This window comes from Gloeobacter violaceus PCC 7421 (assembly GCF_000011385.1).
In the GTDB taxonomy this organism is placed as follows: domain Bacteria; phylum Cyanobacteriota; class Cyanobacteriia; order Gloeobacterales; family Gloeobacteraceae; genus Gloeobacter; species Gloeobacter violaceus.
Genome location: NC_005125.1, coordinates 3284440 through 3506649, shown reverse-complemented (window position 1 = coordinate 3506649; position 222210 = coordinate 3284440). Strand labels below are relative to the sequence as shown.

Annotated in this window: 229 protein-coding genes, 4 tRNA genes, 1 other RNA gene and 4 pseudogenes (2 of these 238 cut by a window edge); 114 read left to right on the top strand and 124 right to left on the bottom strand. The window is 61.7% G+C overall.

Features of this window, described 5'->3' with window-relative positions; translation table 11 throughout:
• Nucleotides 1-680, top strand: the 3' portion of a protein-coding gene (locus GLL_RS17070; protein WP_011143297.1) for a Uma2 family endonuclease. It extends 175 nt beyond the left edge of the window; only the last 680 of its 855 coding nucleotides appear in the window; the start codon falls outside the window, past its left edge; its stop codon occupies nt 678-680.
• Here the strand turns inward: GLL_RS17070 and GLL_RS17065 are convergent.
• The 5 genes from GLL_RS17065 to GLL_RS17045 form a co-directional block, all read right to left on the bottom strand.
• Nucleotides 677-817 (bottom strand): hypothetical protein, encoded by a 141-nt coding sequence (locus tag GLL_RS17065; RefSeq protein ID WP_164929257.1) that lies wholly within the window; start codon nt 815-817, stop codon nt 677-679. The two genes, GLL_RS17070 and GLL_RS17065, sit on opposite strands and share 4 nt — an antisense overlap.
• A 212-nt stretch (nt 818-1029) precedes the next feature.
• Nucleotides 1030-1497 carry a cupin domain-containing protein gene (locus GLL_RS17060; RefSeq protein WP_011143296.1) on the bottom strand — a complete coding sequence of 156 codons (468 nt, stop codon included), beginning with the start codon at nt 1495-1497 and terminating at the stop codon, nt 1030-1032.
• Nucleotides 1498-1524: 27 nt separating this feature from the next.
• Nucleotides 1525-3231 carry a glycoside hydrolase family 3 protein gene (locus GLL_RS17055; RefSeq protein ID WP_011143295.1) on the bottom strand — a complete coding sequence of 569 codons (1707 nt, stop codon included), beginning with the start codon at nt 3229-3231 and terminating at the stop codon, nt 1525-1527.
• A gap of 25 nt (nt 3232-3256) precedes the next feature.
• Entirely contained in the window at nt 3257-3718 is a 462-nt protein-coding gene (locus GLL_RS17050) for a Fur family transcriptional regulator (RefSeq protein WP_011143294.1), read from the bottom strand.
• A 111-nt stretch (nt 3719-3829) separates the two neighbouring features.
• On the bottom strand, nt 3830-4306 hold the full coding sequence (locus tag GLL_RS17045) for a hypothetical protein (protein ID WP_164929256.1): 477 nt from the start codon (nt 4304-4306) through the stop codon (nt 3830-3832).
• Between the two features lie 158 nt (nt 4307-4464).
• Between GLL_RS17045 and GLL_RS17040 the strand changes: the two genes are divergently transcribed.
• A complete protein-coding gene (locus tag GLL_RS17040; RefSeq protein WP_011143292.1) occupies nt 4465-4650 on the top strand; it encodes a hypothetical protein in 186 nt (61 codons plus the stop codon).
• A gap of 21 nt (nt 4651-4671) precedes the next feature.
• Here GLL_RS17040 and GLL_RS17035 read toward each other — a convergent pair whose 3' ends face one another.
• On the bottom strand, nt 4672-5079 hold the full coding sequence (locus tag GLL_RS17035; protein ID WP_164929255.1) for a hypothetical protein: 408 nt from the start codon (nt 5077-5079) through the stop codon (nt 4672-4674).
• Nucleotides 5080-5201: 122 nt separating this feature from the next.
• Here GLL_RS17035 and ruvC point away from each other — a divergent pair, with 122 nt between their 5' ends.
• The gene (ruvC, locus tag GLL_RS17030; RefSeq protein WP_011143290.1) at nt 5202-5723 is read left to right on the top strand and encodes a crossover junction endodeoxyribonuclease RuvC; all 522 of its coding nucleotides are present in this window, start codon (nt 5202-5204) and stop codon (nt 5721-5723) included.
• A 10-nt stretch (nt 5724-5733) separates the two neighbouring features.
• Here ruvC and GLL_RS17025 read toward each other — a convergent pair whose 3' ends face one another.
• From GLL_RS17025 to GLL_RS17000, 6 genes are read right to left on the bottom strand one after another with little or no spacing between them, the layout of a single operon-like run.
• Nucleotides 5734-6987: a 4-hydroxy-3-methylbut-2-enyl diphosphate reductase gene (locus GLL_RS17025; protein WP_011143289.1), complete on the bottom strand. Its 1254-nt coding sequence runs from the start codon at nt 6985-6987 to the stop codon at nt 5734-5736.
• Nucleotides 6988-7015: 28 nt separating this feature from the next.
• Nucleotides 7016-8002 carry a thiamine-phosphate kinase gene (thiL, locus tag GLL_RS17020; protein ID WP_011143288.1) on the bottom strand — a complete coding sequence of 329 codons (987 nt, stop codon included), beginning with the start codon at nt 8000-8002 and terminating at the stop codon, nt 7016-7018.
• Entirely contained in the window at nt 8003-8482 is a 480-nt protein-coding gene (locus GLL_RS17015) for a Tic20 family protein (RefSeq protein WP_011143287.1), read from the bottom strand.
• Between the two features lie 26 nt (nt 8483-8508).
• Complete coding sequence (locus GLL_RS17010; RefSeq protein ID WP_011143286.1) at nt 8509-8712, bottom strand: hypothetical protein; 204 nt, start codon at nt 8710-8712, stop codon at nt 8509-8511.
• Between the two features lie 49 nt (nt 8713-8761).
• Entirely contained in the window at nt 8762-9481 is a 720-nt protein-coding gene (locus tag GLL_RS17005; protein WP_164929254.1) for a lipoate--protein ligase family protein, read from the bottom strand.
• Nucleotides 9478-9960, bottom strand: a complete 483-nt coding sequence (locus GLL_RS17000) for a YbjN domain-containing protein (RefSeq protein ID WP_164929252.1) — start codon at nt 9958-9960, stop codon at nt 9478-9480. The genes GLL_RS17005 and GLL_RS17000 overlap by 4 nt, the downstream gene beginning before the upstream one ends.
• Nucleotides 9961-10105: 145 nt before the next feature.
• Here GLL_RS17000 and GLL_RS16995 point away from each other — a divergent pair, with 145 nt between their 5' ends.
• The gene (locus GLL_RS16995) at nt 10106-10798 is read left to right on the top strand and encodes a Crp/Fnr family transcriptional regulator (RefSeq protein ID WP_011143283.1); all 693 of its coding nucleotides are present in this window, start codon (nt 10106-10108) and stop codon (nt 10796-10798) included.
• Nucleotides 10799-10854: 56 nt separating this feature from the next.
• Nucleotides 10855-11148 carry a hypothetical protein gene (locus tag GLL_RS16990; RefSeq protein WP_164929251.1) on the top strand — a complete coding sequence of 98 codons (294 nt, stop codon included), beginning with the start codon at nt 10855-10857 and terminating at the stop codon, nt 11146-11148.
• Here GLL_RS16990 and GLL_RS16985 read toward each other — a convergent pair.
• On the bottom strand, nt 11143-11778 hold the full coding sequence (locus GLL_RS16985) for a TetR/AcrR family transcriptional regulator (protein WP_164929250.1): 636 nt from the start codon (nt 11776-11778) through the stop codon (nt 11143-11145). The two genes, GLL_RS16990 and GLL_RS16985, sit on opposite strands and share 6 nt — an antisense overlap.
• Before the next feature lie 194 nt (nt 11779-11972).
• Between GLL_RS16985 and GLL_RS16980 the strand changes: the two genes are divergently transcribed.
• The 4 genes from GLL_RS16980 to psaC all read left to right on the top strand — a co-directional run bounded on the left by GLL_RS16980 (nt 11973) and on the right by psaC (nt 15372).
• Nucleotides 11973-12983, top strand: coding sequence for a multicopper oxidase domain-containing protein (locus GLL_RS16980; protein WP_011143280.1), 1011 nt, complete (start codon nt 11973-11975; stop codon nt 12981-12983).
• A 68-nt stretch (nt 12984-13051) separates the two neighbouring features.
• Nucleotides 13052-14044: a helix-hairpin-helix domain-containing protein gene (locus tag GLL_RS16975; protein ID WP_011143279.1), complete on the top strand. Its 993-nt coding sequence runs from the start codon at nt 13052-13054 to the stop codon at nt 14042-14044.
• A gap of 10 nt (nt 14045-14054) precedes the next feature.
• On the top strand, nt 14055-15014 hold the full coding sequence (locus GLL_RS16970; RefSeq protein WP_011143278.1) for an FTR1 family iron permease: 960 nt from the start codon (nt 14055-14057) through the stop codon (nt 15012-15014).
• A 112-nt stretch (nt 15015-15126) separates the two neighbouring features.
• On the top strand, nt 15127-15372 hold the full coding sequence (gene psaC, locus GLL_RS16965; RefSeq protein WP_011143277.1) for a photosystem I iron-sulfur center protein PsaC: 246 nt from the start codon (nt 15127-15129) through the stop codon (nt 15370-15372).
• A 55-nt stretch (nt 15373-15427) separates the two neighbouring features.
• Here the strand turns inward: psaC and GLL_RS16960 are convergent, their stop codons facing one another.
• On the bottom strand, nt 15428-15640 hold the full coding sequence (locus GLL_RS16960) for a hypothetical protein (protein WP_011143276.1): 213 nt from the start codon (nt 15638-15640) through the stop codon (nt 15428-15430).
• Between the two features lie 168 nt (nt 15641-15808).
• Here GLL_RS16960 and ntcA point away from each other — a divergent pair, with 168 nt between their 5' ends.
• The 4 genes from ntcA (at nt 15809) to gatC (ending at nt 18106) form a co-directional block, all read left to right on the top strand.
• Entirely contained in the window at nt 15809-16477 is a 669-nt protein-coding gene (gene ntcA, locus GLL_RS16955) for a global nitrogen regulator NtcA (protein WP_011143275.1), read from the top strand.
• An 84-nt stretch (nt 16478-16561) separates the two neighbouring features.
• The gene (locus tag GLL_RS16950; protein ID WP_011143274.1) at nt 16562-17002 is read left to right on the top strand and encodes a BON domain-containing protein; all 441 of its coding nucleotides are present in this window, start codon (nt 16562-16564) and stop codon (nt 17000-17002) included.
• A 71-nt stretch (nt 17003-17073) separates the two neighbouring features.
• Nucleotides 17074-17778: a hypothetical protein gene (locus GLL_RS16945; protein ID WP_011143273.1), complete on the top strand. Its 705-nt coding sequence runs from the start codon at nt 17074-17076 to the stop codon at nt 17776-17778.
• Between the two features lie 40 nt (nt 17779-17818).
• Nucleotides 17819-18106, top strand: coding sequence for an Asp-tRNA(Asn)/Glu-tRNA(Gln) amidotransferase subunit GatC (gatC, locus tag GLL_RS16940; RefSeq protein ID WP_011143272.1), 288 nt, complete (start codon nt 17819-17821; stop codon nt 18104-18106).
• On the opposite strand, the gene GLL_RS16935 is transcribed toward gatC, so the two are convergent.
• The 4 genes and pseudogenes from GLL_RS16935 to ilvB all read right to left on the bottom strand — a co-directional run.
• Nucleotides 18093-18965, bottom strand: coding sequence for an undecaprenyl-diphosphate phosphatase (locus GLL_RS16935; protein WP_011143271.1), 873 nt, complete (start codon nt 18963-18965; stop codon nt 18093-18095). The genes gatC and GLL_RS16935 overlap by 14 nt on opposite strands.
• 81 nt (nt 18966-19046) lie before the next feature.
• A complete protein-coding gene (locus GLL_RS16930) occupies nt 19047-20369 on the bottom strand; it encodes an adenylosuccinate synthase (RefSeq protein ID WP_011143270.1) in 1323 nt (440 codons plus the stop codon).
• Nucleotides 20370-20449: 80 nt separating this feature from the next.
• Nucleotides 20450-20547: signal recognition particle sRNA small type (gene ffs, locus GLL_RS16925), an RNA gene on the bottom strand.
• A gap of 440 nt (nt 20548-20987) precedes the next feature.
• Nucleotides 20988-22787, bottom strand: a pseudogene (gene ilvB, locus GLL_RS16920) (biosynthetic-type acetolactate synthase large subunit); the annotation flags it as partial.
• Between the two features lie 90 nt (nt 22788-22877).
• Here ilvB and GLL_RS16915 point away from each other — a divergent pair.
• Nucleotides 22878-23735: a shikimate dehydrogenase gene (locus GLL_RS16915; protein ID WP_011143268.1), complete on the top strand. Its 858-nt coding sequence runs from the start codon at nt 22878-22880 to the stop codon at nt 23733-23735.
• Here the strand turns inward: GLL_RS16915 and GLL_RS16910 are convergent.
• Together GLL_RS16910 and GLL_RS16905 are read right to left on the bottom strand one after the other, a co-directional pair.
• A complete protein-coding gene (locus GLL_RS16910; protein ID WP_164929249.1) occupies nt 23732-25687 on the bottom strand; it encodes a hypothetical protein in 1956 nt (651 codons plus the stop codon). The genes GLL_RS16915 and GLL_RS16910 overlap by 4 nt on opposite strands.
• A complete protein-coding gene (locus GLL_RS16905) occupies nt 25680-27668 on the bottom strand; it encodes a hypothetical protein (protein ID WP_011143266.1) in 1989 nt (662 codons plus the stop codon). Before GLL_RS16905 ends, GLL_RS16910 begins: the two co-directional genes overlap by 8 nt.
• Before the next feature lie 130 nt (nt 27669-27798).
• Here GLL_RS16905 and GLL_RS16900 point away from each other — a divergent pair, with 130 nt between their 5' ends.
• Complete coding sequence (locus tag GLL_RS16900; protein ID WP_230841206.1) at nt 27799-27999, top strand: hypothetical protein; 201 nt, start codon at nt 27799-27801, stop codon at nt 27997-27999.
• 47 nt (nt 28000-28046) lie between these two features.
• On the opposite strand, the gene GLL_RS16895 is transcribed toward GLL_RS16900, so the two are convergent.
• Nucleotides 28047-28610, bottom strand: a complete 564-nt coding sequence (locus GLL_RS16895; protein WP_164929248.1) for an L-threonylcarbamoyladenylate synthase — start codon at nt 28608-28610, stop codon at nt 28047-28049.
• A gap of 181 nt (nt 28611-28791) precedes the next feature.
• Between GLL_RS16895 and GLL_RS16890 the strand changes: the two genes are divergently transcribed.
• Both GLL_RS16890 and GLL_RS16885 read left to right on the top strand, forming a co-directional pair.
• On the top strand, nt 28792-30177 hold the full coding sequence (locus GLL_RS16890; RefSeq protein ID WP_164929247.1) for a phospholipase D-like domain-containing protein: 1386 nt from the start codon (nt 28792-28794) through the stop codon (nt 30175-30177).
• Between the two features lie 43 nt (nt 30178-30220).
• Nucleotides 30221-30517 (top strand): ribbon-helix-helix domain-containing protein, encoded by a 297-nt coding sequence (locus GLL_RS16885; RefSeq protein ID WP_164929246.1) that lies wholly within the window; start codon nt 30221-30223, stop codon nt 30515-30517.
• 19 nt (nt 30518-30536) lie between these two features.
• On the opposite strand, the gene GLL_RS16880 is transcribed toward GLL_RS16885, so the two are convergent.
• Nucleotides 30537-32648, bottom strand: a complete 2112-nt coding sequence (locus GLL_RS16880) for a prolyl oligopeptidase family serine peptidase (protein ID WP_011143261.1) — start codon at nt 32646-32648, stop codon at nt 30537-30539.
• 50 nt (nt 32649-32698) lie between these two features.
• The gene (locus GLL_RS16875; RefSeq protein WP_011143260.1) at nt 32699-33433 is read right to left on the bottom strand and encodes an SIMPL domain-containing protein; all 735 of its coding nucleotides are present in this window, start codon (nt 33431-33433) and stop codon (nt 32699-32701) included.
• Nucleotides 33434-33680: 247 nt separating this feature from the next.
• Between GLL_RS16875 and GLL_RS16870 the strand changes: the two genes are divergently transcribed.
• The gene (locus GLL_RS16870; RefSeq protein WP_011143259.1) at nt 33681-35636 is read left to right on the top strand and encodes a PQQ-dependent sugar dehydrogenase; all 1956 of its coding nucleotides are present in this window, start codon (nt 33681-33683) and stop codon (nt 35634-35636) included.
• 191 nt (nt 35637-35827) lie between these two features.
• Here the strand turns inward: GLL_RS16870 and GLL_RS16865 are convergent, their stop codons facing one another.
• The 4 genes from GLL_RS16865 to GLL_RS16850 form a co-directional block, all read right to left on the bottom strand.
• Complete coding sequence (locus GLL_RS16865) at nt 35828-36259, bottom strand: IS1634 family transposase (RefSeq protein WP_011143258.1); 432 nt, start codon at nt 36257-36259, stop codon at nt 35828-35830.
• A 295-nt stretch (nt 36260-36554) separates the two neighbouring features.
• A complete protein-coding gene (locus GLL_RS16860; RefSeq protein ID WP_011143257.1) occupies nt 36555-37091 on the bottom strand; it encodes a transposase in 537 nt (178 codons plus the stop codon).
• Between the two features lie 77 nt (nt 37092-37168).
• On the bottom strand, nt 37169-37603 hold the full coding sequence (locus tag GLL_RS16855; RefSeq protein WP_011143256.1) for a helix-turn-helix domain-containing protein: 435 nt from the start codon (nt 37601-37603) through the stop codon (nt 37169-37171).
• Nucleotides 37604-37628: 25 nt separating this feature from the next.
• Nucleotides 37629-37772 (bottom strand): hypothetical protein, encoded by a 144-nt coding sequence (locus tag GLL_RS16850; protein ID WP_164929244.1) that lies wholly within the window; start codon nt 37770-37772, stop codon nt 37629-37631.
• Nucleotides 37773-38030: 258 nt separating this feature from the next.
• On the opposite strand from GLL_RS16850, the gene GLL_RS16845 reads away from it, so the two are divergent.
• Nucleotides 38031-38228, top strand: a complete 198-nt coding sequence (locus GLL_RS16845) for a hypothetical protein (protein ID WP_164929243.1) — start codon at nt 38031-38033, stop codon at nt 38226-38228.
• 121 nt (nt 38229-38349) lie between these two features.
• On the top strand, nt 38350-38553 hold the full coding sequence (locus GLL_RS16840) for a hypothetical protein (RefSeq protein WP_164929242.1): 204 nt from the start codon (nt 38350-38352) through the stop codon (nt 38551-38553).
• 36 nt (nt 38554-38589) lie between these two features.
• Here GLL_RS16840 and lptB read toward each other — a convergent pair whose 3' ends face one another.
• Nucleotides 38590-39318: an LPS export ABC transporter ATP-binding protein gene (gene lptB, locus GLL_RS16835; RefSeq protein WP_011143254.1), complete on the bottom strand. Its 729-nt coding sequence runs from the start codon at nt 39316-39318 to the stop codon at nt 38590-38592.
• The gene (locus GLL_RS16830; RefSeq protein WP_164929241.1) at nt 39315-39860 is read right to left on the bottom strand and encodes an LptA/OstA family protein; all 546 of its coding nucleotides are present in this window, start codon (nt 39858-39860) and stop codon (nt 39315-39317) included. Before GLL_RS16830 ends, lptB begins: the two co-directional genes overlap by 4 nt.
• On the opposite strand from GLL_RS16830, the gene GLL_RS16825 reads away from it, so the two are divergent.
• The 5 genes from GLL_RS16825 to GLL_RS16810 all read left to right on the top strand — a co-directional run bounded on the left by GLL_RS16825 (nt 39859) and on the right by GLL_RS16810 (nt 44008).
• Entirely contained in the window at nt 39859-40401 is a 543-nt protein-coding gene (locus GLL_RS16825) for an NUDIX domain-containing protein (protein ID WP_164929240.1), read from the top strand. The genes GLL_RS16830 and GLL_RS16825 overlap by 2 nt on opposite strands.
• A gap of 121 nt (nt 40402-40522) precedes the next feature.
• Nucleotides 40523-40672, top strand: a complete 150-nt coding sequence (locus GLL_RS22865) for a hypothetical protein (protein WP_011143251.1) — start codon at nt 40523-40525, stop codon at nt 40670-40672.
• A gap of 300 nt (nt 40673-40972) precedes the next feature.
• Complete coding sequence (locus GLL_RS16820; protein ID WP_164929239.1) at nt 40973-41155, top strand: hypothetical protein; 183 nt, start codon at nt 40973-40975, stop codon at nt 41153-41155.
• 63 nt (nt 41156-41218) lie between these two features.
• Entirely contained in the window at nt 41219-42742 is a 1524-nt protein-coding gene (locus GLL_RS16815; RefSeq protein WP_011143249.1) for a stress-responsive protein Ycf46, read from the top strand.
• A 240-nt stretch (nt 42743-42982) separates the two neighbouring features.
• On the top strand, nt 42983-44008 hold the full coding sequence (locus GLL_RS16810) for a trypsin-like serine peptidase (RefSeq protein ID WP_164929238.1): 1026 nt from the start codon (nt 42983-42985) through the stop codon (nt 44006-44008).
• 268 nt (nt 44009-44276) lie between these two features.
• Here the strand turns inward: GLL_RS16810 and GLL_RS16805 are convergent, their stop codons facing one another.
• Together GLL_RS16805 and GLL_RS16800 are read right to left on the bottom strand one after the other, a co-directional pair.
• Nucleotides 44277-45245, bottom strand: coding sequence for an NAD(P)H-binding protein (locus GLL_RS16805; protein ID WP_011143247.1), 969 nt, complete (start codon nt 45243-45245; stop codon nt 44277-44279).
• A gap of 61 nt (nt 45246-45306) precedes the next feature.
• Entirely contained in the window at nt 45307-45888 is a 582-nt protein-coding gene (locus tag GLL_RS16800; RefSeq protein WP_164929237.1) for an HNH endonuclease, read from the bottom strand.
• Nucleotides 45889-46037: 149 nt separating this feature from the next.
• Between GLL_RS16800 and GLL_RS16795 the strand changes: the two genes are divergently transcribed.
• Nucleotides 46038-46742 (top strand): Uma2 family endonuclease, encoded by a 705-nt coding sequence (locus GLL_RS16795; protein ID WP_164929236.1) that lies wholly within the window; start codon nt 46038-46040, stop codon nt 46740-46742.
• 18 nt (nt 46743-46760) lie between these two features.
• Here the strand turns inward: GLL_RS16795 and GLL_RS16790 are convergent, their stop codons facing one another.
• The 4 genes and pseudogenes from GLL_RS16790 to GLL_RS16775 all read right to left on the bottom strand — a co-directional run bounded on the left by GLL_RS16790 (nt 46761) and on the right by GLL_RS16775 (nt 51193).
• Nucleotides 46761-47174: a thiol-disulfide oxidoreductase DCC family protein gene (locus GLL_RS16790; protein WP_011143244.1), complete on the bottom strand. Its 414-nt coding sequence runs from the start codon at nt 47172-47174 to the stop codon at nt 46761-46763.
• Nucleotides 47175-47227: 53 nt separating this feature from the next.
• Nucleotides 47228-47988 (bottom strand): annotated as a pseudogene (locus GLL_RS16785) (IS5 family transposase).
• A 92-nt stretch (nt 47989-48080) separates the two neighbouring features.
• Complete coding sequence (locus GLL_RS16780; protein WP_011143241.1) at nt 48081-50750, bottom strand: ParA family protein; 2670 nt, start codon at nt 50748-50750, stop codon at nt 48081-48083.
• Between the two features lie 2 nt (nt 50751-50752).
• Nucleotides 50753-51193, bottom strand: a complete 441-nt coding sequence (locus GLL_RS16775) for a hypothetical protein (RefSeq protein WP_164929235.1) — start codon at nt 51191-51193, stop codon at nt 50753-50755.
• A 358-nt stretch (nt 51194-51551) separates the two neighbouring features.
• Here GLL_RS16775 and GLL_RS16770 point away from each other — a divergent pair, with 358 nt between their 5' ends.
• The 4 genes from GLL_RS16770 (at nt 51552) to GLL_RS16755 (ending at nt 54629) form a co-directional block, all read left to right on the top strand.
• Nucleotides 51552-52292: a Uma2 family endonuclease gene (locus GLL_RS16770; RefSeq protein ID WP_164929728.1), complete on the top strand. Its 741-nt coding sequence runs from the start codon at nt 51552-51554 to the stop codon at nt 52290-52292.
• A 53-nt stretch (nt 52293-52345) separates the two neighbouring features.
• Nucleotides 52346-53032, top strand: coding sequence for a DUF1995 family protein (locus tag GLL_RS16765; RefSeq protein ID WP_011143239.1), 687 nt, complete (start codon nt 52346-52348; stop codon nt 53030-53032).
• Nucleotides 53029-53937 carry a tRNA (adenosine(37)-N6)-dimethylallyltransferase MiaA gene (gene miaA / locus GLL_RS16760; protein ID WP_011143238.1) on the top strand — a complete coding sequence of 303 codons (909 nt, stop codon included), beginning with the start codon at nt 53029-53031 and terminating at the stop codon, nt 53935-53937. The genes GLL_RS16765 and miaA overlap by 4 nt, the downstream gene beginning before the upstream one ends.
• A gap of 101 nt (nt 53938-54038) precedes the next feature.
• Nucleotides 54039-54629 carry a DUF4142 domain-containing protein gene (locus GLL_RS16755; RefSeq protein ID WP_011143237.1) on the top strand — a complete coding sequence of 197 codons (591 nt, stop codon included), beginning with the start codon at nt 54039-54041 and terminating at the stop codon, nt 54627-54629.
• A gap of 3 nt (nt 54630-54632) precedes the next feature.
• Here the strand turns inward: GLL_RS16755 and GLL_RS16750 are convergent, their stop codons facing one another.
• From GLL_RS16750 to rfbD, 13 genes are all read right to left on the bottom strand, one after another.
• Nucleotides 54633-54965 (bottom strand): DUF3140 domain-containing protein, encoded by a 333-nt coding sequence (locus GLL_RS16750; RefSeq protein ID WP_011143236.1) that lies wholly within the window; start codon nt 54963-54965, stop codon nt 54633-54635.
• Nucleotides 54962-55189, bottom strand: a complete 228-nt coding sequence (locus tag GLL_RS16745) for a DUF2945 domain-containing protein (RefSeq protein ID WP_011143235.1) — start codon at nt 55187-55189, stop codon at nt 54962-54964. The genes GLL_RS16750 and GLL_RS16745 overlap by 4 nt, the downstream gene beginning before the upstream one ends.
• Before the next feature lie 118 nt (nt 55190-55307).
• Nucleotides 55308-55754, bottom strand: a complete 447-nt coding sequence (locus GLL_RS16740) for a hypothetical protein (protein ID WP_164929234.1) — start codon at nt 55752-55754, stop codon at nt 55308-55310.
• Nucleotides 55755-56149: 395 nt separating this feature from the next.
• Complete coding sequence (locus GLL_RS16735; RefSeq protein ID WP_164929233.1) at nt 56150-57766, bottom strand: phosphodiester glycosidase family protein; 1617 nt, start codon at nt 57764-57766, stop codon at nt 56150-56152.
• Between the two features lie 18 nt (nt 57767-57784).
• On the bottom strand, nt 57785-58075 hold the full coding sequence (locus GLL_RS16730) for a DUF3007 family protein (RefSeq protein ID WP_011143232.1): 291 nt from the start codon (nt 58073-58075) through the stop codon (nt 57785-57787).
• A 6-nt stretch (nt 58076-58081) separates the two neighbouring features.
• A complete protein-coding gene (locus tag GLL_RS16725) occupies nt 58082-58882 on the bottom strand; it encodes a tyrosine-protein phosphatase (protein WP_164929232.1) in 801 nt (266 codons plus the stop codon).
• Nucleotides 58879-60108, bottom strand: a complete 1230-nt coding sequence (locus tag GLL_RS16720) for a tetratricopeptide repeat protein (RefSeq protein WP_164929231.1) — start codon at nt 60106-60108, stop codon at nt 58879-58881. Before GLL_RS16720 ends, GLL_RS16725 begins: the two co-directional genes overlap by 4 nt.
• Nucleotide 60109: 1 nt before the next feature.
• Entirely contained in the window at nt 60110-61165 is a 1056-nt protein-coding gene (locus GLL_RS16715) for a polysaccharide biosynthesis/export family protein (RefSeq protein WP_164929230.1), read from the bottom strand.
• 106 nt (nt 61166-61271) lie between these two features.
• Nucleotides 61272-61508, bottom strand: coding sequence for a hypothetical protein (locus tag GLL_RS16710; protein ID WP_011143228.1), 237 nt, complete (start codon nt 61506-61508; stop codon nt 61272-61274).
• Nucleotides 61509-61517: 9 nt separating this feature from the next.
• Entirely contained in the window at nt 61518-62585 is a 1068-nt protein-coding gene (locus GLL_RS16705) for a glucose-1-phosphate thymidylyltransferase (RefSeq protein WP_011143227.1), read from the bottom strand.
• A complete protein-coding gene (locus tag GLL_RS16700; RefSeq protein WP_164929229.1) occupies nt 62585-63241 on the bottom strand; it encodes a sugar transferase in 657 nt (218 codons plus the stop codon). The genes GLL_RS16705 and GLL_RS16700 overlap by 1 nt, the downstream gene beginning before the upstream one ends.
• 8 nt (nt 63242-63249) lie before the next feature.
• A complete protein-coding gene (gene rfbB, locus GLL_RS16695) occupies nt 63250-64290 on the bottom strand; it encodes a dTDP-glucose 4,6-dehydratase (protein WP_011143225.1) in 1041 nt (346 codons plus the stop codon).
• A 3-nt stretch (nt 64291-64293) separates the two neighbouring features.
• The gene (rfbD, locus tag GLL_RS16690) at nt 64294-65163 is read right to left on the bottom strand and encodes a dTDP-4-dehydrorhamnose reductase (RefSeq protein ID WP_164929228.1); all 870 of its coding nucleotides are present in this window, start codon (nt 65161-65163) and stop codon (nt 64294-64296) included.
• Nucleotides 65164-65353: 190 nt separating this feature from the next.
• Between rfbD and ychF the strand changes: the two genes are divergently transcribed.
• On the top strand, nt 65354-66448 hold the full coding sequence (gene ychF / locus GLL_RS16685) for a redox-regulated ATPase YchF (protein ID WP_011143223.1): 1095 nt from the start codon (nt 65354-65356) through the stop codon (nt 66446-66448).
• Between the two features lie 4 nt (nt 66449-66452).
• On the opposite strand, the gene dnaN is transcribed toward ychF, so the two are convergent.
• On the bottom strand, nt 66453-67583 hold the full coding sequence (gene dnaN, locus GLL_RS16680; RefSeq protein ID WP_011143222.1) for a DNA polymerase III subunit beta: 1131 nt from the start codon (nt 67581-67583) through the stop codon (nt 66453-66455).
• A 498-nt stretch (nt 67584-68081) separates the two neighbouring features.
• Here dnaN and GLL_RS16675 point away from each other — a divergent pair, with 498 nt between their 5' ends.
• A complete protein-coding gene (locus GLL_RS16675) occupies nt 68082-68972 on the top strand; it encodes a hypothetical protein (protein ID WP_164929227.1) in 891 nt (296 codons plus the stop codon).
• A 320-nt stretch (nt 68973-69292) separates the two neighbouring features.
• On the opposite strand, the gene GLL_RS16670 is transcribed toward GLL_RS16675, so the two are convergent.
• The 3 genes from GLL_RS16670 to GLL_RS16660 form a co-directional block, all read right to left on the bottom strand.
• A complete protein-coding gene (locus GLL_RS16670; RefSeq protein ID WP_011143220.1) occupies nt 69293-70837 on the bottom strand; it encodes a glycoside hydrolase family 1 protein in 1545 nt (514 codons plus the stop codon).
• Nucleotides 70838-70839: 2 nt separating this feature from the next.
• The gene (locus tag GLL_RS16665) at nt 70840-71970 is read right to left on the bottom strand and encodes an MGDG synthase family glycosyltransferase (protein ID WP_164929226.1); all 1131 of its coding nucleotides are present in this window, start codon (nt 71968-71970) and stop codon (nt 70840-70842) included.
• Between the two features lie 75 nt (nt 71971-72045).
• Complete coding sequence (locus tag GLL_RS16660) at nt 72046-72243, bottom strand: hypothetical protein (RefSeq protein WP_164929225.1); 198 nt, start codon at nt 72241-72243, stop codon at nt 72046-72048.
• Between the two features lie 340 nt (nt 72244-72583).
• On the opposite strand from GLL_RS16660, the gene GLL_RS16655 reads away from it, so the two are divergent.
• The gene (locus GLL_RS16655; RefSeq protein ID WP_011143217.1) at nt 72584-73471 is read left to right on the top strand and encodes a helix-turn-helix domain-containing protein; all 888 of its coding nucleotides are present in this window, start codon (nt 72584-72586) and stop codon (nt 73469-73471) included.
• Between the two features lie 103 nt (nt 73472-73574).
• Nucleotides 73575-74009, top strand: coding sequence for an ester cyclase (locus tag GLL_RS16650; RefSeq protein ID WP_164929224.1), 435 nt, complete (start codon nt 73575-73577; stop codon nt 74007-74009).
• Nucleotides 74010-74275: 266 nt separating this feature from the next.
• Here the strand turns inward: GLL_RS16650 and GLL_RS16645 are convergent, their stop codons facing one another.
• On the bottom strand, nt 74276-74653 hold the full coding sequence (locus GLL_RS16645) for a type II toxin-antitoxin system VapC family toxin (protein WP_011143215.1): 378 nt from the start codon (nt 74651-74653) through the stop codon (nt 74276-74278).
• The gene (locus tag GLL_RS16640; RefSeq protein ID WP_011143214.1) at nt 74650-74928 is read right to left on the bottom strand and encodes a type II toxin-antitoxin system VapB family antitoxin; all 279 of its coding nucleotides are present in this window, start codon (nt 74926-74928) and stop codon (nt 74650-74652) included. Before GLL_RS16640 ends, GLL_RS16645 begins: the two co-directional genes overlap by 4 nt.
• Before the next feature lie 631 nt (nt 74929-75559).
• Here GLL_RS16640 and GLL_RS16635 point away from each other — a divergent pair.
• Complete coding sequence (locus tag GLL_RS16635) at nt 75560-76189, top strand: hypothetical protein (RefSeq protein WP_164929223.1); 630 nt, start codon at nt 75560-75562, stop codon at nt 76187-76189.
• A gap of 279 nt (nt 76190-76468) precedes the next feature.
• Here the strand turns inward: GLL_RS16635 and GLL_RS16630 are convergent, their stop codons facing one another.
• Both GLL_RS16630 and GLL_RS16625 read right to left on the bottom strand, forming a co-directional pair.
• Complete coding sequence (locus tag GLL_RS16630; RefSeq protein WP_011143213.1) at nt 76469-76786, bottom strand: transposase; 318 nt, start codon at nt 76784-76786, stop codon at nt 76469-76471.
• Nucleotides 76787-77131: a helix-turn-helix domain-containing protein gene (locus tag GLL_RS16625; RefSeq protein WP_011143212.1), complete on the bottom strand. Its 345-nt coding sequence runs from the start codon at nt 77129-77131 to the stop codon at nt 76787-76789.
• Nucleotides 77132-78358: 1227 nt separating this feature from the next.
• Here GLL_RS16625 and GLL_RS16620 point away from each other — a divergent pair.
• Entirely contained in the window at nt 78359-78625 is a 267-nt protein-coding gene (locus tag GLL_RS16620; RefSeq protein ID WP_164929222.1) for a hypothetical protein, read from the top strand.
• On the opposite strand, the gene GLL_RS16615 is transcribed toward GLL_RS16620, so the two are convergent.
• Nucleotides 78619-79506 (bottom strand): GNAT family N-acetyltransferase, encoded by an 888-nt coding sequence (locus GLL_RS16615; protein WP_011143210.1) that lies wholly within the window; start codon nt 79504-79506, stop codon nt 78619-78621. The two genes, GLL_RS16620 and GLL_RS16615, sit on opposite strands and share 7 nt — an antisense overlap.
• Nucleotides 79507-79897: 391 nt before the next feature.
• Between GLL_RS16615 and GLL_RS16610 the strand changes: the two genes are divergently transcribed.
• A complete protein-coding gene (locus tag GLL_RS16610; RefSeq protein WP_231848246.1) occupies nt 79898-80722 on the top strand; it encodes a phycobilisome rod-core linker polypeptide in 825 nt (274 codons plus the stop codon).
• Nucleotides 80723-80849: 127 nt separating this feature from the next.
• On the opposite strand, the gene GLL_RS16605 is transcribed toward GLL_RS16610, so the two are convergent.
• Together GLL_RS16605 and GLL_RS16600 are read right to left on the bottom strand one after the other, a co-directional pair.
• Entirely contained in the window at nt 80850-81338 is a 489-nt protein-coding gene (locus GLL_RS16605; RefSeq protein ID WP_011141185.1) for a phycocyanin alpha chain, read from the bottom strand.
• A gap of 38 nt (nt 81339-81376) precedes the next feature.
• On the bottom strand, nt 81377-81895 hold the full coding sequence (locus GLL_RS16600) for a phycocyanin/phycoerythrocyanin subunit beta (RefSeq protein ID WP_011141184.1): 519 nt from the start codon (nt 81893-81895) through the stop codon (nt 81377-81379).
• Nucleotides 81896-82964: 1069 nt separating this feature from the next.
• Here GLL_RS16600 and GLL_RS16595 point away from each other — a divergent pair.
• A complete protein-coding gene (locus GLL_RS16595; RefSeq protein ID WP_164929221.1) occupies nt 82965-83198 on the top strand; it encodes a hypothetical protein in 234 nt (77 codons plus the stop codon).
• Here the strand turns inward: GLL_RS16595 and lepB are convergent.
• Together lepB and GLL_RS16585 are read right to left on the bottom strand one after the other, a co-directional pair.
• Nucleotides 83195-83683, bottom strand: a complete 489-nt coding sequence (gene lepB, locus GLL_RS16590; RefSeq protein ID WP_164929220.1) for a signal peptidase I — start codon at nt 83681-83683, stop codon at nt 83195-83197. The genes GLL_RS16595 and lepB overlap by 4 nt on opposite strands.
• Before the next feature lie 89 nt (nt 83684-83772).
• Nucleotides 83773-83845: transfer RNA gene (locus tag GLL_RS16585), tRNA-Phe, on the bottom strand.
• 144 nt (nt 83846-83989) lie between these two features.
• Between GLL_RS16585 and GLL_RS16580 the strand changes: the two genes are divergently transcribed.
• Complete coding sequence (locus GLL_RS16580; protein ID WP_011143205.1) at nt 83990-84544, top strand: hypothetical protein; 555 nt, start codon at nt 83990-83992, stop codon at nt 84542-84544.
• On the opposite strand, the gene hemC is transcribed toward GLL_RS16580, so the two are convergent.
• Nucleotides 84539-85525 (bottom strand): hydroxymethylbilane synthase, encoded by a 987-nt coding sequence (hemC, locus tag GLL_RS16575; RefSeq protein WP_011143204.1) that lies wholly within the window; start codon nt 85523-85525, stop codon nt 84539-84541. The genes GLL_RS16580 and hemC overlap by 6 nt on opposite strands.
• 84 nt (nt 85526-85609) lie before the next feature.
• On the opposite strand from hemC, the gene GLL_RS16570 reads away from it, so the two are divergent.
• From GLL_RS16570 to GLL_RS16545, 6 genes are all read left to right on the top strand, one after another.
• The gene (locus GLL_RS16570) at nt 85610-86380 is read left to right on the top strand and encodes an HAD family hydrolase (RefSeq protein WP_011143203.1); all 771 of its coding nucleotides are present in this window, start codon (nt 85610-85612) and stop codon (nt 86378-86380) included.
• A 40-nt stretch (nt 86381-86420) separates the two neighbouring features.
• Nucleotides 86421-87788, top strand: a complete 1368-nt coding sequence (gene der, locus GLL_RS16565; RefSeq protein ID WP_011143202.1) for a ribosome biogenesis GTPase Der — start codon at nt 86421-86423, stop codon at nt 87786-87788.
• Nucleotides 87788-88354 (top strand): DUF1802 family protein, encoded by a 567-nt coding sequence (locus tag GLL_RS16560; RefSeq protein WP_011143201.1) that lies wholly within the window; start codon nt 87788-87790, stop codon nt 88352-88354. The genes der and GLL_RS16560 overlap by 1 nt, the downstream gene beginning before the upstream one ends.
• A 37-nt stretch (nt 88355-88391) precedes the next feature.
• Nucleotides 88392-89225 carry an alpha/beta hydrolase gene (locus GLL_RS16555; RefSeq protein WP_164929219.1) on the top strand — a complete coding sequence of 278 codons (834 nt, stop codon included), beginning with the start codon at nt 88392-88394 and terminating at the stop codon, nt 89223-89225.
• Nucleotides 89226-89394: 169 nt separating this feature from the next.
• Entirely contained in the window at nt 89395-90963 is a 1569-nt protein-coding gene (locus GLL_RS16550) for a Kelch repeat-containing protein (RefSeq protein WP_231848245.1), read from the top strand.
• A gap of 172 nt (nt 90964-91135) precedes the next feature.
• Nucleotides 91136-92701: a Kelch repeat-containing protein gene (locus GLL_RS16545; RefSeq protein ID WP_231848244.1), complete on the top strand. Its 1566-nt coding sequence runs from the start codon at nt 91136-91138 to the stop codon at nt 92699-92701.
• A 13-nt stretch (nt 92702-92714) separates the two neighbouring features.
• Here the strand turns inward: GLL_RS16545 and GLL_RS16540 are convergent, their stop codons facing one another.
• Together GLL_RS16540 and GLL_RS16535 are read right to left on the bottom strand one after the other, a co-directional pair.
• Nucleotides 92715-93527 (bottom strand): ribosomal protein L7/L12, encoded by an 813-nt coding sequence (locus GLL_RS16540; protein ID WP_011143197.1) that lies wholly within the window; start codon nt 93525-93527, stop codon nt 92715-92717.
• Nucleotides 93528-93557: 30 nt separating this feature from the next.
• Nucleotides 93558-95177, bottom strand: coding sequence for an ABC transporter substrate-binding protein (locus GLL_RS16535; RefSeq protein WP_164929217.1), 1620 nt, complete (start codon nt 95175-95177; stop codon nt 93558-93560).
• Between the two features lie 111 nt (nt 95178-95288).
• Here GLL_RS16535 and GLL_RS16530 point away from each other — a divergent pair, with 111 nt between their 5' ends.
• The 3 genes from GLL_RS16530 to GLL_RS16520 all read left to right on the top strand — a co-directional run bounded on the left by GLL_RS16530 (nt 95289) and on the right by GLL_RS16520 (nt 96504).
• Nucleotides 95289-95714 carry a hypothetical protein gene (locus GLL_RS16530; protein ID WP_164929216.1) on the top strand — a complete coding sequence of 142 codons (426 nt, stop codon included), beginning with the start codon at nt 95289-95291 and terminating at the stop codon, nt 95712-95714.
• 24 nt (nt 95715-95738) lie between these two features.
• Nucleotides 95739-96020, top strand: coding sequence for a hypothetical protein (locus tag GLL_RS16525; RefSeq protein WP_011143195.1), 282 nt, complete (start codon nt 95739-95741; stop codon nt 96018-96020).
• Nucleotides 96021-96099: 79 nt separating this feature from the next.
• Nucleotides 96100-96504, top strand: coding sequence for a hypothetical protein (locus tag GLL_RS16520; RefSeq protein WP_011143194.1), 405 nt, complete (start codon nt 96100-96102; stop codon nt 96502-96504).
• A 61-nt stretch (nt 96505-96565) separates the two neighbouring features.
• Here GLL_RS16520 and GLL_RS16515 read toward each other — a convergent pair whose 3' ends face one another.
• From GLL_RS16515 to topA, 4 genes are all read right to left on the bottom strand, one after another.
• Nucleotides 96566-99535, bottom strand: coding sequence for a bifunctional YncE family protein/alkaline phosphatase family protein (locus GLL_RS16515; RefSeq protein WP_011143193.1), 2970 nt, complete (start codon nt 99533-99535; stop codon nt 96566-96568).
• Between the two features lie 257 nt (nt 99536-99792).
• Entirely contained in the window at nt 99793-100431 is a 639-nt protein-coding gene (locus GLL_RS16510; protein WP_011143192.1) for a Uma2 family endonuclease, read from the bottom strand.
• A 94-nt stretch (nt 100432-100525) separates the two neighbouring features.
• Entirely contained in the window at nt 100526-101839 is a 1314-nt protein-coding gene (locus tag GLL_RS16505; RefSeq protein ID WP_164929215.1) for an ABC transporter substrate-binding protein, read from the bottom strand.
• Nucleotides 101840-101847: 8 nt separating this feature from the next.
• Nucleotides 101848-104145, bottom strand: coding sequence for a type I DNA topoisomerase (topA, locus tag GLL_RS16500; protein WP_011143190.1), 2298 nt, complete (start codon nt 104143-104145; stop codon nt 101848-101850).
• Between the two features lie 508 nt (nt 104146-104653).
• Between topA and GLL_RS16495 the strand changes: the two genes are divergently transcribed.
• The 8 genes from GLL_RS16495 to GLL_RS16460 all read left to right on the top strand — a co-directional run bounded on the left by GLL_RS16495 (nt 104654) and on the right by GLL_RS16460 (nt 109524).
• Nucleotides 104654-104908 (top strand): hypothetical protein, encoded by a 255-nt coding sequence (locus GLL_RS16495; RefSeq protein ID WP_011143189.1) that lies wholly within the window; start codon nt 104654-104656, stop codon nt 104906-104908.
• Nucleotides 104909-104954: 46 nt separating this feature from the next.
• Nucleotides 104955-105173, top strand: coding sequence for a hypothetical protein (locus GLL_RS16490; RefSeq protein WP_164929214.1), 219 nt, complete (start codon nt 104955-104957; stop codon nt 105171-105173).
• Nucleotides 105174-105261: 88 nt separating this feature from the next.
• Nucleotides 105262-105879 (top strand): MarC family protein, encoded by a 618-nt coding sequence (locus GLL_RS16485; RefSeq protein ID WP_164929213.1) that lies wholly within the window; start codon nt 105262-105264, stop codon nt 105877-105879.
• A gap of 167 nt (nt 105880-106046) precedes the next feature.
• The gene (locus GLL_RS16480; protein ID WP_011143186.1) at nt 106047-106256 is read left to right on the top strand and encodes a hypothetical protein; all 210 of its coding nucleotides are present in this window, start codon (nt 106047-106049) and stop codon (nt 106254-106256) included.
• A 154-nt stretch (nt 106257-106410) separates the two neighbouring features.
• Entirely contained in the window at nt 106411-106812 is a 402-nt protein-coding gene (locus GLL_RS16475) for a VOC family protein (RefSeq protein ID WP_164929212.1), read from the top strand.
• A gap of 77 nt (nt 106813-106889) precedes the next feature.
• On the top strand, nt 106890-108254 hold the full coding sequence (locus GLL_RS16470; RefSeq protein ID WP_164929211.1) for a DICT sensory domain-containing protein: 1365 nt from the start codon (nt 106890-106892) through the stop codon (nt 108252-108254).
• An 18-nt stretch (nt 108255-108272) separates the two neighbouring features.
• Nucleotides 108273-108851, top strand: a complete 579-nt coding sequence (locus GLL_RS16465) for a pentapeptide repeat-containing protein (RefSeq protein WP_011143183.1) — start codon at nt 108273-108275, stop codon at nt 108849-108851.
• Between the two features lie 43 nt (nt 108852-108894).
• Entirely contained in the window at nt 108895-109524 is a 630-nt protein-coding gene (locus GLL_RS16460; protein WP_164929210.1) for a hypothetical protein, read from the top strand.
• A 52-nt stretch (nt 109525-109576) separates the two neighbouring features.
• Here the strand turns inward: GLL_RS16460 and GLL_RS16455 are convergent, their stop codons facing one another.
• Both GLL_RS16455 and GLL_RS16450 read right to left on the bottom strand, forming a co-directional pair.
• Nucleotides 109577-109810, bottom strand: coding sequence for an RES domain-containing protein (locus GLL_RS16455; protein ID WP_269446191.1), 234 nt, complete (start codon nt 109808-109810; stop codon nt 109577-109579).
• A 57-nt stretch (nt 109811-109867) separates the two neighbouring features.
• Nucleotides 109868-110566, bottom strand: a complete 699-nt coding sequence (locus GLL_RS16450; protein ID WP_011143180.1) for a hypothetical protein — start codon at nt 110564-110566, stop codon at nt 109868-109870.
• Nucleotides 110567-110674: 108 nt separating this feature from the next.
• On the opposite strand from GLL_RS16450, the pseudogene GLL_RS23560 reads away from it, so the two are divergent.
• From GLL_RS23560 to GLL_RS16435, 3 genes and pseudogenes are all read left to right on the top strand, one after another.
• A pseudogene (locus GLL_RS23560) lies at nt 110675-110797 on the top strand (pentapeptide repeat-containing protein); the annotation flags it as partial.
• Between the two features lie 59 nt (nt 110798-110856).
• Nucleotides 110857-111060, top strand: a complete 204-nt coding sequence (locus GLL_RS23315) for a DUF6888 family protein (RefSeq protein WP_011143179.1) — start codon at nt 110857-110859, stop codon at nt 111058-111060.
• Complete coding sequence (locus GLL_RS16435; protein ID WP_011143178.1) at nt 111057-111287, top strand: DUF6887 family protein; 231 nt, start codon at nt 111057-111059, stop codon at nt 111285-111287. The genes GLL_RS23315 and GLL_RS16435 overlap by 4 nt, the downstream gene beginning before the upstream one ends.
• Nucleotides 111288-111564: 277 nt before the next feature.
• Here GLL_RS16435 and GLL_RS16430 read toward each other — a convergent pair whose 3' ends face one another.
• Both GLL_RS16430 and GLL_RS23780 read right to left on the bottom strand, forming a co-directional pair.
• Nucleotides 111565-112785, bottom strand: coding sequence for a Fic family protein (locus tag GLL_RS16430; protein ID WP_011143177.1), 1221 nt, complete (start codon nt 112783-112785; stop codon nt 111565-111567).
• A gap of 161 nt (nt 112786-112946) precedes the next feature.
• Nucleotides 112947-113137: pseudogene (locus GLL_RS23780) on the bottom strand (hypothetical protein); the annotation flags it as partial.
• A 33-nt stretch (nt 113138-113170) separates the two neighbouring features.
• Here GLL_RS23780 and GLL_RS16425 point away from each other — a divergent pair.
• Nucleotides 113171-113833 carry a class I SAM-dependent methyltransferase gene (locus GLL_RS16425; protein WP_011143176.1) on the top strand — a complete coding sequence of 221 codons (663 nt, stop codon included), beginning with the start codon at nt 113171-113173 and terminating at the stop codon, nt 113831-113833.
• Nucleotides 113834-113839: 6 nt separating this feature from the next.
• Here GLL_RS16425 and GLL_RS16420 read toward each other — a convergent pair.
• Together GLL_RS16420 and ahcY are read right to left on the bottom strand one after the other, a co-directional pair.
• Nucleotides 113840-113912 (bottom strand) — tRNA-Arg (locus GLL_RS16420).
• Between the two features lie 37 nt (nt 113913-113949).
• Nucleotides 113950-115236 (bottom strand): adenosylhomocysteinase, encoded by a 1287-nt coding sequence (gene ahcY, locus GLL_RS16415; RefSeq protein ID WP_011143175.1) that lies wholly within the window; start codon nt 115234-115236, stop codon nt 113950-113952.
• Between the two features lie 133 nt (nt 115237-115369).
• Here ahcY and GLL_RS16410 point away from each other — a divergent pair, with 133 nt between their 5' ends.
• Together GLL_RS16410 and GLL_RS16405 are read left to right on the top strand one after the other, a co-directional pair.
• Nucleotides 115370-115738, top strand: a complete 369-nt coding sequence (locus GLL_RS16410; RefSeq protein WP_011143174.1) for a 2Fe-2S iron-sulfur cluster-binding protein — start codon at nt 115370-115372, stop codon at nt 115736-115738.
• A 3-nt stretch (nt 115739-115741) separates the two neighbouring features.
• Nucleotides 115742-116560, top strand: coding sequence for a TlyA family RNA methyltransferase (locus tag GLL_RS16405; RefSeq protein WP_011143173.1), 819 nt, complete (start codon nt 115742-115744; stop codon nt 116558-116560).
• On the opposite strand, the gene pgl is transcribed toward GLL_RS16405, so the two are convergent.
• The 5 genes from pgl to GLL_RS16380 form a co-directional block, all read right to left on the bottom strand.
• Entirely contained in the window at nt 116557-117285 is a 729-nt protein-coding gene (gene pgl, locus GLL_RS16400) for a 6-phosphogluconolactonase (protein ID WP_011143172.1), read from the bottom strand. The genes GLL_RS16405 and pgl overlap by 4 nt on opposite strands.
• A 2-nt stretch (nt 117286-117287) precedes the next feature.
• Nucleotides 117288-118415, bottom strand: a complete 1128-nt coding sequence (locus GLL_RS16395; protein ID WP_011143171.1) for a glucose-6-phosphate dehydrogenase assembly protein OpcA — start codon at nt 118413-118415, stop codon at nt 117288-117290.
• 32 nt (nt 118416-118447) lie between these two features.
• Nucleotides 118448-119986: a glucose-6-phosphate dehydrogenase gene (zwf, locus tag GLL_RS16390; RefSeq protein ID WP_011143170.1), complete on the bottom strand. Its 1539-nt coding sequence runs from the start codon at nt 119984-119986 to the stop codon at nt 118448-118450.
• A 162-nt stretch (nt 119987-120148) separates the two neighbouring features.
• Nucleotides 120149-120430 (bottom strand): hypothetical protein, encoded by a 282-nt coding sequence (locus GLL_RS16385; RefSeq protein ID WP_011143169.1) that lies wholly within the window; start codon nt 120428-120430, stop codon nt 120149-120151.
• A 27-nt stretch (nt 120431-120457) separates the two neighbouring features.
• Complete coding sequence (locus GLL_RS16380; protein WP_011143168.1) at nt 120458-121165, bottom strand: HAD family hydrolase; 708 nt, start codon at nt 121163-121165, stop codon at nt 120458-120460.
• Nucleotides 121166-121272: 107 nt separating this feature from the next.
• Here GLL_RS16380 and GLL_RS16375 point away from each other — a divergent pair, with 107 nt between their 5' ends.
• The 4 genes from GLL_RS16375 to GLL_RS16360 all read left to right on the top strand — a co-directional run bounded on the left by GLL_RS16375 (nt 121273) and on the right by GLL_RS16360 (nt 124111).
• Nucleotides 121273-122631, top strand: a complete 1359-nt coding sequence (locus tag GLL_RS16375; RefSeq protein ID WP_164929208.1) for a CPBP family intramembrane glutamic endopeptidase — start codon at nt 121273-121275, stop codon at nt 122629-122631.
• 37 nt (nt 122632-122668) lie between these two features.
• Nucleotides 122669-123157, top strand: a complete 489-nt coding sequence (locus GLL_RS16370) for a low molecular weight protein-tyrosine-phosphatase (RefSeq protein ID WP_011143166.1) — start codon at nt 122669-122671, stop codon at nt 123155-123157.
• A complete protein-coding gene (locus tag GLL_RS16365; RefSeq protein WP_011143165.1) occupies nt 123138-124004 on the top strand; it encodes a fructosamine kinase family protein in 867 nt (288 codons plus the stop codon). The genes GLL_RS16370 and GLL_RS16365 overlap by 20 nt, the downstream gene beginning before the upstream one ends.
• Before the next feature lie 35 nt (nt 124005-124039).
• A tRNA-Val gene (locus GLL_RS16360) sits at nt 124040-124111 on the top strand.
• Between the two features lie 48 nt (nt 124112-124159).
• Here the strand turns inward: GLL_RS16360 and GLL_RS16355 are convergent.
• Complete coding sequence (locus GLL_RS16355) at nt 124160-124795, bottom strand: hypothetical protein (protein ID WP_164929207.1); 636 nt, start codon at nt 124793-124795, stop codon at nt 124160-124162.
• A gap of 82 nt (nt 124796-124877) precedes the next feature.
• Nucleotides 124878-125720: a transglutaminase domain-containing protein gene (locus GLL_RS16350; protein WP_011143164.1), complete on the bottom strand. Its 843-nt coding sequence runs from the start codon at nt 125718-125720 to the stop codon at nt 124878-124880.
• A 123-nt stretch (nt 125721-125843) separates the two neighbouring features.
• Here GLL_RS16350 and GLL_RS16345 point away from each other — a divergent pair, with 123 nt between their 5' ends.
• A complete protein-coding gene (locus GLL_RS16345) occupies nt 125844-127181 on the top strand; it encodes an amidohydrolase family protein (protein WP_011143163.1) in 1338 nt (445 codons plus the stop codon).
• A 59-nt stretch (nt 127182-127240) separates the two neighbouring features.
• On the opposite strand, the gene GLL_RS16340 is transcribed toward GLL_RS16345, so the two are convergent.
• The gene (locus GLL_RS16340) at nt 127241-127831 is read right to left on the bottom strand and encodes a TetR/AcrR family transcriptional regulator (RefSeq protein ID WP_011143162.1); all 591 of its coding nucleotides are present in this window, start codon (nt 127829-127831) and stop codon (nt 127241-127243) included.
• Nucleotides 127832-128135: 304 nt separating this feature from the next.
• Between GLL_RS16340 and GLL_RS16335 the strand changes: the two genes are divergently transcribed.
• Together GLL_RS16335 and ilvD are read left to right on the top strand one after the other, a co-directional pair.
• Nucleotides 128136-129176 carry a Kelch repeat-containing protein gene (locus GLL_RS16335; RefSeq protein WP_011143161.1) on the top strand — a complete coding sequence of 347 codons (1041 nt, stop codon included), beginning with the start codon at nt 128136-128138 and terminating at the stop codon, nt 129174-129176.
• Between the two features lie 208 nt (nt 129177-129384).
• On the top strand, nt 129385-131067 hold the full coding sequence (ilvD, locus tag GLL_RS16330) for a dihydroxy-acid dehydratase (RefSeq protein WP_011143160.1): 1683 nt from the start codon (nt 129385-129387) through the stop codon (nt 131065-131067).
• Here ilvD and GLL_RS16325 read toward each other — a convergent pair.
• The 3 genes from GLL_RS16325 to GLL_RS16315 form a co-directional block, all read right to left on the bottom strand.
• Complete coding sequence (locus GLL_RS16325) at nt 131060-131983, bottom strand: tetratricopeptide repeat protein (protein WP_164929206.1); 924 nt, start codon at nt 131981-131983, stop codon at nt 131060-131062. The genes ilvD and GLL_RS16325 overlap by 8 nt on opposite strands.
• A gap of 145 nt (nt 131984-132128) precedes the next feature.
• Nucleotides 132129-134381, bottom strand: a complete 2253-nt coding sequence (locus GLL_RS16320) for an amylo-alpha-1,6-glucosidase (protein WP_011143158.1) — start codon at nt 134379-134381, stop codon at nt 132129-132131.
• A 48-nt stretch (nt 134382-134429) separates the two neighbouring features.
• The gene (locus GLL_RS16315) at nt 134430-135488 is read right to left on the bottom strand and encodes a glycosyltransferase family 4 protein (RefSeq protein WP_011143157.1); all 1059 of its coding nucleotides are present in this window, start codon (nt 135486-135488) and stop codon (nt 134430-134432) included.
• 918 nt (nt 135489-136406) lie between these two features.
• Between GLL_RS16315 and GLL_RS16310 the strand changes: the two genes are divergently transcribed.
• Nucleotides 136407-137330 carry an iron-containing redox enzyme family protein gene (locus GLL_RS16310; RefSeq protein ID WP_011143155.1) on the top strand — a complete coding sequence of 308 codons (924 nt, stop codon included), beginning with the start codon at nt 136407-136409 and terminating at the stop codon, nt 137328-137330.
• A gap of 7 nt (nt 137331-137337) precedes the next feature.
• Nucleotides 137338-138399: a phenylacetate--CoA ligase family protein gene (locus GLL_RS16305; RefSeq protein ID WP_011143154.1), complete on the top strand. Its 1062-nt coding sequence runs from the start codon at nt 137338-137340 to the stop codon at nt 138397-138399.
• A 57-nt stretch (nt 138400-138456) separates the two neighbouring features.
• Here GLL_RS16305 and GLL_RS16300 read toward each other — a convergent pair whose 3' ends face one another.
• The 3 genes from GLL_RS16300 to GLL_RS16290 all read right to left on the bottom strand — a co-directional run bounded on the left by GLL_RS16300 (nt 138457) and on the right by GLL_RS16290 (nt 145948).
• A complete protein-coding gene (locus tag GLL_RS16300) occupies nt 138457-141258 on the bottom strand; it encodes a pre-peptidase C-terminal domain-containing protein (RefSeq protein ID WP_164929204.1) in 2802 nt (933 codons plus the stop codon).
• A 176-nt stretch (nt 141259-141434) separates the two neighbouring features.
• Nucleotides 141435-144221, bottom strand: a complete 2787-nt coding sequence (locus tag GLL_RS16295) for a S8 family serine peptidase (protein WP_011143152.1) — start codon at nt 144219-144221, stop codon at nt 141435-141437.
• Between the two features lie 131 nt (nt 144222-144352).
• Nucleotides 144353-145948 carry a peptide chain release factor 3 gene (locus GLL_RS16290; protein ID WP_011143151.1) on the bottom strand — a complete coding sequence of 532 codons (1596 nt, stop codon included), beginning with the start codon at nt 145946-145948 and terminating at the stop codon, nt 144353-144355.
• Between the two features lie 141 nt (nt 145949-146089).
• Between GLL_RS16290 and GLL_RS16285 the strand changes: the two genes are divergently transcribed.
• Both GLL_RS16285 and GLL_RS16280 read left to right on the top strand, forming a co-directional pair.
• On the top strand, nt 146090-146644 hold the full coding sequence (locus GLL_RS16285) for a peroxiredoxin (RefSeq protein ID WP_011143150.1): 555 nt from the start codon (nt 146090-146092) through the stop codon (nt 146642-146644).
• A gap of 2 nt (nt 146645-146646) precedes the next feature.
• On the top strand, nt 146647-147102 hold the full coding sequence (locus GLL_RS16280; RefSeq protein WP_011143149.1) for a TlpA disulfide reductase family protein: 456 nt from the start codon (nt 146647-146649) through the stop codon (nt 147100-147102).
• Nucleotides 147103-147165: 63 nt separating this feature from the next.
• On the opposite strand, the gene GLL_RS16275 is transcribed toward GLL_RS16280, so the two are convergent.
• Nucleotides 147166-147762, bottom strand: coding sequence for a histidine phosphatase family protein (locus tag GLL_RS16275; protein WP_164929203.1), 597 nt, complete (start codon nt 147760-147762; stop codon nt 147166-147168).
• Nucleotides 147763-148003: 241 nt separating this feature from the next.
• On the opposite strand from GLL_RS16275, the gene GLL_RS16270 reads away from it, so the two are divergent.
• The gene (locus GLL_RS16270) at nt 148004-148456 is read left to right on the top strand and encodes an FHA domain-containing protein (protein WP_164929202.1); all 453 of its coding nucleotides are present in this window, start codon (nt 148004-148006) and stop codon (nt 148454-148456) included.
• A 159-nt stretch (nt 148457-148615) separates the two neighbouring features.
• On the opposite strand, the gene GLL_RS16265 is transcribed toward GLL_RS16270, so the two are convergent.
• Genes GLL_RS16265 through GLL_RS16245 form a run of 5 tightly spaced genes read right to left on the bottom strand, consistent with a single transcriptional unit; the run spans nt 148616 to nt 151687 of the window.
• Nucleotides 148616-149992, bottom strand: coding sequence for a TldD/PmbA family protein (locus GLL_RS16265; RefSeq protein WP_164929201.1), 1377 nt, complete (start codon nt 149990-149992; stop codon nt 148616-148618).
• A gap of 5 nt (nt 149993-149997) precedes the next feature.
• Nucleotides 149998-150222, bottom strand: coding sequence for a hypothetical protein (locus GLL_RS16260; protein ID WP_011143145.1), 225 nt, complete (start codon nt 150220-150222; stop codon nt 149998-150000).
• Nucleotides 150223-150227: 5 nt separating this feature from the next.
• Nucleotides 150228-150548, bottom strand: coding sequence for a hypothetical protein (locus GLL_RS16255; RefSeq protein WP_164929200.1), 321 nt, complete (start codon nt 150546-150548; stop codon nt 150228-150230).
• 48 nt (nt 150549-150596) lie between these two features.
• Nucleotides 150597-151322, bottom strand: a complete 726-nt coding sequence (locus tag GLL_RS16250) for a helix-hairpin-helix domain-containing protein (protein WP_011143143.1) — start codon at nt 151320-151322, stop codon at nt 150597-150599.
• Between the two features lie 17 nt (nt 151323-151339).
• Nucleotides 151340-151687 carry a TM2 domain-containing protein gene (locus GLL_RS16245; RefSeq protein ID WP_011143142.1) on the bottom strand — a complete coding sequence of 116 codons (348 nt, stop codon included), beginning with the start codon at nt 151685-151687 and terminating at the stop codon, nt 151340-151342.
• Nucleotides 151688-151832: 145 nt separating this feature from the next.
• On the opposite strand from GLL_RS16245, the gene pnp reads away from it, so the two are divergent.
• The gene (pnp, locus tag GLL_RS16240; RefSeq protein WP_011143141.1) at nt 151833-153974 is read left to right on the top strand and encodes a polyribonucleotide nucleotidyltransferase; all 2142 of its coding nucleotides are present in this window, start codon (nt 151833-151835) and stop codon (nt 153972-153974) included.
• Here the strand turns inward: pnp and GLL_RS16235 are convergent.
• A complete protein-coding gene (locus tag GLL_RS16235) occupies nt 153922-154479 on the bottom strand; it encodes a hypothetical protein (protein WP_011143140.1) in 558 nt (185 codons plus the stop codon). The genes pnp and GLL_RS16235 overlap by 53 nt on opposite strands.
• Nucleotides 154480-154533: 54 nt before the next feature.
• Between GLL_RS16235 and GLL_RS16230 the strand changes: the two genes are divergently transcribed.
• The 5 genes from GLL_RS16230 (at nt 154534) to GLL_RS16210 (ending at nt 160262) form a co-directional block, all read left to right on the top strand.
• Complete coding sequence (locus GLL_RS16230; RefSeq protein ID WP_011143139.1) at nt 154534-155217, top strand: diacylglycerol/polyprenol kinase family protein; 684 nt, start codon at nt 154534-154536, stop codon at nt 155215-155217.
• Nucleotides 155218-155309: 92 nt separating this feature from the next.
• Nucleotides 155310-156017 (top strand): aldehyde oxygenase (deformylating), encoded by a 708-nt coding sequence (locus GLL_RS16225; protein ID WP_011143138.1) that lies wholly within the window; start codon nt 155310-155312, stop codon nt 156015-156017.
• Between the two features lie 4 nt (nt 156018-156021).
• The gene (locus GLL_RS16220; protein ID WP_011143137.1) at nt 156022-157074 is read left to right on the top strand and encodes a long-chain acyl-[acyl-carrier-protein] reductase; all 1053 of its coding nucleotides are present in this window, start codon (nt 156022-156024) and stop codon (nt 157072-157074) included.
• A gap of 110 nt (nt 157075-157184) precedes the next feature.
• Complete coding sequence (gene psbA / locus GLL_RS16215) at nt 157185-158267, top strand: photosystem II q(b) protein (protein ID WP_011140781.1); 1083 nt, start codon at nt 157185-157187, stop codon at nt 158265-158267.
• Between the two features lie 99 nt (nt 158268-158366).
• Nucleotides 158367-160262, top strand: a complete 1896-nt coding sequence (locus GLL_RS16210; protein ID WP_011143136.1) for a M2 family metallopeptidase — start codon at nt 158367-158369, stop codon at nt 160260-160262.
• Here GLL_RS16210 and GLL_RS16205 read toward each other — a convergent pair.
• Nucleotides 160243-160728: a GNAT family N-acetyltransferase gene (locus GLL_RS16205; RefSeq protein ID WP_011143135.1), complete on the bottom strand. Its 486-nt coding sequence runs from the start codon at nt 160726-160728 to the stop codon at nt 160243-160245. The genes GLL_RS16210 and GLL_RS16205 overlap by 20 nt on opposite strands.
• A gap of 398 nt (nt 160729-161126) precedes the next feature.
• On the opposite strand from GLL_RS16205, the gene ftsH reads away from it, so the two are divergent.
• A complete protein-coding gene (gene ftsH / locus GLL_RS16200; protein WP_011143134.1) occupies nt 161127-163007 on the top strand; it encodes an ATP-dependent zinc metalloprotease FtsH in 1881 nt (626 codons plus the stop codon).
• A 7-nt stretch (nt 163008-163014) separates the two neighbouring features.
• Here the strand turns inward: ftsH and GLL_RS16195 are convergent, their stop codons facing one another.
• The 4 genes from GLL_RS16195 to GLL_RS16180 form a co-directional block, all read right to left on the bottom strand.
• Nucleotides 163015-163647, bottom strand: a complete 633-nt coding sequence (locus GLL_RS16195) for a hypothetical protein (RefSeq protein WP_164929199.1) — start codon at nt 163645-163647, stop codon at nt 163015-163017.
• Nucleotides 163648-163841: 194 nt separating this feature from the next.
• Nucleotides 163842-164084 (bottom strand): hypothetical protein, encoded by a 243-nt coding sequence (locus GLL_RS23490; protein ID WP_197530025.1) that lies wholly within the window; start codon nt 164082-164084, stop codon nt 163842-163844.
• Between the two features lie 84 nt (nt 164085-164168).
• Nucleotides 164169-164858: a response regulator transcription factor gene (locus GLL_RS16185; RefSeq protein ID WP_011143132.1), complete on the bottom strand. Its 690-nt coding sequence runs from the start codon at nt 164856-164858 to the stop codon at nt 164169-164171.
• Complete coding sequence (locus tag GLL_RS16180) at nt 164833-166581, bottom strand: sensor histidine kinase (protein WP_011143131.1); 1749 nt, start codon at nt 166579-166581, stop codon at nt 164833-164835. The genes GLL_RS16185 and GLL_RS16180 overlap by 26 nt, the downstream gene beginning before the upstream one ends.
• A gap of 184 nt (nt 166582-166765) precedes the next feature.
• Between GLL_RS16180 and GLL_RS16175 the strand changes: the two genes are divergently transcribed.
• Nucleotides 166766-166921, top strand: a complete 156-nt coding sequence (locus tag GLL_RS16175) for a hypothetical protein (RefSeq protein ID WP_164929198.1) — start codon at nt 166766-166768, stop codon at nt 166919-166921.
• 204 nt (nt 166922-167125) lie between these two features.
• On the opposite strand, the gene GLL_RS16170 is transcribed toward GLL_RS16175, so the two are convergent.
• Nucleotides 167126-167827, bottom strand: coding sequence for a Uma2 family endonuclease (locus GLL_RS16170; RefSeq protein WP_011143129.1), 702 nt, complete (start codon nt 167825-167827; stop codon nt 167126-167128).
• Between the two features lie 102 nt (nt 167828-167929).
• Here GLL_RS16170 and GLL_RS16165 point away from each other — a divergent pair, with 102 nt between their 5' ends.
• Together GLL_RS16165 and rlmD are read left to right on the top strand one after the other, a co-directional pair.
• Nucleotides 167930-168145: a DUF2839 domain-containing protein gene (locus tag GLL_RS16165; RefSeq protein ID WP_011143128.1), complete on the top strand. Its 216-nt coding sequence runs from the start codon at nt 167930-167932 to the stop codon at nt 168143-168145.
• Nucleotides 168127-169500 (top strand): 23S rRNA (uracil(1939)-C(5))-methyltransferase RlmD, encoded by a 1374-nt coding sequence (gene rlmD / locus GLL_RS16160; protein ID WP_011143127.1) that lies wholly within the window; start codon nt 168127-168129, stop codon nt 169498-169500. The genes GLL_RS16165 and rlmD overlap by 19 nt, the downstream gene beginning before the upstream one ends.
• 85 nt (nt 169501-169585) lie before the next feature.
• Here the strand turns inward: rlmD and GLL_RS16155 are convergent, their stop codons facing one another.
• From GLL_RS16155 to GLL_RS16145, 3 genes are all read right to left on the bottom strand, one after another.
• Complete coding sequence (locus tag GLL_RS16155; RefSeq protein ID WP_011143126.1) at nt 169586-171664, bottom strand: ATP-binding protein; 2079 nt, start codon at nt 171662-171664, stop codon at nt 169586-169588.
• Nucleotides 171665-171804: 140 nt separating this feature from the next.
• A complete protein-coding gene (locus GLL_RS16150; RefSeq protein WP_231848243.1) occupies nt 171805-172149 on the bottom strand; it encodes a Txe/YoeB family addiction module toxin in 345 nt (114 codons plus the stop codon).
• On the bottom strand, nt 172133-172420 hold the full coding sequence (locus GLL_RS16145) for a type II toxin-antitoxin system Phd/YefM family antitoxin (protein ID WP_164929718.1): 288 nt from the start codon (nt 172418-172420) through the stop codon (nt 172133-172135). Before GLL_RS16145 ends, GLL_RS16150 begins: the two co-directional genes overlap by 17 nt.
• A gap of 117 nt (nt 172421-172537) precedes the next feature.
• Here GLL_RS16145 and GLL_RS16140 point away from each other — a divergent pair, with 117 nt between their 5' ends.
• A complete protein-coding gene (locus GLL_RS16140) occupies nt 172538-173338 on the top strand; it encodes a Uma2 family endonuclease (RefSeq protein ID WP_011143123.1) in 801 nt (266 codons plus the stop codon).
• 25 nt (nt 173339-173363) lie between these two features.
• Here the strand turns inward: GLL_RS16140 and fbp are convergent, their stop codons facing one another.
• Together fbp and pheS are read right to left on the bottom strand one after the other, a co-directional pair.
• On the bottom strand, nt 173364-174410 hold the full coding sequence (gene fbp, locus GLL_RS16135) for a class 1 fructose-bisphosphatase (protein ID WP_011143122.1): 1047 nt from the start codon (nt 174408-174410) through the stop codon (nt 173364-173366).
• Nucleotides 174411-174413: 3 nt separating this feature from the next.
• Nucleotides 174414-175430 (bottom strand): phenylalanine--tRNA ligase subunit alpha, encoded by a 1017-nt coding sequence (gene pheS, locus GLL_RS16130; protein WP_011143121.1) that lies wholly within the window; start codon nt 175428-175430, stop codon nt 174414-174416.
• 170 nt (nt 175431-175600) lie between these two features.
• On the opposite strand from pheS, the gene GLL_RS22860 reads away from it, so the two are divergent.
• Together GLL_RS22860 and GLL_RS16125 are read left to right on the top strand one after the other, a co-directional pair.
• Nucleotides 175601-175756 carry a hypothetical protein gene (locus tag GLL_RS22860; RefSeq protein WP_011143120.1) on the top strand — a complete coding sequence of 52 codons (156 nt, stop codon included), beginning with the start codon at nt 175601-175603 and terminating at the stop codon, nt 175754-175756.
• Between the two features lie 38 nt (nt 175757-175794).
• The gene (locus GLL_RS16125; RefSeq protein WP_164929197.1) at nt 175795-177252 is read left to right on the top strand and encodes an IPT/TIG domain-containing protein; all 1458 of its coding nucleotides are present in this window, start codon (nt 175795-175797) and stop codon (nt 177250-177252) included.
• Nucleotides 177253-177329: 77 nt separating this feature from the next.
• Here GLL_RS16125 and murA read toward each other — a convergent pair whose 3' ends face one another.
• Together murA and GLL_RS16115 are read right to left on the bottom strand one after the other, a co-directional pair.
• Nucleotides 177330-178709, bottom strand: a complete 1380-nt coding sequence (murA, locus tag GLL_RS16120; RefSeq protein WP_011143118.1) for a UDP-N-acetylglucosamine 1-carboxyvinyltransferase — start codon at nt 178707-178709, stop codon at nt 177330-177332.
• A 99-nt stretch (nt 178710-178808) separates the two neighbouring features.
• Entirely contained in the window at nt 178809-180659 is a 1851-nt protein-coding gene (locus GLL_RS16115; protein WP_011143117.1) for an ABC1 kinase family protein, read from the bottom strand.
• A gap of 81 nt (nt 180660-180740) precedes the next feature.
• On the opposite strand from GLL_RS16115, the gene GLL_RS16110 reads away from it, so the two are divergent.
• Entirely contained in the window at nt 180741-181367 is a 627-nt protein-coding gene (locus GLL_RS16110; protein ID WP_011143116.1) for a ribonuclease D, read from the top strand.
• A 136-nt stretch (nt 181368-181503) separates the two neighbouring features.
• Nucleotides 181504-182580, top strand: coding sequence for an ATP-binding response regulator (locus tag GLL_RS16105; RefSeq protein ID WP_011143115.1), 1077 nt, complete (start codon nt 181504-181506; stop codon nt 182578-182580).
• Nucleotides 182581-182584: 4 nt separating this feature from the next.
• On the opposite strand, the gene GLL_RS16100 is transcribed toward GLL_RS16105, so the two are convergent.
• Together GLL_RS16100 and GLL_RS16095 are read right to left on the bottom strand one after the other, a co-directional pair.
• On the bottom strand, nt 182585-183472 hold the full coding sequence (locus GLL_RS16100) for a dTDP-4-dehydrorhamnose reductase family protein (protein WP_011143114.1): 888 nt from the start codon (nt 183470-183472) through the stop codon (nt 182585-182587).
• The gene (locus GLL_RS16095; RefSeq protein WP_011143113.1) at nt 183441-184982 is read right to left on the bottom strand and encodes an NAD(P)H-quinone oxidoreductase subunit N; all 1542 of its coding nucleotides are present in this window, start codon (nt 184980-184982) and stop codon (nt 183441-183443) included. Before GLL_RS16095 ends, GLL_RS16100 begins: the two co-directional genes overlap by 32 nt.
• Nucleotides 184983-185133: 151 nt before the next feature.
• Here GLL_RS16095 and ruvB point away from each other — a divergent pair, with 151 nt between their 5' ends.
• The 8 genes from ruvB to GLL_RS16055 all read left to right on the top strand — a co-directional run bounded on the left by ruvB (nt 185134) and on the right by GLL_RS16055 (nt 191425).
• Nucleotides 185134-186264: a Holliday junction branch migration DNA helicase RuvB gene (ruvB, locus tag GLL_RS16090; RefSeq protein WP_011143112.1), complete on the top strand. Its 1131-nt coding sequence runs from the start codon at nt 185134-185136 to the stop codon at nt 186262-186264.
• A gap of 224 nt (nt 186265-186488) precedes the next feature.
• Nucleotides 186489-187265: a Uma2 family endonuclease gene (locus GLL_RS16085; RefSeq protein ID WP_164929196.1), complete on the top strand. Its 777-nt coding sequence runs from the start codon at nt 186489-186491 to the stop codon at nt 187263-187265.
• 288 nt (nt 187266-187553) lie between these two features.
• Complete coding sequence (locus tag GLL_RS16080) at nt 187554-187775, top strand: DUF4327 family protein (protein WP_011143110.1); 222 nt, start codon at nt 187554-187556, stop codon at nt 187773-187775.
• A 30-nt stretch (nt 187776-187805) separates the two neighbouring features.
• Nucleotides 187806-188984, top strand: a complete 1179-nt coding sequence (locus GLL_RS16075) for a pyridoxal phosphate-dependent aminotransferase (protein ID WP_011143109.1) — start codon at nt 187806-187808, stop codon at nt 188982-188984.
• Nucleotides 188977-189132, top strand: coding sequence for a DUF2256 domain-containing protein (locus tag GLL_RS16070; protein ID WP_164929195.1), 156 nt, complete (start codon nt 188977-188979; stop codon nt 189130-189132). The genes GLL_RS16075 and GLL_RS16070 overlap by 8 nt, the downstream gene beginning before the upstream one ends.
• 69 nt (nt 189133-189201) lie before the next feature.
• Nucleotides 189202-190143, top strand: a complete 942-nt coding sequence (locus GLL_RS16065) for a DnaJ C-terminal domain-containing protein (RefSeq protein WP_011143107.1) — start codon at nt 189202-189204, stop codon at nt 190141-190143.
• 3 nt (nt 190144-190146) lie between these two features.
• Nucleotides 190147-190389, top strand: a complete 243-nt coding sequence (locus tag GLL_RS16060; protein ID WP_011143106.1) for a 2TM domain-containing protein — start codon at nt 190147-190149, stop codon at nt 190387-190389.
• Between the two features lie 49 nt (nt 190390-190438).
• Nucleotides 190439-191425: a glycosyltransferase family 9 protein gene (locus GLL_RS16055; protein WP_011143105.1), complete on the top strand. Its 987-nt coding sequence runs from the start codon at nt 190439-190441 to the stop codon at nt 191423-191425.
• 21 nt (nt 191426-191446) lie between these two features.
• On the opposite strand, the gene GLL_RS16050 is transcribed toward GLL_RS16055, so the two are convergent.
• Nucleotides 191447-191519: transfer RNA gene (locus tag GLL_RS16050), tRNA-Ala, on the bottom strand.
• Nucleotides 191520-191591: 72 nt separating this feature from the next.
• On the opposite strand from GLL_RS16050, the gene GLL_RS16045 reads away from it, so the two are divergent.
• A complete protein-coding gene (locus GLL_RS16045; protein WP_164929194.1) occupies nt 191592-192308 on the top strand; it encodes a ferredoxin--NADP reductase in 717 nt (238 codons plus the stop codon).
• Between the two features lie 86 nt (nt 192309-192394).
• On the opposite strand, the gene GLL_RS16040 is transcribed toward GLL_RS16045, so the two are convergent.
• Entirely contained in the window at nt 192395-192868 is a 474-nt protein-coding gene (locus tag GLL_RS16040) for a hypothetical protein (RefSeq protein WP_011143103.1), read from the bottom strand.
• Nucleotides 192869-193143: 275 nt separating this feature from the next.
• On the opposite strand from GLL_RS16040, the gene GLL_RS16035 reads away from it, so the two are divergent.
• Nucleotides 193144-193518 carry a rhodanese-like domain-containing protein gene (locus tag GLL_RS16035; protein ID WP_011143102.1) on the top strand — a complete coding sequence of 125 codons (375 nt, stop codon included), beginning with the start codon at nt 193144-193146 and terminating at the stop codon, nt 193516-193518.
• A 51-nt stretch (nt 193519-193569) separates the two neighbouring features.
• Here GLL_RS16035 and GLL_RS16030 read toward each other — a convergent pair whose 3' ends face one another.
• The gene (locus tag GLL_RS16030) at nt 193570-193884 is read right to left on the bottom strand and encodes a hypothetical protein (RefSeq protein ID WP_164929193.1); all 315 of its coding nucleotides are present in this window, start codon (nt 193882-193884) and stop codon (nt 193570-193572) included.
• Between the two features lie 73 nt (nt 193885-193957).
• On the opposite strand from GLL_RS16030, the gene GLL_RS16025 reads away from it, so the two are divergent.
• A complete protein-coding gene (locus GLL_RS16025) occupies nt 193958-194923 on the top strand; it encodes an ABC transporter substrate-binding protein (protein WP_011143100.1) in 966 nt (321 codons plus the stop codon).
• Nucleotides 194924-194988: 65 nt separating this feature from the next.
• Here the strand turns inward: GLL_RS16025 and GLL_RS16020 are convergent, their stop codons facing one another.
• From GLL_RS16020 to GLL_RS16010, 3 genes are read right to left on the bottom strand one after another with little or no spacing between them, the layout of a single operon-like run.
• Nucleotides 194989-196434, bottom strand: a complete 1446-nt coding sequence (locus GLL_RS16020; protein ID WP_011143099.1) for an ABC transporter permease — start codon at nt 196432-196434, stop codon at nt 194989-194991.
• Nucleotides 196434-197849, bottom strand: a complete 1416-nt coding sequence (locus GLL_RS16015; protein WP_011143098.1) for an ABC transporter permease — start codon at nt 197847-197849, stop codon at nt 196434-196436. Before GLL_RS16015 ends, GLL_RS16020 begins: the two co-directional genes overlap by 1 nt.
• The gene (locus tag GLL_RS16010; protein ID WP_011143097.1) at nt 197846-198589 is read right to left on the bottom strand and encodes an ABC transporter ATP-binding protein; all 744 of its coding nucleotides are present in this window, start codon (nt 198587-198589) and stop codon (nt 197846-197848) included. Before GLL_RS16010 ends, GLL_RS16015 begins: the two co-directional genes overlap by 4 nt.
• A gap of 250 nt (nt 198590-198839) precedes the next feature.
• Here GLL_RS16010 and GLL_RS16005 point away from each other — a divergent pair, with 250 nt between their 5' ends.
• The 9 genes from GLL_RS16005 to GLL_RS15965 all read left to right on the top strand — a co-directional run bounded on the left by GLL_RS16005 (nt 198840) and on the right by GLL_RS15965 (nt 207983).
• Entirely contained in the window at nt 198840-200909 is a 2070-nt protein-coding gene (locus tag GLL_RS16005; RefSeq protein ID WP_164929192.1) for a TonB-dependent receptor plug domain-containing protein, read from the top strand.
• Between the two features lie 160 nt (nt 200910-201069).
• Entirely contained in the window at nt 201070-201336 is a 267-nt protein-coding gene (locus tag GLL_RS16000) for a hypothetical protein (protein WP_164929191.1), read from the top strand.
• A 124-nt stretch (nt 201337-201460) separates the two neighbouring features.
• Nucleotides 201461-201820, top strand: a complete 360-nt coding sequence (locus GLL_RS15995; protein WP_164929190.1) for a hypothetical protein — start codon at nt 201461-201463, stop codon at nt 201818-201820.
• 197 nt (nt 201821-202017) lie between these two features.
• Nucleotides 202018-203355, top strand: coding sequence for a S41 family peptidase (locus tag GLL_RS15990; protein WP_011143095.1), 1338 nt, complete (start codon nt 202018-202020; stop codon nt 203353-203355).
• Entirely contained in the window at nt 203352-204293 is a 942-nt protein-coding gene (argF, locus tag GLL_RS15985; RefSeq protein WP_011143094.1) for an ornithine carbamoyltransferase, read from the top strand. The genes GLL_RS15990 and argF overlap by 4 nt, the downstream gene beginning before the upstream one ends.
• Nucleotides 204294-204307: 14 nt before the next feature.
• Complete coding sequence (locus tag GLL_RS15980) at nt 204308-205387, top strand: DUF1611 domain-containing protein (protein ID WP_011143093.1); 1080 nt, start codon at nt 204308-204310, stop codon at nt 205385-205387.
• Entirely contained in the window at nt 205384-206454 is a 1071-nt protein-coding gene (locus GLL_RS15975; RefSeq protein ID WP_011143092.1) for a dipeptide epimerase, read from the top strand. The genes GLL_RS15980 and GLL_RS15975 overlap by 4 nt, the downstream gene beginning before the upstream one ends.
• Nucleotides 206451-207545, top strand: coding sequence for a serine hydrolase domain-containing protein (locus GLL_RS15970; RefSeq protein ID WP_011143091.1), 1095 nt, complete (start codon nt 206451-206453; stop codon nt 207543-207545). Before GLL_RS15975 ends, GLL_RS15970 begins: the two co-directional genes overlap by 4 nt.
• 117 nt (nt 207546-207662) lie before the next feature.
• Nucleotides 207663-207983, top strand: coding sequence for a hypothetical protein (locus GLL_RS15965; RefSeq protein ID WP_197530024.1), 321 nt, complete (start codon nt 207663-207665; stop codon nt 207981-207983).
• 346 nt (nt 207984-208329) lie between these two features.
• Here the strand turns inward: GLL_RS15965 and GLL_RS15960 are convergent, their stop codons facing one another.
• The 6 genes from GLL_RS15960 to GLL_RS15935 form a co-directional block, all read right to left on the bottom strand.
• Complete coding sequence (locus tag GLL_RS15960) at nt 208330-208587, bottom strand: hypothetical protein (protein WP_011143088.1); 258 nt, start codon at nt 208585-208587, stop codon at nt 208330-208332.
• A gap of 331 nt (nt 208588-208918) precedes the next feature.
• Nucleotides 208919-209296 carry a DUF1257 domain-containing protein gene (locus GLL_RS15955; protein WP_011143086.1) on the bottom strand — a complete coding sequence of 126 codons (378 nt, stop codon included), beginning with the start codon at nt 209294-209296 and terminating at the stop codon, nt 208919-208921.
• 765 nt (nt 209297-210061) lie between these two features.
• Nucleotides 210062-210178 carry a plasmid stabilization protein gene (locus GLL_RS15950; RefSeq protein WP_193345472.1) on the bottom strand — a complete coding sequence of 39 codons (117 nt, stop codon included), beginning with the start codon at nt 210176-210178 and terminating at the stop codon, nt 210062-210064.
• Between the two features lie 65 nt (nt 210179-210243).
• Nucleotides 210244-211278 carry a VOC family protein gene (locus GLL_RS15945; RefSeq protein ID WP_011143084.1) on the bottom strand — a complete coding sequence of 345 codons (1035 nt, stop codon included), beginning with the start codon at nt 211276-211278 and terminating at the stop codon, nt 210244-210246.
• A complete protein-coding gene (locus tag GLL_RS15940) occupies nt 211278-212123 on the bottom strand; it encodes a methyltransferase domain-containing protein (RefSeq protein WP_011143083.1) in 846 nt (281 codons plus the stop codon). The genes GLL_RS15945 and GLL_RS15940 overlap by 1 nt, the downstream gene beginning before the upstream one ends.
• Before the next feature lie 11 nt (nt 212124-212134).
• The gene (locus tag GLL_RS15935; RefSeq protein ID WP_011143082.1) at nt 212135-213226 is read right to left on the bottom strand and encodes a tocopherol cyclase family protein; all 1092 of its coding nucleotides are present in this window, start codon (nt 213224-213226) and stop codon (nt 212135-212137) included.
• Nucleotides 213227-213397: 171 nt separating this feature from the next.
• Between GLL_RS15935 and GLL_RS15930 the strand changes: the two genes are divergently transcribed.
• Nucleotides 213398-214477 carry an isocitrate/isopropylmalate dehydrogenase family protein gene (locus GLL_RS15930; protein ID WP_011143081.1) on the top strand — a complete coding sequence of 360 codons (1080 nt, stop codon included), beginning with the start codon at nt 213398-213400 and terminating at the stop codon, nt 214475-214477.
• Nucleotides 214478-214483: 6 nt separating this feature from the next.
• Here the strand turns inward: GLL_RS15930 and GLL_RS15925 are convergent, their stop codons facing one another.
• Both GLL_RS15925 and GLL_RS15920 read right to left on the bottom strand, forming a co-directional pair.
• Nucleotides 214484-217648, bottom strand: coding sequence for a S8 family serine peptidase (locus GLL_RS15925; RefSeq protein ID WP_011143080.1), 3165 nt, complete (start codon nt 217646-217648; stop codon nt 214484-214486).
• A gap of 301 nt (nt 217649-217949) precedes the next feature.
• Entirely contained in the window at nt 217950-219032 is a 1083-nt protein-coding gene (locus GLL_RS15920; RefSeq protein ID WP_011143079.1) for a PIN/TRAM domain-containing protein, read from the bottom strand.
• A 21-nt stretch (nt 219033-219053) separates the two neighbouring features.
• On the opposite strand from GLL_RS15920, the gene hemW reads away from it, so the two are divergent.
• The 4 genes from hemW to gyrA all read left to right on the top strand — a co-directional run.
• A complete protein-coding gene (hemW, locus tag GLL_RS15915) occupies nt 219054-220280 on the top strand; it encodes a radical SAM family heme chaperone HemW (RefSeq protein WP_011143078.1) in 1227 nt (408 codons plus the stop codon).
• Between the two features lie 127 nt (nt 220281-220407).
• Nucleotides 220408-221391: a sugar phosphate nucleotidyltransferase gene (locus GLL_RS15910; protein WP_011143077.1), complete on the top strand. Its 984-nt coding sequence runs from the start codon at nt 220408-220410 to the stop codon at nt 221389-221391.
• A gap of 7 nt (nt 221392-221398) precedes the next feature.
• Entirely contained in the window at nt 221399-221683 is a 285-nt protein-coding gene (locus tag GLL_RS15905) for a helix-turn-helix domain-containing protein (protein WP_011143076.1), read from the top strand.
• 137 nt (nt 221684-221820) lie between these two features.
• Nucleotides 221821-222210: the 5' portion of a DNA gyrase subunit A gene (gene gyrA, locus GLL_RS15900; protein ID WP_011143075.1), read on the top strand. 2133 nt of this gene lie beyond the right edge of the window; 390 of the gene's 2523 nt are visible here — the first part of the coding sequence; its start codon is at nt 221821-221823; the stop codon falls past the right edge of the window.

Genomic DNA, 222210 nt, shown 5'->3' with positions numbered 1-222210 from the left:
TCAGCGCCTCCGATCTCAATCTCTACTACGACCCGCTCCATCCCCGATACCACAAACGCCCCGACTGGTTTGCGGTGGTGGGCGTGCCGCGCCTGGTGGACGAAGGCCGCCTGAGTTATGTGTTCTGGCAGGAAGGCCGCGCTCCGGTCGTGATTGTCGAATTGCTCTCGCCCAGCACCCAGGAAGAAGATCAAGGCGAAACTCTGCGGGGCCGTGAGCCGCCCAGCAAGTGGGAAGTCTACGAAAGCATCCTGCGCGTGCCCTACTATGTGCTGTTCGATCGCAACGGCGATGTGTTTCGAACGTTCCAGCTGCAGGGTACGGCCTACCGGGAATTATTCGAATCGAGGTTGTGGATAGAAGAACTGCAGATCGGTCTGGGACTCTGGCAGGGAGACTTTGCTGGTGTCAGGCGCACTTGGCTGCGCTGGTACGACGGCGATGGCGAATGGGTTGCCACCGAGGCCGAACGCGAACGGCAATTAGCCGAGCGGTTTGCCGCCCAGGAGCGGATGCGGGCCGAACAAGCCGAGCAGCAGGCCGCCCAGGAGCGAATGCGGGCCGAGCAAGCCGAACGCCTCGCAACTCAAGAACGCCAACGGGCTGAGCAAGCCGAGCAACGGGCTGCGGCCCTGGCGGAGCGACTGAAAGCTTTGGGAGTGGATCCCGATAATCTCTAGGCAGTCTCTGGATCTGCTGCGGGGGCATCGAAGACCGAAAGGGCCACCTTCGCAATATCGCGCACAGCATCCAGGTTGCCAGTCGCCCGATGCATCAGGGCGATCGCTCCCCGGGTCGCCAGAAAAAACCGGGCCATCGCGCGAATATCCCGGGAGCGCTCCAGCCGGCCCGCCGCTTGGGCGCGAACAGCACGCCGTAGATGGCCGACTCGCAAGCCGCGAGCGTAGGAAGCGTGAGGGTCGGGTGCAGCGCCTTGTTAGGCGTCGCCCAAGTTGCGCGCTGGTATATGGCTGCAAGGGCAGAAGCAACCGCCTTAGGTACTTGAGTGGACGTCAAGTCATCAGAGACCTACTTAGAGTACGGACTGCGCGCGGGTTCTCCCGCACGGTTTGTCCAGATGTCGTCTGGCAGTGACCGGTCGCGGTGGCAGACTCGATCATGGTCAGGATAGGTGATCTTGTCGATCGGAGCGCGGGTACCGACAACAAGGCATCGTGTGACCGACGCACTGCGATTTTCAAGAAAGTGACCGATCGGAACCCCGGCGCAGAATGTCGCGGCGTCGCCGGGCCGCAGCAGTTTCTCCTCGGTTCCTTCGATGACAGTGATCTCGCCTTCAAGGACAAAGACCATTTCATCCTCAGCGCTGTGCCAATGCTTGATCGACGAGCGGGAGCCAGGCTGCAGCTCCTCGATGAAACCACCAAATTGGGTGAGTCCACCGGCTTCACTAATCCAGAGCGCGCGGTCAAGTTCTGCGGACGCCTGGGCAGGATTCTCTTCGACTACAAATCGATCTGGGGTGATTACGGGCATGCTTTCTTCTCCAAAGCAACTCGGGGTTTAACGCTCGATACTGACAGGCAGTCTTCCGCTCCAGGGCCGATCTGACACCAGGGCGGCGGCGGCACTCACCTGACTCGCTTTGGAATCGTCGTAGGCGCAAATCAGCGTCGGCAACGGCCGGACGGCTGCAAGAGCGTAAGGACTTCCAAACGAGATGAATACGATGCGCGGATTGACAGCCCGCAGGTCCTCGAGCGCCTTCAGGTGCGCCGGGGCCAGATCCGCGCTGTTGTCGCCCACGAAGACTTTCAAGTAGGCGGCCACCACCAACACATCGCAGCCGCGCGCCAGGGTGCGGGCGGTCTCCAGTTCGGCGGGGGTGGGTACCAGTGATAGACGGACGTGCTCGAAGGGGCGCAACTGCCCGAGGGCAGGGACAAATTCGTCGCTGTCGCGGCCGAAGGCTCCCGCCCCTTCGAAGTTGGTGAGGCTCACCACCCCCAACCGGCGTTCGGGGGCAAGCGGCAACAGGGGAACCCGATCTTGCACCAGGGTGAGGGCGCGGCGGGCGATGCGCTCGGCCGCCTGCTGGTGGGCAGGATTGCCCAGAATGGCGAGACCAGCCAGATTGACTTGTGAGGAGCGATCCAGACCCGCCCAGGCTTTGGCTTCAAGAATGCGGCGCACCGAGCGGTCGAGCCGCGCTTCGCTCAGGCGCCCCGCGCGCAGCGCCGTCTTGATGGCTTTGGTACCAATCTCGACGCCCACCAGCGGCGAATGCTCACCTTTAGCATTCAGCCCGGTCGGAATGACCAGCACGTCGCAGCCCGCTTCGAGGGCGAGCAGTTGGGCGCGGGCATAATCGCCCTTCGCGTACTCGATGACCGCTCCCATCCCGAGCGAATCGGTGTAGACCAGGCCGCCAAAGCCCAACTGCCGCCGCAAAAACCCCTCGATCACTCGGGATGAGCAGGTGGCGGGCACCGGCTCGGGATCGATAGCCTGCACCCAGAGGTGGGCGGCCATGACCCCGTGGGGAGCGCGGCCGGCGAGCACGCTGCGAAAGGGCTTCAGTTCGACTTGTTCTAGAGCGACCAGGTTGCCTGGAAGGGCCGCCAGTTCGCGGTGGGTGTCGGCGCTGACGTTACCGTGGCCGGGGAAGTGCTTGGCGGTGGCCATCGCCCCCTGAGCCTCCAGCCCCGCGATGTAGGCCGCCCCCAGGCGGCTCACCAAATCGGGCGACTGGCCGAAGGAGCGCACGTTGATGATCGGGTTGCGCGGGTTGTTGTTGACATCGAGTACCGGCGCAAAGACGACGTGCACCCCCAGGGCGCGCGCCTCGCGGGCGGTAATCTCGCCCGCCGTGCGGGCCAGAGCCGCGTCTCCCGCCGCCCCCAGGGCCATGGCGATGGGCAGGTCCGTGGCCCCGTCGATGTAAGCGCCCACCCCGCGCTCAAAATCGGCGCTCACCAACAGCGGCACCGCACTCAGCGCCTGCAGGGCGTTGAGTTGCTCCGCCAGGGCGCGCGCCCCAGTGCGGTAAATGATCAATCCCCCCACCCCAAAGCGCTCGACCAGCACGCGCCCCTCCTCGGGCGATTCGAGCATCGGCATCATGACTTGGCCGATTTTCGCTTCGAGGCTCAGGCCCGCCAGGGTGCGCTCCACCCAGTTGTGGTGAACGCGGGCGAGGGCAAAAGCAGGCTGCAGCAGCGGCCACAGCCCACCCAGGGCGCACAAAGAAAACAACCGGCGGGAAATCATCGCCCCATTTTAAGGGCGGGGGCCGCTAGATCGGCACGATCGAGCGCTGGCACTCCGGGCAAACCGCGTGGATGGTCAGCTGGCAGTCGAGCAGCTTGAAACCGCGCTCGGTGGCCGCCTTCGAGCCGATGGTGAGAATCGGGTTGCTCTTAAATTCGATGGTGCGGTAGCACTTGACGCAGACCAGATGGTGGTGGTGGTGCGGATAGGGCTGGTTGATTTCGTAGTGCTTGTGGCCTTCGGCCAGTTCAAGCTCGCGCAGGATGCCCATGCGCGCCATCAGCTTCAACGTGCGGTAAACCGTCGAAAGGCTGATGCCGCTCGATGTCTCCAGCCGTGCGTGCAGCTCCTCGGCATTGAGGTGATTGCCCTCCGGCAACTCCTGGAACACCTTCAAAATCGTCTCGCGCTGGGGAGTCATCCGCCAGCCCTTCGAATTGAGTTCCGCTTTGAGGGCCGCCGATGTGTATTGGGTAGAGTTGACCATGGGCCGTTCTCAAAAAGCTTTGCTTATTGACAATATACACGAGCAGAACCGGGAATGGGCAACCCCGACCGGCAGAGATCTAAATAAATGTGATCCATTGTCTACAATTTGTTACAAAAAGGTAGCACCGCGCAGCGACTGGTTTTGTAGGCGCATCTGGCGCAAGCCCTCGGCCAGTTTCTCAAAAGCGCCGGCCTCCTCGCCGGTAGATTTTCCCGCTTCGATCCAGTCGCGCACATCAAGTTCGAAGCGCGCCAGGTCGTAGTGGCGGTCGAGCACGAGCAAAAAGCGACCCACCTCGACTTTGTGCAGGAAAACTCCCGGCCAGCTCAGCAGCGGGGCAATCTCCCCCACCCACACCAGCGCCGTCTCCGGAGCCAGCAGGTGCACCTCGACACCGTCGGGTACCGGGGTGAACTGGGTGCCCTCGACCAGCTTGACGATCGCCGTCGCCATGTCGGGGTCGATCTCGCGCAGGCGAGTGACCACATCCTCGGGTAAGACCAGATAATAAGATTTCGAGGGACGTCCAAACTTTTTTGGTCGCCCGGTCTTGCCCTTTTTCTTCTCCCCCGTGGCCTTCGGCATGATAGCTATGTAGGATTCCGCGATATTTTGACTTTTGCTATGTAAAATACACTCAAAACCGACTTTCACGGAATAAATTATAACAACCGGTCCGGGCACGGACCAGCGGGGCGCAATGTCAGTAGGTTACGGGGCACACGGTGGGAGCGAAGTAGGAGATGTTACAGGGACTCAGCTTTTTAGGCCGGCAGGTGATTGTCCTCTACGAGTGCTACTGGGGACAACTCGGCCGCATCCGCGCCCTCGATCGCTCCGGGCTGTGGATTATTGAACTGGACGAAGGGGACGAGTACGGCCCGGTGGTGCTCGCCCTTGAATCGCAGGCTTTTCGTCTGGCGACCTGAGGCCCCGGATTCTGCCGATGCTCAGCTGCCCCCGGCGTTCTGGCGCCGGTCGACCTGGTTGGGAAAACCCGCCGCTTTCATGTTTTCGAGCTTGAAGGGCGGCTTGGCCGTCTCGGGCAGGTAGACATCGAGTGCAAAAGGGCTGGTCCCCGCCGCGACCTCAGCCAGCGAACCCACCCGCCGCCGGGTGATGGCGAGGGTGCCGTTGGCGTCGGTGATCTTGCCGAAAACATCGACATTTTTGGCCGGTTTCTCGGCAGGATTGACCGCTGTTCCCCGAATGCGGTAGCAGCGCGTCGGCACGTTGACCGAGTCGTTGAGGCTGATGCTCGGCCCCCCTTTAGTACCGGGGGGGCAGTTGACGACGGCGAGATCTTTGAGGGCGATTTCGATTTTGCTCGCTTCGCCGCAGCCGGCCAGGAGCAACACGGTGCACAACAGTCCACATCTGGCCCAGCACATGGTATCTCCTGCAAATATCCATCCCCGACGATAGTAAACCCCTGGAGATTTAGTGTCCGAAGGTTGTAGTCTGGGCGGTATCTTGCAAAATGTGCGGCATGCGGATTCTCGGTCTCGATCCGGGCGTGGCGATCCTCGGTTACGGAGTGCTCGACTTTTTTGACAGCGCTCCGCCGGTAGTGTGCGACTACGGCATTGTGCAGACCTCGGCAAAAACCGCCTTCGAAGCAAGACTTGCGGCCATCTACGAGGACATTAATAGTTTATTTTCCGCCCACAAGCCCGACTTGGTTGCTATCGAAAAACTCTTCTTCTACAAGATGGGCAACACGATCTCGGTGGCCCAGGCGCGGGGAGTGGTGCTCCTGTGCGCTGCCCAGCACGGGGTGCCCTATGTCGAATTCAGTCCGCCCCAGGTCAAACTCGCCCTCACCGGCGACGGCCGCGCCGACAAGCGCGCCATCCAGGAGGCCGTGCAGCGCGAGTTGGGGTTGATTACCATGCCCAAACCCGACGACGCCGCCGATGCCCTGGCCATCGCCCTGACCGGCTGGTTCCACCACCTGCCCCCCGCCGCCCGCGAAGCCGTTCCCGCCTACAGCGTCGGTTGAGAGAGCCGCGCTACGAAAGCGAAGGGCCACCCTCGGCGCTTGAGAGCACCGGGGAGGATATTGCCCCGGTGGCGCCCGACTCGCCTACGCCCTTCAGTTCAAAAATCCGGGCGATCACCTCGGCTACCACCCGGTCGGGTGTGGAAGCCCCGGCGGTTACCCCGACGGTCACTTCTCCGGCCGGAAGCCAGTTTTTGGTGCGCACCAGCGATTTGCTGTGCAAGTCGCGGTGCTCGATAAATTGCGCCGAGACCAGACGGTCAGCCCCGTCGATGTGAAAAGATGGCAAACCCCGCTCGACGGCAATCTCCTGCAGGTGGGTGGTGTTGGAGGAGTTGTAGCCGCCGATGACGACCAGCAGATCGAGCGGCTCCTCGACGAGCTTGAACATGGCGTCCTGGCGCTCCTGGGTGGCGTCGCAGATCGTGTCGTGGCTCATGAAGTGGTCGGCCAGGTTTGCGGGGCCGTAGCGGCGCATCATCGTGCGCTCGAACAACTTGCCGATGCGCTCGGTCTCGCCCTTGAGCATCGTGGTCTGATTGGCGATGCCGACGCGCACCAGGTCGCGGTCGGGGTCGAAGCCCTCGCAAGCCGCCATGCCGAAGTGGGCCAAAAACGCCCGGCGATCGCCGCCATGGAGGATATAGTCGCACACCTGCTGGGCCTCCTCCAGGTTGAGCACCACCAGATAGCGGCGGGCCCGCGAAGCGGTCGCCACCGTCTCTTCGTGCTGGTACTTGCCGTGGATGATCGAGGTGAATTCGGCCCGATCGTACTTGCCCACCCGGTTCCAGACCGCCGAGACCCAGGGGCAGGTGGTATCGACGATGACGCAGTTTTTCTCGTCAAGGATCTGCATCTCCTGGGTAGAGGCGCCGAAGGCGGGCAAGATCACCACGTCCTTCTCGCTCACGCGCTCAAAATCCTTGGGCACGCGCCGGCCGCTTTCGTCTTCGTCGAGAAAGCGGATGCCCATCGCGCGCAGGTGCTGATTGACCAGCGGGTTGTGGATGATCTCGTTGGTGATCCACAGCTGGCGGCCAGCAAACATGCGGTGTGTCTCGTAGGCCATCGACACCGCCTTATCGACCCCCCAGCAAAAGCCGAACGCCTCCGCCAGGCGGACGGTCACCCCGCCGCGCCGCAGTGTGTAGCCGTTGGCGCGAATTTCGTGGATGAGCGAAGATTCGTACTCCGCCTTGAGATCGTCCTGTACCTCGGCTTTAAGACCGAAACCCTTGCGGAAGTAATTTTTGGACTGCATCGGCGACTCCAGGGCCTACACCGCCATTTTACGGTCGATTGAAGTGCTCGAAGCCGGGAGCGGCGAGCGGCCGGTCTTCGGTGTCCACAACCCGGTCTCCCGCCACCGCCCGCCCGACGATCGCCCCGCCGATACCGATCGCTGCAAGCCGTTCCACCAGTTGCACCGCGGCACCAGGCTCCAGCGCAATCAACAGCTCGTAATCCTCGCCGCCCCCGAGCGCCCAGGCGATGGCCTGCTTTCCCGCCACCTGGGCTGTCGCCGCGTCGATGGGCAGGACCGCCAGGTCCACCACCGCGCCGCAGCCGCTTTGGGCACACACCTGGGCAATCGCATCGGTGAGGCCGTCGCTGGTGTCCATGGCGGCGGCCCGCCCGCTCAGCGCAAAGACGAGCGGCGGTACCTCCAGGCGTGGCTTGGGTCGCCGGTGGGCGGCGACCACCGCTTCGCGCACCGGCGACCCAAGGTGGGCGTAGCGCTCCGCCTCGAGCAGCACCGCGAGGCCCGCCCGCGAAGCGCCCAGATGTCCTGTCACCACCAGCGCGTCCCCCGGCCGGGCGGCGTTGCGTCTGAGTATCCGGCGCGGATCGACCGTACCGAGGGCAGTGACCGCCACGGTGCGGCTTTTGGCCCGGCAGGTGTCTCCCCCCAGCAGCAAGGCTCCCACCGGCGCGCTGCAGGCGGTGAACCCTTCATAAAACGCTTCCACCCACTCGACGCTCGTACCGGGGCTCAGCCCCAACCCGACGAGCATGCCGAACGGAGCGGCACCCATGGCCGCCAGATCCGAGAGGTTGGCCGCAGCGGAGCGCCAGCCCACATCGAAGGGACCGGTGGTGCGGTCGCCAAAGTGCACATCTTCGAAGAGCAAATCGGTGGTGGCCACCAGTGCCCCCGAACCGGGCGCAACCACCGCCGCATCATCGCCCCCCGGCACCAGGATGTGCGGGGCCTGGCCAAAAAAGCGGCCGAGCCGGGCAATCAGCCCCCGCTCACCCAGTTCGGCAATATCCACCTAGCGCAGCTGGCTGTAGACCACCTCGGAGATGGTGGGCACTTCCGCATAGCGGCCCAACAGACTCTGGACGATGCCATAGATGCCGAAGGCGAAGACGCCCAAAAAGAGCGTGTTGCCGAGGGTCTGCTGGATGACGTCGATGCCGGGCAGAAATGCGAACATGTTGACCAACAGCGGCAGCACCAGCGAAAACAGCGACAGGATGATGCCCACCAGCAGCGCCTGGAAGACGTTGAAGCGGATGAAGTGGCTGATGCTGGTGTTGTTGACCACCAGGGCAAACAGGGCGATAAAGACCGCGAGGCCGATAAAGCCCGAGTTGAGAAAATTGATGGGCGCCAGAATCTGGATGACGGCGCCGAGGCCCAACTGGCTAAGCAACGTGACGCCGTAGGCCAGTGAGGCCGCCATGGGAAGCAAATACGGGAGGCTTGCGAAGATGCGATCACTTGGAGAAGTACTGCCGCGCCAGCTCATAACAAATCTCGTCTACTGAATTAGGACTATCGGATCTGGGCAAGGTGAAAACCCATACGGCAACGGTAGCGGCCGGCGTGGGGCGAGGAGATGTCCTCGCTTGCGCACAGCAGATGCTCGCCGCGGTGTCGGGGGCGCCCCTGCCGGTCGGCGTAGAAACACACAGTACAAACCGGCTCCGCCGATGTGACCGTGTCGCGCAACAGCAGTACCAGCCGGGTCTCCTCCACGGTTCGTCCCCTTGCTCCCCTACATTCTGCCCTACGTGTGTCCATCCGTCTAACCGCAGCGCCAGCGGCCCCGGCCCCGGGCCATCCACTGCCGCTCCCATTCGCTCCACTCTCCCGGCACGACAGCCGTTTGCCATTCGGCGGCCCAGGCCGCCGTCAGTGAGGCTATGACTTTGTCTACGATCAGATCCGGCTGAATTTCGGCAAGGCCCACCACCGCCTCGGCAGCCTGCTCGGGAAAAAGCCGCGCAAGCCGTTCCCGCTCGGGTGCCAGCAAAATCGCGCCGTGCTGCAGTACGGTGTCGCCCCGGCGCACCTGGGCGCTACCCACCAGCTTGCGCCCCCGCCAGAGCAGGTCCGCCGAGGTGGCACTGCTGAAGCAGCCGGGCCGGCGGACGTACTCGCGCCCTCCCCGGCCGAAACCGACCTCGATGCCCAGATCCGCCAATCCCTTCACCAAAAAGGCGCACAGCCGGGCATAGGTTTGGCCGGTCGAGCCGCTCAGGCCGCGCACGGCGACGGCGTAGGTGAGATCGCCCTCGTGCCAGACCGCCCGGCCGCCGGTCGGGCGGCGCACCTTCGGGAGCGCCCGCCAGTGTTCCGGAAAAACGCTCTGGTGAAATCCGAGGGACAGGGTGGGACGTGCCCAGGTATAAAACCGCAGGCTGGGCGGGCTCAGCTCCTGGCGCAGTGCTTCGAGCATCGCTTCGTCGGCGGCCATCAGGGCGTCGCCTTCGTCGCACTCAAAGGGCAGCAGGCGAAAGTTCAAGCCGGAAAAGGGGCGGTCCCGCCGAACTGTTCGATGAGCGGCTCGTCGTACTCGTCCGCCAGGGTGGCTACGATCGTGATCGCCCGTGAAATTTCGGCGGGGTCGAGGCTATCGAGGGTGCGCATCGTGTGCAAAGCCACCTCGTTTTCGCGTAGGCAAAAGCGCGCCTCCCAAGTCTCAAGCCAGTTGGAGCGCAAGAGGTGCGCGTAAAGCTCGCCGGTTTTGGCGGAATTCTCGGGCAATTTCATCACCGGCGCCCAGACCGTGAGCGTGTCATCGTTCGATTCACCGCTCATCACCACGAAGACGCGTACGGTGCCGTACTTGAAGATCCACATCAGCCCTTTGTCGCTTTCTTTGAGCTGGGCAAAGCGAACCGAGCCCTCCATAGCCAGACTGGCGATCACCGCTTCCACTTCCTCGCGGTGGGTGGCGAGGTGAAGCTCTGCGTTGCTGAGCGCTTCTTCGTGCGTGGTCATCCTGTGTGCCTCTCCTTGCCCTGTCGGGCAGGTATCATCTGCTGTTTTGGCCCATCCCGGGTACTCTACCAGGATTGAGGCACTGTCCGCATGTCGCCTGGGCGGCATCTCGTCGCTATCATAATAAAGACCTGCAAAGCGCTTTATGGTAACTGTCTCCGCCTTGGGTTCATCGCTTCTGGAAGTTCTCGCGGCCGAAGAACGCAAGCGCATCTTGAGTCTGTGCCAGAAGATCAGCCTGCGGCCCGGCGAAGCCGTGGCCACCGACACCGTCGGCCCGATCGTTTATCTGGTCGAGGCGGGGGCATTTATCGAGCGCATCTACTACGGAGCGCGCGCCGTGCCGATCGTGCACGTCACCGGCCCGGGGGATCTGCTGCAGGCCAACCGCCTGTTCGTCTCCTCCAGCCTCTACCGCACCGAACTGCGCGCCATCCACATCGAGAACAACAGCCTGCTGGCCTGGCCGGCGGCCGACTTTTTGGCGGCGCTGCGCACCACTCCCGAGGGACTTTTGTACCTGTGTTCCTGGAGCAACCAGCAAATTCAGACCAGCCGGGTGCAACTGTACGAGACGGTCGCCCACTCCGCCTACTACCGCCTGGTCAATCTGCTCGCCAGCCTCGCCAACCGCTACGGCTACCGCAACTCCAACGGCTCGACGGTGCTGTTGCCCCTCAAGCTCACCGTCAAGGACATCAGCGAGTGCATCAACGTCTCGCGCGAAACCGGCTCCAGTTTGTTCAACAAACTGCGGCGGCGCGGCGTGGTCGGGGCCGGTAAATTCATCAAAGTCGAACTGTCCAAACTCAGCGAGTATGCCGCCACGCTCGAATAAGCCCCCAGCCGGAACAGCCCGGTACAATGGGAGCCGGACGCATTGCACCGATCCCCATGAGCGCACCCACCCCCTCGCTTGTCTCGCAACTGGCCCAGAGCATTCTGCTGCGTGACTTTCGGGAACGGCAGTTCAAAAGCCGCTTCGCGGTGCGCCGCGTGGGGCAGCCCTCCTGGCGCGCAGCCCGCCTGTGCTTCTCGCCCAGTTTGGCCCCGGGCACCGAGGCAATCTGCCCCGGTTGCCGCAACTACGCCCAATCGCCGATGCTGGTGTGCGCCATCTATCCCCAGGGGCCAGGGGATGCTGTCTGCCGCGACTTCCAGCCGCATGATCCGCCCGAGGCGCTATGACTCCGGACGGGCGACCACACCGTGCAAAAAGATATCGCTGATGCCGCGCACCATCTCGTCCATCTCCAGGATCTGGCCGATCGAGCCACCGCCGCTCATCGTCTGGTCGCTGAAGCCCGCGATCGTGAACATCCCCAAAAACACCCGCGCCACCACCTTCGGATTCATCGGACGATAGGCGCCCCGGTCCATGGCCGTCTGGAAAAAATCTTCGGCGACATCAAGCATGCGGGCGATCACCTCGCTGTGCACCCGGTCGCGCAGATCCGGATGGAACTGTGCTTCGAAGAAGCACACTTTCATCAAATCCATATTCGAGTGCATGTCGCGCATGCGGTTGCGCATGACGTTCTCGACGTGGGTGTAGCTCGCCATCTGGCTCAGTTCGGTCAGCAAATCGGTGAGAATTGTCACCCAACCGCTGGTCACCAGTTCGATAAGGATGTCTTTTTTGGTCGGAAAGTACCGGAAGATCGTCCCCTCGGCGATCCCCGCCCGCTTGGCAATCTGACTGGTCGGCGTGTTACCAAAGCCTTGTTGCGCAAACAGATGCTGTGAAGCATCGAGAATCTTGCGGCGATTGTCTGTAGATGGGGCCTCTTCGCGGAGGGCCGGTCTGAAAAAGCGCATGGTCCAACGCCTCCAAGTGAGTCTCTGCGGGTATCCTAACCGCACGAAATGTTTATTCTCGAAAAAGGACCACATACTGACGCAAGAGTTTACGTTCCTTGACATAGGACACGCACCATCTTTACCAGTTGCACAGGGCACCGCAAAGAACGCGGCTGTTTGAGTTAGAACTGATTTGTAAATTTGCCGGACCAATGAAACTTCGAAGGCGGCAGTTGATCGGCTGGGGTGCGGCGGGGGCCGGGGCCGTAGCGGCGGCGGCGACACTGCCGGGGCTGTGGCGCCATTGGCAGAGTGCCCGGGTACCGCCTCTACCCGAGAGTGCCCCGCCGGTAAGCGGCATGCAGCCACTGGCGCTGTTGCGCGAATTTGATTACGGCACCCTCAAGCAAGAAAACGGCCGCACCGTGCGCGAATTTCGCATCGAAGCGCGCACCAATGCCATCCAGCTCAACCCGGCCGTTTCCTTCGTGAGCTGGAATTTCAACGGGCGCGTGCCGGGTCCGACTTTGCGGGTCAAAGCCGGCGAGCGGGTGCGGGTGCTGTTTGTCAACCGGGGCGGCCACGCCCACTCGATGCACTTTCACGGCATCCACGCGAGCGCCATGGACGGCGTGCGCCCGGTGCGCAACGGCGCTGCGACCATCTACGAGTTCGACGCCGAACCGTTCGGGGTGCACCTCTATCACTGTCATGTCTCGCCGGTGGCCCGCCACGTGAGCAAGGGGCTCTACGGTCTATTCATCGTCGATCCGCCCGGGGGAAGACCGCCCGCCGACGAGATCGCCCTGGTGATGGGCGGCTTTGACCTCAACGACGACGGCCGTAACGACATCTATGCCTTCAACGGCGTGCCCAACTACTACCTGCGCCACGCCATCCCCGTCTACCAGAATCAGCCCATCCGGCTCTATTTGCTCAACATGATCGAGTGGGACGCAGCCGTTACCTTTCACCTGCACGCCAATTTTTTCAAACTGCTGCGCAGCGGCCGCGCCCTCGCAGCCGACGAGGAGGCGGACGTGGTCACCATGGGCACCGCCGAGCGCCACATTCTCGAATTTGCCTACCGCGACCCTGGTACCTATATGTTCCACCCCCACCAGGACGCGATCGCCGAAAACGGATGCATGGGGCAGTTCCGGGTGCTGCCTATGGACGGCTCGGCCACCCCGGTTGAGCCTGGCCACGGCGGCCACGGCTGAGGCTTCGTGGTTACAAAATAGTTGCAAGTGATTACTATTAACAACGGGACCGATCTTGCCGGGAGACCATGCACCAGACCGTTGTGCGCCGTTTGTTACCACTCGTTGCCATCACAGCTTTGCTCATCGCCTGCGCCGCCGAGACCGAAGCGCCGAAGCCAACCGCCACCGCCTCCGCACCCGCCACCGAGTCGATGGCGATGGGCGGTGGCCGCAAAGTCAACATCAACACAGCGATTTTGTCGGAATTGGACAAATTCGAAGGGCTCCTGGCCATCCCGGCGCTGTCCAACCGCATCCAGGCGGCCCGGCCCTACGCTAGTCCCGAGGAATTGGTGAGCAAGAACGTGCTCACCCAGGAGCAGTTCGATCGCATCAAAGACCAGGTGACCGTCGAAGAAATTGTCCTCACCGGCCGCGAGCGCGATGTCGATTACCTCATCAAGCTCGGCCTGATGCGCGGCCACCTGATCGTTGCGCGCGAGCTCATCGAACGCCAACAGCCCGAGCACGCTCTACCCCACTTCGGCCACCCGGTCGAAGAAATTTACCTCGACATCGAGGAGCAACTGGCCGAGCGCCAGGTGCCGGAATTCAAATCCGACCTGCTTAAATTGCAGGATCTGGTCAAATTCAAGCCGGATAGCCCCGAAATTACTCCGGGGCTATCCGCCGCCTTCGCAGCCATCGACCAAGCCGAGCAAGCCATCCCGGCCGCTGAGCGTACCCAGCCTGCCATGGTACTGGGAGTCATCGATGGGCTGCTTGAAGCGGCCGCCGCCGAGTACTCCGCCGCGGTCAACAACGGCAAGATCGCCGCGCGCATCGAGTACGAAGATTCGCGCGGCTTCGTGCTCTACGCGGGTCAACTGTACGCCACCATCGGCCCCCAACTCGACAAAGCCGACCCCAAAACCGCCGAGGCGATCGCCGTGGGTCTGCGCAAACTGGCCGGCGCCTGGCCCACCATCGAGGCGCCCAATCCCCCGGCTTTGAGCGCCGAGGAAGTGGCCGCCTCGGTGAAGTCCGTCGAACAAGCCGCCCAGAAATTCGCCACCTAGGGGAGTCGCTATGGATTTTGCCGCCGCTTTGCCCACCTTTGCCATCACCCTGCGCGAGGGCGTCGAGGCCGCCCTGGTGGTCGGGATCGTGCTTGCCTGCCTCAAAAAAGCCGGGCATACCCACCTGAACCGCTGGGTGTGGGGCGGCGTGGCAGGCGGCCTTGCCGCAAGCACCGCGGTGGGGCTGCTGTTCGGTTGGCTGCTGGGCAATCTGAGTACCGCCAACCAGAAGTACGCCCCGGCCGTCGAGCCGCTGCTGGAGGGCATCTTCGGGGTGCTTGCCATCGGGATGCTCAGCTGGATGCTCATCTGGATGACCCGCCAGGCGCGTACCCTCAAAGGCCAGGTGGAAGCCTCGGTGGGCCAGGCACTGGGCCAGGAGCGCGCCGCCGGTTGGGCCATCGCCTGGCTGATTCTGTTTACGGTGCTGCGCGAAGGCTTCGAGACGGTGCTGTTTGTCACCTCGTATTTTCGCCAGGGGTTCGTACCGGCTTTTGGGGCGGTGGCGGGCATCCTGGTCGCCGTCGCCATCGCCGTATTGCTCTTTAGGTGGGGTGTGCGTATCGACTTGCGCCGCTTCTTTCAGACGATGGGACTGCTGCTGCTGCTGATTGTCTCGGGGCTGGTGGTCACTTCGCTCGGGCACTTCGACGCCGCCCTGCGCGCCCTTGCCCAGATCGACCGCGCCTCCGAGTCGCTGTGTTTTTTGAGCGAACGGTTTACCCGCAACGCCTCGTGTGTCCTGGGACCGCAGGTCTGGGACGGCACGCGCATCCTGCCTGAAAACCAGCCTCCGGGAATGCTCCTTGGTGCATTGTTTGGCTACGCCGAGCGGCTCTATCTGGTGCAGGCACTCTTTTACGCCCTGTTTCTGGTCGGGGTGGGCAGTGTCTACTGGCAGAGCGTCACCGGCAAACCGCTGCTTCCGCTCAAAAGTCGCGGTGGCGCTACGCGCACGCCCACGGCCTGATCCTACCCACCGTTAAGATCTTTTGCGGGTGGAGCAATAATCCGCCAACATTGGCGGCGAGGGGCTACACTGCCTCCTAAGTGTCTGCCGCAAGGCTGTTCTGGAGCGTCTTATGTCGCACTCGGTCAAAATCTACGACACTTGCATCGGCTGCACGCAGTGCGTCCGTGCTTGCCCCCTCGACGTCCTGGAGATGGTTCCCTGGGACGGCAACAAGGCGGGTACGATTGCTTCCTCGCCGCGGACAGAAGATTGCGTGGGGTGCAAGCGGTGCGAAACCGCCTGTCCCACCGACTTTCTGAGCATCCGCGTCTATCTGGGAGCGGAGACTACCCGCAGCATGGGTCTGGCCTACTAAATCGGCCATATATAGTGTCATCATCCCAAAGCCCTCGGGGAATTCCCCGGGGGCTTTACCCTTGAGCTTCTCCCTGACGGACAGGCGCTTCGGTCGCCGCCTGACTTTGCTGCTGCAGGGCAGTCAGGCCCGCCCGCTCCAGTGCGTCGAACACCGGCAACGGCTGGGTATCGCCAAGGGTCTGTAAATTGCGCACCGCTTCAAGCAAATTCGGGTCCGACCCGAAGCAGCAATCACGGCCGTTGGGCAGCAAACTCGGGTCGGACATGGGCAAATCTCGCGGGCTTCGCTCCTATCTTGAACGCAGTGAACAATTTCGGCAAAAAAAGAGTTCACAATCGATCAATCCAAAGTAGATTAGTAGTCCCTAATACAAAAAAATTGCAGGGCTCGGCTTAATTGTTAAGGAACTTTTGCTAGTGCTGGGGAGTCACCGGTGAGTTGGGACGATCCGTTCGCTTCATTGTTTCGTCAGGCGGAGAGCGGCAGCCAGTTTCCGCCGGTGGTCGAGCACTATGACCGGGGAAAGACGATCTTTTTTCCGGGTGACCCGGCGGTGCGCGTTTATTTTCTCAAGCGCGGCGCGGTCAAGCTCTCGCGAGTCTACGAGCACGGCGAAGAAATTACCGTGGCCCTGCTGCGCGAAAATAGCGTCTTCGGGGTGCTCTCGCTCATCACCGGCCATCGCTCCGACCGTTTTTACCATGCCGTCGCCTTTACGCCGGTGGATCTGATTGCGGTGGGCGTCGAGCAGATGGAGCGCATCATTCAAGAAGATCCGGACATTTCGCGGCTGTTGTTCCAGGGGCTCGCCTCGCGCATCCTGCAGACCGAGATGATGATCGAGACGCTCGCCCACCGCGACATGGGTTCGCGCCTGGAGAGCTTTTTGTTGATTCTCTGCCGCGATTTTGGCCTGCCCACCAAGGACGGGGTGACCATCGACCTCAGGCTCTCGCATCAGGCGATCGCCGAGGCGATCGGTTCTACGCGCGTGACGATCACCCGGCTTCTGGGGGACCTGCGCAAAAAGAAACTCATCTCGATCAGCAAAAAGCGGATCACCGTCCACGACCCGATCAAACTCGGCCAACGCTTCGCCTAGTACGGGCAAATACCTGGCTGTGGGCAGAGGCAGTACGGGTGCGGACTATCTAATCTGGATGAATCCGCCCCGATAGGTGATGCGATGAGAGCATTATCTGACGTTTCCCGCTTTGGCATTCTTGCTGTGGCTCTGATGTTGCTAATCAGTTGCGCCCCAGGCAGCGAGAGCCGCGAATCGGCAGAGCGTTCGCTCGAATATGCCGAGCGCTCGGTCGAGGCCGCCGGTCAGGCCATCCGCGAGCAGACCCGGGAAGCCACCGAGAGCGTCGATCGCAACATCGACCAGACCGGCCGCAACCTGCAGCGCACCGCCGGCGACACAGCCATCGTCACCAAAGTCAAAGGCATCCTGGCTGCCGACCCGCTGGTGCAGAGCTTTGCTATCGACGTGCAAAGCAGCGAAGGTGTCGTCACCCTGCGCGGCGAGGTCAAAAACGACGCCCAGCGGCGCCGGGCACTCGAAGACGCCCAATCCGTCAAGGGTGTGGTGCAAGTGGTCGACCAGTTGACACTCAAAAATTAGCCCTGGCTTGGGAGTGCAAATTGTCCGCACCGACCCATAGACTGTGGGTACTTTTTACCCGGAGTGCACCCGTGCGGAAAAAATCGCTTACCCTCCTTCCATGTTTATTGTTCTTCCTTGCTCTCCCGACATCTGCGCAGGAACAGCCCGACGATCCCACTAGGCGCACTTTTGGCAAAACAAAATCGCTGGACCAGCCTTCACAGCAAATCGTTTTCAGCATTCAAATTATCGAGTTGGATGGCACCGGGCTGCAGACGCTCAGCAAAGCCATTTACGGTACTCAACCGACCACCGGGACTCCGGCTTCTGCCGAAAATGCAAATCGTTTGCGGCGAGCGATTTTCGAGCAGGTGCGCGCCGGGCGCGGCCGTCTGGTGGTGGACACGGAACTGACGGTCGGCAGTGGAGAGAGAGCCGGATTCGACTCGCAACTGGATATGAATTTTACGCTTGCACCACAGGATCGCTCTAAACCACCGACCTTTTCGACCGTGCGCGCTGGCAACCGCCTGGAATTTGAACCTGCCGTACTGCCGGACGGCAATATTCTGACAAAAATCAGGGTTGATGCTTCGGTCGCCGCCGCCCGGGATCGTAATACAGGTAGGCCGATCGACATCACCAGAAGCTCTATTTACAGTACCCTGACCTTCCAGCCGAATCAGACCGTTGCCTTTGGCAATCTGACCAGCCTCGGCACCAGCGTGCCCATCCCCGCCAACCGCACCGAGCAGATCATCTTGATCACCCCAAGGCTAGTGAGCGCGACATGAGGCTATAATCCCGAAGGTGCGCTCGTCCGGGAACTGCAGCATGATCGACCGCGAACAGGTGAAAAAAGTCGCCTTTCTGGCCCGCCTGGAGATTTCCGAGCAGGAACAAGAAATGTTCACCCGGCAACTGGGAGCGATCCTCGACTACATCGCCGAGTTGCAGCAGGTGGATACTGAAGGCGTACCGCCCACGACCCGCGCCATCGAGGTCCATAACGTCGTGCGGCCGGACGCGCTGGTGGTGTTCGAGGACCGCGAAGGTATCCTCGAAAATGCGCCGGAGCGGGCCGAGGACTTTTTTAAGGTGCCCCGGATCATGGAAGATTGAGCGCCTGGCGCACCGGCTCGATGTCCGGCAGCAACCCGGCTGCGAGCAGCCCCAGCAGCAGGGCGCCAAAGAAAAACCGGTAAATCACAAAGACGAGCGTCGAGCGCGTCTGCAAAAACTTCAGCAGCCAGGCAATCGCCAGATAGCTGAAGACCGTCGAAGAGACAAAGCCCGCCACAATTGGACCGATACCGCCGCTGAAACCTTCATCGACCAGTACCTTCAGTTCGAGCAGGCCACTCAGAAAAATCGCCGGGATGGCGAGCAAAAACGAGAAGCGCGCTCCGTCCGCGCGCTGAAAGCCCAGAAACAATGCGGCCGTGAGTGTCGAACCGGAGCGGGAGACCCCCGGTACCAGGGCCAACGCCTGGGCACAGCCGATCAAGATGCCGTCGATCACCCGGATGCCCTTCATCGTGCGCGTCCGCTTGCCCAGACTCTCCGAGAGCCACAGCAAGGCCGCCATCACAATCGAGGCGACGGCGATCACACTGAGCGCTCTCAGCGGCGAGCCGGGGGCTTCGAGGGTGGATTTGAGGGCGAGTCCCGCGATCACAATCGGGATCGTGCCCAGAATAATTCCCCAGAAAAGGCGCACCTCGCGCGATTGGGTGTCCCCGGTGCGCAGAGCCCGTACCGTCCCGGAGAGGATCTCGACGAGATCTTTGTAGAAATACGTGAGCACCGCGAGCAGACTGCCCAGCTGAATCACCGCCGAATAGGCCGTGCCCGGATCGGCCCAGCCCAGCAGGGCCGGTACGACCCGCAGGTGGGCGGTGCTGCTGATGGGAAAGTACTCGGTGATCCCCTGCACAAACCCGAGCACAATTGCCTCGAAGATGCCTATCTGCTGCTGCATGCCTTTTCCGGCTTGAAACTGGACTCAGGTTAGCAGGGAAGTACAGCCCAGGTCACCGGTGGCCGCGGGGATCGCACGGGCCTAATCGCCGTTGTGCCCGAGCAGTCCGCGCTTGGGGCCGTGGATCGGATCTTCGACGATGATCGTCTGCTCGCGGTTGGCACCGACCGAGACCAGGGCGATGGGCGTCTTCATCTGGTGGGCGAGAAATTCGAGATAGTCGCGTGCCTTGGGCGGCAACTCCTCGAGGGTGCGGCAGTGGCCGGTCGGTTCTTTCCAGCCGGGCAGAGTCTCGTAGACCGGTTCGCAGCGACCGAACAGATTGGCGTCGCTCGGAAATTCTTCGACCGTCTTGCTCGGGCAGTGGTAAGCGACGCAGACTTTGATGCTCTCCAGTTCGTCGAGCACGTCGAGCTTGGTGATGGCCAGGCAGTCGAGGCCGTTGATGCGCACGGCGTAGCGGCCGATCACCGCGTCGAACCAGCCGCAGCGGCGCGGCCTACCGGTGGTGGTGCCGAATTCGGCGCCGCGCTCCCCGAGGTGGCGGCCGACCTCGTCGCGCAATTCGGTCGGAAACGGGCCTTCACCGACGCGGGTGGTGTAGGCCTTGGCCACCCCGATCACCCGGTCGATGATCGTGGGTCCAACCCCCGCCCCGACGCAGGCGCCGCCCGCCACCGGGTTGGAGGAAGTGACGTAGGGGTAGGTGCCGTGGTCGAGATCGAGCAGGGTGCCCTGGGCGCCCTCAAAGAGAATGTTCCGGTGGGTGCGAACCGCCTGATCAATCAGCAGCGAGGCGTCGATAACGTAGGGCCTCAGTTGCTCGGCGTAGGCCAGGTACTGCTCAGCCACTTGATCGACCGCGAGCGGCGGCAGGTTGTAGAGCCTCTCGAGCAAGACGTTCTTGAGGGGCACGATCCATTCGAGTTTTTCGCGAAAGCCCTCCGGCTGCATCAAATCGAGCACCCGAAAGCCCGTGCGGCCGGACTTGTCGGCGTAGGTCGGGCCGATGCCGCGGCCAGTGGTGCCGATGCGGTTTTTGCCCCGGCGCTCCTCCTCGGCGATGTCGATGAGCCGGTGGTAGGGCATCGTGACGTGGGCCGTTTCGGCGATGAACAAATTCTTTGTCGAGATTCCCAGCTCTTCTAAGTGCCGGATCTCTTCGAGTAGAACCTTGGGATCGACCACCGTGCCGGAGGCGATCACACAGCACGTCTCGGGGTAGAGGATGCCCGAGGGAATCAAATGCAACTTGAAGGTCTGCTCGCCGACACAAACGGTGTGCCCGGCATTGATGCCTCCCTGGTAGCGGACGACGACATCCGCCGAGACACTGAGCAGATCGGTGATCTTGCCCTTTCCTTCGTCGCCCCACTGGGCGCCGACCACGATTACGTTAGCCAAAAGCTCTCAAACCCTTACGCCACCAAACAATCAAGAGTAAATCCTGACGGCCGCACCTGTCAATGCACAAACGATCATGAAAAAACCCGGAACCACGCGCCTGCCCAGAGCATCCCTTAGTGCTGCTACCGTCAGGTCCTGACACGGTTCGGGCGTCCGAGCCGCACGGGCCCAGGCTTTTTTATACTAGCCCAGGTCCGCAAGGCGGTGCAACTTTGAAAATCTTCCCAAGCGAAAACCCCAGACCATCTACTGAAATTGTCCCGATTCTTATCTAGAACCTCGATGGAGTTTCCCGCTTTTGCAAGCTCACCGGAACTCCCATTCGCCACAGCTTGGGACGCTTCAGTATTCGGTTGGGGCAGTCGCGATGATCAGGGTAGGAACCTGGAGGTAGAGCGTTTTCAGCTTCAAGGTTTGAGTTTTCGAAAAGCGTTTGTCGCTTACTCGTCGCTCGCTCCAGGGCGGTAGGGAGAACTACTAACGACACCTTTAATATAGGGGCTTCCATCCGAGGGGGATCGCTCCGTCAACATTAATTCACAACCCGATGAGCTATCTGTTTGCCACAGCTTGGGACGTAGCCACAACCCTCCTGAGCAGGCAGAAAGTGCCCGGCTAAAGCTTGGTGCCGCACTCGGGGCAGAAGCGGTTGGCGGTGGTATTTTTGGTGCCGCAGTTGGGGCAGTAGATGAGTTCGAGCGGCTGCATCGGCAACGGCCTGGGCAGCCCGACCATCTGGTGGTTGGCCTTGCCCGGGGGCACCATCGGGTAGCAGTTGGCGTCGGGGACGACATGAAAGTCGCAAATCACCGGCCGGTCGCGCTCCATCAGCGCCTCGATGCCTTCTTTGAGCTGGTCGGGGTGATCGATGACCATGCCCTCCGCCCCGAACGCTTCAGCGAGTTTGACGAAGTCGGGCATCGAGGGCTTCATGTGGGAGTGGGAGAAGCGGCGGTCGTAGAAAAATTCTTGCCACTGGCGGACCATGCCCTGCCAGCCGTTGTTGACGATGGCGGCCTTGACCGGCAGGTCGTACTGCACCGCCGTGCCGATTTCTTGTAGGTTCATCTGAAAGCTGGCGTCGCCGGAGATGCACACGACGTCTTCGTCAGGCAGTGCCACCTGCACGCCGATGGCCGCCGGAAAGCCGTAGCCCATCGTGCCGAGGCCGCCTGAGGAAATCCAGCGCCGGGGGCCGTTTTTGAGAAACTGCGCCGCCCACATCTGGTGCTGGCCGACGTCGGTGGTGTAGTAGGCGTCGGTAGCCAGTTCGCGAAAGGCGACCATCACTTCCTGTGGGTACAGCCGGGTGCCATCGCTCGGCACCTCCAGCGGATACTCGGCTTTCCAGCGCTCGATGCGCTCCAGCCACGCCCGGGTGCGCGGCTGAAATTCGATGAGCTTTTTAATCAGATCCTGCAGCACCAGTTTGACGTCGCCCACGATGGGCACCTCCGGCCCCCGGTTCTTGCCCACCTCTGCCGGATCGATATCGATGTGGATGACGCGGGCGCGGGCGGCAAATTCATCCAGTTTGCCGGTCACCCGGTCGTCGAAGCGCGCCCCCACGGCGATGAGCAAATCGCACTCGGTGACGGCGAAATTGGCGTAGGCGGTGCCGTGCATGCCGAGCATGCCCACGGCCAGCGGATGATCTTCAGGGAAGGCCCCCTTGCCCATCAAGGTGGTGGTGGTCGGGATCAAACCCAGCTCCGCGAGGCGCATCAGTTCGGCGTGCGCCCCGGCGGAGATGGCGCCGCCACCCACATAAAGCAGAGGCCGGTCCGCTTCGAGGATGAGCTTCGCCGCCGCCGCCACCTGGCGGGGATTGCCCCGTGTGGTTGGGCGGTACCCGGGAATTTTGGGCGTCGTCTGGACCGGCGTGTACTCGAAGCTTTCTTGGCCCACGTCCTTGGGAACGTCGATGAGCACCGGGCCGGGCCGGCCGCTGCTTGCGATATGGAAGGCTTCGCTGAAGATGCGGCCGATGTCCCCAGTGTTGCGGATGACGTAGGAGTGCTTGACGATGGGCAGGGTGATGCCCAGAATATCGGCTTCTTGAAAGGCGTCGGAACCGATCGACCGGCGCGGCACCTGACCGGTAATCGCCACCATCGGCACCGAATCCATGTGGGCCGTGGCGATGCCCGTCACCAGATTCGTCGCCCCGGGACCGGAGGTGGCCACACAGACGCCCACCCGGCCGGTCGCCCGGGCGTAGCCGTCGGCGGCGTGGGCCGCCCCCTGCTCGTGGCGCACCAGAAAGTGCTGAAACCGCCCTTCGGCCTCGGCCTTGTAAATCTCGTCGTAGACCGGCAAAATGGCCCCACCGGGGTAACCGAAGATGTGCCGGACGCCCTGGCAGCACAGACTATCGACGACGGCGAAGGCTCCGGTGGCTTGCATAGACTTAACCTGTAGCGAATATAACGGTTCCCTGTAACCACTTACTCTACATCAGTCCCGTAGCGGCGGGAGCCCCGTTTTTCCCACAGGCGCGATACGATGTCCGACTCTCCAGCTATTCGCGGCACTACCCGGCTGTTGGGCCTGTTGGGGTATCCGGTCGGCCATTCGCTGTCCCCGGTGATGCACAACGCCGCCCTCGCCCGCCTCGGCCTTGATCTGGTCTACGTGCCCCTGCCGGTGGCCCCCGCCGATTTGCCCCAGGCGGTGGCGGGTTTGCGGCGCGCAGGCTTCGTGGGCTTCAACGTCACCATTCCCCACAAGCAGGCGATCGTACCTTTGCTCGACACACTCACCCCCGAGGCCAAGGGCGCCGGTGCGGTCAACACCGTGCGCGTCGAGACCGACGGAAGCCTCACCGGCACCAACACCGATATCGAAGGCTTCATGGGTCCGATCGAAACGGTGCCGTTTCAAGGAGCGGCCACTATCCTCGGCTGCGGCGGCTCCGCCCTCGCAGTCGCCCTAGGCTGTGCCCAACTGGGATTCACGCGCATCCACGTTGTCGGCCGCGACCCTGCCAAACTGGCTGCTTTCAAATCGCACCTGCACCCCGCCGCCACCGTCGAAATTGATCTTTGGGAGCAGCTGGAATCGCTGCTGCCTGGGACGGGGTTACTCATCAACACCACGCCCGTCGGCATGATCCCGGCCACAGAAGCGAGTCCGCTCGAAGATTTGGGGGCTCTGCCGCTAAAAGCCTGCGTCTATGACCTGATTTACCGGCCGCGCCCAACCCGGCTGTTGCAGCTGGCGGTGGCGCGTTCGCTCCAAACCTTCGACGGTCTGGGCATGCTCGTAGGGCAGGCTGAAGCGGCCTTCTATTTCTGGACAGGCTGTAAGCCACCCACGCAGTTGATGCTGCAGACCGCCTGCAAAGCGCTGGCGCACGATTAGATCGCCCTTTCTGCGGCGGACAGAATCAACCGATCGAGCTGGCCGCTGTTGGCTTCGCCACGGGCGCTGAGGGCCGAGCGCACCAGGTGGAGACCCCGGCTGGTGCGGCAGCACAGATTGAACAGGGTCCGGGCCAATCGTCGGGTGCGGCTATTTTGGTCGCGCTGGTAGTCGTAGCGGCAACCGTCCCATTCGGGGGTGAGCACCCGGTGGTTGTAGAGTCCCACCCAACTCGGGCGCGACCAGCGCTCGGAAGTGATGTCGAACCAGAACTGGTAGTCGGCCGCGAAGCCCTGGTTGATATAGCTCCAGGGGGTCGAGAACACCAACCGGTCGGAGGCCGGTGGACGGGTGGGCGGCGCGTGGGCAAAGCGCAGCACTGCACCCAGGCCCTGGGGCACGGCGGCAATGCCGCTCAGGCGCAGGCGGCGGGCGATTCCCATCAGTTCAAAGAGCAGTTGCTGATCGGCCGGCTCGCAGATCACTTCGGTCAGCAGATCGGTGTAGAGCCTGCCCAGGGTGCAATCGGGCGCGTCCTGCTGCGGGTTGTCCGCCAACCAATCGATCAGATCTTGATAGCGATCGAGCTTCTCGAAGCCGACGCGCTCGGGATAGCGCACCGCCTCGCGGCTTCTGAGGACCCGGCCTACCGGGTCGAATACGTCGGCCGCGAGCAACTCGGCGCGCACCGGGTCAAGATCCAGCAGCAGACCGAGCATCAGGCGCACCTCGCCAAAAGTTGGAAACCGTCCCCACTGCGGATAGGCCAGATCCAGGGCGCTGAGGAGGGTGCGCACCAGCGGCTGCTGAAGGAGGGAGGCGGGCGGGCGGGGCGTATGCAGCGGCAGGCCGAGGACACTCTCGATCACCGTGGCCACCGGGGCGTCGATGAGCGGAGCAACGACGGCAATCCGTCCCGGGAGGACACCGGTGGCCAACAGAGCGCGAATGGCGGCGGCGACGGCCTCGGCGGCGTCGATGACCGTCTGTCCCTCCAGCAGAACCGGCTGGGGAATCGGATCCGGCACCGCCACGGGCAGGGGATTTTTGAACTCCGGGTGGATCCGGCGGGCAATGCGGTCGGCGAGCCAGCGCAGAGCCTCCCCGGCCGGATCCGGCCGGTCCAGATACCGAAAGCGCGTGCGGCGGACCACGAACTCGGCGGCCAGTTGGGGCACCCCGGTGTACAAGCCGCCGCCGCCCACGGTATAGGCCAAAAAGAGCCCCTTCCCCCGCTCCTGGCAGCGACCAAACAAATCGAGTGCCACCGCGCAGCTGTCCTCGGCGCGATCGACCACCAGGTGATCGAAGCTGCCCCAGAAGGCATCCAGGCCCATCACCACGCGCCCGAACAGCTCCACCGCCCCGGCCGCGTCGATGGCGCCGCGCTCGCGGATGTAGTCGCGGGTGCGGCGAGCGCAGCAGCTCAAGGCTCCCAACAGCGCGAGGCGTTGAGTATCCTCGCCGTCGGGCCAGGCGGCTCTCAGCCGTTCACCCACCGCTTCGAGGGAAATCCCGGAGGTGCAGGCGATCCAGGCGGCACTGGCGATTTGATCCCAGACGCGCTCTTCTTTGAGACCGCAGTTTTCAAACCGCGCCTCGTGGTCGGGACACAGGGCACAGGCGCGCTCGACGCAGTGGCGCGTCAGGGCAAAATCGAGCACGACCGGCTCGAAGGTCGTACCCAGGGTCGGCTCACGGCCCAGCACCTCCCCCCAGAATTCTGCGAGCATGCGCACGGCAAAACTCATCCATGTCTCGACGCGCAAAGGCCCGGCAAAGCGCTCGAAGGCACCCTCCAGACGGGCACTCATCCGCTGGGCTTCCTCGCGGCCCGCCGCCAGCACCACGATGCGCTCGGGCGCCACCCCAGTGGCCATCAGTTCGCGGTAGCGCTCCAGGCACGCCCCGCTCAGACCGCCGCGCGGCCAGCCGACCACCGCCTCAGCCATCCTGAACCAGCCGGTTGCACAGCCGGGCAATTTCCGCCGCCGGGGCCGCATCCAGCCAGCGCTGGAAGGCACTGGCTTCGCGCAGTACGGCACAAGCCGCCCGGGCCACAGCACCGCCCGCTCGGCAGCGCGCCACAATGCGCACAACGACCGGCTCGGGCAATTCCGAATCGGCAAGCGCCTCCGGCAAGCGCTCCCCTTGCTCCCAGCGCTGGACCAGCACCGGCAGCCGCGCGTGCACCCGCGACCAATCGCGGCTCCGGCCGGCGAGCACCACCGTCGACCAGGGGCTTTGCCTGAGCAGCACCGAGAGTTCCTCGGCGCAGAGCGGCCACTCCCGCAAGATGAGCGCCGGGAGCGCATCGGGCAGTGTCGCGCCCATCCGCCGAAAATCTTCCACCTGGATCTGCCGCCCGGCTTCGGCGGGGAGCGCCGGGCGAGCCTCCGCGGGCTGCACCGCGTGCAGCCGTCCCCACCAGAGATTCGCCTCCCACGGCTCCATCTCGAAGATGAGTTCCATCAGACCCGCCTCCTGCCGGCGGGCGCGCTCCTCGGCCCCGTCGCGCAGCCGCAGCGTGCGCGGGCCAATTTTGCACTCCAGATGCCGCCCGTCGCGGGAGAGTGTCCATTGCGGCCGATAGTTGCGCACCGCCACCCGCGGGCGAGGCCGTCCGGGTCCAAAAGGAGCGAGCCGCTCCAGTTCATGAAAGGCCCGGTCGAGTTCGGCGGGCAAATCGAGAGTGGTCTCCGCGTCAATCGCGATGGCCACTGGAGGCTCCAGTCTCTCGCGGGCAACCCGCCGGGCGATCTCGCGGCCGAGTTCCCTTTGCAGCGCGGCGACCCACCGGCTTTCGCACACCAGGCGCACCGCCTCCGGCCGCCCGCCCGCCTCTACCCATAGCGGCCTGAGCGCCGCTAGAGCAGCGATCAAGTCGGTACCTTCCGGCGCGTAACCCGAGCCGTGGGCAAGCGCTTCTGCCTCCGGGCAAGCGATCAACACCACCGCCAGGCCGTAGCGCCCCGCGAGCCTGGCTGCCGCCAGGGACAGAGCCTGCCGGGGCCAGTGGACCCGGGCGAGCACCGCGACCCCCTGCGATTGCAGGCCCAGGCTCTCGATGGCAAGCGCCCCCTCCTGCACCACCCGGGCGATGCGGGCCTCGTGCTCTCGCCATAGCGGCTCCCAGCCCCCATCGGATTCGCCCGCAAGCCAGGCCGTCGCCCGGGCACCCAGGGCGTCGAGCGGTGCCGCCATCTTGAAGATCTGCCGGCGGTGGGAGCTTATCAGTGCCGCCAGCAACGGATGCGATCCGCCGCCGTCTTGGGCCAAACCCGCCAGCACCTGTGGCCGGCAATGGGCAAGGGAGACCAACCCCGCCACACACCCGGCCAGCAACAGATCCGCCCATCGATCGGGAGGCGGTTGTCTATTCAGTTGGCCAAGCAACGCCTCCACCAGCATCCAGGCTACCGCCGCCTCCGGCAGAAACCGCAGCGGGTGATCGAGCGCCAGTTGCAGCGCATTGAGGGCTACCAGACCCTCACCGGACGCCTCGCCCAAGCGCGCTTCGATGGCGATCGTCCGACAACCGGGCGGTGCGGCGGGCATCGAGCCCACGGCGATCAGCAAGCTCTGCGCCACAGGCTGCGCACCAGCAACTACCGTAAGTTCCGTCCCCGCCTCCCGCAGCGCCTCCTGCAGCAGGAGCGCCGCTACCGCACTCTCGAAGCGATCGGCAGTCTGGAGAGTGATCGATTTTCCTTCAGAAATTGTCTGTGCAATCCACTGCGCCGCCCTCTCAAGTTCCGGCCAGGTAGGACAATGCCCGAGCGGGGATCGCTCGGGCCACAGAAACGCCCTTGCCGACTGGGGATCGCCAATTCCCAGAGATCCCAGCGCCCTTGCGCCGTATTCACCGACCAGGGCGCGCACCTCCGGGTGGAGGTGGGACGGAGTGGGCTGCGGGTTCCAGCGGGAGGCCATACCGAACCAAAAGTATCCTGTTTCCTGGAGTGGTTGTCGGAGCGTTAAGGAGTGTTGCGCGGTCTTACCGGCGTTAATACTGCATGGTAACGTGGGCTCACGAGCAGTTGGCGAGAGTTAGGAGAGCCCCTTGAGTACACCGCTGCATCCGCACAACCCGATCGAAGCCGCCGGCGAAATCGGCGGTTACGTGGCCCATCTGCAGTTGCACATGGCGTTGCAGGCCCGCAAACTGTTGCCGAGCGCCCTCGATACCAGCAACCATTGCCACAATTTGCTCTACCAAAGCCAGGCCGAATACGAAAAATTCATTTCGCGCCATCGCCCCTGATCGCATGCGTTTACCGTCGCGGCAACGGGCACCTGCTTTGCAATTTTTCACAATTTGAAATCACCTTGACGTAGTACCTGCCAGCCGTCGTCCTCCCAGCGGACCACCGTCGAGGCGGTGCCGCTGCCGCGGTAGGTACCTGCGAGCAGCGCAACCCCGGCAAAGGTCCGTCGAATCGCTTGCGGCTCGATGAGCACCGGTTGGCCCGAGCGGTTGGCACTGGTGGAAGCGAGGGGACCGGTTTTTGCGAGCAGTGCGTGGGCGTCGGGATGGTTCGGGATGCGCACGCCGACAGTCCCGCCCCCCCGGTGGACAGCGGCAGGCACCCGGCCGCCCACGGGCAGCACCAGCGTCAATGCTCCAGGCCAACCCCGCTCGGCCAGCTCTGTCCACTCCGAGCGCCATTGTGCGGTGTAGAAAGCCAGATCCGCCGCCGCCGCCCCCAGCAAAATGAGCGGCTTATGCTCGTCGCGACCTTTGAGGGCGTAGATTTGCTCGGCGTACTCGGGCAGGCAGACCAGACCCGGCACTGTGTCGGTAGGCATTGCCCCCACACCGCCTGCGCGCAAGTAGGCGGCAAAATCCACCAGGTTCAGAAAATACTCGGCCATCGGTCGATCGCGCCAATCCTCCGCTTTCACTTTAGAACCGGATCTCAGGTAAGCCCGACCGCACGTCCGGCGCCGATGTCAGCCCAGTTTCCAGCATCCAAAGACGGCAGCTTCGCCGGTTGATTCAGACTGACGGGCGGTTGTGTTTGCAGGCTGTGGTGATCGGGTGAAAAATTTTCGAATGCTCCTCTGGTGTATCGCCGGGGGACTGCTCATCGTCTCGCTTTGGGTGCACTGGCAGCCCCAGCCGTCCCTTGGTCCGGCCGGTTCGACCGACTCCCCGGCATCGGCTTTGCCGCAGCACCCGCTGATCCGGGTCTACTTCAACCAGGCGCGCTCCGGGCGCTACGTCGATTATCGGGGTCTGGAGCGTCCCGGCGACGACCTGGAGCGGCGTATCGTCGAAGAACTCGGCCGCGCCCGCACCAGCGTCGATATCGCCATTCACGAGTTGAATCTACCGGGAATTGCCCTGGCGATCGGCGAATGCGATCGGCGCGGGGTGGCCGTGCGCGTCATCTTGGAGCACACCTACCACCGCGACTTTGCATCTGTGGCTTTTGCGAATCGCCTCAAAAGCGCCGATCGCGAAGCCTACGACCGGTGGCGGCAATTCGTAGATGCCAATGGTGACGGCCGGGTCGATTATGGCGAGTTGCAGAAGCGCGATGCCGTCGGGATCTTGAAGCGGGCCAAGATTCCGGTGATTGACGACACCGACGGCGGTACGCGCGGCAGCGGCATCATGCACCACAAGTTTTTGATCATCGACAACCGCCGCGTCGTCACCGGCTCAACCAATTTCACCACCAGCGACGTCCACGGCGACCCGGCCGACCCGCGCACCCTGGGCAATGTCAATCATTTGATTGTGATCGAAAGCGCTCAGGTGGCCGGGCTATTTGCCGCGGAGTTCACCTGGATGTGGGGCGACGGGCCGGGCGGCGCTCCCGACAGCCTCTTTGGGCGGCGCAAGCCTGTCCGTCCGTTGCAATCGGTGGAGGTGGGCGAGGCGCGCATCGGTGTGCAGTTCGGCCCCGGCGAGGGCGAGGCGGGCATCAATGCCCTGATTGCCCGCCGGGTGACCAAGGCGCGCCGGTCGCTCGATTTTGCCCTGTTCGTCTTCAGCGCCCCCGAAATTGCCAAAGCCATCCAGCGGGCCGCCGGGCAGGGAGTGCGGGTGCGCGGTGCCCTCGACAGCGGATTTGCCTACCGCGATTACTCGATGGGATTTGATCTATGGGGGATGCGCCCGTGTGCTTCGAAGCAATCCCCTCCCATCAAAACGGTCGGAGTGGCGCTCCTGCCGCGCGGCGACAAACTCCACCACAAATTTGCGCTTCTCGATAACGGCACGGTCCTTACCGGATCCCACAACTGGTCGGTCGCCGCCGATCGGCGCAACGACGAAAGCTTCTTGATAATCGAAAGCCCCATCGTTGCTGCCCACTTCCGGCGCGAATTCGAGCGTCTTTACAGCCGTGTGCTGCTCGGCCCACCCAAGCGCAAGCCAAAAACCTTTACTTGCACCAAGGAAAAAGCCAAACCAAATCACCACAACAGATAGCAGTGATAACATCATCACCAACGTTAAGATTCTGATGAATCCCATGCACCAGGGTTCTGGCAAAGTTGTTTGCACCACGTTGGCGCTACCGGCAGATCTGCTGGAGGCCATAGATCGCGAAGTGCAACGCGGTGCGTTCCGAAGCCGCAGCGAATTCGTGACCTTCGCCCTGCGTCGGGAGCTTGCGGCGCAGGAGCGCGCCCGAATCGATGCTGAATTTGCGGCTATGGCTGAAGATCCGCACTACCAGCAGGAGGCGAGCGCTGTAGCCGGGCAATTTGCCTTGGCCGACTGGGAGGCACTGCAACTGGATTTTCCAGCCGAACCCCGGCATCTTTGAACAGCCGTCTGAAGAAAGCTCACGGTAGCCCCAGTTCGCCCGCAAAGAAGATCAGCGCAGCGGCGCGGTCGCCGGTGCGCTGGCTAAATGACGCACCGACGCCATGGCCTGCGGCGCGGCGGGTAATCAGCGCCACCGGGTGGTCCGAGCGGGTGGCCGCCTGCAGCCGCGCGGCCATCTTGCGCGACTGGTAAGCGTCCACGCGCGGGTCGTTCTCGCCGGTCAGCAGCAGCACAGCCGGGTAGGCGGTGCCGTCTTTGACCCGGTGCAAAGGCGAGTAGGCGTACAGGGCGGCGAACTGGTCGGGATTTTCGACCGTCCCAAACTCGGTGACGTTGAAAGCGCCGTTCGGGTGCAACTCGACGCGCAGCATGTCGTAGATGCCCACCTGGCCGACCGCTGCTCGAAACAGTTCGGGCCGCTGGGTGAGGGCCGCTCCCACCAATAAGCCGCCGTTGCTGCCGCCCAGGATGCCCAATTTGTTGGGGGCAACCCAGCGCGTCTGCACCAGCGCCTCGGCCGCCGCGACAAAATCGTCGAAGACGTTTTGCTTGCGGGTGAGCCGGCCGTCCAGGTGCCACTGTTCGCCAAATTCGCCGCCGCCGCGCAGATTGGCCACCGCGTAGACGCCGCCCCGCTCGATCCAGGCCAGATTCGCCCCCGAAAATGTCGGCCGCACACTGATGCCGTAGCCGCCGTAGCCGTAAAGAATGGCCGGGGCGGTGCCGTCGGGGATCGTGCCGCGACGGGCCAACACTGTCACCGGCACGCGGGTGCCGTCTTTAGAAAGCGCTTCGATTTTGGTGGCCTCTACACCGGCGTAGTCCGCCGCCGCCTTGAGGGCAAAAATTTCGTTCGACTTGCCGGTGGCACCGTCGTAGCGCATCCAGCGGCCCGGCTCGCTCCAGCCCGAGTAGGCCACGATCGCCTCGGACGAGCGCTCGTCCGAGGCAACCGCATCGATGCCGATGCCGCTTGCCGGGAGCGGGAGCGCGCGCACGAACCGGCCGTCTTTGTCGAACTGGCGCACCCGCCAGTCGGCTCCCCAGACCTCAGTGACCAAAAAGCCCTCCCTGAGCGGGGCGATGTCGCGCATCGCCCAGTCGCCCTCGCGCACCAGCGTCCGGAAGGTGCCCCCTTCGACGACGACCACCCGGCCGCGCGGCGAGCCGCCGGTGGCAATCACCAGAATGCGTTCCCCCAGGAAAGTGCCGGCAATTACTCCTTCGCGCGGCTTGAGCAGCGGCAGCCACTCGCCCGCCTCGCGCACGTAGAGCGATTGGGGTTCGCCGTCGCCGGCCATCACCAGGGCCGCGACGTATTTGTGGTCTTTGGAGGCGATCAGTGCGTATTCGGCGTAGGGCGAAAGACCCGCGCCGAAGTGCAACTTGTCCTGGGAGGCGGGAGTGCCCAGGCGGTGGTGAAAGAGCGCCACGTTGAACGGAGCGACGCTGTCCACCGGGAAGCGCGTGTAGATAAAACCTTTTTCATCGGCGTCCCAGGCGAGGGCCGAGGGCGTGGTGCCCCCGCCCGCCCGCCGGAGCACCTCCGGCAGCGGGCGGCCCGTGCGCGCATCGACCACCCGGATCACCGTGTCTTCGGTGCCTTTGTCGGCGGTGCCGTAGGCCACGTAGCGACCGCTGGGCGACGGCCAAAATTCGGTGACGGCGGTAAGGCCGCCTGCACGGTTGGGATCGACCAGCACCCGCGCAGTACCGGTGGGCCAGGACTGGGAGATGAGAACCGGCTGCTCCTGGGGCGGGGTCAGACGCAAATAAAACAGCCGTCCGCCCGCGAGGTGCGGTTTGGAGCGTTGCTCGGAGGTGAGCGAAAGTTCGCGCACGCGCGCGGCCATTTTCTCCCGGCCTGGGTAGCGGCTGAGCACCTTTTCGGCGTAAGCGTTCTGGGCGTCGATCCAGCCCTGAACCTCGGGGGAAGCGGCTTTTTCCAACCACCGGTAAGGGTCTTCCACCTTGACCGCGCCGTAGGTGCCGGTCGCTGGTGCGGTGCGGGCGGCAGGCGGTGGCGTCACCGAGTCGGTGGCAAGCACCCCGCCGCCCGATAGGATCAGCACCAGCGCGAAAAGCGCTCCCGGCCATGCGCCCGTCCCCATCAGCCTGAAACTGCCCATATCTTCCTTGCAACACAACCGCTAGTTATTCTGGCAGCTTCCGAGCGTATTCAATAGCTAATTTGCAAAGTGACCGTCGCTTCGACCTCGGCGGCACCCCCCTCGATGGGCATGGAGTCTGCTTCGATGGGCCTGGAGGCTTTGATAAAGGGCATCGGCGGCTGGCGGGGAGGGCTCCCGACCTGGACGGTGCGCACCTGTTTGGCCGCCAGTCCCAAACTCTTGAGCACCACCTCCGCCTGGGCGCGGGCGTCGGCGACCGCCCGCGCGAGGGCGTCGGCGCGCGCCTCGGCGTACTGCGCGTCCGGGGCGGTGAAGCTCAGGTTCTGGACGACGTTGGCGCCGCTGCCTACGGCCGCATCGAGGACGGTGCCGGCCTGGGTAAGGGGCACCTGAAACTGGAGATTGCTGCTCGCCGTAAAACCCACGATCTGGCCGGGGCCACCTTTGGGGGAGGGGTCGCTGTAGCGGGGATACAGTTGCACGCTGGTGGTCGCAAGCTTTTGCACCTGCAATTGTTTGAGGCGGGTGACCAGCGGATTGATGCGCTCGCGCAACTGCGCCTGGGCATCGGCGGCGGTGCGGCCCTCGGCCTGCACCCCGAGGTTGAAGACGGCGTCGGTAAACGGCAACGACGCGACGCCGCGGCCACTGACCGTCAAAGTGCGCTCAGGCTGAACTTCCTGGGCGAGGGCGGGAAAAGCGAGGGCCAAAAGCAGCGCCAGACCCAACAAGCAGGAGGATAAATAGACCGGCATCGACAGTGTCTGAATCGGATCGTCCACGACCCTAGCATCGAAGGCAGCCTGGAGTTCAGGGGATCGAGCGCAGTGCGGTTGGACTTGGAATGCACAGTCTTTGATTGCGAAACAGGAATACCCTAAAGAAGCTTAAAAGTTTCAAAAAATATCAACTTTTCGATTTTCAGTTGGTACAGTGGCCAGTGCGCAAGCATGTGCAAGCAATTGAAGAAATAATCAGTCTCCCCAAAAAATCGGCGTAGATACGGTTACATACCAAAGGAGAGCGACGATGACAGACCGTTTGCGGGCTCTGATACCCGGTCGTGCTTCGGCTGTGGTCTTTGTGGGTCGGGCTGCGCTCGGTGCGGCGGCGGCCTGTTTGCTGGTGCAGGTCGGCTGTGCCGCCGTGCCGACCGTTCCGGGCGCGGTGGTCCGCGCGAAGGTGCAGGTGCCCACCGGTATGCGCACCGATAAATTTTCGGTCGATCGCTATTTGAACATTCCGCCGAATTTCGACATTTCGGTGTACGCCCGCCTCAGCAAGCCCCGTTTTCTAGCGATTGCCCCCAACGGCGACTTGTTGGTCTCTCAGCCGAGTACCGGCAAGGTGCTGCTGGTCAGGCCCAACGGCAGCGGCGATCCGGCGATTTACGACTTTGCGGTCGATCTGCGCAAACCCCACGACATTGTCTTTCACAAAATCGGTTCGACACAATACGTCTACATCGCCGAGACCCACCAGATCAATCGTTACATCTACACCAACGGCGACACGACCGCCCAGAGCCGCCAGGTGATCGTCACCAACCTGCCCGACAGCAGCCTGAGCGAACTCGAAGGCGCCTACGGCCACGAACTGAAAAATATTGCTCTTGACACAAACAACAAGCTTTACGTGTCGATCGCTTCGACCTGCAACGCCTGCTTCGAGGACACCGTAAGCGATCCTGTGCGGGCCGCCATCTACCGCTACAACTCCGACGGCACGGCCGGTCGCCTTTTTGCCGAGGGCTTGCGCAACGCTGAGGGCCTCGCCTTTTTGCCCGGCACCACCAGCCTTTGGGCGGTGGTCAACAACCGCGACAACATCGCCTACCCCTTCGACGATTCGACCGGCAACTACGGCAAAGTGGTCCCTGCCTACGTCGACAACCACCCGCCCGAAGAATTCACCCGCGTGCTGGACGGGGGCAACTACGGCTGGCCGTTTTGCAATCCCAACCCGGATACGACCAACGGCTATTTCAACATGCCCTTCGATCGCGACTATGAACTGAACGCCAGTGGCAGCGTCGATTGTGGCGGCATGAACCGCATCGACCGGGGCATCCAGGCCCACTCCGCCCCCCTTGGCCTGACGTTCTTGCAATCGACCAACTTCACATCCCTCTATCGCAGCGGTGCGGTCCTCGGGCTGCACGGCTCCTGGAACCGCACCCAGCGCACCGGCTACAAGATTGCCCACTTCGCCTGGGACAGCTCGACGCAGAGGCCCGGTGCCCAGGTGGACCTGGTTACCGGCTGGGTGGACAGCGCCACGCAGGAGTATTGGGGGCGGCCGGTGGATACCGCCGTCGACGCGCAGGGCAATTTGCTGATTTCCGATGATTCGAGCGGGGCCATCTACAAGCTCACCCCCAAGCCTGGCCCGGTTTTGAGCGTCGTGCCCGACCGCCCGAGCTACCTGCAGGGAGAAGTGATGTATACCCAGGCGGCGGTCGCTTCGTCCTCGGCCCCATCCAGTGTGCAGTTTTTCGTCGATGGCAAAGCGATCTGGACGGAGGGTGCTTCGCCGTACTGGCTGGGTGGCGATCAAAATGCCGGCAGCGTGGTACCGGGATACGGGACACGCAGCCTTGGGGCAGGTTCCCACAGCTTGAGCGCCAAGATGACCGTCAAGGGTGTGCAGTACACTTCATCCACCGTGCAGTTTGAGATCGCTGCCCCGCCTGCCCCGGCAGCGAGTGTCATCCTCGACAAAGTCGTCTACGCTCGGGGGGCCAAGATCTACGCCCAGGCCTCAGTGGCAGCCGCCGCCCAGCCCACGAGCGTGCAGTTTTATATCGACGGCAAAGCAGTCTGGACCGAGAAGATAGCTCCCTACTGGCTAGCGGGTGACCAGCCGGACCAGGCCAACGGCTACAACACGAACAATCTCACCCCGGGTACCCACAGCCTGTACGCGGTGGTTACCGTCAACGGCACGCAGTACACCTCCGCCACGGTGCACTTCCAGTTGCTTTAAACCGACATTCCGCAGGTTCAAGCGTGATTGCTGGAATTTTCGCTTCTCACCGGAATGTCAGCCATAGCCCCTACCAGCGACTCATCGCTCCTGCGGCTCCTGCCGCTACAGGCGCAGTCTTTTCTGGCTTTTCAGCCTCTCTGTGCTCATAATTGTCTCTCGCCTCGCATGTATTTTCGTGCCTCCTCTGCTCAGCCCACCAGGTAGTAGCGCCCACATGCTTCGCCCAAAAGTTGCACCACCCGTCGCCGCTCCTCGTTGAGGTTCGACACCTGCCCGGCTCCTGCAACCTCCAGCAGATGCACCGCCTGGAAACTTTGGAAGATCCAGCGCAAGGTTGGGGTCGCTGTTGGCTTTTTCAGTTGGTTCTTCACCGTCGTTTGCGTTTCGGCTAGAGCCTGGCGCAACTGCCGCTGCCCGAGACTGTAGACCAACAGGCACAGCCCCATCACCAGGGCCAACGCCTCCACGCGCTCGGGCAACTTCAAGAACACGCTGGAGGTAAAAAACAGCGGGTCTTTGAGGAAGCGAAACCCCCGCTCTACCGACTGCTGGGCTTTGTACTGCGACAGCACCTGCGTGCTCGAAAGCCGCTCATGCTCCAGCACGTTGGTGGCCAGCACGAACTTGCTTGCCTGCGGTGTGCTGCTTCCCCTCGATGGCGCTTGGGTTGCGCAGCAGTTGGGCCGAGAGCAGCCACACCCCAGTCTTTTCGGGTCTGCTGGCTTTGGCTGGTCTACCGCTTTTGGGGTGACGCACCTGTGCTTGCGCCCGCACTGCCCCCAACAGGTGGTACTTCAACCCACCGGCGAAGCGTTCCGCCGCTGCCAGGGCATCGGCTTGACAGGCAAACTCCACCTTGCACAATTTGGCCAGTTCCTTGTTGGTCTTGGCGTCCGACTCGCCTAAGTAGACGGGTCAATTAAAAAGGTAGCGTTCGCACGCATATCCCTTATGACGGTAGCGGCCGTCTATCGCCTCGATCACCGCCACACCCAGTTCGTATTCCATCTCGTAACTTCGACCTTGCATCCCGTGACGTTTGATTTGCAACCACTCCCCTTCGATGTCATTCAACTGCGGACTGTACGGCGGCAAAAAGAAAATGTACAATCCCTGCTCTTGCCATTGCGGCCATTTCTCCCGTACACGCCAATGGCGATGCACTGAATAATTATCCTGCACAATCACTGTGATTTGACCAGATTCTTGCAAGCGTTGCAACGCTTTTTTTGCCTCCCATTCCATCAATTCGATATACGTTGCACTTTTAATGCTTCCAAAACATACTCCGTAATCAAAACTGCTTTCTGGACAATAAATTCCCAGAACGCTGATGCGCTTTCCATGGCGGGCCGGCTGCTCGATGCGCTTCTGTTCTCCGCGTTTTGCCCAGGTATAATTCATGATACTCGGCAAACTAAAACCCGATTCATCCAAGTATTTTATAACCACGCAACCCTATTGCTGAGCTTTTTCCAGCGTTTCGAGGTCTGCTTTTTTTCCTTGATAAAACTCTGGAGTTTGCTTGGCTACAATGCTGCGACGGATTCGTTGCCAGGTGAAGCCCTTTTTTTGAGAAGCTTGCGCAGGTGGTCGGCACTCAATTGCACCCCACGTTCTTCGGCCAGTTTGGCGGCCAACTGACTACTGGTGTAGGAGCGCGGCTCCCGCTGCAGACACTCTTCTAAATACTGCAAGTCTGCCTCGCTCCAGGTATTTTTGGAGCCGCGGCCGTCGGCTTCGAACAATTGGTCGATGCCGCCATTCCACCACCGCTCGAAGGTGGCATGGACGGTGGATGGTGCCCAATCGAGATAGCGAGCAATGCGTGGAACGTTCATGCCATGGGCAGACAGGCGCAGGGCTTCGGCACGTTCACGCACCCGTCGAGGTACGGACAGGTCGTTTTTGAGTTCCAGTAAAGCTTGCTCTTGTTCTGGCGTCAGCGCAATACGATGGGGCATGACAGAAAGGCGAGAGCTACAGCTTTTAAGTTATACGGTTTTTCCACGACCGGCTACTTAGACGCCCTTGCAACCCATCGACAGTCTGGGTCCGCTCCTCCAGCTGCGCCTGCAGCCCTTCGAGGGCCTGTTGCTGCACCGCCCGTTCGGGCGCCGTCTGCAGGCCCATTTGCAACCGCTGACCTTCCGAGCGGCCCTGTCGCACTTGCTCTTGCAGTCCCGACAGCTGCGTCTGCAGCTCGGCTATAGCCTCGGCGCTCTCTCTGGACCGCCTGACGTTGCAGCTGGTCGATCGACTTCTGCTCACTCTGCAGCTATTGGCGCTGCTGGTGCCGCTCGCGGGTGGCAGGGTTGGCAATTCTCAAAGTCGTCTTGTCTATCACGCCGTTTCTGCCCGGTTCGCTTGCGCTTCTACTCGTCGGCGCGCGTGGAAACGGCCCAGGGGACTGTCCGCCTGCCGATGCTCAAGCTCGTCGATGATCTGCTGGATCGCGGCACTGCTCTGGCGCAGGCCCGCACCGGCCGCCCGCAACCGCTCCCGAGAGCCTGGCGGGTCGCTTCGTCGGGCATCCAGGGGCCACTCCCCGCTGGGTGTCCGCTCATGGCAGTCTCCAATCGCGTTTGACTTTCTCGATAGTCAGCAGCGCCGTTTCGATGCGTTCCCCGGTAAGCACCGCCGGGGCACAAAGACAGGGCACAAAGCTCCGGTTGCGCGGGCGCCCCGATCGGCAGACACATGTGGGCAGGTGCCTCCTGCGGCGCTCTGCGGTGGTGGGCGGCGCGGCGCCGTTTGCCCGGTGGCGGGAGCCTGGGTCTGGTCGTGCTTTAACCTTACAGCCTGGGCCATCGAATCGATGCGTCGCTGCTGGTGCCGGTTGGGACGCATCTGGCCTCTGAGGGCCGTCGTCACCCAGGCGCTCACCCCCTGCCGGAACGAGCCGGACGGTTGATGGACAACGCTTTCAATTCTGAGACTGACACCTGCCCTAAAGCTGAAAATCTTCGCCTAGGTAGTACTGGCGCACCAGCGGATTGACAGCCATCTCAGCGGGGGTGCCGGCGGCGAAGACCCGCCCCTGGGCCATGATGTAGGCCCGGTCGGTGGTGGAGAGGGTGGCGCGCACGTTGTGGTCGGTGATCAGAATGCCGATGCCCCGATCGCGCAGGCGGGCGATCATCTTTTGAATGTCGGAAACGGCGATCGGGTCGATACCGGCGAACGGTTCGTCCAGCAGCAAAAACTGCGGCCCCTCCATGCCCGCAGCCAGCGCCCGGGCGATTTCGACCCGCCGCGACTCGCCGCCTGAGACCTGAATACCCAGGCTTTTGCGGATGGTGGCGATGCCGAACTCCTCCAGCAGTTCCTCCAGGCGCTTGCGCCAGAACTTGCGGGGTACGCGCGTCTGCTCGAGCACCAGCAGAATATTGTCTTCGACGCTCAAGCGGCGAAAGATACTCTGCTGCTGCGGCAGATAGCCGATGCCGAGCCGGGCGCGCCGGTGCATCGGCAGGGTGGTGATGTCGCGCTCGTCCAGCTCAATGCTGCCGCTGTCGGGCTTCTCCAGACCCGTAATCATATAGAACGTCGTGGTCTTGCCCGCACCGTTGGGACCCAACAGTCCCACCACCTCGCCCTGCTCGACGGCGAGACTCACCGCGTCCACCACGACCCGCTTGCTGTATTGCTTGGAGATGTGATCGACGGTGATTTTCACTGCTGCGGCTTGGATTCGGAGGTTTTCTGCGGCGGCTCCTGCGGATCTTCGGACGGTGGAACAGTGTAGATTGCTTCTACCTGTTTACCCGAAGGAGGCTGGGCATCAAACAGACCCTTGTCGATAAAATAAGTCATCACCTCGGCGTTCATGCGGTTTTCATCCTGTACAACGCGCACATTCCCCGAGAGAATGATCTTCTTCTCGTCCCTCAGATAGGTCGCTTTTTCGGCGGTCGCCACCACCTTGCGCGCCGGATATTCGATGCGCACGTTGCCGCGGGCGATGACGACGCCGGACTTGGTATCGGCTTCTTGAATATCGGAAGTGATTTTAAGCTGTCCCCCGCCGCCGGCACCGGCCCGGCTCGCGGTCTGGGCGGCAATTGCCTGGGACATCAGAACACTCGCGGCCATCAGCGCGCTTATCGCCCAAAGTGCCATTCGTCCCATCTTCAACCAACCCTCACTTTTTCCTATGATGCCACGACCGCCGGGCGTACCCGGTACCATGGCGCAGGAAGCCGAAGAGATTTTGTCCATGAGCATTGAACGCCTCGAGCGCCAACCAGTCCACAGCGGCAGCCGATTGCGTCTATTTCGCGACCGCGTGCGCCTAGCCAACGGCCTGGTGCGCACCTGGGACATCCTTGAGCAGCCGCCGGTGGCGGTGATCTTGCCTTATCAGAGCGGACCGGACGGGGGCCGGGTATTGATGGTGCGCCAGTACCGCTACGCCATCGGCCAGGACTTGCTCGAATTTCCGGCGGGGATCGTCGAAGCGGGCGAAGATCCCGCCCACGCCGCCCGCCGCGAACTGGCGGAGGAGACCGGCCTGGAGGCGGCGCGTTGGGTGACGCTGCCGCCGGTCTTTCGCATGCCGGGCAACTCCAACGAACGCACCCACTTTTATCTGGCCGGCGAGCTTTCCCCCGCCAGCGGCTACGGTGTCGATCCCGAGGAGGAGATTGCCCTGGAGTGGCTAGCGGTGGAGGAATTCGAAAGCCGTGTTCTTTCAGGCCGCATCGAAGACGGCAAAAGCCTGATCCTCTGGCTGCTGGCTCAACCGCACCTGCAGCCATGATTCGCCCAATGACAGGCGTCGGTGTTTAGAAACTTCTATGCCTTCAGACAGATGACGGTCGCCTTCACGGCAACGCAAGCTGGGAAAGTCTTAAAGATTCTTTACATTCGAGGCTTCGTCCATGTCTACCAACAAGAACATTGAGATGAACGGGCAGGATCGTAACGCTTTTGTCTTCGGTCTTTCCCCGCAGGCCGAAATCTGGAATGGGCGGCTGGCCATGCTGGTGGCCACCTATGTCCTGCTGCGTGACGTGCTGAACCTGTTCTAAATTTTGGTCGGTGGGACTTCAGGTTCAGTTTATTTTCGGTTGGCTTCAAGTCTCTGCACAGAAGCTGTTTAACATCCATGCGGATCTTGGTGACGGCGCGGATCCTCTACTTTTCCGGTAGGGGGTCCAATCGTCGGATTGGTGCAGTGGAGCAGGATTCTCTCCGGCATTCTTGCTTGGCCACTCTCGCGGCAGGTTTTGAAACCAGTTGAGAATTAAAAGATCCGAAGTCCCGACGACAAATCGACAGAATGCCTGGCACCTGCCGGCGCAGACAAAACATCACTACAGGAAATGAATATGGATAGTCCTACGATGGCCCAGGCACCGGAGCCGCTGCTGATTTCTTCGGAGCGCTTCGTGCTTGGCGTTACAGAACAGCTTGACCCGCTCGTCAGCCTACAGCTTACCGGAGTGATCAAGCAGCTGGTCAACATCGCCTACCTCATGGGCAATGAAGACGGGAAGCGGCGAGCGGAGTAATCCGAGTGAGAATAGAGGGGTAAAGGTAGTCTTTGATTACCGAGCCCTTTCTGCTTCCCAAAGGTGGCGATCGTCGTGCATGAACTCGAAGTCTTGATTGAGGCCCGTTATCCCCTCATCTACCTGCTGACTTCTGAGGAGGAGCGCGCCGAGCAGGCCATCGCCGCCATCTCCCAAATCGAGCCGACGCGCCGGCTCTTTGTCTGGACGCTCACCCACGGCATCGTCGAGTACGGATCGGCGCGGGCGCCCGCCCAGCACAACACAGTCTCTCCCCAGGCGGCCATCGAGTGGGTTGTGCGGCGAGGCGAGCCGGGCATCTTCATCTTCAAGGATCTGCACCCGTTCATCGATCTGGCCCCGGTCAAGCGCTGGCTGCGCGATGCTGTGGCCGGCTTCAAGGGCACCGACAAAGTCCTCGTGTTGATGTCGCCGATCCAGCAGATCCCAACCGAATTGGAAAAAGAGGTCGTCGTCGTCGAATTTCCCCTCCCGGGTCCCGGCGAGTTGAACGAATTGCTGAACGTTCATCTCAGTCAAGCTCCCGATAAGCTCCGTATCTTGAGTGACGCGGGCCGTGAAAAGCTGGTCAAAGCCGCCCTCGGGCTCACCAAAGACGAAGCCGACAAGGTCTACCGCAAGGCCGAAGTCGTCTCCGGACGACTCACCGAAGCCGAAGTCGACATCGTCCTCTCCGAAAAAAAGCAGATCATCAAGCGCAACGGCATCCTCGAATACCTCGAATTCGACGACACCATCGACTCGGTCGGCGGCCTCGCCGAGCTGAAGCGCTGGCTCACCCAGCGCTCCGACGCCTTCACCGAGCGCGCCCGCCAGTACGGCCTGCCCCAACCCAAGGGATTACTGATCCTGGGGGTGCCCGGCTGCGGCAAGTCGCTGATCGCCAAGACCACCGCGCGGCTGTGGGGTCTGCCGCTGCTGCGCCTCGACATCGGCCGGGTCTACGACGGTTCGATGGTGGGCCGTTCGGAGGCGAACCTGCGCAACGCTCTGCGGGTGGCCGAATCGATTTCGCCGGTGATTTTGTTTATCGACGAAGTGGACAAGGCGTTCGCGGGGGCGGGGGGTTCGTCGGACTCGGACGGCGGGACGTCGATGCGGATTTTCGGTTCGTTTTTGACGTGGATGCAGGAGAAGACCTCTCCGGTGTTCGTGATGGCGACGGCGAACCGGGTGGAGCGGTTGCCGAGCGAGTTTTTGCGCAAGGGCCGCTTCGATGAAATCTTCTTCGTCGACCTGCCAGGCGACACGGAACGCCGGGAAATCGCCCGCATCCACCTTGGCAAGCGGCGCGCCGATACTTCCGGCTTCGACATCGCTGAGTTGTCCAGCTCGTGCGAGGGCTACTCAGGAGCCGAGATTGAGCAAGGGCTGGTGGCGGCCATGTACGGCGCCTTTGCCCAGAACCGGGAGTTCAACCAGTTCGACATTCTGGCCGCCCTCAAATCGACAAGGCCCCTTTCTCAAACAATGACCGAGCAAGTGTCGGCTTTGCGCAATTGGGCGAAGCAGCGTGCCCGGCCGGCCGACAGCATGAGTGCCGATTACCGGCGCATGGAGTTTTGAGGAACTCCGGTGCGAACAGCTCTGAGTGGATGGTGGCGGCAAGAGCCTGATCCTGCGGCTTTTAGCGCCCTACCGGACGTGAATTAAAGTCAACACATTTTGCCAATTCCTACGATTTCTCTCGATTTTGGGGAATTGCCCATTTGAAGCGTGCGCGGGAGCGCGCCATCCCTATAGGCTCCTCAACGGGTATCGATTGCGGTCGGTATCAGCCGGGACTTTTATCGAGGAGCCGAAGCTATGATCCACATCACATCCATGCGCGGGTTCTGTGCCAGTCTGTGCGTCTCGCTGTTGACGATGGGCGCCGTTGCCCATGCCCAGCCTCCCGTTCCTGATCTTGCGGGCGGGCCACTGCCCTTCGACCATCCCGCCGCCCAGGCCGATCCGGCATTTGCAGGGCTGCCGGACCTCGCCCCACCGTCCTACGACCCCAATAGTCCCCGATTGCCGGAATCGTTGGCCCTCAGAGAAATGGGTTACAACCCACTTACCGGTGAGGTGCGCACGGGCGCCCCGGTGAAGCTGCCGGTGGGCAACCTCTCCAGCTTCACCCCCGCTTACGCGGGTCCGGATGGGGGCAAAGGCACGGCCACTGGTCCCGGCTCCGACAGCGTCATCGGCACCGACAACCGCGTGCAGATTACCAGCACCACCACCTTTCCCTACCGGGCGGTCACCAAGCTCAACGTCCAGTTTCCCTACGGTGCCGGCGGCTGCTCCGGGATTTTGATTGCCGCCAAGTACGTGCTCACCGCCGGGCACTGCATCTACAGCCCCTCCTCCGGCGGCTGGGCCGTCAGCGTCCAGGTGATCCCCGGCCAGAGCGGTTCCTATCAGCCCTACGGCGCTTACTCCGCCACGTACATCCGCACCTTCAGCTCCTGGACCTCCTATAGCGATCCCAACTACGACATGGCGCTTATCACCCTCAATGCACCCGTGGGCGACACCACCGGCTGGATGGGTTACGGCTACGATTCAACGATCGTGGGCACCACCGGCAACATCGCCGGGTATCCCGGCGACAAGGGCGGCTCGACGATGTGGTACGACAACGACCCGGTGAGCAGCGCCAGCACCTACCGGGTCACCTACAACATCGACACCTACGGCGGCCAGAGCGGCAGCGGCGTCTACCAGTCGTCGGGCAGCACGCTCACGGTCTTCGCCACCCATACCAACGGCGGCTCCTCCAACAGCGGCACCCGCATCGATTCGAGTAAAAATAGCACCTTGGGTTCTTGGATTAGCAGCGGGTATTAGATTGGTCCAGGCACCTGAGGCCTGCGGTTGGTTTTGCACGACAGTCTGTGGCGCGAGAGGCGGAACCCCCTTCGGGTTCCCCTCTCGCGCTCTCCAACCTCCCCGCGTCGAGGGGGTGCCACCCCCCCGACACCCCCCGGACCAGGGATGGGTGAGGCGGGAAACCGGGTCGGTGTGGGCCTGGCGCAGGTTGGAAAGGTAGGCGGCTGCGGCGAAAAGGTTGTCTTGAAGATCTCAACGGACAAGGGTTCTTATCCTGACACCTACTCTAGAAAGGCGACTTGACCTTGGGCTCCTGATAGTTCTTTTCGCGCAAACGCCGCTTGATAATTGCGAAGTACTCCTGCAGGAATGGTTCTACCTTGGTTAGCGACGTGGCGGGAATGCCGAACAGCTCTCCCGCCGCGTCCATATCGGCGCTGTAGGTCTGGCCGGTGGCGAACGCCTCGCTGAAGCGCAACAGCTCGATAAGATTTGGGTTCAGCATTCTGGCCAATAGTTCGTTGATGCGCTTCTGGCCTTCAGAAAGAATGCTCACCTTGGGTATCTGCTTGACGCCGGACAGATCGTCGCACAGCTTGATGATGGCCTGGACATCCCAGACTTCGGGGCCGCTCACGCCGATGGTGCGGTTATTGAGGATGGGGAGGGTGCAGGCGGCCACCGCGAACTTTGCCGCATCCAGGGTGCTGATGTAGGCAATCGGCGAAGGGTTGCGCTGGATGCGCACGGGTTTTTTCTCCAGAATCGGCAGGGCAAATTCGGGAATGAGCCCCTGCATGAAAGCACTCAGCCGCAGGATGGTGTAGGGTACACCCGAGCGCTCCAGGTGCTCCTCGACTTTGTGCTTGGTGCGCATCATCTTGCTGTCGGGAAATTCGTCGCAGCGCAGTACAGAAGTGTAGACCGCCCGCTGGAGGGGTCGGCCGCGCATTGCGTCGATAAAGGCGCGCATGCCGGCATCATCCACGTTGTCGATGTTGTTGGTCTTGTCGCGCCCGTCGCGGCTGGCCAGGGCGCTGGCCGTCAGGATCACCGCCTCCATATCGGCAAGCAGCGGCTCGTAGCAGTCCGCCTCGCGCAGGTCGCCGCCGAACAGTTGCGCTCCCCACTGCTCCAGAAACTGGGCTTTCTCGCGGTTGCGCACCCCGCAGCGGACCGTATGCCCCTCGTCGATCGCCCGCCGCACGACCTGCCGTCCCAGGTTGCCCGTCGCACCCATCACCAGGATCTTCATCGTTACCGTCCCACTGCTTATAACAAAATGTTACAGCCCTCTCAGAAGTGGGGATCAGGTTTTAGAGATCCAACAATAAATCGACTTCGTCCACCGAAATCTGACCTTCGCAATCGGGCAGTTTGCCGCTCAGGACGAGGGTAATCGCTTCGAGTTGGCGGGGGGTGGCCTGCGGATAGCGCAGAGTCGCATCGACGGTGCCGGGGGCGATGAGGGGCAATTGTACCGAGGGGTCCGCCTGGATGGCGGGTAGATAAGCAAGCAGGTGTTCCGGCAGCGGGGCGCAGCGGCCCGGAAAGTGGCGGTCGAAGTAAATGATGTGATCGCTCTTCCAGAGGTTGCAGCTTTGACAGAGCGGTTGCAGGTTTTTTGCCTCGTTGGGGCCGCCGCGGCTGACCGGCACGATGTGGTCGCGGGCGACGATCCCGGCGGTGGCCCAGGGCTTGCCGCAGCAGGGACACTCACAGTACCAGCGCAGCAGATCCCAAAATTCCCACTCCTCCACCTGGCCCACCGGGTCGTAGGCGGCGCGGCGCTCCTTCGCTTTTTTGGCGCGGGAGCGCTGGGTGGCCAGATCCACGCAGCCCGGGCAGGGGTCGGTGCGCAGCAAAAAATCCTGAAGGCAGTGTGGGCATCGGTGCATGGAACCCATCCTATCCGGGGGGCCAAACTGCCGCTCACGCAGCCGGGCAGCGGGCTTTTTCCACTCCGCTCAAAGAGGTTCAGCAACAGCACTCCCAGCACAAAAAGGCCAGATATCATCGGAATCATGCAGGTTCATTGGAATGCACAATGCCCCCATTGCTTGAACAAGGGCTTGGTCCGCATTTGCGCGCATTCAGCGAGGGCGAGTACCACCGCCTGCAGGAAGCAAGAATTTTGCTCGCACACGAGCAGCAGGTACTGGTAAACGGCTGTGTTGTGTCCGCAGATACGCGCCGCCCGCGTCTATTTACCGCCAATGAGTACCATCGGATGGCCGAGGTAGGCATACTGCACCCTGCCGAGCGCGTCGAATTCATCAATGGCCGAATTTTCTCCATGAGTCCGAAGGGTCCGGTACACACCGAGATCGTCAACAACCTGGAAAGTTGCTTTCAAGGGTTGTTCGAAGGGCGCGCCCGGTTGCGCAGAGAGCAGCCCGTGGAACTGGGCGAACTGGGTCAACCGGAACCGGACATGGCTGTCCTGCGGCTGAGCCCCCGCAGGTACGTCACCAATCACCCAAAGCCCGAGAACATCCGGTTTGTAGTCGAAGTGGCGGACACAACCCTCACTTACGATCTCACCATCAAAAATGAAACGCACTCACGATCCGGCATCAAGGAATATTGGGTCGTAGACATCAACAACCGCCGAGTTTTTGTCTTCACCCGACCGGGGCCGTCGCGATACCGCAGCGAGAGGATTTGCACAGAGGATGAGTCGGTTTCACCCGCGGCTTTTGCCGATGCGATCGTTCCCGTTCGGGTGCTGCTGGATCTGACGGAAAGTTAGTGCGCAACACCTACATTTTCAGACCACCGAAGCAACCGGTGGGTAGGTGCTGCGGTAAATTTCGCTGCGCCGCCCGAACCAGTCGTAGCGGTGGTCGCGGATCTGGACGTAGCAACCGTCCCCCAGCCCCGGCAATCCCGGTACGGAGCGATAAACGGCGATCACCGCCTCTCCCCCGGGCATCCGGCGGGCGATCTCCTCGGCGGCGGCACTGCCCTGGTATCGGCGCTCGGGCGGGCCGGGATCGATGAGGATCATCCCCGCTTCGCACTGACCGAGAGCCACTTCGTAGCGCTCCAGACCGGTTTGATCCTGCATCGGCACGTAGCGAAATTGACGGCCCTCATCCAGGCGTTCGAGCCACTGCACCAGGTTGACGCACAGGTTGCACAGGCCGTCGTAGATCAGTAAAATACCTTGTGCATCAGGCAAACTGGATCACCTCAGCGATCTGCCTCCCCTAAATTTTACTCTAGGGCGTGTCATCAATTTAGCCAGATGACCGCTGCGGCCAGATGGATCGCTCCGAGAAAATTGCTTGCCCGTTTGTCGTAGCGCGTCGCAATCGCCCGATACTGCTTGAGCCGGGCAAAAAAGTTCTCCATCGGGTGACGGGCTTTGTATAAGTGCTTGTCGTAAGTGCGCGGCTGCGTGCGATTGCGCTTCGGCGGGATCACAGCCGTCTTGCCCTAAGCCGCCAGGCGCTTGATGACCCGCTCATCTGCGTCGTAACCCTTGTCGGCAATCAACATCTCGCTCTTGATGTCCGCCAATAGTCTATCTGCTCCCTCCAAATCGCACGCTTGGCCAGGCGTCAGGTGAAAGCCGAGCGGATTGCCCAGGGCATCGACCGTTGCATGAATCTTCGTACTCAATCCCCCTCGGCTGCGACCGATTGCCTCTTGCTCAGGCTCCCCCCCTTTGCCCCCGCACTGTGTTGGTGGGCGCGGACGATAGTCGAATCAATCATCGCGTATTCATTGTCGGCCTCCTCCGCCAGCTGCTCAAACACCTGCTGCCACACGCCTGATTGGGACCAGCGTCTGAAGTGTGTATGTATAACTCGAAAATCGCCAAAGCGCTCGGGTAGGTCGCGCCAGGGAATACCTGCGCGATAGCGGTACAAAACGGCTTCCACGAACAGACGATTATCTTTGGCCGTAACGCCGACAGTGCCTTCTCGCCCGGGCAGAAGGTCTTTGATGCGTTCCCACTGGTCATCGCGCAAGGCATAGCGTCGGGTCATGGCAAGAACTGCTGCACTGGCTCTACCACTTTACCTAATTGATGACACGCCCTAGATGAATACTTAGCATTAGAGAGAGATTGTATTTAAGCTTACCTTTGACCCTTACGAACCATTTTTAGGCCATACAAGTAGAGTTCTGCAACTGCATACAACCGTGGAGGAGGATCAACAGGACGAGTACGTTCCACAAGGATTCCTGCTTCCACCATACTTTTTATTTGAAGAATTACCTCACTTTCCTGCATGTCCCAGACTTCTGCAAGTCGATCTTCTCCAATCGGGGAGCGCTCGCTCTGAAGCTTATCCAAATGCTCTTTGAATTCTGGATATTCATTACAAACCTCGTCAACGCGCTGGTCGGAGACATCCGGAAACGCCTCGATCAATGATTTTGGTCGAAGTATTATTTCAGTGCTGTAGTCTCGAGAAAGTGATTTTTCGATTTTCACGGCTTTTTGTAGAAGGTATATTAAACTCCTTGGAAAACAATTGTTTTTACCGTCGGCAATACGTGTTCTAACCCAATTGTAAGTGTATGCTTTCTTTGTGCGCCCCATACGTTCGCCCCACAACGGGTACAATCCTTTCCTCAGCTGATCCAGGGAAATGTTATCTAAAAGCTGTAAAGAAATTCCATATGTATCCTTTAGATATTTAGTAAATGATGTAGAGCTTCTTAGCACTTGCCTGAGAATTAGGCGCCATAAATCAGCTTCTTCCCACCGGAGTTCAACAGAGTGACCAGTGTAATGTCCTTTGTTTGTAAAATCGAGTCGATTCCATATATCTTCTCTAATAAAGATTTTCGGCGTTATATTTTTAAGCAAGTTTCCGCTTTCTAACCACCAAGATAGCAATGCTTCTATAGCTCGTTTCCTCTGCTCGTAATTACTACTGAATCCTGCGTCAAGTTCATCGTATAGAAGCCAAATTTGCAGCCTGTGATCACCCAGCCATCTATCTATAGTTCGAATCTCGTCTATGCTCTTGGGACCTATCAATGGATTCTTTGCTCTTTCAACTAACCAATTGACAGTCTTACTGTGCGAAGAGTCATTGCTAGCACTTAAAGAGACCAGAGATGGGTCTAAATCCGCTAGCTCTCTTATTTTTGGATCGGAATGGCAAAGTCGCAAGAGTGCATAATTTATCCAGAAACTTTGCCAACATAGTTCACCTGCTTGACCTTCAAAACTATTTAAGTCCGTACTTTCCAACATCGGACCAACTAGGCTGAGTCTTCCATGGCCCGCTACAAATCGAACGTTTTTCAGTTCAACATCTGCTTCAGCCAATTTTCTTGCCTCGTTGGCCTGCTCAATAAAGAGTCTGAATAATAAGCTTTTACCTGTTCCCTTTGCTCCCCGGATTAGCCAAGTACTTTTGCTAAGAAATCTGGGAAAATCCTCTGTTTTTTGAAAAATATTAGGTATTTCTGAAGGATCCAGTTCTTGAGCAGTAGCTGACTTAAATTCGAGTTCTTTAATGATTTGGTCGCTTTTATTTTTATTCAGTTTTGTTCCAGGCAAGTCGCTTTTTACATCGGGCAAACTCGCGTCAATAATGTCAGCTATTGAAGTGTATGCATCCTGAATTTCTTTTGGAATGCCATTTACTAAGCTTCTTAATAAGAACGTTCTAGCATTGTAATAGACTACATTATACATTTCATTAATTAGTTGATTGTTAGGCACACCATAATTCTCGGATAGCCATTCTTCAACACGCGCCATAAGCACTTCGGATTGCTCTTGCGCCAATAATGGTATTGGTGTCAAAAGAAAATGGATATCGGGCCGACCTTGATACTCTTGCTGCTTCCTAATAGCCTTAAGAGCTATACGAAGACCTTCAAAGCTTTGATCAGTTGGTGTAAAGCAAATTATAGCTAAGTCAGCCAAATCAAATATTGACACCGCACTAATATTATTGAAGCCAGGGCGGGAGTCTATTAATATTACATCTGGGTTCACTGCAGTACTAATATCGTCGATTAAACGGAGAACTGGATTATTACTTCTTCTATACAACGTTTCAATGTTAAGATCAGCAAGTTTATGGACATACTCTTCGTCATAATTTCCTGCTGGAATGAGGAAAAGTTCGCCTCTATGCTCAAGATTTACTGCTTGAATACAATCCTGTATCTTTGGGCAATCTTCGTCCGGTGTCAAATATCTTTGATACAAGTAATCAACGACTCCAGTTTTATCTACACTTCTCAGTTCCCTATCATTCCTGAACATAGCGGATAAGCCTGGAGCCTCTAAATCGAAATCGACCATAACTATTTTTCGCTTCCTAGTTGCAAGAATGCCAGCAACTATTCCTAACGAAGTAGTACGACCAACTCCACCTTTGAACGAGTAAAAAGAAACTACCAATGGTCGTTTCGGTTGATCGGGAGATGATATAACTTGATGCGATTCGGGTGCCATTAAGATTTCAGACCATAATGGCAATTGAACAAATTGAGGAGGTTGAATTAGCAATTCATCTTGCGTCAGCAACTCATAACCAGCAAATGGATACTTACCCAAACTCAAATTTTCGTGGATTAGTATCGAGTCAATGATTTCCTCTCTTTCTGTTTTCATTTTTCCAGCGAAGTGATCTGAAACAATCTTAAGTCTTATCCAATTTAATGCTGTTCGCTGAATCTCAATAGTAAACTGATCACTATTCTTCGGTTTTAAAGCCTTTTTGATTAACCGCTTAATTTGTTCGTCGACGTTACTATCACTCGAACTATTTGCCATGGTTATTCACCCATTCGCTCTAGAATAAATTTGTGTAAAACCTTCACGGATTCAACAAATGGTCTACTATCGCTAGCTGTTCCATTGTGTTTAGAATACCTTAAGTCACCACTGAGCCAGACAGAAGTAACGGTTTTCCAAGCTCGTTTGTATTGTCCTGTTTTATCAAGATTAATTGCCCTTTGCAAGGATGGTATTGCCCCTAGCAGTAGCGATAAGTTATGCAAATCGTAGCCTTGTAGAATTTTTTTATATGTTTGAGTATCCTTCAAATTAAGCACTCTTTCTTGATGACAAATCAAAGCTTTCAATGAACATTCTACAGCGTATCCTCCTATATACATTGCACCAATACACCTTCCATTTTCATGCAAAACTTCCGCATCTTCTAAACGCCTCCTTGAGGCTCCCAGCTGAATGCTTTTCCCATAAGTATCTGACAAGCTTCCCCTTCCTTCCACAGTTCAAAAATATTTTTACGGTTCACTAAGTGTTGTTCGACAAGAAGAACTGCATTGCTCCAACATGGATCAGTTTATGCAGGCAGTTCGCTCACAGCTGGGGCCACCCATCAACAAAAAAAGTATTTTGATTATACGATGCAGACCTCGTTATTATAATTTTCCAAGTTTAATTCACGAAAAAGCACAATGGAACCTAACTCACTTAGCAAATACAAATGTTGATTAACGACTGATTCTGTGGTAGCAATCCGCTCTGCATTGCGGATTCATATCCATGTCGTGCTTATCTTCTAGGATTTTTAGTATCTTGACTAACATTGTTCGCGAGGTTCGTTCGATGGTCAGCCAGCCTTCCACATTCGCTTGCGCCCTGCCCGACCACACCCAGCTCCCGGAGTCGGACGGCACCTTCGTGAAAAATTTTCAGGAGCACCCCCAGAGCGTCCTGCTCACCGACAGCATTCGCCCCCGCCTGGCGGAACTGCACCCGAACGGGCACTACGCCATTGGACAGGACTGCGGCATCTACTGGCGGCTGACCGAGCCGCCGGAGCGGGGAGCGGAGGCTCCCGACTGGTTTTACGTGCCGGATGTGGTGCCGTTGCCGCCGGGGCAGTACCGGCGTTCTTACGTGCTGTGGCAGGAACTCATCCCACCGCTGATTGTGCTCGAATTTGCTTCCGGCGACGGCATCGAGGAAAGAGACACCACCCCTTACACCGGCAAGTTCTGGATCTACGAGCGGGTGATCCGACCGGCCTACTACGGCATCTACGAAGTTCAAAAAGCCGCCGTCGAAGTCTACGAATTGGTGGCGGGCCGCTACCGGCGCTTGCCGCCCAACCTGCACGGTCACTTTCCGATTGCGTTGATGGGCGTGGAGTTGGGAATCTGGCAAGGGCGCTACATGGATGTGGAGTTACCCTGGTTGCGCTGGTGGGACGCGGATGGGCAATTGCTGCTGTGCGGCTGGGAGCAGGTGGAGCGCCTTGAGCAGCGCGCCGAACTTGCCGAGCAACGCTCCGCGGCCCTCGCCCAAAAACTGCGCGAGCTGGGTGTGGATCCGGACCAACCGTAGACGGAGCCTGAGCCGACGATGGCACAATGGCTCAGTGACCCAAGTTCGTCGCGATGATCTGTCCTCTGCCCGAAACGTTCGAACAAGCCCTCCTACAGGCCCAGCGCTCGGTGCGCAATGCCCTCGAAGCCGGACGCACCCGACTGCAGGTCGAAATCCAGACCGGCCGCAAATCGGCCACTGCGATCACCCGGCCCCTGCTCGATGTGCTGCCCCAGCCGCTTTTGGCCGTCTCGGGCACGGGGATCGCCGATTATGCCTACACGCTCTGGGGGGAGACCCCCTACAAACTGCTCAACATCAGCGAGCGCGAATTTATCGGCAACAGCTGGCGGTCGCTGGTGCTCATGGACGCCAGTTCGATCGACGTCGACGAAGTCCAGATCTACGCCGAGCGGGCCAGGGTCGGGGACAAAGTGCTGATGATGGTCAACAACTGGCCCGAGGGTCCGGGGCTTACCGGCGTCGGCCGGGGCAAAGAATCGACGCGCAACGCCTTTCGCGGTAGCGTCGAGGTGGCTTACTTTCTGCAGGCCTTTCGCTACCGGCCGGTGGTGCTGTTTCGCCGCTTCCCGGAGCCGTGGCAACTCTGGGAGCGCAAGGAGGACAGGTTCATCCTGGTGCGCGAATCGCAGGCGATTTTTACCCCCAGGGAACTGGCTGCCTTCAACGAGCGAATGGGTCCCCTGCAGGCGGTGGAACGTTTTTTTAAAGGACCGAGCTTTTTTGACAATTGGTGAAAAAAATCGTCGTCGTCTGCGGCCCCACCGCCGCCGGCAAAAGCCAACTGGGAATGCATCTGGCCCAGCACCTGGGGGTACCGGTGCTGAGCGCCGATTCCCGGCAGGTCTACCGCGAGTTCGACATCGGCACTGCTAAACCGACCCGTGAAGAACAACGCCGCGTCGAGCACTGCCTCATCGATGTCGCCTGGCCCACGGAACATTTCAACGTGGCGCGCTACCGGGAACTGGCCGATGCGGAGATTGACCGGCTGACCCGGCAAGGCAAACCCGCCCTACTGGTGGGAGGCAGTGGTTTGTACCTGCGCGCGGTATCGGGCGGACTCGAACCGCCCGCCGTCCCCCCCGACCCGGCTTTGCGCGCCCGCCTGGCGGTTGAGCGGTTGGACGCACTTTACCAGCGACTTCAACAGCTCGATCCCGAATCCGCGGGGCGCATCCACCCCAACGACCAGGTGCGCATCGAGCGCGCCCTCGAAGTGTGCCTGACAACCGGCCAACCGCTGAGTGCCCAGCGCCGCCTGCGGGCGCGAGATTTTTCGCTCCTCGCCCTGGGGGTGGGCAGCGGCCGGGAAGCGCTGGTGCGCCGCATCGAGCAGCGCACCCACCGGATGATCGAAGCGGGTTGGCTGGAGGAAGTCGAGTATCTGCGCGCCAAATACGGCCCCGATTTGCCGCTTCTGAGCACCCTCGGTTACGCCGAGTTGGGGGCGTACCTGGAGGAGCGATGGGATCTGGCGGAGGCGCTCCAGCAGATCGTCGTGCATACCCGCCAGTTCGCCAAGCGCCAGATGACCTGGTTTCGCGCCGAGCCCGATGTTCATTGGCTCGATGAATCGGCAGGACGGCAGACACTTGAACAACAGAGTATCGAACAGGTTGAGCGCTTTCTTGCCGGTTGAACCCGAGCGTTTGCCGCCGAAGCCATCCCTGGGAAAGAGGTCGGCAGGTACAACGAAGGTCACTATGAAAGTAAACAGATGTCTGCGACCTGGAGGCAAAAATGCAACCATTCCTGACCAGGATTGCACTCACCACCGCTCTCGCAGCCGTGACCGCACCGGGCTGGCCTGCGGGCGCCCAGGTGGAGCAAACGATTATCCAGCGCACCGAGACCACCACAATCAACTCGACGAATTCACAGACAGACACCCGGTTGCTCGCCTCGATGGCCGAATTCGGGGTGCGCGAACTGGCGCTGGCGGAGGTAGCCCTCAGGCGCTCCAAAAACCCGACCGTCCGCCAGTACGCGAGTGAAGTGATAGCGGGCCATGAGCGCAACGACAAAGAACTGCAGCTGCTTGCCGCCGATAAAAACCTGACGGTGCCTTCGACCCGCAAAGACCTCTCGGCCCGCTCCCAAAGCAAACTGCGATCGCTGCTGGACCGCATGACCGTCTGGTCCGGGGAGCGCTTCGACCGGGAGTACCTCAACCTCGCCTACTCCAACCAGACAGAGGGGCTGCGTGAGTACCGTGCGGCCTCCGCGCAGGCCGCCGATGCCGATGTCCGGGCTTACGCCGAGCGCAATTTGGAGACCCTTGAGAACCAACAGGCGATCGCCGGTGCCATCGCCAAGCGGTTGGCGAGCTGACGCTCAGGCTTTAAGCGGATCATGGCCCCAGTTCATCAGCGAGTAGCGCCAGCGGCTGTGCTCGATGTCTCCTTTGGGCTTTTGAGCGCTGTGACGCCGCACATAGCTCACCACGCGCTGCATGTGTTGCACATCATCGTCGGTGTAATCGGGTCCTTTCTTATCCAGAATTTGAATGATCTTCTTGCCTGATTGATGACCGATCGATTCGCTTTCGTCTTGCTTTTGACCGACGGACTGCGATTCTTTCGTGGCGAGCCAGCGCTCAATTTCCTTGGACGACATGTTCACGACTTGCTGAAAGTCGGCAACGATGGTCTTTTGGTCAGTGGTCATGACTTGGATTTCTCGCTTACTTTTTTAAGAGACTCAGGCTTGTGGGCAGCCTCTTCGCCGGTTTTGTCGCTAACGACAAGAAACTGAGGGTTCTCTTTAGAAGCCGCTACCTTATGACCTTTGATTTCTATGGGGTCAATCAACTTTTTCTTGATCTTTCCAACAGATTTGCCGCCGGAGCTATGCCACTCCACACGATCCCCAACTTTGAATTCTTCGGTCATGTTTCCTCCAGGCTTTGCTGCCATCTATCCTCACTGACAGGCTACACTGCGCCTTGCCTCTTTGGGTGGAGATTTCTATCGACTTTGGGAGATTATTTCGAGGAGATAAGAACGGCATTTAAGCTTCCCAGCGGTCCAGAAATTTCAACCATTTTTCGAGCTTGGGACCAAAGCGCTCCGCAAGCATCGTCCATAGCGAAGGTCGGGTCTGCTCTTCGTCGAGCAAAACGGCTTCATTTTGCCGAATCCAAAGCACCTTGCCATAACCGGGAGTCTGGGCAAGATGGGCGCGCACCCGAGCTAGAGAGCAGGGCAGTTCGTGCAAAATGACCAGATCGAACTGGCGGCTTGAGAGCAACATCTCCAGGTCCAGCAGACCGGCGCAAACGCTGTCGACTTTAAGCAAGCGATGCACCAGCCGCAGCGTCTGCGCCGGTCCTATCCGGGCAAGTAGAGAATCGGTATAAACAGAACCTTCGATGAGCGCGCATCGCCAGCCTTGTCGACTGAAGTCGTCGAGCAAACGGCGCAGACAGTGGTTGCTGCCCGAAGCTGAGGATCGCACAACAGCCCTTCGCGAAGGATGCGCGCGTCGTGGTGCTGTACGGGGTAAAAAGAGGGTATTGGTCTCGGTTGGAATCGGCTTTGAAGCCGCCGTTCTCGCTTGTAGTGTGGGTACCATTGCTCTTTGGTGTCGAATGCCATGCGTCCCGAATGTTCTTCCGCTATGCATGGGCACGGTCTACCTCAAGGCGCCCCACACGCGGGCAACGGCGACAGGAGGAAAGCGGTTAATCGAACCACTGGTTCGAACGGGCTCTTCTCCAAATGAACACATCCATTGCAGTGAAGCTCCCCCATTCATTGGGAGTTTGGAGCGGTCGGCTTCAATATCCCTCCCAGGTTCTACGCCCCCGGTAGGAGATTGCATCGGTGCAAGTCAAGCGCAAGGCGGAGTGCTTATTTGAGCCACAGACCCAGACCGTTGTGGACAGGCCGCTCGAAAGATCCTTCCGGGCGGTCGCGCAGACGGCCGCCCAGGTAGAAACCGCTCGAACCGCCGCCGTCGAGATTGAGCGCATCGTCAGCCTGAAACTGCTGGAGAAGCAAGTTGGCCCACGATTCGAGCGATAGACCGGCAGCCCAGCCATTGCGGGCGGCGACAGCCAGTATGCCCAGCGAGCCGCGCCGGGCGATGGCTGTGCGTGCGACACCGGGGGCGCGCACGTCCGGCCGAAAGCGTTCCCCTTGCGCGTCGAGGACGAGTTTGTCGTTTTGGACCAGAAGCGGTCCCGCTCCCAAAAGCGAACCGGATCCGGACGGTTGAACATCCAGGACAACCGGCGTTCCGGCGGCTACAGCCCGCAGCGCAGTGCGCAAAGGCTCGGAGCGGGCCACCAGCAGCAAACCGTCCGGCGGCAGCGAGACGATTTGATCGGCCATCGGTTCGACGACACTTTCGATGCGGTCGGCACGGGCAATTGCCACCGTTTCACCGGCGCGGGCCAGGTAGAGCGATCCCCATTCGGGAGTGAATACCGAAAGCCCCGCACCTGCCGCCGTACCGTTCAGTGCACCGACCGGGAGCGTCTGATCGCCTGTGCGGATGGCGGCGGACCAGTTGAGTCGATCGAAATCCAGCCGCCCATCCTGCCAGCTTGCTGCTCCCCGGGGCGGCAACCCCGCCACAGCGCCGGTCCACCACTGCCCGTCGCTTCGCAGCGCACCCAACGCTTCGCGGGTGTTGCGGTTGAAAAAGCCGCCGTTGACCGCTCCCCAGGCACCCTGGCTATTTCCCAGAGCGCTCAGGGGGGCCAGAGCGCCCAGGGAGGGAGGCCGCAGCAGCCCGAGGCGCACGCGGGCCGGGTCAAATTCCAGCAGGTGCAATTGCTGAGAGAGCCCCTCCCAAACCAGGCGTACCTCGCGATAGACCAGGCCCACACCCCAGGCCCGGGCGCGCTCGAAGCGGCCAGCGATACGCCAGTCGAGCACGATGCGGTCGGGTGCGCCGAGGGTGGTGAGCAACGGATAAGCGTTCGGTGGCCCCGCGACGGCGATGACGGTCTGCTGCAGCCCTGCTGTCACCTGCACTCCATCTGTAGGGGCCGTCTGCGCAGGCGGTGGCGCGGCCTGCACAATCAACCGCAGCCCGGACTCGGCAGGGATCACTTCGTAAAAAGCGGGTCTATCGAGTTCAATCACCAGCCGCTCGCCTTCGGCAGAGTGGGAGGCGCGCACCGCTACAATCCGGCTTGCAGGCAGCAGCCACTGCACCTGGGAAGTACCGGTAAAGCGCGGCGTAGCCCCAGTCAGTCGTTTTACCTGCTCCGGGTCCACCGTGCGCAACGATCCGCCTGTCACCGTCAGATCGAGGCGGCTGCCGAAAAAGCGTGCCGGTTGTACCCCTGGCTGGAGCGCATCGAGCAGTTCGACACCCAACCGGTGCTCGATGTCAAATTCGTCGAGTCTCTTGCCAATATTTAAACCCAGCGTCGGTGCCGCCATCCCCGGCGATCCCCCGCCAAGGGCGAGCAAGCAGCAGAACCAGGCCAGCCAGAGGCGCAAACGGGATTTCACCGGCACCCGCCACCTGCACTAGCGACCGGGCTTCGGCGGTTCACCCTGGGCCTTGGACCGTTGCTCCTCGCGGCGCTTCTGGAGGACGGCCTCTTTGTAGTCGCGCATCTGGGTGTTGAAGGTCATCTTGCGGCCGAAGACCCGAAAAACGTAGGAGCCGACCCAGACGACCAGGCCCACCACCAACAATAGTTGCGACCACAGCCCGGCATCGATGCGCGACAGCCCGAACAGACCCAGTAGCAGGTACAGCAGACCGCCCGCCACAAGTACTCCAAGGCCGATGTAGACGGCGTCGATGCGGCGCATGGCGAACTAGACCCTCGCAAACAACCGCGACCAGAAGCCGCCGCTTTTTTTCTTGGCGGTCTCGCTCGACTCGCGCTCGTAGATGGGAGCGGGAATTTCTTTCGATTCGAGCACCCACTGGGGATTGCGCTCCATGACTTCCCAGGCGCGATCGGGGCCAATGAGCGATTCGACCAGCGGGCGGTTCTGCAGTGGGAAGAAAGCCGGTCCCTCGGGGTGGTGGGCGTCGGAGGCGACTACCTGGATCAGGCCGCGGCGCAGAAAGTCGTGGGAAGCCTTCTGGGCGGAAGGTCCGTAGGCGCCGTGCATGCTGCCGGCGCTCATCACCGCGCGCACGCCGGAGCGGATGATTTCTTCGAGGCGCTCGGGGTGGTGGCGCAAGGTGCGGTTGCGCTCGGGGTGGGCGAGGATGGGCAGCACACCCTTGGCCTGCAGCGAAAAGAGCAACTGCTCCATATAGAACGGGCAATCCTGTTGGGGAAGATCGACCAGCAAATAGGATCCACCCGCCAGGGTCTGCAGTTCGCCCCGTTCGTAGCGCTCGCGCAGATCCCCCTCGGGGTAGGCTTCCTGCCCAGGCAACAGCTTGATGCCGATGCCCTCGCGGTCGTAGACCGCCTGCAGTTCGCGCACGTAGCTCTGGATTTGCTCGGCGGTGTTCTCGTAGGTACCGGGCATATGGTGGGGGGTAATCGTCGCTGTGCGGATGCCCCCTTCGTAGGCTTTGCGGGCAAGCGCCAGGGCGATATCCCAATCTTTCGGGCCGTCGTCGATCCCCGGGAAAAGGTGCACGTGCAGATCAATCAACGCGATGCCTCCTGTAGTTTTTGCAAATCCGCCTGCACCTGGGTGATGAGCGCGGACGGAACCTGCGCCGCTTCGAGCGCCAATTTGAGCTGGTCGGCCGCAGCTCCCCACTTGCCGAGTCGGCCCAGGGCCATCGCCAGATTCCGACGCGCTTCCCAGTAGCCAGGTTCAAGGACAAGGGCCTGTTGGAACTGGGGTACAGCTTCCTGGACGCGCTCGCTCTCCAGGTAGAGCACACCGAGATTGTTATAAATCTGCGGCAGCCTGCTTTCGATGCCCAGGGCGCGCTGGTAGGCTTGCTCGGCCTCATTCATCTTACCCTGCCCTCTCAGGACCACTCCGAGGTTGCTCCAGGCTTCGGCGTAGCTGGGGGCGAGGGTGACGGCGCGGTTCAGGGCCTCGGCGGCCTGGTCGGTGAGTTTGAGTTTGCTGAGGGTCACGCCCAGATCGTTCTGGACGCGGGCGGAGCCTGGGTCGAGGGCTGCAGCCTCGCGCAGTGCCGCCGCCGCCGCATCGGTCTGCTGCTGGCCGTTGTAGAGGGTTGCCAGCAGCAACCAGGAGCGCGCGTCCATCGCTTTGAGGCGTACCGCCGCCTCCAGCTGGGCGATGGCGGCAAAATCCTGACCGGCGGCGGCGAGGGCCTGGCCGTAGGCGAGGCGGTAAGCGCCGTTTTCAGGCTCCAGGTCCACGGCTTTTTGTCGGCTGGTGCGCGCCTGGGCGTTGCGCCCGAGCTTCTGCTGAATCTTGGCGAGCCGCTCGTAGACCGCGGCCGACTCCCCGGCCCGCTGCAAATAGGCCCGGTACTCGATAGCCGCCTCGCCGTCGCGGCCCAACCCTTCGTAGACCGTGGCCAGGTTGAGGCGGTAGACCGGGTTGTCGCGGTCGAGCTTGAGGGCCGTGCGGATAGCGCCCAGCGCCTCGTCGTGGCGACCGATGGCCGTGAGGGCGACCGCCAGATTGCTGTAGGCGTCGGCGTACTTGCTGTCGAGACGCACCGCCTGGCGGTAGGCGCTGATCGCCTCGGCATTGCGGCCCTGGCGCCTCAGGCTCACCCCCAGGTTGTTCCAGAGCCGCGGCTCCCTGGGCTGGGCCTTGAGGGCGGCGCGCACCTGCTCTTCGAGGGCCTTGGGGGGCGGCACTGCCGGTCCGGGTGCCGCCCGGGCGATTTCGGCGGCGAACAGCCCGGCCGCAAGACAGAGTACCAGCCATCCCCAGAACGCACGCATGTCAGTAGCGGTAGAAGTTGCGGAAGATAAAAAACAAATTGGCCACCGTGCTGATCGGTGCGGCAAAGACATTCAGGGCATTGAGCATTTCGCCTCCGGCGCTTCTGCGGACGATCACGGCGTCTTGATCGCGCAGTTGGACATTCTGGGCGGCGTCGCCTCCGATGGCGGCATTGACGTTGATCGTGCGGTTGGTGACCCGTCCGTCGGGTTCCAGCGAAGCCACTTCGACGGCATCGGGGGCGGCAAAGTTGGTGAGCCCCCCGGCGGAGGCGACCGCGTCGACGACGGTGGCCCGGGCATCGAGTTCCTGGGTGCCGGCTTTGTTGACTTCGCCGAAGATTCGCACGCGGATCTTGCCGGGGGCGAGGGTGGTGCGCACCAGCAGGCGGCTGTCGATGGTGCTGCCCGGGCTCACTTTAGGCACGAAGATGGCGTCACCGTCTTTGAGAAGGATGTCTTCTTCTGTGCGCCCCTGCTCCAGCGTCTGCCAGAGATCGACGCGCTTTTCGACCACCTGGCCTTCGGAGGTGCGGCGTGAGACGCGGATCTGGCTGACGTCGGCCTGGTTACTGACCCCGCCCGCCGCCGCCAAAGCCGAGGTGAGCGTGGGCAGGGTGCTCGCCGTCTGGTTGGGGGTACTGCCGGTGGTAAGCAGCGACTGGATCTGGCGCGGCCCCGGCTGGAGCACCTCGCCCGAGACCGCGATACGCAAGGGCCGAAAAGCTTCGACCCGCACTGCGACGCGCGGCTTCTTGACGTAGGTCGCCAGTCTTCTCTCCAACAGCGCGCTCAATTCCGGTACGGTCTGGTTGATGGCGGGCACTGCTCCTACCAGGGGCATATTCACCGTGCCGTCCGGGAGCACCAGTTGCACGCCGCTAAATTCTTCGGAGCCGAAGACCTTGATGTTGAGCCGATCCCCCGGCCCGAGCAAGTAGCCGTCCTGCGACGCGCCCAGATCAAACACTGGCGGTGCCGCGTGCTGGGCAAAGACCGGAGCGACCAGAACCAGCGCCGCCAGTACGCTTACCAACTGGAACGAGGCTTTCACCATTTGCAACACCCCGCAACGGGCACCAGTGTACTGCAATGAACCAAGTTCTTTGCAGAGAAATACTTTCCCCAGGGAATTAACCCATCGAGCAAGCGCAAGGCAGAGGCTACCAATCTTCCCGTTTCAGAGAGGCAAATTGGAGATAGGCCAGACCTGGTTCCAGGGCGCCGGGCTGCTCACCGAATACAGCATCGAGGGCTTCGGTGATCCCCTGATGTTTGTGGACTTCGACAAAAGCCTTAATGGCGCGGGAATACAACTCGCTGCGCGAAATGCCCAGGCGCTTTGCCAGGAGCTCAGCTTCGCGAAAAACTGGACTCGAAATAGAAACAACCGCTTTCATTACGTATAGTTATAGCTCAATGAGCGAATCGTCCCCGAGCAAGAAGCGATGGGCCTCCGGTTTGCCGTTGTGGCGGGCGATCACCGTGCGCTGGCCGATGAGGCTGTCCACGATGCGGCCGGCGCCGCTGATGCAGGTTTTTTCCATCACGACGCTGTGCTCGATGTCGACATTCTTGAGCTGGACACCGCCTGCGATGCTCGTGTAAGGGCCGATGTAACTGTCTTCGATCAGGCACTCAGGACCGATGGTGACCGGACCGCGCACCATCGAGCGCACCAGCCGTGCTCCCTTGCCGATGCAGACGCGCCCGCTCACTTTGCTCGCCTCATCGAGCGACCCTTCCATCGGGCAGTGCATCTGTTCGTCGAGGATGACGCGGTTGGCTTCTAAAAGATCGTCTTTTTTGCCGGTATCGAGCCACCAGCCGGTCAATTCCACCGACTCCACACGCTGGCCCACTTCGATCAGCTGCTGGATGGCATCGGTAATTTCCAGCTCGCCGCGCGCCGAAGGGCGGATCGCATCGATGGCCGCGTGGATCTGGGACGAAAACAAGTAGACCCCCACCAACGCCAGATCCGAAGGCGGTATTTTGGGCTTTTCGACCAGCCGCATCACCCGCCCTTGCCCGTCGAGTTCGGCCACCCCGAAGGCAGTCGGGTTGCTGACACGCTTGAGCAAAATCAGCGCCTCGGGGCGGCTGGCCTCGAAGCGTTCGATGGGGGCCGCAAGCCCCGACTGGATCAAGTTGTCCCCCAGATACATCGCAAAGGAACTCTCGCCCAGAAACGGCCGGGCGGTGCGCACGGCATGGGCGAGCCCCCCCGGCTCCGACTGCAGGATGTACTCGATTTGGGCTGCGAACCGGCTGCCGTCCCCGGTGAGGGCGCGCACCTGTTCGCCCGTCTCCGGCGAGATGACGATGCCGATTTCGCGGATGCCCGAGGCGACCATCGCCTCGATGCCGTACCAGAGGATCGGTTTGTTGGCGACGGGCACCAGTTGCTTGGCGCCGGTGTAGGTGAGGGGCCGCAGGCGGGTGCCCTTGCCCCCCGAGAGGATCAGTCCGCGCATCAGTAGGCTCCCCGGGCTCTCACCACCGCGCCTACGGTCTTGATCAATATGGCGAAATCGAGCGCCAGCGACCAGGTGCGAATGTACCGGATGTCCATGCGGACGATGTCATCAAAAGACCTGAGATCCGAACGCCCTAAGACCTGCGCCAGCCCCGTGATCCCCGGCAGTACCGCCAGCCGCTCGCGCTGCCAGGGCTCGTAGCGCTCCACCTCCGAGGGCAAGGGAGGCCGCGGACCCACCAGGCTCATCTCGCCCACCAGCACGTTCCAGAGTTGGGGCAGCTCGTCGAGGCTCGTGCGGCGCAAAAACGCCCCGATAGGCGTCACCCGCGGGTCGTTGCGCAACTTAAACAGCGGTCCCGGCGCCTCGTTGAGGGCCATCAGGCTCACCTTGCGCTGCTCGGCATCGGGGTACATGCTGCGAAACTTGTAGATGCGAAACAGGCGTCCCCCCACGCCGACGCGCCACTGGACAAACAGCGCCGGTCCCGGCGAACCGATGCGCACCAGCAGGGCAATCGCCATCAACAGCGGTGCAAGCACCGCCAGACCGCCCAGGGCCAGCAGCACGTCGAAAAGACGCTTGAGGCGGAAGGACCACCCCGAGCGCACATCGGCGGGAAAGGCACCGGTTAAAGGGCTGCTCGTGGACATGACACGGTTCACCTGGAAGGGAACGTCAGCGTCTGGCGGGCGCGCAGGGCCTGCCACCAGGCCCGATTCTCGATGTACCACTCGACGGTTTTGCGCAGGCCCGTCTCGAAGTTTTCGACCGGTCGCCAATCCAGTTCGCGCTCGATGCGCGCGGGGTCGATGGCATAGCGGCGGTCGTGGCCGGGACGGTCGGTGACGAAGGTGATGAGAGAGCGGAACTGCTCGGCGCGCTCGGGGTAAATCGACCCCAGGATGTCGCAGACGAGTCCGACCGTCTCGAGGTTGCGCTGCTCGTTGCGGGTGCCGATATTGTACGTCTCGCCCAGCTGTCCCCGCTCCAATACTGCCTTGATCCCCCGGCAGTGATCTTCGACGTAGAGCCAGTCGCGCACCTGCTGCCCGTCGCCGTAGACCGGCAGGCTCTGGCCCTCCAGGGCGCGGGTGATGATGAGCGGAATCAACTTCTCCGGAAACTGGTAAGGGCCGTAGTTGTTGGAGCAGTTGGTGGTGAGCACCGGCAACCCGTAGGTGTGATAGTAGGCGCGCACCAGGTGATCGGAACCGGCTTTGCTCGCGGCGTAGGGGCTGTTGGGCCGATAGGGCGTCGTCTCGGTGAAAGGCGGATCGTCCGGGGCCAGGGTGCCGTAGACCTCGTCGGTCGAGACGTGCAAGAAGCGGCAATCGGAAGCTTCGTCCTCCCAGTAGCGGCGGCAAGCCTCCAACAGCACGAACGTCCCGCGAATATTGGTTTCGATAAAAGGCTCCGGACCCGCGATCGAGCGATCGACGTGGGATTCGGCGGCAAAGTGCACCACCGTATCGATGCGCTCCTCCTCCAGCAGCGACTGGACCCGCGGCGCATCGCAGATGTCCCCCGCCACAAAGCGCAGGCGCGGGTCGCCTTCGAGAGTTTCCAGATTGGCACGGTTGCCGGCATAGGTAAGCTTATCGAGCACGACGACCCGATCTTCCGGGTGGTGGGTAAACCAGTAGTGCACGAAGTTGCTGCCGATAAAGCCCGCGCCGCCGGTCACCAACAGATGTTTCACGATTCACCCCTCCTTGTCGAGCTGTTGGAGCATGCGCCGCAGCGATTGGCGCCACTGCGGCAGGGGACCACCCAGCACCCGCAGAGCCCGGGTGTTGGAGAGCACCGAATAGGCAGGCCGCGCTGCGGGTGTCGGGTACTCGGCGGTGGTGATCGGTACCACGCTTTGCAGCTTGAGGGCACGACCGAGCGCCTGCGCCTCCTCGACAATTGCGACCGCGAAGTCGTACCAGCTGGTCACCCCGCTATTGGTCACGTGGTAGATGCCGCCTTCGGCCTGGGCCTTTGTCAATCCCACGAGCGCTGCGGCCAGGTCGAAGGTCCAGGTAGGAGAGCCCACCTGATCGGCCACCACGCGCAACTGTTCGCGTTCGCCCGCCAGGCGCAAGATCGTGCGCACAAAATTCGGCCCGCCGACGCCGTAGACCCAGGCAGTGCGGACCACCAGATGCTCCCCGTCCCCTTCGAGCACCGCCACTTCGCCATCGCGCTTACTCTGGCCGTAGATCCCGAGCGGTTGGGTTGGAGCGTCTTCCGGGTAAGGCCGACACGCACTTCCATCAAAGACATAGTCGGTAGAAACGTGGACCAACCGGCTGCCCGCCGCGCTGCAAGCTTCCGCAAGAACCCTTGCTCCGGTGGCGTTGACCCGGTGCGCTTCTTCAGCTTCCGATTCGGCCTTGTCGACGCGGGTATAAGCGGCGCAGTTGAAAAGCACCGCTGCACCGCTCTGCTCAAGGGCCTGCCGGACGGCTCCGGAATCGGCGATATCGAGCTGTGCCCGCCCATAGGCGACGAAAGGCTCTTCCCGCGCTTCAAGCAGCGCGCACAGCTCCTTGCCCAGTTGTCCGCCCGCGCCGGTAATCAAATACATAAAACACTTCTGTATCGGTCGGGAAAAGCGCACAGTGGCTTCACCCCGCCCTTTACTGCCCTTAACATCTCGTTGAGAACTTTACCATGATTTTTTGGCTGCGTTACAGGGCGTGGCCCCGGAGCCCCCTCCTCCCCGACCGGGGACAGAACGCATTAAGATCGTTTTACATTCGAGTGTCGCGCCACCCATGCTCAAGACAGGCATCGTCGGTCTGCCCAACGTCGGCAAATCCACCCTTTTTAACGCCCTGGTCGAAAATGCCAAGGCCCAGGCCGCCAATTTTCCGTTCTGCACCATCGAGCCCAACACTGGGGTGGTGAATGTACCGGACGAACGCCTGGGGATCTTGGCCCGCATCGTCTCCACCAGCACGATCATCCCGGCGCGCATCGAGTACGTCGATATCGCCGGTCTGGTGCGCGGCGCCAGCCAGGGCGAGGGTCTGGGCAACCAGTTTCTTTCGCACATCCGCCAGGTGGACGCGCTCGTCCACGTTGTGCGCTGCTTCGAGAGCACCGACATCATCCACGTCGAAGGGTCTGTCGATCCGGTCCGCGACATCTCGACGATCAACCTGGAGTTGGCCCTTTCGGATCTGGGGCAGGTCGACAAGCGCCTACAGAAAATTGCTAAGCAAAAAGGCACCAGCAAAGACCAGTACGCCGTCGAGAGCAGTGCGCTCGAAAAGATCACCGCGGTGCTCAACGAGGGCAAGCCCGCCCGTTCCTGCGCCCTCACCGACGCCGAAAAGGAGACTGTCGTCCCTCTAGAGTTGCTTACCTTCAAACCGGTCATCTACGCTGCGAACGTCTCTGAAGAGGAACTCGCCACCGGCAACCGCTTCACCGAGCAGGTGGCCGCCATCGCCGCCGAGGAAAGCGCCCTGATGGTCGTCATCTCCGCCCAACTGGAGGCGGAACTGGCGGAACTGGAGCCCGAGGAGCGCAGCGCCTACCTCACGGACCTCGGGGTGAGCGATTCGGGGTTGCAAAAGATGATCCGCGCCACCTACGACCTGTTGGGTCTGCAGACGTTTTTCACCGCGGGCGAAAAGGAAGTGCGCGCCTGGACGATTACCCGCGGCACCACCGCTCCCCAGGCCGCCGGCACCATCCACACCGACTTCGAGCGCGGCTTTATTCGGGCCGAGACCGTGGCCTACCCGGATCTGGTGACAGCGGGCTCCCAGGTGGCCGCCCGCGAAAAAGGCCAGGTGCGCTCCGAGGGCAAGGAGTACATCGTCAAAGACGGCGACGTCATGCACTTTCGGTTCAACGTCTGACGCCTCACCCCCGAATACTCACCGGCATGATCAGATACTGATAATTCCCATCGCCCACAGGCTTGAGCACCGCCGGATCGCTCGCTCCGTTGAGGCAAAACGACACATCGGTCGCGTCCATCGCCTTGAGCCCTTCGAGTAAGTAGCGCACGTTAAAGGCCACCGAGAAGTCCTGACCGCTGTACTGCACCGGCACGCTCTCTCGACCGCGGCCGACGTCGGGAGCGTCCACCGAGACGGTCATCAGGTGCTCGCTCGGGGCAAAGTCGAGCTTGACGATGTGGTTTTTCTGGTCTGCTAACACGGCGATCCGCTCCAGGCAGCCGATGAGCCGCTTGCGCTCCATGTCGGCGGTCTGTTGGAACTGTTTGGGCAGTAGCTGCTGGTAGTCCGGGTAGCGGCCACCCAAAAGCCTGGTGGTGAGCGTCTGGTTGGGAAACTGGAAGATCATTTGCTTCTCGTCGAAGCGCACCTCGACGCTGTCGCCCGCCTGCGCCCCCAGGATTTTTTCGAGTTCGCGCACCGAGCGCACCGGCAGCACCGCGGCGATGGCCTGCGTACCCGCCTCGGGCAGCGTAAAGTCCGTGCGGTAGAACGACAGGCGATGGGCGTCGGTGGCCACGAACTCCATGCCCTCCTTGAGGGCTTTCACCGAGACACCGTTGAGAATCTGCTTACTCTCGTCAGTGGAAGCGGCGAACAAGCTGCGCTGGACGCCCTCCAGAAACTCGCTCACCGGCAGAACGTGAGCGGCACTGTCGGGCAGTTCGGGCAACTTCGGAAATTCCTCGGCACTCGCCCCCTGCACCTGGTACTGACTGCTGCCGCAGACGAGGCTGATGGCGTTGTCCTCGCTCACCTCCATCGTCAGCGATTCGTTGGGCAGCCTTGAGATGATGTCGCTGAGCACCCGCGCCGGCAGCGTCGTGCGTCCGCTCCCTTCGACCTGCTCGGCTGCAAAACGCGTGTCGATACCCAGATCGAGGTCGAAGCCGGTGAGGGTTACCGTGCCCGACCGACCGTCCGCCTCCAGCAAAATATTGGCCAGAATCGGGTGCGTCGGCCGCGAGGGCACCGCCCGGCCCACCAGCGATAGGTTCTGATTCAACACGGCTTGTGAACAAACAATCTTCATCGCAGCGCACCACACCCGGCCATGGCAGCGAGTATAGCACCGGCCCGACAGGTCCACGTTTAGCGTTCCAGCCAGTCCAAACCGACCGATCTCATCTACGGGTAGACCCTTTTTCCCCAGATGCCTATTCTTCTACTCTTTTATTAATTTACTGATCTAGTAGTAGTAGGGCCTGGGGAAAAGTGGAAATCGAAGCCCAAATCCGCCTCCAGTGAGCGATCCCCGACTTTGGTCCCTGTGGAATACCCTGTGGAAAGCCTCTCCTTTTTCCACAGGGTATAAATACTCAGTGGAAAAACCCGGGGTTTTTCCACTGAGGTTCGCGGTTTTTCCACAGGGTATTCCACAGCCGGCCAAGGTACCGGAAATGGTAGCCTGAGAAGTCGGCAAAATCGGGCGACGTCCCGCCCAGGTCAGGAAAAACGCATCGTGCCAGAAAAAACCATCGTTCGAATGCGCAGTTGGTTCGCATGGTCCGCGTTCGGACTGTTGAGTTGGGTGTCGCCCCTATGGGCCGCCCCGGGTGTGGTATTTGCGCTGCAGGAGCGCACGGCGGTCGACAACAGCGGCGAACTCGCCCCTTACCCGGCTCTGGAATTTGTAGCGCAGATTCGCGGCGAACAGTTTCGCAACCCCCCCCTGCCCTCCGATACGGATTTCAAATTCTTTGGCGAGAATCACTTCAAGAAAAACAATCGTTACTTTTTATGGCGACAGGATGAACCGCTGGGCGAGGCGAAGGCGGTGCTGCCGGATAAAGTGCCTTCGCTGTACGGCAGCCTCGAAGCGCCCCTGCAGAGTGAGCAGCGCCTGCTGCCCCTACCGGAACTGGATCTAGTCGTAGCGACCGACCAGCCGCTGAAGGTCCGCCCGCGCAAAGCCCCAAGCGAAGAAACCCTCGCCATTGTCGACAGCCTCGCCCGGGCAGCCCTTGCCAAACAGGGCCTGCCGGACGATCTGGTTACCAAAACGTCTCGGGTGTGGGCGGCGGCGGCGGTGATGCCGGGACGGCCGGAGACGGTGGTGGCGCTCTACCGGCACACGTTTTCCCTCAGACAGGCGGGGGCCACCTTCAAGCGGCTGGTGAACCTGCTGTTGGTGGCCGAACCGGTCACCGACAAAGGCCAGACCACCTGGCAGCCCCAGTTGAGCCTGGCAAGCTTCGGCAATCCCGAGACAAGCACGATCTACGGTCCCCTCGCGGTGGTCGATCTCAACGGCGACGGCAACGACGATCTGATTGTGCGCGAAACCCGCTTCGACCGCTGGGTCTACGGCATCTACAGCCGCTACGACGGCAAGTGGCAACAGCGCTATACCGGTCGCGAGGGCAACTACAGCAGCGATATTCCCGAGCCACCGCCTACGGAAGAAGAGCCGGTGCCCTAGAGGATGTGTCAAGCAAAAACCTTGAACCACCAGGTTTTCTCGACGGTCGAGAAAACCAGTTTGTCTGAACCCTTCCCAACACCTGTGCCGCCCAGCGACCAGCCGGCCCCATCGCCGCAGTCGACACGCGTCGTGCAGGCCCTAAAAGAATAAACCCATCCCACCCACACAGTCTCGTTCCCACCGTGCCGTGAAGTCCGGGGGGTGTCGGGGGGGTGGCACCCCCTCGACGCGGGGAGGTTGGAGAGCGCGAGAGGGGAACCCGAAGGGGGTTCCGCCTCTCGCTCCACAGACTTTCGTGCAAAGCCAACCGCCAGACATCAGGTGCCAGGCATCATGGCACGCACCAGGCGGGCGTAGGTCTCGGAGGGCCTATCCCCCAGGTGATCTTCAACCAGCCGCTCACTGCCCCTGGCAAAGTCAATAGCAAACAGGCCAAAGCGCGGCGTGTAGGAGCCCCATTCGTAATTGTCGGTAAGCGACCAGTGCAGATAGCCGGCCACCGGCACCCCCTCGGCGCACAACCGCTGCACCTGCTGGACATGCGCTTCGAGAAACTGGCTTCTTAACAGCTGATCCGGGCGGTGACCGGCAGCGCTGTTGTCGGGTTTGCGCCGCAAAGCCATGCCGTTTTCGGCGATGAGCACCGGCAGAGCGTACTCCGCCGCGTAGTGACTGCAAAAAAAATGCAATCCCTCCGGCAGACTGCGCCAGTCCCACCATTTGCTGGTAATGCCGCTCATCATCCAGGCGCGCAGACCCGTCGTCTTAAATTCAAAATCCGAAAACGAGGGCAGGCGCAGCGTATGGGCCACGAACGGGTCGTAATAGTCGATGGCGACATAATCGATGACCCGTGCCCGCGGACTCGCCTCCAGCGTGCGCAACAACAGCGCAAAGTGGCGAGCATCGAAGGAACGGTACCCGAAGCGGTTGGCCCACCAGTGCACAAGCCGGCCGGTGCGGTAGGGCAGATCCCGCACAAAGGGCAATTTCGCCGCCGCCAGCGCCGCCTCGAAGCGCTCCGCCTGCCGATGCAGGTGCTCGCGCAGATTGGCGGCGGGAATGGCCCGCTCGCGCAGGCACAACAGGTCCCAGAGCACCTTGTCGGACCAGTAGAGATCGCTTGCGAAGGTGTTGAGGGTGACGCGCGGTCGGGGCCAACCCGCTTGCTCGTAGAGATTGTGAATGGTGTTGTAAGCCCGGATGTGGGCGGCAAGCAGGTGGTCGTAGGCCCGCAGGCTCGCCTCCGTCCCCCGGTGCGACCCGGCCGGAAACTGACGGCCGAAGTAGCTGTTGATCACCAGCATGTTCGGCTCATTGATGGTGATGTACCAGTGCACCGGCGCCAGACCATAGCAATCGATCAGGCGGCGGTTGATATGGCCCACGGCGACGCGGACATACTCGGCAAAACCTTCGACGGTGGCGGGGGCAAGCCACGCGTCCGCCCCCAACCAGGCGGGATGGGTAAAGTGGTGCAGCGTCATAACCGGCTCCAGACCCGCGCGGCGGCAGGCAGCAAGCCGCTCGGCGTAAGCGTCGAGGGCGGCGGTATCAAAGGCGGGAGCGGGGCCGGGCCGCGCCTCGAAGCGCGGTTGGATGCGCGCCCACTCCAGTCCCAGGCGAAAGGCATTGAGGCCCATGCCCCGGCAGAGCAAAAAATCGGCTTCGTAGCGCGTCCAGAACTGGGCTGCGGCCCCTGTGCGCATCACGGCACCTCTCGCTTCGCCGCGCGCCCAGTTGTTGTGGGGCTGGCCGGGAGCGTTGAAGCCGCCCTCGCTCTGGTAGCCGGAGGAGGCCACCCCCCAGAGAAAATCGCCGCTCCCTTTTGGCTCGGTGTTGTCGGTGTGTGACTCGGGCATCTTTAGACACTCAGGCGGGCAAGGATCGATTCGACGACGGCGAGGGCCGCGGTGGGACGCCCGTATTTTCGCGCCTGGAAGCGCATAAAAGCCAGATGCTCCGGCGCGCTCAGCAAGAACTGCACCGTCGGCGCCACCATCTCCGGCAGGCGCAACTGGATACCGGCGCCATAGGCGGCGATCGCATCGGCGTTCCACTCCTCCTGGCCCGGAATCGGATCGACGATCACCATCGGCGTACCCCGCGCCATCACCTCGCTGGCAATCAACCCGCCGGCCTTGGTGATCACCAGGTCGCTCGCGGCGATCAGATCGTCCACAAAATCGATCTGCCCGAGCGAGCGCAGGCGCATGGCCGGACCGTCCTCCAAGTCCGCGAGGGCCGTACCGAGGGCATGGTTGCGGCCGGCCACCACCGCTAGGGTCCCGGCAAACGGACTTTCGAGTAGCCCCGCCACCATCAGCCGCACCCGCCGCGGCTGCAAACCGCCGCCAAAAAGGGCAATCACCGGCGCGTCCAGCGGCAGGTCGTGGCGCTCGCGCATCTGCCGGGCGGGTTTGGCTTCGGCGATTTCGAGTTTGACGGGGATGCCGGTTACGTGCAGCAACTCGGGGTCGACGCCCTGCTTGGTGAGGATGTTCGCGGTCAGATCGCTTGCCAGAAAGTAGCCGTCCACCTCGTAGTTGATCCAGGTGCTGTGGGCGACTGCGTCGGTAATCACGACGTAGTGCGGCTGGGGCCAGTCGAACTCCTGCTTGAATAGCTGCACCAAACGGCTCGGAATCTGTTGCACGCAGATAAACACATCGGGGGCCGTCTGCTTGATCAGTTGCTCGAACTTGCGAAAAAACGGCCGTTCGATTTTGCTGAGCAGCAGCGTGTTGCTCATCGATTCTTTGAGGTCGGAGACGTCGCTGCCTTCGTAGATGAGCCGGTAGAGTTGCGGGGCTTTCTCACTCAATTGCTCATAGGCGCGGATGAGCGTCTCGCGCAGGATCGGGCTGGCGTAAGCGAGGGCATCCTCGATCCGCACCTCGACGTCCGGATAGCGGGAGAACGCCTCACCCAGGGCGTTGGCGGCGTGGATGTGGCCCGAACCTAAGGAGGCATGAAAGATCAATATTCTGGGCATAGAAGCGTGCCGCACCGGACTGAACGCGCGCCGGGGCGCGGACCGCAATCTAGCATACCGCCGCGGCCTGTGCGCCTAACGGCTCGGCTCGGCAGGCTTCCAGACCCGTTCGCTCCGGCTGTAGTACTGCGGATCTCCCGTAAATCGATCCAGACGCTCCGACGGACTGAAGTAGCGGTAGCGGAAGATGTAGGCCGTGAGCAGCAGTACCAGCAACATCGCCACAGGAATGAGAAACTGGGCGGGATAGAATCCGGCTCGGTGCAATGCCATGGCAATCACCCCGTTTGCAGAAGGTTCGACGAAGGTGTTGCGAGGTCTTGGTAGGCGCCGATGGCGCTTGGAGGCCATCTGCCTCGATAATCCCGCCATTATCTGCGAGTCGCTGAGAAAAGATACGAATTTTCACCCAGCTTGCAGCACTGATGGTTCACAAGCTTTCGCGGCGTGCAAGAGCCTTTGAGGTCGGAGGCTACACCATCCCAGCCGGATGGCTGGTGGTGGTCCCGCCCTTTGCGTCCACTGCTGCCAGTGGGCGCGAGGATCAGTAGGACGATTGCCGCTTGTAAGCGTAAAGTTAAACTGTCTACTGCCAATAGGACGATGGGCTTGTATGACTGCGAGCTCCCGCTTCATCGACTTCACTCAAGAAGACCAGCTCTCCTTGCCCTGCTTACCCCTTGTGTCCAGTTGCAGAGCTGGGTGGAATAGAATTCAGTTGGCTCTCTATCGCCAGCCGCCTTACTGCATTCCTGAACACTATTCCCCCCATCACGTTATCTGCATCAACGCCGGCACTCCGGTTACGCTTCAACAGACCGTAGATGGAAAATCAAAGACCATCGATTCGATTCCAGGAGGCGTTGGCATTTATCCAGCCAATCGTTGGCAAACTTTCTATTGGCATCAAGAGGCCGAGTTTTTGCAACTCTATCTGGAGCCGATGCTGCTTAATCAGTTGGGAACAGAGCTATATGATAAAGATCAGATCGAATTAATTCCACAGTTGACATCGTGTATTGATCCATTGATTTATCAGATTGCGATCGCTCTTAAAACAACATTAGAAACCGATGGTGTCGGCAGTAAACTTTATTCTGATTTAATGGCAAACGCCCTGGCTGTCCACATTTTATGTCGGTATTCAACAAACAAATCAAGTATTCAGCATGACTCAGGAAGGCTGTCTGATCAACAGCTGGATCGGGTCATTAACTACATTGATGAGCATCTAGATCAAAATTTAAGCTTGGCTGAATTAGCGGCCCTAGCTCGACTGAGTTCCTATCACTTTGCCCGTCTATTCAAGCGATCCACAGGTATCGCACCTCACCAATATCACATTCGACGCCGCGTCGAACGTGCTAAGCGGCTACTTTTGGCAAGGGAGTTGAGTATTGCAGAAGTTGCCCAGGTTGTTGGGTTTGCCAGCCAAGGACATCTCAACTACCATTTCAAGCGTGTCGTTGGGATAGCTCCCAAAGCGTTTTTGCGGCAGTAGCAAGAACTTAGAAAAACAGCGCAAAAACCTTGAATACAGCCGATTGCTTCATTTTCGATACTGAGTGCAAGACAAACAAACATCGAAATCGAGGTTAACGGCTATGCTGACTGAGCAAAATCGAGTGGTTGCCCTTCGCTTTGCCCAGGAGGGATGGGGAACAAATCCGGGTTGGGAGAAAATCTGGGATGAGCTGATCGATCCTAACGTCGTTCATCACTTCAACAGCCAAACAGAGTCAATTGTGGGCCTGGAAGCTAATAAAGCATTCAATGCAAGTTTATTTCGCGGCTTCCCCGACATCAAACATAGAATAGAAGATGTCATCGCTGAAGGCAAGAAAGTTGTGTATCGCACAAAATTAAAAGGAACTCACACAGGAAATTTTTTGGGAATTGCCCCTACTGGAAAATCAGTCACAATCAACGATTTCACACTGCTTCGGATTGCTGACGGCAAAATCGCAGAATGGTGGTATGAATGTAATCTACTGGAAGTCATGAAACAGCTCGGCTTAATGTCTGGATGTGAGCATTAGCGGCTGTGTGCTGTGCGGACGCTCAAAATCCCGGCGGGTTGGGAGCAGCCGTTCCGGTCAGCGCGCTGATGCGCTAAAAGACAAGGAAACGGTCATGACAATCTGCATTGAGATACAACTTGGCCGGGGTCGGCTCAGGTACCCCCTGAAAATGGATGCCCTCTAGAGCGGTCTTCAGTTGCATAAACAACAGCCGGCCGCCTGGAAACTCCGATGCACAACCCTTTCAATCCTGTCGCCATGAAACCTGTCACCTAAAACCTGCTCTAGAAGGGTGCTGCGGTGAGATCGGTCACCGCGAAGTCGGTACCTTTGAACAGAAGACCAATGCCCCTCTCCTTGGCGAGCGCATAAGAAAACACATCGCCAAAATTCAGCACGCCGAAGCGATAGGCGGCTTCCTGAGCGCGGCGGGCTTGCTCGGGGGTGACAGAACAGACGCTGATCCCGCCCGTGGCCAGGAACTGCTCGATCAAGGGCACGGACGCCGACCCCTGCTTGTGCTTCATCGCGAGGAAAAGCTCAACCAGGGAAGCCGCTGAAAGCAGCGGTTCCTCGTCCTGCTCGATGGCGCGTGCGAAGCGCTCCGCTTCGGGCTCACCAAGGAGAATGGCGACGATGGCGGAAGTATCGATCGCGATCATCGATCCGCCATCGGGTTTTTCGGCAATCCGTTCTCGTCGTAGAGGATCTCGTCGGGCGCGCGCGGGTCAAGGATGGGAAGAGCCACGCTCCTTGTGCCAAGGGCAAGCAGTCGTTCGGCGATACCCTCGCGGCGGCTGCGCGTCTGGGCACGAATCTTTTCGAGCCGCTCTTCAATGGCTGTGGTGATCGCCTGAGTCACGCTTTCCCCAGTCAAGCGGCTCAGTTCGTTCGCCATTCGATAGGCTTTGTCGCTTTTAATGTTGATTTGCTGCATGGTTGCTTTTTCTATACTCTACCTTCTAGAGTGCGGCACCTTCAGCCCAAACTTCAAAGTCAGCAGAGTCGCACGGCTTTGTCGCAAAATCGATCATGCGTGATTCACAAACAGGATTTCAATGGTGCGGTTCTCGAACTTCGGCACCGATCCCTCAAACCCAGGCTCGACCTTGGCAGTGCGTGTTGAGCCTGGGGCGCTAACAGTCTACACACGCGTACCTTCGATGTTGGCTATGGAAAACGGACAGAGCGATCAGCATGCAGGGGATCTATCGCGGGGCCTCATAGCAAGAGCGCTCGGCGAGCGATTGGGCGTCTCGAAATGTAGCCCAGCTACCTAAACTCTGGTGCAATTTAGCTTTCTCTCTTGTATTTTTGTCAGACAGCCACACAAGAATCCTCTCCACGCAAAGGTTTCAGCTCCGTTGCTGATTGATCAACATATATACTCATTGACTCAATTTTACAATTACACTAATCTCTTGTTGTGACAAAAAGCTAACACTCCGCATCTTGGTGCCAAGAGAAAATTGCAGTGATCTTGAGCATCAAGAGCTCTCGATGATGTTTGAGCATTTTGATTTCGCGACAATTTCTCAGTACGATTTCCACGCCTAGAAGGAGCTACCATGAAGATTCAAGTAAAACAATTTGTTTTTGGGATTGCACTTCTTTTGTCTGTTGCCCCTGTTGCTGCGGTAGTAAGCGAACCTGCTTACGCGCAGACTATGGATGCTGCTTCCCGGCCAAAAAGGTATTACAAATTGACAAAACTCAAATCAGATTGCACAAATCTCCCAGAGACTCTCAGGGCATTTGCAGTGAGAAAGAATTATTGTAGCTCGAGCATTATTAATGCAAATCCTCCAAAACTCACTAGTCAAAGTCCAACGACAAACCCTGCTTCGACAACCGACGATACTGTAACTGGGAGTTGCGGCAGTCTTTCTACAAATATAGTAGGGTCGGGAACTTCAGGCGTGGCGACAGTTGAAATAGATATAGAGTCTATTTTGGGCAACATTACTTCAGTGCCCCTTTGGTCGAACTCGGTCTATAACCTTGACACCGGTTTCGTGACCTTTGCCTTTGAACCCAGTGCCAATGCTGTATTTGGTGGAGTTTTCTTTTCTGACGATGTTGATGTGAACTCGGGTGTAGGCTTCGTAGGAACTTACAACTACGCCACTTTCATTACTACAGACACTGGGGCTATTTGTTTTGGCTTTGGTGCATCTGCTGGTAATCAAATCAACTAGAGCGATTTTCAGTTGGATGCAAAACGGCATAGAAGCCAAGAACTGGCTGTCGAGAGCCTTCCCGGTTGGCCTGTATCGCGTTCGATCGCAAACAATAACGCCACCACGCTGCACCAGAAGGACGAGTAGGCCATTCGTATGCTCATTCAATCCTCGCTCCCACGAGTGATACGGTTTGGCAAAATAACACGCCACTCCTGTCGACTCACTGAGCTTTTCGTGCTCTGAAAACTCCTTGCCATTGTCAAAGGTCAGTGTCTTGACCTGCTCGCTTTTTACCTAACTCAGCAATCCTTCGCTGACCGACCGCGCAGGGGCTGCCCTCCAGCTTTTAATCAGCTCCACCAGTAGATATTTTGAGTGCTTGTCTACCAAGGTTACCAACGCTCCCTGGTGATTTTCTCCGATAACGGTATCCCCTTCCCAGTGGCCTGTCTCGACTTTGAACCCCGCAATCGCCGGGCGTTCGTCGATGTCCACGCGGTTAGGAATCTGGCCCCGCTTGCTTTTTTCCCCGCCGCGCCTCTGGCGTTTGCGCCAACCCTGACGCCAATACTTTTGGTAAGCTCCCAGCCCTGCGTGGTTGGCGTAGATCATCTAATAGACCAACTCGTGGCTAACGAAATCTTTGCCCTCCAACTCCAGGCGTCCGCACAATTGTTCGGGGCTGTGAAAAGCAGCCAGGTGTTGTTTGATGAGCAGCACCAGTTCCAAAGACACTTTCGCGAAAGGCCGTTTGCGGTTGTGTCGTCGCGTTTGTGCCAAAGCTTGCGCTGTCTCAGGAAGGTAACGCCCATTGGACTGGTTGTGCAGGAGTTCGCGGCTGATCGTGCTCGGGGAGCGATGCAGCACTCTGGCAATCGCTTGAATGCCTAGACAATTTTTATCTCTGAGCACATAGATCTGTTGGCGCTCAGCCAGGCTAAGCTGCTGGCAGCTCATGGAGGTGACCTTTCGTTTCGTCGTAATAAACGTCAGGTTCCTCCGTGAGTCCCTCAGCAAAAGGGCTTCAGGTGTTGCACTTCATTTTTGAAGCGGCGAGTTATCGATAATCATTCAAAGCTACAAATCGAAGATTGAATGTATACTTACTACATAAACCGCGATAACTGCGCGCTTTGTGCATTGGCATTTGAATCAACTGGGTATCGACTGACAAATATGGAAGAACCAACCCTGTACTTGTTAGCACAACGCCTACTTTCATCTCCTACTTTTTTGAATTCGGAACCCTCCGAGCCGCAGTTGTTGTTAGGGAGGTTGCCAGAGCAATTCCCAAGGCAGGTACCTCTCCCAGAAGACGCTCGGATTATTGGGTGTTTGATAGAGGGTCCAGATAAGTTTCAAGTCGTTTTCGAATCGGGACTGTCTTCTCGAGAGGTTCTCGACCTTTATCGTCAGGCGATCATCGGTATTGGTGGACACGAACGAAATGTGAGTTCTACACCCACAAGCAGCAGGGAGGTTTTTCCAAACATTGCAGACAACACTGCAAGATTTCTTCTTCCCCATCCCCTTCGAAGGCTAGCAGTTATAGCTTCCGCCTTGCGAGACTCCGTAACAGATGTTCGGCTACGTTTTCATGGCATACAAGACAGCGATCAAGCAGGAAGCACTCCCTTAAGTGTGGTAGGTACTACGACTGCTGGAGAAGTACAACCCCAAGAATTGACTTCTCAGAATTCCAGGACTACTTTTCCAGTTGTCACAATGCCCTTCTTAGAGCCGCCGGAAGGAATTGAAGAATTTGCTACGTTCCATGGCGGCCTTGATACAATGGGCAGGTTTATAACGCTAACTCTTACAACTCAGCACAGCACCCAAATCCTAGCTAGCTATTTCGGCGAGCAGCTTGAACGTTCAGGTTGGCAATCGGATACCCGAGGTACAAGTGGCTCCTTCAGTTGGAGCACCTGGAGGATAGTTACAGGCTCTATTCAATCTCGGGGATATCTCTGTGTTCAGGAATGGCCAGGAATAATCAATAGAAAACTGGTTTTTGTTCGAGCCGAATCTTACGGTAGTATCTAGGTAGCTGAAAGAATTTGAGTGCCAATTTAAACATAAGTTGCAATAGCTGAAAGCTTTCCCCTGAGGAGACTTATAGAGGCAGACTGACGCTTAACATAGCAGCATATTGCAGAATCGGCCCTAGCGTTTATGGCGTTTATGGAAGACGGACAGGATCACCAGCCTTTGCTCCCACCCCCAGATTTCGCGAAGGGCCTCACAGCAAGAGCCCTCGGCGAGCGATTGAGCGTCTCGCAGCAGATGATCCTCAAGCAGTGGGACGACCTGGGGCCGCTGTTTGCCAACTGGTGCCGCTCGGGTCGGGGCACCCGGCGGGTGCGCAAGCGGGCCGACCCGGACGGGCTGGGCTGGGTACGCGGACTGGATGGCCGTTTCTATCCGGTGCCGCCCCCACAACTTCAATAGAGAATCGACGGCAAGAAAGGTGCAGCCGGTTCGCTATACAGCCCCTGGCTCATCAGCGTCAACGGCTGGCTGATGCGCAGGCCCCGGTGCAAACACCACTGCAACAACTCGGTATTGCGCGTCGGCAACAAAAAGCCCGGGATTTCAAATCCTCCGGCCGCGCCGATGAGGGCTTTGAGAGCCTCGTTGCTCTCTCCGACGGCGTGACCAAAAAAATTGAGACCCGATGCGTATCCCGCGATCCGCCCGCCGTGCTCGACGACCATTGCCGTACCCTGAGCGATTCCGTCGAGGAGATCCTGGCGGCGCTCGAAGCCATGGACGCGCCGACAAAGTCGGTTGCACGCGCTCAGGTCCGCTTCTGCCATCGGCCGCACCCTATAGCTTTCTATGGCGATATCGAGCGCAGGTCCGGCAAGGGCCACCAGCGGCTCGCGCACCGCGAAGCCGAGCTTGGCATAGAGCGAAAACGAGCGAAGATTGTAAGCCGACTGCACCAGCCGCACCCCCGCGAAGCGCCCTTCCTCCACGCGCCCCAGCACGTGTTCCATCAGCCGCCGCCCGACCGCGGCACTCTGGATAGCCGGATCGACGGCAATGGGTCCGATGCCTGCGACAGGTGCACTTTCCCAGAGAAAATTGCTCCCCACAACCTGCCCGTCCACCTCGGCAACCACCGGATAGACATCCTCGCGCGCGAGCAGATAGGAGAGGATACCCACAGCAAATTCCACCGAGGGAAAATCCGGCGGAAAATTGTGGGTCGTGGCAATGCCCCGAAACGCTTCGTAGGAGATGGCGCCGCAGGCCGGAGCATCCCCGGGGAGGCCCCGGCGCAGATGCAGGTTTTCCACGGTCACCGTTGCTTTTGTTTTTGTCATTACTCATTTACCAGCGCGCCTTTCGATTGCTCGTCGGAACGCAGGCGTAGCCCGCCAAGGGGTTCGACAGGATCCGTCTGGCGCTCCAGACCCTATTGACGCCCGGGGCTGTGCATGTGTTCACTCCATGGTCAACTTGATCGCTCCAGAAAAATTGCAGTTTCCTGGCTGTTCGAAGAAGGCTCCATCTTTTTTATAATTCTTGACGATTGCGGAGTGTAAATTCGAACAATAATACAAAGGAAAACCTTGGTTAAATAGGCAGTCCGGTCGCACTGCGGCGTCGGTGTTTGTTGCGCCTGACTTCGGAGCGATCGGAAGGACAATCGGCAACCGTGGTCCATTCAGCAAATCTGCCTTGATTTTGACGACCTATCAGGAGAACCGATCAATGAATGTGCTCACCACCAGCAGCCAGCGGGGCGGCAAACTGTTCAAAGTGACGATGACTCTCTCTCCGGCGCTGTCGCACCACCCCTGGCCGAGCCTCGACACCTACGAGCCGAGCCAGAACAGCTACAGCGTCGTGGTGCCCCTCGACCGGCTGCTGGCCGAGATGACCTACATCAAGAACAAGGGCGGTCGTGTCCTCGACATTTCCCCGGCGGATCTCGAGGCCCTGGGACCTCCCGACATCAGCTCGGTGGCCATTCCCCTCAAAGTCGAACTGTGGGCGAAAGCCGACGTCTCGGATGTACAAGCAGCGATTGTGGCGGCCTACAAGCAGATCTTCGGCAACACCTATGTGCTCGAAAGCGAGCGGCTCACCTCCGCCGAGTCGCTGCTGCGCAATGGTTCGATCAGTGTGCGCGAGTTCGTGCGGCTTCTGGCCAAATCCGAACTGTACAAGGAACGCTTTTTCTTTTGCACCTCCAACAACCGCTTTACCGAACTGAACTTCAAACATTTTTTGGGCCGCGCCCCTTACAACCAGTCGGAGATCGCCGCGCACCTCGACCGCTACCAGACGTTCGGTTACGACGCGGAGATCGATTCTTACATCGATAGTGACGAGTACATTCAGGCCTTCGGCGAAAATGTCGTTCCCTACTATCGTGGCTTCAAGTCCCAGTCCGGCCAGACCGTAGAGAGCTTTAACCGGATGTTCAAACTCTATCGCGGCGACGCCGGCAGCGACACCAACCTGAACCTGCAGGGCCAGAAGCGTCGGGTCGATCCCAAAAACCTGCTTCGCTCCGGCCGCGGCATCGTCTGAGGATCAACAACCGCCGTCAATAAATCGCCGGGAAGGCGGACTTTCCCGGCGATTTTTGTCGATTGGTTTCAATCAAAAAGGGCAGGCGCAATGCATCGCCTGCCCCAGAGATCTCAGCCGAGAGCAGTTAGCTCAGGGCGTTGATGCAGTAGTCGATGTAGGCGTTCGCCTCGGTGAGCGGCTGGCCCGACAGCTGCGAACCGACCTTCCCCTTGATGTGCTTCAACGCCTCGATGTACCAGCTCGGCGACAGGTTGAACGTGCGGTTCACCTCCCGCAGACCGGCCACGATGTAGTCGTCCAATGGACCGGTACCACCGGCCACCAAGCTGTAGGTGATGAAGCGCAGGTAGTGGCTGATGTCGCGGGCGCACTTCGCCTGGTTGGTGTCGCCGTATCCCATCTGACCCGGCTGCGTCAGGTACGGAAACTTGTTATACACCTCTTGCACCGCACCCTTGACCAGCGAATCGGCGTTCGAGGTCAGCGCCCGCGCCGCTTCCATCGAGGCCGTCGCCCGCTGAAAACGGCCGTTCGCCGCCTGCAGCTCGGTGTTGTTCAAAAAACGCCCCTGGCTGTCCGCCGAGGCGATCACTTCGGTAATCACGGTCTTCATGCTCGTCGTTCTCCTGTGTCGGTCTCGGTGGGTGAAACTCAGGCGATGCTCGCGGCGGCCTTGTCGAAGTAGGTGGCCGCTTCGTTGACCAGCGCCGAACAGTCGCCGCGGGTCACCCCGGAGGGGCTGTTGACGTAGCCTATCGCCGTCTCTTTCATCAGTTGGACCGCGCGGGCCACCGAACGGGTCGGGGTGCCCAGGGCCACGTAGGTCTCTTTGAGTCCGTTGAGGCAGCGGTCCTCGAGCACCGACGCATCGCCGGCCAAAAGCGCGTAGGAGACGTAGCGCAGGATGATTTCCATGTCGCGCAGGCAGGCGGCCATGCGGCGGTTGGGGTAAGCGTTGCCGCCCGGACGGATCAAGTCGGTCTGCTCGGCGAACAGTTTGTGGGCGGCGTCGGAGATAATCTCGGCGGCGTTGCCGGTGATGGCGTTGACGGCATCGAGTCGCTTGTTGGATTCTTTGACCAGGTTGGTCAGCTGGTTGAGTTCCTGCTCGCTGAGGAACGACCCGCGCAGATCCGCCGCAACAATGGCTTTGGTGAATGCGTCTTGCATTACATTGCTCTCCTTAACACATTTAGGATGTGGTCCATGGGCGAAACAGCTTTCAAACCCCGAGAAGAATCCTCTCCCTAGTAACCAGCCTGTCCTCTTGTTGAGATTGAGACACAGGTGCCCCATCGCAACTGCCGGAGGCACGATGGACAGGAGCAATGCCTTCTTGCTCGTCCGCCGCACCCCTTGCGATGCGCAGGTCAGGCCAAAGTTAAGGTGCCTGAAGAATCTTCCCTGTTTTTGTAACATGGATGCCGTTTGCCTAGGCATTAATAAATGTGAAAGGCCTGCCGGTTTGCTGGGCAGGCGGATGCCGCCTGGTGAGCGTTGCAGCCGAAGTGCTCACCGGGCCGCCGGGCCGAGCGGACGTTCGATAATGCGAATGCCCGACATACTTTGCCGATGAGTTTGCATCGATTTTGCCGCGGGTTGCTGAGCGCCGTGCTTTTTAGTCTTGGGCCGCTGCTGGGTGCGGCCCCGAGCCGGGCAGCCGAGATACCGGCGCCCGGCGGGGGATGTCGGCTCTCCACCGAGGCGGTGGCGCGCAAAGCGGCGTGGCAACGGGCGGCACTTGCCGGGGACGGCGAAGCCGGGCGCCGCTATCTGGCGCAAATTGACGAAGACGCCACACAGCTGCGGCTGTGCCGCGCTGCTGTGTGGCCGCGGGTGCAGGCGGTCTGGCTGCGACTCCACCCGTGCGACCTGCAGCCCGGGGCGATCGACGCGCTGATCGACCGGCTTGTGGCCCTGGGCTACAACCGCATCCATCTGGAGGTGTTTTTTGAAGGCCAAGTACTGTTGCCCGCCGCCGACAACCCGACTGTCTGGCCGAGCGTGGTCCGCGCGCAGCCCTCGGCGGATCTGCTGGCCGCTGCCATCGCCAGTGCAAGGGCGCGGGGAGTGGCGGTTTACGCCTGGCTATTTTCGCTCAACTTCGGCTACTCCTATACCCAACTGGTCGCCCGGCAGGCCGCCCTGGCCCGCAACGGTCTCGGCCGCACCAGTCTGACGGCGGTGGGGGAGATCGGCTCCCAGACCGACATGAGCACTCTCGAACTGGATCGGGTCTTTGTCGATCCTTTCCCAGGTGCAGACGGTTCTGGAGCGGACACCGCCGGGAATTGTCGTGGTGCCTTCCCTCGCGGGTGTCTGGGGCCGTCCTCACACCGGTCGGCCGCCCCTCGAAGTGCAGATGGCCGCGCTGCAAGCCGCTTTTCCGTTCGTCGACTCGGTGAGCCACTTTGCTTACGCCTGGCAGGAACCGGAACTAGAGCGCGAGCGGCGCACCTGCTCCGGCCACTAGCGCTCGACAACGGCGAGAATGTCCTTGACGGGCACGCTGGAGCGCTTCCACCGGCGGTTGTCGCTCGCGGCGGCGCGGTTGTCGCCCAAGACGAAGTACTCGTCCGCCGGAACGGTGAGCGGCCCGAATTCGGCTTTGGGCCGGGGGGCACCGTCCTCGGTTGCCGGTTGGGTAGAAATAAACGGTTCATCCAGGGACCTGCCGCCCACGCTCGCCCGGTAGGCGGACACCTGCACCAGCTCGCCCGGCAGTGCAATCACGCGGCGAATGGTGGTCTCGTCGGGTTTATCGGGATCTTTGACGACCACCAGGTCGAAGCGGCCCGGCGGCCGTTTCTCCAGAGCATCGAAGTTCTCGCGTACCACCTCCTGGGCACGGATGGTGGGCTCCATGCCGCTGTCGGGCATCTTGCGCAGCCGTATGTCGGTCTGCAGGGCGCAGCCGACCAACCCCAAGGCGAAACCACACAAAACAAATCGTTGCATGCGTCCCATCAAAGCGTACAAGCCTTCCCCAGGGCAATGTGAGCAAGCGTCCGCGCCGCCTCATTCCTGGGGCCGAAGCTGCAAACCAGTGCCAGGAGCCAGACTTGAACTGGCGACACGCGGATTTTCAGTCCGCTGCTCTACCAACTGAGCTATCCCGGCGCGTTTTCACGAGCATTCATTGTGTATCCGCGGCAATCTGAATGTCAATCGATTGGTCGATCCTCCGGTCGAACGGTGTCGGCAGGTAGAGAAGCGGCTTAAGAATACTTAGTACACTGAAGAAGCAGAGACCCGGAGCAAGCCGTGCAGTCCGCCCAGCCACGCGAAAAACACCTGATTATTGGGGTGTACGCCAATGAACCGATCGCCCTGGAAGCTTTTCGCCTGCTGCAGCAGCGCGGTATGTCGCCTGAGAATGTCGCTATTGTGGGCCACGGCTATCGCGACGCCGACGCTGTGGGCTTTGCCGACCCGGTGAAGGTGGCCAAAGAGCGCGCCTGGAAAACCGCCGGGTTCACGGGTCTGGTCGGCCTGGTGTTCGGCTTTTTGTTCAACTGGCTGACGCAGATAGACATTGTCCCGGACAACCGGGTGTTGAGCCTGATGATCGCCGCCATCCTGGGCGGCCTTTCCGGTGTGCTGGGCGGTGTGTTGGTGGGTGGCGGCACCGGCTTGGTCTTTGAGAGCGGCGAATCGATTGCCTACCGCAACCGCATTGAAAAGGGCAAGTACCTGTTGCTCGTCGAGGGCAACGAAGCGCTGGTGCGCACTGCCGAGCAGGCGCTGCGCAGTCTCGGCACCACCGAAGCGCTCGATCGCTATTACTTTCGCGATTCGCAGCCGGCTGCCAGTTCATGAGGCCGGCGCGGCACCAGGAGCGATCACCCCGGGAGAGCGAACGAGGACAAAAATTTGATCAAGGATCGCCTGGGCGCCCGCCGCTTTAAGATCTTCCGCCACAGCCCGGCCAAGAGCCTCAGGGGCGTCGCCGGGACCGCTGCGGCAGGCGCGCGCCATATTCCGGCCGTCCAGGGAAGCGACGATACCTTGCAGGGTGAGCCGACCGCTGTCGTCCAGTTCGGTGTACACGCCGATCGGTACCTGGCAGCCGCCTTCGAGGGCGCGCAGCATGGCCCGCTCCGCCCGGCAGCGCCGGGCGGTCGGGGGGTGGTTGAGAACTGTCAGCAAGTCCAGGATCTCCCCGTCCGCTTCGCGGCACTCGATACCTAGAGCACCCTGGCCTACGGCGTGCAGCGAGATGTCTGGGGAGAGCACTTCGCTGATCCGCTCGGACCAGCCCAAGCGCCGCATGCCTGCCACGGCGAGCACAATCGCGTCGTAGCGGCCCTCATCCAGCTTGCGCAAGCGCGTGTTGAGATTGCCCCGGATGTCCTGAAAGCGCAGGCGTTCGCCGTAGTGATGCTTGAGTTGGGCGAGGCGGCGCAAAGAAGAAGTGCCGACGACCGCCCCCTCGGGCAGATCGGCAAGCCCCGCAGCTTCAAGTCCCCGGCGCACGATCACCGCATCGCTCGGATCTTCGCGCTCGGTGATTGCACCCAGGATGAGCCCCGGCGGCAGCGCCGTGGGCAGATCCTTCAGCGAGTGCACGGCGAGGTCCGTGCGCTTCTCGAGCATGGCGCTTTCGAGCTCTTTGGTAAAAAGCCCCTTGTCGCCAATCTTGGCGAGGGCGACATCGAGAATCTTGTCGCCCTGGGTTTTCATCTCGACAATTTCAAACCGGATGTCCGGGTGGGCGCGCTGCAGTTCGTCGCGTACCCAGTGGGTCTGAACGAGGGCCAGTTGCGAATCGCGCGAACCGATAATCACTGTGCGGGACACGCCGCCACCTCCAACCGCAAAGCTTTCCTAGCATATCTGCAAGAGCAGGTACACTGAAAACGTTTGCCTGCCGAGTCTCCTGCGATGATCCGCCTGCGCAGATCGTTTGCCAGCCGCGCGTTGCGCGGGCGGGCCGTGGTCGAGAACCACCACCGCCTGCAACAAAAAATTGCAGCTGCACCGGGAGGTTCTGCCGTAGCGGCCTTTTTTGACATGGACCAGACGCTGGTGGCCGGCAACTCCTCGATTCTCTACGTGCAGAGGGCGATGGCCGAGGAGCGCGCCGGCATGAGCGACCTGTTCAAGACGATTTATTACTATTTGCTCTACCGCTTCAACCGGCTTTCGGTAGACGCCATTTTGAAGCCGACCCTCGAAGGCATCCGCGGTCGGCAGGAAGCGCAATTTGCCGATTTTTGCCGGCAGATCGCCCTCAAAGAATTGCTGCCCCGCGTCGGTCGCCAGGCGCGGCTGGTCCTCGATTGGCACCGGGAGCGCGGCCATCGCTGCGTGCTGTTGACCGCCGCCACCTGCTATCTGGCCCAGCCGCTCGCCGAGGCGCTCGGCATGGACGCGGTGCTCTCGACGCAACTGGAGGTAGCAGAGGGGCTGTTCACCGGCCGGTTGCATGGCCTCGGCCTCTGCTACGGCGAAGGCAAGGTCAAAGCTGCCCAACTGTGGGCAGCGGCGGTGGGGGTCGAACTGATGGACAGCTTCTTCTACACCGACAGCGCCTCGGATCTGCCGATGCTGAGTGCGGTGGGCATCCCGGTGGCGGTCAACCCCGACTGGGTGCTCCGTCGGCTCGCCCGGCGCAAAGGCTGGCTCGCCTGCCGCTGGCCCCGCCAGGCGTGAGAACGCACCTGCCGCCTCGATGGGCTAGCATAGTCTGGCTATGCAATTACCAATCGTCGCCATCATTGGACGGCCGAACGTCGGCAAGTCCACGCTGCTCAACCGTTTGGCGGGAGGCAGCGAAGCCATCGTCTACGACCAGCCGGGGGTCACCCGCGACCGGCTCTACCTGCCGGCCGAATGGTGCGGCTACCGCTTCGAGGTGGTCGATACCGGCGGGCTGGTCTTCGAAGACAGCGAAGTCTTTTTGCCGCTGATTCGCGAGCAGGTCGAAATCGCCCTGGCCGAAGCGGCGGCGGTCCTGTTCGTGGTGGATGGCCAGCAGGGGATCACCGGCGGCGATCGGGAGGTGGCCGACTGGCTGCGCGGGCGCAAACCGCCCGTGCTCATTGTGGCGAACAAACTGGAGGAGCCTTCGACGGCCCTGAGCCTGGCGGCCGAATTTTATGCACTCGGTTTGGGCGAACCCTACGCCGTCTCGGCCATCCACGGTTCGGGCACGGGCGATCTGCTCGACGCGCTGGTGGCGGTGCTTCCCAAAGATCAGCCCGAAGAACAGGAACTGCCCGAACTGCGCGTGTCCATTGTCGGGCGGCCCAACGTCGGCAAATCGAGCCTGCTCAATGCCCTGGTGGGTGGGGAGCACCCGCGCTCGATGGTCTCGGAGGTCGCCGGCACCACCCGCGACGCCATCGACACGCTCGTCGAGCACGGCGAGCGGCGCTACCGCCTGATCGACACGGCGGGCATCCGCCGCAAATCCCGCGTCGACTACGGACCGGAGGCGTTCGGGGTGACGCGGGCGATTCGCGCCATCCGCCGCGCCGATGTGGTGGTGCTGGTCGTCGACGCCACCGAGGGCATCCACGATCAAGAAAGAAACCTCGCAGCCAAGATCGCTTCGGCGGGGCGCGCCTGCGTGCTGGTGGTCAACAAATGGGATGCCATCGAAAAGGACACCTACACGATGAACCACTACCGCGACGAGATGCGCCGCGAACTGGATTTCGTCGAATGGGCGCCGGTGGTTTTTACCAGTGCCCTCACCGGCCAGCGGGTCGAAAAGATCTTCGATGCCATCGATGCCGCCGCCGGGCAGCACCAGCGCCGTGTCTCCACCTCGGTGCTCAACGAAGCGCTGCAGGATGCGCTGCTGTGGCGCTCGCCCCCTGCCAGCCGCCAGGGGCGCCAGGGCAAGGTTTACTACGCCACCCAGATCGCCACCAACCCGCCCACCTTCGTGCTTTTTGTCAACGACACCAAGCTCTTCAAAGAAGGCTACCGCCGCTATCTCGAAGGGCAGTTCCGCGGTTCGCTGGGCTTCGAAGGCTCGCCGGTGCGCTTTATCTTCCGGGGTAAACCCGAGCGCGAGGCAAACCGCACCGCCCGCAAAAGCGAGCCGGTCTGATGCGCACCGCCCTCAAGGAGTGGGCGGTCGTCTGCGAAGCCCTCGCCCGGGGCGAACAGAGCATCCTGTTGCGCAAAGGCGGCATCCGCGAGCGCCGCGAGGGCTTTGTGCCGGAGCACCGGACTTTCTGGCTCTACCCGACCGGATTTCATCAAAGTCCCGAGAAGCTCGCACCCGCCGTCCGGACGGAACAGCCGCCGCCACCGGCGTCAGGAACGGTCGCGCTGGCCCTTTTTGCCGAGGTGGCGGACCACTGGAAAGTGCTGGACCTCGAAGCGCTGCGCTCGCTCGAAGGGCTGCACGTTCTGGCCTGGTCCACGATCGCCGAGCGCTTTGATTACCGGGCGAAGCCCTGGCTGGAGGTGTTGCTGGTGCGGGTTTATCGGCTGGAGCGTCCGCAGATTCTTCATGAGCAACCCCAGTACGCCGGTTGTCACTCCTGGGTGACGCTCGATGCATCCATCGCGCCCCCAGCGAGCGTACCGGTAGTAAGCGACAGCGAATTTGCCGTGCTGCACCGACGGCTTTGCACTTTGCTCGGACCTCCTGGCGATGGGTCGATTTGAAACAACGCTGTCCATCCCTTTGCCGCGCCCTGTTCGGATGCTACTTATCGGACTGATCGTGCTTGCGCTGCTACTCTACGCAGGTGCGTGCGCCTGCCTCCGGCAGGTCCAGGAGCGTTTTATTTTCTTTCCTGAACGGGAAGTCACCGAAACTCCCGCCACCTACGGCCTGGGCTACGAAGACGTGTACCTGCCGCTGGAGAAAGATCAACTGCACGGCTGGTGGATCCCGGCGGCTCGCCCTGATGCGCCGGTGGTGCTCTACCTGCACGGCAACGGCATCAACGTCGGCGCCAACGCCGAACACGCCCACCGCCTGCAGTACCGGTTGGGTTTTACCGTCTTTTTGTTTGACTACCGCGGCTACGGCAAAAGCAGCGGCCCGTTTCCTTCAGAAAACCGGGTGTACGCCGACGCGGAGCGCGCCTGGCAGTACCTGGTGGGCGAGCGGAAAATCGACCCCCGGCGCATTTTGCTCTACGGCCACTCGCTGGGTGGAGCGGTCGCCGTCGAAATGGCCGTGCGCCACCCGGAGGTGGCGGGTGCGGTGGTCGAAAGCTCCTTCACCTCGATTCTGGAGATGACCGCTGCCCAGCGGTGGACGCGCTTTTTTCCCGTCGAATGGTTATTGCACCAGCGCTTCGACTCGATTGCCAAGATGAGCCGTCTGCAGGTGCCGGTGCTTTTTATCCATGGCCGCCGCGACCGTGTGATCTCCCATACGATGAGCGAGCGCAACTATGCCGCCGCTCCCCAACCCAAGCGCCTGTTGCTGGTTGCAGGCGGGGATCACGCCACCAATGCCGTCGAGGGAGGCAGCCTCTACCTGGAGGGATTTCGCACCTTCGCCCACGCAGCACTGTCGCGGTGAATCGTTGTACAACGACCAGACCCCTTGGATTGTCCCCACACGTAACGGACAGCCTGCGTGCGTCAAGGGTCTTGCGAAAGAAACTCGATTGATGTATGGCATTGTAATATTGTGTGGAAATGACTTAGGTGTGTTTACTACGGGCTGGTTTTTTCCTATGAACAAATGGATGGTTGCACCCCTTGCCGCTGCAGCAGGCACGCTTTTGTGCTTGAGTTTTACCCGGATTCTCTACGCTCAGGCAGACAGGCTGAGTGTATTGATCAATTTTCAACCAGGCAACTCATCGGTACCCGCCGACTACACCAAGGACAATGGTGCACCCTACAGTTCCGAGCGCGGCTACGGTTGGGTGCGCGAGGACAGCCTGAGCAGTGCGACGCCCACTGCAATCGGCATCGGGCCGAACACGCGAGATCGCAAGGTCAAGGGTCTCGATCCGCGGCTGAACACGCTGATGCACATGGACTATCCCCCCGGCGGCAGTGACCCGGATGCGGTAAAGGTGCCCGTCGCCTGGGAATATAAACTACCCAACGGTTCCTACAGCGTTCAACTGACCGTGGGCGATCCTGCCTATTTCGACAGCGAGCATTCGATGAATGTCGAGGGGGTCCCGGCCTTTAGTCGGTTTATGCCCACAGCGGCCCAGCCCTTCAAGCAGGTGCTCGTCAAGGCCGAGGTGAGCGACGGCAAATTGACCCTCGATTCGATCGGCGGTACGAATACCAAAATCAACGCCGTCGAGATCGCCGGTCGGCCCGGTTTCGACTCGGTCGGCTGGAGCACCGTCGCCCCTTCGCCGATCACCCGTTCTGAGGCGGTGGGGGGCTTCGTGGACGGCAAACTTTACGTGCTGGGCGGCTATCTCGATTTGAGCTTGCTCACCACCCGGCGCAGCGATGTTTACGACCCAGCCGCCAACACCTGGAAGCGGATTGCCGACATGCCCACGTCGATCACCCACGGCGGGACGGCGATCGTGGGCAAAAACATTTATGTGGCGGGAGGATACGTCGGCTATCCCGACACCACCCAGACTTACGGAACCAGGGACGTCTGGAAGTACGACACGGTGAGCGACAAATGGACAGCGATGCCGCCTTTGCCGCAGGCGCGCGGCTCGGGCGCACTGGTGGCCCTTGGCCGGGAACTGCACTTTTTTGGTGGAACCGATATTAACCGGGTGGACAAAAAGGACCACTGGATCTTGAAGCTCGATGGGGGAACCAGTTGGACCACCTCCACGTCCGTGCCCCTCCCGCTCTCGCACATGGGTTATGTGGCGCTGGGCGGCAAAATCTACGCCATCGGCGGTCAAAAGGGCTTCGATCAGACCCTCGATGCTCAGAGCGCCGTGCACTATTGGGTGCCCGAAGATCCCGGCACCTGGACCCAGGTGGCAAGCCTGCCCGATCGGATCTCCCACATGGGACAGGCCACTTTTGTGATGGACAACCGAATCATCACCATCGGCGGTTCCCTCAACAACAATGACCACTACGATTACGTACTGGCCTACGACCCAATTCTCAATACCTGGGAGCAGCTCAATCCTTTCCCCACCAAGCGCCACTCGGGTGTGGCCGGCCAATATAACGGCGCCATCTACTACGCAACCGGGCAGATGCAAACGACCGTGTACAAAGGTGTCCCTGCCGCCGCCGGTTCGAGCGCCTTCCTGTACGACCCTTCAGTGCTCGACGATCGGCACGAGAATAGCCCCTCCGGCCATTGAACGACCGAGAGCAGTCAAGCAATTGGGCATGCGCGTTGAACCAGATCAGCGCTGCTTGCATGGCCCATGGCGATCTTTGGGTTAATAAACATAAAGATTGTTGGATATGTTCTCGCACCGGCGTATACCGGTCATAGCTTCGCAAGTTTCGATCGATTCTATTGAGACTTCTATGAACAAGTGGATGGCCGTACCTCTGGCGACGGCGGCGGTGGTGCTTTTAGTGTTGAGTTTCGTGAGAATTCTCAATGCCCAGACTGACAGGATAGGCGTCCAGCTCAATTTTCAGCCGACTGGTTCGGCGGTGCCCGCAGACTATCTCAAAGACACCGGAGCGGCCTACAGCAGCAGCCGAGGCTACGGTTGGGTGCGCGAGGACAGCCTGGGCGCTTCGACGGCCACCCCCCTCGATGTTTCAGCCAACACCCGTGACCGGGCGGTGGGCGGCATCGACCCCCGGCTCAACACCCTTGCCCACATGGAATATCCCCCGGACGGCGCGGTCAGTCCACCCGCCGCGTGGGAGTACGCTCTTCCGGACGGCTCCTACAGCGTCCAAATCACCGTCGGCGATCCGGTTTACTTCGGCAGCGATCATGCGCTCAATGTCGAGGGCATCCCGGTTCTGGAGCGCTACCGGACCACCGCCGGCCGGCCGTTCAAGCAGGTGCTCGTTGAGACGCAAGTCAGCGACGGCAAATTGTCTATCGACGGCGTGGGCGGCCTGTATACCAAAATCAACGCCGTCGAGATTGCCGGCCGGCCGGGCTTCGAGTCGATCGGCTGGAGCAGCAAGGCGGCTTCGCCCATCGCTCTATCGGAGTCCCAGGGCGGTTTCGCGGGCGGCAAACTTTATGTGCTGGGAGGCTATACCGATCTCGATCCGCTGACGGCGACCCGACGCAGCTACGCTTACGACCCGGTGGCCGACAGTTGGAAGCAGATCGCCGACGCTCCGACGCTGTTGACCCACGCCGGCATGGCCGTGGTTGGCCAGGACATTTACCTGGCCGGGGGCTACATCGCCGACAATACTTCAAATGGCAGCCAAACTTTTGCTGTCAAAGACGTCTGGAAGTACGACACGGTTGGCAACAAATGGACGGCGATGCCGCCTTTACCGGCAGCGCGCGGGTCCGGCTCGCTGGTAATGCTGGGCCGGGAATTGCACTTTTTCGGCGGCAACGACGCCAACCGCGCCGACAAAAAAGATCACTGGATCTTAAAACTCGACGGTGGGACTACCTGGAGTACCTCGGCTCCGTTACCGACCGCCAAATCCCACATGGGGGCTGCGGCCCTGGGCGGGAAGATCTACGCCATCGGCGGCCAGCAGGGCTACGGCGACAGCCAGGTCTCCCAGAGCGCGGTGCACGCCTGGGATCCCGAGGCGCCGGACCGTTGGAGCGCGGTGGCGAGTCTACCGCGGGTGACTTCGCATATCGGCTCGGCAACATTTGCCATGGAGAACCGCATCGTGGTGCTGGGCGGGCAGTTCGACAGCAGCAACACCTACAACTACACCCTCGCCTACGACCCGCTTTCGAACGCATGGACATCGCTTACCCCGTTGCCGGTGCCCCGCCATTCGGGAGTCGCCGGCACCCACAACGGCCAGATTGTCTACACGGCGGGGCAGGTGCGCACCCAGACTTATCAAGGCCTCCCGGGAGAAGGCAATGCCGCGGACTGGTTGAGCGCCCCGGGCGAATCCCGTAAGCACGCTCCCCACCGGTGAGGTCCGCGGCCGGCTAGTGGAGCGGTTCGATGGCGGCGCGCGCGCCCCAGGCGGCCAGTTCCCCCTGGAGCGCCTGGGCCTGCTCCCGGTCCAAATCGGCGTTCAGGGCACGGGGCAACTTTTTGGTGCTGGAGAGCGCTTCTTTGAGGTCCAGACCGCCGCGTTCGCGCAGCACGCGCACCACCTGATTGCGCCGTTCGACATCGATGGCTTCGAGCACCAGGCGGTAGCGACCGGGCTGCACTGCCTTTGTCGGCAAAGCCGCAAACAGCTCGGCCCCCCCGATCTCCTCACAGGGTGCCTCGGCAGTCCGGCACTCTGCCTCGGGCCGTGGAAAGTAGCTGTCGGTGGCGGCACTCAGCCGATCGAGGGTCTCGGCCAGGCCGGTGCTCTGGGCCGGCGCATCCTCGACACTCACTTCGGGGATCGCATGGTGCTTGAAAAACTGCTCCAGATAAGGATCGCCCTGTGGGTCCGGGGCCGGCTCCACAGGGGTGGATATCAAGGCGGGGGGCTGCTCGTCGTCGGCTGTTGCGGCAACCGGTTCAGCCGGCCCGACGGCAGGCTGCTGCAGCGACTCCAGATAGGTGTTCGGTTGGACCGATTCGATCACCACATCGTAGATACCGGGTTCGTCTGCACCCGCGGAGCCTCCGGCGGAGGTTGCAGCATGCTGCGCTTGGGGTTTGCCCGACAGCTCCAGCACTTCGGTTTGCAGGCTTACGACGCCCCTGGCGGGCTGCGGGTGTCGCCGGCGTTGCCTTTGCCACTGGACGAGGCTCAAGGCGCAGACCAGGGCGGCAACCATGGCAACGATGTAGATCATTTCATCCTCGCAATCCGGTCCGGTTTGTCTTCAGCTGCCCGGTGCCGGGGAGACTTCTGCCGGGGGCGGCGGTGCTTTTTGCACCTCCCAAATGTTAGCGAGGATGCGGCCGTTGTAGGTGCTCTCGAAGGCACTGAAGCGACTTTCGCGTACATCGGCCCGAATGGCGGCGAGCGCCAGGGGACGCACCAGTTCGACGAGCGGCTGGTGCGCCGCTATCAATTGTTCGCGCTCGGACGCACCGGTTTTGTTCCCATACGTGGCATCGAATTGGTCCTGCCAGGGGAGAGTGCCCTGGTCGTCGCCCAGGTCAAAAAAATGCCATGGGTTCGCGGATCGCCAGAACGAGAGGCTCGCCGGGGGCGGCGCCCCCAGTCGCTCGGGATTGGTGATTGCAGCCTGCCAGCGTTTTTGGCGCAAGATGCGGTTGCGCAGCACCAGCCGGGGCAGGGGGCGCGGTTGGGCATCGAGACCGACAAGCGCCAGTTGGGCGCGCACGCCCTCGCCCAGCCGCATCTGGGCCGGATCGTCGCCGTCGAGCAAGACCTCGAAGCTGACTTTATGGCCCGCCGCATCGGTGAGCACTCCGCCTGCACCGCCCTTGAGACCGGCGGCGGCGAGCCGCTCGCGGGCTGCGTCCTGATCGAATGTGCCTTTGCCGGCCTCGGCCGTGTTCAAGAAAGCTTCTTGAACCAGCCGGCTGCGATCGATGGCGAGGGCAACCCCCTGGCGAAAAGCGGGGTTGGCGAACCAGTTCGCCCCAGGGGAGGCGACGGGCGCTTTGCCAGCAACTGCGGTCCGATTGAGGTTGAAGGCAAGATAAACAGGCTGCTCGGCGCCACCGCTCACCAGGGCGTAGTTACCCGAAGAGCGCCCGGCCGCCAGCCCAGCATACTCTTCGGGGCTCGGCCGGTAGGTGTCGCTCTGGCCGCTCTGGAAGCGGGCAAGGGCCGCGGGCCGATCCGGCACGATCCGGTAGCGAATGCCCGCCAGATAAGGTTGCTCGGGCCGGCGCCAGTAGCGGGGATTGGCCGCCAGTTCCAGACTCTCGTTGGGCGTATAGCCGCGGCACAGAAACGGCCCGCTGACCGGCAGGGTGGTCGGGTCGGCGTCGAGTCCCCACCGGGCGAGGGGATCGCCTTCGGCCAGGGCGTGGGCGGGCAGAATCGGCAGCGTCAGGTAGGCGGCAAAATCGAAATCGGGGGCCGGCAGGACAAATTCGACCGTTTGCTCGTCCGGGGCGCTCACCTTCAGTCCCCGGGGCAGACTGCCTGGAGATCGCCCGTCGCCGTAGACCCGCTCGAAGGAGAACACGACATCGTTCGCGCCGAGCGGTTGGCCATTGGACCAGACCAGTGCGGGTTTGAGTCGGACGCGGTAGCGGCGGCCGTCCTCGGCCTGCTGAAAGTCGGCAGCCAGGTCGGGGGAGAAACCACCGGCTTTATCGGGCATCAGCAACCCGGCAAACATCAGCCGACTAACCTCCAGGGCGCTGCCGCGCCGGGCGAGGGCCGGGTTGAAGGTGCCTGGATCGCCGATGAGGGTCCCGGAGAGGACGCCGCCCGTCACCGGTTTGGGTGTAAGCGGCAGGGAGGTGGAGGTGCAGCCTGCGAGCAGCAAGGCGGCGGCAAACGCAAAAATCCTAGCCATCAGCAGGAAACTTATCACACTCGCCGCCGTCCTAGCCATGGAAGCGCCCACCCACCCGAAAGCTTCGGGCGGCCTATAATTTTCGTATCTTCCCTCTTCCCGGCGATCACCATGCTCGAACCCCGCAACAGCGCCGATCTGGCCCCCCGCCCCCTCGAGTCGCGAGCCGTATTTACTGGTTCGCTGGTCGATGTCGCCGGTACGCTGCACTCCGAACTGGTTACGTACATGGCGGCGGGTCTGGTGGTGATGCTGAGCGGGTATCCCGTCGAGGGCACGGCCGCCTTTTTTGTCTTCAATTTTTTGCGCGGACTGTTTTTTACTGGCCTCGGGGGCTATATGGCTTCTCGCACTGCCCGTTCCCTGCCGCTGCGCCACGCGCTGCTGACTGGGATCATTTCGCTGGCGGTTTCAATCTTCTTCAATCTGGATGCTCCCGGAGGACTGCTCTCCTGGCCGCTGGTGCTAGGTTTGTTGGCTGTCGTGCCGGTGGCGGTACTGGGCGGATTACTGGCCAATCCTGAACGCAATCTCTAGAGCAAAGCAGGTCTGAACCTGTGTATGAACAAGCAGGTCAAGGAAATTCTTGAGCAATATGCTCTGGAGAATGCCGAGTGCACAGTGCTGCGGCACTTGGGGAATCTGGTGGTTCGGGTGGAAGCAGATGCGAGGCGGTACGCTTTGCGCGTTTGCGAACCGCAGGTGAGCGCAGCACAATTACAGACGGAACTCGATGGGCTCCAAGCGCTCAAAAGAGACACCGATCTGTACGTTCCGACACCGGTGACCAGCGTACAAGGCGACTTAGTCACCGCCTCCATAATCTTTTCAACCTCCCGTTGATGCTGTCTTTCATTTTCAAGTGTAGAAGAGCGTCCCTAGCCGGTCTCATCGCACTCTACTTTATGGAGAAAGTATTGATATGACAGAACAGCCGGAATTCGAGGTGCCGGAGCCTACCGACCTTGTAGCGGACGAGGACGATCAACAGCTCTTTCTGGCCCAGGCAAGACCGGTGCAAACGGATGTCGGGTATTGGCAGGGCGAGACGCTGCCCTACGACGGTCACAACGTCAATCAGGACGGCAGCACCGACTTTACCTCCGACGCCCAGGAGGCCCTATTTTACGGAGACCCCGAACAGCAAACTTGCCTGAGAGGCTCCGGTTACACTGAGCAACTGATCGACGCCGCCGAGCGCTTGGCCGGGGAACTCGAAGACAGCGTGAACGAGACGACCCGCGGTACCGTCCTCGAGTGGGGGGACTCTTTCCTGGATGACATCGATCCCGAAAGCTGCCCCGACACCGACACCAGCGCCTTTTGAGCGCGGTTGCGGCCCGCGGCTCGGGTGTGGTGGCACATTCGGGGAGCGACTTTATTGCGGATCAACGGCTACTTTGCACATCGGCGCGCACCGGTGCGGATTTGCTTTGGCGCCATGCGGCCAGCAAGCGCTGCCGGTCGTGACGCATATCCCGACGATGGCGAACCGTCGGATACGCCGCGGTATCGCCCATCAACCCGGTCCACAGAGTGCGGTTGAAGTTTGCGGTGTCGAGGTTGTCGCGCTCCGTGAAATTGTGATTCTTAGTCTTCTCGGCCCAGTAAGCCGCAGTGCGCCGCGGTTTGGCGTAGGCCGCCGCGTATTTTGTGAGCGGGAGGCTGTTGCCGGCGGTACGCGGCGGCAGCGGCAGCCCGGTGGTGCGCAGCACTTCCGGAACCACCGCTGTGTAGGTCCAGGTTTTTTGTTGCAAATCAAAAACATCGGCCATCGGCGCTGCGAAACCGTCGTAGAGGCCGAGCGGCTCGATGCCCAGCACGTCTGCGATGGTGCGGACCATACTGACCGTCGTGTAATGGGTCGACACGACCGGTCCCTGCTTGACGTAGGGACCGACGACAAAGGCGATGCTGCGCTGGGCGTCGACGTGATCGGGACCGTCCTGGGCGTCGTCCTCGATGACGAAGATGAGCGTGTTGTCTTTGTAGGGGCTTTTTGACACCTTCTCGACCAGCAAACCGAGGGCATAGTCGTTGTCGGCCATTTGCGTCTCGACGGTGTCGACGCCGTCGATCGCCTCGGCGAAACTGCCGAAGTGGTCGTGGGGCAGCGCCACCAGGGAGAGCGCGGGCAGATTGCGCTTCTGGACGTAGCCGTCGAACTCGCGCTCCCACTCCTTGAACAACCAAAAATCCGGATACTTCATGTCGTACCCGCGGTAGTACGGGTCGTTGACGGCCTGCAGCGTGCGCTTTGTGGCAAACGAGACCACGACGCCTTCGGCGAACGGGCGCCGCACCGGCGGAATGAAGGCCGGATCGGTGGTCGGCAAAGAGTAACGATCGTAATCGGTGAAATGGCCGTAATGGCGCACCGTCCGCTGGGCGCGGAGGGCGGCATCCCACAGATAACCGTTTCCGATTTGACCGCCGGAGCCGTCGGGCGCGGCGACATCCGCCAGACCCGGCAGGATGTCCGGGTCGTTCGGGGTCTGCGGTTTGGCTTCGATGCGTTGCTCGAGGGTCGGATACCCGACGTTGATGTTGCGGTTGATGCCCTGAAAGTCATAGCTCGGACCGCGCCCGGCGTAGCTGGGCGGCATGGCCTTCTCTGTAAAGTCGGTGGTGCGGGCGGCGGTGGTCCAGTTCCAGCCGTCGCCGCTGACGCCGCCGCTATCGTAAAAGTTGTCGAGGGTCACGAACCGACGGGCGAGCCGATGGTGGTTCGGCGTGATCGGCTCCGGCAATGAGGTGAGCGCAGGATCGCCGTTGCCTTTTTCCAGGTCGCCGAGCACCTGGTCGTAGGTGCGGTTCTCCTTGACGACGTAGATGACGTGCTGGATCTTCTCGCGCAGCGAGGCCATTACCCTCGCCTGGCGACGATGGTCGGCAACCGGCATAAAGTTGTTGTTAGAGGCGACTTGCCAGGTGAGCTTCACGAGCTCCTGTCCGCTTGGCACCGGCAGGGTCAGAAGACCCGCTTTCATCAGTTGCAGCACATACTGATTGGCCTCCGGGTTGCTGTAGGCAGGGTTCGGTCCCGCCTTGCTCTTGCCGTTGACCACGTACAGGCGCGAGCCGTCCTTATTCAAGCTGACCGAATTCGGGTACCAGCCCGTCGGTATCAGCGCGATCACCCGGCTCTCTGGCGCGCGGGCCGCTTCGGAAGATTCTGCGGCAAGAAGTTCCCGCGAACCGTCGCGCTCCGGCGAGCGCGCGCCGACTCCCAGTCGGATTACCGCGACCGAGTTGGTGCCGCCGTTGGTGACGTACAGTGTCCGCTCGTCCGCAGACAAAGCGAGGCTGTTCGGGTTGCTGCCTTTGTAGCCTTTGCGGTTACTGAGCAAAAACTGCGGCGCGGTGGTCCCGATTTTTTCGATTACCCGGTCGTTGAGCGTGTCGATCACCCCGACGGTGTCGCTGTTGTCCAGTGCCACGTACAGCCGGTCTTGCCGCCGGTTCAAGATCATTTTATTAGGCTGCCCTTCGACCGGGATCCGGCCTGCGACCGTCGCGGCATCGGATCCGAGATCGACCACGACGATCTCCCGGCTGCGCGGGCTGGACACGTAAGCTTTGCGGTCGCCTTTGATTGCCACCCAGAAGGGATAGTCGCCGCCGGGAACGCCGGACCGGCTGGGATCGATCTTGCCTGGCCGCAGTTCCACCTCGGCCACCTTCGCGCGGGCGGTCAAGTCGACGATGCTCAGCGAGTCGTTGTAGAAGTTGGCCACCACCAGGCGGTCGCCGCGCTGGTTCACCGCCAGTCCCGCCGCGATCGCGCCGACGTTCAAGCCAACGCCCTCGGCGTGCCCCAGGGGTATCGCCGGTGTCGCTTCCGTCCACGCTCCACCCACCTGCTCGTAGATGTGCACGTTGTCGTCTGCACCGCCCGCGACGTAGAACGCTTTGCCGTTCGGGTTCCAGGCAATGCCGTTGAAGGTGTTGGGTACTTGCAGTACCTGGATTTTCTTGGGCGAGCTGCCGCGAATGTCGTAAACAAAAACGTACTCGTCAGCGATGGAACCCGTTGGTGTGGCGTAGAAGTTGTAGCCGCTGGTCAGGACGAGCAGCGTGTTGCCGTCCGGGCTGGTCGCCGTTGAAACGGCATGACCCGCGGCGAGGTCTGGACTTGTTGATGTGTCCGGCTTCAGATGTTGAAAGGTAGAACCCCTCGATGCCGTCGGTGTGATCTTCTGGCCGGTCGGTAGGATTTCTCCCGACTGCAACCCTGCCGGCCTGTCATTTACTGAGCGGTCCTGTTGTTGAGCCGCGGTGCGGGCGAACGGCTGAAAGCAGACAAGTGCGGTGGAGGTCGCTAATACCGACCAGAAAATCCGATGCCCGAGTTTCATAAGCTGGCTCCTTACGACAGAACTGGGTCATATGGTCACTGACGTTTAGAAGAAGTTGTGCGTCAACACCATGGGAATGCAGTTGCTCATCACGGTAGATGAATGGCATTAACAGGCGGTGAACATATTGTTAACGGCGCATGAACAAACAATCGCCTGTCCCCGCAAAACTGATCCAAACGGCTGGGGCTCTCGGCAAAGGACTCCGAGAATGTCCAGAACTATCAAAGCTCTGCTTGAGTTTCAAGTCGAATTACTCAAGTTCGCGCTGCAATTTGCCGACGCAACTCGCGCGTGGCCGCACCTGTGCCGCGCTCGCCCGCAGCCCGCACACATTGTTCAAACAGCGCCGACAAGTCTATGCCCGGAAAGTAAGGACTCGTTTCTTGAAGTCGGTACTCGTTGTCTTGTAGCCGGTAAATGGCGAGACGGCTGCGACGGCACAACCACACTTCCGGCAGCCGGTACAACAAGTAATCGTTCACATCGGTGTAGTTGGTGACGTCGATTTCAATTGCAAGGTCGGGCCAGGGGTCGATCCCCCAATTCAAACGATCTCGCCCGACTACCCCCTGCCAATTGTCGATGTAGAAACAATAGTCCGGCTCGATGCCGCCTTGTTCCGGCAGTTCCATCGTGATTGGCGTAAAGGCTTCGTAGTTGCGGTTTTGAGCATCAAGCAAAGCGGTGACGATACCCGCGACCAAATGGGCGTCGCGCCCATGCTTTGGCAGGGGGGACATCAGCAAAACCTCTTCGACCCGGTACTTGATGCGGGGAATGGAAGCATCGCCCCGGCTGTCTTGAAGGGCGCGGTAGTCCTCCCAGGAGCCCAACATCCGGACGACGGTCCCAGGCGGCAGCTGAATCTTCTGGCTTGAAATCAGGGCGTACATAACGATTTTTCAGCCGTTGCTCACGGACAGCATTTTATCGCACATGACACAAGGCTTTTTCCAAAGGTGGTTTTCTTACCGTTACACGCAGGTTCTAAGGCCCGGTGTCGATATCCCCTGGCTGGGTGCGCACAATCAGTGCCGCTTCGCGTTGGGCGGCGTTGAGGGCCGCAGTGGGGGTGCGTGCTCCCAGAAGCACCTGCTCGACCGCACGGCCAATGGCGTCAGAAATTTGCGGGTAGGTCGGGTCGAGGGGGCGGTTGCGGCCCGAAGGCAACTGGTCGAGGAAGATTTTTAGTTGCGGATTGCGCTGTAAAAACGTCTGGTAGGCGGGGGTGCGGGTCGCCTCGGGGGTGACGGGCAAGTAGCCCGTGCCGGTGGCCCAGGCGCTCTGAAATTCGGCACTGAGAATATAACGCGCGAAGTGCCAGCCGGCCTGCTCGCGCTTGGGCGTCGTCTTCATCAAAAACAACTGCTCGCCGCCGATGGCGGTGGCCCGCACCTCGCCGCGCGGCAAGGGAAATACGCCGTAATCCATGCCGTTTTCGCCAATTTCTCCCAGGGTCCAGGGACCGCTCACCTGCATCGCCACCCGTCCGGCAAAAAAATCGTCGAACATGTAGCCCTGCTCGGGCTGGGAGAGGCTCGCGGCGGAACGGACGAGCAAACTCTGCCAGTAAGTGAGGGCGCGTACCCCCGCAGGCGAATCGATCTGCGGTTGGCCGCCTACGAGCAGTTCACCCCCAGCCTGCCAGAAAAAGGGTAACCAGTTGAAAACGGTCCATTCGCCCTTGCCCAAGGGCAGCCGCAGGCCGTGGCGCTCCGGGCGGCCGTCGCCATTGCGATCGACGGTGAGCCGCTCGGCGAGGCTCAGAAATTCGGCCCAGGTGGTGGGAAAAGTCTGCACCCCGGCTTTTGCAAAGATCTTTTTGTTGTAGAAGACCGCCAGGTTGTTGGTGTCAAAAGGAAGCGACCAGGTCTTGCCCCGGTAGCGGGTGGCGGGGATCAAATTCGGATAGACCCGCTCGAGCAGGTTTTCTTTTTGCAAGTAGCCGTCGAGGGGAACGACGGCGTCGGCCTTGACCAACTGGCCGGTGAGCGTGGCGTTGTACCAGAGCAAATCCGGGGGCGAGCCGCCGATCACCGCCGCCAAAATTTTGGGGATCTGCTGATCCTGCTGGCCCGCGTAAATGGCACGCACGCGGATATCCGGGTGCTGAAAATTAAAGCGCTCCACGAGCTTGTCGAGTACCACCCGGTTGGGAGGCGGGTCGGCACCGTGCCAGAATGTCAGCTCGATGGGACCGGAAGGTTCGGGTGACCCGGCGCAGGCGACAAGCGCCGCACTCGACAGCACCAGCAACAACGGTTTTGCCCACAGTCCGTACAGCTTCCCTGGCGCGCGCACCGGTCCGCTCAACCGGTAAGCAATTCAGCCTGCCGCTCCACTTCCTCCTCGCCCACCATCTCCTGGGCGGGGGCGGTGAATTTGCAGGCTGAACAAGCCACCATGTCGTCGCCGCGCTTGCGGGGTTTGTAGAGCAAGATCGAGCCGCACTCGGGACAGGCGGGTTTGTCGATGGGCCGACTCCACAGCACGAAGTCGCAATCGGGATACTGGTCGCAGCCGTAAAAATTCTTGCCCATCTTCGAGCGGCGCTCGACGATCTGGCCTTTGCTGCACTTGGGGCAGGTGATCCCCGTCGATTTGGGCTGGCTCTTGCCGCAGGCGGGGCACTTGAGGTACTCGCCGTAGCGGCCGTAGGTGATGAGCATCGGCGCGTGGCCGCACTGGTTGCAGGAAATCCCCTCGGCGGGGCGGTCCTTGGGGACCGGTTTGTTGTCGCGGGTGAGCTGGTGGGTAAAGTCGCACTCCGGATAGCCCGAGCAGCCCAAGAAGTTGCCGAAGCGGCCGTAGCGGTTGAGCAGCGGCCGACCGCAGCTCTCGCACAGGTGATCGGTGACGATCACCACCCGCTTCATCTCCTCGTCGGCGGCCTTGAGCGTCTCCACAAACGGCCCATAAAAATCCGCAAGCAACTGGGTCCAGCGCTGGGAACCCTTTTCGACTTCGTCGAGCTGCGCTTCCATGTTGGCGGTAAATTCGGTATCGACGATGTTGGGAAAGTGCTGGACCAGTTGGTCGTTCACTTTCATGCCCAGGTCGGTGGGGATGAGCGTGCGGCCATCTTTATTGACGTAGCCGCGCTCCTGGATCGTGCCGATGGTGGGGGCGTAGGTACTCGGTCTGCCGATCCCCTGCTCTTCGAGGGCCTTGACGAGAGTGGCCTCGGAGAAGCGCGCGGGCGGCTGGGTAAAGTGCTGCTTGGGGTCGACCGTGAGCAAGGTGAGCGCCTCGCCCTCTTCGAGCACCGGCGCGGCACCGGCCGCTTCTTCGTCGCCCGTGGCTGCTTCCTCGCGCGCTTCTTCGTAGACGCGGGTGTAGCCGTCGAAGATCGTGCGGGTGACCGAGACGCGAAACAGGGCGTCGGGGCGGCCGGCTGTGGGGGTGGCGGCGATTTCGACCGTGCGCGTCTCCAGGGTGGCCGCGGTCATCTGCGAGGCCGTAAAGCGCTGCCAGATCAGGCGGTAGAGCTTGAACTGGTCCGGGGTGAGCGATTTTTTGATTGCGTCGGGGGGGCGGTTGATGTCGGTGGGCCGGACGCACTCGTGGGCGTCCTGGGCGCCTTTTTTGGCGCCGTACTGGCGGCGGCGGCTCGGGTAGTACGATTTGCCGTAGGCGGCCAAGATAAATTCGCGCGCCGCTTCCTGGGCTTCTTCGGCCACCCGGGTGCTGTCGGTGCGCATATAGGTGATCAGCCCCACCGGCCCCTCTTCACCCAAATCGATGCCTTCGTAGAGTTGCTGGGCGATGGCCATTGTGCGCTTGACGGTGAGGCCCAATGCCGAAGCGCCTTCGCGCTGCAGGGTGCTGGTGATGAAGGGCGGTTGGGGTTCTTTTTGCCGCTCGCGGGTCTTGACCGAATCGACCCGCGAGGCAGCTCCCGTCAGGACTTCGACCACCGCCCGCGCCGCCGTCTCGTTGCCTAGATCCGGTTTTTTGCCCGACCAGCGAACCAGATCGGCGCTGAACGGGGTGGCTTCAACCTGAGCACTCTGGCGGAAGCGGCCGTGGACGGTCCAGTACTCTTCGCTCACGAACGCCTGGATTTCTTTTTCGCGGTCGCACAGCAGGCGCACCGCCACCGACTGCACCCGCCCGGCGGACAGGCCGCGCTGCACTTTTTTCCACAGCAGCGGGCTGAGCTTGTAGCCCACCAGCCGATCGAGGATGCGCCGCGCCTGCTGGGCATCGACCCGGTTGATATCGATGTCGCGGGGATGGGCGACGGCGTTCTGGATGGCCTGCTTGGTGATCTCGTGAAACTCAATGCGCTGCAGCCTGTCGCCGGGAATATCCAGAATCTGCGCCAGATGCCAGGCGATCGCTTCTCCCTCGCGGTCGGGGTCGGGGGCCAGATAGACTCGGTCGGCATTGCGGGCGGCCCCTTTGAGTTCCTCGACCACCTCTTCTTTTTTGGGAATGATCACGTACTTGGGCTCGAAGTCATTTTTGACATTCACGCCCATCTCTTTTTGGGGAAGGTCGCGGATGTGCCCGGCGGAGGCCTTGACGACAAAGTTCTTGCCGAGGATCTTGCTGATCGTTTTGGCCTTGGCGGGGGATTCGACGATGACTAGCGATTTGCTCATACGCTCAACATACGAGGTGGCAAGACAGACCGTCCATCGTCCGCCTCGGGAAGCCGGGGCCGTCCGGGGCGGATGGGGGGTTGCCCACAGCTTAGCCGCTCCGGGAGCGGGCGAGCATCCTACCCCGGTTCCAGCGACTTTTAAGCCGGGGGCGCAACCGCCGCCGTCAGCACCACAGCCGCTCCCCTATTAGGGTTGCGCCGACAACTCGACTGGAGCGAAGCCTACTACCTCGGCCACTTTTTGGGCATCGACCGGCAACCACTCCAGCAGCGCTGCACTTTGGTCCGCACCGCTTCGGCTCCCCGGACGCCCCCACCCTCGAAACGCTCGCCGTCGAACTGTAGTTGCGGTTGCCGCCTGGAGTATTCGCCGAGGCTTCCTTCCGCAGGTAGAGTCTTCTCTATAACCCGCAGTAGTTGCTTTTCTATCGCTGCAAGAGGAACCTTGAAGGAGACGACCTTGGATTTATCCTCGCTTCGATTTTAATAGAGGCATATGCGAATTTATGCAAATTGAGACTTTGGTAAGGGGCGTATTTTTTGATAAAGCCACAGGACAAGCCTTGATCAGCGGAACCTGGGTAGTGCAAAACAAACATACGATTCAAGAACGAAGATACGTATTTGTCACGGACGACGAACGGCAATTTCCGGCGGGCCTGGTTGAAGAAAGTGCCGGATTTCGTACGCAAATCCAATTGGTAGCCCTTAACTTGGCCCGCGACTGCGACTGCAGCGAACTGTGGTTTCGGCCGATCTAGGCGAGGCTAGGATCGGCGCATACGCGTCGGTGTGGAAGGGGTCGGCATGTTCGTGACAGCTTCGATCGCAGCGGTAGCCGCATTTGCCGTCGCCAAAGGGTATCGGTCGACAACACCGGTGGCCTTGCTGTGGGCCGCTGCCGTCTTCGCGGGGGTGAGCGGCGGCCTGTGGCTGTTGGGCGGCGGCCGTGACCCACTGGGTCCCCCGTCGCCCGAGACCGTCGAGACCTACGAACAGCTCAAAGGTGCCAACCGCAAGCACTGAACTTCCCGGCACCGTTGACGAAAATGTGTAGCAAAAGCTACAGTTGTCTGGATAGTGTATCAAAATGTAAAGGCTAAGGGTGCGGCCGATGTGGGAGAGTGTGCTCGGTTCTGCCGCTGGAACTTTTCTGGCGCTGTTGCCGGTGACCGATCCGTTGGGGGCGGTGCCGATTTTTTATAGTCTTACCAGTTCGGGAAGCGACAGTTACCGTCGCCGGCAGGCGCGGTTGACGACCATTCATGTGCTCTGGCTGCTGGCAGGTTTTTTGCTGGTGGGCAAGGTGGTGCTCGAATTTTTTGGGATTTCCTTTGCGGTGCTGCGCATCGCCGGCGGGTTGCTCATTGCCCAGACCGGCTGGGAGATGGTCAACTCCCACCGCCACGAGGGCGACACCGCCCTGGCGGCGAACACCTCGGGGGACATTGCCTTTGCGCCGATGGCGATGCCGCTGGTCAGCGGTCCGGGGGCCATCGGTGTGGTAATTGGGTTGTCCTCGAAGGCGTCCGGCTGGCCCGACTACTTTGGCAGCCTGGTGGGTATCGCCCTGGTGGCCGGCGTGCTCTATCTGTGTCTGATGCTCGGGGAGCCTTTGCTCAAGCGGTTGGGCCGGGCGGGCACCCGCGCCCTCAACCAGATTTTGGGATTTTTGATCCTGGCCATCGCCCTGCAGTTTATGGTCGACGGGCTGCGCGAATTGCTGCGTTGAGTGCAGCGCTTGCCCAGTGATCCCCATGGCGGTTGCTGCCGGTTTTTTCTACAATAGAGGTAGCGAAACTGTGCACTTCGGTTTGAATAACTGTCTGCAATCAGGTTGAAACCGGCCGCCCGCGTGGGGAGTGCTTGTAAGCCCAATCCTCTGTAGGGGGCAATGCTATGCCTTCGGACAGCCACGATTTGCCGCTGCACGCGCCGGAGCCGCTGCAAAGCAGCTTTGAGCGTCTGTGGCTCGATACGACCGAACCGCTCGATCAACTACTTGCCCTGAAGCTTGTTCAACTCGTTCGTCAGACCGTGGAGATTGCCTATGCAATGGGTTACCAGGACGGGCAAGATCGATGCCCCGGTTTGCCGCCGCTCTCGTAGCAACGACTTCACCCCAAGCCCCCGGATTGTCTCCAGTCCGGGGGCTTGGCTTTGGTAAGTTTGGCCCGGTTGTGAAGGGTTATCCTGGAGAAGCCGGTGCGCGGTTGTGATTGCGCCTGCGGGCCGGACGACGCTACTTTTTGGAGAAGTTTTTATGTCCTCTGTTACACCGTTGCGCACCCGTCTGACCCGCCTGGGGCATGTAGCCGTCTGCGTGCAGGATGTCCCACGCGCCGTCACATTTTATCGGACCCTCGGGATGGAAGTGGCCTGGCAGGACGAGGACTGGGCCTTTGTCAAAGCCGGCGGCGACGGGCTGGCGTTGCTTGGACCCAAGTACTCGGCGGCCGGACCGCACTTCGGCTTTGTACTCGAAGACGAGGCGGCCCTGGCCCATTACTACGCCCAACTCCAAGAACAAGGGGCCACCGCCACCACCATCCATGCCCATCGCGACGGCACCAGTTCCTTTTATGCCAAGGATCTCGACGGCAACACCTTTGAATTTCTGGCGCCCCGCACACCGGAGGCGGCCCGACTGCTTGGTTGCGGGTAAAGTTTTCTTGCCGATTTTCAGCCATAATTGAGCACAGTCCGGGGAGCAAGGCCGGCAGTGGGTTTTTCGGAGGGGTGATGCTCGAGGGTTCGATCCTGTATAAACTGCGCAAGCAACTGGGTGCGGACCCACCTTCCTTTGGTGTGTACTACAAAAACACGCTGGTAGCCCTCTGCCACGCTCTCGAAGATCACATCCTGACCTGCGGCAGTCCGCCGTTGGTATTGACCGCCTTTCAGCGCGGCAAATGGTATGCCCAGGAGGCGAAGCGCTATCGCCAACTCGCGATGCACAGCCGCCAGGTGCTGATCATGGCGGTACCCGATTCGGGATTTTTGCAGCCGGACAACCCTGCCAACCTCACCCAGTTGGCCCTCAGCGAGACCGACCCGGTCTCGGTGGAGTGGCATCTGATGATTCTGGCCCCCAACTATGCGGCGATGGTGATGTGCCAGGAGTTGGGGGAAGCGGAGTACGGGCCGGGGGGAAGGCCCCAGCAGGATGTCGAGCGCAAGTTTTACGGGTTCTGGACGTTTGAGGAGCCGCTGGTGCGCGCGGCCGTCGATCTGACCCTCGATCACATCCGCGGTTACGACGCGAAGCTCACCGAAAAGCTGGAGAACGAACTGGAGCGCATCGACGCAGAACCGGCCGGCAGCCGCTCGGACCTGAGCGGCGTGGTCGCCCGGGTCGTCACCTATTTGCAGAGCAGCCAGCAGCAACTGGTCTCCCTCACCCGCCCTGCCCCGCCCACCTGGGAGGAGCCCGACAAACTGGGCACCAACCTGACCGCCAACCGGTTGCAGGCGTTCCTGCGCATGGCCCAGCGCATCGACGCGGGCGATGTGAGCAATCCCCAGGCTTCGCTGCAGGTGAGCAGTCTGGTGGAGGTGATCGGCCAACTGATGAACCTGCCTTTCGGGCGCCTCCGGCGCTTGCGCCTCGCGGCTCTGTTGCACCGCGTCGGCCTATCGGAGATTCCCGGCACGCTGATCGATCCCGACAGCCCGGACACGCTCAAAGTACTCGCCGAGGCCGCCGGGTTTGCCGGGGAGCTGTTGCGCTCGATGCCGGAATTGCGCTCGGTGGCCCGCATCGTCGAGCGCCAGTACGAGTGGTGGAACGGCGAGGGCCTGCCGGAGGGATTGGCGGGCGAAGCGATTCCGCTCGAAGCGCGTATCCTGGGTCTTGCCGCTTACTTTCAGGAGTGGCTGGTCGCCCGGGGCGAGCGGCCGGTGTGCACCCCGAGCGAGGCGCTCTCGCTGTGCGAGACGGGCGCGGGCGGGCGATGGGATCCACAGCTATTGGAGCAGCTGGCCAACATGGTCCGCCTGATGCAGGCGGGCATCCTCCTCGATCCGCTCCAGCCTAAAGTTGGTACCGGCCAGTGGTTGCTGCACGCGGCGGCGATGGACGCCTCCGAGGAATCGACAGTCCGTTGAGTGTGTTGTTAACGAGCGATGATCGAAGCAGAAAAGATCAAACAGGGTGAAGTTGAAGACCTGCGCGGCGCCGGCCTCGAAGGCATCGATCTGGCGGGGGTGCGCCTGGAGCGCCACAACCTGGCCGGGGCCAATCTCACCGGCGCCCACCTGGCGGGTGCTGTCCTGCATTGCGACCTGTGGGGAGCCAACCTGATGGGGGCCAACCTGAGCGAATCCGACCTGCGCGGCGCCAACCTGCGCGGTGCCAACTTGATGTCGGCCAATCTTCAAAATGCCAGCCTGGGCGGCGCCAATCTGGAGGGAACCAACCTGATGGGCCTCAACGGCATCGGGGCCGACTTGCGCCACGCGGATCTGCGCGGAGCGCGGCTGAGCGGGGCGAACCTGGCGGGGGCGGATCTTTCGGGAGCGAATCTGGCAGGGGCGGACCTGCGCGGCGCCGACCTGGAGGAAGCCAACCTCAGCAGCGCCGCCGTGGCCGGGGCCAGTTTCGCCGGGGCCAATCTGCTGTGTGCGGATCTAAGCGGGATCGACACCCGTCTGGCCGATTTTGAGGGGGCCTGCCTGGTGGGTACGCTTCTCGATGCGGTCTGAGGTAGGCTGTACACAAATTCGTGCGATTTTACGCTTTTCACCGATGACCCCGAGCAACGGCCAACCGCCCAGCAGCAGCGACCGGCTCGACCGCATCGAGCGTATTCTTGCTGCGGTGGCGGCCAGTTCAGCGGAGCACGACCGGCAAATCGGGGTTCTCCTCAGCCGAGATGCTGTTTATGAACAGCGGATGGACGCCTTCGAACGGCGCACGGAAGTTCTCGAAAGACAGCTTGAGGCTTTCAATTGGCGGACGGAGGTCCTTGACCGGCGGATGGAGGCTCTCGATCAGCACACGGAAGTTCTCGAACGGCGGATGGAGGCTTTTGATCAACGGACAGAGGCTTTCGATCTGCGCCTCGTCAGCCTGGATCAACGCCTCGCCACCATTGCTCAGCAGCAGGAGCGAAACACCGAGGCCATTTCAAGGTTGAGCGAGGAAGTAGCCGGGGTGAACCGGACGACCGCCGATGCAGCCGCTACGGCCACCAACGCCATCACCGGCTTGGTGGATGTGGCCGACAATATTCTGGCGCGCATCGACGACATCATGGCGCGCATCGGCGACATCATGGCGCGTATCGATGCAAACTCATCCCAAATTGTCGGTCTCCAAACAGAGAACCGCCGCATTCTGGAGATTCTTGAGCGCCGCAACGGCGGCCGGGCTTGACGGAATTGTGTTGACCCTCTTTTGATCACACTGGTCCATCGAGCCCAGATAGCTATATCAACCCGAAGCCGTAGTGCTCGAGAATTTTGCCCAGTAGTTCGGCATGTTTTTCCGGCAAAGAACCCAGACTGTTCTCCCGAAGTGCATCGGCCGTGCGATCGAACAGGCCGCAGCAATAACGTTCGTCGTCGTGCCGTAAGCGGTAGAGCATTCCATCGGGCCGGGCCGGGTGCGCCCAGATAGCCCTGGCCCAGCGGCGAGCCGTCCGGTATTGACCGCTGGACAGCCGGGTGAAAATCTGGTGGTGGATCGGGAAGGGGAGCCGGCTGCTCTACAGACAGACTCAGGCGGCACCCTGTTCTCCGTGAGCTGCCGCTGCCGCCACGACGGCGTCAATGTGCCCGTCGCGCAGGCACTCAAGCGGCGTTTTATCTCCCAAGCGAATGTCACCGGTAGTCAGAAACATGGCCTGGGTCCAGGGTGAATACTCCGCGAGGGCGGCCAGCACCTGCTCCAGACCGGCGAGCACCCGGCCTTCGTGAAACTGCCAGGTGGGATAGGCATACCCGCGACGCCCCAGGGAAAACGCAAGCAGTTGGCCTTTGCGGCGGCGCTTGTCCACTGCCTGGCGCGTCAGGTGTAGATGAGCGGCCACCTGTTCGCTGGTCAATGTGCCTCCCCCGGCTACAAGCAAATCGCGCTTCAGGGCTACCCCCCGCAGGCGGGCAGCGGCCGGCGGATCCATTTGGACGGCTTCTTGCAGTACCTCAGGACGACCGAGAATTTCCAGAAGCGCATCGAAAGCTGAAGGCACATCCGACAGTGGCTGCAGGGATGGCTCGTCGGTCCGACCGGCCGGCGAGCCGACAAGCTGCATCACACGCGCCAGAATGTCACTGCGCTCAGGATGGCGGGCGCTTTCGAGCAACACCTTGGAGAGCGCCAGCTTCACAGGCTCCGGTGCTGAAAGAAAACGCTGAACGGCTGCACGCTCCACGGCGGGCGCTTCCCGTAACTGCTGCTCTAGAAGCCGGGCTGTCATGGTGAACTATCCCATTCATTACTTCAAAGTTAACGAAGTTGTGCAACCTCGTCAACTCAAGCTGCCATTGCGTGCTCTCTTCGTTGTCAGAATCGCGAAATTGTCATCATGCGCGACCTCAACAGCAGCGCCGCTGTGGCCGGGGTCAGTTTCGCCGGGGCCGATCTGGTGTGCGCGGACCTTAGCGGAAGCTATACCTGCCTGGCAGACTTCGAGGGAGCCTGTCTGGTGGGTACGCTCCTCGATGCGGTCTGGCTACAATTTCTGTTTGTCGTTTCTTTTCGCAGGACATGCACGAACCACCCCAGACATCCGTGCCGACACCAGCCCAACTGCGCAAGTGCTACGAAGTGTGCTGCAACCTCACCCGCTTCTACCGCAGTATCAACTTGCTCACCCTCGACCCCCGTTATAATGAGGTCTACATCTTGACCTCCGGCAATTTGGAAGTCCTGATAAGCCCAACCGGCGATGCAAGGTACCTGCCGCTATGAATGAATCGAAGTATTCGACGATGACAATCGACCAGCTGCGTGAGTATATGCTGGGTCACCGAGATGAGCAATCTGCCTTTTTTGCCTACATGGACCGATTGCGCCAAATGCCGATGAAGACAATCCCCGCCGAGGTGACGGGTGAAGAACTCACTCAAGCCATAGCAGAGATTGTCCGCAACCATGACGCGAGAAATCGCCATGGTGAACCTGGAGAGCAGTTTTAGCTACTGGGCCGACCCGAGTAAAGTCTATTCATGGTTCATTCCGGAGATTGCCGGAGTGGCTTCCGGGTAAATTGAAAGCAGTTCGACTCACTCTTGGCACCGTGACCTCCAGCAACGGCCAACCGCCCGCAGCAATGACCGGCTCGACCGCATCGAGTGGCCAATCTAATTGACGCCGAACAGCCCCGGGCAGGGTTAACAGCAATAGCGAGCCGGGCGGGCGCGGGGCTCGCACAGCAAAAGGGCTGATCGCAAATCGGTAACGCTGAAAAGTAGGTTACGGATCCTCTGCACTTTCGGCGGCACCGGCCGCGAACAGTTCTGGGAACCACGCCTCGGCGAGCGAGGCCGAGAAGTTGAGGCGGACCTGTTTGCCCCTCGGGGAATCGGAGGCCAGGAGCCCCTTGCCTGAGAGTGCGGCCACCGCTTCGCGGGCCTGGCGGTCGCTGTAACCGGAGATCGTCGCGGCTTCACCGCGCGCAAGGCTGCCGTAGGTCAAGGCGTGGTTGATGAGCCGGTCGCTGCCGGAAGGGAGCTTTTTTTGGGCCATGTCTGCTCTGACGTAGGCCAGCACACGCTCCCGCAGCGAGTTTGTCTGCATCAGCCCTTGCATGAATTCCACCTGGTCGATCGCCACTTCCTGCAAGAAAAAGTTCGAGAAATCCAGTAAGGCAATCTCGCTGAGGTGGCCCCTGCCGTCAAGGTCACTGCGGCGGTCGGCGTCGGCATGGGCAAGCAAATTTCTATAACGGTTCCGTTTGCGGGCGAGTCCCCGAGAGACGGACCACAGCGAGTCTTTGCATAGGCCCAACGCCTGCAAGTAGGCGTGCGAGAACAACCGGGCCACCCTGCCGTTGCCGTCCGTGAACGGGTGAATCCACAGCAACCGGTGGTGGGAGGCGCCGAGGGCCAAAAGACCGTGGATGGGCCGTTCGGGATCGGGCTGGTACGCTTCATGGAACCGGGCGAGGAACCGGGGCAGATCGGCGGCGGGGGGAGGCTGGTGCGCCCCGACGCTGATCTCGACAGTACGCAACTCGCCTGGAGTGACGCGGCCGATGACCTTGCCGCTCTGGTTCTTGAGCACCCGAAATTCGGCTCCGATACGCTCGTAGAACTCCCGGTGGCACCAGTACAACCACTCGGCGGCAGTCACAGGCACCGCAGGCATCTCGCCACGGTCGATGAGGCGTTGCACCTCGATGTGCGCCTTCGCCTCCTCCTGCAACTCGCGTTTGGCGGGCTCGTCCGAGTAGTCCTGCGCCAAAGCCCTGTCGATATCCCGAGGGCGCGTGTTGTGACCTTCGATGAGGTTTGAGTAGTAGCAGTTCATAGAGCGGACCAAGTCAGCCAGAGCGGCGCGGATACTCTGGGGAACGGACGCTTCGAAGGCAGTGTCCAGTTTCTGCAGTCTGGCCGCGAGTTCGACGAACCTGCCGCCGTCGCGCCCCTCGGAAACGCGCATCGGCTCCATCAATTCCACCGGCCAGGTTGCCATACAGTCTTTCCTGCAAAAAGCTCCAAAATTTCCGTTTCTGCTTCCGTTAACAAGCAAGGCTCAAAACCTCTTCATTTCTAAGCTACAACCTTGGAAGCCCTGAAAAATTTCCGTTTCCTGTGCCGTTTTCTTTTGGTCAAAATAGGTATAACGATACCGATGTACATGCCGGACAACTCAGCTTGGAAGGCCGAGTCGAACAGTTGATGGCGGATGCGGCGCAGGAAAACGAACAGCTTGGCGCGGCGATGCGCTTGACGATGCGCTTCTCCGCCTGTGACAGTTCGATGGGAGGGTGCCAGGTTTGTAGTCGCACGGTTTTGCTCCAGGTCGTCTGCGGGCTTGCTCCCATTCAAGTTCAAGCAAAACGCCCGGAGAGGCATGGATGCAGGGAAGTGATGAGGACCTGTCCAGCTGGTTCGACCGGCACAAAGAAGCAATCGAGCGGTCCTACCTGGTCGGCGACGACCCGTACTTGCAGTCGGGCTGGGCAAGCACCCCCGAGCGCTGGCTCTGGGCGAGGCGGGTCATCTTGAAGGCCGTGCCCCACTCGGGGTCATTCTTCGACATCGGCTGTGCGAACGGGTTGCTGTTGGAGTGCTTGGTACAGTGGGCGAACGAGCAAGGAGTGCGGTTGGAGCCCCACGGCATCGATTTTTCGGAGGCGTTGGTGGAGTTGGCGCGCACCAGGCTGCCTGCTTTTGCGGACAATCTCGCGGTCGCCAACGCCCACGACTGGCAACCACAAAGGGCTTTCGATTATGTACACACGCTTTTGGAATACGTACCCGAGGCACTGCAGCAAGAATACCTGGACAGACTGCTGAGACAAGCTGTCTTAGGGGGAGGGCGATTGATAGTCAGCAGCTACAGCAGCCGTCGTACCGGAAGGGCAGCGTTAGATGTGGCTAGCCGCTTGGGCTCGCTGGGATTCCGAGTTGAAGGCGACGCACTCAGCCATGACGAAGACGGGTGGGTACTGACCCATACGACTTGGCTCGGGAAGAGCTCTGTGACACCTTTCGGTATAACTGGACCGATGCTCTAGAATTCATGGGCACGGCGGGGATCGAACCCACGACCTTTCGCTCCGGAGGCGAACGCTCTATCCGCTGAGCTACGTGCCCAAGGCTACCAACCGATGGTAGCACTTGGAGATTTGGACTATTCGGTCCCTTCGTCCCACGAGGAGATGTAGTGGAGCTGGTCGGGCGTCAGGGTGTCGATGGCGATGCCCATGGCGGCGAGCTTGAGGGCGGCGATTTGCCGGTCGAGTTCTTCGGGGATGTTGTAGATGCCCGGGGAGAGCTTGCCCTGGTTCTTGATCAGGTACTCGACGGCCAGAGCCTGGTTGGCGAAGCTCATGTCCATCACCGAGGCGGGGTGGCCCTCGGCGGCGGCCAGGTTGATTAGACGGCCTTCGCCCAGCACGATCACCGATTTGCCCCCTTCGAGGGTGTACTCCTCGGTGAAAGGACGGACCATGCGGCGCTCGCTGGACAGTTCGCCCAGGGCGACCAAGTCGATTTCGATGTCAAAGTGGCCGGAGTTGCAGACGATGGCGCCGTCCTTCATCATCGCGAAGTGCTCGCGGCGGATGACGTGCTTGTTGCCGGTGACGGTGATGAACAGGTCACCCAGGCAAGCGGCCTCGGCCATCGGCATCACCTGCAAGCCGTCCATCGCCGCTTCGATGGCGCGCACGGGGTTGATCTCGGTCACGACGACATTCGCCCCCATACCGCGGGCGCGCAGGGCCACACCCTTGCCGCACCAGCCGTAACCGGCGACAACGATCGTCTTACCCGCAAGCAGAATGTTGGTGGCCCGGATAATGCCATCCAGGGTCGATTGACCGGTGCCGTAGCGGTTGTCGAAAAAGTGCTTGGTCTCGGCGTCGTTGACCGCCATCGCCGGAAAGGTGAGCACCCCGGCGGCGAGCATCGCCTTGAGGCGGACGATGCCGGTGGTGGTCTCCTCGGTGGTGCCGATCACCCCGGCAATCAGATCGGGGCGGTCTTTGATCATCGTCGCCACCACATCGGAGCCGTCGTCGATGATGATCTGCGGCCGGTGGTCGAGGGCGACACGGACATGACGCAAGTAGGTGGCGGTGTCCTCACCCTTGAGGGCAAAGACCGGAATGCCGTGATCGACCACCAGCGAGGCGGCGACATCGTCCTGGGTCGAAAGGGGGTTGCTTGCGATAAGCAAGGCGTCGGCCCCAGCCGCCTTCAGGGCGACAGCCAGGTTGGCCGTCTCGGTCGTGACGTGACAGCAGGCGGAAATGCGAATGCCGGCTAAAGGGCGTTCCTGGGAAAAACGCTGGCGCAATTGTTTGAGCACGGGCATCTCGCGCGCCGCCCATTCGATACGCTGTCTGCCTTCAGCCGCCAGTTCGAGGTTGCGAACTTCGTAGCGCACCTGGATTGGGGTCTTTACTGCTGTCATCAAATGCTCCTGAAAATACGTGGGAAAATCCGGGTTACCAAGAAACGGAACGTGACAGAATGAGGGCTGTCACTCAAACTAGGATACCTTATTGCCGTTTGCGCCCGGAGCGCGGGCGGCCGAGATGACTTCAATGCCTCAGCGCTACACCGTCGAGATCCGCGATCCTGCCCGCGGCCGGGTCTACCGCCTGCGCGCCCGCGAAGATCAATATATTTTGCGCGAGGCCGAGGCCCAGGGCGTTGCCCTGCCCTTCTCCTGCCGCAACGGTGCGTGCACCACCTGTGCCGCCCGGGTGCTCACCGGCCGCTTGCGCCAGCCCGAGGCGATGGGCCTTTCCGGCGAACTGCAGGCCCAGGGTTACGCGCTGTTGTGCGTTTCCTACGCCCAATCGAACCTTGAAGTCGAACTGCAGAACGAGGACGAAGTGTACATGCTCCAGTTTGGGCAAAACTTTGCCCAGGGCCAGGTCGCCGCCGGTCTGCCCCTGGAAGGGGACTAGACCATGGCCGAGCGACCGGCGCGCCTCAGGCTCGATCAGATCCTGGTCGAACGGGGCCTGGCCGAAAGCCGCCAGAAAGCCCAGGCTCTGATCCGGGCCGGACAGGTGCGCGTGGGCGGCGAGCGGTTCGACAAGCCCGGTTCGCTGTGCCCGGTCGATAGCGAAGTGTCGGTGGCAGCCGGTTCGCCCTTCGTCTCGCGCGGCGGCGAGAAGCTCACGGGGGCGCTCGCCCGCTTTGATGTGCATATCGAGGGCCGCGTCTGCCTGGATGGCGGCATCTCCACCGGCGGATTTGCCGATTGTCTGCTGCAGCGGGGGGCAGCGCGGGTCTACGGTATCGACGTGGGTTACGGTCAGGTGGCCTGGAAACTGCGCACCGACCCGCGCGTCGTGCTCAAAGAACGTACCAACCTGCGCCATTTAAGGCCTGCCGAACTCTACGGCCCGGGCGATCCCTGGCCGGATCTGGCGACGGCGGATCTGTCGTTCATCTCGCTCAAGCTGGTGCTCGGCCCCATCTGGCAATTGCTGCTGGTGCCGCGCGAAGTGCTGCTCCTCGTCAAGCCGCAGTTCGAAGCAGGACGGGAGCGCGTCGGCAAGAACGGCGTCGTGCGCGATCCGGCTGTCCACCGAGAGGTGATAGCCGATGTCTGGTCTGTCTCACAAGCCCTCGGTTGGGGTTTTCGAGGGCTCTGCCCGTCTCCGATCACCGGACCTGCCGGCAATCGCGAGTACTGGCTGTGGTTGTCAATGGAGGCAGGCCACTTCCTGGCTCCGGAGACGATCGAGGCGGTCGTGCGCGAAGTGGCAGCGACGCGTTAGCTAGGAAGTGGCAGCTTGGCGGCGGCGGCTTGATCGAGCATCCAGAAGCGTTCGCCGTCGGCGGGATCGATAAGGGCACTCGGGTAGGTGGTGTCGCCGGCGAGCACCCGGGTCAGCACCTCGGCTTTGTCGGCACCGGCCACCAGAAAAAGCACCTTGCGGCTGCGGTTGAAGACCGGGTAGGTAAGGGTCAGGCGGGCCGTCGGTTGGGAGGCGGGGCGGGCCGCCGCCACCGGCCGATCGTCCACGGTCAGAGCGCCATCGCCTGGAAAGAGCGAGGCGGTGTGCCCGTCGGCGCCCATACCCATCAATGCCAGGTCAAGGCGAATGTCGCCGCCAAAAAACTCGGACAACTGGGCCGAGTGCAGGCGGGCCGCTTCCTCGATATCGTCGCTGCCCACGGGCATCGCGTGCACGTTCGCCACGGGGATGGCGACATGGTCCAGCAGCGCCTCTTTGACCATCCGGTAGTTGCTCTGCGGGTCATCGGGCGGCACGAAGCGTTCGTCGCCCCAGAATAGATGAATCTGATTCCAGGGCAACTTGGAGCGGTGCGGCTCGGTGGCGAGCAACTGGTAGAGCCGTTTGGGCGTCGAACCGCCCGCGAGCGACACGCAAAAGCGGTTGTGCAGGGCGATGGCAGCGTGGGCTGCCTCCTCGAATAGCTGTGCCGCTTCCAGCGACAGGCTCTCCAGATCCGGAAAGATGGTGATGGCGCCGCGCATAGCTACTTCAGCTGCATCAGATCGTGGATCACTTCGAGCGATTCCTCATAGATGGGGTCGCGATCGGGGGTTCTGAGCGCTTCGCTGAGCAACTGTTCGGTGGTGAGGGTGTCGATGTCGCTCACCAGCGACAGGGTGGCTTCACCCACGTTCATCTGCATACGGATGCAACTGGAAGAATCGCTGCTGCAGAGCACCGTCGAGCAGGCGGCTCCCATCTCCTCGGAGCGCAAACCCACCGAGGTGATCTGACCGGCCAGGTGCGCCTCGCCTGCCACGGCGCGCAGGGTCACCTGAATGGGCCGCTGGGTGCTGTCGCGCATGATGATCTGCTTGGTGAGATCTTTGTTGTGCAGCGACAGAGGCTGCCAGCCCAGGCGGCTGGCGAGCCAACCCAAAAACAGGTACGCCTGGCAGGGGTTGAGGGGAATGCCCTCGCTCTGGCCGTACTCGATGATCACGCGGTCGAGTGCGCCCAGGCAGGCGGCCCGGCCTTCGCTGTCGAAGGCAACCGCGGTTTCTTCGCGCCAGGGGGTGAGCCGTGACCAGTTGAGATCGCCGAAGGAACGGTTTCTTTCGTGCCCCAGGGCGAGGGAGGTATAGCTTTCGAGCGCCTTCTCGGGTGCTTCGAACAGTGACGAATCGACCACGGTGCGATCGACAATGTGCTGCAAGTTCGTGAACAGTTCCAGGTGGGTATTGAGCGGTCCCTTCCACCACAAAAACGTCTCAAGCTCGGGCAACAGCAAGGCCGCGGCGGTGGTGTCCAGTTCGTTGAGGGCTTTGCCGCTCGCGCGCAGCGTGATGTACTCGCAGCAGATCGACTCGCGCCCGCCGCCTTCGCTCACCGGGCAGTAGGCGGCGACATAAGCTTCGAGGTTATCCTGGGGTCCATCGGTGCTCGCAAGCAGGGCAATGGCCCGACAGGGGTGCTGCACGGCAATGGCACCAATCGCCTCGCCGATGCTGTTGGGATCTTGCAGTTCGCTCTCGTAGACGAGCAAGTTGAAGGTCGAAGCGCGGGTGGCACCCTCCTGCGAGCTCCAGATGGTCTTGAGCTGCTTGTCGATCTGGCTGACTTGCACCCGGAAGGGCTCGGCAATCGCGACGACGGAGGCATTCTCGGTCATGATTCACTCACCAGTTAAGAAGAAAACACAGGCTATAGGCGCCGCCAGCGGCGGCCGTTGTCCATCAGCTTACTCGCGGCACTCGGCCCCCAGGAACCGGCGTCGTAGTAATTGAGATCGCCGGCTTTCTGGATTTCCCAGCGCTCGATGAGCGGTGTGACGATCTTCCAGGCCGCCTCGACTTCGTCCGCGCGGGTAAACAGCGTCTGATCCCCGAGCAGAAAATCGAGCAGCAACCGCTCGTAGGCTTCGGGCGAGGCGACCTCGAAGGTGCCGCCGTAGTGAAAGTCCATGTTCACCGAGCGCATGGCGATGTCGGCCACCGGCCGCTTGGCCTCGAAGCGCAGCGAAATGCCTTCGTCCGGTTGGATGCGCAGCACCAGCATGTTCGGGCTGAGCTGGCCCGCGCTGCTCGACGGAAAGAGCAGGTGCGGCACTTCCCGAAATTGCAGGGCAATTTCGGTGACGCGCTTGGCGAGGCGTTTGCCGGTGCGCAGCAAAAACGGCACGCCCTTCCAGCGCCAATTGTTGATCATGAATTTGGCGGCAATATAGCTCGCAGTCTGAACGTCGGGGTTGACCCGGGGTTCGTCGCGGTAGGCGTGCACCGGTTCGCCTGAAATCCAGCCGTTGGCGTACTGGGCGCGGACTGCCGCAAGGCCGTTCGGCCCCTGGCCGACCTGGGTGGCGCGCAGGACTTTCACTTTTTCGTCGCGCACGGTGTCGGCCTCGAAGGCGGAGGGCGGCTCCATGGCGGTGAGAGCCAACAGCTGTACCAGGTGATTCTGGATCATGTCGCGCAGCGCGCCGCCGGCTTCGTCGTAGTACGGCCCGCGGTTTTCGACCCCCACCGTCTCTGCTACCGTGATCTGCACGTGATCGACGTAGCGGTTGTTCCAGAGCGGTTCCCAGATCGAATTGGCAAAGCGGAAGACCAGGATATTCTGAACGGTCTCTTTGCCCAGGTAGTGATCGATGCGGTAGACCTGCTTTTCGTGAAAGACTTGCTGGACGACTTTGTTGAGATTTTGAGCCGACTCCAGGTCGTGGCCGAAGGGTTTTTCGATCACCAGGCGCGTGTTGCGCACGTCGCCCGCCAGGCCCGCTCCGCCCAGATTCTCGATGATGGGCGCAAAGAAACTCGGGGCGGTAGCCATGTAGAAGGCCCGGTTGCCGAGGGTGCCGCGCTCGCTATCTAGAGTCTGCAAAAATTCGCCGAGGTCCTTAAAATTCTGGAGATTGTCGAGGTCCCCCTGGAAGTAATAGATGCCCTTGGAGAAACTTTCCCAGAGGTTGCCCAGCTTGCTGCGCGAATACTTGGCTACCCCTTCCTTCATCATTTCGCGAAATTCTTCGTGGCTGTAGGGGCGACGGGCATAGCCCACGACCGTGAATTCAGGGGGCAATCGCCGGTCGCGGGCCAGGTCGTAAAGGGCTGGGATCAGCTTGCGGACGGTCAAATCTCCGGAGGCCCCGAAGATAGTCAAAATGGCAGGCTTGGGCGTGCGCTCCAGGCGCAGCCCCTGGCGCAACGGATTGGCGCTCAATCCTCCAGTCAACGATGCGGTCATACGGTAGCGGCCTCGAAACTCAAGCAAGGATCTGTGCAACACCGCCGGGTGTTACCCCAGACTAGGCGGCTTCGCTTTGTCGCCGCGCAAAATCGTCGGAACAAATTAACAATTGAGAAACGGCCCCGAAGGCTCCAGCAAAAGCACTTCGGAAGCCGCGGGTTATTCGTCCTCGCTCTCACCGGCGAAGAAACCGGCCCGCATGCCCATGGGCGCGCCGCTCCCCGACTTGGCGGCGGTCAGTTGCACAGCCACGACATCGGAACTCATCACCGCGAGGTGTTTCTCCGGCACCTTGTCGCAGGTAAGCTCGATCACCCGGGGCGGGCTGGCGTTCATTGCGTCGCGAATTTTGGCATATAGATCGCCCGCGGCCGTCTGGTCCTTGCGCTGCACCGCGAGGGCGACGGGGTTGCCGCGCAAAATCAATTCGATCGTAAACATGAATTTCTCAAAGTCCAACACCCTATTCTAGGCGGAACCCCCGGAGGGGGGCAGGGGGGCGGCGCGCCCGTAAAACTGCACCACGGCGTCGAGATCGAGCTGTTCGTAGCGATCCACCACCCACTGGGTGCGCCGCTGCAGCAGGTGCATCGGCACCGCCGTCGTCAGGGCAAGCACCCGCAGCCCGGCACGCCGCGCCGCTTCGATCCCCGCCAGGCTATCCTCCACCGCCAGGGCTTCCTCGGGTTCACGGCCGAGGCGCCCCAGCGCCGTGCGGTAGCCCTCCGGGTCCGGTTTGCCGCGCTGGATGTCCTCGGCGGCCACAATCAGAGCAAAGTACTCTCTCAGGCCGGTGTTCTCGAGCAACCAGCTCACTTCTTCGCCGCCGCTGCCGGTGACCACGGCCAGATGCATCCCCCGGCCCACGAGATCCGCAAGCAACGCCTGCACCCCGACCACGAGCAAGTCCTTGGGCGCCGCCCGCTCGCGGTACAGCTCGGTTTTGCGCCGCATCAGGGCGGCAAGGGCGCCGTCGCCCACCGCCAGACCGCGCGCTTCGAGCACGGCGCGAAACGCTTCGCGATCGGGGCGGCCCAGGCAATGGCGCCGGTACTCGGCACGGCTGACTTCCAGGTTGAACGCTTCGCCCAGCACCTGCAGGGTCAAAGCCCGGTGCAGCGGCTCGTCGTCGACCAGCACGCCGTTGAAATCAAACAGAACCGCCCGCAAAGCCACAGTCCAACCCGCAGGAGAGCAACGCGCCCCGATCGTATCAGTCCGGCGGGCCGTTGCCGGATGGTGCGTCCTCGCCGATGCTGGGAACAAGCTATCCGGACAAACGAATGATGCGCCGAGCGCTGCTGGTGGTGACGACGGTTCTGGTGTTGCTCCTGGGGGGGACCCGCTTCGTGCAGACCCTCCAGGAGCCCCAGCCCCGCGCCCAAATCGCCCTTGAAGGGACCGACCTGCAATTGCAGCTGCTCACCCTCAAGACCGACCCCGACTGGCGCGAGGCGATGGCCCCGCTCGATGAGCGGCAACTGCTGTCCGAAGCAGTCGAAGCTTACCGCGAGGCGAAGCTGGAAGCGCCCGCCCGCCCCGCCCAACTGGTCAAACTCGGTCTGCTGGAGGCGGCCCGGGGCAACACCGAGCCCGCCCGGACGGCCTGGAAGCAGGTGGAGGTCCGCTCGCCCCTGGGACCGACGGCCGCAGTGCTGGCCGATCTGTGGGCTCGCCCGCCGATCTTGCCCCCCGAGGCCGAAAACATTCTCGAAAGCAAGCTGGCCGGCTGGTACCGCACCGCCGCCCTCACCCGCCTCTACCAACTGCAGCAGCGCTCCGACGCCCTGCGGACTTTGCAGGCCGACGCGAGCGCCAAAGCCACCCGCACCCTGGTGCGCCTCGGGGTGCTCAACCTTCTGCCGCTGGCCGCGCTGGTGGCGGGCCTGGTCGTTTTGGTGAGCTGGGTCGTCTGGCGCAACCGCAGGCCCGATCCGCCCGGGTGGCAGGTGCCCTGGAATGTCCAGACCGTCTGGGAAGTGATGGTCTACTGGTTTGCCGCTTTTTTCAGCGCCGGGTTTCTCGTGAGCGCCTTGGTCGCGGGGTTGCGGCCGGAGCAAGCCGATCCGCTCTTTCAGGCGCTCTTCACGCTGCTGGTCTACGGCCTGATCGCCGGGGCGGGTCTGGGGTTGCTGTGGTCGCTGGTCTGGAAGCCCCATCCCGAAAGCCGCGCTCTATTTAGCTACCGGCTGGTCGCCGGCTGGGAGCGCTGGGGAATCGGCGGCTGGCTTGCGGCGGTGCCGTTGGTGCTTGCCACCTCGCTGCTCGCCCAGCGCCTGGTGGGCGAAGGCGGCGGCGGCAACTCGCTGCTCACCGGCATCGGCGGCGCCGACGCATGGCCGGTGCGGATCGTACTCTTTTTGAGCGTCGCGGTCGCAGCCCCGCTCTTTGAAGAGACGCTCTTTCGCGGCTTTGTCTTTCCATCGCTGGCAAGCCGCCTGGGTGCCCCGGCGGGGGTGGTCGCCTCCGCCGCCCTTTTTGGGATTGCCCACTTCAGCGCCCTCGAATTTTTTCCGCTCTTTGCCCTGGGCGTGGTGCTCGCCACCGTCTATCACTACACCCGCTCCTTGGCGCCGTGCATCCTGCTGCACTCGCTGTGGAACGGTTCGACATTTTTGTTTCTCACGGTGCTGAGCGGTTAAAGCGGTAGGATAGCCTCGAAGTCACCGCCGCCAGCGCATGGACGAAAAACTGCTGTTCGTCTGCATGGGAAACATTTGCCGCTCGCCGGCCGCCGAGGGGATCATGGTCTATCTGCTCGAAAAGGCCGGGCTGGGTGGTCAGGTGGTTTGCGACTCCGCAGGGACGATCGCCTACCACGTGGGAGAACCCCCCGACCGGCGCATGCGCGCCGCCGCCACCCGCCGGGGCATTGCGCTGCGCGGCACCGCCCGCAAATTTTCGCCCGCCGATTTCGACCACTTCGACCGCATCCTGGTGATGGACCGGGCCAATTACGAGGACATCCTCGATCTCGACCCCTCCGGCCGCCGTCGCCCCAAAGTCAAACTCGTCTGCGAATATTGCCGCGTGTACCCGGATCGGGAAGTCCCCGATCCGTACTACGGCGGTGACGCCGGTTTCGAGCATGTCTTGGATCTGTTGCTCGACGCCTGCTCGGGTCTGCTCGACGCCATCCGCAGCGGCCATGTGGACCGCAATCGCTAGGCACATCGCCCAGAGCACCGGCGAGGCGTTCGCGGCCGAGGGCCGGAGTGCAGTGGGCGGTGGCAGCATCAACCGCACCTGCGTCCTCTCAGGCTCTGGCCGGCGCTACTTTGTGAAGCTCAACACCCCGGACACCCTCGCCATGTTCGAAGCCGAGGCGGATGGCCTCGAAGCGTTGCACCGCGCTGGAGCCCTCCGCGTTCCCCGCCCGATTTGCTCAGGAGTTGCCGCCGACTCGGCCTACCTGGTCATCGAGTGGCTGCCCTTGGGGGGCCGGGGCGATTGGGAGCAATTGGGCGAGCAGTTGGCCCGCCTGCACCGGACCATCAGTTCCAAAGGATTCGGCTGGCGGCGCGACAACACGATCGGCTCCACCCCCCAGCCCAATCCCTGGACCGCCGATTGGGCCGCCTTTTTTGCCCGCCACCGCATCGGCCACCAGCTCGCCCTCGCCCGCGGCTCCGCCATCGACCGTGCTACCGCTCAGGAGCTGGTCGAACGCATCCCCAACCTGCTTGCCGGTCACTGCCCCGAACCATCGCTGTTGCACGGTGATCTGTGGTTGGGCAACGCCGATTTCACCGCCGCGGGGGAGCCCGTCATCTTCGACCCGGCCACTTACTACGGCGATCGAGAAACGGATCTGGCCATGAGCGAATTATTCGACGGCTTCCCGGAAAGCTTCTACCGCGGCTACCGGCGGGCCTGGCCGCTTGCTCCCGGCTACGAGCGGCGCAAAGTGCTCTACAACCTCTACCATGTTCTCAACCACTACAATCTGTTCGGCGGCGGCTACGCCTCCCAGGCCAACCGCATGATCCGGCAATTACTTATCCAGTCGGATTGACGTTTGGGGTTTCCTGGCTTATCGTAGTGTTTCACGGGCGTATAACTCAGCGGTAGAGTGCGATCTTCACACGGTCGAAGCCGCAGGTTCAAGTCCTGCTACGCCCATCATCTCAACAAGACGAATGCAAGCAAGTATCTAAGCCAAATACTTTGTCATCTTTGAAATAGCTTGTCCCATCTTTCAGCTGCCTCGGAACGGATTGCAACCATGGATGATAGATGCGAGATCTCTTTACTAGAAAATACATAGGCGGTATCCGAGTAAAGGTTGTATCCCACAATAAAATCGAACTCATCGTCGGCATAGCGCCTGTATTTGCCTACACCCGCTCGGCAATGAAGGGAAATTGAAGGAAGACCTCCTTTTTTGTTTATCCTTGTCCAGCGAACTTCAATACGAAAAATTTTGCCAGTTGCTGGAACTCTTACTAACCAAACTGTTTTGTCTCGATCATCAGGTGCCTTATAGACGTCGAAACGGTGAAGATGCAACCGGAAAAGAATAGCGGATTCAGCAATTCTACCTTTTTGCGCTCTTGTGTATTCTGCAACTTTATCGGTCCAATGTTTGGACAGCTCTCCTCGGTCCTTTTTGGGGGGAACATAATGGGCTCTCGACTGGCGTTCCTTTATTTCTGATGGAGTGAGCGGATAATCTTTGAGCCAAGCGCTCAGGGAACCTTTTGCTGCACCTGTAACATCCGAAATTTGACGAAGCGACATGCGCTTTTCGACCCGGAGCCGAATCACTTCCCGGCGTAGGGCATCGTCTCTCACTCCGCGCACCATAAAATCCTCGCTGTCCACATATGGGAATTTTATCTTATTTGAGGACAAAAGTCCATATGCGCAGCCGGTTATCTGTGGAGAATCAAGCAACCTGATTGGAAAGCGGCGTCTCGACGGGAGCGGGTTCGGAGGGTGAGTCGTCCGAAACCTCGCGCGCCCAGACGGCCATGCCGTCGGGGGTGACCTCTCCGAAGAGATTGGCAAAGGAGGTGTCGGCGGCGTCGCGGCCGGTGGCGATGCGCACCAGGCCCTCGCGGTGGGCTTTGCGGGTGGCGTCGAACAGGTACCAGTTGCCGCCCAGGTAGGTTTCGAAGTAGGCATGAAAATCGGGCGGATCGAGCTTGAAGGCGTAGCCCGCCACGAAGCGGGCCGGGATGCCCAAGGCACGGCTGAGGGCGATGCCCAGGTGGGCGAAGTCGCGGCAGACGCCGATGCGCTCGATCACCGTGTCGGGGGCGGAGGTGTGCACGTCGGAGGTGCCGTAGCTGTAGGCGATATTCTCGTAAATCCAGTCGCACAGACCGTCGATGCGGGCGTAGCCCGGTTCGAGATGGCCCACGAGGCTATTGGCCAAGGGCACCATCCGGTCGGACTGGCAGTAGCGGCTTGGAAACAAATACGGCACGACCTCCGGGGGCAGTTCGCCCGGATCGACCTGGCGGGCCTCCTCCCAGGAGCCTGCAAAAGGCGGCTGCAGGTGCACCAGGGCCTGGTAGTCGATCTGCACCCGCCCGCCGCTGGGGCGCAGGCGCACCGTGCGGTTGCCGAAGCTGTCTTCGAAGTGTTCTTTGGGCAAGTCGGGCTCGATGCGGAAATGCTCGCTCATCACCTGCTGGTTGCCGCCGTCTTGCGGGCGGATGGTGAGCATCAGAGTAGCGGGCCCGTCGCAGCGGTAGCCCAGGGTGCAACCTACGGAAAGTTTCATGGAGGTGGGATGGCGTTTTCCCCCACTGTGGCACCCCCCTATCCCATCGGCAAGGGGAACCGCGCGGCACCCCGGCACGTCCGGAACGGCGCAGAAAAAGACAGTGCCAAGTAAGGAGCTTCGATGGATAAAGCGGTGTTGCCGTGGGGTCGATGGTTGTTGGGACCGCTACTGGGGCTGGTTTTGGCAAGCGGGCCGGTGGCGGCGCAAGGTCCGGATCAAAATTATGCGTTTGTCGGCGGCCGGTGGTTCAACGGCCGCGGGTTCGAGAAAAAAACGGTGTACGCGGTGGGGGGTCGCTTCACCTTCGAACGCCCAGCGAAAGTCGACAGCACCGTGGACCTGCAAAACCGCTACGTCGTGCCGCCCTTTGGCGAAGCGCACACCCACCGGCTTTCGGATCCGCGGGAGGTAGAAGCGGGAATCGCCGATTATCTGCGCGACGGGATCTTTTACGCGAAGATCCCCAACGACATTCCCCTCTCTTCGGCGGCGGCCCGCGAGCGGCTCAACCGGCCCGACAGCGTCGATGCGGTGTACGCCCACGGGGGGCTTACGGCTACGGGCGGCCACCCGATGCGCCTGTATGCCTTCCTCGCCCAGAGCAAATACATCGAAATCACCGAGCCTAAAAAGCTGGACGGGCAGGCTTACCATGTCGTCGACAGCGAAGCGGATCTCGAGCGCAAGTGGCCGCAGATCCTGGCGGGGAAACCGGATTTTATCAAGACTTATCTGCTCTACTCCGAAGAATTCAACAAACGCAAAGACGACAAGCGCTACTTTGGGGCCAAAGGACTCGACCCCCGGTTGTTGGGCCGCATCGTGGAGAAGGCCCACCGCGCAGGGCTGCAGGTGGTGACCCACATCGAGACGGCCGCCGATTTTCGTAGCGCTGTGGCGGCGGGGGTCGACGAAATCGCCCACCTGCCCGGCTACTGGTTCGGTCCCCCCGAGTGGCCGATGCCGCCTGCGGCCTTCGAACTCACCCGCGAAGACGCGCAACTGGCCCGCCGCAACAACGTCGCCGTGGTCACCACCACCCTGGTGACCGACGGCCTAGTCAAAGACAAAGCGCAGGCAGAGCAGATCCAGGCCGTTCAAAAGCGCAATCTGCGCCTGCTCAAAGAAGCGGGCGTCCCACTGGTCATCGGATCGGACGCCTTTGGCGCCACCAGTTTGCAGGAGGCGCTCAAACTGAACACCCTGGGCAGCTTCGATCGGCTGGAACTGCTCAAATCGCTGTGCGAATCGACGCCGCAGAACATCTTTCCCAGGCGAAAGATTGGGGTCATCGCTGAAGGGTACGAGGCAAGTTTTCTAGTGCTCGAAGCGGATCCGCTCGTCGACTTTGGCAACGTCAAAAAAATTGCCCGCCGCTTCAAGCAGGGCCGCTGGGTGGAACTGTCGGCTGCAGGCGGCGAAAAGCGCTCCGAAGCCGCACCGAGCCACGCGCATTGAGTCGGAATTCTTCCTCAAGCGTGCCGGGTACTGAGAGCGAGCGGGTGTCGGGTGTGTGGTCAATTGCCCCTGAGCGCCTGCAGGGCCCATTGAGAGAGCTCTGTCGCAAACCGCTGGTCGAGAGGTAAGTGCCCGACCAAAAGCCGATAGTAGATGGGGCCATAAAGAATATCGATCGCCAGGTCCGGGTCGAGATCGGGGGCGAACTCGCCATCCTTGATGCCCCGCTGGATGACGGCTTTCGCCTCGGCACGGCGGTGATTGAGATAGCGAGCGCGGTAGTTGTTCAGTGCCTCTGGATCGGCCTGCCCCTCGGCGATCACTTGTGCCAGGATACGCCCGTACTCCCCCGACCAGGCTTGCACCAGGGAAGCCATTTGCCGTGCGATGGCTTCTGTGGCCGACAGTCCCTCTGGGTAAGGCGTGACAAGCAGTACATTCTCCAAAAAGGCATCGATGGCCACCGCCGCTTTGCTGGGCCACCAGCGGTAGATCGTGGCTTTCCCGACACCGGACTCGTGGGCAATCGCCTCGATCGACAGATCTCTGAGGGTGGTTGTTTTGAGCAATGTCCAGGTTGCGTTAAGGATTGCTGCCCTCGATTCTGCAGACCGAGGTCGCCCAACTCGTTTTTCAGGGTCTTGAGGCATTTTTCAGAATCAGCGCTTGACATCTAGTTTTTATTCTAATACGATTCGTATCATAAATCAATGACACGGGACGAGGCGGCTCCAAAATGGACGGATGGAATCCGCAGGTTTGGCTCGTCGTCGGCGGTTCAACCGGAGCCGGTCGAACATCGGCCGAAACCATTTTGAAGGCAGTCGCATGCGCCATTGTCACTGCAAGTGAACCAGATCAATTCTGCTAAGAGTCTGCCCGCCGCGACTCGGGTCGCTCCGAGTGACTTAACTCACCCACAAATAAAGATATTTGAGCAATGGAGCCTGTATTGTGCCGCCCAGACATCTGCTTTCCACGTTGATCATGATATTTTCGCTCGGCACACTATTGTCGCCGGTGCAAAGTCAAGCGCAAAGCCAGCCGCCCTATTGGACCAAAGCCGCACCGCCGACGGTGGCTCGGCAGGAACTGTATCCGGAAGTATTGAACAGAAAAATTTACGTGGTTGGCGGTCTACTCAGTCCAAACACCGGATTCTCGGCCCATTTCGAGTCTTATGATCCTCTTAACGATGCATGGACCGTATTAAGACCGCTACCCGAAGCACGCCATCACATCACGCTATCGGCGGTGAAGGGTTCGCTCTACGGCGTCGGCGGTTTCACGGGTGGGTTTCCGGACTGGCGCGCACAAAGTACGGTGTTTATATACAATCCTTCCTCCAACACTTGGACCAGAGGCACCGACCTGCCGGTGGCCCGTGCGGAGGGCATTTCCGCGGTGATCGACCACAAAATATACCTGGTTGGCGGGCGCGTTCGGGCCGCTGAGAACGCTCGGCTTTTCGATGACCACATTGACAGTGTGCGAAACGAAGTATTTGATCCGGCGACCGGGCGCTGGTTGGCCCGTGCCGATGCACCGACACCACGAAACAGTGCAGCATCGGCAGTCATTGATGGAAAGATCTACGTGGTCGGTGGTCGCCAGTTTTTCAAGAATGCCGATGGCACCACGCGGCAAGTCAATGTGCCAAATCTTGAGGTCTACGATCCGAAACTTGATCGTTGGCAGACGCGCTCGCCGATGCCCCAAGCCCGAGGTGGTCTTGCTGCGACCTCGCTGGGCGGCAAGCTTTACGTTTTTGGCGGCGAACAATGGGTTCCGGAGCAGAAAGTTTTTGCCGAAAGTTGGGTGTACGACCCAAAAATCGACGTCTGGAAAGCATTGCCGCCCTTGCCAACCCCGCGACACGGATTGGGGGCGTCGGCCGTTGGAGACCGAATTTTTGTTTTTGGCGGCGGAACCAGAACCGGCGGCAATGCAGCCACAGCCATACACGAAGTGCTGGTGTTGCCCCGTGATTTGTAGCCCCCATGCCACCGACCCAAACAGAAGCCCAAGTTTCCACGTAGGAGAAATTTCCGGCTCGAAGGATCGCGTGCCCATTGCACCGAATGATTGCGCGTCGGATTCCTGATGTTCGCAAGCTGCTGAAACTGAGTGCACCAACCGGGGATTTGCGCTCCACAGCCGATCCTGTTAGCCTACGAGTCCAAGAGGGATTTGAGGAAAGGCCATGTCCGGCAATCTGCGCAGCCGCATCGTCACCCAGGGGGTGCAGCGCTCCCCCAACCGCGCCATGCTGCGGGCGGTGGGTTTTGGCGACGGTGATTTCGAGCGGCCCATCGTGGGGGTGGCCAACGGCTTCAGCACGATTACCCCCTGCAATCTGGGCCTGGGAGCTTTGGCGGAGCGGGCGGAGGCGGCGTTGCGCGCCGGCGGGGCGATGCCCCAACTATTCGGAACGATCACGATCAGCGACGGCATCTCGATGGGTACCGAGGGGATGAAGTACTCGCTGGTGTCCCGCGAGGTGATCGCCGACAGCATCGAGACGGTCTGCAACGGTCAGAGCCTGGACGGGGTGCTCGCTATCGGCGGCTGCGACAAGAACATGCCGGGTGCGATGATCGCCATTGCCAGACTCAATATCCCGGCGGTCTTCGTCTACGGCGGCACGATCAAACCCGGCCGCTACCAGGATCAGGACCTCACGGTCGTGAGCGCCTTCGAAGCGGTGGGCCAGTACAGCGCCGGCAAAATTGACCAGACGACCCTCGTCGAAATCGAGCGGCGCGCCTGCCCGGGGGCGGGCTCCTGCGGCGGCATGTACACCGCCAATACGATGAGTTCGGCCTTCGAGGCGATGGGCATGAGCTTGGTGTACTCCTCGACGATGGCCGCCGAGGATCCCGAAAAAGCGGACAGCACCGCCCTGTCGGCCAAGGTGCTGGTTGAAGCGATCCAAGCGCAAATCCTGCCGAGCGCCATCCTGACGCGAAAAGCTTTCGAGAACGCCATCGCTGTGATCATGGCCATCGGCGGCTCGACCAACGCCGTGCTGCACCTGCTTGCCATCGCCCACAGCGCCCGGGTGCCACTCGCACTGGATGACTTCGAGTGCATCCGCGCGCGGGTGCCGGTGCTGTGCGATCTCAAGCCCAGCGGTCGCTTTGTCGCCACCGATCTGCACAGAGCCGGGGGTATTCCCCAGGTGATGAAAATGTTGCTCGTGCGCGGGCTCCTCCACGGCGACGCCCTCACGGTAACCGGCCAGACGGTCGCCGAGGTGCTGCGCGACGTACCCACAGAACCGCGCACCGACCAGGAGGTGATCCGTCCCTGGGACCGGCCTCTCTACAGTTCGGGGCACCTGGCCATTTTGCGCGGCAACCTGGCGAGCGAAGGGGCGGTCGCCAAGATTACCGGCGTCAAAAAGCCCCAGATCACTGGTCCTGCCCGCGTCTTCGACTCCGAAGAAAGCTGCATGGAAGCAATTCTGGCGGGCGCCATCCAGCCGGGCGATGTGATCGTCATTCGCTACGAAGGCCCCAAGGGCGGTCCCGGCATGCGGGAGATGCTCTCGCCCACTTCGGCCATCATCGGCGCGGGTCTGGGCGATGCGGTGGGACTGATCACCGACGGCCGCTTCTCGGGGGGCACCTACGGCATGGTCGTGGGCCACGTCGCCCCGGAAGCCTTCGTGGGCGGCACCATCGCCCTGGTCGAAGCAGGAGATCTGATCACCATCGACGCCCCGGCGCGCAAGATCGAGCTATTGGTGACCACAGACGAACTGGAGCGCCGACGCGCCGCCTGGCGGCCGCCTGCCCCCCGTTACATCCGCGGGGTGCTCGCCAAGTACGCCCGTCAGGTGAACAGCAGCAGCCTCGGGGCGGTCACCGACGCCTTTATTTGATGAATACCCGGTAGCTGCGCCAGGCCGCACCGCGCCAGGCGAGCCGAATCATGCTCTGCTTGCCGAGGCCCGAGCGGCGGGTGGCCTGATCGACGGTGGCCCCCCGCTTCATCTGCACCACCAGGTTCTGGGCCTGCTGGAAGACGGCGTCGGTGGGCTTGAGCAACTTGCGATCGACGCTGAGCTTCAGCCCGAGCAACAGATCTTCGGTGGTTGCGTCGTAGCCCGCGATGCGGCCCAGCGAATAGACCCCGGGCGGCAACTCGGTGGGTGCGCTCGACGCTTCGAGGGGCGCGGCGGCATTAGTAGCGGTTTCGGGCGCGGCGGCGGTGGCCGGGGCCGGGGGCGGTGGCGGGGCCGGGGTGGGTGGTGCGGGCTTGGATTCGGCGGCGGCGCTCGCGGTGGGTGGCGGGGTGTCCGGGGCGGCAGCGCGGGCGACGGTGGGTGGCGGGGCCGGTGGGGCGACGGCTACTTTCTTTTTGAGGTCTTCGACGATTTTGCTGACCTGGGAGGTGTCTTGCTCTTTGGGCACAAGAGTGACGTATTTTTCGTAGTCCCGCAGGGCCGGTTCGTAGTCTTTGAGGGCGTTGAGAATGGCGGCGCGGTTGTAGTAAGCATCGGCGTAGTCTGCTTTTTTCTCAATGGCAAGGGTCAGATCGCCCACCGCCCCGCGCGGGTCGTTGAGGTAGTAGCGCGTCAGCGCCCGGTTGACGTAGGCGGCCGCCTCGTTCGGGTATTCTTTGAGCAGTTGGTCCCATACTTGCCTGGCCCGGCTGTAGTCTTTGCTTTGTTGCAGGGTGTAGGCTTCTTTGAATCGGGCTTGCAGCGGCGCGCTCTGGGCCAAAAGCCCACTGGGGGGACTCGACGCCGACAGCAAAGCGGCAAGGGCGATGCCGAGAGGCAAAGAAAGCTTCATCCCGCCAAATCTCCACGATAGAGTAACCGGATGCACAGGCTGCCTGCTTGGGTGAGGCTCGCCAAGACATTCACTTTAAAAGTGGGCGTGCACTTCAAAAGCCTACCGCGATTTGCCCGCTTTGATCCGCCCCCAGCAAGGGGTACTAGGCTTCGACGATCACCCGCAGATTGCCGCGCTTGTTGGCCACCCGGCAACTGGTGGCCGACCCGGAGGTTTCGAAGCGCAAGTCGAGCACCGAGGTGCCGACGCGCAGGTTTTTGAACTCCAAGTGGCTAAGCCAGGTGGGTAGAATCGGCTCGATAATCCGCAAGCAGTTGCCCGGCGCGTCGGGGACCAGGTTGACCATCGCCTGCAGAATCTGAAAGAGGCTGCCCGCCGCCCAGGCCTGGGGAGAGCAGGCCACCGGGTAGCTCGCCAGCAGAGTATCGTACTCGCTGCGGGTAAAGCCGCAAAACAGCTCCGGCAACCGGAAGGAAGGCTGGCTCTGGGCGACTTCGAAAAGCACCGAGCCGATTTCGAGCATCTGGGGCACCGCCCCCACCGAGCGCAGACCCAGGGCGATGAGCGAGTTGTCGTGGGGCCAGACCGAACCGGTGTGGTAGCCGATCGGATTGAAGGCGGGCGAGAGGCTGTGGAGGGTGCGAATCCCCCAGCCTGAGAACAAGTCCGGGGCGGTGAGGCGCTCTGCCACTTCCCGGCGATGCTCGCGGGTGAATATACCCGTGTGCAGGCAGTGGCCGGGGTTGGAGGCGATGCCGTCCACCGGCAGGCCGGAGCCGTCCAGGGCAAGGGCGCAGTAATCCTGTTCGTCGAGCCAAAAATCTTCGTTGAAGCGCTCCTTGAGCCGTTGCGCCTGCTGGTACCAGGTCTTGGCGTGTTCCTCTTCACCAAAAAGCGGAGCGAGTTGGGCAAGGCGCATCTTGCCTGCGTAGACGTAGCCCTGCACTTCGCACAGGGCGATCGGGCCTGTGGCAAGCCGGCCGTCGGCATGCACGATGCAGTCGTCGGAATCTTTCCAGCCCTGGTTGGCAAGGCCGCGCTCCGATTGGCGGCTGTAGGCCAGATAGCCCGCGAGCGGCCCGGTTTGCCCGGCACAGACGCGGTCGATCCAGCCCATCGCCGCGAGGGCATGGGGCCACATTTCGCGCAGCAGGGCGATGTCGGCGGTCCAGGCATAGTATTCGGCCAGCAGCATCAGCCACAGCGGCGTCGCGTCGATGGTGCCGTAGTAGGGGGTGTGGGGTACTTCCCGGCAGCGGGCCAGTTCGCCGCGACGAACTTCGTGCAGAATCTTGCCCGGTTGTTCGTCGCGCCAGGGGTTGTCCTGCTTGCCCTGGAAGTGGGCGAGCAGCTTGAGCGTCTCGCGGGCGATAGTCGGGTCCAGCAGAAGCGTCTGGGAGGCGGTGATGAGCGCGTCGCGGCCGAACAAGGTCGAGAACCAGGGCACCCCCGCCGCGAGCGAGCGGCCCTCCGGCATCGTGAGGCGCAGCAAAAACAGATCTCTAGTCGAGCGCTCCAGGGCTTGGTCGAACAGATCGTTGTCGGAACTGATCTGGGTGATGCCCGTTCGCCAGCCCTGCTGCTCGCTGTGGGCGGTGGCGCGGGCCTGCTCGAAGGTGGCGGGCGGCGGGGTGAACGAAGCCGACTCGCCATTCAGCAGCAGCAGCATCCGGTACTGCATCTCCACGCGCTGGTGGGCTTTGAGGATAAAAGTCCACTCGGCGGTGTGGTCGGTGAGCCGATCGGGGGGATGGGCAAACTGGATGCGCCCCTCCATGACGCTCCCGTCCCGCCCCCGGTAGGCAAGAATAAGCGTATCGGCGGGCAACGCGCCCTTGGTGCGCAAAAATTCGCCCCGCTTGCCGCGGTGGAAGCCGCGCACCTCGAATAGATCCGCGAAGTCGGAGCCGAAACTGAGGCTGAGGGTCGCCTCCGCGGGAGTGACCGCATAATTGGTCAGCTCGATGGATTCGAACAGCGCCCCGTACAGCACAATGTGGCGGCGGATGCCGATCGTGTCGGGCTTCAGGGCGTTTTGGGAACCGTTGGTCAGCAGCATCGCAGCGGCAAACCCGGCATCGGCACTGCCGGACAGCAAGACCGGCGGCTCGCCGTTGAGACGCATCTCCAATCGCGACAGATAGCGCGTGTCTGCGCAAAACAGCCCCATGCTCGTGGTGCGGCAGCTTCCCGGAACATTGCCCAGCGCGTCGCAAACGAGAAACAGATCGTTGTGCTTGATAGTGCGAAGCGGTGTCAAAGCATCGGTATAGCTGCAGGACCAGCCATCGGTGGCCTGCTCGTCGAGTGCGAAGCGTTCCATGAACAACTGACGGGTGGTTGGTGTAGGAGTGGACGAAGGCCGCCTCCGACGCTTTTCGCCCGTACCAAACATAGCCTACGCGGGGATCATCCCCGCGGGGCGGTCGGCAGGGCAGGCAGGCTAGACCCGATGGGAGAGGGCGCCGTTGCGGCTTGCGAGCACCGCCCGGTAGGCCGCTTCGTAGCCGTCGGTCATGCGCTCGACGGTAAATTGGCGCATGACGTGGTCGCGGCAGTCCTGGCGGCGAATCGTCTCGATCCGACCGACCCGCTCCACCATTTCCTCGATGCTGTTCACCAGGTAGCCGGTCCGACCGTCGACAACCACCTCGGGAGCCGCTCCCATCGCCATGGCCAAAACCGGCGTCCCGCAAGCCATCGACTCGATCATCACCAGGCCGAAAGGCTCGCGCCAGGTGATCGAAAAGAGCGTCGCCACCGCCCCGGCGAGCAAGGACGCTTTTTCTAGATGGCTCACTTCGCCCAGGTACTGGATTTGCTTGCCGTCGATTTGGGGTTTGACCTGCTCCTGGTAGAACTCGCGATCCACCGGGTCGACTTTGCCTGCCATCTTGAGCGTCCAGCCGGTGCGGCGGGCCACTTCGATGGCCTGCAGCGGCCCTTTTTCCGGGGAGATGCGCCCCACAAAAGCCAGGTAGGGCTCCTCGGCGTCGGGCTCGGCTTGAAAGCGATAGAGGTTCGAATCGATACCGTTGTAAACAGTACTCAGGTAATTGAGGCCCAGACTGTAGTCGCGCTGGGCCTCGCTGATGCTGATATAGGGCTGTTGGCAGCACTGGCGATAAATTTTGCTGTTGTCGGCGGTAAAAATCCCGTGGAGGGTATGGACGGTCGGTGTCTTCACCAAGCCCGAATAAGGCAAGGCTGCGCAGCCGATGTGGGAGTGGATGACATCGAACGCTTCGGCCATCTCGTAGACCCGGCTCATCTGCATCATCTCGTAGATGCCGGGCTCACGGATGCGATCATCGAGCCTCAGGGCGCGGTCGTGGACCGAGTGGAGCGCCGCCAGGGTCTGGGAATCCCCCGAAGCAAAAAGCGTCACCTCGTGGCCCCGCCTCACCAGCTCGTCGGTCACCAAGCCCACCACCAGTTCAATGCCACCGTAACCGGGAGGGGGTACGCGCTCGTATAGAGGAGCCACCTGTGCAATGCGCATCTATTTTCTCCATTGCTGTTTACCGGATGACCGCTGCAGTTACTCTGCACCGCTTGTGCACGGCGGTCGTCAAGTACGGAAAATCCTGTTCTGCGCAAGTATAGGGGCATTCAGCCGCTGCAGCGCATCTGCCCTGGGAAGGAGCAAGGCTGTGGACAAACTTACCCATGAAGACCAAAAAATCATTGCATTGTGATCGGCGTGGTGGCGGCGATCGGGTTTTTGCCCCTGATCGCCAAGGGCTCGAAAAGCTGCTCCCGGACAGACTGGGTGACAGCGGCGAGCCGCGGTCGGAGGGCGAAGCCGAGAAACAACCCGAGCGCGTTTGAGCGTTTTTATATCCCAGGCGAAGCCCCGGCCGCACGCGGCCGGGGCTTCGCCTATCGGTGGGCTTTACTGGGTTGAGGCTAAGACGGCCGGCACTGCCGTCAACCCAAGGGTCGGACCGCCCTCAAATTTTTGATGCCAATATTCTAAGAATCTCTTCCCTAAGAATGCTCTGTAACGCACGGCCGCAAAACGGTTGTCGTGCGATTTTCACTCACTAGAGCCTGCGATGCAGTCGTGTGCATCCAGTATCCGTGATTACTACAAACCAAACACTCTGGAGACTCCTACCCACGCAATAGATGCTCGAATGCTATCAGCTCCACTGATAAATCCCGATCTAGATCCATTGATCTCTGATGTATGTTGAACTGCTTTGCTATTGCAATGAAAGGCTCTCTGTTATTTGATGATTTTGTGAGATCGCGTTGAAAACGAATGCAAATGCCTTTCATTTGCTGTTCTTATTCTTTTGCGAGAGCGATACTATTATGGCATCGAAGGGAACGAACAGGGTTTGCTGTTGACGACAAATAGTAACTTGGTTTGTCGTTGTTGTGTGATTGAAAATAAGCGTATTTGGAGTGGAATATGCAGACGCTTGATGCTTCAACGAAAGAGCGCCATAGCGCGCAATTGGTGGTGAGCGTTCACGGTAGCGGCGACACCCTTTGCCTGCAAGCTGCCGAGGTGATGCGGCAGGTGGCGGCCAGGCGCAGCGGTTCTGTGCAGGTGCTCGAGTTGCCCCTTGATCCAAGCGCCCCGTTGGGCGAGGCCGACGAATTGCCTGTGATTGCCTTCGGCCAAAGGACGGTTTATACAGGCTGCCCTACGCTGGAGCAGGCGGAAGAGCTGCTTCGACGTGAAGAAATCGCAAGTCGCGTTTCGAAGTATGCTATCAACAATAGCGCCGTGGTGCGTCTTTTTGCCGAGGGCAAAGTGGCCGTCGATCCGGCGGCACTCGCGCACTATTACCCAATTTCGCTCGACTTTCCGATTTTTTTGGCCAGGGCGATTGGACATGTCCGCGACGAGAATGCACGCCTGCTGCTGGTGGGCAACCTCTATGAGGAGCACGGTAATCTCGATGCCAGCCAGACCCATCCTGAGCTATTTCGCAACTATATTCGCGCCCTCGACTTGAACCCGGATGCGTTTGTCAATCTCGACAATGCGCCCGCCGCCGCGGTTGTCGAACGCTACAACGCAGTTTGCGCCGAAGGGCCTGATCACCGCGCCCTTGCGATGCTCTACGGATTTGAAAAACAGTTCAGCCCGATCTGCACGCTGCTTGCCGCTGGGTTGCGCCGACTGGAACTCGACGAGGATGCCGTTCGCTTCTTCGATGTCCACTCCGAAGTGGATGTCGATCACGCCGAACAGCTGCGCTTCGCACTGTTTGGGGCGTGCGACAGCCCACGCAAATGGGAAGAGGCGCTCGAAGTCGCGGTCGAAGCGAGCGGACTGCTCTACGATTTCTTCGATACCACCCTCAAACCCGTCCCGCGCCCTTAGGAATGCTATGGAAAAGCACAGTCTATTCTTCGAGCCAGGTCACCCGAACGCGGTCTCCACCGAACAGCGGGCCGCCTTGCTGCTGGAGGCGGTGCGCGCCCAGGTCGCCTTTGCCCACCGGCATGTGCCCTTCTGGGCCGATCGGCTGCAAAAACACGGCCTCCCCCCCACCCTCGACAGCCTCGAAGAATTTGCCGCCCTACCGCCGATGACCAAGGCGGAACTGCGGGTGCTTTCGCCGTGGGATTTGCTGCCGGACGCCAGTCGGAGCCGTTTGTATCTATGCCGCGCCACGAGCGGCACGACTGGCGTTCCCGCTTCGTTTTTTTGGACCCGGCCCGACTGGCAGGCCCTCGCGATGACCCTGGCGGCGTTGCTCGAAACCCACAGGCCACGGACCCTCCTGCAACTGGTCGCCTTCAACGGCTACCACCAGGGCCACCTGATGGGGCCGGCCTACGACGACGGTCTGCGGCAGATGGGAGCCACCGTCATCCCCCGCCACTATCTGGCCGACGACGAAGCTTCGACAGTCCAGCAAATCGAAACGTTCGGGTGCAACACCCTGGTACTTGCCCAGCGCTCGGGCCTCAAAAAAAGCGGCAAAACGGTCGAAGATTTGTTGCGCCACGAGCCGGAGCTGTTCCGCCGCCACGGCATCCGCTGGTGGATAGGTTCGAGCAGCACGTTTACTCCCGAGTTGCGCGAGCATGCCTGCGAGCAGGGGGCAACCGTCACCAACCTGTACGGCTCTTCTGAATTCGGTACCCTCGGGATCGCCTGCCGAGAGCACCCGGAGGAATTTCACCTGGCTTTGGGACACGTCTACGTCGAGATCGTCGATGTCCGGGGGCGACCGGTGACGGCGGGACACAGGGGCCGGGTGGTCATCACCCGCCTGCTCGGGTACGACCAGGAGCGGGGGGCTGTTCCCCAGGCGGGCTCGCAACTGTTGCGCCTCGACAACGGCGACGAAGCGCTTTTGGTGGATACAGCTTGTACCTGCGGGCTCACGACCCCGCGCATCCGCGACATCGGCCGGGGTGGGGCGGCCGGGGCCGGGTTTTGAACCCAAAAAAGCGGCGCACCGACCGGTGCGCCGCTTTGGTGACTTTGCAACCGGTTGCTACGGCAGCGGCGCGTTCACGGCCGCCTCGGCGTTGATAAAGCCGAAGCCGTCCAGAATCGAATAGCCCTTGCCGATTTTGTTGGTGAACACCCCGGTGATCTGAGCGCCCGAGGCGAGGGTGCCGGTGAAGGTGACCCCGCCGGTGGCGACGGTCCCCTGCGGAATCAGCACCCCGTCGCCCAACAGGTCGGCGGAGTTGCCGCCCGCCGCCGAGGGCGGATTGAAGGCGGTCGGAAACTCGTCGCGGTCGATCCCGAAGGTAAGCAGGCTGCCGGGGCCGAACACGCCGGGGGTGAGGGTAACGGCCAGCGTGCTCGATTGGCCTGCCGCACCCGGTGAGGGCGGCGTCGGCCCGAGGGTGCCGGTGACGTCGGAGGCACTCAGGCCGCGGGTGATCCCGACCGTAAACGGCAAACCGGAGCCGTCGCGCGAGTCGAAGACCAGACCTGGATCGCTGGTGGCCCCGGTCGGATTGCCGGTGGTGCCGTCCAGGGTGAAGCGCTCCAGGCTGCCCGCGCCGGTGAAAGTGACCCGGAAGAAGTTCGGATCGGTCTGGGAGGTGAGGCTGCCGTCGCCCACCGCCTTGAAGGTGACCCGCGCACCGCCCAGGCGCACAAGGCCGCTGGCGAAGTACGGGTCGAGGTCGTGGGGGAAGGCGCTCTGCTGGAGGATCGTGCGCATCTGAGCCGGAGTGACCGAGAAAGGTCCGCCGTTTTTGTCAAGCACCAGCGCGGCGATGGCCGCGGCGTGGGGGGCAGCGGCGCTGGTGCCGAAGAAGTTGGCGAAGCGGTCCGGGTCGGCGGTGCTGTCGCCCACCGAGGGCACCGGCGAGGGGAAGAAGGTGTTGTTGGCACCGTCCATCGCGGCCATGTCGGGTTTGAGGCGCACCTCGGGAACCGGGAGACGATTGCCCTCGGTGTCGAAGAAGATCGTCACCGGCCCCGGCGAGGTGAAGCTTTCGGGAATAAACGGCGGGAAGAAGGCGTAGGCCGCCACGCCGTTGCCGCCCGCCGCCGAGTTGTGGCCGAAGGTGACCGGGTAGTCGTAGGCGAAGTACTCGGTCGGCTCGCCCGTGGTGAACCAGACGTAGCGCAGTTTGCTCGCCGGGGTGGGTGAAGGGGCCGGGGTATTGGCGCGGGCGATCACCAGTTGCAGTGTGTCGAGGCCCGAGAGCCCGGCTAGTTCCAGGGGGCGGTTGGCGCCGATATTGTCGGTGGCCGCCGCCCCGATGAAGTTGCCGTCCGCGTCAAAAAACAGGGCATTGAAATCGGAGGTGACCGGTAGCGCACCGGTAATCTCGTTGGCGGTGATCGTAAACGGCCCGGTGTCGCCCTGGAAGCCCGAAACTTCTACGGTGTAGGTACCGGCGACATCGGCGGTGAAGCCCAGCACCTCGGGGCTGGTGCCGGTGTCGATGGTCTGCAGGACGGTACCCGCAGGATCTCTAAGCGTCAGCACGATGTCGAGATCGCCCGAGGGCACGCCGTCCGCGAAGACCTGCACGGATTGTCCGGCACTCACGGCAATCGGGAAACTGGCCACCGGCTGGGCGGCGGTGATCGTGCCGCTGCTATCGAGCAGCGTCTCGCCCAGGGGAATTTCCGCGTCGTAGGGGTCGTCCCACTGCAGCACCAGCGTACCGCCCGCGGCCGGGTCGAGCCGGATCGACTGGGCGATATCGAGTCCTTGGGGGTTGAAGTTGTGGAAGCCCCCGGCGTACAGCGCACTGGGAATGCCCGCGAGCTTGATGTTGGTGCCCGCCAGGGCGGCGGGGGCGGCCGGTACCAGCCTCAAGTCCGAGAAGTACGCCTGGGTGGAAGGCCGGTTGCCGGCCGAGGAGAAGTAGGCCACACCCTGGGCGGCCACCTCGTCCACCGCCTGGGCGATGATGCCGTCGGTAAAGAACGGTTCAGACAGATAGATGATGTCGTCCACAATCACGCTGGCACCACACCCCAGGGTCGGATCGGCGAGATTGCGGATGTTGTTGGCGAAATTCACCTCGCCGCCGGTGGCGGTGGCAAAGCACAGCTTCGCCTTGGGAGCGAGGTCGTGGATAATCTGCAGCATCGCCCGGCCCTCGTCGATGTCATCGGAGGCGCCGTCCTGGAGCACCACCACCGGTTGGGCGTTGTTCGGATTGCCCGGGCCGGGCAGGTCGCCCGAGGCGACGTCGTCCGCCGCCCGGATAGTGAGCGGAAAACCGCCCAGATCCACTGCGGCCGTGTCGTAGCTGTCGGAGAGGGCGCCCACGGTGATGCCGCCGCCGTCGATACCGGCAGGGAGCTTGTCCACCCGGTGCTGGACGACGCCCTGGCTGGTGGTGGCCCCCACATCGGTCACCGGTTTGGGCACCAGGTGCACCGCCGAAACCCCCGGTAGCCCCGCCAGCTTCGCGACCAGGGCGGGCGGCACGAACGCCTCGAAGACCCCGGCGCGGTAGCGGTCGCTCTCGGCGGTGATGCGCAGATCTTTCCAGTCGGTTCTGCCCTGCAGGGTGCGTTTGATCCCGGAGAGCGACTGCCTGCGGTTGAGGTGCACCGAGACCAGCACCCGGTTTTGTTTGTCGAACTGGGCCAGTTTGGTGAAATTCAAGCCGCGCCGGACGGCGGTCCGATTGAGCTGCCCCTTCTGCGCCTCGAACTGCTGGAGAAGCGGGGCGAGACCGGCGCCCAGATTGGCAGGCAGGCCAGAGGGTTTGGCCAGGGCAGGCGACACCGCCACGCCGAGGCCGAGGGCCAGACACGATGCGACAAAGCTCGTGCGGCGGGTGCTGGAGGGTAGAAAAAGTCGATGCATACAGGTGATTCCACGCTTTGGGCAGAACCGCAGGATTATATAGGCCGCCTCCAGCCGAAATCTAGTGGGCTCTATTACCACGAGGTCGGCTCGGCCCGTGCAAAGAAGGCGGGCCACCGCTTTGGACGGTGGCCCGGGTCAATGTGAATTTTCCTCGCGTTGCGTGAAAAGGTGAACTACGGCAGCGGCGCGTTCACCGCCGCCTCGGCGTTGATGAAGCCGAAGCCGTCGAGGGGCGTGTAGCCGGCGCCGATCTGGTTGGTGAAGACACCGCTGAAGCTCTGGCCGGAGCCGAGGCTGCCGCTGAAGGTGACCCCGCCGGCGGCGACGGTCCCCTGCGGAATCAACACCCCGTCGCCCAACAAGTCGGCGGAGTTGCCGCCCGCCGCTGAAGGGGGGCTGAAGGCGGTCGGCAACTCGTCGCGGTCGATCCCGAAGGTGAAGAAGTCGCCGCCGCCGAACACGCCGGGGGTGAGGGTGACCGCGAGGGTGCTCGATTGGCCCGCCACCGCCGGGGAGGGCGGCGTCGGTCCGAGGGTGCCGGTGACGTCGGACGCGCTGAGTCCCCGGACGTTGCCGACGGTGAAGGGAAAGCCGGGAGGCGAGGTGGCCGCCGTGCGCGAATCGAAGACCAGGCCCGGATCGGCGGAAGCGCCGGTGGGATTGCCGGTGGTGCCGTCCAGGGTAAAGCCGCTCACAGTGCCCAGGCCCGCGACCCCGACGCGGAAGAAATTCGGATCGACCTGGGAGGTGAAGCTGCCGTCGCCCACGGCCCTAAACGAGATGCGCGTAGCGCCCGCCACGGCCACACCGCTTGCCAGGTACGGGTCGAGGTCGTGGGGGAAGGCGCTCTGCTGCAAGATCGTGCGCATCTGAGCCGGGGTGAGCGAGAAAGGTCCGCCGTTTTTCTGCAGCACCAGCGCGGCAATGGCTGCGGCGTGGGGGGCGGCGGCGCTGGTGCCGAAGAAGTTCGGGAAGGTGTCCGGATCGGCGCTGGTGTCGGAGGTGAAAAACGTCGTGTTCGCGCCGTCCATGGCGGCCATGTCCGGTTTCTGGCGCACTTCGGGGGTGGGCAGGCGATTGCCCTCGGTGTCAAAGAAGATCGTCACCGGACCCGGCGAGGTGAAGCCTTCGGGAATAAACGGCGCATAGAAGGCGTAGGCTGCCACCCCGTTGCCGCCCGCCGCCGAGTTGTGGCCGAAGGTGACCGGGTAGTCGTAGGCAAAGTACTCGGTGGGCGAACCGGAAGTAAACCAGACGTAGCGCAACTTACTCGCCGGGGTGGGCGAAGGGGGCGGGGTATTGGCCCGGGCAATCACCATCTGCAACGTCCCGGTGCCGCCGATGTCAAACAGTTCCAGCGGTCGGTTGCCGGCGATGTTGTCGGTGGCCGAGGCGAACAGGAAGTTGCCGTTGGTGTCAAAGAACAGCAAGTTGAAGTCGGAGGTGACCGGGACCGAACCGGATACTTCGTTGACCACGACCGTGAACGGTCCGGTGTCGCCTTCAAAACCGGTAATCCGGATGGTGTAGGTGCCCGTCTGGGCGAGGGTGGCGGCGTAAGTTTCCGGGCTGGTGCCGGTGTCGATGGTGGCAAGCACCGTGCCGTCGGGGGCGATGAACGTCAGAACAATGTCGAGATCGCCCGAGGGCACGCCGTCGGCGGTGATTTTAATCGCCTGTCCGGCGGTACCGGCAAAGGGAATATCTGCCACCGGTTGGGCTGTGGTGATTTCACCGGCGGTACTGAGCAGTTCCGGGCCTTCTTCGATGGGCGCGTCGTAAGGGTCGTCCCACTGGAAGCTGATCGTGCCGCCGCCGCTCAGCGAAATCGGCTGGGCGATATCGAGGCCGCGCGGGTTGAAGTTGTGGAAGCCCCCTGCGTAGAGCGCTGGATCGACACCGGTGAGCTTGATGTTGGTACCGGCGAGCGAACTGGTCGTGGGTGCCACCAGCTTCAGATCCGACAGATAGGCCTGGGTGGAGGGCCGGTTACCGGCCGAGGAGAAGTAGGGCACCCCCAAAGCTGCCACATCGTCCACCGCCTGGGCGATGATCCCGTCGGTGAAAAACGGTTCATCCAGGTAGATGATGTCATCGACGATCACGCTGGCACCACAACCCAGGGTCGGATCGGCAAGGCCCCGGATGTTGTTGGCGAAGCCCACCTGGCCAGTGAAGGCGGTGGCAAAGCACAGCTTCGCCTTGGGAGCGAGGTCGTGGATAATCTGCAGCATCGCCCGGCCCTCGTCGATACCCACATCATCCAGTTCTTCGAGGATCACCACCGGCTCGGTGTTGCCCAGCGGGTTACCGGGACCGGGCAGATCGCCGGTGGCGATGTCGTTGGCTGCTTTGACCGGGTTGGTGGAGGTGTTGTAGCTGTCGGAGAGCACACCGACGGTGATGCCGCTGCCGTCGATACCGGCGGGGAGCTGATCCACCCGGTGTTGGACGACGCCCTGGCTGGTGGTGGCCCCCACATCGGTGACCGGCCGGGGTACCAGGTGCACTGCTGAGACCGACCGCAATCCGGCTAGTTTGGAGACCGCCGCTACCGGCACGAACGCTTCGACGATCGCGGCACGCGTGCGATCACTCTCGGCGGTGATGCGCAGATCTTTGAGATCGTTCCTGCCCTGTACGGTGCGCTTGAATTCAGCCAACGGCCAGCCGCGCTTCAGGTGAATCGCCACCTGCACGCGCTGCTGCTTGTCGAAGATGGCGAGCCTGGTGTAATCGGCACCGAAGCGGGGAGCGGTGCGATCAAGGGCGCCGCGGTTGACGTTGTAGCGCTCGACAAGTTGGCCGAGGCCGCCGCCGAGATTGGCGGGCACACCGCCGGGACGGGCGGCGGCGGGAGCGGCGGCACAGGCGATGCCCAGGCCGAGCGCCAGCAAGGAAGCGGCAAAAGCCGTCGAGCGCGCGACCGGCAATGGGGAGGGTCGGTTGGTAAGAAGCATCTACACCACACAAGACAGAAACCGCCGGATTATAGTGGCTCCGAGCGCTCCATCACAAGCTGGAATTCCTTAATAAAGAAAACAGCATATTGTGCAGTGCTACATTGTGCAGCTGCCTACAAAAAGGCGATTTAGAGCGGCGCTATTTCGTGAAATTGCAGATGCGGATTGCGCTCGCTCATCTGCTGAAAGCCCCAGGGGGTCTTGAAGAGGATCACCAGACGACCCTCGTGGTCCTTGAGGCCCAGACTGTCGAAGTACCAGTCGATCGTTTCGAGATCCTCCAGCTGCTTGGCGGTGATCCAGCGCGCCAGTGTCCAGGGCAGCGGTTCGAGGATCGTCTCGACGTGGTACTCGCTTTCGAGGCGAAAACGCACGACGTCGAACTGCAGCTGGCCCACCGCGGCCAGAATCGGATCGCGCTTCGCTTCGTCCTGGTGAAAGAGTACCTGCACCGCGCCTTCCTCGCGCAATTGGGTGACGCCCTTGAGAAACTGCTTGTACTTGGAAGGGTTCGGGTTTCGGAGGGTGGCGAAGTGCTCGGGCGGAAAAAGCGGGATACCTTCAAAAGCCAGCGGTTTGCCCAGACAGATCGTGTCGCCGATGGCGAAGGTGCCGGGGTTAATGACCCCGACGATGTCGCCCGCGTAGGCTTCTTCGACCGTCTCGCGCTCCTGGCCGAAGAGTTTGAGCGAGCGCGACAGGCGCACCTTTTTGCCCGAACGGGTGTGGTGGACGGTCATGTCCTTTTCAAACTTGCCCGAGCAAACGCGAATAAACGCGACCCGGTCGCGGTGCTGCGGGTCCATGTTGGCCTGGATCTTGAAGACGAAACCCGAAAAATCCTCAGCCACCGGCGAAATCACGCCGGTATTGGCCGATCGCGTCCCCGGCCGCGAGGCAAAGCGAATAAACGCATCGAGAAACAGCTGCACCCCAAAGTTGTTGGCGGCACTGCCGAAGAAGACCGGGGTGAGTTTGCCCTGCGCTACACGCTCGATGTCGAAAGGTACCCCAACCCCATCCAACAGCTCGATCTCTTCGACAATCTGGGCGTAGGTGCCTTCGTCCATCAGCACGCGCATGCGCTCGTCCCCAATCGCCCCCACCGTCACCGGCGCCATCTTCTTGCCCCCGGTCGTGCGGTCGAACAGATGAACCGTATGCTCCAGGCGATCGAAGACCCCCCGGAAGGTATCGCCCATGCCGATCGGCCAGTTGACTGGGTAGACGTCGATGCCCAGCACTTTTTCGATCTCGTCCAACAGTTCGAGCGGCTCGCGCCCCGGCCGATCCAGTTTGTTGATAAACGTAAAAATCGGAATGCCGCGCATCCGGCAGACGTCGAAGAGCTTGCGCGTCTGGGCTTCGATGCCTTTGGCGGCGTCGATGAGCATCGCGGCGTTGTCGGCGGCGGCGAGGGTCCGGTAGGTATCCTCCGAAAAATCCTGGTGGCCCGGGGTATCCAGCAAATTGATCTGGCAGTCGCGGTAGACAAACTGCAGCACCGTCGAGGTGATCGAGATGCCGCGCTGCTGTTCCATGGCCATCCAGTCGGAGGTGGCGTGGCGCTGGTTGCGCCGGGCGCGCACCGAACCGGCCATGTCGATCGCCCCTCCGTAGAGCAGGAGCTTCTCGGTGAGCGTCGTCTTGCCGGCGTCGGGGTGCGAGATAATGGCGAAGGTGCGGCGTCTGCCGACTTCGGCGGCGAGGGTGGGATTGCTCATGGGGGCAGAATTTCGGGCAATTACTGCCCCTAGCCTAACGTCTTGCGGTCGGGGGGCTCAAGTTGACATCGTCCCGAACTTGATTAATTCTAAGATTAGACTTTGTACGCATTGGCCATTCCCAGAGGAGACCCGCCCACCATGACCGCATCCGTTGGACTTCCGGCTCCGAGCTTCACGCTGAAAAGCACCAAGGGTGCCACCAGCCCCAAAAATCTTGGTGAGCCCATCGCGCTCACCGACTACCGGGGCAAGTGGTTGATCTTCTTTTTCTATCCGCTCGATTTTACGTTTGTATGCCCGACTGAAATTCTTGCCCTCTCCGATCGTTACGAAGAGTTTCAAGATCTCGACACCGAAGTGCTCGGTTGCTCCTGCGACAGCGTCTTTAGCCACTGGGCCTGGATCAGCACCCCGCGCGAGAAAAACGGCATTGCCGGACTGAAGTTCCCGCTGGTCGCCGATTTCACCAAAGATGTCGCCGAAGCCTACGGCGTGCTCAACGAAAAAGAAGGCTACTCCCAGCGCGGGCTGTTTATCATCGATCCCGACGGCATCCTCAAGTACGCGACGATCACCGACGACAACGTCGGCCGCTCGGTCGAGGAGACTATCCGCGTGCTGCAGGCGCTGCAAAACGGCGGCCTGTGCCCGGGCGACTGGAAGCCCGGCCAGAAAGTCCTCGAAGTCGTCTAGCCATGGCACTGCGCATGCGCGCTCCCCTGCCCTCTTTGGCGGGGGTGCCCACCTGGATTAACGGCGGCGAACCGAAGCCCGAGGATTACCAGGGCAAGGTGGTGCTGGTCCACTTCTGGTCGATCAGCTGCTACATCTGCCACGACGTGGTCGCGCAGTTCAACGCCATCCGCGACGAGTACCAGCCCAAGGGCGTCGTGGTGTTGAGCGTCCATCAGCCCCGCTCCGAAGCGGAACTCGACACCGGGGCGGTCACCAAGGACGCCGTTGAGGCGATGTTGCTCACCCAGCCGTGCGCCATCGACAGCGAGCACACGCTGGTGGAGCGCTTCACCAACGAGTACGTTCCCGGTTACTACGTCTTTGACCGCAAAGGCGAAATGCGCCACTTCCAGACCGGCGGCAAAGGCTACGAGCGCATCACCAAGGCGCTCGACCGCTGCCTGGTTGAAGGGTAAGCGCCTCGGTCGGTGCTGTTGTTGCGAAGGGCGCCGATTCCGGCGCCCTTTTGTTTTGACTATTTAGCCGCGCTGCCCGAAGTAGCGCAACTGCCGCACCGGACCGCGAACTTCCAGGCGGCTCACCGAAGCCCAGGGCGGGTTGAAGTGCCAGAAGCACTCCAGCGGCAAGCCGAGTCCCGCCAGCACCATGGCCCGAATTGGCCCTCCGTGGCAGACCGCGGCGATCGTCTGGTCCGCAAAGCGTTCAAGCGCCTCCTGGAAAAACTCGGCCACCCGCTCGCAAAGCTCACCGACCGATTCGCCCCCCGGTGGCCGAAATCCCACCGGATCGGCCATCCAGGCGGCAAAACCGGCGGGGTCGCTCGCCTGCAATGTGTCGCCATCCAGACCTTCCCAATCGCCAAAATCGCTCTCGCGCAGGCGCGGCTCGACCACGGGCGACGGCCAGGCCGCTTCGAGCAGACGGGCCGTCCGCCGGGCGCGCAGCAAGGGGCTGGTAAATACTTGTACAGGAAGCGATTCGCCCGCGAGCCAGCTCGCTAGAGCACGGACATTTTGGGCTCCCCCCGCGCTGAGATCGGGATCGGTGCGCCCGCAAAATTGTCTTTTTTCGCTCAACACGGTTTGCCCGTGCCGCACCAGATAAACAATGGTCAAGTAAACCCGCTCCTTCGGTTTCGTCGCCTGCAATACCGTGCCGACCTTTGCGATTGTGCCATAAGCAAGATGCTGTACTCAGCCCTCAATATCCGTATTTTTGCTGATCGTATTTTCCCGATCCCTAGCGGCGCCTTGTCCGCCCTGTTTACCTGCTTCGGAAGTTGCGATGGCTACTCAATGTGCGAATCCCCAGTGTGGGTATGACAATCTTTGTGCGTCAGTTAACCCTTTCTGCCCGGTGTGCGGGGAGCCGCTGCCCAGCGCCGACCGCCTGGCCCTCAAGCTGGTCGATCGCGATCTTGGTCTGGAGTTCTGGATTGCCCGAGACACGCTGATTGGCCGCGCAGCGGAGGGTGTCGATCTGTCGGGACTCACCCACAGCCAGGTGGTTTCCCGATCGCACGCCTTTATCCGCTGGGACGCCAACTATTCCACCTACACCGTCACCGATGTCAACAGCCGCAACGGTACGCTCCTCAACGGCTTCGCCCTGACACCCGGCATCGCCTACGCCCTGGGTGACGGCGACCGGCTGCAGTTGGGCCGCGACGGTCTGGTCGAAATGGCGGTTCTGGTGGGTGCCTCGGCCGGTTCACCCGTTGCCTGCAACCACAAAGCTGCTCCTCCTGCAGCCGAGATGCCTTCGACCCGTACCCAGAACGCTGTTCTGCCGATCCATCGCAATGCCTAAACACGCTTGGTACTGCGGTCGATGCGCTTAAGCGCACCGAACTTTGCGTTCAAGCAATCGACGAAGAAAGTTCACTTTTTTACGATGGGGTTTGAAATCCCCAAGCCGAAACCACCGCGCACCGGCGGTGCCCAACTCCTGCTTTCCGCACTTGAGGCCCTACGGCGCCGCACCGCCTACCACGACGTTGCGGATGCGCAGACTGGGGCCGCCGCAGCCCACCGCCAGGCCGTCCTGGCCACCTTTGCCGCAGCCGCCCGATTCGTCCCACTCGAAGTCGTCGCCAATCGCCTCGATATCCGCGAGGGTCTGAAAAACATTGCCCGAAAGGGTGACATCGCGCACCGGTTCGGCGATTTTGCCGTCTCTAATCATCCAGGCTTCGCCGGCGGTAAAGGTGAACATCTCGCCGTTGGTCATGCCCCCCAGCCAGTTGCGGGCGTAGACACCCTCGTGCACGCCGACGGGCAGGTCGGCCACCGACACGTCGCCCCGCTCGATCCAGGTATTGGTCATGCGCACGATCGGGGGGTAGGTGTAATCGAGGCAGCGGGCGTTGCCCGTCGGGGTTTCTTCAAGTTTGCCCGCCGTCTCGCGCGAGTGCAGGCGGCCCACCAGCTCGCCGTTGCGAATCAAGTGGGTGGTGGTGGCGGGCACCCCCTCGTCGTCGAAGGCGTAACTGCCCCGATGGCCATCGGGCAGTGCCCCGTCGAGAATATTGAGGGAACTGGGGCCGAAGCGGCGGCCGAGGCTCATCACTTCAAGCAAATCGGGGTTTTCGTAGGCCATGTCGGCCTCCGAGAGGTGACCGAAGGCCTCGTGGACGAACAGTCCCGTGAGAATCGGGTCGATGACGACGGTGTAGATACCGCCTCTGACCGGCGGCAGGCTCAAGGCGGCGACCGCCCGCTCCGCCGCCGCGCGTACTTTGGCGTCGAGATCCAACAGATCGTCGAAACCCCGACGCGAGCCGTGGGTCTCGCGTCCGGTCTGGACGGTGGCCCCGTCGCGGGCGGTTGCCGCAAAGCGCATCTCCAGGTCCACCCACTCCTGCTCCAGCAGGGTACCCTCGGAGGTGGCAATAAACACTTTTTGATGGCTGTCGCCGTAGCGGACGGTGGTGCTTGCCACCCGGGGCGATCCAGCGCGCAGGATTGCGTTGTAGTGGTCGCAAAGGGCCTTTTTTTCAGCCAGCGGCACCAGGCGCGGATCGCGTCCCACCAGACGCAGGCCCGTGACCCGGCGCACCGGTTCGACCGGCGCCAGCAGCGTTTGCTCGGTGCCGGTGAGCCGGGCGGCGGCGATCGCTTCTTCAAGGCGCGCTTCGAGGTCCGCAAGGCGGTTGAAGCTCGCGAACCCCCAGCCGCCGTTGTGGCAAGTGCGCACGTGACCGCCCACCGAGAGCGTCTCGCTGAGCGTCTCGACCAGATCGCCGCGCAGGGCGATGTCGGTACCCTGGGCCTGCTCGATGCGAATTTGCAAATAATCGACTTTGGAGCCGTAGGCGTGAACGAGGTGGTCGAGCAGATCTAGCATGGGGTTCACTCGCGGGCGAGGTTGCGGTTCCAGGCGGAAATTTCGATGACGATGTCGATGCCGTAGGCCAGGGCAATATCCAGCACGCTGCCCGGCAGGCCGTTGTCGCCGTGGGGGCTCCGGGCCGGGTCGACGCGGAGCGCTTGGCCCTTGGGCAAAAAGCGGATCGCATCAGCAATTTGGGGAAGTTCGTACTCGACTCGCTGGATGTAAGGATTGCTGCCGCCCATCGAGGTCAATCCGACTGTCCGTTCATTATGGCATCGGTGCCGGAGGCTGCTTGCCGCCTGCTGCGGTATTCGACCACCAAATCGAAAGGAGCCGCCTCATCCGCAAGCAGCGCTCTCACCGGTCGCTCGTCCTCCGCAAAAAACCAGACCAACCGCCCACCCAAAGCCTCGACGCGCTGCAGCAAGCCCCCCAGACCGCGGCAGACCAGGGCGATGCGCTCACCCTGGCTCGCCCGCAGATAGGCCAGGGCGGGCAGCGGAAAAAGATCCGCCGCCGCATGCACGGTCCGGGGCGGCTCGGCTGAAGTCACAGCGGCATTTGGCATAGAAGGACAGGTGTTCACATGAACTTATCCTAGCACCGATGTGTCGGCTCAGAACGTCAGGCGGTTGAGCAGGCGCGCCACGACCTTGGGGGTGAGGTTCAGGCGGTCGCGCAGGTCACCCAGGCTTGGGTAGTCGCCGTGTTGCTCGCGCTCGCGCACGATGCGCACAGCCAGGTGGGTGTCGAGGCCTTCCAGTTGTTCAAGCTGCACGACGGAAGCTTCGTTGACATCGAGGGTAACCGGCAACGCCACCGGCGGCTCGTAATAGCAAAACTGCAGCAGCGGTTCGAGGCGGCGGACTTTGATCGACGAAAGATCGGCACGCTCGATCAATTCGTCCGCCGAGAGATAAGGCCCGCCGCTGCGCCGCGCCTCGACAATGCGGCGCGCTTCGATGATCGAAAGGCCCGGTAGGCGCAACAGATCGTCGATGCTGCAGCGGTTGATGTCGATGCCCATGCCCAACTCCCGCGCCAGGCGCATATCCTGATCCGATTGCAGACGCTGCTGAGAATCTTGCATCAGCAGCAGGCGGTTCTGGTATTCGCTTTGCACTTGAAAGGTGTGGGCGGCCACCAACCCCCAGACCGTCCAGAACAAAAACCACTCCCCCGCCACCGTGCCCGCGATCACCCCGAGGGAGCTGAGAATGGCGTAGACCACCGCCCAGCGCACCCAGGAGGGCTTGCGCACTTCCTGTCCGGCGAGCATCAGCCCCAGCCAGTTGACGATCGGCACCGCCAGTAACCACCTCCAGTTGCGTGCGCTGTCCATGACCCACCCCTCCGGCGTCAACCGATCCGATCGATGAGTTTGCGGCGTTTTTCTTCAAATTCTTCCTCGCTGATGAGGCCCTCCTGGCGCAAGGCCTCCAGGCGCCGCAACGTGTCGATCGGATCGCCTAGAAATTTTTGGGGTTCGTAGGTCAGCTTCGGGTTGAATTTGCGGTTGAATTCGCTGTCGCTCTGCACCAGATAGAGCACCCCTTCGACAAAACCGATGAGCCCCGGCAGACCGGTCCAAAAAAACAACAGGTACACTATCCCGGCGACCGGGCGCCCAAGGTAGAACTTGTGAGCCCCCAGCCACCCGAGCAGCATGGCGAGGATGGCTGCTGTCGAACGGTTCTTCTCACCCATGGATCGCTTCCTGTGTTCTAGCTTGGCGCCCTTCTATCTTATCGTTCATGCCCCGGCCGGCGGCGGCTCGCTTGCGATCCCGGCCCGTCCACTACCGCCGGTCCCATTTGTTAGACTCTAACGAGTACAAAAGACAGAGAAGAATATGATCGAGTACAGAAAGTCTGTCACAGTCCACGGACGCGAGATCGGGTTGAGTACCGGCGTCCTGGCGCAGTTGGCGGGCGGTTCGGTGTTGGTGCAGTCGGGGGAGACTGCGGTATTGGTGACGGCCACGATGGCCAGCAAACCCCGGGAGGGGATCGACTTCTTTCCATTGCTGGTGGATTACGAAGAACGCCTGTACGCGGCCGGACGCATTCCAGGCAGTTTCGTGCGCCGCGAAGGCCGCCCGCCCGAAAAAGCAATTCTTGCCGCCCGCCTGATTGACCGGCCGCTGCGGCCCCTCTTTCCAAAGGGCTTCATCAACGACGTGCAGATCGTGGCGACGGTGCTTGCCCTCGATATGAACGTGCCGCCGGATATCCTTGCCATCCTCGGCGCCTCGACGGCGACCATGCTCGCGGGCATTCCCTTCGACGGACCGGTGGCGGCTACCCGCGTCGGTTTGATGGGCGACGATTTCATCATCAACCCCACCTACAAAGAGATCGAAGAGGGCGAACTCGACTTAGTAGTGGCGGGCACCAAAAACGGGATCATGATGGTCGAGGCCGGGGCCAACTGCCTGCCCGAGGAGGACATCATCGATGCCATCGACTACGGCTACGAGGCGGTCCAGGCGATGCTCACCGCCCAGGAGGAGTTCATCCGCGACCTGAAGATTGAGCCGATGGCCTTCGTCGCCCCCGCCAACGACCCGGTGCTGGTTTCCTTTGTCGAAGAGAAAGCTTCCGAGGCGGTCGCCGAGGTGCTGCGCAGCTTCGAGCTGAGCAAAGACGAGCGCGACGCCAAGCTCGACGCTATCGAGGCAGAACTGGGGACCACCTTTGCAGGTCTGGGCGAAGAAGACCCCCTGCGCGAGAAAGCGGCCGCCAATGCCAGCAAGTTGCCGGCGCTCTTCAAATCCACCACCAAAAAGCTGATGCGCAAGCAGATCCTGGTGGAGGGCAAGCGTGTCGACGGCCGTTCCCTCGACGAGGTGCGTCCCATCTCAAGTGCCGTGCGGGTGATCCCGCGGGTGCACGGTTGTGGCCTGTTCACCCGGGGCACCACCCAGGTGCTCTCGGTGGTGACCCTGGGCACCGCCTCCGACGCCCAGGAACTCGACGATCTGCACCCGGACGATTCCAAGCGCTACATGCACCACTACAACTTTCCGGGTTTTTCGGTGGGCGAAGTGAAGCCCCTGCGCGGCGTCGGCCGCCGCGAAGTGGGCCACGGCGCCCTCGCCGAGCGCGCCATCGTGCCGATCCTGCCCGAGCACGAGCAGTTTCCTTACGTGATCCGCGTCGTCTCCGAGGTGCTCTCCTCCAACGGTTCAACCTCGATGGGCTCGGTGTGCGCCTCGACCCTCGCCCTGATGGATGCCGGGGTGCCCATCCGCGAACCGGTCTCCGGGGTGGCGATGGGTCTAATTAAAGAAGGCGACGAAGTGCGCATCCTCACCGACATCCAGGGCATCGAGGATTTTCTGGGGGACATGGACTTCAAGGTGGCGGGCACCCGCGACGGGATCACCGCGCTGCAGATGGACATTAAAATCCAGGGGATCACCCTGCAGATCCTCGAAGCCGCCATCCAGCAGTCCAAGGCGGGCCGACTGCACATCCTGGAGAAGATGCTGATCGCCATCGACAAACCGCGGGTCGAACTGTCGCCCTACGCGCCGCGCCTGCTCACCCTCAAGATCCCGGTCGACATGATCGGTCTGGTGATTGGTCCCGGCGGTAAGACGATCAAGCGCATCGTCGAGGAGACCGGCGCCAAGGTCGATATCGAAGACGACGGCACCGTGGTGGTTTCTTCGATAGACGGGGCGAAGGCTCTGGCTGCCAAGCAGATCATCGAGGGGATGACCCGCACCGTCGAAGTCGACAAAGTTTATCTGGGTACGGTCACCCGGATTATCCCCAACCTGGGGGCTTTCGTCGAAGTCATGCCCGGCAAAGAGGGCTTAGTGCATATCTCACAGCTTGCTGAGCACCGGGTGCGCAAAGTCGAAGACGAACTGAACGTCGGCGACGAAGTCGTCGTGAAAGTCAAAGAGATCGATCAAAAAGGCCGCATCAACCTCACCCGCCGGGGAATCCACCCGAGCGAGGTCGAGGAGGCGCGGGGGCAGTAGCCCTCTGGATCCCCCCCTGCCCCCCCTTTCCAAGGGGGGCAGCGCAGCGGGGGGGATCCATCCCTACAATCCCGGTCAGGCGCCTGGCTTCGGCAAGGGTCAGGGGCAATACATCCTCGACGCGGTAGACCCCCGGCTGGCCGGTGACAATTTTGGTGCGGCAGTACAGGTGGCGGTCGTAACCCTGGAGCATGCTGAGCAGCATCGCCCGGCGCGGTACCCGGTCAAAATCGGCGTCGAGGCGGCAGATGAGGGCAAACCCGACAATCGCCGCCAGACGAGGAATGCCGAGGCTCGCGGCCTCCGCCCCGCCTACGTAGGCTTCGCCCAGGGGGGTGTTGGGCGCTTCCATGAGGATATGGGTGACGTCGTGGCGGTCAATGTGAAAGCGAATCGCCCAATCGACCGGCGGGATGTGCGTTATCGGGATGGCGTTGTCCGGCTTGTCGAATCCGTGTTCAGCAAAGCGCTGCTTCAAGAGTTCGCCGACGGTCGGTGTGCTCATCGTGGGGTCGTCTTTTTTTCTAAGCTAGCTCAGCGGGCTTAGATTGGATTTTATGTGGACGAGGATGCGGTGATCGCTTGGTGGTGGCAGGTTGTCGCGATCGGCCTGTACGTGGGCAGCGTGCTGGGGATTGCCCAGTGGCTTGCTTCTCGGGGGATAGCCGACGAGCGCACCCGCAAATTCGTCCACATCGCCACCGGCAATATCATTTTGCTGGCCTGGTGGCTCGCGGTGCCCCTGTGGCTCGCCCTGGCCTTTGGGGCGGCTTTTTGTGCCGTGACGCTGCTTTCTTATCGCTACCGGCTTTTGGGGAGCGTCGGCGGGGTGGACCGCAAAAGTTGGGGGACGTTCTTTTATTCACTGAGTATTACGCTGCTGATCGCCTTTTACTGGCCCCAGAATCTGCAGGTGGTGGCGGCGGTGGGCATTCTCGTGATGACCTGGGGCGATGCCGTGGCCGCTTTGGTGGGTCAAACCTGGGGGCGGTGCGAATACAAAGTGCTGGGCATGCGCAAGACCGTGGAAGGATCGCTGGCGATGGCCGTGGTGAGCTTTGCCGTTTGCCTGTTGCTTCTGGGTTTTACTTGCGGGTGGAGCCTGCCCATGGTGCTGAGTGCTCTCGCCATTGCCGGTGCCGCCACGGGTCTGGAAGTAATCTCAGTGGGCGGCATCGATAATTTGACGGTGCCTCTGGGTAGTGCTTTGCTGACGCAGGGCCTTATTCAGGCATTTTTATAACAGATTGTTGCCAAAGTGTTGATCCATGGAGAACATTTTTTACGTAAAATACGCCTTAGCTTCGAAACAGTCCCCACTTTGGGCCAACCTACGTGAACCGAACCGCACCGTCCAGCGCCGCGCTTGATTACCGCTCCGACACCTACCGCGATGCGTACTCCCGCATCAATGCCATCGTCCTTGAAGGCGAGCGGGAAGCCCACGCCAACTACCTTACCCTCGCTGAGATGCTGCCGGACCATGCCGAGGCGCTCAAAAAACTGGCCGCGATGGAAAATCGCCACTTCAAAGGCTTCCAGTCCTGCGCCCGCAACCTCGAAGTCACGCCGGACGACCCGTTTGCAAGGGCCTACTTCGAACAGCTCGACGGCAACTTTCAGCAGGCGGCGGCAGAAGGTGACCTTACCACCTGCATGGTCATCCAGGCACTGATCATCGAGTGCTTCGCAATTGCGGCCTACAACGTCTACATTCCGGTGGCCGACGCGTTTGCCCGCAAGGTGACCGAGGGCGTCGTCAAGGACGAGTACACCCACCTCAACTTTGGGCAGCAGTGGCTCAAAGAGCGCTTCGTGACCGTGCGCGAGGGCATCGAGCGCGCCAACGCCCAGAATCTGCCCATCGTCTGGCGGATGCTCAACGCCGTCGAAGCGGACACCGAAGTGCTGCAGATGGATAAAGAAGCGATCGTCGAAGACTTTATGATCGCCTACGGTGAAGCCTTGGGCGACATCGGTTTTTCGATGCGCGACGTGATGAAGATGTCCGCCCGCGGCCTTGCCTCTGCCCCCCGCCAGTGAAATCATGTTTGGCCTGATCGGACACTTGACCAATCTTTCCCATGCCCAGCGGGTCGCCCGCGACCTGGGCTACGACGAGTATGCAAGCCACGACCTCGAATTCTGGTGCATGGCCCCTCCCCAGGCGGTCGATGAAATCACGATCACCAGCGTCACCGGTCAGGTGATCCACGGTCAGTACGTCGAATCGTGCTTTCTGCCGGAGATGCTCGCCCAGGGCCGCTTCAAGACCGCCATGCGCAAGATCCTCAATGCCATGGCCCTGGTCCAGAAGCGCGGCATCGACATTACGGCCCTGGGAGGCTTCTCGTCGATCATCTTCGAGAATTTCAGCCTCGATAAATTGCTCAACGTCCGCGACATCACCCTCGACATCCAGCGCTTCACCACCGGCAACACCCACACGGCCTACATCCTTTGTCAGCAGGTCGAGCAGGGTGCGGTACGCTACGGCATCGATCCGGCCAAAGCGACCGTGGCGGTAGTCGGGGCCACCGGCGACATCGGTAGCGCCGTCTGCCGATGGCTCACCGACCGCGCCGGCATCCACGAACTCTTGCTGGTGGCCCGCGACGCCGAAAGGCTCGACCGGCTGCAGCAGGAACTCGGCACCGGTCGGATCCTGCCGGTCGAAGAAGCACTTCCCAAAGCCGACATCGTCGTCTGGGTCGCCTCGATGAACCAGGGCATGGCCATCGACCCCGCCGGCCTGCGCACCCCCTGCCTGCTCATCGACGGCGGCTACCCCAAGAACATGGCCGGCACCCTGCAGCGCCCGGGCATCCATATCCTCGACGGCGGCATGGTCGAGCACTCGCTCGACATCGACTGGCAGATCATGTCGTTTCTAAATGTGCCCAACCCCGCCCGCCAGTTCTTCGCCTGCTTCGCCGAGTCGATGCTGCTGGAATTCGAAGGGCTTCACTTCAATTTTTCCTGGGGCCGCAACCACATCACCGTCGAGAAGATGGCCCAGATCGGCTCGCTGTCTAAAAAACATGGCTTTCGTCCCCTGCTTGAACCCAGTCAGCGCAGCGGCGAACTCGTACACGGATAAGCAAAGCTCATCGCCCACATCAGAAACATAGAAGGGCGGCCTGTGCCGCCCTTCTTAATGTTTGTTACATTCTTTTACATAGACAGTTCCTTTACCGGATTTTTCCAATCATGACTGCAACACTCGAGCGTCGTTCTTCACAAGGGCTGTGGGACCGCTTCGCCGATTGGGTGACCTCCACCAACAACCGCTTCTACGTTGGTTGGTTCGGCGTCCTGATGATCCCCACCCTGCTTTCTGCGACGATTTGCTTCGTCGTCGCTTTTGTCGCCGCCCCGCCGGTGGACATGGACGGCATCCGCGAGCCGATTTCCGGTTCGCTGCTGTACGGCAACAACATCATCACCGGGGCGGTGATCCCGTCTTCCAACGCCATCGGCCTGCACTTCTACCCAATTTGGGAAGCGGCTTCGATGGACGAGTGGCTCTACAACGGCGGCCCCTACCAGCTGGTGGTCTTCCATTTTCTCATTGGGGTGTTTTGCTACCTGGGCCGCGAGTGGGAGCTCAGCTACCGTTTGGGCCTGCGTCCGTGGATCTGCATCGCCTACAGTGCTCCTGTGGCGGCGGCGGCGGCGGTCTTCTTGATTTACCCGATTGGCCAGGGCAGCTTCAGTGACGGTATGCCGTTGGGTATTTCGGGCACGTTCAACTTCATGTTTGTTTTTCAGGCGGAGCACAACATTCTGAACCATCCCTTCCACATGCTGGGGGTGGCGGGTGTGTTCGGCGGTTCGCTGTTCAGTGCGATGCACGGTTCGCTGGTGACTTCTTCATTGATTCGTGAGACGTCGATGGAAGAGTCCCAGAACTACGGATACAAGTTTGGCCAGGAAGAGGAGACGTACAACATCATTGCGGCGCATGGTTACTTTGGCCGTTTGATTTTCCAGTACGCCAGCTTCAACAACAGCCGCAGTTTGCACTTTTTCTTGGCAGCGTGGCCGGTGATTGGGATTTGGTTCACGGCGCTGGGCATCAGTGTGATGGCGTTCAACCTGAACGGCTTCAACTTCAACAGCAGCATCGTGGATTCTCAGGGTCGTGCGATATACACGTGGGCGGACATCGTCAACCGAGCGAATTTGGGAATGGAAGTGATGCACGAGCGCAATGCTCACAACTTCCCCTTGGATTTGGCTGGAACGGAGTCGGCTCCGGTGGCGGTGGGCAACGCCGACCTCAACGGCTAACTTTCTCTCTCGATCTGTGAATGCAGGCCCCTTCGGGGGCCTTTTTTTTTGGTAACGACCGTGTAGCTTTCGAGCCTGGCTCTGGTAATTCCAAATGCTATGGTCGAAACGGTCAAAAGAGGAGCATCTGCTGTGAAACGCCATTTCTGCCTGGCCGGGCTGTTGTTGAGCCTGGGTGCCCATGCCGTCGCCGCCGAGCCGCCTCCCCCGCGCGTGGCCACGACTAAAAATATTGCCGAGGCGCAAGCCTTCATGCAAAAAGCCGAGGGCGAATTGGCGGCGCTGGGGGTGCAGTCCAACCGGGCCAGTTGGGTCAACGCCACGTATATCACCGGGGACACCGAGGCATTGGCGGCGGAAGCCCAGAAAAATTTGGCCGCGGCCACCCAGCGGCTGGCCATGGCTGCGAAGCGTTTCGACAACGCGCCCCTGCCACCGGAACTGGCGCGCAAATTCAAACTGCTCAAGTTGAGCCTGGCGGCTCCGCCCCCGGGCGATCCCAATGCACAGGTCGAATTGACCAAGATCACCGTCGGTATGGAGAGCGAGTACGGCCGGGGCACCTACTGCCGGCCGGGGGCAGACGGCAAAGAAACTTGTCTGCAGATCAACGAGCTTTCGCGCATCCTCGCCACCAGCCGCGATCCGCAGGAACTGCTCGATGTTTGGCAGGGCTGGCACAAAATTGCCGTGCCCCTGCGGCCCCGCTACGAGCGCTTTGTGCAGTTGGCGAACAAGGGGGCGAGCGAACTGGGCTTTGCCGATACCGGGGCGATGTGGCGCTCCAACTACGACATGGAACCGGACGCCTTTGCCGCTGAAGTCGAGCGGCTCTGGGGGCAGGTCCAGCCTCTGTACGTCTCGCTGCACGCCTACGTGCGCACCAAGTTGGGCGAGCAGTACGGCACCAAACTGGTACCGGCGAATCGACCCATCCCCGCCCACCTGCTCGGCAACATGTGGGCACAGGAGTGGGGCAATATCTATCCGCTAGTCGCCCCGGCGGGGGTGGTTCCCAGTTACGACCTCACCCAGCTGCTCAAGGCCAAAAACGTCGATGAGCGAGGCATGTTCGGATACGGCGAGCGCTTTTTCACCTCGCTCGGATTTGATTCTCTGCCCAAAACTTTTTGGGAACGTTCGATGCTCGTCAAACCCAAAGATCGCGAGGTGGTCTGCCACGCGAGCGCCTGGGAAATCGACAATCCCGACGATATCCGCATCAAGATGTGCACCGAGGTGACGGGCGAGGATTTTGTCACTGTCCACCACGAACTGGGCCACAACTTCTACCAGCGCGCCTACAAAAAGCAGCCGCCGCTGTTTCGAAACAGCGCCAACGACGGCTTTCACGAGGCGGTGGGCGACACGATCGCCCTCTCGGTGACACCGGAGTACCTGGTCAAAGTCGGACTGATGGGCACCATCCCCGGTCCCGAAGCCGACACCGGCATCCTGCTGCGGCAGGCGCTCGACAAAGTTGCCTTTTTGCCCTTCGGGCTGCTCATCGACCAATGGCGCTGGAAAGTCTACTCGGGCGCCGTCCAGCCCAAAGACTACAACAAAGCCTGGTGGGCACTGCGCGAGCGCTACCAGGGCGTCTCGGCCCCCCTGCCGCGCTCGGAGGCCGACTTCGACCCCGGCGCCAAGTTCCACGTACCGGCCAACACCCCCTACACCCGCTATTTCCTGGCGCGGGTGCTGCAGTTCCAGTTCCACCGGGCGCTGTGCCGGGAAGCGGGTTATACCGGCCCCTTGCACCGCTGTTCGGTCTACGGCAACAAAGCGGCGGGGGCGAAGCTTGCGTTGATGCTCGAAGCCGGGCAGAGCCGTCCCTGGCCGGAGGTGCTCTCCGCGATGACCGGCGAGCGACAGATGGACGCGACCGCCATGCTCGACTACTTTGCACCCCTCAAATCCTGGCTCGACGAACAAAACAAAGGCGTCAAAGTCGGCTGGGAGAGCGCCGGATCGGTCAGTTCGACAATTCGATAGACCCGAGCCGCTTCTCCATCCGATAGTTGACCAGTTCCTCCCCGCGCCGGACAACAGTCTGTGCCTGCAACACCCGAAAGCCGCGCCGCTCGAAAAAAGGCCGCGCCGTGATGCTCGCCTCGGTGAACACCCGGTCGAGGCCAAGGCGCCTCGCCTCGGCCTCGACGGCGGCAAGCATCGCCCCGCCCACGCCCCGGCCCTGATAGTCGGCGTGGACATAGAAGCGATCGAGGTGGCCGTCGCTCTCGAAATCGGTGAATCCGACGACCGCTTCGCCAATCTGCGCCACGACGGCAAAGCGGTCGGTCAACTGCCCAGCCCAGTCCCGGGAGTCGATGTCCTCCGGTGCCCAGGCCGCCACTTGCCCGGGCGAGTAATCCCGAACGTTGATGCGGCGAACGGTATCTCGAAATAAATCAACGAGCGCAGGCGCGTCGCCGGGTTCGTAGGGGCGCAGCCGGATCATCGCAGATCATTCCTTGGTTGTACAATTTTCTCGCCAATTGTACCGCCGCCAACGGCCGCACCGGTGTAAGGCGCTTGACACATCCCTTGCCTAACTGGGGCCAGGTCAACATCGACACCACCGATCCGATGCTCGAACCGTCGATCTACGTACCGAGCGCCTCGTGCAGCGCCAGGAGCGGGCGATGAAACTCATTTTCAGCAATCGAGCCAGCCAGATCTGGCATTTGGGGGGCGCTAAGGTGCAGGCGCTCAAGCAATTGCCCTCTATCCGTACTGCCGCAAGCGGTTGAAGGGGCGGCGCGTTCTTCTCTAATTATTCACCATCTCTGCCTACAACCGAATTAAGAGCGCAACACGGGTCGCCGGGACAAAGGCCGCCCGTGGGGAGGCCGAGCAATGGGCGAACAATCCGGCGGCGAGCGGACGAACACCCCCAAATCCGGACGGGGCTGGGACTACATTGCCGTGCTGGTGCTGGTGCTGGTGGCGGTGAACCTGCTGGTGTTGCCCGCGGTGTTGATGTCCGCATCCGGCCCGAGCGAACCCTACAGCCGGTTTATCGAACAACTCGAGCAGGGCAAGGTTGCCCGCGCGCTGGTGGCGGGCGACCGCATCGAATACGAACTGGCGGGCGAGAAAAAACGCCACCGGACGGTGCCCCTGCCCACCGATCCGCAACTGGCCGGGCTTCTGCGCCGACACAAAGTCGAATATACGGCGGCGCCTTCCCGCGGTGCTGACTGGCTGCCGGGGGTGCTTGGGTGGTTGATGCTGCCTCTGGCGGTGTTGGGTTTCTGGTGGCTATTGGGCCGAGGTGGAGCGCAGGGGCCGCAGACACTCACGATGAGCCGTTCGCGGGCACGCATCTACGCCCAGGGTTCGACCGGAGTCGCCTTCGGCGATGTGGCCGGCGTCGACGAGGCCAAGGGCGAACTGCAGGAGATTGTCCAGTTTCTCAAGCAGCCCGAGCGCTACACCCGCATCGGTGCCAAGATTCCCAAGGGGGTGCTGTTGGTCGGTCCCCCCGGCACCGGCAAGACGCTGCTGGCCAAGGCCGTCGCCGGTGAGGCGGGGGTGCCGTTCTTTTCGATTTCGGGATCCGAATTTGTCGAACTGTTCGTCGGTGTCGGGGCGGCGCGGGTGCGCGACCTGTTCGAGCAGGCCAAGCAGCAGGCTCCGTGTATCATCTTCATCGACGAACTGGATGCCATCGGCAAGTCGCGGGTCGGCTCGCCCATGGCCGGGGGCAACGACGAGCGCGAGCAGACCCTCAACCAGCTATTGGCCGAGATGGACGGCTTTGCCCCCAACACCGGCGTTATCTTGCTGGCGGCCACCAACCGGCCGGAGAGCCTCGATCCGGCGTTGCTCAGGCCGGGGCGCTTCGATCGGCGGGTGCTGGTGGATCGGCCCGATAAAACCGGCCGCCTCGCCATTTTGCAGGTGCACGCCCGACCGGTGAAACTGGCCCCCGATGTCGATCTGGTGGCGATGGCGGGTCGGACCGCCGGATTTGCCGGGGCGGACCTGGCCAATTTGATCAACGAGGCGGCGTTGCTCGCGGCCCGCCAGGGCAAAGCGGCCGTGACCATGGCTGATCTGGCCGAGGCGCTCGAGCGGGTGGTGGCGGGCCTGGAGAAGCGCTCGCGCGTGCTGGGGGACGAGGAGCGCGCCACGGTCGCCCACCACGAGTCCGGACACGCGATCGTCGCCCGCCTGGTGCCCTGCACCGGCCGGGTCGAGAAAATCTCGATCGTCCCCCGGGGGATGGCTGCCCTCGGCTACACGCTGCAACTGCCGGAGGAGGATCGCTTCTTGATGAGCGAGCCCGAGATGCGCGGGCGGCTGGCGGTGCTGATGGGCGGCCGGGCGGCGGAGCATATTATCTTTGGCGAACTTTCGACCGGAGCCGCGGACGACTTGCAGCAGGCCACCGATCTGGCGCAGCGGATGATCACCCTCTACGGCATGGGTGCGGACCTCGGTCCGGTCGCCTTTGAAAAACCGCAGTCGGAATTTTTGGGCGGGACGGCGCTGCGGCGCCCTGTGAGCGAAGCGGTCGCCGAGCAAATCGATCGCGAAGTGCGCGCTGTGCTCGAAAGCGCCTACGCCCACGCCCTCGGCCTGTTGCGGGCCAACGGGCCGCTCTTGGAGGAGATGGCCCGGCTGTTGCTGGTGCAGGAGGTGCTCGAGGGCCCGCAGTTGCGCGCGCTGTTGGAGCGGGCGGTGTCGCTTGCGCAGCCGCGGACGGCACTGTGCGCGGAAAGTGCCCCTTAAGGCCCACCTACATCAGAACCGAATCGTCGCCTTCGTCATTGTAGGTAAATCCGAACGATTCTTCTTCCGCCGCTTCGCCAGGCATGAAGATCTCGGCAAGATCAAAGTTGTTCTCCTCGCCCAGTTCCATACCGGTCGAGGCCTGGCTGAACAGCTCGCCCTCGGCATTGTTGTTGTTCGTCGCTTCGTTCTCCCCACCAAAGCCGAAGCGCTCGGCCAGATTATCGAGCCCCATGCTCGCGAACATATCCCCGAGGCCGCCGGAGAGCCCCTGTTGCTCCTGTTGCTGTTCTGCGTCGCTGTCCAAGCGTCCGCGCGCTTCATCGAGCAGAGCCTGGGCGCGGTCCTCCTCGGAGATTTCGCCGCCTGCCACCAACTCACTGAGGTTGGTTTCCGGATTGGCGAGCATTTCAGGGTTGATCTCCTGCTCATCCTGCGAGAACATCTCGCTCAGGTCCATCATCGCGTTGGCGAGGGCGAAACCGCTCATCGCATCGGCGAACTGGCCAATGTTTTCTTGGTCGATATCGAGGCCCATAAACGAGAAACCTTCCTGTGAGCCATTTTCATCACCCGCCGCCAGAAAACCTTCAGCCCCGGCCATCTCCGAGCCCAGGATCGTTCCCGGCTGCTCTTCCATCGCCACAGCGTTCTCGACTTCGTGGCCAGCTTCCAACCCAACAGACTCTGGACTTTCCATCGCTTCGCTCCCTATTGCTTCCATGGACGCCAGCCTCTAGGGAGAAGGAAGCAAAAATGAGCCTCATTGTGCTCTGTATCGCTCCACGCTTTCAAAGCGCTAAGGACAAGTCCGCCGACAGGAAGTCGGGCGATTTAGAGCGGCGTCTCCTCCGGCACCGGTTCGGGGCGCCCGGGAGCGGGGGTGGGGGTGGGCAAGTCCGGGGGCACAGGCTCCGGCGGCAACGGTGCGGGTGTCGGGAAAGGCCCAGGTTTGGGCAAAGATGGGCCGGGTGATGGCGGTTCGGGCTCGGGAACCGCCGGGCCAGGAATGGGTTGCGGCTTGGGAAACGGGATTTCGACCGCCGCCGCACCTGCTGCACAGATTGCAATTGCCATAGGTTGCTCCCGCTGAAGCTTACCCGTGCATCCTACGGAACGGCGGCCGTGCCGTCATCGGGAAAAAGAAAGAGGTGAGAGCACTCACACCTCCGGCACCACGAACCGGTACCCGGAGCCATGCACCGTGAGGATATAGCGCGGTTCTTTGGGGTTGTCTTCGAGCTTGGAGCGCAGCCGGGCGATGTGAAAGTCGATGGTGCGGTTGGTGACGGCGGTGTCGTAGCCCCAGACTTCCTGGTAAATCTTTTCGCGGTCCACCGTCTGTCCGGCGCTGCGAAACAGACACTCGAGCACCTGGAATTCCCGCGAGGAGAGATCGAGCTTTTGGCGGTTTTTGCAGACGCTCAGGCGCTGAAAATCGATCTCCAGGTCCCCTACGCTCACGTGTTGGGAAGGTTTGCTCTGGTGGGTGCGGCGCAGGACCGCCTCAATGCGGGCCAGCAATTCATCGATGTTAAAAGGTTTGCTGAGGTAATCGTCCGCCCCGAGCCGCAGGCCGAAGACCTTGTCGGTATCCAGGCCGCGGGCAGTCAGCATGATGATCGGTGTGACGACGTTCTCGGAGCGCAGGCGTTGGCAAACTTCCAGCCCGCTCATGCGCGGCAGCATCAAGTCGAGAATGATGAGCTGCAATCCCGGCTCGCGGCCCAACTCCAAAGCAGCGCGGCCGTCGCGGGCGAGCGTCACCGTGTAGCCTTCCGATTCGAGGGTCTTGCGCAGCACCTGCGCCAGGGTCTCGTCGTCCTCAACGACCAAAATGGGGTTGTTCATGGGGAATCTTCACGGTGAATGTGCTGCCGATACCGACGCGGCTTTCGACCAGTATCTGGCCGCGGTGGGCATTGACGATCTGCGAAGCGATGGCCAGCCCCAGCCCGGTCCCCTCGGTATCGCTTACCAGGCCGTTGCGCACCCGGTAAAATTTCTGAAAGATAAACGCCTGCTCCTCGGCCGGGATACCCACACCCCGGTCCTCGACCAACAGATGCAATATCCGCTTCTCACCAAAGCCGCTCCAGTAGGACTGCACCCGCACCCAGGGCTGGGCGTCGCCTGAGTAGCGCACGGCATTGTCGATCAGATTCATCAGCACCGTAGTGAGGGCGTTGGCGTCGCCTGTGACCTGGCCGGTGGCCACTTCACCCTTGGCGATAATTGCCTGCGGGTAGGCCGCCTGCGACAGACCGATGGCGTGGTCAATCAGTTCCGCAACACTGAGGGGCGAAGGTTTCATCAGCAACTGGCGCGATTCGAGCTTGGCCATCGTCAGTACCTTCTCGACCACCGCGGTGAGCCGCCGCGCTTCGGCCAGGATGTAGCCGGAAAATTGTTTGGTTTCCTGAACGCCGCTCGCGCGTCCCGAGGCGATCAGCTGGGCGGAGGCGATGATTCCGGCCAGCGGCGTCTTCAGGTCGTGGGAGACCCCCGCCACGATGTCGGTCTGCAACTCGGAGACTTTGACCGCCACCAGCCCGGCCCGAAAGAGGACCACCAGCAACATCCCCAACAGCACTGCGACGATGCCGCTCGCCCAGAACATCTGGGTGAGGCTGCGCTCGGTGGCCTGCTTGAAGTTGCTGCGGGTGATCGCCGAAAGCTCCCAATCGGTCAAAAAGCGCTGCTCAGGGGTGATCCGAAAATCGGCGCGGATAAAGTCGTTGCAACCGACGTTTTTATCCCAACCGGGATCTTTGTAGAGCACCTGCCCCTTTTCGTCTTTGACCTGGTAGTAGTAGGTCGTGCCGGCCAGTTGCGAATCGAGGGGCGTGGTATCGAAGCGGCTGATCGCTCCGGTCTGGGTCTGGTATTTGAAGTCGTCCTTGAAATCTTTCTTGGTCAAAGTGACACCCATGACCGCTTTGATCGGACGCAGGGGGGGGGTGTCGGAATAGACGATTTGGGCCGGGGACATCGTGTGCAGCAGCACCAGCATTTCGCTTTCGGCGTCGTAGTAGTACTGATGGCCGGTGTCCTGCCGCTCCGGCGGCAAGGTGAAAAAGTATTCTCGGGCGCGGGCCGCTGCCGCGCGCCGCGCCGGATTGTCGCTGTTGCTGCGGCCAAAATAGGATTTCCAGGTGCCGTCGGGTTCTTTTGCAAAGATAAACAGCGCCTGCTGTGGCTTTTTTTTCTTTGCCGTGTAGCTGTTGCTGGTGTTCTGGATCGCACCCACGAGCGTGCTTGCGATCCTGGGTTTGCCGCTAAATAGCTCGTTGTGTTCGCGATCTACCGAATGAAAAGTGTCGTGAAATCCCCGATAGGTGTCGGTATAAATTCTCAGCGCCATACGGCCGAGCAGGCTCTGCATCTGCTCTTGCAGGGCTCGGGTTCCCTGTTGCTCGTACTGGACCATCGATTGATACTGCAGCACATTGAGCGTGCCGATGGGGACGATCACCCCCAGCAAAATAATCGCCATCGCCTTCAACTGGTGTTTGAGGCTCCATTGGATGGCCGCATAAAAACGCTTTTCGATTGCAGAAGTGATCTTGCTCATCGGTGTGGATCCCGTTAGTCGTCAGGATAACCCATCGATCCCACTCCAGATGTGAGATTTTATGAGTCGCGATGAGCGGTTGCATTCGGCCTCTCGCACAACTTCATAAGCGGGCTACAAGCGTTGCGCGACCAGGAATTGCACTCCTATTAAAGTGAAGCTGTCGACACCGGAGTACCTATCCATGTTGAAAGAAGCCCCGTTCGATGTCTTCGTGCATTTGGTGCTGTTGGGCATCGTCCTTTTGACGGTGACCGCCTCGGTGCTGTCGCTGCCGACTGTCGCACCCACCGAATCCACCACCGTCGTGCGCAGCCTGAGCGCTGTCTCCAAAGCCTGAAAGTCGGCAGTCTCCAAAGCTTTCCACTTGTAAGCGAGTTCGTCATGAAATGTTCTTGCGTCGAGCCGTTGTTGTCCACAAGGAGCCTGCCGACGATTCCCCCGTCGCTCGCTGTACGCCTGCAGGCTCTGGCACTGGCGCTCCTTGTGTTTTTACTGGCCGCCTGTGATCGGCCCCTCTAGCCAAGGGTCCGATTCTCGATGCTCAATTGGCGGCGCTGTCATCTTGGGGGCGCGGTAATTGGGCAATTTGCTGGGTGAACCAGGCAGCGGCACCGGTATTGGTTCCCTCAGCCAATCGCTGCAAGGTTTCTTCCAGCAAAGTCATCGGCAAACCCGCCAGGGCGCGCGATGTGCTGCAAACCCGGTACTGCCCGTTTTCGGCCAATTCAAAGGCAAATACCCGCCCCCCTTGTACATCCACCACCCAGTATTCGGGAACGCCCAAAGCGGCGTACAGATGCTTCTGTTCGTCTAAGTCGCTTGCGAGGGTGGTATCGGAGATTTCGCCCACCAGATCCGGCACGCGCGTTCGCGTCAGGTCGACCCGGCGCGGCTCTCCCGGTTGCCATCGGGGAAAATCTTCGCCGACGTAGAGCACCAGATCCGGCGCGCAGGCCTGGGTCTCGGGTTTTTCCAGCAGGCAACGACCCAGGGAGCTAAACGGTCGCTCCGGGTGTTGAAGAGCCCAGAGAAAGAGCAGACTGGTAAACAAATCGCTCACACCCGCATGGTTGATCCCTTCTCCACCCATATCCACCCACAGCCAGCCGCGATCGAAGGCCAACTTCATCCGCTCGCGAATGGGCGCGTCGCGCAGGGCAACATAATCCTGCCAGCCGGCCCGGTGCCACCGCCGCAAAGGGGGCAAACCGGCGGACAACTGCGAAGGAGAAGTTGCGGTCATCAGTTCAGTTGGGCGCTTCGATTTCGATTATAAAGAGGCACACGGGCGACCTGATATCCAAAGGGCCGGAATTACACTGAGAAGGTGCACCGAGGACAAGCGATGGGCGAGAGCAAGCGGCGCAAAGACCAGATGGGTGCGCTCTACGGCAATCCCGACAAAGAGTACCTCATCCCGGGCCTGCCGATCACCAAGGAGCAGAGCCGCTACTGGTACAAATTCACCGTCACCGGCACCTGGATCTGCATCGGGGTGATCGCGCTTATCTGGGTGGTCGTCAACTTTGGCCACTATATGAAATGGTGGGGCGCCCAGTAGAACCCGGTGCCCTCCTGCAGGGGCAAACCGTAACTGTCCCCATCACGGCCCTGGCTGCGGGGGGCGACGGGATCGCCCGGCTCACCGACGGCAGGGTGCTCTTTGTGGCAGGGGCGGTACCCGGTGACACCGTCGAAGCGCGGCTGGTACATCTCAAAAAGGACCACGGCTTCGGCAAGATCCTGCAGATTGTGCAAGCCTCGCCCCACCGCATCGAAGCCCCTTGCCCGGTGGCAGAACGCTGCGGCAGTTGCCAGTGGCAATGGATCGATTACCCGTTTCAACTGGAGGCCAAGCAGCGGCAGGTGCGCGAGGCGCTCGAACACCTGGGCGGGTTCGCAGAGCCGCCGGTGGAGCCGGTCATTGCCCAGCCGCGCCCTTTTGGCTACCGCAACAAATCGACTTTCCCGATCGGCCGGGATGCCCGCGGTGAACCCGTCATCGGCTACTACCAGAAAGATTCGCACCGGATCGTGCCTCTCGATGCTTGTCCGGTGCAGGATAGCCGCCTTGACCCGTTGCTGGCGGCGGCGCGCGAATTGATCCGCACCCAGGGCTGGAGCATCTACGACGAAAAACACCACCGCGGCGCCCTGCGCCATCTGGGCCTGCGCATCGGCGAGCGCACGGGCCAGAGACTGCTCACCTTTGTGGTGAACGGCCAGACCCTCTCGGGGATCAAGCCCGCCGCCCAGGCGCTCATGGACCGCTTTGCCGACCTGGTGGGGGTCTGCCTCAATACCCACACCGAGCGCGGCAATACGATCTTTGGTCCCCAGACCCGCTGCCTGGCGGGCCAGGACTTTATCGAAGAGGTGCTGGACGGCTTTCGCTTTCGCATCGAGCCCACGACGTTTTTTCAGATCTGCACCTCCCAGGCGGAAATCCTCGCCCGCCTGGTGGCCCGGGGAGCGGACGCTACTGCCGAGCAGACCGTCGTCGACGCCTACTGCGGCATCGGCACGCTGAGCCTGCCCCTGGCGCGCGCCGCCCGCGCCGTGGTGGGTATCGAAAGCCACGTCCGTTCTGTGGAACAGGCCAGGCAGAATGCCCGGATCAACGGCATCGAAAATTGTCGGTTTCTGGCTGGAACCGTCGAGGCGCTGCTGCCGGATCTGCGGGCCGACATCGTCGTCGTCGATCCGCCGCGCAAGGGTTGCGATCCGGAAGTGCTCGAAGCCATCCTGCACGCGGTGCCGATGCGGGTGGTCTACGTCAGTTGCAATCCCGCCACGCTCGCCCGCGACCTGAAGCGGCTGGTGGCAGGAGGCTATTGCCTGGTGGGCGTGCAGCCGGTGGACCTGTTTGCCCAGACCCACCACGTCGAGTGCGTGGCGACGCTGGAGCGGTCGTAGGGCTCGACTCAGTTGCCGGTTGTCGAAAAACGCGAGGCCCAGGGCTGGAGCCCTCGTTTTTCAAAGCGGCAGGTTCTCCGCGGCATCAGGTGAGTCCGTGCAGTTCGCGCTGCCAGAGCAAGTCGCGCACGCGGGCGACGGCGGTGGTCAGGTGGCGGCGGTAGGTGCTGAAGGGCAAATCGAGCATCTCCGCCGCCGCTTCCTGGCTCGCAGCCGGCTGCAAGTAGGTGTGCAACAGGGCAAGGTACGCCTTGCGGTCGCGCGGCGAATCGCGCAGCATCGTCGCCGCCTCCTGGATCTGCTGCTGCAATAATGTGGCGGGATCGCCCGCTTCGGCTGCGAGCCGCTCGGCCACCAGCCGCGAGCGCACCAGCGGATTGCGCACCAACTGGTCGGTCCGGGCAAAATCGCGCAGCGCCTGACGCACGGCGGTGGTAAAGTCCTCCGGGCTCAGGACCAACAGCGCCGGTCGGGGGGCGGGAGCCACCTGGGGGGCGGTGGCGGTTTCGCGCTCGGCCAACAGCGCCAGCCAGGCGGCGGGCGGCGTCGTGCGCCAGTCGTGGCCGAAGACGCCGTAGGTGACGCCCTCCACGGTAAAGTCGGCCTCGGCGAGGCGCATCAGATCGGCGTAGACCAGCATCTGGCTCCACAGTTCCGGACGGCGCACCGGGAAGAAGGTGAAGGCCAGGCCGGGGGTGCTCAGGTAGTGGCGCACGACGCTGGTGAGAATCATGCTCTGCACCGGCGAGACCGCATGGTAAGTTTCAGCTCCCATCCAGAAGCGAAAGTGGGTCGCCTTTTCCCCTGAGCGCAGCGGCGCGCGCGACTGCAAAAAGCGCCAGGCAAGCCGCACCGCCGGGTCCACCTCGCGTTCGGCTTCGGTAGTCTCCTCCAGGGCCACCGAGAGCAAAAATCCCAGCGCTTCCCCCTGGTGGTCGCGAAAGACCAGCGCGCTTTGCGGTTGGCGCTCCAGCCAGTGGCCGGCCAGGGCCGCCGACTCGGAACCCTCGTGGCGCTCGACCATGGCAAGCAGCACGCCCGCGTCCTGCTGCGGCCACAGACCGCCCGCCAGGACGCGGGCGTGCCGACGCCACTCGAAACAGGGTTTGACAATCGGGTTGTCGCGGTGCAAGTAAATGTAGTCGAACAGTACCTCCTGCTGCTGGGAGGCGCTGCCCTGTTGCAGTCGGCTGCCGTAGTAGCGCCGGGCGCGCTCGTGCAGAGTGCCGTAGCGATCCAGGTTGCGCCAGCGCAAGTCGGCGGTGAGCACCTCGCGGGCCAGGTCGTGGGGAAAAAGCCCCGCCGCCCCCGACTCGATAAACGACAGCCCCCGCAGCCACTCGAACAACGGCCGCGGGTCCGCCACTGCGAGCAACTCGCCCAGCAGCGCCTCGGTTGTGAGGTGCACCAGCGCGCAGACTTCGAGCGCCTGGCGGTGCTGCGGACCGGGGAGTTCGGCCAGGAAGCACTCCAGAAGCACCCGGATCACATCCGGTTCGTTCTCGGCATGAAAATTTCCCGTGTGCCCCTGGGCGTAGACATCGGCTACCAGCGACAGGGCCAGCGGATGGCCGTGGGTAAATTCGAGCACGCTCTGGTGATGTTCGGCGCTCACCCGGCGCGCCGCCAGGTAGGCGCAGCTTTCTTCCGGGCTGAGGTTGCGCAGCGACACCACGCGCAGCAGACTCTGCCAGCCGGGGTCGGTGCGCCACTCGCGGCCGGGGGGCAGGCGGCTGGCGATTGCCGTGAGCACACAGTCGGGCAACTGCGGCAAAAACGTCTCGCGCAACCAGGGATCGAGACCGTTGAGTTCTTCACCGGTGTCGATGAGCAACACCCGCCGCTCGGTAGAAGCCGCCAACCGGCAGATGGGTGAATCGCGCCCCTCCTCGCCCATCGCGCGGCCGAGCGCTTCGCTGAACGCTTCGGGTGTCGGGTCGAAGGTCTTGGCATCGAGATAGAGCGCCCGGCATTCGGCCTCGGTGGCCAGGTTGAGGAACTCTTTGAGGAGTGTCGTCTTGCCCACCCCTCCCGGCCCATGGATCCACAGCACGCAGAAGGGCGGATCCGGCTCCTGGAGGGCCGCGCGAAAAAGGTCGCGTTCGGTCAATCGGCCGACAAAGCGGCGATGGCGTTCTGTGCGCAATCGATCGGCTAAGTGCACGGCAATCCTCCCGGTCGGATGGTGCAGGTTGTATTATCGCTTGCTGGGGGTGCGACCCCCTCTCTCCTCTGGTCGTTGCATGGCTTTGTCTACCAATACGCCTGCAGTAGGGCTATTGGTTTTCCGAGCAGCCATAAAAATTAATCGTAGTGGTACCTGGCCTGCAGAAAATCGATCTGCTCGCCTGCGACACGGTAGACCAGCCGATGCTCGGCGGTGAGGCGCCGGGACCAGGTGTTACTGGCAATGTACTTGAGCGGCTCCGGTTTTCCCAGCCCCCGAAAAGGATCGCGCATGACGTCTTTGACCAGCTCGAGGGCTCTTAGCGCCGTTTTCGGTTCGTTGGCTATCCAGTAGGCAAGATCTTCGCGAAAGGCCGTGGTAAAGACGGCGACCCGCTCAATGCGTTCAGCAGAGGTTTCAGAAGCTTCGTCCGACTTGCGCGGCTCATCGGACCCGCGCGAAGGTTTATGTTTCTTCGCCAAACCCCAATTCCCGCTGCAACTGTTCGACCGTTTGCGGTTTCACACTTCCGGCGTCCGCTTCCTGCAGAGCTTCCAGCAGGCGCTGGGCGTTGCGGGGCGAGCGCAGCAGGTGCGCCGTTTCTACGAGGCTTGCAAGCTCGTCCGCCGCGATCAAAGCAACGTTTGCCCCGCCGCGGCGGGTAATGATCACCGCCGTCCGATTGGCGATCACCTCATCGCACAGTTGGGCGAAATTGGCCCGGGCCTGGGTATAAGTCGTCTCAAGGGTCATCGTTTCCACTTGTTGTACAGGAGCGCTGTACAGATACCGAGTATAGCCCTGCGGTGAACAGCTTTTGGCATCGAAGGGCCATCTACTATAGGAATTACAAGTCGAGGCAAGACGCCGATGATCTCCCAGCCGGAATATCCGCTTCTGCCGGATCACACCCAGCTTCCAGAGTCGGATGGGACGTTTGTGAAGAATTTTCAAGAGCATCCCCAGAGCATCCTGTTGACCGACGCGCTGGAGCCGGTGCTGCAAGCGATTCACCCCGACGGGCAGTACTGCATCGGCCAGGACTGCGGCATCTATTGGCGGGTGCCCACCCCGCCCGAACCGCCCGAGCGCGGGGCGGAAGCTCCCGACTGGTTCTATGTGCCGGAGGTGCCCCCGACCCTGGGCGGCCAGGTGCGCCGCTCCTACGTGCTGTGGCAGGAGCACATCCCACCCCTGGTCGTGCTGGAGTTTGCCAGCGGCGACGGAAGCGAAGAACGCGATAGAACCCCCAGGCGCGGCAAGTTCTGGATTTACGAGCGGGTGATCCGACCTGCCTACTACGGCATCTACGAGGTGCGCAAGGCGAGTGTCGAAGTATACGAACTGGTGGTGGGGCACTACCGCCGGATGCGCCCCAACGAACGGGGGCACTTTGCGATCGAGCCGTTGGGGGTGGAGTTGGGCATCTGGCCGGGCCGCTATCTGGACATGGAACTGCCCTGGCTGCGGTGGTGGGATGCGGCGGGCAATCTGCTGCCCACCGGCCAGGAAAGGGCACAAGGGGCGGAACGGCGCGCCGAACAGGCCGAAGTCGAAGCCCGGCAAGAGCGCACCGCCAGGGAGCAAGCCGAACTGCGCACGGCCATTCTGGAGGAGCGCCTGCGCCGGATGGGTTTGGATCCGAACGCGCTGCCGGACGAACTGGTATGAGCGAAGTATCTTTGCAGAGTAGAGGTTACGAACCGGCAACCACGGTTTGTTTTTCGCCCCGAGCGAAGGCCACCGCCAGATCCACTTCGTAGGGACTGCCGATGACGAGTGGCACCCGCTGGTGGAGTGTCTTGGGCTCGATATCGAGGATACGCTCGGTGCCGGTGCTCGCCTTGCCCCCCGCCTGCTCGGCGATGAGCGCGAGGGGCTGGGCTTCGTAGAGCAGCCGCAGCTTGCCCTTGGGCTTGGCGACGGTGCCCGGGTAGAGAAAGATGCCCCCGGTGAGCAGCGTGCGGTGCACATCGGCGGCCAGCGAGCCGATGTAGCGGGCGGAGTAGGCTTTTTCGCCCCGGCTTTTGGCCTGCTTGAGGTAGTCGATAAAGGCGCGCGTGCCCGGCTGCCATTCGGCCGAGTAGGCGTCGTTGATGCTGTAGTAATCGCCGCGCTCGGGGATGCGGATATTCGGGTGGGAGAGGACGAATTCCCCCAGACCGGCGTCGAGGGTAAAACCGTGCACCCCCTGGCTGCTGGTGTAGACGAACATCGTGTTGGGGCCGTAGAGCACGTAGCCCGCCGCCACCTGCCCGGTGCCTTTTTGCAGCAGGCTGCTTGTCTCGTCGGTGGCGCGCGGGTTGCGCCGCTGCACCGAGAAAATCGAGGCCACCGAGACGTTCACATCGATGTTGCTGGAGCCGTCCACCGGATCGATGACCAGAGCGTAGGAACCGATCGGGCACTGGTTGGAGAGCGGCAGGGGGTCTTCGAGTTCTTCGGAGACCAGCAGGCAGACCAGATTTGTGTTCTGGAAGACGCGAATAAACGTCTCGTTGGCGTACTGGTCGAGGTGACGGACCGCTTCGCCCTGGACGTTCGTCTCGCCGGTAAAGCCCAGCACGTTTTCGACCAGGCCCGCCTGGGCGAGCTGACGCGAAATCAGTTTGGCCGCCAGGCTGATCTGCACCATCAGGCCGCTAAATTCGCCGGTGGCGTCGGGATTGAGCGCCTGCTGGGAAAGGATGTGCTGGTAGAGGGTGATGCCCTTGGTGAGCGGGGTGAGGGGCGTGGTGTCCATCGGTTAAAACTGCCGCAAGAAGCGCAGGTCGTTGGTATAGAACAGGCGAATGTCGTTGATGTCGTACAGCAGCATGGCGATGCGCTCGATGCCCATGCCCGCCGCAAAGCCCTGGACCTTCTCGGGGTTGTAGCCCACCGCCTGAAAGACGTTCGGGTCCACCATGCCGCAGCCCGCGATCTCCAGCCAGCCGGTGTGGGAGCAGGTGCGGCAACCCTTGCCGTCGCAGAAGCGGCACTGCACGTCCACCTCCGCCGAAGGTTCGGTGAACGGAAAGAAACTCGGCCGAAAGCGCACCGGCCGGTCGCCGAACATTTCCTGGGTAAAGAAGGTGAGGGTGCCCTTGAGGTCTCCGAAGGTGATCTCCTCGTCCACCGCCAGCAGCTCCAGCTGGTGGAAGACCGGCGAGTGGCGGTTGGTCACCTGATCGCGGCGGTAGACGCGGCCGGGCACGCAGATGCGCACGGGCGGGTCGTTCTCTTCCATGTAGCGAATTTGCACCGAGGAAGTCTGGGTGCGCAGGACCAGCCCGTCGCTCAGGTAAAACGTGTCCTGCATGTCGCGGGCGGGGTGATCGGCAGGGGTGTTGAGGGCCTCGAAGTTGTAGTACTCGGTCTCGATCTGCGGTCCGGAGGCGACGGTGAACCCGAGACCCACGAACACATCGACGATCCGGTCGGTGGTGGCGGTGAGCGGATGCAGGCGGCCGGGGGGCACGAAGCGGCCGGGCATCGTCACATCGAGGGCCTCGGCGACGAGACGCAGCTCGATAAGCTGGTCTTGCAGGTGGGTCTGCTGGGCAGCGAGCGCCTCCTCGACCCGGGCTTTCACCTGGTTGACCAGGGCGCCCACGACCGGCCGCTCCTCGGCGGGTAGCCTGGCCATGCCGCCCAGAAGCGCCGAAAGCTTGCCTTTTTTGCCCAAAAAGTCGACGCGGATGCGCTCCAGGATGGTCAGATCCGCCGCTTCGCGGATCGCTTTGAGGGCTTCGAGCTGGAGCGCGTCGAGTTGCTGCTGCATAGGAGTATCGAAGTACCTGAACAATCTTATCGCGCACCGTGACCCCTTGCCCTCGGTGCTAGGATGGGAAAGCATCGTAACAAGTCAAAGGTCCGGGAGTGGTGGGCAACGCCCTGCAGGCTCGGACAATAGCCTGTAGAAGCGTTTATCACGCTGGAGGTCAACAACGAATGGCGAAGCGCCGCAACCAGAAGAAAGAAAAAGCCCTACGCAACCGGGCCAACGCACGCAAATATCGCAAAAAACAGGTCACCGGCCGCTACGGGCGGCGTTCCGCCGGTCCCGGCGGCTTCGAGGACAACGACACCGGCGCCCAGGCCCCCTAGGTTCTTTCTACGGCACCTTTTTTCTGGCGGTGCTCCCCATGCAGCGACGATTCAAAAGCACGATAGTCGCGATGCTGGCGGGGGCCGCCCTGATTTTTTGGCCATGTCGCACCGTCGATGCCCAGGGGGTTCCTGTCCTCATCGACACGGCGCTTCCCAGCGGCAATCTGGAGCAGGAGTACCGCTACACCCTGCGGGTGGTGGGCGGCACGGCTCCCTATACCTGGTCGGTAATTGGCGGGTCACTGCCCAACGGCCTGACCCTCGACAGCAATAGCGGTCAGCTCGTGGGCACCCCCAACACCACCAATATCAACAACACTTTTACCGTTCAAACCACCGACAGTGCCGGGCTCACCGCCACGCGCACCTTCACCTTCGCCGTGGCGGGCCGCGGTTACCGGCTCGAACCGGCCGTGGGCAATCTGACGGTGTTGCAGGGGCGCACCGCCAGTCTGCCGCTGCAGGTGGTGGGCGAAGCGCCGCAGGTCACTTCCCCCATCGGTTTCAACTTGCTCACCGCCCCACCGGCGGGTGTGGTGGCCGCCTTCGAGCCGCCGCAACTGGCGAGTACCGGCGGGCCGGTCAACTTCGTGGTCGCAGCCGAAGCGACAGCCGCCCCCGGCACCTATCCGCTGAATATCTCCGCAGTCAGTCCCCCTTACCAGCAATCGGCCACTATCAATCTGATCGTCCAGCCGCCGCCGCCCGAGATCACCGGTTTCAGCCCGCCCGGCGGTCTCCCCGGCACGGCCGTGACCGTGCGCGGCACGCGCCTCACCGGTACCACCGCCCTCACCATCGGCGGCCGGCGGGCCAATTTCACGGTGCTTTCGGCCACCCAATTGAGTGTTGTAGTGCCTGCCGGAGCCGCCACCGGCCGCATCGTCGCTTCCACCCCGGCGGGCAACGCCACCAGCGCCGCCGATTTCGTCGTTCCCACGTTCAAACTGATAGTCAACCCGGCGGTTGTCGCCGTGCGTCCGGGCCAGGAAGCGGTCTTCGCCGTGGGCATTACCGGTCGCCTGGACAGCCTCGTCGATCTCGAATTGGGAGGGTTGCCCGACGACTGGAACGCCCAGTACACCCCCGATTTTCTAGATGGCCAGAATACCCGCTCTCAACTGCGGGTACAGGCGCCCTCGGACGCCAATCTGGGGGACTACGCGCTGACAGTGGCCGCGAACGTCGTGCGCGCCACGGCCACCGTGCGCATCGTGGGCATCGCTCCGCGCCTGACGCGGCTTACCCCCGTACGCGGTCCGGCAGGAACGGTGGTCACCCTTTCGGGGCAGAACTTTCAGCCAGGCGTCCGCTTACAAATCGGCACAGTGGACCTCGCGGTACTTTCTGTCAGCGATACTCAGGTGCAGGCGCGCGTCCCACTAGGTGCCACCACAGGCCGCATCCGGCTTCTCAACCCCGACGACCAGCAGGCCACCACCAGCACCGTCTTCGTGGTCGAAGCTGCCACGAATCCGCCGGGCCAGCCCTAAAGGGCGGCAGTATTTCTAAGGAGGGTGGCTTAGGGGAGGTTGTGCTGTCGGTGGCCGGCTGCGCCTCCACTGCAAAGTCAAACAGGAGCAGCGGCGGCGTCCGGACCGGCCGCCACAGCACTGCTGACCTCGCTGGGCGGGGCGCTCGGGAGGTGCCTTTCGATGCGCGCTCCCAGCGCCTGCAACTTCCGTTCGATGCTCTCATAGCCGCGATCGAGGTGGTGCAGTCCGGCAATCGTCGTCGTGCCGTGGGCGGCGAGCCCCGCGATTACCAGCGCCGCCGAGGCGCGCAAATCCGTGGCCACCACCGGCGCTCCCGACAGCTTGAGCACCCCGCGCACGATGGCATGGCCCGAGCGCACCCGGATGTCGGCCCCCAAACGATTGAGTTCGGGGACGTGCATCAGGCGGTTCTCAAAGACGGTCTCCGAGATGATGCTGGTGCCCTCGCTCACCGCCAGCACGCTCATAAACTGCGCCTGCATGTCGGTGGGAAAACCCGGAAACGGCAACGTCTCGATGTCGGTGGCGGCCATCACCCGGCCGGGGCTCACCTCCAGTGTGCCCGGTCCGACCAGATTGACCACCGAACCCATCTCCCGCAACTTGGCAAGCACCGCCGCGAGGTGCTCGGGGAAGACCGGCCCGATGCGCAGGGTCGAACGGGTGATGGCGGCGGCGGCCATAAACGTGCCCGTCTCGATGCGGTCGGGAATGACGTGGTACTCGCTGCCGTGCAGGCGGGGCACACCGCTGATCACGATGGTTTTGCTGCCCGCCCCGCGGATGTGGGCGCCCATCGAGCGGCAGAAGTTGGCGAGGTCCACCACCTCGGGCTCCTGGGCGGCGTTCTCGATCACGGTCTCGCCCTCGGCGAGGGTGGCCGCCATCATGATCGTTTCGGTGGCTCCCACGCTCGGGTAATCGAGATAGATGCGCCCCCCGCGCAATTTGCGCGCGCGCGCTTCGACGATGCCATGCTCGATGCGCACCTGGGCGCCGAGCGCCTGCAGACCCCGCACGTGCAAGTCCACCGGCCGCGCTCCGATGGCGCAACCGCCCGGCAGCGGAATGCGCGCCATCCCAAGCCGGGCCAGGATCGGCCCCAGAATAAAAAAGCTGGCGCGCAGGCTGTTGACCAGTTCGTAGGGGGCGCGGTGCACGCTCAAAAAGCGCGGATCGATATCGAGGGTATTGGCGGCGACCGGCTTGACGCGCACCCCCAGCGATTCGAGAATCGCGCTCATCATGCGGATGTCCGCCAGCTTCGGCACGTTGTGCAGCCGGCAGGGCTCCATGGTCAGCAGTGAGGCGGCCATCAGCGCCAAGGAAGAGTTCTTGGCCCCGCTGATGGTGACCTCGCCACTTAATCGGTAGCCTCCCTCAATCTGTAAATACGGGTCCGTTAGTTTCGCTGGGGCAGGACTCGACTGGGGCAGGGAAGGCTCGATTCCCATGGGTTCGGTAATTGGTGGTGTGTGGATACCCCAGATTGTAAGGGAAAGATCGCTGGAAAATCTGCCCTATTCTGTGGAGATGTAAGGCCCCGGCCAAAGTCAGGCGAGCGTTGCGGGCAGAAGCGTGCGGCGCAGCAGGCGAGCCAGTTCGCGCTCCAGGAGGCGGCCTGCAACCCGGCGGCTCAAGTCGCGGCCCTCGGGCTTGAGGATGAGCTTGCCCAAAATCGAGACCGATTTGCGCAAGTCGAGCTTGGGATCCTCACGCAGCAAGGACCAGAGCCTTTCGAGATTCTGTAGACCGCTCGCTTTGCCGCCCGGGACGTTGGGGTTGACGGTGCTCGCGGAGGTCAGTTCGTCGATGAGCTTCTCGCGGATCGAAGCGCCCCGCTCGGAGAGCAAAAATTCGGCCGCCTGGTCGAGGGCACGGTTGATGTCGTAGTCCCTGGCGCTTCTGGCGTTGCGCACAAGATTCTCGAGGCGGTTCCAGCGAAAGGAGCCGTCCTTGAACAACAATTCGCTCAGCGAAGCGCGCAGTTCGGGGGCGTTGTCGGTGAGCAGGCGGCGGGCCACGTAGGGGTAGGCGACTTCGAGCACCTTGAAGTCCGGGTCCACCGAGATGGCGATCCCTTCGAGGGTCACCAGTGAACGAATGATCAGCGCAAAAAAGGCGGGCACCCGAAACGGCAGGTCGTACATCATCGAGGACATGTTGTCGGTGATGCTCTTGATGTTGAGGCTGCCGACGCTAGAGCCCAGAGCCTGGCCAAAAACTACCGCCAGCACCGGTACGATGGGCTTCAGGTCTTGATCGGGTTTGAGAAAACCGAGTTTGACGTAATCGCGCGCCAGCCCGTCGAAGTCGCGATTGACCATGTGGACGATGGCCTCGATCAGGCCGTAGCGCTGGGCGGGTTCCACCTCGCTCATCATCCCGAAGTCGAGATAGGCGAGCCTGCCGTCGGCCATCACCAGCAAATTGCCCGGGTGGGGATCGGCGTGGAAGAAGCCGTGCTCCAGCAGCTGCCTCAGCGAGCACTGCACACCGTTTTCGATCACCTTGCGGGCATTGAGGCCCGCCCGCTGGATATCCTCCAGGCGAGTGAGCTTGAGGCCGTCGATCCACTCCATGGTCAGCACTTGGCGGCAGGTGTAATCCCAGTAGATGCGCGGCACATAAACTTCGGGCATCTCGGTGAAACAGGCGGCGAAGCGCTCGGCGTTCTTGCCCTCCTGGACGTAGTCCATCTCCTCGAAGAGCTTGCGGCCGAATTCGTCGAGGATGGCCTGCAGATCGCTTTTGACCTGAGGGACGTTGCGCTCGACCCAGCCGAGCAATCCCCGCTGCAAATAAAGATCCAGGCTCACCAGCGGAATCAAATTGGGGCGCTGTACCTTGACGGCTACCCGCTCGCCGGTGGTGAGCCTGGCGCGGTAGACCTGACCCAAGGAAGCGGCGGCGATGGGCACCTCGTCGAATTCGGCGTAGATTTCGTGGGGATCGCGCCCGAGCCCGGCGCGGATGAGCGCGTAGGCTTCTGCGTTGGGCACCGGCGGCAGGCGGTCCTGCAACAGCGTCAACTCGTCAAGGTAGACCGGCGGCACCAGATCGGGCCGGGTCGAAAGCGCCTGACCAATCTTGATATAGGTCGGCCCCAGGCGGGTGAGGATCTCGCGCAGGCGCACCGCCCGCTTTAGCTGATGGCGGGCGACCGTACCGGTGAGGCGATCCCACTGCACCTGCAGCGCAAAACCGACAAAAGGCAGCAATGTCTGAAAAAAGCGCCACAACACCCGGCCGAAGCGCCGCTCGGCATAGCGGGCAATCAGGTCCGGGTCGTAGGACTTGAAGGGCAAGTCGGGGGCGGCAGCGCTGGGGAGGCCGGCCCCCGGGCGGGTCAGCGCGGCGCTCTCGAAGCGCGGTTCGACGGTTGACTCGTTAAGGGCTCGCATGTAATAAAGGTTAACATTTCGGCGGGACTTTCTCTACTGCCTGGGGAACAGATACAGTTGAGCGACGGCCGGGGAGACGATGTGAGCGAGCAGGCACAGATTTTTACCGACGACCTCTCGCCGGAGGTGGCCGGTACGTACTTGCAAAGTGGGCTTCTGGCGGTAGACTCCGAGGCGATGGGGCTGTTGCCCCACCGCGATCGGCTGTGCCTGGTGCAACTGTGCGACGAGGCGGGTCTGGTGAGTCTGGTGCGCCTGAGTGCCGGTCTGACCCAGGCTTCGCAGTTGCAAAAAGTGCTCGAAGCGCCCGCGGTGATCAAGCTGTTTCATTACGCCCGCTTCGATGTCGCCATGCTGCGCCACCACCTGGGTATCCGCGTGCAGCCTATCGTCTGCACCAAGGTGGCGAGCAAGCTGGCGCGCACCTACAGCCCCAGACACGGCCTGAAGGATCTGGTTCTGGAGACGGTGGGAGTGGAACTGGACAAATCCGCCCAGAGTTCGGACTGGGGGGCGGTGCTGGAATTGTCCGAGGAACAGTTGCGCTACGCCGCCAACGACGTGCGCTATTTGATCCCCGCCTGGCGCAAGCTGGAGACGATGCTTAGACGCGAGGGGCGCTTCGAGCTTGCCCGGCGCTGTTTCGCGCACCTCGAGACCCAGGTGGATTTGGATCTTCTGGGTTACAGCAGCGTCTTCGAGCATTAACAAAGTGCTCCCCAGGTTAGATGGCGACGGAGACAGTCTCTGTAATCTAATGGGGGTGCCCGCTTCTTCACGGGGGTGGCGCACGTATGTGTATTAGTGACGGTGCACCCTGTCTGGCGCCGCCTCCTGCCCTCCTATGATCCAGTCTGCCGAACGCATCTTGGTCGTTGACGACCTGCCTGACAACATCGCCCTGGTCCAATTTCTGCTGGCGAGCGAGGGTTACGAAATCGAAACGGCAAGTTCCGGTGCGGAGTGCCTTGCTCGGGTTTACAAAAATTCCCCGGATCTGCTGCTGCTTGACGTGATGATGCCCGGGATGGACGGCTACGAAGTCACCCGTCGCCTGAAGAGCGACGGGCATCTGCCCTTTTTGCCGATTTTGCTGGTGACTGCCTCTGACCGCCCAAGTGCGGTCCTGGGTCTCGACGCTGGGGCGGACGAGTTTATCCGCAAGCCGATCGAGCCGGACGAATTGCTCGCCCGGGTGCGTTCACTGCTGCGCCTCAAGCGGTCGATCAGCGAACGCGACAACATCGCCCGCCAGCGCGAAGATTTTGTGGCCCGCCTCGCCCACGACCTGCGCACCCCCCTGGTGGCCGCCGACCGCATGTTCAACCTGCTGGGTCAGGGAGCGCTCGGACCGATGCCGCCCTCGATGGCCGAGACGGTAGACATCATGGCCCGCTCCAACAGCAACCTGCTGGCACTGGTGCGCACGTTGCTGGATGTCTACCGCTACGAGGCCGGGGCCAAAAAGCTGCATTTTCAGCCGGTCGATGTCATCGAATTGATGCGGCAGGTGTGCGACGAACTGGCTCCGCTCGCGGCTGAGAAGCATCTGGAGTTGTGTGCCCAACTGGAGGCGGCCCCCAAGGTGCCGGCCGACCGTCTGGAACTGCGGCGGGTGCTGACCAATTTGCTCGGCAACGCCCTCAAATTCACCGACCAGGGCGGCGTCACCGTGCGCAGCCGCCTAGAGGACGGCGGCTGCGTCCACCTCGATTTTTGCGATACCGGACCGGGGATCGCCGCGGAGGAACAGGCGTATCTGTTTCGCCGTTTTGCCCAGGGCCGCCACAACAAAGAAGGCAGCGGCATGGGTCTGCATTTGAGCCGCCAGATTGTCGAAGCCCACGGCGGCACCCTCAGTCTCACCAGTGCTCCCGGCAAAGGCAGTACCTTCACGGTGACGTTACCGGCCGCGAAGTGATCGCTTATTGGTTTCGGGGAGCAAACACCCGGCCAAGGGGCCGGGGGGGAGAAGAGAGCAGCGCGTAGGCCCGCCGCGAATCGAGGCTGACATCGGTCGGCCGGGGCGGGGTCGAAGGATAGTCTCTACCCGAGGCGGCCAGGATCAAACGCGTGTCCCAGCCGAAGTGGCCCGCCAGCAGTATCCCCAGGGCGTGGCGCGATAGGCGCTCAGGCCCGCCCAGGTGCAGCAGCCCGGATTGTCCCGCCTCCACCAGTTCGAGCAGGGCCGCAGCCAGATCCGGGGCGTACACCGGCGAGCGAAATTCGTCTGTGAACAAGTTCGCCCGTTTTCCGGCGGCCAGTTGGGCTCCCAGGCGCTCCTCGACGCTGCGCGCGCCCGACGGGCTTGGTCCCAAAAGCAGCGAAGTGCGAACGACCAACGCCCCCCCGTCCCCCAGTTCCAGCACTCGCTGCTCAGCCGCCATCTTGGTGCGGCCGTAGCAGCCGAGTGGGCTGGGGAGGCTTTCCTCGCAGTAGGGAGCCTCCCGGCCGTCGAAGACCAGGTCGGTGGAGACGAACACGAAGCGGCAGCCTGTGCGGCCGGCCGTGCGGGCGAGCGCTTCGGTCGCTGCGACATTGACGCGCAACGCCACGGTGGGATTGGCTTCGCACTGGGCCGCTTCGCTAATCGCCGCGCAATGGACGAGGGCGTCGGGGCGGTACCGTCCGACAAAAGCTTCAAGCTCCGAAAGATCCTCCAAGGCCAGGTCCAACTGCGGTTGCTCGATAGGGAGCGGGCAGCGATGACGGCTTACCGTACCCACCACTTCCCAACCGCTTTGCAGTGCCCGGGAGGCGACCTGAAAACCGAGCAGGCCGCTAGCGCCCGTGATCAGCAGGCGCTTGGGCACCGGTGCTCACTCGGGAGACGGGCGTTGCGGTCCGCACCTGCTGCAGCGAAGGGGTTGCCCGCAGCGAGGTGTCGGCGAGGCTGATCAGCGGCGGGAACAAGATTCCCAGCACGACGGTCGCCACCGTCGTAATCAACATGCCGGCTTTGAGGGTCTGGATGCCGTCTTGATCGCCCGCCTCGGAATAAGCGAGCACCTGGGGAGACGGTTCTTTGACCAGCATCAGCTTGACGACGCGCACGTAGTAATAAATCGATGCCACCGAGGTGACCAGGCCGAAGAAAACGAGTGTATAGGCCTGGGACTGCACCGCCGCCCAAAACAGGTACAACTTGCCGAAAAAGCCCGCGAGCGGCGGAATGCCCGCCAAGGAAAGCAGGCACAAACTGAGCACCAGCGTCAGGAACGGATCTTTCTGGTAGAGGCCGCTGTAGGCGGTGATCTCGTCGGTGCCGGTGCGCAGGCTGAAGAGCACCACCGCCATGAACGCCCCCAGGTTCATAAACAAGTAGGTGCCGATGTAGAGGATCATGCTGCTGTAGCCTTCCTGGGTGCCGATGGCAAGGCCGATCATCACATAACCGGCCTGGGCGATCGACGAGTAGGCGAGCATGCGCTTCATGCTGGTCTGGGCGATGGCCACCACGTTGCCCAGCACCATACTGAGGATGGCCAGAAGCACAAAGAGCGTCTGCCACTGCTCAGAAAAGCCCGGGTAGGCCGAGGTCATAAAGCGGATGGCCAGGGCGAAACCGGCGGCTTTCGAACCGACCGACAAAAAAGCGACCACCGGCGTGGGCGATCCTTCGTAAACGTCGGGGGTCCACTGGTGGAAGGGCACTGCCGAGAGCTTGAAGCAGATGCCCGCCGCCACCAGGACCAGCGACAGCAAGGCCGGAAAACCCAGATTCACGATGCGCGGGGCGATCTCGGTCAGCTGCGTCTGGCCGCCGGAAAACCCATACAGCAGCGACATGCCGTACAGGAAGATACCGGAACTGGCCGCACCGATGAGCAAATACTTGAGCGAAGCTTCGTTAGAGCGCTTGTCGAGCTTGGCGTAGCCCGAGAGCAGATAACTGGTGATACTGAGCAACTCCAGAGCCACGAAGATCATCGCCATCTCCGAGGAGCCCGACAGCAGCATCGCCCCGAGGGTCGCCCCCAATAGCAGCACATAAAATTCGGCCGTCGCCAGACTCGATTGGTTGATGTAGCGCACCGACATCAGCACCGTGAGGGCGGCCGAGATCAAAATAAAGGCGCGAAAAACGACGCTCAGCGGATCGGCGGTGAAGCTGCCCAGAAAACTCACCGGATTTTCGAGAATCCACATCGGCAGCAGCGTGGCGGTGGCAATTCCCAACCCCAAAAGTGCCAGATAAGGAAGCGACCAGGAAGCCTTGCGGCCCGAGATCAAATCCACCAGCAACACCACAATCAGGGTGATGGTGACGATGTATTCGGGCCAGAGTGTCCCGGCGTTGAGTGCGGCCAGATCGATGTTCATGGGCAGAGTTTGCGCCTGTTGCGGAAGCTGTCACCTGTCATCGTACTTTACGTTGGCGGCGACCCACAGGAGCCCTGTGCGCCGTGGGCGCCGGGATGTGTTATCGTAATTGCGATCGGGACAAGCGTTCACCACTCGCGGCAGGTTGACCATGGCGATCATCTCCTCCCGTCCTTCCGGAGCTGAGGGCGAACCGGCCAAATCGCGCACCGCCCCCGCCGAACCCGCCCAACGCTCCCGCACGGCGGTGCAGTCCGAGCGCGCCCACGAGGACCAGCACGAGGAGAGCCTCAGGCCCAAGAACCTTGTCGACTACGCCGGTCAAAAAGATCTCAAAGCCGTCCTGGGCATCGCCGTGGCCGCCGCCAAAAGTCGGGGCGAATCGCTCGATCACCTGCTGTTTTATGGACCGCCGGGACTGGGCAAGACGAGCATTTCGCTGATTCTGGCGCGCGAGATGAACGTGCAGATTCACCTCACCACCGCCCCTGCCCTCGAGCGTCCCCGCGACATCGCGGGTCTGCTCGTCAAACTCCGGCGCGGCGATATTTTGTTCATCGACGAAATTCACCGCCTGCCCCGGCTCACCGAGGAGATTCTCTACCCGGCCATGGAGGACTATCGCCTCGACATCACGATCGGCAAGGGACAAAACGCCCGGATTACCAGCGTGCCGCTGCCGCGCTTCACGCTCATCGGGGCCACCACCCGCGTCGGTGCCCTCAGTTCGCCGCTGCGCGACCGCTTCGGCCTGATTCAGCGTTTGCGCTTTTACGATGTCGAAGAACTCGCGGGGATCATTGTCCGCAACGCTGCCTTACTGAACATTTCGATCGATGAGCCTGGAGCAGCTGAGATCGCCCGCCGCGCCCGGGGCACCCCGCGCATCGCCAACCGGCTGCTCAAGCGCGTGCGCGACTACGCCCAGGTCGAAGGGGACGGGCGGATCACCGAGCCGGTCGCCTGTGCGGCGCTGGAATTATTCGAAGTGGACCCGCGCGGGCTCGACTGGACCGATCGCCGCCTGCTTGCCACCCTCATCGAGCACTACAACGGCGGCCCGGTGGGCGTCGAGTCCCTTGCCGCCGCCACCGGCGAAGACACCCAGACCATCGAAGAGGTCTACGAGCCCTATCTGATGCAAATCGGCTACCTGCTGCGCACCGCCCGCGGCCGGATGGCCTCCCCCGCCGCCTACCGCCACTTGGGCTATGCGCCGCCCCAGCGCTTCGAGCAGGTCAGTCTGCTGGACAGCATTGACTCCGCGCACGGGCGCAACTGACCGGTCAAAATAGAAAGACCCTGAAGATCCCGGCGATGATCGATCCCAGCGAGGCCAAAGCCATTATTGAGAAGTACTTCGCCGAGGTCACAGGCGAACAGTTCGAGCATGATCTTCGTCAATGGTGCCCAGAAGTGTTCGATGAGCGCTACTTTACCTCAAAATCGACCTTCGCATCCATCATGTTCGAATCATTGCAAAGACAAACAAGGGGAGCCAGCCTAATGACTCAATCGGCACCGCCACCCTCGCCAAAAGACCACTTACCCACCATGTACGACCTACCGAGCGAAGCGCTGGAGGAGCCAGGCTTGCCTGACGAATTTCATATTCTCCAACCGCAACTGCTCTCGGCGACCTTTCGGCCGACGGCCTGCCCACAGGAAGAAATTTTCACCGCCGGCGATCTGAATTTCTACTACGACCTGCGCCACCTGCTCTGGTACAAACGCCCGGACTGGTTTGCGGTGATCGGTGTGCCCAGCCTTTACGAAGAGCGGGAACTGCGGCGCAGCTACGTGTTATGGCAAGAAGGGATAGCCCCAACGGTTGTCATTGAGTTTCTTTCACCAAGTACAGAAGCGGAGGATCTTGGCCGGTCGAGCTGCGGGGCGGACGAACCGCCGACCAAGTGGCAGGTCTACGAGCGCATCCTGCGGGTGCCCTACTACATCGTCTTTGACGGGGATGTCGGTCGAATGCGGCTATTTCAACTGCTTGGCATCCGTTATCAGGAGGTGACGCTCGCTGAGCCCCGCTTCTGGTTTGAGGAGTTGGGGATTGGGATTGGTCTGTGGCGGGGCTTCTGGCTCAAGCTCGAACGGCCTTGGTTGCGCTGGTTTGACGAGCGGGGCCAATGGATCGCGACTCCCGAGGAGGAGCAGCGGCATCGAGCCGAGCAGGCCGAGCAAGAGGCCGAGCAGTTGCGCGAGGAGATGGAGCGGCTGAAGGTGCAATTGCGCTCGCTCGGTCTGCAGCCGGACCGCGGACCGGCTGCCTAAAGGACTCGTTTCGAGTCGGCAGCGTATCCTGGCGCATACAAAACTTACATTTTTTGCCCGCGTTCATCGGTGCCCCCTCCTCCAGGCCATGGCATTCCCCCGATAGATCACCCCCCGCGCCAGGCCGGAAAAATGTTCTCCCGACGCTGCAATAGTGGCATGACAAGGCTTGCAAGCGCTGTGGGCCGACGGGGAACCGCAGGGGGGTGGTCCGCTGCCACTGAATAGAATGTATAATTCACTACAGCACAGAAGACCGTTTTAACAGGTTCGACGGGTTCGAGGTATATGGCACAGGCTGTCCGATTCTCTATTGACTACATCCGCGGCGAAGTGCGCCACCGGCTCGAGGCTGGCAAGGTGCTGCGTTCCCAGCCGGTCTCGGCGCTCGGCGCTTTTTATGCGCCCGCCGAATGGCAGGCGATGTGCGAGGAGCTGGAATTGCTCGATGTACGGCTTTGCGATCCCCTGGCCGAGTTGCTGGGCCGCGAGGAATGGGCCAACGACTAGAATGCCTACAGTCGAGATTGGGCATTATTCGTGGTTCCACCTGTCAAGCATCGTCTGTCGGAGCGCGCCCTCGCGGTTGTTCCCTCGCTGATTCGCGACGCCTCGCGCTACTGCGACGAACTCGGGGCGCTGAATTTGGCCCAGGGATTGCCGGATTTTGCGGCTCCCGCCTTTTTGAAGGAGGCGGCCCAGCGGGCGATCGCCGCCGACCGCAACCAGTACTGTGACCCATGGGGACTGGCGCAGTTGCGCGAGGCCATCGCCGCCAAGTGCACCAGGGACAACGCTCTGGCAGTCGATCCGGCCACGCAGGTGACGGTCTGTTGCGGAGCGACCGAGGGGATCAATCTGGCGCTGATGGCATTGCTCGACCCGGGCGACGAAGTCGTGGTCTTCTCGCCTTTTTACGAGAACTACCGGCCGAATCTGGCCACAGTCGAGGCAAAGCCCCGCTACGTGCCGCTCAGTGCCCCGGACTGGCGTGTCGATGAGGCGGTGCTCGAACGGGCCTTTGCCGGTACCGCGCCCCGGGCAGTGATTGTCAACAACCCCGCCAATCCGACCGGCAAAGTCTGGTCGCGTCAGGAACTGGAACTGGTGGCCCGCTACTGCGAGCGCCATGACGCCTACGCGATCACCGACGAGATTTACGAGTACATCCTCTACGACGGGGCGGAGCATATCTCGCTGGCCTCGCTCGCGGGGATGGCCGAGCGCACGGTGACAGTCAGCGGGCTGTCGAAGACTTTTTGTGTGACCGGCTGGCGACTGGGTTATGTGATCGCCTCAGAACCCCTGACCGCCGCCATCCGCAGGCTGCACGACTTTTTGACCATCTGCGCTCCGGCACCGATGCAGCATGCCGCAGTCGCTGCCCTCGAAGCGCCTGCCGACTACTACGCCGATTTGCGCCGCCTCTACCAGGCCAAGCGCGACCGGTTGGTGACGGCGCTGTACCGCAGCGGGTTTGAGCCGGTACGACCGGCTGGGGCTTATTATGTCTGGACCGATGCCGGGGTGCTCGGGGCCAAAAACGCCCTGGCGGCGGCCGGACGCCTCGCCGTCGAAGCGGGGATCGCGGCGGTGCCCGGGGATTGTTTTTTGCCGCCGGGTCATCCCAACTGCAATTTGCGCTTTTGCTATGCCAAGAGCGACGAGACCCTGGCCGCCGCCGTCGAACGGCTCGATCGCTGGAGCGGCCATGGCTGAGCGGCGGGTGCGCTATACCAAGTCCAACCTGCCCAGCAAGATCTGTGCGGTCTGCGGTTTGCCTTTTGAATGGCGGCGCAAGTGGGCCGACTGTTGGGACGAGGTGAAGTACTGCTCCGAACGCTGTCGCCGCGGCCGAGCGCACTAGGGCGGCGCTTCGGGGGTGGGCAGCCACCGCCTATGATGGAATAGATCCGCTCGATTACATCGAAACGCTATGGAATATCGGGACTACTACGAGATACTGGGTGTTCCTAAGTCTGCCGATGAGCAGCAGATCAAAAGCACCTACCGCAAACTGGCTCGGCAGTTCCATCCCGACCTCAATCCGGGCGACAAGCAGGCGGAAGAAAAATTCAAGACGATCTCCGAAGCCTACGAGGTGCTCTCCGACCCGAGCAAGCGCAGCCGCTACGATCAATACGGTCGCTACTGGCAACAGGCGGGCCGCTCCGGCGGCACCCCGGCGGGTGGTGCCGCCCCGGCCGGGGCAGGCGTGGGGGGCTTCGAGGGATTCGACTTTGACTTTAGCCGCTTCGGCAGCTTCGACGAATTTATCGACTCGCTGATGGGCAATCTGCGCGGGAGCGGCGGCGAGCGCGCGGCTCGGGCGAACGTGCGCACCACCCAGCGCCCGGGCCGCAGCGAAGACGTCGAGATGTCCCTCGAACTGACGCTCGAAGAAGCGCTGAACGGCACCAAAAAGCGCGTGCGCACCGCCACGGGCAAAGTGGTCGAGGTCAACATCCCCGCCGGGGTCCACGAAGGCACCAAGGTGCGGGTGGCGGGCGAGGGCAGCGGCCGGGGCGATTTGTTTCTGGTCGTCAAGCTCAAGACCCACCCGTTTTTTGCGGTCGATGGCGACGATTTGCTCTGTGAAGTGCCCCTGACCCCCGCCGAGGCGGCCCTCGGCACCAAAGTCGAAGTGCCGACCCTCACCGGCCGCGTGCGGGTGACGATCCCGGCCGGCACCTCCACCGGCCGCACACTGCGCCTCGCGGGCCGCGGTCTGCCGCGCCGGGGGGGCGGCCGGGGCGACCAGTTGGTCAAAATCCGCATCGAGGTGCCGACGGCACTGTCCTCGGAGGAGCGCGACCTGTACGAGAAGCTCTCCCGCACCGAGTCCTTTCGTCCCCGCGCCCGCTTCGACAGCCAGTAAGCCATGCCTCCCAAGCTCTCCTCGCCCCCGGATCCCCGCTCGCCCGTCTACCGCGCCCTGCGCGACAAGATCAACTTTGCCCTGCACGTGGGCATCTTTGCCGCCGTCAACTCGGGGGTGGCGTTTTTCGCGCGCTTTTACAGTGCCGAGTGGCCCTGGCAGGGGTGGCTCCTGGGATTTTGGGCGCTCGCCCTGGTGGCCCACGGCATCTACGTCTTCGGAATTGCCCGCTACAGCGAGACTTGAAGATTGCCGCCTTAGAATGGGTCTTGGTTAACGAGGCTTCGCAACACCCATGACCCGCATCCTTGCTCTCAATCCCGGCGGCATCGGGGACCAGGTGCTCTTTTTTCCCACCCTGCGGGGACTGCGCGAGCGCTTCGCCCAGTCGCGCATCGAGGTTGTCGTCGAACCCCGTTCGCAGGGCGCCTACCGGGTATGCCCGAGTGTCAACGAAACGCTGACCTTCGACTTTAAGGGCGACCCGAGTCTGGCGGACTGGATGAATCTGATTGGCATCCTGCGCGACCGGCGCTACGACGCCGTGCTCTCGGTGGGCAGCTCCAGCCTCGTCGCTCTGCTGTTGTGGATGACCGGCATCCCGAAGCGGGTAGGCTACAGCGCCTGGATCACCGAACGGTTTTTGACCGACTCGGTGCCGCTGAACCGCGATCAGTACGCAGCGCAGATGTACCACGACCTGCTGCAGGGTTTTGGCATCCAGCGCGCCTTCACCCCGCCCCAGGCTGCGGTCTACTCCGAGGACGAGCGCTGGGCCACCCAGGCCCTTGCCTCGCTGGGCGGGCGCAAGCCCCTGTTGCTGCACCCGGGGGCCAGCAAGCTCGCCGAACTGAAGGGCATCCGCAAGCTCTACCCCGCCGCCCAATGGGCGCAGGTGGTGCAGAAACTGCTCGTCAAAGAAGCGGACCTGCCGTTTTTCGTCGTCCAGGGGCCGGAGGACAGCGAACTGGTGACGGCCATCAAGGGGGAACTGGCGGATCAGGCCCGCTTTGTCCAGCCCCCGGACGTGGGGAAGCTCACCGCCCTCATCGAGCGCTCGCGCCTGCTGTTGTGCGTCGACTCGGCACCGATGCACCTGGCGGTGGCCACCGGCACTCCCCTGGTCGCTCTGTTTGGCCCTACCCTGCCCACCAAGCTGCTGCCGGAGGAGCCTAAGTACGTCGCCCTCGTTTCACCCGAGCGCGACAAAGTCGAGCGCATCCCGGTCGAGACGGTTGCCGCCGCGGCCATCAAGCTCTTGGCCAAAACGCCGGTCGCCTGAAAGCCAATTGGGAGTGGACAATGGAGCTAAGCGGGCTCGAACCGCTGACCTCCGCAATGCCATTGCGGCGCTCTACCAGCTGAGCTATAGCCCCAGACGTGCATTTTCCATATTTACACAGACGCCAATGGGCCGTCAACGTCCAACTCCCACCCGCTTCTGCCCGATGATCACCATTGCACCCGCCGACTACCGGGCCAACGTGCTCTGCACCCTGCAGATGACCCCGACCATCTGGTCGATTTATCTGGCGCTCGAAGGAGAAACGTCCTTTCGGTTCTTGCCCGGTCAGGCGGTCTGGCCGCGCTTCGAGCGCGAGGGCCGCATCTTCACCAAGATTTATTCGATTGCCTCCAGTCCCGCGCTGGTGCCGGAGATTGAACTGTGCATCTCCCGGGTGGGCTGGGCCTCCAATTTTATGTGTCGGCTCAAACCCGGCGATACGATCGAGTTGCGCGGTCCCTACGGCATGATGACCCTCGAATCGGTGCCCGAGCGCGATGTGGTCTACGTCGCCGAGGGCTCGGGGATCGCACCCATCAAATCCCATATCGAGTGGCTGTTTGCGCAGGAAAACCCGCCCAACGTCTGGCTTTTTTATGGCGGCAACGACCCGGGGGAGATTGCCTACCATGCGCTCTGGAAGGATCTGGCTGCCCACAATCTCAAGTTTCGCTATATTCCGACGGTACGCACCGGGGCCGGCGAAGAATTCGAGCCGGGCAGCGCCGAGGAGGCCGTGGCCGCCTTTATCAAACGCCCCGAGGCGCTCCAGGTCGATATTTGCGCCGTCGAAGACCGGGTGGACGAAATTAAACGGGCACTTCTGGAGCAGGGCTTCGACCCGGCCCACCTGCGCACGGAGCGATTCTGCTCTTACTGAACTCGAGCACCGCGACGCACTTGCCGGCCGGGTGCGTTGAGTGCCGGGGCTGTCTGCGCCCAAATCGCCGTGGTCTGCGGACAGGATTAGTGGGTACAGAGCCAGGCGTGGAAGATCGCAGCCTCGCGCTGCTTGCCGATCCAGCGCGCCCGATTCTGGCCGGTCAGGGCAATCACCATCGCCTGGTGCTGCCCGGCGCGGTCACCGATCGCTTCGAAGTGCCGGTAGAGCGCATCGATCTTGGCCACCGAAGCGCGGGCCGCTTCGAGATCTTTAAAAGACAGCACACCCCGGAAGTAGGGCGAGTAGGCGTTCTGGTCCTTGGCGGTCGTGGTGTACAGGTCGAAGTAACCCTCCAGCAATCCCGCCTGGGCGAGCACCTGGGCCACGTAGGAGGGACGGGCCTCGGTGTGGGCGGCGATCTCGACAGGATCGCGCAGGCCGGAGTCGAACCATTCCAGGATCCGGGCTTTTTTGGTGCGCGCGGGAAGTTTCTGCGATCTGTCCCTCGCTTCGCTTGTCGGTTCCGTTGGCGATTCCAGGATTTCTTCTTTTGCCATTTGAAAATACCTGTCCAGAAAAAATAGGTGCGAACCTACGGCGTTTTTTACGACGAGAAGACAACATCGAGGGGCGCTGAAACGCAATAAATTACCGCACCTCTCTTCTTTTATTATCGCAAATCAACTGCCCATCAAACAGGGGTAAGCGGACTTAAGAATATCCATACAATATATTGCTATTTTCACGATAGACTCTGGCTTCGGCGGCTGTCCTCTTCATTGCGGCAGAGTCCGGATGATCCCGGTGAGGCAACTGCAGGCAAGATGTAGACATGGCAAAAAACAAGCGAACTTCCCAGACTCCGAGGCAGATCCCCCCGGGTCTGCCGCCTGTCGGACCCAACCGGGTGGTCCGCCTCGATCCCCAGGCAGTGCTTGAAGCCGGCAACCGCGTGCGCATCGTCGATTGTCGCAGTGCCTCCGAGCGGCGGCTGATGACGATTGCGGGCGCGGTACCCTTCGATGCGCGCAACTTCGAAATCAACAATCCCAACAAGGGTGTGCCGGTGGTGTGCGTGAGTTGGCTGGGCGGGCGAAGCCTGGTGGCTGCTTACCGGTTGGCCAAACAGGGCTACACGGCCTACGACCTCAAAGGCGGCCTGGCGGCCTGGAAAACAGCCGGTTACCCGACAATTCGCGCTTTGTGACGGCGGCTGCCTGGTTCTGGGGCGTAGGCCCATGGAATCTTGGGCTGAACATCATTGCGGCTGGGCGAGCTTCAAGACAATCTTGTAAGCTTCGCGGATCTCCGTGGCCACATCCACCAGTTCTTTGGCGCACTCGGCGCGAGCGGTCTCCTGCCCGGCTGTGAACCAACCGGTCGAACGCTCCCGCAGCGCGTCGAGCTTGCGCATTTGGGCGTGCAGGATGCGGGCGGCGTCGCGGTGCGGCTCCGGCAGCGAAGGCAAAAACGTTTCTTCGAAGTGGCGCGTCAGGTCGGCGTGGATCGGCATGGCGAATATTGTGAGCGTTTCATCACTAATGGCAAAGTCCTCCGGCAAGTACAGTAGCAACGAATACGGACTCCCTGCCGCCGGGGTGGGTCAATGGCGCCACACGCCCCGCCCCGCCAAGGAGGATGCCTAAATGCGCAGGATTGTCGTCGCCGCTTTGCTCTGGATGGGCTTGGCCACCCCGGCCTTTGCCGCCCCGCTCAAAATCGGCTACAGCGCCTGGCCAGGCTGGTTCCCCTGGAAGGTGGCCGAAGCAAAGGGCCTGTTTAAGAAAAACGGCGTCGAGGTGCAGATGGTCTGGTTCGAGGGGTACGCCGACTCGATTACCGCCCTGGTAGCGGGCAAGCTGGACGCCAACTGCCAGACGCTCAACGACACGATCGCCCCCGCCGCCGCCGGGGCCAAACTCAAAGTCGTCCTCACCAACGACAACTCCGCGGGCAACGATCAGATCATCGTCAAAAAAGAAATCGCCTCCATCAAAGATCTCAAGGGCAAAAAGCTCGGCGCCGAACTGGGCACGGTGGACCACTATCTGTTGCTGTTAGGTCTGCAAAAAGAAGGACTCACCCAAAAGGACATTCAATTTACGCCCATCGAAACCGGTGCCGCCGCCGCTGCCTTCGCCGCCGGTCGCCTCGACGGGGTAGGGGTATTTGCCCCCTTTACCACCAAGGCCCTGAGCACCGGCAAGGGAAAAGTACTCTTCAGCTCCAAGGAATTTCCTGGCGCCATCTCCGATCATCTGGTGCTGCGCGAGGAGGTGGTCAAAGCCCGTCCGGGCGAGATCGAGAAAATCGTCAAGACCTGGTTTGACACCCTCGACTACATCAAGAAGAACCCCGAAGAGTCGCTTCAGATCATGGCCAAGCAGGCGGGTACGAGCGTGGCAGAGTACAAGTCCTACGACAGCGGCACGCGCATCTTCAACCTGGAGCAGAACCTCGTCACTTTCGCTCCCGAGACCAAAGACCCGATCAACCTGCGCTACCAGTCGAAGATCATCGCCGACTTTTTGGTCAAATCGGGCCTTGCCAAAACCAAACCGGACACCGCCGTGCTCTTTGAGGACAAGTTCGTCAGGGCGCTCAAACCCTAGAGCAGGGGTCAGTGTTAAATGGTCGTCCAGCGGGATTGCCGACCGGCCGCTGTCTCCAGGCGCCATCAAGCCGCAACCGGGTAGCGGCGCAAGCCCGGCAGGGTAAGGCCCACTAGGACCAGCAGCGGTGCGGCCAGCCCGACCAGTCCCGGCAGCACGCGGCCTGCGACATCGCCCGTCAATTCTTCCTCGAAGCGAAACTTCGGCAGGCGGCCGATCTCGGCGGCAGTGACGGTCTGCTGCCGGAAGATGCGCGGCACGAAGTACCCCTGCCAGGTGCGGTGGTAGCGATCGACTTGCGCTTGGAAGTGGCGGTAGCGGCCAAGGCCGGTGCCGGCCAAGTCGTTGAAGACTTCCTGGGCGACGATGGCGGGTGAAAGATAGCGGTAGCGCTCCACCAGGGCCTGCTGGGCAAGCAACTGCCGGTCGTAGCGCTCCAGAACCGGAGCAATCGCCTTGTCGACCGTTTCGCGCACGGCAGTACTGCGCAGGGCAAAACTGCCCGGATCGACCCGGCTATCCTTGGGGGCCAGTTCGGGGTGATCTTCGTAGTAGCGCGCCAGCAGGCGGCTGCCCTGGGCGTTGGCGGCATTGGTGGCCTCGCGGACGGCCTGGATGAGTTCGACGCGCGAAGGTACCGGGCTTGCAGTGCTCACCGCCACATTGACCACCGCCGGGACGATCACGACCAACAGCAGCCACAGCCCCACCAGGACGACGGCGTTGGTGGGGGTGCGGCCCCCCGCAGCGTTGACGGCGACGGCCAGGGCGAACCAGAACATGCCGTACAGGATGACCACGAGCACCCACAGCCCCAGACGCAGCCGGACGCCGGGCTCGGCTGGATCCGCGCCGCCCAGGACGGCCCCCGCCAGCGATAGAACCGCCGCGAGGGCAATCACAATCCCGCCGCGCACCAGCACCTTGCCCAGCACGAGCATCGGCAGGCCCACCGGCTGGGAGAGCAGCATCGCCAGGGTACCCTCGTCGCGCTCGCCGGAAAGCAGGTTGTAGCCCAGCGCCAGGATGAACAGCGGCAAGAGATAGACAATCACAAAGGCCAGATCAAAGCGGCCCGCCAGCAGATTGGTAGGATTCTCCAGTTCGTTGTTCTGGATGAATGTCTGTTTGTTGAGGGTGCTGACTTTGAAATAGTAAGGGTAGAGATCGCTCTGGCCGACGGCGAGGGGGGCGAGCGGTCCCGGCGTCAAAGTCGCGTAGCGGGTGCCTTTGTTGTTGCCGACGGTGCGCGGCTGGCGCGGATCGGCGAAGGCGTCGCCCGTAAATCGAACCTTGCCCGATTCGATGTCGGCGATGGCCGATTGCAGCGTGTCCAGGCGGGTGATTTCTTCCTGCTGGGCTTGTGCCAGGGTCTGCCGCTGAAATTGCACCCAGCCGGTGCCGTTGATGAGGCCGTAGGCCACCAGTAGGGCAAATAGCCCCCCCACTGCCCAGATGACCCGCTCGGCCATCAGGTTGCGCCATTCGTGCTTGAGGATGGAAGCGAGCATCAGCCGGTCACCCGCAGGCGGGCGGCAGCAAAAACAGCCGCGGCGGCGGCCAGGACGATCCAGAATCCCAGGCCCAAAAGGCTCAAGCTCTGTTGGGCCAGCACCCAGCCCAGGGGCGGGGTGGTGTACTGAAAGTCGGAAACCGAGCGGTAGTCTGCAGCCGTAGCCCGGTAGCCGTCGTCTTTGTTGCGGGTCATCGCTTCGTTCATCGTCTTGATGAGCCCTCGGCGATACTGCTCGGCGGCGGTGGCAAAGTGGCGGTGCTGGGCAAAGTCGGTGCCGGACAATCCCATCGAGAGCGAGCGCACCGCCAGTAGCGGCGCTACGAACCCGCCCAGTTGGTGCACGGCGTTCTGCTCTTCGAAGCGCCGCCACAGTTCACCGAAGCGGCGGTCGTAGACCCGGTAGCCGTACTCTTCGCCCTCCTGCAGGGCGATACCCGCAAAATTGACGGGCAAATCTTCAACCCGGCTGGCAGCGTACTGCTGGAGCACGCGCTTTTCGAGGGCGGCGCGGCGGGCATCCTGGCTGTTGTGGCCGTCGATGCCGCCCGCCATATCGGTGGCGACCGTCTCGGTGAAGGTCAGGGCGGAAGGGACCGGGTACAGCCCGCGGGCCAGGTCGGTGACCAGGCGCGGAGCGACCAGACCCTGCACGATCCAGAAGCCCAAAAGCGCCACCAGCGCCAGCCTGGCCGATTTGGCCCAGGCGGAGACCGCGAGGCAGACCCCCACAAACAGCAAGTAGTACCCCAGATAGGCGGCACTCAACAGCGCCAAGCGGGGCAGGCTGGCCGCGAGCCCCCCCGGCCCAGCGGCCAGGGCCAGGGCACCGACCCCCAGGATCGTGGCGGGCACCAGCAACAGGCCGAGGGCCACGAGCATGCCGAGGGCTTTGCCCAGGGCGAGCGTCGGGGCGGGAACCCCGAGGCTCAACAGTTGCCGCAACGTTCCCTGCTCGCGCTCACCGGCAAACGCCCCGAACCCGAGCAGAATAATCACCAGCGGCAGCAGCAGTTGCAACACCGTGGCGGCGGTCAACTCGCCGAAGCGCTGTACCGCCGTCGCATCCTGGGCAGGGCGGTAGCGAAAATCGTTTTGTTTGTGCGCTTCGAGCCACACTGCCACTCCCACATAGTCGTCCACACCCTGATCGACAAACGACAGCGGCAATTTGGGCTTGAAGGCGTAGACCCCGTAGTGGGCGGCGGAGTGGGGATTTTTAGGCTCCTGGGCGAGCCACTGCGTTCGGGTGGCCCGCTGGGCGGCTGCGTGCTGGGCGCTCACGTCGCTGTAGTGCTTCCAACCCATTAGCAGCGAGACCACGAGCAGCCCCAATACAACGGTCGCCCCGGCCCGGAAGCGTCCGTCGCGCACCATCTCCAGGTACTCTTTGCGGGCAATGCGCCAGATCACCGCCGCACCTCCCGCACCCCGCCACCTGCCGAGGCGCCCACCATGCTCTCCAGATACAGCCGCTCCAGTTGCTCGTAGCTGAGATCTTCGGTACGGGCGGTCGTCACCAGCCGACCGGCATTCATAATTCCGACGCGCGTCCCCGCTTCTTTGGCCCGAAACAGGTCGTGGGTGGCCATCAGCACCGCCACCCCCTGCCGGCTCAGTCGCCCCAGCAACTCCGAAAACTCGTTGCTCGCCTTTGGATCGAGACCCGAGGTCGGCTCGTCCAACAGGAGCGCTTCAGCCTTTTTGGCGATGGCGATGGCGATACCGACTTTTTGGCGCATGCCCTTTGAGTAGGTGCCTACCCGCCGCCCGGCCGACTCCGCCGGTAACCCGACTTGCTCGAAAAAAGCCAGCAGCTCCGGGCGCGTATAGCGATCCTGACCTGCCAGAGCACTGAAATATTCGAGATTTTCCAGACCGCTCAGGTTGCGGTAGAGCATCACCTGCTCGGGAATGTAGGCCACAAAGCGCTTGGTCTCCAGCGGGTGGCGCTGCACATCGAGACTTTTGATTCGAGCCGTGCCGGCGCTCGGCGCAATGAAGCCCAAAAACAGACTGATGGTCGTCGTCTTGCCGGCACCATTGGGTCCGAGCAGACAGAAGACTTCGCCCGCCTCGATGCGCAGATTGAGTCCATCGAGGGACGGGACGGCCGTGCCGTAGTTCTTGGTCAAGTCGACGGCTTCGAGCATGGAGGCTCCCCTGGACAACGGTTGCTGTGATTTGCTTGCAATCTACTCAAGAACGAGAATCGTTGTCAAAGAACCGGATAGTTTTGGCGGGTGCGGCCAGCTTTTCAGAAACGTCCTGCTGTGCAAAAGCCACAGGCCCAACAAGACTAAGCCTCTGCGCGCAAAAAGTCTGTCCCCCGGGGGGGTATATCCCCAAAGTAGGGGGAAGGGGCACAATCTCCGTGGGCACATTAGAAAAGTTTTAATTTCTATGTCGGTACGCATTCGAACAAAGATTGGTACATATGCATTGTTTGTGCTGGCGGGCTTTCAGCTTGTCGGCGGGCTTGCGTCCGCCCAGATCATTCCTACCCGCGACAGCCTTGCCAAACCTTCCCAGGCAGCCCGCGATCTGCTTGCTGCTCCGACTGTAGGGCCAATCGCCCAGGTGCCTTCGACTCCCCAACCGGACGCCGCCGATCCGGACGGGGCAACCACTCTGGATGAAACCCTGGTGGAGGGAAGGCTCGCCCCCAGGCGATCGACGCCGGTGTTCACGATCACCAGAGAGGACATTCAAAAGAAGGCGGCGGTGAATCTGGCGGACGCGCTGCGGGGGGTACCGGGTTTTGCCATTAACGACGCCGGGCGCGGTGCGGATTTTCACAACGGCTCGTACTACCGGGGGGCGACGGTCAACCAGTCGGCGCTGCTCATCAACGGCCGCCAGATCAAAACCGGCCTCAACTCCAACCACGGCGCCACCGACTACAACAGCATCCCGGTGGAAGGGATCAAGCGCATCGAGCTGCTCGGTCCCGGTGCCGGCACAACCCTCTACGGTTCGGATGTGATCGGCGGCGTCATCAACATCATCACCGAGGAGGGACCGGCAGTCCCGACGTTTTCCGGCAGCGCCGAGTACGGCTCCTACGGCGAATCGATCTACCGCACCTCCTACGGCGGTACCAGCGAACGGCTCAAATACAACTTCGGCTATCAGAGCTACGGGGCCACCAACAACTTTCCGGTGCCGGTGGGTTCCACCAACCGGGGAGAGGATGGGCGGCTGATGAACGCCGACATGTACACCGCGAGCTACCAGGGCAGTGCCACCTATACCTTTGATCGGCGCAACAACCTGACGTTTGATTTATTCAAGAACCTGAGCCGCAAGGGCCTGATTATCGGCAACTCCAAAGACCGGCTCGATCGCGACGGTCTCAATGTCGGCCTCACCTGGCGGACACTGCTTGGGGAGGGCAACGACTCGGTGCTGGTCACCACCCTGGGCTACGTTGACGATTTTTTCAGCACCTACGGCCCGGTCCAGACCGACTACTTCAAGGCCGTGCAACTGGCCTCCAAGTTCTACCAGGCCCGCATCGACCACACCTGGCGCACCAGCCCGGGCAACACGCTGCGCTGGGGGGTGGACACCAGGCACAACACGCTGCTCAGCACCCAGAACAACACCAGCCCCGACCCGATCTTTTTTGGGCTGGGCGGCACCACCGACACGGCGATCACCAACACCGGCATCTTCGCCCTCGATACCTGGCAGATCGTGGAAGGGTTGCAGCTGGATCTGGGCCTGCGCCAGACCTTTGACAGCAAGTTCGGCAGCTACCTCAACCCGAGCGCCGGGTTGCGCTGGCAGATTATCCCGGAGGTAGCCCTGCGCGCCAGCTACGCTTCGGTGCAGCGCAACCCCGGACCGGACTTTTTGTTCTTGCCCGACGCGGCGGAAGGATTTTTGCCCAATCCCGACTTGAAGCCGGAGCGCGGCTCGGTCTACAACGCCGGTTTTGACCTGCGCTTCGCCGACAATCTCCGGGGCGAGGTCACCTACTTCGGCAGCCTTATCCAGGATCGCATCGGCAACGGACCGCTGCCGGCCGACCCGACCCTCACCCAGCGCACCAACATCGGCGCGGTCGGCACCAACGGCGTCGAGGCGGGGATCAAATGGCAGATCGATCCGCAGTGGTCGAGCTATCTGAGCTACACCTACACCAAGATCAAAATCGAGGAGGGCCGCTCCCTGGGCCTGTTGCGTTTTTTGCCCGAGTCGGTGGGGCAGGTGGGCGTGGGCTACGACAACCAGGGCCTGCAGGTGAACGTGTTCGTCAACTACAACAGCGGTGCGGCGCGCACCAATGCGCTCACCTCCTACACCACCCCCTTCGCCACGATCGACCTGCGCGCCGCCATCCCGATCAACCGGGCTTTGGCGCTGACGGTCTACCTGGCCAACCTGGCGGATGTGCAGTACGAGCGGGTCAACACGTTCTACTCGCCCGGTCTGACCTACCGCGTCGGACTGCAGACCAGCTTTTAGGTGTAATGCTTGAAAAGCACGAGGCGTGGAGCCGGAGCGGGTGGATACAGAATTGCCCATCGGTGGGGCCGGGGGAGATTGGCCGCGCCAGAACGAGCGGCCCAATCCGTCTGTTGTTTGCCAGGCAGACGCCCTGCACTGTGGACCAGCTTGTGCCACGATGCTCTTGCGCGATCGTGGCTTTTTGAACATTGACCAGGCCGCCATCGCCACCGTTTGCGGTGTACCGGTTGCTTTGGTTGATCTGGCAATGGCTGTCAACCAGCTCGTTCTCCCTTCGTTGGGGAAGTGGTTCGTCGGTGGTGTCGTCCGCCTACCCGGTGCTACTGACCAGCAACTATTACAAACGCTGAGTGCCGCTGGCTCCTGGGCCGCATTGCTGTGGCAACCAGGCCAACGCATCAGTCATTTAGTAGTTATTGACTAGTAGTTATTGACGGACTGACAGAGGAGCGCTTGGCAATCCGTGACCCCTGGCCACCCGGAACCACCTATGCCATGACCTGGCAAGACTTCCTAGAATGTTGGAGTCGGGGAGCCCTTTTCCAGAGGTGAAAACCGTGCCATTGCTGAACGTACAGCTGCTTGACATCCGGCCCACAGATACGCCGGGAGCATTCCTTCTCTTCCTTAAGATTGGCATGGATATTTTCCAATTCCGCTTCACCGTCAAGACAGTGCCTGTGGGCGGACACGATCTGCAGCTCATCCACGGCGAACACGTCTTCGAGCGAACCTTCCTGACAGGACCGAACATCTCAAGGGCAATCGCTCAGATTGTGGGGCAAGTGGCGACGGGCGAGGAGATTGACTTGCCTGTCTCCCTCGGTTCCTGGTCACCGGATCCACAACTCAACCGCAACTGGCACCATGACCTTGCTGGGCAACGGCTGCCACAGGCGGCTGGTTAGGCTGGTTCAAGGCTGCTGCCGAGTGAAACAGCGGTTGGCACCTCCCTAAAACCCTGCCAAAGGTAGAGGACAAGGCCGGACGAAGACGCCAATATTTGGCGGGCGTCCAGTTCAGTGCAGGCGGTAGTGCGTGCTAAAGTGTCCCTACCCAATTGAAGCACCGCCTCCACCGCCGTTGCCGCCGAGAATAGCTACCTATGAAGACGCCTAAGTTTTTGCTGCCGGTCGGCCTTGCCTGCGCGACCGTTCTGAGTTTGTTGAGCGCGTTTAATATGCCCAGTTGGGCCAACTTTAAAGACGCGCCGAAGGAGATCATCGACGAAGTCTGGCAGGTGGTCAACCGCGAGTACGTCGATCCCACCTTTAACAACCAGAACTGGCAGGAGACCCGCCGCAAGTACCTGGCCAAAGACTATAAAAGCCGCGAGGACGCTTACAAGAGCACGCGCGAGATGCTTAAGGGCCTGGGCGATCCGTACACGCGCTTTATGGACCCCAAGCAGTACGAGAGCATGAAAGTCGAGACCAGCGGCGACTACCAGGGGGTGGGTATCCAGCTGGGCCTCGATGAGAAGACCCACGAACTGACAGTAGTCTCACCCATCGAGGACACGCCTGCGTTTACTGCCGGGGTCAAACCCAAAGACGTGCTCCTTTCGATCGACGGCCGTTCCACCAAGGGCATGGATATCGATCAGGCGGTCAATTTTATTCGCGGCCAGGCGGGCACCAGCGTCGCGCTCAAATTTCGCCGCGAAGGCAAACCGCTCACCCTGTCGCTGGTGCGCACCCGCATCGAACTCAAACCCGTCAAATATTCGCTGCGCACCGAGGGCGACCGGCGCGTCGGTTATATTCGTCTGTCGCAGTTCAACGCCTACGCCGCCAAGGATATGGGCAACGCCGTGGCGAAACTCACCCGCGAGCAGGCCGACGGCTTCATCCTCGATCTGCGCAGCAACCCCGGCGGGCTTCTCTACGCCAGCGCCGACATCGCCCGGCTGTGGCTCTCCGAGGGCACGATCGTCTCGACGGTGGATCGCGACGGCCAGCGCGAGAGCATCACCGTGAGCCGCCCCGCCATGACCAGCAAACCCTTGGTGGTACTGGTGGACGGTGCTTCCGCCTCGGCCAGTGAAATTTTGGGCGGCGCGCTGCAGGACCATCACCGGGCGGTGCTGGTGGGCACGCGCACCTACGGCAAGGGGTTGGTGCAGTCGGTGCATTCGCTCTCGGACGGTTCGGGGGTGGCGGTGACCATCGCCCACTACCAGACACCCTCCGGCCGGGACATCAACAAAAAAGGCATCGACCCGGACATCAAAGTCGAGCTCACCAAAGAGATGGCCAAGAACCTCAAGGCCGACCAGGTGGCCACCCTCGCCGACCCGCAGTACGCCCGCGCCGTCGATGTGCTCGGCCAGCAAATCGCCGGGATGCCCGTCGAGCAGGTGGTGGCGGCGGCCGGCAAACCTTTCCCTGCCGAGCGCCAGCCGGTGGCCGCCGAGAACCAGACGCCGGTGGCGACGCCATGAGCGCGAGTCTGGGTGCGACGCGCTTCAGGCCGGATCTGCTGAGTCTCGACGACCTCGACGAAGCGCAATTGCACGCGCTTCTGACCCTCGCCCACCAGCTCAAGCGCGGCGAGCGGGTGGCGAACCTGCACGGCAAAGTGCTGGGGTTGGTGTTTCTCAAAGCCTCCACCCGCACCCGCGTCTCGTTTACGGTCGCGATGTACCAGTTGGGTGGCCAGGTGATCGACCTCAGTCCCAGCAACACCCAGGTGGGCCGGGGCGAACCGGTGCGCGACACCGCCCGCGTCCTGGGCCGCTATGTCGACGGTCTCGCCATTCGCACCTTCGCCCAGACGGAACTGGAGGAGTACGCCCACTACGCGGGGATCCCGGTCATCAACGCCCTCACCGACCACGAGCACCCCTGCCAGGTCGTGGCGGACCTGCTCACTATCCGCGAGAATTTTGGGCGGCTTGCCGGGCTCAAGCTCGCCTACGTGGGCGACGGCAACAATGTCGCCCACTCGCTGCTGTTGGGTTGCGCCAAGGTGGGCATGTCGATCGCGGTCGCCACTCCCGAGGGTTTTACCCCTGACCCGGCCGTGAGTGCGCGCGCCAGTGAAATTGCTGGGCGCACCGGTGCCGAGGTGCAGATCCTGCGCGACCCGTTCGAGGCGGCCCGGGGGGCGCACATCCTCTATACCGACGTCTGGACGAGTATGGGCCAGGAGGCCGAGACCCAGCACCGGTTGCAATTATTCGAGCAATACCAGATCAACGCGGCGCTGCTGAACTGCGCCGCAGCGGAGGCGATCGTGCTGCACTGCCTGCCTGCCCACCGGGGTGAGGAGATCACCGACGAAGTCATGGAAGGCCCCCGCTCGCGCATCTGGGATGAGGCCGAAAACCGGCTGCACGCCCAGAAGGCGGTACTCGCAGCGCTGATGGGCGGCCGGTAGTTGCAGGCAAGCGGATGAGTGATGTGGACGGCACGGCGATTGTCATTTGCGACGGCCTCTATGCCACCGGCAGCGGCAAGACGGCCCACGGCCTGGTGCGCGAGGGCGAGCGGTACAAAATTCTGGCGGTGATCGACGAGCCGACCGCCGGGCAGGATGCCGGGCAGGCGCTCGACGACCGCCACCGCAATATTCCGATTTACGCCACGATCGCCCAGGCCCTTGCACAGCTCCCGGTACGCCCCGATTACGCCGTGGTCGGCATCGCCACCAATGGCGGCAAGCTCACCCTCAGCCTGCGCGCTCAGCTGCGCGAGGCGCTCGAAGCCGGGATGCACATCGTGAGCGGCCTGCACGAGTACGCTTCTGACGACGCGACCCTGGCTGGGACTGCCAAGCGCCTGGGCCTCACGATTACCGACATCCGCAAGCCCAAACCTAAAGATCAATTCCACTTCTGGACCGGCAAAATCGAGGCGCTTTTGACCCCCCGCATCGCCGTGCTGGGCACCGACTGCGCCCTGGGAAAACGCACCACCAGCCGCTTTTTGCTGGACGCTTGCACCAAAGCGGGGATCCGCACCCAATTGATCTTCACCGGCCAGACCGGCTGGATGCAGGGTGCTCCCTGCGGTTTCGTGCTCGATTCGGTGGTCAACGATTTTGTGAGCGGCGAAATCGAACACGCCATCTTGAGCTGCGCCGAGCGCTTTGCCCCGCAACTCATCTTGCTCGAAGGCCAGTCGGCCCTGCGCAACCCCGCCGGTCCCTGCGGGTCCGAATTTATCCTCTCAGGCGGAGCGCGCGGCGTTATCCTCCAGCACGCGCCGGGAAGGCTCTGTTTCAGCGGCTTCGAGGCGCAAGGCATCCGCATCCCGCCCATCGCTGAGGAGATCGCCCTCATCGAGCTGTTGGGAGCCCGGGTTCTGGCAGTCACACTCAACGGCGAAGCACTGACGGGCGACGAACTTATCCGCGCTCAGAAGCAACTGGTGGAGCAGCTGGCCTTGCCGGTGGTGCGCCCCCTCGAAGAAGGTATAGGCGCCCTGGTGGAACCGATCCGGGCATTCCTCCGTGCGGAGACGGCCCGGTGAAAATCGCCCAGGCCACCGCCCGGGTGGAGGCGTTCGCTCTGGTGCGGCCCTATACCATCGCCCTGCGGCACGTCGGCACCGTCGAGAACGTGATCGTGCAATTGCAGACCGCATCGGGGCTGATCGGTCTGGGGGCGGCTTCTGCGGCTGCGGACGTGACCGGCGAGAGCGATCAAGCCTGCCGCGAAGCGCTATTGGGCGGAGCGATCGGCTGGCTGGTGGGCGAGGACATCCGAGAATTGCCGAAGCTCTGCCGGCGGCTGGGCGAGCGGATGGCAGGCAGGCCCGCCGCGCGGGCGGCGGTCGATATCGCCCTGCACGACCTGTTGGCCCAGCACCTGGGGGTGCCGCTGGTGGCGATGCTGGGCCGCGTCCACACCGGCCTGCCCACCTCGATCACCATCGGCATCAAACCCCTCGACGAGACGCTCGCCGAGGCCAGGGAGTATCTCGGGCGGGGTTTTCGTATCCTCAAAGTGAAGACCGGCCTCGATCTCGAAGGGGACATCGAGCGGCTTGCCCGCCTGCGTGAACAGGTGGGCGACGCCGTTCACCTGCGCGTCGATCCTAACCAGGGCTACAGCATCGCCGAGGTGGAGCAGTTCGTGCGCCGCACGGCGCATCTATTTCTCGAATTTCTGGAGCAGCCCATCCCCGCCGGGGACATCGCCGCCCTGCGCGCCTTGCCCCCCGACATCCGCCTCCGCATCGCCGCCGACGAGAGCTTGCTGGATGAACGGGACGCGCTGAAGCTGCTGACTCCCTCCCCAGCCTGCGGCATCTTCAACATCAAACTGATGAAGTGCGGCGGCATCCGCCCGGCTCTAGCCATCGCGGGCCTGGCGGAAATCGCCGGGATCGAGTTGATGTGGGGCTGCATGGACGAGAGCATCGTCAGCATCACCGCGGCGCTCCACGCCGCCCTCGCCTGCCCCGCCACCCGCTATCTCGACCTCGACGGCAGCCTGGATCTAGCCCGCGACGTGGTGACGGGCGGTTTTGTGCTCAAAGACGGTTACCTATCCACCCGCGAAGCGCCCGGTCTGGGCGTTCAATTATTGTCATGAAAAAATGGCTGCCCGTTCTGCTGACATTGCTGCTGCTCTGCACAATGACCATTCCTGGCCGGGCCGATGCGATCGACGATTATGTCCAGAACCAGATGCGCGAGCAGCGCATTCCTGGTTTGTCGCTGGCGATCGTGCAGAACGACCGCCTCGTCAAGGCCAAAGGGTACGGCCTGGCCAACGTCGAATTGAACGTCCCGGTCGCTCCCGAGAGTGTCTTTCAGTCGGGCTCGGTGGGCAAGCAGTTCACGGCCACCGCGGTGATGCTGCTGGTGGAAGAAGGCAAAATCAATCTCGACGACAAGATCGGCCGTTATCTGGCGGGAGCGCCGTCCGCCTGGCGGGGGATCACCGTTTGTCATCTGCTCACCCACACCTCGGGCATCAGAGATTACGAGGGCGAGAACGGACCGGCCATCGATTTTCGCCGCGACTACACCGACGAAGAACTGGTCGCCCGGGCCGCCGCCATGCCCCTCGATTTTGCCCCGGGTGAAAAGTGGAAGTACAGCAACACCGGCTATGTACTACTGGGGATCATTGTCAAAAATGCCTCGGGACAGTTCTATGGGGATTTGCTCGACGAACGGGTCTTCAAACCCCTCGGCATGCAGGCCACCCGGGTGATCACCGAGGCGGACATCGTTGCCAACCGCGCCGCCGGCTACCGCCTGGAGAACGACGCCCTCAAAAATCAAGCGTATGTTTCCCCGTCGCTCAATCGGACCGCCGACGGCTCGCTCTATCTGACGGTGCTCGACATGGTCAAGTGGGACGCAGCCCTCTACACCGAAAAACTACTCAAAAAGTCCAGCCTCGAGCGGATGTGGACGCCGGTGACGCTCAACGACGGCAAGACGTACCCTTATGGCTTTGGATGGGCGCTCGGATCGGTGGCCGGGCGCCGCCTCATCGAGCACGCAGGGCAGTGGCAGGGATTTACCGCCCACATCGCCCGCTACGTCGACGACAAACTCACCGTCATCGTCCTCACCAATCTGGCGCAAGCCAACCCGTCGCCCATTGCCCACGGGATCGCCGGATTGTACGTTCCAACTCTAGGACAACCTCAATCTTCCGCCGGCCGTTGACGGATTTTTCGCGGCGACCCATGTAAAGTTGGGCATAGATGCAATGCCACGCAAGATTCATCGGATTGTTTGTCTATGAAGTACTTTTTTTTGGCTGAAGGGTGGAGAGTTGGCCGCGTGTGGGATAGCGCAGGGGTTTGGGATGATCTGGTGCAGCGGCGCAAACCCCAGCTTGAGCGCATCAACCTGGGGATCATCGAGCAGGGAGAGACTTTCTGGCTCTACCGGACTGAAGAAGCGGTGGTGATGGTCGAAGTGAAGCGCACCGAGCAAACCACCAACCCCGCCGTCCAGGGCATTGCCCAGGTGCTCCTCAAGCGCCTCATCGACGCGCGCGAAACGCTCGAAAGATTGAGCAAGGCAGAAGTGATTTTCAACGCCTGCGAACCCCGCGTGCCACTCACTTCCTCCAAAGAAGAGAGCGGTCGGATGCGTTGAGCGGAGGCACGCTCCACGCACCCTGGCGACTTGCACAAAGCCTGTCAGGGTGCGGACGAGTTGGATGCCGAACAGCCCAAAGCAAGCCGGACCATTGGACGCTTTGCAGTACTCGCTTCAGCAGATCCGAGGCTCCAATTCGCTCTCGGGTAAGAGGACCGCAGTTTCATCGCCCAGACGGCCCCGGTCGGCCTGGCCGAATTCCATTTCGACAATATAGTCCCAGGTGCCTTTGATGAAGTGGCAATCTCTAATTCGTCCTGCTCCTCCAAGGAAGGAGACGGACTGATTTTCCTGATACCTGGGAGGTATTAAAGCCGAATTTTCCGTCATCGATTCACCTCAACTATTCAAGCAAGCTACTTGAATGCTGGATCGCGCCCTTTGGGTTTGCTTTTGAGGGTTTCAACAACAACCAGCAAACAAAGAAAAAGCAAGCCGTAAATAGGAGGACCAAGTCGATTGCCGAAAGATAACCATCGGACAGCGCGACGGTTGTCCTTTCGCATAGCCCAAAGCACCACCCGACGATCCCTAGCGCCCAGACTCCCTTTTGCAATGTGTTGAGAAAAAGTGTCGCTTCAAGCGACTCATTGTCCTTCATCGTTAGGCTCCATACCCACTTTTTTGATTGTTAGCGCCCATCGGCAATCGAAAAGGATGGATTGCTCCTGACAAGATGTTCTCTGGGAGAGTTTTCTGTGCTCTTTTCGACTTTCCAACCCACCCGGATAAGCTTTTGATAAGTCGCCCACCCTTTGGCACCCCCCGGTTCGCGATAGTCGGGAACCATCAAGTGTTGCCACTCTGTGTAGGGTGTCCAGGGCTGGCTTGGAAGCATGCGCAGATGAAGGATTTTTCTGGGATCGGGCGAATTGCTGACCCTCAACCAACACATTTGTCCGTCCATAAATAATTCCCTCCCAAATGACAGATCAACGGCCGACACTTAAGCGATGGGTACCGTGCACACCGACTTGCTGAGCAAGCACCGTGTAGCCGGAAGTCTGAATCTGATGGAGTGCTTTTTTTAGCGCATACTTCTGGTTGACGGCATCGATGAATTCAGTCGGATTGTGGTAGCGGGCTACGCCCTGAAGATCTCCCACCAGGTCGAGATTGCCTTCGGCGTTTAGAGCCCAACCGAGATCGTATTCACCGGCAAGAACGGCTACCACGTCGGCACGAAAATTTCGACCACAACCACCGCGGGCTTCGGCGTCGATTTTGACCTGCACACCCAGGTCTTGCAAAGACGCGATCAAAAGTTGGACGTTATTCAATTTGGTCGGTAAAGTGCTCAAGTGAGACATAATCAAGTTCCTTTGTGATCTCAATGTGTTTCGTTGAAGGTGTTGCCCAGATGGCAAGATCTATCTGCTTGTCGGAACGGATCTACCACCTCAAGCGGTGGCGGAGCCAGTTATTTAAACTTTTTACTCAGGTCAAGGCCGTGGATCCAGACAGCGGCCTCCCTTACTTTGGGTTTTGCAACAGGGCAGATTGCGCCCTTCTCGGGCCAGGGCATCCTACCTTGCGCATTCTTGATTGTCGGCCTCGGTTCTGGGAGTCCGGGTCGGTGCGGCACCAGGGCTGGAGCTGCCGAAGGTATTGCCTCACTGCCCAAGAAAGGACTATTTGATTGCTAAGCGAAGGCGTATTGTGGAGAGCCGGAAACAGGCCAAATACCGCAAAACCGATGGAAATCTTGCTCAGGGTATATCTCCGATTCAATGTCTAATCCTGTTCAATACGTCGCGCACGACACTCTAGCCCCCGAACTCCCAGGGCAAACAGGTAGCAAAGATGATTGAAATCCGTTTTTGTTTGATTGAAATCTACTTTTGTGATTGTCGATAGTAGTTTTAATCTAGGCTCCTGCGCAGGCCATCGCATCTGTCGGCAGAAATAACTCCAAGTACGTGGGATTCACAAACATAGCTGGAAACCGTTTGGCTCCTGTCTCGCTAGAAATCGCCATGTTCACAGCAGACCGGACGGAGCCGGTTTTCAAGACCTTATGAATAGCAGAACCCGATCGCACCGCCACGTGAGCAGAGCCGCCGCGCTATCCGCATCTACTGGATCTTCTGTCCTTCCCAGGGGTTTACCACCCTTGCTCCGAACATCTGAAAGTGGCGCAGATTGCGCGTAGCAACCGCCAGACCGTGGCGGGCGGCTGTTGCGGTGATCAAGCCGTCGACCGTCGGCACAGTGATTTCAGCTTGTGTAGCGGCAGCGACACTCTTACCCCAGATTTCTATAGCGCGTCCTGCACGAAGGCGGGTTTGCGCTCTGCCTCCAGGGTGCCGCGCGACTGCTGCTCCCGTTCGATTGCTTCAAAAAGCGACTGAAAGTTACCTTCGCCGAAGCCGAGGGCTGTTCCCTGGCGCTCGATAAATTCGAAGAACAAGGTCGGCTCCGCGAACAGCGGTCGGGTAAATATTTGCAAGATTCGTCCTTCGCTTTCGTCCTGGTCGACGAGGATGTGCAATCGGCGCAAGGTCTCCATGTCCAGACCGGCCAGATCGACGCGATCTCCAAGGCGCTCGAAGTAGGTAGCCGGGGCGTCGAGAAATTCCACCCCCAGGGTGCGCAGGTGGTCGACCGTGTGGGCAATATTCGTCGTGCGTAGGGCAATATGCTGCACTCCCGGGCCACCGTTGGCCTCCAGAAATTCGCTCACCTGGGAGTTGGCAGTCAGCGGGGCATTCAGCGGCAGGCGCACGCGATGGGCAGAGTCGGTGAGTACCCAGCTTTTGAGGGCCGAGTGGGGGGTGGAAATTTCAAAGTAGCGGCTCGCTTCGAGCCCAAGCACCTGCCGGTACCAGTGGATGGCAGGCTCGAAGGCTTCGGTGCCGAGGTTGAGCACGACGTGGTCGATCCCAGCCAGCTCGCGGCGCAGCGCGGCGCCCGGCAGGGGAAGAAAACCCGGCGGCAGATCGCCCGGCTGGGGAGGCGCGAACGTATGGGTGATCCCCGCCGGCCCCACGATTTGTCCGGTGGCGGGCAGGCGACCGGGGAGAGCGCCGGGGCCACCCGGAAACGCTTCCGTCCAAAAAGCGACATCGGCGATCCCCTGGGGGTGGCCATCGAGGTACCGCTGCACCGGACCGGTCGCTCCAAGCGCCTCGCTCACCACCAGCAGCGCACCGCCATTGCGTATCGCAAGACTAAAAGTATTACAATCCTCGAAGCAGCCCACCGGGGTAAAGCCCATCTGGGCGCAGAGGCGATTGGCGCTCGCCTGTGCCGACTCGACGAACAACTCCATCCAGGCGAACCCCAGCAGCATTATCCCTCCGCCTTTTGGGCCGCGAACACGCCGAAGCGCACCAGCCCCCGCGCGTAGCTGCGCCGCATCAACTGCATGGCGAGCGCGCCTTTGATTACCGTCGGTCCCTGGGCGATCACCTTCCACAGCACCGCCGGTTCGAGGGCCGAATCGATGACCAGCGACCAGAAGCGGGCCACCCGATCGGACCAGTCGGTGGTCCGAATGCCCGAGAACCCCGTCTCACCAAGCAACTGCGTGTAGCTCTCGATCGAGAGGATGTAGGGCAGGTGGTAGATCCGGTAGATCGCCCCGAGCCATTTTTGATCCCGCGCGTCCAAGGCGCCGTGGCGACAGCACCAAGTCACAAACACGAAGCGGCCGCCGGGCCTGAGCACCCGGTGGCATTCGCGCAAAAATTGGGCCTTGTCGGCCATGTGCTCACCGCTTTCGAGCGACCAGACCAGGTCGAACCGGCCGTCGGCGAAGGGCATCCGGTGGGCGTCGGCCACCTGAAAGTGCGCGCGCCCGTCCAGATGGTGCTCGCGGGCGCGCTCGGCGGCGCGCTTACACTGCACGGGGCTGAGGGTGATCCCCTCCACCCGGGCGCCGAAGCGCTCCGCCAGAAACAGACTGCTGCCGCCGATGCCGCAGCCGACATCGACGATCGACTCGGCCCGGTCGATCCCCGCCCAGTCGAGGAGCCTGACGACCAAATCCACCTGGGCGACGCGGCGATCTTTGTCCGCTTCCCCCACTTCCCAGTGGCCGTGGTGCATGTGCTCGCCCCAGACCTCCTCCCACAACCCGGAGGACGCGTCGTAGAACCGCCGGATATTTTCGTTGAGAACCGTTCGCTCGCCCATTGCCGCCTCATCTAACAAGAAATACGCCACTCACCGTCCCACGGACCGCCGCCGGTCTCCAGCCCTCCCAGAGGTGTCCGTCCGTCGAACAATACTGCCCGGTCGCCCCAGCGCCGCTCCAGGCGCACCCGCACCTCCCCCTTGAGGGTGTCGCGGCACACGAAGCGCGAGCCGTTCGCCGTCGGTGCCAACAGCTCGATGCCGCCCTCCGGGGCGACGGTGCCGCTGACTTCGATGCGGTGGCGCTCCGAGAGCGCTTCGATGTGCCAGTGGCCCCAGGGCGTGACGGTACAGGTGAGCTTTTCCTGCCCGGCCGTAAACCGGTAGAATCGCCCGGCCCAGTAGAAGCCGACCATCGCCACCGATTCTTCCCACCACAGCACCCCGCGCCGTCCGCCCCCCGCCACCAGCGCCGCGCCCGGGGAACCCTCGAAGGCGTTGGCCTGCACCCAGAACCACTGGGTGGGAAAGGCTCCGCCCCAGTTTTTTTCGCCGTAGGCGGGGGCGCCGGTGAAAGTATAGCGCCGTCCTCGCCATTCGATCCAGCCCTCCGCCAGGCCGTCGGCCATCAAGATTTGCCAGCCGGGTTCGAACACCGGCAGGTACGACAGCCAGCCCATCGTCGCCACCGGTCGCCCCGGTGCTCCCCAACCGTGCACCGGCCGGAGCCGGTAGCACCAGCGGGTGATCTCTCCTGTCTCGTCCTCGATACAGCCCTGGTTGAGGCTGTCGGTGGCCTGGTAGCCCCGGCGCACTTTCGCTTCAAAATCCTCCGGCTCCAGATACCCCGCCGGTCCGGGCGGATCTTGCCGGTGGCCGAGGGCAAGGCGGTCGGGGGTGGCCCAGAAGCCCTCCACGCCCCCAAAGAGTTGGTAGGTGCGGCCGTCTTCAGGACCGAGCACCTGGGCAAAACCGCCGCTGGTCGGCGCTCCCCCGGCCGGGTCTTCGATTGCGTACATAAAGGCGAACGATTCGCCCTCCTCAGCAAGGCTCACCCGGTAGTACCAGCCTTCGAAGAAGCGGCGATTGCGGGGCGACAGCAGCGAACCCGGCCAGTGGTAGCCGCTATGGGGGGTGGTGAGGACGGCGGCGGGAAGCGGCATGGTGCAGGTGCAGGTGTGGGTGATCGGCCAACATTTCAATTTAAAACGCCGATTCCCTCCCTTCGCCCGTCCGGGGTTGAAAAATGCCGCCCCCTGGGACTGCCGGGTCATCTTCAGGAGCGGTATCGTATGGGGGCGTTCTTAACTCTGTAGAATTGCGGGAGTTCGTCCGTGTCCCCATATCGTGTCACACTGATCCGCGGCGATGGGATCGGCCCGGAAGTGACGCAGGCAGCCCGGATCGTGCTCGACGCCACCGGGATCGACTTTGAGTGGGTCGTGGTCGATGCCGGCGCCGAGGTGATGGAGAAGTCCGGCACACCCCTTCCGGCCCCAGTGATCGAAGCGGTGCGCGCGAGCGACGCCGCCATCAAAGGCCCGATCACCACCCCCGCAGGTTCGGGCATCCGTTCGGTCAACGTCGCCTTGCGTCGGGCCCTCGACTTGTACGCCAACCTGCGCCCGGCCCGCACCCTGCCCGGGGTGCACTCGCGCTACGACAATATCGATCTGGTGGTCGTGCGCGAAAATACCGAGGACCTCTACAGCGGCATCGAGTTTGAAAAAAATTCTCCCCAGGCTCTTGAAGTAATCGAGATGCTCATGCGCCTGGGCGGCAAAAAAATCTTTCCAAGATCCGGCCTTGCGGTCAAACCAATCTCCAGCGAGGCGAGCGAGCGGATCGCCCGCTTCGCCTTCGAGTACGCCCGCCGCCACGCCCGCCGCAAAGTTACCGCCGTCCACAAGGCGAATATCTTGAAGCACACCGACGGTCTGTTTCTGGAGGCTGCCCGCCAGGTGGCTTCGGAGTATCCGGATGTCGAGTTTGAAGATCGGATCGTGGACAACCTTTGCATGCAACTCGTCCAGAGGCCGGAATCCTACGACGTCCTGGTGCTGCCCAACCTCTATGGCGATATCGTCTCGGATCTGACCGCCGGGCTGGTGGGCGGTCTCGGGGTGGCGCCGGGGGCCAATATCGGCGATCGCAGCGCCGTCTTCGAAGCGATCCACGGCTCGGCGCCGCGCTACGCCGGTCAGAACAAGGTCAATCCCTCGGCACTCATCCTGAGCGGCGCGCTGTTGCTTCGGCACCTGGGCGAGCAGGAGGCCGCCGTGCGCGTCGAGCAGGCCGTGGCCGCCGTGATCGCCGAAGGCCGCAGCGTTACCTACGACCTGGCCCCGGCGGGAGCGACCCCCGCCGGTACCCGCCAGATGGCCGAGGCGATTGCCCAGAAGGTAGCGGGCTGAGGAGGGTCAGCGGGCGATCCGCAGGGAGTCGGTCTGGGAGGCGAGCGGATTGTCCGGCAACACAAAGAGCAGCCCCGCATCCGAGGGGGAGGCTCCGGCATTGGTGCGCTCGACGGTGAAATCGACACTGGCCGTACCCAGGGCCGGCACCGCCACCGAGGTGGCCGCGGCGGCCGTCACCCGTTTGGCCGGTGTGAAGGCGTACAGCCCGGAGTCGGGGGCGAGGTCGGTTTGCCCGAAAAACCCCAGGGCTGTCGAGCCGGTGACCGCTCGCAACTGCAACCGGGTCTCAGCGGTGGCCCCGATTGAAGCTGCCAGGACCGGCAGCACCAACTGGCCGGCGTTGTAGTTGAGCTGGGTGTAGAAGTCCGCGATCAATAACCCCGTAGCCGCCTCCAGGATGTAGGTGACATTCTGGCCGGTGGTCGCCCCGGTCAACAGTTCCAGGTCGTAGTTGAAGACGAAGTAATCGGCGATGCCGTCGCCGGTAACATCGACGTCGATCTGCACCGGTGCATTGCGCGGGTTGGTGAACGGCCGGTACAGGCTCACTGCAAATTCGATCGTCTCGGCGGTGTCGCCCGTGGCGGGCAAAAAGCGCAAACCCACCTCTTTGATGTCCGTGTTGATGGCGTTCTCACCTGCTTCAGGGCCGGGTAGATCCTGCGGGTCGCTGCCTGCGAGGTTGAAGACCTGGGCGGTGGTAGCGGCCACACCCGCGTTGACAAGGACTGCTTTTGGTCCTGCCTGGCTGCTGGCCTGGACCTCGGAGCCTTTGCGCGGCAGGAGCAGGTAAGGGAGCGAGACCGTATTGTCGGCCCCGCCGTCGATGGTGATGTAGCCGTCCTGCTCAAAGGCGCTGAAGGCGGCGGTGTCGTTGCCTCCAAGACCCGCGTCGAGACCGCCTGCCGGCAATAGGTCGCTGCGCACGTTGACGGTGACAGCAAAGGTGCGCGTCTGGCCTGCGGGTACGCTGAGCGTGTCGGGCACCTGGAAACTCACCCCTTTGCCCGCATCCTCCGGGTAGCGCGGTTGTACTGAAAGGGTATAAGTTTTCGCACTGCCGGACAGGTTCTGAACGGCGACAGTCCGCGTCAGAGTCTCGGACTTTGGGAAGACCCGGTAACCCAGCGACAGCGAAGCCGGCCTGGCCGGATCGGCGGCGTCGAAGGCAAGCGTCTGCAAATTGGCGGCCCGGTCCGCCTGCACCCGTCCTGCGCCCTGGCGGGCGATGGGCACCACCGTCCCCGCCGCTTTGTCGGCGAAAACTTGTGGATTGGCACTGTTCATCAAAGCGGTTTTGACCTGGTTGGGGGTGTAGGCGGGGTACTTGGAGAGAACGAGCGCCGCAACGCCGGAGGTCACCGGAGCGGAGTTGGAGGTGCCGCCAAATTCCGCTCCGAGGTTGCCGGTACCGATGTTCGCTTCAAAGGTGTTGGTCGGGGCGGTGATGTCGGGTTTGATCCGGTTGAGCGCCGGGCTCGGGCCGCGCGACGAAAAATCGGCAATTTGATCGAAGTTGGGATTGGGAATCGACAACTGGGGGATAAAGGTGGCCGTCAGGCCAGGATCGCCCGCAAGGGCCGCTTTGAGGGTGGTGCCCTGCTCCTGGTCGATGATGAACGACGGGATGGTTACCAGCGAAGCCGCCGCCCCCGGGGCCATGGTGAGCACACCTGGGGCGTTGTTGACGATGAGCCCGGCGAGCGCGCCTGCCTGCTGAAGGTTGTAGACTTTTTCAGAAAATTCGCAATCGCCGCGATCGGCGATGCCGGTGCTGCCGCTCAGATCGGCAATCGGCGGCTCGGCGGGAGCGGGCGGATTCTGGTTGGGCGGATTGCTGCAGGCGAGGTTGATCTCGGCGCTGCCCGCGAGTTTGAAGGTGGTGGTCAAAGGCTCCGTCAGCGCCGGGCCGAACTGGGCGACGCCCAGTTGATAGGTGACACCCAGAGTAGGCACTTCCAATCCCGGTCCGATGTTGAGCGGCGGCAGGCTCGCAGCCACCCCGATCACCGTCTCCGTCGAACCGGGAGTGCCCGTGGCGTAAGGAAGATCGCCGCTGTTGCCGGCGGAGGCCACGACGACCACACCCGCCTCCACCGCGTTGCGCACCGCCTCCGATAGATCGTCTACGGAGGGGTCGAAGAAGGCCGCCCCCAGCGAAAGGTTGATCACCTTGCGCACCGGGTTCGGGTAGCCGGGGAAGGCCCCCGAGACATCGAAGGCGACCGCCGCTTCGATTGAGTTGAGCAAAGCGCTGCCTTCGCAACTGGCGCTGATTCGGCTGCAGCCGCGGTAGGCGAGCACCTTGGCCCCGGGCGCGGTTCCTCCCGCCAGCCCGCTTTGCGGCAGCGGCAGGCCCGCCGAGGCTGAAGAGACTGCTGTGCCGTGACCGGCAAAATCGGTATCCGTCTGTTTGTTGTCGACCGGATCCGGATCGGGGGTGACCGCAAGCCCGCCCGGATCGGCGGAATTACCGGTCCAGGTCTCGCCCAGATAATCAAAACCACCGATGACCTTGGCGTTCGGAAAATCCGGCGAATCACCGACGGCAAGCGGAGCCGAACCGCTCACTGCCGCCTGATAGGCGGCGACGGTGCCCGTACCTCCCAGGGCCGCGTGGGTGTAATCGACCCCCGAATCGACCACCGCGATCACCACCCCTTCGCCGGTGATCCCGGCCTGCTGCAAAGCTGTGGTGCCGATCAGTTCGCCGACGCTTCCAGGCGGGCTCTGATCGGGACGGTAGACGCGCGCCGGACGCACCGATTTCACCCCGGCCAGTCGCCGAATCTGGGGAATGCGCTCTTGGGCCACCTCGACGACGGCGGCGTTGAGTACATTCGACAGCACACTTTGCACCCGACCGCCGAGCCGCTCGATTTGCTCCAGCCGCGCAGCGCGCAGCCGGGCAAGCTGCTCGCCATAATCCCTGGCTTCGGCGCTGCGCAAGTCGGCGCCCCGACGCATTAGAACCGTCGGTTTTTCGACAAACTGGACGATCGCGCGCACCCGGCCCTGAGAGTCCGCGGGCACCACTCCCCGCCCGGCAGAGGAGCGCAGCAAATTTTGGGTCTGGGCAAACGGCACTTTCTTTTGAAAACCGACAGGAAGGCGCTCTGCCGCCAACAGTGGGGACGTCGTCAATGGCAGGCTGACGGCCAGAGACATGGCGATGGCCTGAAAACGCAAGGCAGTAGTTCGGAATCTTTGGGCAGCAAAATTGGGTAGCAAAGTAAAGCTCACCGCGACTTCAATGGAAATTGAACCATAAAGTTCATACCGTATGCACGGATGTCGCTCAATCCTTGCAATCAAGTATGGACTGCCCACGCACAAGCAACCGACTCTATGACTGGTTTCCCGCAAACGCAAGGGGAGAAACAGTCCGCGCAAAGTCAGTCAAACTTGGTCACTTTTGATACAGATTAATCTTGGCGCCAATTGATCGCGCGCTCTGCCGGCTGCCGGTTCAAGCCTTGGGCACAGGGCGGTTTTGTAGGCGGGCAAAGATCATGCGGCCGGCGGAGGTCTGCAGAGCCGAGGTCACCGAAACGCTCGCCTGCTCGCCGATGTGGCCGCTGCCTTCTTCGATGACGACCATCGTGCCGTCCTCGAGGTAGGCGATGCCTTGATGGGGTTCTTTGCCTTCGCGCAGCACCTTCACCTGCAACAGATCCCCGGGCAGAAAGCGCGGCTTGAGCACGCTGGCCAAGTCATTGACGTTGAGGACGGTGAGCCCCTGCAGGTTGGCCACTTTGTTGAGGTTGAAATCGTTGGTGACAAGCGCCCCTTCGAGATCTTGGGTGAGGCGCACCAATTTGGCGTCGACGGTGGCAAGTTTCGGGTAATCGAGTTCGTGCAGGACGAGCCGCTCACCGAAGCCCGTCTGCAACTGGCTGAGGATGTCGAGGCCGCGGCGGCCCTTGGAGCGCCTGTCGGCGTCGGCGCTGTCGGAGAGCAATTGCAATTCGTCGAGCACAAAGCGCGGCACTACCAGATAGCCTTCGAGAAATCCGGTGCCCAGCAATTCTTCGAGCCTGCCGTCGATGATGCAGCTGGTGTCGACGATTTTGGGGCGGGCGTCCCCCCGGAACTGCCCCGACTCGGAGCCCGCATTGAGGCTGTTGAGATTGAAGCGCCTGAGCAGCGTGCGCCCGTGCACATCGGAGAGGGTCATGCCCAGGTACGCAAACACCAAACTCGCCAAAATCGACGCGAGAAATTTGATGAACGCGAGGGACTCGGGAAACGGAAACAAAAAGATGGGACCGAGCAGAAAGTTCGCGAGCAACAGACCGCCCACCAGACCGACCGAGCGGGTCAAAAGGGCGTCGGTGGGCATCTCGCGGATGTTGCGCTCCAGGCGTCGGTAGGCGGAGCGCACGACGGCCCCAAGGGCGGCACCGAAGACAAAACCGAACCCCAAAGTCACCCAGCGCACGCCGCTGATGTCGGCGTTTGCCGTCCAGGAGGAAGGCAGAAAAGCGATGCTGTTAAAGCCGATTCCTGCCCCTGCTAGGATGAAAAGGCAAACGATGGCGACATCTAACATCCGGAACAATTCCGCTCGCGAATGGAACGACAGGACGAGGCGAACACACAGATTATAGCCTCTACCGTCCCGCATCCTCCCTGTGCAACACTTCCTCAAACTTGCCCAGGGCGCTTCGGTGAACTGCCCACCGCCGCCTACCTGCACATTCCGTTTTGTCGCACGCGCTGCCGCTACTGCGACTTTGCCGTCACCGTCGGCACCGAAGGGCTGATCGAAAAGTACGTGCGCTTTTTGCTCGCGGAGATCGCCTTGACCCCGAGCGGGGGCCAGGGATTGGACACGGTCTACTTCGGAGGCGGCACGCCGTCGCTGTTGTCGGTCGAACAACTCGGCCGCGTTCTGGCGGCTCTGCGGGAGCACTTCGGCGGTTTTGCCCCCGATGCCGAAATTTCGCTGGAGGCCAACCCCGGCACTTTTGATTGCAAGAAACTCACCGGTTACCGCTCGCTGGGGGTCAACCGCCTGAGCGTCGGCGTCCAGGCCTTTCAGTCCCACCTACTGGCCCTTTGCGGCCGTTCCCACGGACTTGAGGAGGTCTACTCCTCCGTGGCTACGGTGCGGGCGGCAGGTTTCGAGAATTTCAACCTCGACCTCATCTTCGGTCTGCCCCACCAGAGCCTTGCCGATTGGGAGTTTTCGCTCTCTGAAGTTTTGCGGCTGGAGCCTACCCATCTATCGCTCTACGACCTGATTCTCGAAGAAGAGACCCCTTTTGGCCGGGAGTTCCTGGGGGGTCAGGCGCCCCTGCCGGGTGACGACGACACCGTGGCGATGTACCTGCGCGCCTGCGAGCGGTTGCAGGGGCAGGGCTACCGGCAGTATGAGATTGCCAATTTTGCCCGGCCCGGTTTTCGCTGCCGCCACAACCGGGTTTACTGGGACAACCGGCCCTACTACGGAATCGGCAACGGTGCGACCGGTTATGTCCGGGGGGCGCGCGTCGAGAGACCGCGCCGATTGCACGATTATTTTGCCTGGGTCGAGGGGGGCGAGTTTCCGGCGGGTGCACCGGTCATGCCCGAAGAAGAGTTAGCCGATACGCTGCTGTTGGGCCTGCGGCTGCTCGAAGGGGTGGAAGTGAATGCGCTGGTGCAGCGCTTCGGCCACCTTGCAGTCACGCACCAGCTCGAGGCGTTGCAAAGCGCCCTGGAGCGGGGACTGTTGATACTATACGACGGCCGCTTGCGGCTGAGCGTCCCGGAGGGACTGCTGCTGTCCAACGAAGTCTTCACGCTTTTGGTGTAGGACAGAAGGTAACTGAGCCTTTACGATGTTCCCATAGGAACATGAACGGCATTAACGAAATGTATAAGGTCGAAATGCTGCATTATTCGCTGCACCTGTCAGCCAACCTTCGTGCGAGGAACCATCCATGAAAGCCTTCGTGCTCGCCGCCGGCAAGGGCACCCGCCTGCGGCCCTTCACCGACGACATCCCCAAGCCGCTGGTGCCGGTGCTCAACCGGCCCGTGATGGCCCGCGTGCTCGATCTGTGCCGCACCCACGGTTTTGATGAGGTCGTGGCCAACTTGCACTACAAAGGCGAGAAGATCAGCCGCCATTTCGAGGATGGTTCGCAGTACGGTGTGCGCCTGGATTATTCCTGGGAAAAAGAGCTGATGGGCACGGCGGGCGGTGTGCGCCGTCAGGCAGAATTCTTGGGGGATGGTACTTTTCTGGTGATTTCCGGCGACGTGGTCACCGACTTGGACATCACCCGTCTGGTGCATTTTCACAAAGCCCATGGGGCTATTGCAACCATGGCGGTTAAGGAAGTGGGCGATCCGAGCCGCTTCGGCATCGTCGTCACCGACGCAGCGGGTCAAATCCAGTCATTCCAAGAAAAGCCCGCCGCTGGTACCGAGCGCTCCAATCTGGCCAATACGGGCATCTATGTCTTCGAACCGGAGGTCTTCGACTGGATTCCCGAGGGGCAATTCTACGATTTTGGCAAAGATCTCTTCCCGGCCCTGGTCGAAAAGGGCGCACCGGTGTTTGCGATGGGCACAGGCGACTATTGGTCCGATGTCGGCACCCTGGGCCAGTACCTCTATACCCACTGGGATTTGCTCTGCCACCCGCACCTCAAGCAGCGCATCGGCAAAGGCACCGTGATCGAGCCGGGGGCGATTCTCTCCAGCCATGCGCTGATTGGCGAGAATTGCCACATCGAGCGCGGTGCGGTGGTGATGGGCTACAGCTGCATCGGCGACGGCTGCGTGGTGCGCTCGGGGGCGACGGTCTTCGACAGCATCGTCTGGGCGGCGGAGCAGATTTCGCTTACTGTGGCAGATGAACTGGTGCGCTCGATCTACGGAGATGATAAACAGGTGGCACTGGGCGTACCGACGTTGTAGACAGGGCGTGAATCAGCGGGAGTTTCAAAAGCGGCTCAAAGCACTTTCAGACGCGCAGGAAGGGAAATTCGGTTATCCCTTTGTGTCGTTGCGGGCAATCGGCGAAGCGTTTGGGCTGAACACGGAGCAGCTGACCCGCTACATCGAAGTGGAGCGCGAGGCCGGGCGAGTGGTGATGAACCCGATCGACGAGAAGACCGAGGAGAATTTGCCCGCGACGCTGCCGGCGCTGCACTTGAACGATCCCGACGGCACCGTCCACGCCTACGTGAGCCTCGCTCTCAAGCCCTGAACCCGGCCCGGCGGGCGGGGCAAAATGCTAAGATAATGTAATGCATTGGACATTTTGAGCCGCATTGATCGCCCGTTTCACTGACGCCATGAGCGCAGGGGAGCGGGCGGTCATCTTATCTGGGAGCCCACAGGTACATGACGACGATCATCCCGACCAACTTGCGCAACGAGATGCAGCGCTCCTACCTCGAATATGCGATGAGCGTGATTGTCGGGCGGGCGCTGCCCGATGCCCGCGACGGGCTCAAACCGGTGCACCGGCGCATTCTCTTTGCGATGCACGAACTGGGTCTGGGACCGGACCGTCCTTACCGCAAATGCGCCCGCGTCGTGGGCGACGTGCTGGGCAAGTACCACCCCCACGGCGACTCGGCGGTCTACGACGCGCTGGTGCGCCTGGCACAAGATTTTTCGACCCGCTATCTGCTCATCGACGGCCACGGCAACTTTGGCTCGGTAGACAACGACCCGCCCGCGGCGATGCGCTACACCGAGTGCCGCCTGACCCCCCTTACCCGCGACACG

Coding starts and splice junctions, on each gene's coding strand:
- GLL_RS16340 (WP_011143162.1), bottom strand. CDS start 127,831: ATGCCTCAAGACCCTGAAAAACGAGTTGGGCGACCTCGGTCTGCAGAA.
- GLL_RS16470 (WP_164929211.1), top strand. CDS start 106,890: ATGCTCGAGGGTTCGATCCTGTATAAACTGCGCAAGCAACTGGGTGCG.
- GLL_RS16025 (WP_011143100.1), top strand. CDS start 193,958: ATGCGCAGGATTGTCGTCGCCGCTTTGCTCTGGATGGGCTTGGCCACC.
- GLL_RS16665 (WP_164929226.1), bottom strand. CDS start 71,970: ATGCCCAGAATATTGATCTTTCATGCCTCCTTAGGTTCGGGCCACATC.
- GLL_RS16720 (WP_164929231.1), bottom strand. CDS start 60,108: ATGCGTGCGTTCTGGGGATGGCTGGTACTCTGTCTTGCGGCCGGGCTG.
- GLL_RS16250 (WP_011143143.1), bottom strand. CDS start 151,322: ATGGACAGCGCACGCAACTGGAGGTGGTTACTGGCGGTGCCGATCGTC.
- GLL_RS16345 (WP_011143163.1), top strand. CDS start 125,844: ATGGATAAAGCGGTGTTGCCGTGGGGTCGATGGTTGTTGGGACCGCTA.
- GLL_RS16795 (WP_164929236.1), top strand. CDS start 46,038: ATGCCCCCATTGCTTGAACAAGGGCTTGGTCCGCATTTGCGCGCATTC.
- GLL_RS16800 (WP_164929237.1), bottom strand. CDS start 45,888: ATGCACCGATGCCCACACTGCCTTCAGGATTTTTTGCTGCGCACCGAC.
- pnp (WP_011143141.1), top strand. CDS start 151,833: ATGATCGAGTACAGAAAGTCTGTCACAGTCCACGGACGCGAGATCGGG.
- GLL_RS16395 (WP_011143171.1), bottom strand. CDS start 118,415: ATGACCGAGAATGCCTCCGTCGTCGCGATTGCCGAGCCCTTCCGGGTG.
- GLL_RS16185 (WP_011143132.1), bottom strand. CDS start 164,858: ATGAACAACCCCATTTTGGTCGTTGAGGACGACGAGACCCTGGCGCAG.
- fbp (WP_011143122.1), bottom strand. CDS start 174,410: ATGGACACCACGCCCCTCACCCCGCTCACCAAGGGCATCACCCTCTAC.
- GLL_RS16870 (WP_011143259.1), top strand. CDS start 33,681: ATGACAGACCGTTTGCGGGCTCTGATACCCGGTCGTGCTTCGGCTGTG.
- GLL_RS16570 (WP_011143203.1), top strand. CDS start 85,610: ATGATCCGCCTGCGCAGATCGTTTGCCAGCCGCGCGTTGCGCGGGCGG.
- GLL_RS16935 (WP_011143271.1), bottom strand. CDS start 18,965: ATGCAGCAGCAGATAGGCATCTTCGAGGCAATTGTGCTCGGGTTTGTG.
- GLL_RS16780 (WP_011143241.1), bottom strand. CDS start 50,750: ATGGCAAATAGTTCGAGTGATAGTAACGTCGACGAACAAATTAAGCGG.
- GLL_RS16195 (WP_164929199.1), bottom strand. CDS start 163,647: ATGGAAGAGCAGCCGGGAACGATCCTGGGCTCGGAGATGGCCGGGGCT.
- GLL_RS16480 (WP_011143186.1), top strand. CDS start 106,047: ATGCCTTCGGACAGCCACGATTTGCCGCTGCACGCGCCGGAGCCGCTG.
- GLL_RS15910 (WP_011143077.1), top strand. CDS start 220,408: ATGAAAGCCTTCGTGCTCGCCGCCGGCAAGGGCACCCGCCTGCGGCCC.
- GLL_RS16995 (WP_011143283.1), top strand. CDS start 10,106: ATGGTAACTGTCTCCGCCTTGGGTTCATCGCTTCTGGAAGTTCTCGCG.
- GLL_RS16005 (WP_164929192.1), top strand. CDS start 198,840: ATGTCGGTACGCATTCGAACAAAGATTGGTACATATGCATTGTTTGTG.
- GLL_RS16065 (WP_011143107.1), top strand. CDS start 189,202: ATGGAATATCGGGACTACTACGAGATACTGGGTGTTCCTAAGTCTGCC.
- GLL_RS17045 (WP_164929256.1), bottom strand. CDS start 4,306: ATGCCGAAGGCCACGGGGGAGAAGAAAAAGGGCAAGACCGGGCGACCA.
- GLL_RS16970 (WP_011143278.1), top strand. CDS start 14,055: ATGGATTTTGCCGCCGCTTTGCCCACCTTTGCCATCACCCTGCGCGAG.
- GLL_RS16715 (WP_164929230.1), bottom strand. CDS start 61,165: ATGGTGAAAGCCTCGTTCCAGTTGGTAAGCGTACTGGCGGCGCTGGTT.
- GLL_RS16615 (WP_011143210.1), bottom strand. CDS start 79,506: ATGACAAAAACAAAAGCAACGGTGACCGTGGAAAACCTGCATCTGCGC.
- GLL_RS16810 (WP_164929238.1), top strand. CDS start 42,983: ATGATCCACATCACATCCATGCGCGGGTTCTGTGCCAGTCTGTGCGTC.
- GLL_RS16425 (WP_011143176.1), top strand. CDS start 113,171: ATGCAGGGAAGTGATGAGGACCTGTCCAGCTGGTTCGACCGGCACAAA.
- GLL_RS15970 (WP_011143091.1), top strand. CDS start 206,451: ATGAAAAAATGGCTGCCCGTTCTGCTGACATTGCTGCTGCTCTGCACA.
- GLL_RS16540 (WP_011143197.1), bottom strand. CDS start 93,527: ATGATCTACATCGTTGCCATGGTTGCCGCCCTGGTCTGCGCCTTGAGC.
- GLL_RS16705 (WP_011143227.1), bottom strand. CDS start 62,585: ATGCGCGGACTGATCCTCTCGGGGGGCAAGGGCACCCGCCTGCGGCCC.
- GLL_RS16710 (WP_011143228.1), bottom strand. CDS start 61,508: ATGAAAGCGGTTGTTTCTATTTCGAGTCCAGTTTTTCGCGAAGCTGAG.
- GLL_RS16915 (WP_011143268.1), top strand. CDS start 22,878: ATGTCCGACTCTCCAGCTATTCGCGGCACTACCCGGCTGTTGGGCCTG.
- GLL_RS16280 (WP_011143149.1), top strand. CDS start 146,647: ATGGCACTGCGCATGCGCGCTCCCCTGCCCTCTTTGGCGGGGGTGCCC.
- GLL_RS16365 (WP_011143165.1), top strand. CDS start 123,138: ATGTGGACCGCAATCGCTAGGCACATCGCCCAGAGCACCGGCGAGGCG.
- GLL_RS16660 (WP_164929225.1), bottom strand. CDS start 72,243: ATGGCATTGCACCGAGCCGGATTCTATCCCGCCCAGTTTCTCATTCCT.
- GLL_RS16040 (WP_011143103.1), bottom strand. CDS start 192,868: ATGGCAAAAGAAGAAATCCTGGAATCGCCAACGGAACCGACAAGCGAA.
- GLL_RS16140 (WP_011143123.1), top strand. CDS start 172,538: ATGATCTCCCAGCCGGAATATCCGCTTCTGCCGGATCACACCCAGCTT.
- GLL_RS16045 (WP_164929194.1), top strand. CDS start 191,592: ATGATCACCATTGCACCCGCCGACTACCGGGCCAACGTGCTCTGCACC.
- GLL_RS16485 (WP_164929213.1), top strand. CDS start 105,262: ATGTGGGAGAGTGTGCTCGGTTCTGCCGCTGGAACTTTTCTGGCGCTG.
- GLL_RS16515 (WP_011143193.1), bottom strand. CDS start 99,535: ATGAAACTCGGGCATCGGATTTTCTGGTCGGTATTAGCGACCTCCACC.
- GLL_RS16170 (WP_011143129.1), bottom strand. CDS start 167,827: ATGACCGCAACTTCTCCTTCGCAGTTGTCCGCCGGTTTGCCCCCTTTG.
- GLL_RS16105 (WP_011143115.1), top strand. CDS start 181,504: ATGATCCAGTCTGCCGAACGCATCTTGGTCGTTGACGACCTGCCTGAC.
- hemW (WP_011143078.1), top strand. CDS start 219,054: ATGGAACGACAGGACGAGGCGAACACACAGATTATAGCCTCTACCGTC.
- ilvD (WP_011143160.1), top strand. CDS start 129,385: ATGTCCGGCAATCTGCGCAGCCGCATCGTCACCCAGGGGGTGCAGCGC.
- GLL_RS16055 (WP_011143105.1), top strand. CDS start 190,439: ATGACCCGCATCCTTGCTCTCAATCCCGGCGGCATCGGGGACCAGGTG.
- GLL_RS16605 (WP_011141185.1), bottom strand. CDS start 81,338: ATGAAGACCGTGATTACCGAAGTGATCGCCTCGGCGGACAGCCAGGGG.
- GLL_RS16175 (WP_164929198.1), top strand. CDS start 166,766: ATGTTGAAAGAAGCCCCGTTCGATGTCTTCGTGCATTTGGTGCTGTTG.
- GLL_RS16850 (WP_164929244.1), bottom strand. CDS start 37,772: ATGGGCCTGCAGACGGCGCCCGAACGGGCGGTGCAGCAACAGGCCCTC.
- GLL_RS16625 (WP_011143212.1), bottom strand. CDS start 77,131: ATGAGCTGCCAGCAGCTTAGCCTGGCTGAGCGCCAACAGATCTATGTG.
- GLL_RS16300 (WP_164929204.1), bottom strand. CDS start 141,258: ATGCATCGACTTTTTCTACCCTCCAGCACCCGCCGCACGAGCTTTGTC.
- GLL_RS16290 (WP_011143151.1), bottom strand. CDS start 145,948: ATGAGCAATCCCACCCTCGCCGCCGAAGTCGGCAGACGCCGCACCTTC.
- GLL_RS16890 (WP_164929247.1), top strand. CDS start 28,792: ATGCTCCTCTGGTGTATCGCCGGGGGACTGCTCATCGTCTCGCTTTGG.
- GLL_RS16305 (WP_011143154.1), top strand. CDS start 137,338: ATGGAAAAGCACAGTCTATTCTTCGAGCCAGGTCACCCGAACGCGGTC.
- GLL_RS17040 (WP_011143292.1), top strand. CDS start 4,465: ATGTTACAGGGACTCAGCTTTTTAGGCCGGCAGGTGATTGTCCTCTAC.
- GLL_RS16320 (WP_011143158.1), bottom strand. CDS start 134,381: ATGTTTGGTACGGGCGAAAAGCGTCGGAGGCGGCCTTCGTCCACTCCT.
- GLL_RS17060 (WP_011143296.1), bottom strand. CDS start 1,497: ATGCCCGTAATCACCCCAGATCGATTTGTAGTCGAAGAGAATCCTGCC.
- gatC (WP_011143272.1), top strand. CDS start 17,819: ATGATCGACCGCGAACAGGTGAAAAAAGTCGCCTTTCTGGCCCGCCTG.
- GLL_RS23490 (WP_197530025.1), bottom strand. CDS start 164,084: ATGGCAATTGCAATCTGTGCAGCAGGTGCGGCGGCGGTCGAAATCCCG.
- GLL_RS16620 (WP_164929222.1), top strand. CDS start 78,359: ATGGAAGACGGACAGGATCACCAGCCTTTGCTCCCACCCCCAGATTTC.
- topA (WP_011143190.1), bottom strand. CDS start 104,145: ATGAGCAAATCGCTAGTCATCGTCGAATCCCCCGCCAAGGCCAAAACG.
- GLL_RS16750 (WP_011143236.1), bottom strand. CDS start 54,965: ATGACCACTGACCAAAAGACCATCGTTGCCGACTTTCAGCAAGTCGTG.
- GLL_RS16550 (WP_231848245.1), top strand. CDS start 89,395: ATGGTTGCACCCCTTGCCGCTGCAGCAGGCACGCTTTTGTGCTTGAGT.
- GLL_RS17025 (WP_011143289.1), bottom strand. CDS start 6,987: ATGCAGTCCAAAAATTACTTCCGCAAGGGTTTCGGTCTTAAAGCCGAG.
- GLL_RS16855 (WP_011143256.1), bottom strand. CDS start 37,603: ATGCCCCATCGTATTGCGCTGACGCCAGAACAAGAGCAAGCTTTACTG.
- GLL_RS16950 (WP_011143274.1), top strand. CDS start 16,562: ATGAGAGCATTATCTGACGTTTCCCGCTTTGGCATTCTTGCTGTGGCT.
- GLL_RS16755 (WP_011143237.1), top strand. CDS start 54,039: ATGCAACCATTCCTGACCAGGATTGCACTCACCACCGCTCTCGCAGCC.
- rlmD (WP_011143127.1), top strand. CDS start 168,127: ATGGTGGGGCGCCCAGTAGAACCCGGTGCCCTCCTGCAGGGGCAAACC.
- GLL_RS16700 (WP_164929229.1), bottom strand. CDS start 63,241: ATGTCCACGAGCAGCCCTTTAACCGGTGCCTTTCCCGCCGATGTGCGC.
- GLL_RS15980 (WP_011143093.1), top strand. CDS start 204,308: ATGAGTGATGTGGACGGCACGGCGATTGTCATTTGCGACGGCCTCTAT.
- ahcY (WP_011143175.1), bottom strand. CDS start 115,236: ATGACAGCAGTAAAGACCCCAATCCAGGTGCGCTACGAAGTTCGCAAC.
- GLL_RS16990 (WP_164929251.1), top strand. CDS start 10,855: ATGAGCGCACCCACCCCCTCGCTTGTCTCGCAACTGGCCCAGAGCATT.
- GLL_RS16745 (WP_011143235.1), bottom strand. CDS start 55,189: ATGACCGAAGAATTCAAAGTTGGGGATCGTGTGGAGTGGCATAGCTCC.
- GLL_RS16635 (WP_164929223.1), top strand. CDS start 75,560: ATGAAGATTCAAGTAAAACAATTTGTTTTTGGGATTGCACTTCTTTTG.
- GLL_RS15990 (WP_011143095.1), top strand. CDS start 202,018: ATGAAGACGCCTAAGTTTTTGCTGCCGGTCGGCCTTGCCTGCGCGACC.
- GLL_RS23315 (WP_011143179.1), top strand. CDS start 110,857: ATGCACGAACCACCCCAGACATCCGTGCCGACACCAGCCCAACTGCGC.
- GLL_RS16020 (WP_011143099.1), bottom strand. CDS start 196,434: ATGCTCGCTTCCATCCTCAAGCACGAATGGCGCAACCTGATGGCCGAG.
- GLL_RS16220 (WP_011143137.1), top strand. CDS start 156,022: ATGTTTGGCCTGATCGGACACTTGACCAATCTTTCCCATGCCCAGCGG.
- pgl (WP_011143172.1), bottom strand. CDS start 117,285: ATGCGCGGCGCCATCACCATCTTTCCGGATCTGGAGAGCCTGTCGCTG.
- GLL_RS16475 (WP_164929212.1), top strand. CDS start 106,411: ATGTCCTCTGTTACACCGTTGCGCACCCGTCTGACCCGCCTGGGGCAT.
- GLL_RS16235 (WP_011143140.1), bottom strand. CDS start 154,479: ATGAGCACACCGACCGTCGGCGAACTCTTGAAGCAGCGCTTTGCTGAA.
- zwf (WP_011143170.1), bottom strand. CDS start 119,986: ATGACCGCATCGTTGACTGGAGGATTGAGCGCCAATCCGTTGCGCCAG.
- GLL_RS16435 (WP_011143178.1), top strand. CDS start 111,057: ATGAATGAATCGAAGTATTCGACGATGACAATCGACCAGCTGCGTGAG.
- GLL_RS22860 (WP_011143120.1), top strand. CDS start 175,601: ATGGCGAAGCGCCGCAACCAGAAGAAAGAAAAAGCCCTACGCAACCGG.
- GLL_RS16125 (WP_164929197.1), top strand. CDS start 175,795: ATGCAGCGACGATTCAAAAGCACGATAGTCGCGATGCTGGCGGGGGCC.
- GLL_RS16640 (WP_011143214.1), bottom strand. CDS start 74,928: ATGCAGCAAATCAACATTAAAAGCGACAAAGCCTATCGAATGGCGAAC.
- GLL_RS16285 (WP_011143150.1), top strand. CDS start 146,090: ATGACCGCATCCGTTGGACTTCCGGCTCCGAGCTTCACGCTGAAAAGC.
- der (WP_011143202.1), top strand. CDS start 86,421: ATGCAATTACCAATCGTCGCCATCATTGGACGGCCGAACGTCGGCAAG.
- GLL_RS16670 (WP_011143220.1), bottom strand. CDS start 70,837: ATGCCCGAGTCACACACCGACAACACCGAGCCAAAAGGGAGCGGCGAT.
- GLL_RS16530 (WP_164929216.1), top strand. CDS start 95,289: ATGCTCGAACCCCGCAACAGCGCCGATCTGGCCCCCCGCCCCCTCGAG.
- GLL_RS15945 (WP_011143084.1), bottom strand. CDS start 211,278: ATGCTGCTGGGGTTCGCCTGGATGGAGTTGTTCGTCGAGTCGGCACAG.
- GLL_RS15955 (WP_011143086.1), bottom strand. CDS start 209,296: ATGTCTCACTTGAGCACTTTACCGACCAAATTGAATAACGTCCAACTT.
- GLL_RS17055 (WP_011143295.1), bottom strand. CDS start 3,231: ATGATTTCCCGCCGGTTGTTTTCTTTGTGCGCCCTGGGTGGGCTGTGG.
- GLL_RS15925 (WP_011143080.1), bottom strand. CDS start 217,648: ATGTCTCTGGCCGTCAGCCTGCCATTGACGACGTCCCCACTGTTGGCG.
- GLL_RS16430 (WP_011143177.1), bottom strand. CDS start 112,785: ATGGCAACCTGGCCGGTGGAATTGATGGAGCCGATGCGCGTTTCCGAG.
- GLL_RS16210 (WP_011143136.1), top strand. CDS start 158,367: ATGGTCGAAACGGTCAAAAGAGGAGCATCTGCTGTGAAACGCCATTTC.
- GLL_RS17050 (WP_011143294.1), bottom strand. CDS start 3,718: ATGGTCAACTCTACCCAATACACATCGGCGGCCCTCAAAGCGGAACTC.
- GLL_RS15940 (WP_011143083.1), bottom strand. CDS start 212,123: ATGGGCGAGCGAACGGTTCTCAACGAAAATATCCGGCGGTTCTACGAC.
- GLL_RS16375 (WP_164929208.1), top strand. CDS start 121,273: ATGATGCGCCGAGCGCTGCTGGTGGTGACGACGGTTCTGGTGTTGCTC.
- GLL_RS16385 (WP_011143169.1), bottom strand. CDS start 120,430: ATGTTTACGATCGAATTGATTTTGCGCGGCAACCCCGTCGCCCTCGCG.
- GLL_RS16960 (WP_011143276.1), bottom strand. CDS start 15,640: ATGTCCGACCCGAGTTTGCTGCCCAACGGCCGTGATTGCTGCTTCGGG.
- GLL_RS16825 (WP_164929240.1), top strand. CDS start 39,859: ATGAGCATTGAACGCCTCGAGCGCCAACCAGTCCACAGCGGCAGCCGA.
- ftsH (WP_011143134.1), top strand. CDS start 161,127: ATGGGCGAACAATCCGGCGGCGAGCGGACGAACACCCCCAAATCCGGA.
- GLL_RS16465 (WP_011143183.1), top strand. CDS start 108,273: ATGATCGAAGCAGAAAAGATCAAACAGGGTGAAGTTGAAGACCTGCGC.
- GLL_RS16295 (WP_011143152.1), bottom strand. CDS start 144,221: ATGCTTCTTACCAACCGACCCTCCCCATTGCCGGTCGCGCGCTCGACG.
- GLL_RS16310 (WP_011143155.1), top strand. CDS start 136,407: ATGCAGACGCTTGATGCTTCAACGAAAGAGCGCCATAGCGCGCAATTG.
- GLL_RS16805 (WP_011143247.1), bottom strand. CDS start 45,245: ATGAAGATCCTGGTGATGGGTGCGACGGGCAACCTGGGACGGCAGGTC.
- GLL_RS16350 (WP_011143164.1), bottom strand. CDS start 125,720: ATGAAACTTTCCGTAGGTTGCACCCTGGGCTACCGCTGCGACGGGCCC.
- GLL_RS16070 (WP_164929195.1), top strand. CDS start 188,977: ATGGCTGAGCGGCGGGTGCGCTATACCAAGTCCAACCTGCCCAGCAAG.
- GLL_RS16265 (WP_164929201.1), bottom strand. CDS start 149,992: ATGCTAGATCTGCTCGACCACCTCGTTCACGCCTACGGCTCCAAAGTC.
- GLL_RS16555 (WP_164929219.1), top strand. CDS start 88,392: ATGCTACTTATCGGACTGATCGTGCTTGCGCTGCTACTCTACGCAGGT.
- GLL_RS16910 (WP_164929249.1), bottom strand. CDS start 25,687: ATGGCTGAGGCGGTGGTCGGCTGGCCGCGCGGCGGTCTGAGCGGGGCG.
- psaC (WP_011143277.1), top strand. CDS start 15,127: ATGTCGCACTCGGTCAAAATCTACGACACTTGCATCGGCTGCACGCAG.
- GLL_RS16655 (WP_011143217.1), top strand. CDS start 72,584: ATGACTGCGAGCTCCCGCTTCATCGACTTCACTCAAGAAGACCAGCTC.
- GLL_RS17065 (WP_164929257.1), bottom strand. CDS start 817: ATGGCCCGGTTTTTTCTGGCGACCCGGGGAGCGATCGCCCTGATGCAT.
- GLL_RS16080 (WP_011143110.1), top strand. CDS start 187,554: ATGGCACAGGCTGTCCGATTCTCTATTGACTACATCCGCGGCGAAGTG.
- GLL_RS16165 (WP_011143128.1), top strand. CDS start 167,930: ATGGGCGAGAGCAAGCGGCGCAAAGACCAGATGGGTGCGCTCTACGGC.
- pheS (WP_011143121.1), bottom strand. CDS start 175,430: ATGCAGCAGCAACTCGACGCGCTCCAGCTCGAAGCCCTCAAAGCGATC.
- GLL_RS16370 (WP_011143166.1), top strand. CDS start 122,669: ATGGACGAAAAACTGCTGTTCGTCTGCATGGGAAACATTTGCCGCTCG.
- GLL_RS16325 (WP_164929206.1), bottom strand. CDS start 131,983: ATGAAGCTTTCTTTGCCTCTCGGCATCGCCCTTGCCGCTTTGCTGTCG.
- GLL_RS16060 (WP_011143106.1), top strand. CDS start 190,147: ATGCCTCCCAAGCTCTCCTCGCCCCCGGATCCCCGCTCGCCCGTCTAC.
- GLL_RS16535 (WP_164929217.1), bottom strand. CDS start 95,177: ATGGCTAGGATTTTTGCGTTTGCCGCCGCCTTGCTGCTCGCAGGCTGC.
- GLL_RS16085 (WP_164929196.1), top strand. CDS start 186,489: ATGACTCAATCGGCACCGCCACCCTCGCCAAAAGACCACTTACCCACC.
- psbA (WP_011140781.1), top strand. CDS start 157,185: ATGACTGCAACACTCGAGCGTCGTTCTTCACAAGGGCTGTGGGACCGC.
- GLL_RS16765 (WP_011143239.1), top strand. CDS start 52,346: ATGATCTGTCCTCTGCCCGAAACGTTCGAACAAGCCCTCCTACAGGCC.
- GLL_RS16115 (WP_011143117.1), bottom strand. CDS start 180,659: ATGCGAGCCCTTAACGAGTCAACCGTCGAACCGCGCTTCGAGAGCGCC.
- GLL_RS16610 (WP_231848246.1), top strand. CDS start 79,898: ATGAATGTGCTCACCACCAGCAGCCAGCGGGGCGGCAAACTGTTCAAA.
- GLL_RS15920 (WP_011143079.1), bottom strand. CDS start 219,032: ATGTTAGATGTCGCCATCGTTTGCCTTTTCATCCTAGCAGGGGCAGGA.
- GLL_RS16355 (WP_164929207.1), bottom strand. CDS start 124,795: ATGGTGCGCGGAGTGAGAGACGATGCCCTACGCCGGGAAGTGATTCGG.
- GLL_RS16145 (WP_164929718.1), bottom strand. CDS start 172,420: ATGACCCTTGAGACGACTTATACCCAGGCCCGGGCCAATTTCGCCCAA.
- GLL_RS16460 (WP_164929210.1), top strand. CDS start 108,895: ATGACCCCGAGCAACGGCCAACCGCCCAGCAGCAGCGACCGGCTCGAC.
- GLL_RS15960 (WP_011143088.1), bottom strand. CDS start 208,587: ATGAAGGACAATGAGTCGCTTGAAGCGACACTTTTTCTCAACACATTG.
- GLL_RS16450 (WP_011143180.1), bottom strand. CDS start 110,566: ATGACAGCCCGGCTTCTAGAGCAGCAGTTACGGGAAGCGCCCGCCGTG.
- GLL_RS16410 (WP_011143174.1), top strand. CDS start 115,370: ATGCCTCAGCGCTACACCGTCGAGATCCGCGATCCTGCCCGCGGCCGG.
- GLL_RS16205 (WP_011143135.1), bottom strand. CDS start 160,728: ATGATCCGGCTGCGCCCCTACGAACCCGGCGACGCGCCTGCGCTCGTT.
- GLL_RS16830 (WP_164929241.1), bottom strand. CDS start 39,860: ATGGACAAAATCTCTTCGGCTTCCTGCGCCATGGTACCGGGTACGCCC.
- GLL_RS16895 (WP_164929248.1), bottom strand. CDS start 28,610: ATGGCCGAGTATTTTCTGAACCTGGTGGATTTTGCCGCCTACTTGCGC.
- GLL_RS16525 (WP_011143195.1), top strand. CDS start 95,739: ATGAACAAGCAGGTCAAGGAAATTCTTGAGCAATATGCTCTGGAGAAT.
- GLL_RS16180 (WP_011143131.1), bottom strand. CDS start 166,581: ATGAGCAAGATCACTTCTGCAATCGAAAAGCGTTTTTATGCGGCCATC.
- ruvC (WP_011143290.1), top strand. CDS start 5,202: ATGTGCGGCATGCGGATTCTCGGTCTCGATCCGGGCGTGGCGATCCTC.
- GLL_RS16255 (WP_164929200.1), bottom strand. CDS start 150,548: ATGCCAAATGCCGCTGTGACTTCAGCCGAGCCGCCCCGGACCGTGCAT.
- lepB (WP_164929220.1), bottom strand. CDS start 83,683: ATGCAACGATTTGTTTTGTGTGGTTTCGCCTTGGGGTTGGTCGGCTGC.
- GLL_RS16630 (WP_011143213.1), bottom strand. CDS start 76,786: ATGATCTACGCCAACCACGCAGGGCTGGGAGCTTACCAAAAGTATTGG.
- ychF (WP_011143223.1), top strand. CDS start 65,354: ATGCTCAAGACAGGCATCGTCGGTCTGCCCAACGTCGGCAAATCCACC.
- GLL_RS17015 (WP_011143287.1), bottom strand. CDS start 8,482: ATGAGCTGGCGCGGCAGTACTTCTCCAAGTGATCGCATCTTCGCAAGC.
- GLL_RS15935 (WP_011143082.1), bottom strand. CDS start 213,226: ATGCCGCTTCCCGCCGCCGTCCTCACCACCCCCCATAGCGGCTACCAC.
- GLL_RS22865 (WP_011143251.1), top strand. CDS start 40,523: ATGTCTACCAACAAGAACATTGAGATGAACGGGCAGGATCGTAACGCT.
- rfbD (WP_164929228.1), bottom strand. CDS start 65,163: ATGTATTTGATTACCGGCGCGGGCGGACAACTGGGCAAGGAGCTGTGC.
- ruvB (WP_011143112.1), top strand. CDS start 185,134: ATGGCGATCATCTCCTCCCGTCCTTCCGGAGCTGAGGGCGAACCGGCC.
- murA (WP_011143118.1), bottom strand. CDS start 178,709: ATGGGAATCGAGCCTTCCCTGCCCCAGTCGAGTCCTGCCCCAGCGAAA.
- GLL_RS16520 (WP_011143194.1), top strand. CDS start 96,100: ATGACAGAACAGCCGGAATTCGAGGTGCCGGAGCCTACCGACCTTGTA.
- GLL_RS16905 (WP_011143266.1), bottom strand. CDS start 27,668: ATGGCCTCCCGCTGGAACCCGCAGCCCACTCCGTCCCACCTCCACCCG.
- GLL_RS16545 (WP_231848244.1), top strand. CDS start 91,136: ATGAACAAGTGGATGGCCGTACCTCTGGCGACGGCGGCGGTGGTGCTT.
- GLL_RS16010 (WP_011143097.1), bottom strand. CDS start 198,589: ATGCTCGAAGCCGTCGACTTGACCAAGAACTACGGCACGGCCGTCCCG.
- GLL_RS16980 (WP_011143280.1), top strand. CDS start 11,973: ATGAAACTTCGAAGGCGGCAGTTGATCGGCTGGGGTGCGGCGGGGGCC.
- GLL_RS16820 (WP_164929239.1), top strand. CDS start 40,973: ATGGATAGTCCTACGATGGCCCAGGCACCGGAGCCGCTGCTGATTTCT.
- GLL_RS16035 (WP_011143102.1), top strand. CDS start 193,144: ATGGCAAAAAACAAGCGAACTTCCCAGACTCCGAGGCAGATCCCCCCG.
- GLL_RS16095 (WP_011143113.1), bottom strand. CDS start 184,982: ATGAACATCGATCTGGCCGCACTCAACGCCGGGACACTCTGGCCCGAA.
- GLL_RS17000 (WP_164929252.1), bottom strand. CDS start 9,960: ATGACCACGCACGAAGAAGCGCTCAGCAACGCAGAGCTTCACCTCGCC.
- GLL_RS16600 (WP_011141184.1), bottom strand. CDS start 81,895: ATGCAAGACGCATTCACCAAAGCCATTGTTGCGGCGGATCTGCGCGGG.
- GLL_RS16975 (WP_011143279.1), top strand. CDS start 13,052: ATGCACCAGACCGTTGTGCGCCGTTTGTTACCACTCGTTGCCATCACA.
- GLL_RS16495 (WP_011143189.1), top strand. CDS start 104,654: ATGCAAATTGAGACTTTGGTAAGGGGCGTATTTTTTGATAAAGCCACA.
- GLL_RS16405 (WP_011143173.1), top strand. CDS start 115,742: ATGGCCGAGCGACCGGCGCGCCTCAGGCTCGATCAGATCCTGGTCGAA.
- GLL_RS16510 (WP_011143192.1), bottom strand. CDS start 100,431: ATGTACGCCCTGATTTCAAGCCAGAAGATTCAGCTGCCGCCTGGGACC.
- GLL_RS16315 (WP_011143157.1), bottom strand. CDS start 135,488: ATGCGCATTGCACAGGTGGCTCCTCTATACGAGCGCGTACCCCCTCCC.
- GLL_RS16880 (WP_011143261.1), bottom strand. CDS start 32,648: ATGGGCAGTTTCAGGCTGATGGGGACGGGCGCATGGCCGGGAGCGCTT.
- GLL_RS16770 (WP_164929728.1), top strand. CDS start 51,552: ATGGTCAGCCAGCCTTCCACATTCGCTTGCGCCCTGCCCGACCACACC.
- GLL_RS16560 (WP_011143201.1), top strand. CDS start 87,788: ATGCGCACCGCCCTCAAGGAGTGGGCGGTCGTCTGCGAAGCCCTCGCC.
- GLL_RS16245 (WP_011143142.1), bottom strand. CDS start 151,687: ATGGGTGAGAAGAACCGTTCGACAGCAGCCATCCTCGCCATGCTGCTC.
- GLL_RS16490 (WP_164929214.1), top strand. CDS start 104,955: ATGTTCGTGACAGCTTCGATCGCAGCGGTAGCCGCATTTGCCGTCGCC.
- GLL_RS16000 (WP_164929191.1), top strand. CDS start 201,070: ATGCTCTTGCGCGATCGTGGCTTTTTGAACATTGACCAGGCCGCCATC.
- GLL_RS16650 (WP_164929224.1), top strand. CDS start 73,575: ATGCTGACTGAGCAAAATCGAGTGGTTGCCCTTCGCTTTGCCCAGGAG.
- argF (WP_011143094.1), top strand. CDS start 203,352: ATGAGCGCGAGTCTGGGTGCGACGCGCTTCAGGCCGGATCTGCTGAGT.
- GLL_RS16985 (WP_164929250.1), bottom strand. CDS start 11,778: ATGCGCTTTTTCAGACCGGCCCTCCGCGAAGAGGCCCCATCTACAGAC.
- GLL_RS16730 (WP_011143232.1), bottom strand. CDS start 58,075: ATGCGCCGCATCGACGCCGTCTACATCGGCCTTGGAGTACTTGTGGCG.
- GLL_RS16645 (WP_011143215.1), bottom strand. CDS start 74,653: ATGATCGCGATCGATACTTCCGCCATCGTCGCCATTCTCCTTGGTGAG.
- GLL_RS16260 (WP_011143145.1), bottom strand. CDS start 150,222: ATGGGCGGCAGCAATCCTTACATCCAGCGAGTCGAGTACGAACTTCCC.
- dnaN (WP_011143222.1), bottom strand. CDS start 67,583: ATGAAGATTGTTTGTTCACAAGCCGTGTTGAATCAGAACCTATCGCTG.
- GLL_RS16885 (WP_164929246.1), top strand. CDS start 30,221: ATGCACCAGGGTTCTGGCAAAGTTGTTTGCACCACGTTGGCGCTACCG.